The 230,686-nt window shown below is 73.9% G+C and carries 204 protein-coding genes, 3 pseudogenes and 1 riboswitch (2 of these 208 only partly in view); of the genes and pseudogenes, 61 read left to right on the forward strand and 146 right to left on the reverse strand.

Annotated features, from left to right (window positions below):
- Nucleotides 1-713 carry the start of a vitamin B12-dependent ribonucleotide reductase gene (locus CO540_RS11380; RefSeq protein WP_099162004.1) on the reverse strand. Its footprint begins 2,185 nt before the window's first position, so the window shows 713 of its 2,898 coding nt (coding positions 1-713); it begins with the start codon at nt 711-713; its stop codon lies beyond the left edge, outside the window.
- 37 nt (nt 714-750) lie between these two features.
- Entirely contained in the window at nt 751-1,251 is a 501-nt protein-coding gene (gene nrdR / locus CO540_RS11385; RefSeq protein ID WP_091579656.1) for a transcriptional regulator NrdR, read from the reverse strand.
- A gap of 488 nt (nt 1,252-1,739) precedes the next feature.
- Between nrdR and lexA the strand changes: the two genes are divergently transcribed.
- Complete coding sequence (gene lexA / locus CO540_RS11390) at nt 1,740-2,522, forward strand: transcriptional repressor LexA (protein WP_099162005.1); 783 nt, start codon at nt 1,740-1,742, stop codon at nt 2,520-2,522.
- Nucleotides 2,523-2,583: 61 nt separating this feature from the next.
- On the opposite strand, the gene CO540_RS11395 is transcribed toward lexA, so the two are convergent.
- Both CO540_RS11395 and hflX read right to left on the reverse strand, forming a co-directional pair.
- A complete protein-coding gene (locus tag CO540_RS11395; protein ID WP_099162006.1) occupies nt 2,584-4,257 on the reverse strand; it encodes a hypothetical protein in 1,674 nt (557 codons plus the stop codon).
- Between the two features lie 50 nt (nt 4,258-4,307).
- Nucleotides 4,308-5,801, reverse strand: coding sequence for a GTPase HflX (gene hflX, locus CO540_RS11400; protein WP_099162007.1), 1,494 nt, complete (start codon nt 5,799-5,801; stop codon nt 4,308-4,310).
- A 173-nt stretch (nt 5,802-5,974) separates the two neighbouring features.
- Here hflX and CO540_RS11405 point away from each other — a divergent pair, with 173 nt between their 5' ends.
- Nucleotides 5,975-7,447 (forward strand): NAD-dependent malic enzyme, encoded by a 1,473-nt coding sequence (locus CO540_RS11405; protein ID WP_099162008.1) that lies wholly within the window; start codon nt 5,975-5,977, stop codon nt 7,445-7,447.
- 565 nt (nt 7,448-8,012) lie between these two features.
- On the opposite strand, the gene dapF is transcribed toward CO540_RS11405, so the two are convergent.
- Genes dapF through CO540_RS30155 form a run of 3 tightly spaced genes read right to left on the reverse strand, consistent with a single transcriptional unit; the run spans nt 8,013 to nt 10,502 of the window.
- Nucleotides 8,013-8,861, reverse strand: a complete 849-nt coding sequence (gene dapF / locus CO540_RS11410) for a diaminopimelate epimerase (protein ID WP_099162009.1) — start codon at nt 8,859-8,861, stop codon at nt 8,013-8,015.
- Between the two features lie 7 nt (nt 8,862-8,868).
- Entirely contained in the window at nt 8,869-9,900 is a 1,032-nt protein-coding gene (miaA, locus tag CO540_RS11415; RefSeq protein WP_099162010.1) for a tRNA (adenosine(37)-N6)-dimethylallyltransferase MiaA, read from the reverse strand.
- Nucleotides 9,783-10,502 carry a class III extradiol dioxygenase subunit B-like domain-containing protein gene (locus CO540_RS30155; protein ID WP_157779107.1) on the reverse strand — a complete coding sequence of 240 codons (720 nt, stop codon included), beginning with the start codon at nt 10,500-10,502 and terminating at the stop codon, nt 9,783-9,785. The genes miaA and CO540_RS30155 overlap by 118 nt, the downstream gene beginning before the upstream one ends.
- A gap of 201 nt (nt 10,503-10,703) precedes the next feature.
- Here CO540_RS30155 and CO540_RS11420 point away from each other — a divergent pair, with 201 nt between their 5' ends.
- Entirely contained in the window at nt 10,704-11,912 is a 1,209-nt protein-coding gene (locus CO540_RS11420) for a DUF349 domain-containing protein (RefSeq protein WP_091579685.1), read from the forward strand.
- 330 nt (nt 11,913-12,242) lie between these two features.
- A complete protein-coding gene (locus tag CO540_RS11425; protein ID WP_099162011.1) occupies nt 12,243-13,883 on the forward strand; it encodes a cellulase family glycosylhydrolase in 1,641 nt (546 codons plus the stop codon).
- 96 nt (nt 13,884-13,979) lie between these two features.
- Here the strand turns inward: CO540_RS11425 and miaB are convergent, their stop codons facing one another.
- A complete protein-coding gene (miaB, locus tag CO540_RS11430; RefSeq protein ID WP_099162012.1) occupies nt 13,980-15,479 on the reverse strand; it encodes a tRNA (N6-isopentenyl adenosine(37)-C2)-methylthiotransferase MiaB in 1,500 nt (499 codons plus the stop codon).
- 52 nt (nt 15,480-15,531) lie between these two features.
- On the opposite strand from miaB, the gene CO540_RS11435 reads away from it, so the two are divergent.
- Entirely contained in the window at nt 15,532-15,759 is a 228-nt protein-coding gene (locus tag CO540_RS11435) for a DUF2277 family protein (RefSeq protein ID WP_099162013.1), read from the forward strand.
- Nucleotides 15,760-15,813: 54 nt separating this feature from the next.
- On the opposite strand, the gene CO540_RS11440 is transcribed toward CO540_RS11435, so the two are convergent.
- The gene (locus CO540_RS11440; protein WP_091579700.1) at nt 15,814-16,293 is read right to left on the reverse strand and encodes a hypothetical protein; all 480 of its coding nucleotides are present in this window, start codon (nt 16,291-16,293) and stop codon (nt 15,814-15,816) included.
- 212 nt (nt 16,294-16,505) lie between these two features.
- Nucleotides 16,506-17,495, reverse strand: coding sequence for a selenide, water dikinase SelD (gene selD / locus CO540_RS11445; RefSeq protein ID WP_099162014.1), 990 nt, complete (start codon nt 17,493-17,495; stop codon nt 16,506-16,508).
- Nucleotides 17,496-17,694: 199 nt separating this feature from the next.
- Here selD and CO540_RS11450 point away from each other — a divergent pair, with 199 nt between their 5' ends.
- The 4 genes from CO540_RS11450 to CO540_RS11465 are packed head-to-tail and all read left to right on the forward strand — an operon-like array spanning nt 17,695 to nt 21,087.
- The gene (locus tag CO540_RS11450; RefSeq protein WP_099162015.1) at nt 17,695-18,450 is read left to right on the forward strand and encodes an amino acid ABC transporter ATP-binding protein; all 756 of its coding nucleotides are present in this window, start codon (nt 17,695-17,697) and stop codon (nt 18,448-18,450) included.
- Nucleotides 18,451-18,502: 52 nt separating this feature from the next.
- Nucleotides 18,503-19,378, forward strand: coding sequence for a glutamate ABC transporter substrate-binding protein (locus CO540_RS11455; RefSeq protein ID WP_099162016.1), 876 nt, complete (start codon nt 18,503-18,505; stop codon nt 19,376-19,378).
- Nucleotides 19,379-19,414: 36 nt separating this feature from the next.
- Entirely contained in the window at nt 19,415-20,122 is a 708-nt protein-coding gene (locus CO540_RS11460; RefSeq protein WP_099162017.1) for an amino acid ABC transporter permease, read from the forward strand.
- Nucleotides 20,119-21,087, forward strand: a complete 969-nt coding sequence (locus CO540_RS11465) for an amino acid ABC transporter permease (protein ID WP_099162018.1) — start codon at nt 20,119-20,121, stop codon at nt 21,085-21,087. Before CO540_RS11460 ends, CO540_RS11465 begins: the two co-directional genes overlap by 4 nt.
- 49 nt (nt 21,088-21,136) lie before the next feature.
- Here CO540_RS11465 and CO540_RS11470 read toward each other — a convergent pair whose 3' ends face one another.
- The 9 genes from CO540_RS11470 to CO540_RS11510 all read right to left on the reverse strand — a co-directional run bounded on the left by CO540_RS11470 (nt 21,137) and on the right by CO540_RS11510 (nt 30,824).
- Nucleotides 21,137-22,027: a hypothetical protein gene (locus CO540_RS11470; protein ID WP_099162019.1), complete on the reverse strand. Its 891-nt coding sequence runs from the start codon at nt 22,025-22,027 to the stop codon at nt 21,137-21,139.
- 299 nt (nt 22,028-22,326) lie between these two features.
- Nucleotides 22,327-24,093, reverse strand: coding sequence for a ribonuclease Y (gene rny, locus CO540_RS11475; RefSeq protein ID WP_099164716.1), 1,767 nt, complete (start codon nt 24,091-24,093; stop codon nt 22,327-22,329).
- Between the two features lie 784 nt (nt 24,094-24,877).
- A complete protein-coding gene (locus CO540_RS11480) occupies nt 24,878-25,579 on the reverse strand; it encodes a 3-keto-5-aminohexanoate cleavage protein (RefSeq protein ID WP_099162020.1) in 702 nt (233 codons plus the stop codon).
- Between the two features lie 36 nt (nt 25,580-25,615).
- Nucleotides 25,616-26,308, reverse strand: a complete 693-nt coding sequence (locus CO540_RS11485; protein WP_099162021.1) for a regulatory protein RecX — start codon at nt 26,306-26,308, stop codon at nt 25,616-25,618.
- An 11-nt stretch (nt 26,309-26,319) separates the two neighbouring features.
- Nucleotides 26,320-27,369, reverse strand: coding sequence for a recombinase RecA (gene recA, locus CO540_RS11490; protein ID WP_099162022.1), 1,050 nt, complete (start codon nt 27,367-27,369; stop codon nt 26,320-26,322).
- 185 nt (nt 27,370-27,554) lie between these two features.
- The gene (locus tag CO540_RS11495) at nt 27,555-27,755 is read right to left on the reverse strand and encodes a DUF3046 domain-containing protein (protein WP_091579728.1); all 201 of its coding nucleotides are present in this window, start codon (nt 27,753-27,755) and stop codon (nt 27,555-27,557) included.
- Between the two features lie 4 nt (nt 27,756-27,759).
- The gene (locus CO540_RS11500; protein ID WP_099162023.1) at nt 27,760-29,055 is read right to left on the reverse strand and encodes an MFS transporter; all 1,296 of its coding nucleotides are present in this window, start codon (nt 29,053-29,055) and stop codon (nt 27,760-27,762) included.
- Between the two features lie 69 nt (nt 29,056-29,124).
- On the reverse strand, nt 29,125-30,267 hold the full coding sequence (locus CO540_RS11505) for an acyl-CoA dehydrogenase family protein (protein WP_099162024.1): 1,143 nt from the start codon (nt 30,265-30,267) through the stop codon (nt 29,125-29,127).
- Between the two features lie 20 nt (nt 30,268-30,287).
- A complete protein-coding gene (locus tag CO540_RS11510) occupies nt 30,288-30,824 on the reverse strand; it encodes a hypothetical protein (protein WP_099162025.1) in 537 nt (178 codons plus the stop codon).
- An 82-nt stretch (nt 30,825-30,906) separates the two neighbouring features.
- Between CO540_RS11510 and CO540_RS11515 the strand changes: the two genes are divergently transcribed.
- Nucleotides 30,907-31,563, forward strand: coding sequence for a 4a-hydroxytetrahydrobiopterin dehydratase (locus tag CO540_RS11515; RefSeq protein WP_099162026.1), 657 nt, complete (start codon nt 30,907-30,909; stop codon nt 31,561-31,563).
- 44 nt (nt 31,564-31,607) lie between these two features.
- The gene (locus CO540_RS11520; protein ID WP_091579749.1) at nt 31,608-31,955 is read left to right on the forward strand and encodes a nuclear transport factor 2 family protein; all 348 of its coding nucleotides are present in this window, start codon (nt 31,608-31,610) and stop codon (nt 31,953-31,955) included.
- Here the strand turns inward: CO540_RS11520 and CO540_RS11525 are convergent.
- Together CO540_RS11525 and CO540_RS11530 are read right to left on the reverse strand one after the other, a co-directional pair.
- Nucleotides 31,945-32,646, reverse strand: coding sequence for a UdgX family uracil-DNA binding protein (locus CO540_RS11525; protein WP_099162027.1), 702 nt, complete (start codon nt 32,644-32,646; stop codon nt 31,945-31,947). The two genes, CO540_RS11520 and CO540_RS11525, sit on opposite strands and share 11 nt — an antisense overlap.
- A 75-nt stretch (nt 32,647-32,721) precedes the next feature.
- The gene (locus CO540_RS11530) at nt 32,722-34,056 is read right to left on the reverse strand and encodes an aminotransferase class I/II-fold pyridoxal phosphate-dependent enzyme (protein WP_099162028.1); all 1,335 of its coding nucleotides are present in this window, start codon (nt 34,054-34,056) and stop codon (nt 32,722-32,724) included.
- 38 nt (nt 34,057-34,094) lie between these two features.
- Here CO540_RS11530 and CO540_RS11535 point away from each other — a divergent pair, with 38 nt between their 5' ends.
- Both CO540_RS11535 and leuE read left to right on the forward strand, forming a co-directional pair.
- The gene (locus tag CO540_RS11535; protein WP_099162029.1) at nt 34,095-35,342 is read left to right on the forward strand and encodes a bifunctional pyridoxamine 5'-phosphate oxidase family protein/GNAT family N-acetyltransferase; all 1,248 of its coding nucleotides are present in this window, start codon (nt 34,095-34,097) and stop codon (nt 35,340-35,342) included.
- Nucleotides 35,339-36,001: a leucine efflux protein LeuE gene (gene leuE / locus CO540_RS11540; RefSeq protein ID WP_099162030.1), complete on the forward strand. Its 663-nt coding sequence runs from the start codon at nt 35,339-35,341 to the stop codon at nt 35,999-36,001. The genes CO540_RS11535 and leuE overlap by 4 nt, the downstream gene beginning before the upstream one ends.
- Before the next feature lie 78 nt (nt 36,002-36,079).
- On the opposite strand, the gene CO540_RS11545 is transcribed toward leuE, so the two are convergent.
- From CO540_RS11545 to CO540_RS11590, 10 genes are all read right to left on the reverse strand, one after another.
- Nucleotides 36,080-37,009 (reverse strand): sporulation protein, encoded by a 930-nt coding sequence (locus CO540_RS11545; protein ID WP_099162031.1) that lies wholly within the window; start codon nt 37,007-37,009, stop codon nt 36,080-36,082.
- Between the two features lie 84 nt (nt 37,010-37,093).
- Nucleotides 37,094-38,158, reverse strand: coding sequence for a hemolysin family protein (locus CO540_RS11550; protein ID WP_091579773.1), 1,065 nt, complete (start codon nt 38,156-38,158; stop codon nt 37,094-37,096).
- Entirely contained in the window at nt 38,155-39,510 is a 1,356-nt protein-coding gene (locus CO540_RS11555; protein ID WP_099162032.1) for a hemolysin family protein, read from the reverse strand. Before CO540_RS11555 ends, CO540_RS11550 begins: the two co-directional genes overlap by 4 nt.
- 165 nt (nt 39,511-39,675) lie before the next feature.
- Complete coding sequence (mnhG, locus tag CO540_RS11560; protein ID WP_099162033.1) at nt 39,676-40,011, reverse strand: monovalent cation/H(+) antiporter subunit G; 336 nt, start codon at nt 40,009-40,011, stop codon at nt 39,676-39,678.
- Nucleotides 40,008-40,271: a monovalent cation/H+ antiporter complex subunit F gene (locus tag CO540_RS11565; protein WP_091579786.1), complete on the reverse strand. Its 264-nt coding sequence runs from the start codon at nt 40,269-40,271 to the stop codon at nt 40,008-40,010. The genes mnhG and CO540_RS11565 overlap by 4 nt, the downstream gene beginning before the upstream one ends.
- Entirely contained in the window at nt 40,268-40,921 is a 654-nt protein-coding gene (locus tag CO540_RS11570; protein ID WP_099162034.1) for a Na+/H+ antiporter subunit E, read from the reverse strand. Before CO540_RS11570 ends, CO540_RS11565 begins: the two co-directional genes overlap by 4 nt.
- On the reverse strand, nt 40,918-42,423 hold the full coding sequence (locus CO540_RS11575; RefSeq protein ID WP_099162035.1) for a Na+/H+ antiporter subunit D: 1,506 nt from the start codon (nt 42,421-42,423) through the stop codon (nt 40,918-40,920). The genes CO540_RS11570 and CO540_RS11575 overlap by 4 nt, the downstream gene beginning before the upstream one ends.
- Nucleotides 42,420-42,896 (reverse strand): Na(+)/H(+) antiporter subunit C, encoded by a 477-nt coding sequence (locus CO540_RS11580; RefSeq protein WP_099162036.1) that lies wholly within the window; start codon nt 42,894-42,896, stop codon nt 42,420-42,422. The genes CO540_RS11575 and CO540_RS11580 overlap by 4 nt, the downstream gene beginning before the upstream one ends.
- A 173-nt stretch (nt 42,897-43,069) precedes the next feature.
- Complete coding sequence (locus CO540_RS11585) at nt 43,070-45,907, reverse strand: Na+/H+ antiporter subunit A (RefSeq protein WP_099162037.1); 2,838 nt, start codon at nt 45,905-45,907, stop codon at nt 43,070-43,072.
- Between the two features lie 260 nt (nt 45,908-46,167).
- Nucleotides 46,168-46,533: a hypothetical protein gene (locus tag CO540_RS11590; RefSeq protein ID WP_099162038.1), complete on the reverse strand. Its 366-nt coding sequence runs from the start codon at nt 46,531-46,533 to the stop codon at nt 46,168-46,170.
- Nucleotides 46,534-46,701: 168 nt separating this feature from the next.
- Between CO540_RS11590 and CO540_RS11595 the strand changes: the two genes are divergently transcribed.
- Together CO540_RS11595 and CO540_RS11600 are read left to right on the forward strand one after the other, a co-directional pair.
- Nucleotides 46,702-51,495, forward strand: coding sequence for a DEAD/DEAH box helicase (locus CO540_RS11595; protein ID WP_253866729.1), 4,794 nt, complete (start codon nt 46,702-46,704; stop codon nt 51,493-51,495).
- A gap of 112 nt (nt 51,496-51,607) precedes the next feature.
- A complete protein-coding gene (locus CO540_RS11600) occupies nt 51,608-52,462 on the forward strand; it encodes an S-adenosyl-l-methionine hydroxide adenosyltransferase family protein (protein ID WP_099162039.1) in 855 nt (284 codons plus the stop codon).
- Between the two features lie 69 nt (nt 52,463-52,531).
- Here CO540_RS11600 and CO540_RS11605 read toward each other — a convergent pair whose 3' ends face one another.
- Entirely contained in the window at nt 52,532-53,773 is a 1,242-nt protein-coding gene (locus tag CO540_RS11605; protein WP_099162040.1) for a hypothetical protein, read from the reverse strand.
- A gap of 108 nt (nt 53,774-53,881) precedes the next feature.
- Here CO540_RS11605 and CO540_RS11610 point away from each other — a divergent pair, with 108 nt between their 5' ends.
- Together CO540_RS11610 and CO540_RS11615 are read left to right on the forward strand one after the other, a co-directional pair.
- Nucleotides 53,882-54,673 carry a DNA-formamidopyrimidine glycosylase family protein gene (locus CO540_RS11610; RefSeq protein ID WP_099162041.1) on the forward strand — a complete coding sequence of 264 codons (792 nt, stop codon included), beginning with the start codon at nt 53,882-53,884 and terminating at the stop codon, nt 54,671-54,673.
- Between the two features lie 170 nt (nt 54,674-54,843).
- On the forward strand, nt 54,844-58,458 hold the full coding sequence (locus CO540_RS11615; RefSeq protein ID WP_099162042.1) for a fibronectin type III domain-containing protein: 3,615 nt from the start codon (nt 54,844-54,846) through the stop codon (nt 58,456-58,458).
- A 622-nt stretch (nt 58,459-59,080) separates the two neighbouring features.
- Here the strand turns inward: CO540_RS11615 and CO540_RS11620 are convergent.
- From CO540_RS11620 to CO540_RS11650, 7 genes are all read right to left on the reverse strand, one after another.
- Nucleotides 59,081-59,842, reverse strand: a complete 762-nt coding sequence (locus CO540_RS11620) for a hypothetical protein (RefSeq protein ID WP_099162043.1) — start codon at nt 59,840-59,842, stop codon at nt 59,081-59,083.
- A gap of 17 nt (nt 59,843-59,859) precedes the next feature.
- A complete protein-coding gene (locus tag CO540_RS11625; RefSeq protein ID WP_099162044.1) occupies nt 59,860-60,711 on the reverse strand; it encodes a PspA/IM30 family protein in 852 nt (283 codons plus the stop codon).
- Nucleotides 60,712-60,837: 126 nt separating this feature from the next.
- Entirely contained in the window at nt 60,838-61,287 is a 450-nt protein-coding gene (locus CO540_RS11630; RefSeq protein WP_091579827.1) for a helix-turn-helix domain-containing protein, read from the reverse strand.
- A gap of 190 nt (nt 61,288-61,477) precedes the next feature.
- Nucleotides 61,478-62,014 (reverse strand): CinA family protein, encoded by a 537-nt coding sequence (locus tag CO540_RS11635; RefSeq protein WP_099162045.1) that lies wholly within the window; start codon nt 62,012-62,014, stop codon nt 61,478-61,480.
- A 50-nt stretch (nt 62,015-62,064) separates the two neighbouring features.
- Nucleotides 62,065-62,646: a CDP-diacylglycerol--glycerol-3-phosphate 3-phosphatidyltransferase gene (pgsA, locus tag CO540_RS11640; RefSeq protein ID WP_172967830.1), complete on the reverse strand. Its 582-nt coding sequence runs from the start codon at nt 62,644-62,646 to the stop codon at nt 62,065-62,067.
- A gap of 47 nt (nt 62,647-62,693) precedes the next feature.
- Nucleotides 62,694-64,196: a 30S ribosomal protein S12 methylthiotransferase RimO gene (rimO, locus tag CO540_RS11645; RefSeq protein ID WP_091579837.1), complete on the reverse strand. Its 1,503-nt coding sequence runs from the start codon at nt 64,194-64,196 to the stop codon at nt 62,694-62,696.
- Between the two features lie 49 nt (nt 64,197-64,245).
- On the reverse strand, nt 64,246-65,169 hold the full coding sequence (locus tag CO540_RS11650; RefSeq protein WP_172967831.1) for an ornithine cyclodeaminase family protein: 924 nt from the start codon (nt 65,167-65,169) through the stop codon (nt 64,246-64,248).
- Nucleotides 65,170-65,265: 96 nt separating this feature from the next.
- Nucleotides 65,266-65,331: riboswitch (guanidine-III (ykkC-III) riboswitch) on the forward strand.
- 58 nt (nt 65,332-65,389) lie between these two features.
- Here CO540_RS11650 and CO540_RS11655 point away from each other — a divergent pair.
- Both CO540_RS11655 and CO540_RS11660 read left to right on the forward strand, forming a co-directional pair.
- Entirely contained in the window at nt 65,390-65,704 is a 315-nt protein-coding gene (locus tag CO540_RS11655) for a multidrug efflux SMR transporter (RefSeq protein WP_099162047.1), read from the forward strand.
- A gap of 85 nt (nt 65,705-65,789) precedes the next feature.
- Entirely contained in the window at nt 65,790-66,032 is a 243-nt protein-coding gene (locus CO540_RS11660; RefSeq protein ID WP_099162048.1) for a hypothetical protein, read from the forward strand.
- Nucleotides 66,033-66,111: 79 nt separating this feature from the next.
- On the opposite strand, the pseudogene CO540_RS30895 reads toward CO540_RS11660, so the two are convergent.
- Nucleotides 66,112-70,026, reverse strand: a pseudogene (locus CO540_RS30895) (DNA translocase FtsK 4TM domain-containing protein); the annotation flags it as partial.
- Between the two features lie 113 nt (nt 70,027-70,139).
- Between CO540_RS30895 and CO540_RS11670 the strand changes: the two are divergent.
- Complete coding sequence (locus CO540_RS11670; protein ID WP_099162050.1) at nt 70,140-70,619, forward strand: YbjN domain-containing protein; 480 nt, start codon at nt 70,140-70,142, stop codon at nt 70,617-70,619.
- Nucleotides 70,550-72,190: a YbjN domain-containing protein gene (locus CO540_RS11675; protein WP_172967832.1), complete on the forward strand. Its 1,641-nt coding sequence runs from the start codon at nt 70,550-70,552 to the stop codon at nt 72,188-72,190. Before CO540_RS11670 ends, CO540_RS11675 begins: the two co-directional genes overlap by 70 nt.
- A 67-nt stretch (nt 72,191-72,257) precedes the next feature.
- On the opposite strand, the gene CO540_RS11680 is transcribed toward CO540_RS11675, so the two are convergent.
- The 6 genes from CO540_RS11680 to CO540_RS11710 form a co-directional block, all read right to left on the reverse strand.
- The gene (locus tag CO540_RS11680) at nt 72,258-73,805 is read right to left on the reverse strand and encodes a S1 family peptidase (protein WP_099162052.1); all 1,548 of its coding nucleotides are present in this window, start codon (nt 73,803-73,805) and stop codon (nt 72,258-72,260) included.
- Nucleotides 73,806-73,979: 174 nt separating this feature from the next.
- Nucleotides 73,980-75,668, reverse strand: a complete 1,689-nt coding sequence (locus tag CO540_RS11685) for a ribonuclease J (protein ID WP_099162053.1) — start codon at nt 75,666-75,668, stop codon at nt 73,980-73,982.
- 51 nt (nt 75,669-75,719) lie between these two features.
- Nucleotides 75,720-76,646, reverse strand: coding sequence for a 4-hydroxy-tetrahydrodipicolinate synthase (gene dapA / locus CO540_RS11690; protein WP_099162054.1), 927 nt, complete (start codon nt 76,644-76,646; stop codon nt 75,720-75,722).
- A 52-nt stretch (nt 76,647-76,698) separates the two neighbouring features.
- Nucleotides 76,699-77,436 carry an FAD-dependent thymidylate synthase gene (gene thyX / locus CO540_RS11695; protein ID WP_091579874.1) on the reverse strand — a complete coding sequence of 246 codons (738 nt, stop codon included), beginning with the start codon at nt 77,434-77,436 and terminating at the stop codon, nt 76,699-76,701.
- 535 nt (nt 77,437-77,971) lie between these two features.
- Entirely contained in the window at nt 77,972-78,520 is a 549-nt protein-coding gene (locus CO540_RS11705; RefSeq protein ID WP_099164718.1) for a DUF2752 domain-containing protein, read from the reverse strand.
- Nucleotides 78,510-79,739, reverse strand: coding sequence for a winged helix-turn-helix domain-containing protein (locus tag CO540_RS11710; protein WP_099162056.1), 1,230 nt, complete (start codon nt 79,737-79,739; stop codon nt 78,510-78,512). Before CO540_RS11710 ends, CO540_RS11705 begins: the two co-directional genes overlap by 11 nt.
- Nucleotides 79,740-79,822: 83 nt before the next feature.
- On the opposite strand from CO540_RS11710, the gene CO540_RS11715 reads away from it, so the two are divergent.
- Complete coding sequence (locus tag CO540_RS11715) at nt 79,823-80,374, forward strand: GNAT family N-acetyltransferase (RefSeq protein WP_099162057.1); 552 nt, start codon at nt 79,823-79,825, stop codon at nt 80,372-80,374.
- Here the strand turns inward: CO540_RS11715 and CO540_RS11720 are convergent.
- Nucleotides 80,273-81,562 carry a glycosyltransferase family 87 protein gene (locus tag CO540_RS11720; protein WP_099164719.1) on the reverse strand — a complete coding sequence of 430 codons (1,290 nt, stop codon included), beginning with the start codon at nt 81,560-81,562 and terminating at the stop codon, nt 80,273-80,275. The two genes, CO540_RS11715 and CO540_RS11720, sit on opposite strands and share 102 nt — an antisense overlap.
- A gap of 35 nt (nt 81,563-81,597) precedes the next feature.
- Between CO540_RS11720 and CO540_RS11725 the strand changes: the two genes are divergently transcribed.
- Both CO540_RS11725 and CO540_RS11730 read left to right on the forward strand, forming a co-directional pair.
- Nucleotides 81,598-82,200, forward strand: coding sequence for a GNAT family N-acetyltransferase (locus CO540_RS11725; protein WP_099162058.1), 603 nt, complete (start codon nt 81,598-81,600; stop codon nt 82,198-82,200).
- A 64-nt stretch (nt 82,201-82,264) separates the two neighbouring features.
- Nucleotides 82,265-82,645, forward strand: coding sequence for a VOC family protein (locus CO540_RS11730; protein WP_099162059.1), 381 nt, complete (start codon nt 82,265-82,267; stop codon nt 82,643-82,645).
- A gap of 47 nt (nt 82,646-82,692) precedes the next feature.
- Here CO540_RS11730 and CO540_RS11735 read toward each other — a convergent pair whose 3' ends face one another.
- The 4 genes from CO540_RS11735 to CO540_RS11750 all read right to left on the reverse strand — a co-directional run bounded on the left by CO540_RS11735 (nt 82,693) and on the right by CO540_RS11750 (nt 87,040).
- Nucleotides 82,693-83,577, reverse strand: coding sequence for a carbohydrate ABC transporter permease (locus CO540_RS11735; RefSeq protein ID WP_091579895.1), 885 nt, complete (start codon nt 83,575-83,577; stop codon nt 82,693-82,695).
- 1 nt (nt 83,578) lies between these two features.
- Nucleotides 83,579-84,697 carry a carbohydrate ABC transporter permease gene (locus CO540_RS11740; protein WP_099162060.1) on the reverse strand — a complete coding sequence of 373 codons (1,119 nt, stop codon included), beginning with the start codon at nt 84,695-84,697 and terminating at the stop codon, nt 83,579-83,581.
- A gap of 80 nt (nt 84,698-84,777) precedes the next feature.
- Nucleotides 84,778-86,025, reverse strand: a complete 1,248-nt coding sequence (locus CO540_RS11745; RefSeq protein WP_099162061.1) for an extracellular solute-binding protein — start codon at nt 86,023-86,025, stop codon at nt 84,778-84,780.
- Nucleotides 86,026-86,050: 25 nt separating this feature from the next.
- A complete protein-coding gene (locus tag CO540_RS11750) occupies nt 86,051-87,040 on the reverse strand; it encodes a LacI family DNA-binding transcriptional regulator (RefSeq protein WP_099162062.1) in 990 nt (329 codons plus the stop codon).
- 146 nt (nt 87,041-87,186) lie between these two features.
- Here CO540_RS11750 and CO540_RS11755 point away from each other — a divergent pair, with 146 nt between their 5' ends.
- A complete protein-coding gene (locus CO540_RS11755) occupies nt 87,187-89,472 on the forward strand; it encodes a glycogen debranching N-terminal domain-containing protein (protein WP_099162063.1) in 2,286 nt (761 codons plus the stop codon).
- 51 nt (nt 89,473-89,523) lie between these two features.
- Here CO540_RS11755 and CO540_RS31140 read toward each other — a convergent pair whose 3' ends face one another.
- The 8 genes from CO540_RS31140 to truB all read right to left on the reverse strand — a co-directional run bounded on the left by CO540_RS31140 (nt 89,524) and on the right by truB (nt 98,329).
- The gene (locus CO540_RS31140; protein WP_099162064.1) at nt 89,524-89,991 is read right to left on the reverse strand and encodes a GNAT family N-acetyltransferase; all 468 of its coding nucleotides are present in this window, start codon (nt 89,989-89,991) and stop codon (nt 89,524-89,526) included.
- Between the two features lie 115 nt (nt 89,992-90,106).
- A complete protein-coding gene (locus CO540_RS11765; RefSeq protein ID WP_099162065.1) occupies nt 90,107-91,042 on the reverse strand; it encodes a helix-turn-helix domain-containing protein in 936 nt (311 codons plus the stop codon).
- Nucleotides 91,043-91,146: 104 nt separating this feature from the next.
- On the reverse strand, nt 91,147-91,920 hold the full coding sequence (dapB, locus tag CO540_RS11770; protein ID WP_099162066.1) for a 4-hydroxy-tetrahydrodipicolinate reductase: 774 nt from the start codon (nt 91,918-91,920) through the stop codon (nt 91,147-91,149).
- A 62-nt stretch (nt 91,921-91,982) separates the two neighbouring features.
- A complete protein-coding gene (locus tag CO540_RS11775) occupies nt 91,983-93,314 on the reverse strand; it encodes a pitrilysin family protein (RefSeq protein ID WP_099162067.1) in 1,332 nt (443 codons plus the stop codon).
- 120 nt (nt 93,315-93,434) lie between these two features.
- Complete coding sequence (locus CO540_RS11780) at nt 93,435-95,813, reverse strand: polyribonucleotide nucleotidyltransferase (RefSeq protein ID WP_099162068.1); 2,379 nt, start codon at nt 95,811-95,813, stop codon at nt 93,435-93,437.
- Between the two features lie 221 nt (nt 95,814-96,034).
- On the reverse strand, nt 96,035-96,304 hold the full coding sequence (rpsO, locus tag CO540_RS11785; protein ID WP_013284678.1) for a 30S ribosomal protein S15: 270 nt from the start codon (nt 96,302-96,304) through the stop codon (nt 96,035-96,037).
- Nucleotides 96,305-96,487: 183 nt separating this feature from the next.
- Nucleotides 96,488-97,414 carry a bifunctional riboflavin kinase/FAD synthetase gene (locus CO540_RS11790; RefSeq protein WP_091579929.1) on the reverse strand — a complete coding sequence of 309 codons (927 nt, stop codon included), beginning with the start codon at nt 97,412-97,414 and terminating at the stop codon, nt 96,488-96,490.
- A 30-nt stretch (nt 97,415-97,444) separates the two neighbouring features.
- Nucleotides 97,445-98,329, reverse strand: coding sequence for a tRNA pseudouridine(55) synthase TruB (truB, locus tag CO540_RS11795; RefSeq protein WP_099162069.1), 885 nt, complete (start codon nt 98,327-98,329; stop codon nt 97,445-97,447).
- 109 nt (nt 98,330-98,438) lie between these two features.
- Between truB and CO540_RS11800 the strand changes: the two genes are divergently transcribed.
- Both CO540_RS11800 and CO540_RS11805 read left to right on the forward strand, forming a co-directional pair.
- Nucleotides 98,439-99,428 carry a hypothetical protein gene (locus tag CO540_RS11800; protein WP_099162070.1) on the forward strand — a complete coding sequence of 330 codons (990 nt, stop codon included), beginning with the start codon at nt 98,439-98,441 and terminating at the stop codon, nt 99,426-99,428.
- Complete coding sequence (locus CO540_RS11805) at nt 99,422-100,360, forward strand: hypothetical protein (protein WP_099162071.1); 939 nt, start codon at nt 99,422-99,424, stop codon at nt 100,358-100,360. Before CO540_RS11800 ends, CO540_RS11805 begins: the two co-directional genes overlap by 7 nt.
- A gap of 7 nt (nt 100,361-100,367) precedes the next feature.
- Here the strand turns inward: CO540_RS11805 and CO540_RS11810 are convergent, their stop codons facing one another.
- The 13 genes and pseudogenes from CO540_RS11810 to rimP form a co-directional block, all read right to left on the reverse strand.
- Nucleotides 100,368-101,687 carry an MATE family efflux transporter gene (locus tag CO540_RS11810; protein WP_099162072.1) on the reverse strand — a complete coding sequence of 440 codons (1,320 nt, stop codon included), beginning with the start codon at nt 101,685-101,687 and terminating at the stop codon, nt 100,368-100,370.
- A 51-nt stretch (nt 101,688-101,738) separates the two neighbouring features.
- Entirely contained in the window at nt 101,739-102,341 is a 603-nt protein-coding gene (locus tag CO540_RS11815; protein WP_216642362.1) for an adenylate kinase, read from the reverse strand.
- 562 nt (nt 102,342-102,903) lie between these two features.
- The gene (locus CO540_RS11820) at nt 102,904-103,113 is read right to left on the reverse strand and encodes a DUF6186 family protein (protein ID WP_172968016.1); all 210 of its coding nucleotides are present in this window, start codon (nt 103,111-103,113) and stop codon (nt 102,904-102,906) included.
- Nucleotides 103,113-103,520, reverse strand: a complete 408-nt coding sequence (locus tag CO540_RS11825) for a hypothetical protein (protein ID WP_091579953.1) — start codon at nt 103,518-103,520, stop codon at nt 103,113-103,115. Before CO540_RS11825 ends, CO540_RS11820 begins: the two co-directional genes overlap by 1 nt.
- Before the next feature lie 109 nt (nt 103,521-103,629).
- The gene (locus tag CO540_RS11830) at nt 103,630-104,181 is read right to left on the reverse strand and encodes a hypothetical protein (protein ID WP_099162073.1); all 552 of its coding nucleotides are present in this window, start codon (nt 104,179-104,181) and stop codon (nt 103,630-103,632) included.
- Between the two features lie 989 nt (nt 104,182-105,170).
- Entirely contained in the window at nt 105,171-106,202 is a 1,032-nt protein-coding gene (locus tag CO540_RS11835) for a bifunctional oligoribonuclease/PAP phosphatase NrnA (protein WP_099162074.1), read from the reverse strand.
- The gene (gene rbfA, locus CO540_RS11840) at nt 106,199-106,702 is read right to left on the reverse strand and encodes a 30S ribosome-binding factor RbfA (protein WP_099162075.1); all 504 of its coding nucleotides are present in this window, start codon (nt 106,700-106,702) and stop codon (nt 106,199-106,201) included. Before rbfA ends, CO540_RS11835 begins: the two co-directional genes overlap by 4 nt.
- A 203-nt stretch (nt 106,703-106,905) precedes the next feature.
- The gene (locus CO540_RS11845; RefSeq protein ID WP_099164721.1) at nt 106,906-107,199 is read right to left on the reverse strand and encodes a DUF503 domain-containing protein; all 294 of its coding nucleotides are present in this window, start codon (nt 107,197-107,199) and stop codon (nt 106,906-106,908) included.
- A gap of 41 nt (nt 107,200-107,240) precedes the next feature.
- A complete protein-coding gene (locus tag CO540_RS11850; protein ID WP_099162076.1) occupies nt 107,241-108,284 on the reverse strand; it encodes a TRM11 family methyltransferase in 1,044 nt (347 codons plus the stop codon).
- 76 nt (nt 108,285-108,360) lie between these two features.
- On the reverse strand, nt 108,361-111,354 hold the full coding sequence (gene infB / locus CO540_RS11855; protein ID WP_099162077.1) for a translation initiation factor IF-2: 2,994 nt from the start codon (nt 111,352-111,354) through the stop codon (nt 108,361-108,363).
- 93 nt (nt 111,355-111,447) lie between these two features.
- Nucleotides 111,448-111,784 (reverse strand): annotated as a pseudogene (locus CO540_RS11860) (YlxR family protein).
- A 15-nt stretch (nt 111,785-111,799) separates the two neighbouring features.
- Nucleotides 111,800-112,843: a transcription termination factor NusA gene (gene nusA, locus CO540_RS11865; RefSeq protein WP_099162079.1), complete on the reverse strand. Its 1,044-nt coding sequence runs from the start codon at nt 112,841-112,843 to the stop codon at nt 111,800-111,802.
- Nucleotides 112,840-113,490: a ribosome maturation factor RimP gene (gene rimP, locus CO540_RS11870; protein WP_099162080.1), complete on the reverse strand. Its 651-nt coding sequence runs from the start codon at nt 113,488-113,490 to the stop codon at nt 112,840-112,842. The genes nusA and rimP overlap by 4 nt, the downstream gene beginning before the upstream one ends.
- Nucleotides 113,491-113,754: 264 nt before the next feature.
- On the opposite strand from rimP, the gene CO540_RS11875 reads away from it, so the two are divergent.
- The 6 genes from CO540_RS11875 (at nt 113,755) to CO540_RS11900 (ending at nt 119,300) form a co-directional block, all read left to right on the forward strand.
- Entirely contained in the window at nt 113,755-114,207 is a 453-nt protein-coding gene (locus CO540_RS11875) for a hypothetical protein (protein WP_172968017.1), read from the forward strand.
- Nucleotides 114,208-114,242: 35 nt separating this feature from the next.
- Nucleotides 114,243-114,701, forward strand: a complete 459-nt coding sequence (locus CO540_RS11880; protein ID WP_099164722.1) for a ferritin-like domain-containing protein — start codon at nt 114,243-114,245, stop codon at nt 114,699-114,701.
- 69 nt (nt 114,702-114,770) lie between these two features.
- Nucleotides 114,771-115,352, forward strand: coding sequence for a PadR family transcriptional regulator (locus CO540_RS11885; RefSeq protein ID WP_091579992.1), 582 nt, complete (start codon nt 114,771-114,773; stop codon nt 115,350-115,352).
- 19 nt (nt 115,353-115,371) lie between these two features.
- Entirely contained in the window at nt 115,372-116,103 is a 732-nt protein-coding gene (locus CO540_RS11890; protein WP_099162082.1) for an ABC transporter ATP-binding protein, read from the forward strand.
- A complete protein-coding gene (locus CO540_RS11895) occupies nt 116,100-118,781 on the forward strand; it encodes an FtsX-like permease family protein (RefSeq protein WP_099162083.1) in 2,682 nt (893 codons plus the stop codon). The genes CO540_RS11890 and CO540_RS11895 overlap by 4 nt, the downstream gene beginning before the upstream one ends.
- A gap of 51 nt (nt 118,782-118,832) precedes the next feature.
- A complete protein-coding gene (locus CO540_RS11900; protein WP_099162084.1) occupies nt 118,833-119,300 on the forward strand; it encodes a nitroreductase family deazaflavin-dependent oxidoreductase in 468 nt (155 codons plus the stop codon).
- Between the two features lie 19 nt (nt 119,301-119,319).
- Here the strand turns inward: CO540_RS11900 and CO540_RS11905 are convergent, their stop codons facing one another.
- Both CO540_RS11905 and CO540_RS11910 read right to left on the reverse strand, forming a co-directional pair.
- On the reverse strand, nt 119,320-119,595 hold the full coding sequence (locus CO540_RS11905) for a type II toxin-antitoxin system RelE/ParE family toxin (RefSeq protein WP_099162085.1): 276 nt from the start codon (nt 119,593-119,595) through the stop codon (nt 119,320-119,322).
- Nucleotides 119,596-119,597: 2 nt separating this feature from the next.
- Nucleotides 119,598-119,867, reverse strand: a complete 270-nt coding sequence (locus CO540_RS11910; RefSeq protein ID WP_099162086.1) for a type II toxin-antitoxin system prevent-host-death family antitoxin — start codon at nt 119,865-119,867, stop codon at nt 119,598-119,600.
- A 65-nt stretch (nt 119,868-119,932) separates the two neighbouring features.
- On the opposite strand from CO540_RS11910, the gene CO540_RS11915 reads away from it, so the two are divergent.
- The gene (locus CO540_RS11915) at nt 119,933-120,649 is read left to right on the forward strand and encodes a hypothetical protein (RefSeq protein ID WP_099162087.1); all 717 of its coding nucleotides are present in this window, start codon (nt 119,933-119,935) and stop codon (nt 120,647-120,649) included.
- 12 nt (nt 120,650-120,661) lie between these two features.
- Here CO540_RS11915 and CO540_RS11920 read toward each other — a convergent pair whose 3' ends face one another.
- Together CO540_RS11920 and map are read right to left on the reverse strand one after the other, a co-directional pair.
- Nucleotides 120,662-121,378, reverse strand: a complete 717-nt coding sequence (locus CO540_RS11920) for a VIT1/CCC1 transporter family protein (RefSeq protein ID WP_099162088.1) — start codon at nt 121,376-121,378, stop codon at nt 120,662-120,664.
- Nucleotides 121,375-122,232: a type I methionyl aminopeptidase gene (map, locus tag CO540_RS11925; RefSeq protein WP_099162089.1), complete on the reverse strand. Its 858-nt coding sequence runs from the start codon at nt 122,230-122,232 to the stop codon at nt 121,375-121,377. The genes CO540_RS11920 and map overlap by 4 nt, the downstream gene beginning before the upstream one ends.
- 94 nt (nt 122,233-122,326) lie before the next feature.
- Here map and CO540_RS11930 point away from each other — a divergent pair, with 94 nt between their 5' ends.
- Nucleotides 122,327-122,641: an STAS domain-containing protein gene (locus tag CO540_RS11930; RefSeq protein WP_253866625.1), complete on the forward strand. Its 315-nt coding sequence runs from the start codon at nt 122,327-122,329 to the stop codon at nt 122,639-122,641.
- 13 nt (nt 122,642-122,654) lie between these two features.
- Here the strand turns inward: CO540_RS11930 and CO540_RS11935 are convergent, their stop codons facing one another.
- The 6 genes from CO540_RS11935 to CO540_RS11960 form a co-directional block, all read right to left on the reverse strand.
- Nucleotides 122,655-123,899: an aromatic acid exporter family protein gene (locus tag CO540_RS11935; RefSeq protein ID WP_157779108.1), complete on the reverse strand. Its 1,245-nt coding sequence runs from the start codon at nt 123,897-123,899 to the stop codon at nt 122,655-122,657.
- 135 nt (nt 123,900-124,034) lie between these two features.
- Entirely contained in the window at nt 124,035-127,703 is a 3,669-nt protein-coding gene (locus tag CO540_RS11940) for a SpoIIE family protein phosphatase (protein ID WP_099162091.1), read from the reverse strand.
- A 123-nt stretch (nt 127,704-127,826) separates the two neighbouring features.
- Nucleotides 127,827-128,585: a gamma-glutamyl-gamma-aminobutyrate hydrolase family protein gene (locus tag CO540_RS11945; protein WP_099162092.1), complete on the reverse strand. Its 759-nt coding sequence runs from the start codon at nt 128,583-128,585 to the stop codon at nt 127,827-127,829.
- 291 nt (nt 128,586-128,876) lie between these two features.
- A complete protein-coding gene (locus CO540_RS11950; protein ID WP_099164724.1) occupies nt 128,877-129,644 on the reverse strand; it encodes a 3-oxoacyl-ACP reductase in 768 nt (255 codons plus the stop codon).
- A 5-nt stretch (nt 129,645-129,649) separates the two neighbouring features.
- A complete protein-coding gene (locus CO540_RS11955; protein WP_371682298.1) occupies nt 129,650-130,996 on the reverse strand; it encodes an aldehyde dehydrogenase in 1,347 nt (448 codons plus the stop codon).
- A gap of 152 nt (nt 130,997-131,148) precedes the next feature.
- Entirely contained in the window at nt 131,149-132,513 is a 1,365-nt protein-coding gene (locus CO540_RS11960) for a glutamine synthetase family protein (protein WP_099162094.1), read from the reverse strand.
- An 88-nt stretch (nt 132,514-132,601) separates the two neighbouring features.
- Here CO540_RS11960 and CO540_RS11965 point away from each other — a divergent pair, with 88 nt between their 5' ends.
- Nucleotides 132,602-133,774 (forward strand): sorbosone dehydrogenase family protein, encoded by a 1,173-nt coding sequence (locus tag CO540_RS11965; protein WP_099162095.1) that lies wholly within the window; start codon nt 132,602-132,604, stop codon nt 133,772-133,774.
- Nucleotides 133,775-133,822: 48 nt separating this feature from the next.
- On the opposite strand, the gene CO540_RS11970 is transcribed toward CO540_RS11965, so the two are convergent.
- The 7 genes from CO540_RS11970 to pcaF all read right to left on the reverse strand — a co-directional run bounded on the left by CO540_RS11970 (nt 133,823) and on the right by pcaF (nt 142,628).
- Nucleotides 133,823-134,794, reverse strand: coding sequence for an aldo/keto reductase (locus CO540_RS11970; protein ID WP_099162096.1), 972 nt, complete (start codon nt 134,792-134,794; stop codon nt 133,823-133,825).
- Nucleotides 134,795-134,923: 129 nt separating this feature from the next.
- The gene (locus CO540_RS11975; RefSeq protein WP_099162097.1) at nt 134,924-136,480 is read right to left on the reverse strand and encodes an amino acid permease; all 1,557 of its coding nucleotides are present in this window, start codon (nt 136,478-136,480) and stop codon (nt 134,924-134,926) included.
- A gap of 263 nt (nt 136,481-136,743) precedes the next feature.
- Nucleotides 136,744-137,658, reverse strand: a complete 915-nt coding sequence (locus CO540_RS11980) for a UbiA family prenyltransferase (RefSeq protein WP_099162098.1) — start codon at nt 137,656-137,658, stop codon at nt 136,744-136,746.
- Between the two features lie 81 nt (nt 137,659-137,739).
- Nucleotides 137,740-138,240 carry a DUF456 domain-containing protein gene (locus tag CO540_RS11985; RefSeq protein WP_099162099.1) on the reverse strand — a complete coding sequence of 167 codons (501 nt, stop codon included), beginning with the start codon at nt 138,238-138,240 and terminating at the stop codon, nt 137,740-137,742.
- 92 nt (nt 138,241-138,332) lie between these two features.
- On the reverse strand, nt 138,333-140,483 hold the full coding sequence (locus CO540_RS11990) for a bifunctional diguanylate cyclase/phosphodiesterase (RefSeq protein WP_099162100.1): 2,151 nt from the start codon (nt 140,481-140,483) through the stop codon (nt 138,333-138,335).
- A 6-nt stretch (nt 140,484-140,489) separates the two neighbouring features.
- Nucleotides 140,490-141,308 (reverse strand): SAM-dependent methyltransferase, encoded by an 819-nt coding sequence (locus CO540_RS11995; protein WP_099164725.1) that lies wholly within the window; start codon nt 141,306-141,308, stop codon nt 140,490-140,492.
- Between the two features lie 114 nt (nt 141,309-141,422).
- Entirely contained in the window at nt 141,423-142,628 is a 1,206-nt protein-coding gene (gene pcaF / locus CO540_RS12000) for a 3-oxoadipyl-CoA thiolase (protein WP_099162101.1), read from the reverse strand.
- A gap of 110 nt (nt 142,629-142,738) precedes the next feature.
- On the opposite strand from pcaF, the gene CO540_RS12005 reads away from it, so the two are divergent.
- The 4 genes from CO540_RS12005 (at nt 142,739) to CO540_RS12020 (ending at nt 146,934) form a co-directional block, all read left to right on the forward strand.
- On the forward strand, nt 142,739-143,704 hold the full coding sequence (locus tag CO540_RS12005) for a glutathione S-transferase family protein (protein ID WP_099162102.1): 966 nt from the start codon (nt 142,739-142,741) through the stop codon (nt 143,702-143,704).
- Nucleotides 143,697-144,365 (forward strand): DUF998 domain-containing protein, encoded by a 669-nt coding sequence (locus CO540_RS12010; RefSeq protein ID WP_099162103.1) that lies wholly within the window; start codon nt 143,697-143,699, stop codon nt 144,363-144,365. Before CO540_RS12005 ends, CO540_RS12010 begins: the two co-directional genes overlap by 8 nt.
- A gap of 137 nt (nt 144,366-144,502) precedes the next feature.
- Entirely contained in the window at nt 144,503-145,789 is a 1,287-nt protein-coding gene (locus tag CO540_RS12015; RefSeq protein WP_172968018.1) for a dicarboxylate/amino acid:cation symporter, read from the forward strand.
- Nucleotides 145,790-145,866: 77 nt separating this feature from the next.
- On the forward strand, nt 145,867-146,934 hold the full coding sequence (locus CO540_RS12020; protein WP_099162105.1) for an NADH:flavin oxidoreductase/NADH oxidase: 1,068 nt from the start codon (nt 145,867-145,869) through the stop codon (nt 146,932-146,934).
- Between the two features lie 43 nt (nt 146,935-146,977).
- Here the strand turns inward: CO540_RS12020 and CO540_RS12025 are convergent, their stop codons facing one another.
- From CO540_RS12025 to CO540_RS12050, 6 genes are all read right to left on the reverse strand, one after another.
- The gene (locus CO540_RS12025; protein WP_099162106.1) at nt 146,978-150,466 is read right to left on the reverse strand and encodes an ABC transporter ATP-binding protein/permease; all 3,489 of its coding nucleotides are present in this window, start codon (nt 150,464-150,466) and stop codon (nt 146,978-146,980) included.
- A 90-nt stretch (nt 150,467-150,556) separates the two neighbouring features.
- The gene (locus CO540_RS12030) at nt 150,557-151,150 is read right to left on the reverse strand and encodes a TetR/AcrR family transcriptional regulator (RefSeq protein WP_091580095.1); all 594 of its coding nucleotides are present in this window, start codon (nt 151,148-151,150) and stop codon (nt 150,557-150,559) included.
- Nucleotides 151,151-151,160: 10 nt separating this feature from the next.
- Nucleotides 151,161-153,311, reverse strand: a complete 2,151-nt coding sequence (locus CO540_RS12035) for a YhgE/Pip family protein (RefSeq protein WP_099162107.1) — start codon at nt 153,309-153,311, stop codon at nt 151,161-151,163.
- Nucleotides 153,308-154,030 carry an ABC transporter ATP-binding protein gene (locus tag CO540_RS12040; RefSeq protein WP_099162108.1) on the reverse strand — a complete coding sequence of 241 codons (723 nt, stop codon included), beginning with the start codon at nt 154,028-154,030 and terminating at the stop codon, nt 153,308-153,310. Before CO540_RS12040 ends, CO540_RS12035 begins: the two co-directional genes overlap by 4 nt.
- Before the next feature lie 99 nt (nt 154,031-154,129).
- Nucleotides 154,130-154,969 carry a DUF4081 domain-containing GNAT family N-acetyltransferase gene (locus CO540_RS12045; RefSeq protein WP_099164726.1) on the reverse strand — a complete coding sequence of 280 codons (840 nt, stop codon included), beginning with the start codon at nt 154,967-154,969 and terminating at the stop codon, nt 154,130-154,132.
- A 77-nt stretch (nt 154,970-155,046) separates the two neighbouring features.
- A complete protein-coding gene (locus tag CO540_RS12050) occupies nt 155,047-156,273 on the reverse strand; it encodes an MFS transporter (protein WP_099162109.1) in 1,227 nt (408 codons plus the stop codon).
- A 121-nt stretch (nt 156,274-156,394) separates the two neighbouring features.
- On the opposite strand from CO540_RS12050, the gene CO540_RS12055 reads away from it, so the two are divergent.
- Nucleotides 156,395-156,988: a PadR family transcriptional regulator gene (locus CO540_RS12055; protein ID WP_099162110.1), complete on the forward strand. Its 594-nt coding sequence runs from the start codon at nt 156,395-156,397 to the stop codon at nt 156,986-156,988.
- Nucleotides 156,989-157,036: 48 nt separating this feature from the next.
- On the opposite strand, the gene CO540_RS12060 is transcribed toward CO540_RS12055, so the two are convergent.
- Entirely contained in the window at nt 157,037-157,855 is an 819-nt protein-coding gene (locus CO540_RS12060; RefSeq protein ID WP_099162111.1) for a class I SAM-dependent methyltransferase, read from the reverse strand.
- 130 nt (nt 157,856-157,985) lie between these two features.
- Here CO540_RS12060 and CO540_RS12065 point away from each other — a divergent pair, with 130 nt between their 5' ends.
- Nucleotides 157,986-158,660 (forward strand): helix-turn-helix domain-containing protein, encoded by a 675-nt coding sequence (locus tag CO540_RS12065; protein WP_099162112.1) that lies wholly within the window; start codon nt 157,986-157,988, stop codon nt 158,658-158,660.
- A gap of 58 nt (nt 158,661-158,718) precedes the next feature.
- Here the strand turns inward: CO540_RS12065 and ispG are convergent, their stop codons facing one another.
- The 6 genes from ispG to CO540_RS12095 form a co-directional block, all read right to left on the reverse strand.
- On the reverse strand, nt 158,719-159,894 hold the full coding sequence (ispG, locus tag CO540_RS12070) for a flavodoxin-dependent (E)-4-hydroxy-3-methylbut-2-enyl-diphosphate synthase (RefSeq protein ID WP_091580121.1): 1,176 nt from the start codon (nt 159,892-159,894) through the stop codon (nt 158,719-158,721).
- 9 nt (nt 159,895-159,903) lie between these two features.
- Nucleotides 159,904-161,151, reverse strand: coding sequence for an RIP metalloprotease (locus tag CO540_RS12075; protein WP_099162113.1), 1,248 nt, complete (start codon nt 161,149-161,151; stop codon nt 159,904-159,906).
- A complete protein-coding gene (gene dxr / locus CO540_RS12080; protein WP_099162114.1) occupies nt 161,148-162,362 on the reverse strand; it encodes a 1-deoxy-D-xylulose-5-phosphate reductoisomerase in 1,215 nt (404 codons plus the stop codon). Before dxr ends, CO540_RS12075 begins: the two co-directional genes overlap by 4 nt.
- Nucleotides 162,363-162,491: 129 nt before the next feature.
- Nucleotides 162,492-163,130 carry a Uma2 family endonuclease gene (locus tag CO540_RS12085; protein ID WP_099162115.1) on the reverse strand — a complete coding sequence of 213 codons (639 nt, stop codon included), beginning with the start codon at nt 163,128-163,130 and terminating at the stop codon, nt 162,492-162,494.
- Nucleotides 163,131-163,218: 88 nt separating this feature from the next.
- On the reverse strand, nt 163,219-164,442 hold the full coding sequence (locus CO540_RS12090) for a PP2C family protein-serine/threonine phosphatase (protein WP_253866628.1): 1,224 nt from the start codon (nt 164,440-164,442) through the stop codon (nt 163,219-163,221).
- A gap of 86 nt (nt 164,443-164,528) precedes the next feature.
- Complete coding sequence (locus CO540_RS12095; RefSeq protein ID WP_098745961.1) at nt 164,529-165,074, reverse strand: GNAT family N-acetyltransferase; 546 nt, start codon at nt 165,072-165,074, stop codon at nt 164,529-164,531.
- A gap of 51 nt (nt 165,075-165,125) precedes the next feature.
- On the opposite strand from CO540_RS12095, the gene CO540_RS12100 reads away from it, so the two are divergent.
- Nucleotides 165,126-165,968, forward strand: coding sequence for a YhjD/YihY/BrkB family envelope integrity protein (locus CO540_RS12100; RefSeq protein WP_099162116.1), 843 nt, complete (start codon nt 165,126-165,128; stop codon nt 165,966-165,968).
- Nucleotides 165,969-165,981: 13 nt separating this feature from the next.
- Here the strand turns inward: CO540_RS12100 and CO540_RS12105 are convergent, their stop codons facing one another.
- Nucleotides 165,982-167,148 (reverse strand): alkaline phosphatase PhoX, encoded by a 1,167-nt coding sequence (locus CO540_RS12105; protein ID WP_099162117.1) that lies wholly within the window; start codon nt 167,146-167,148, stop codon nt 165,982-165,984.
- 104 nt (nt 167,149-167,252) lie between these two features.
- Nucleotides 167,253-167,669, reverse strand: coding sequence for a ribosomal protein L7/L12 (locus CO540_RS12110; protein WP_099164728.1), 417 nt, complete (start codon nt 167,667-167,669; stop codon nt 167,253-167,255).
- A gap of 182 nt (nt 167,670-167,851) precedes the next feature.
- Here CO540_RS12110 and CO540_RS12115 point away from each other — a divergent pair, with 182 nt between their 5' ends.
- Nucleotides 167,852-169,447, forward strand: coding sequence for an NAD(P)/FAD-dependent oxidoreductase (locus CO540_RS12115; protein WP_099164729.1), 1,596 nt, complete (start codon nt 167,852-167,854; stop codon nt 169,445-169,447).
- Between the two features lie 53 nt (nt 169,448-169,500).
- Here CO540_RS12115 and CO540_RS12120 read toward each other — a convergent pair whose 3' ends face one another.
- Together CO540_RS12120 and CO540_RS12125 are read right to left on the reverse strand one after the other, a co-directional pair.
- Nucleotides 169,501-170,139 carry a TMEM175 family protein gene (locus CO540_RS12120; RefSeq protein ID WP_172968019.1) on the reverse strand — a complete coding sequence of 213 codons (639 nt, stop codon included), beginning with the start codon at nt 170,137-170,139 and terminating at the stop codon, nt 169,501-169,503.
- A gap of 106 nt (nt 170,140-170,245) precedes the next feature.
- Nucleotides 170,246-171,826 carry a Rieske 2Fe-2S domain-containing protein gene (locus CO540_RS12125; RefSeq protein ID WP_099162119.1) on the reverse strand — a complete coding sequence of 527 codons (1,581 nt, stop codon included), beginning with the start codon at nt 171,824-171,826 and terminating at the stop codon, nt 170,246-170,248.
- 255 nt (nt 171,827-172,081) lie between these two features.
- Here CO540_RS12125 and CO540_RS12130 point away from each other — a divergent pair, with 255 nt between their 5' ends.
- Nucleotides 172,082-172,306, forward strand: coding sequence for a DUF2631 domain-containing protein (locus CO540_RS12130; protein ID WP_099162120.1), 225 nt, complete (start codon nt 172,082-172,084; stop codon nt 172,304-172,306).
- Nucleotides 172,307-172,379: 73 nt separating this feature from the next.
- Here the strand turns inward: CO540_RS12130 and CO540_RS12135 are convergent, their stop codons facing one another.
- The 8 genes from CO540_RS12135 to CO540_RS12170 all read right to left on the reverse strand — a co-directional run bounded on the left by CO540_RS12135 (nt 172,380) and on the right by CO540_RS12170 (nt 180,999).
- Entirely contained in the window at nt 172,380-173,570 is a 1,191-nt protein-coding gene (locus CO540_RS12135) for a DivIVA domain-containing protein (RefSeq protein WP_099162121.1), read from the reverse strand.
- A gap of 22 nt (nt 173,571-173,592) precedes the next feature.
- Entirely contained in the window at nt 173,593-174,738 is a 1,146-nt protein-coding gene (gene rlmN, locus CO540_RS12140) for a 23S rRNA (adenine(2503)-C(2))-methyltransferase RlmN (RefSeq protein WP_098745968.1), read from the reverse strand.
- A gap of 104 nt (nt 174,739-174,842) precedes the next feature.
- Entirely contained in the window at nt 174,843-176,120 is a 1,278-nt protein-coding gene (locus CO540_RS12145) for a phosphatidate cytidylyltransferase (protein WP_099162122.1), read from the reverse strand.
- A gap of 255 nt (nt 176,121-176,375) precedes the next feature.
- The gene (gene frr, locus CO540_RS12150) at nt 176,376-176,933 is read right to left on the reverse strand and encodes a ribosome recycling factor (RefSeq protein ID WP_091580162.1); all 558 of its coding nucleotides are present in this window, start codon (nt 176,931-176,933) and stop codon (nt 176,376-176,378) included.
- An 85-nt stretch (nt 176,934-177,018) separates the two neighbouring features.
- The gene (pyrH, locus tag CO540_RS12155; RefSeq protein WP_036345766.1) at nt 177,019-177,786 is read right to left on the reverse strand and encodes a UMP kinase; all 768 of its coding nucleotides are present in this window, start codon (nt 177,784-177,786) and stop codon (nt 177,019-177,021) included.
- Between the two features lie 156 nt (nt 177,787-177,942).
- On the reverse strand, nt 177,943-178,770 hold the full coding sequence (tsf, locus tag CO540_RS12160) for a translation elongation factor Ts (RefSeq protein ID WP_099162123.1): 828 nt from the start codon (nt 178,768-178,770) through the stop codon (nt 177,943-177,945).
- 127 nt (nt 178,771-178,897) lie between these two features.
- Complete coding sequence (gene rpsB / locus CO540_RS12165) at nt 178,898-179,767, reverse strand: 30S ribosomal protein S2 (RefSeq protein WP_099162124.1); 870 nt, start codon at nt 179,765-179,767, stop codon at nt 178,898-178,900.
- A 233-nt stretch (nt 179,768-180,000) separates the two neighbouring features.
- Entirely contained in the window at nt 180,001-180,999 is a 999-nt protein-coding gene (locus CO540_RS12170; RefSeq protein WP_099164730.1) for a hypothetical protein, read from the reverse strand.
- Between the two features lie 207 nt (nt 181,000-181,206).
- Between CO540_RS12170 and CO540_RS12175 the strand changes: the two genes are divergently transcribed.
- The 3 genes from CO540_RS12175 to CO540_RS12185 are packed head-to-tail and all read left to right on the forward strand — an operon-like array spanning nt 181,207 to nt 184,284.
- The gene (locus CO540_RS12175) at nt 181,207-181,566 is read left to right on the forward strand and encodes a YraN family protein (RefSeq protein ID WP_099162125.1); all 360 of its coding nucleotides are present in this window, start codon (nt 181,207-181,209) and stop codon (nt 181,564-181,566) included.
- A 1-nt stretch (nt 181,567) separates the two neighbouring features.
- A complete protein-coding gene (locus CO540_RS12180; protein WP_099162126.1) occupies nt 181,568-183,088 on the forward strand; it encodes a YifB family Mg chelatase-like AAA ATPase in 1,521 nt (506 codons plus the stop codon).
- On the forward strand, nt 183,085-184,284 hold the full coding sequence (locus tag CO540_RS12185; RefSeq protein WP_172967833.1) for a DNA-processing protein DprA: 1,200 nt from the start codon (nt 183,085-183,087) through the stop codon (nt 184,282-184,284). The genes CO540_RS12180 and CO540_RS12185 overlap by 4 nt, the downstream gene beginning before the upstream one ends.
- Nucleotides 184,285-184,286: 2 nt before the next feature.
- Here the strand turns inward: CO540_RS12185 and CO540_RS12190 are convergent, their stop codons facing one another.
- Nucleotides 184,287-184,628 (reverse strand): hypothetical protein, encoded by a 342-nt coding sequence (locus CO540_RS12190; RefSeq protein WP_099162128.1) that lies wholly within the window; start codon nt 184,626-184,628, stop codon nt 184,287-184,289.
- Between the two features lie 508 nt (nt 184,629-185,136).
- On the opposite strand from CO540_RS12190, the gene CO540_RS12195 reads away from it, so the two are divergent.
- Both CO540_RS12195 and CO540_RS12200 read left to right on the forward strand, forming a co-directional pair.
- Nucleotides 185,137-186,168 (forward strand): tyrosine recombinase XerC, encoded by a 1,032-nt coding sequence (locus tag CO540_RS12195; RefSeq protein ID WP_172968020.1) that lies wholly within the window; start codon nt 185,137-185,139, stop codon nt 186,166-186,168.
- An 86-nt stretch (nt 186,169-186,254) separates the two neighbouring features.
- Nucleotides 186,255-187,436, forward strand: coding sequence for an aminotransferase class V-fold PLP-dependent enzyme (locus tag CO540_RS12200; RefSeq protein ID WP_099162130.1), 1,182 nt, complete (start codon nt 186,255-186,257; stop codon nt 187,434-187,436).
- A gap of 13 nt (nt 187,437-187,449) precedes the next feature.
- Here CO540_RS12200 and CO540_RS12205 read toward each other — a convergent pair whose 3' ends face one another.
- The gene (locus tag CO540_RS12205) at nt 187,450-188,022 is read right to left on the reverse strand and encodes a murein hydrolase activator EnvC (RefSeq protein WP_253866632.1); all 573 of its coding nucleotides are present in this window, start codon (nt 188,020-188,022) and stop codon (nt 187,450-187,452) included.
- Nucleotides 188,023-188,155: 133 nt separating this feature from the next.
- Here CO540_RS12205 and CO540_RS12210 point away from each other — a divergent pair, with 133 nt between their 5' ends.
- Nucleotides 188,156-188,806, forward strand: coding sequence for a class I SAM-dependent methyltransferase (locus tag CO540_RS12210; protein WP_099162132.1), 651 nt, complete (start codon nt 188,156-188,158; stop codon nt 188,804-188,806).
- Nucleotides 188,803-189,909: a sulfite oxidase gene (locus CO540_RS12215; protein WP_099162133.1), complete on the forward strand. Its 1,107-nt coding sequence runs from the start codon at nt 188,803-188,805 to the stop codon at nt 189,907-189,909. Before CO540_RS12210 ends, CO540_RS12215 begins: the two co-directional genes overlap by 4 nt.
- Before the next feature lie 36 nt (nt 189,910-189,945).
- Here CO540_RS12215 and CO540_RS12220 read toward each other — a convergent pair whose 3' ends face one another.
- From CO540_RS12220 to proS, 12 genes are all read right to left on the reverse strand, one after another.
- Nucleotides 189,946-190,269: a DUF2469 domain-containing protein gene (locus tag CO540_RS12220; RefSeq protein ID WP_011905215.1), complete on the reverse strand. Its 324-nt coding sequence runs from the start codon at nt 190,267-190,269 to the stop codon at nt 189,946-189,948.
- A complete protein-coding gene (locus tag CO540_RS12225; RefSeq protein ID WP_099162134.1) occupies nt 190,266-191,078 on the reverse strand; it encodes a ribonuclease HII in 813 nt (270 codons plus the stop codon). The genes CO540_RS12220 and CO540_RS12225 overlap by 4 nt, the downstream gene beginning before the upstream one ends.
- Entirely contained in the window at nt 191,072-191,539 is a 468-nt protein-coding gene (locus tag CO540_RS12230) for an NUDIX hydrolase (RefSeq protein ID WP_099162135.1), read from the reverse strand. Before CO540_RS12230 ends, CO540_RS12225 begins: the two co-directional genes overlap by 7 nt.
- A 57-nt stretch (nt 191,540-191,596) precedes the next feature.
- Nucleotides 191,597-192,229 (reverse strand): signal peptidase I, encoded by a 633-nt coding sequence (gene lepB, locus CO540_RS12235; protein WP_099162136.1) that lies wholly within the window; start codon nt 192,227-192,229, stop codon nt 191,597-191,599.
- On the reverse strand, nt 192,226-193,107 hold the full coding sequence (gene lepB / locus CO540_RS12240; protein WP_091580281.1) for a signal peptidase I: 882 nt from the start codon (nt 193,105-193,107) through the stop codon (nt 192,226-192,228). Before lepB (CO540_RS12240) ends, lepB (CO540_RS12235) begins: the two co-directional genes overlap by 4 nt.
- Before the next feature lie 169 nt (nt 193,108-193,276).
- Nucleotides 193,277-193,636: a 50S ribosomal protein L19 gene (rplS, locus tag CO540_RS12245; RefSeq protein WP_018786333.1), complete on the reverse strand. Its 360-nt coding sequence runs from the start codon at nt 193,634-193,636 to the stop codon at nt 193,277-193,279.
- A 144-nt stretch (nt 193,637-193,780) separates the two neighbouring features.
- On the reverse strand, nt 193,781-194,569 hold the full coding sequence (trmD, locus tag CO540_RS12250; protein ID WP_099162137.1) for a tRNA (guanosine(37)-N1)-methyltransferase TrmD: 789 nt from the start codon (nt 194,567-194,569) through the stop codon (nt 193,781-193,783).
- Nucleotides 194,570-194,582: 13 nt separating this feature from the next.
- The gene (gene rimM / locus CO540_RS12255; protein WP_091580288.1) at nt 194,583-195,122 is read right to left on the reverse strand and encodes a ribosome maturation factor RimM; all 540 of its coding nucleotides are present in this window, start codon (nt 195,120-195,122) and stop codon (nt 194,583-194,585) included.
- A complete protein-coding gene (locus tag CO540_RS12260) occupies nt 195,122-195,382 on the reverse strand; it encodes an RNA-binding protein (RefSeq protein WP_172967834.1) in 261 nt (86 codons plus the stop codon). The genes rimM and CO540_RS12260 overlap by 1 nt, the downstream gene beginning before the upstream one ends.
- Nucleotides 195,357-195,812 carry a 30S ribosomal protein S16 gene (rpsP, locus tag CO540_RS12265; protein ID WP_091580292.1) on the reverse strand — a complete coding sequence of 152 codons (456 nt, stop codon included), beginning with the start codon at nt 195,810-195,812 and terminating at the stop codon, nt 195,357-195,359. Before rpsP ends, CO540_RS12260 begins: the two co-directional genes overlap by 26 nt.
- A 241-nt stretch (nt 195,813-196,053) precedes the next feature.
- Complete coding sequence (locus CO540_RS12270) at nt 196,054-196,701, reverse strand: DUF402 domain-containing protein (RefSeq protein ID WP_099164731.1); 648 nt, start codon at nt 196,699-196,701, stop codon at nt 196,054-196,056.
- Nucleotides 196,702-196,776: 75 nt separating this feature from the next.
- Nucleotides 196,777-198,183: a proline--tRNA ligase gene (gene proS, locus CO540_RS12275; RefSeq protein WP_099162138.1), complete on the reverse strand. Its 1,407-nt coding sequence runs from the start codon at nt 198,181-198,183 to the stop codon at nt 196,777-196,779.
- A gap of 92 nt (nt 198,184-198,275) precedes the next feature.
- Between proS and CO540_RS12280 the strand changes: the two genes are divergently transcribed.
- On the forward strand, nt 198,276-198,851 hold the full coding sequence (locus CO540_RS12280) for a TetR family transcriptional regulator (RefSeq protein WP_099162139.1): 576 nt from the start codon (nt 198,276-198,278) through the stop codon (nt 198,849-198,851).
- Between the two features lie 10 nt (nt 198,852-198,861).
- On the opposite strand, the pseudogene CO540_RS12285 reads toward CO540_RS12280, so the two are convergent.
- The 12 genes and pseudogenes from CO540_RS12285 to ftsY all read right to left on the reverse strand — a co-directional run bounded on the left by CO540_RS12285 (nt 198,862) and on the right by ftsY (nt 212,608).
- Nucleotides 198,862-199,940 (reverse strand): annotated as a pseudogene (locus tag CO540_RS12285) (amidohydrolase family protein).
- A gap of 18 nt (nt 199,941-199,958) precedes the next feature.
- Nucleotides 199,959-200,540 (reverse strand): Uma2 family endonuclease, encoded by a 582-nt coding sequence (locus tag CO540_RS12290; protein ID WP_099162140.1) that lies wholly within the window; start codon nt 200,538-200,540, stop codon nt 199,959-199,961.
- 69 nt (nt 200,541-200,609) lie between these two features.
- A complete protein-coding gene (gene ffh, locus CO540_RS12295; RefSeq protein ID WP_099162141.1) occupies nt 200,610-202,163 on the reverse strand; it encodes a signal recognition particle protein in 1,554 nt (517 codons plus the stop codon).
- Between the two features lie 524 nt (nt 202,164-202,687).
- Nucleotides 202,688-203,344: a response regulator transcription factor gene (locus CO540_RS12300; protein ID WP_099162142.1), complete on the reverse strand. Its 657-nt coding sequence runs from the start codon at nt 203,342-203,344 to the stop codon at nt 202,688-202,690.
- Nucleotides 203,341-204,468 (reverse strand): sensor histidine kinase, encoded by a 1,128-nt coding sequence (locus tag CO540_RS12305; protein WP_253866635.1) that lies wholly within the window; start codon nt 204,466-204,468, stop codon nt 203,341-203,343. Before CO540_RS12305 ends, CO540_RS12300 begins: the two co-directional genes overlap by 4 nt.
- Nucleotides 204,469-204,488: 20 nt before the next feature.
- Nucleotides 204,489-205,310 (reverse strand): ABC transporter permease, encoded by an 822-nt coding sequence (locus CO540_RS12310; protein WP_099162143.1) that lies wholly within the window; start codon nt 205,308-205,310, stop codon nt 204,489-204,491.
- A complete protein-coding gene (locus tag CO540_RS12315) occupies nt 205,300-206,202 on the reverse strand; it encodes an ABC transporter ATP-binding protein (protein ID WP_099162144.1) in 903 nt (300 codons plus the stop codon). Before CO540_RS12315 ends, CO540_RS12310 begins: the two co-directional genes overlap by 11 nt.
- Before the next feature lie 131 nt (nt 206,203-206,333).
- Nucleotides 206,334-208,589 carry a [protein-PII] uridylyltransferase gene (locus CO540_RS12320; RefSeq protein ID WP_371682278.1) on the reverse strand — a complete coding sequence of 752 codons (2,256 nt, stop codon included), beginning with the start codon at nt 208,587-208,589 and terminating at the stop codon, nt 206,334-206,336.
- 26 nt (nt 208,590-208,615) lie between these two features.
- On the reverse strand, nt 208,616-208,954 hold the full coding sequence (locus tag CO540_RS12325) for a P-II family nitrogen regulator (protein ID WP_013284578.1): 339 nt from the start codon (nt 208,952-208,954) through the stop codon (nt 208,616-208,618).
- Between the two features lie 25 nt (nt 208,955-208,979).
- Nucleotides 208,980-210,389, reverse strand: coding sequence for an ammonium transporter (locus CO540_RS12330; RefSeq protein ID WP_099162146.1), 1,410 nt, complete (start codon nt 210,387-210,389; stop codon nt 208,980-208,982).
- Between the two features lie 165 nt (nt 210,390-210,554).
- The gene (locus CO540_RS12335) at nt 210,555-211,418 is read right to left on the reverse strand and encodes an aminoglycoside phosphotransferase family protein (protein ID WP_172967835.1); all 864 of its coding nucleotides are present in this window, start codon (nt 211,416-211,418) and stop codon (nt 210,555-210,557) included.
- An 8-nt stretch (nt 211,419-211,426) separates the two neighbouring features.
- Nucleotides 211,427-212,608, reverse strand: a complete 1,182-nt coding sequence (gene ftsY / locus CO540_RS12340; RefSeq protein ID WP_099162147.1) for a signal recognition particle-docking protein FtsY — start codon at nt 212,606-212,608, stop codon at nt 211,427-211,429.
- 146 nt (nt 212,609-212,754) lie between these two features.
- On the opposite strand from ftsY, the gene CO540_RS12345 reads away from it, so the two are divergent.
- The 5 genes from CO540_RS12345 to CO540_RS12365 all read left to right on the forward strand — a co-directional run bounded on the left by CO540_RS12345 (nt 212,755) and on the right by CO540_RS12365 (nt 217,734).
- Complete coding sequence (locus tag CO540_RS12345) at nt 212,755-214,467, forward strand: alkaline phosphatase D family protein (RefSeq protein ID WP_099162148.1); 1,713 nt, start codon at nt 212,755-212,757, stop codon at nt 214,465-214,467.
- Nucleotides 214,468-214,480: 13 nt separating this feature from the next.
- Nucleotides 214,481-214,906: a MarR family winged helix-turn-helix transcriptional regulator gene (locus CO540_RS12350; protein ID WP_091580338.1), complete on the forward strand. Its 426-nt coding sequence runs from the start codon at nt 214,481-214,483 to the stop codon at nt 214,904-214,906.
- A 117-nt stretch (nt 214,907-215,023) separates the two neighbouring features.
- Nucleotides 215,024-216,643, forward strand: coding sequence for an MDR family MFS transporter (locus tag CO540_RS12355; protein ID WP_099162149.1), 1,620 nt, complete (start codon nt 215,024-215,026; stop codon nt 216,641-216,643).
- 2 nt (nt 216,644-216,645) lie between these two features.
- A complete protein-coding gene (locus tag CO540_RS12360; protein WP_099162150.1) occupies nt 216,646-217,134 on the forward strand; it encodes a universal stress protein in 489 nt (162 codons plus the stop codon).
- 66 nt (nt 217,135-217,200) lie between these two features.
- Complete coding sequence (locus CO540_RS12365) at nt 217,201-217,734, forward strand: DinB family protein (protein ID WP_099162151.1); 534 nt, start codon at nt 217,201-217,203, stop codon at nt 217,732-217,734.
- Here CO540_RS12365 and CO540_RS12370 read toward each other — a convergent pair.
- A complete protein-coding gene (locus CO540_RS12370) occupies nt 217,721-218,710 on the reverse strand; it encodes a helix-turn-helix domain-containing protein (protein ID WP_099162152.1) in 990 nt (329 codons plus the stop codon). The two genes, CO540_RS12365 and CO540_RS12370, sit on opposite strands and share 14 nt — an antisense overlap.
- Nucleotides 218,711-218,787: 77 nt before the next feature.
- On the opposite strand from CO540_RS12370, the gene CO540_RS12375 reads away from it, so the two are divergent.
- The gene (locus CO540_RS12375) at nt 218,788-219,723 is read left to right on the forward strand and encodes a superoxide dismutase (protein WP_099162153.1); all 936 of its coding nucleotides are present in this window, start codon (nt 218,788-218,790) and stop codon (nt 219,721-219,723) included.
- Between the two features lie 39 nt (nt 219,724-219,762).
- Here CO540_RS12375 and CO540_RS12380 read toward each other — a convergent pair whose 3' ends face one another.
- The 3 genes from CO540_RS12380 to CO540_RS12390 all read right to left on the reverse strand — a co-directional run bounded on the left by CO540_RS12380 (nt 219,763) and on the right by CO540_RS12390 (nt 224,487).
- Nucleotides 219,763-220,383 carry an HAD-IA family hydrolase gene (locus CO540_RS12380; protein ID WP_099162154.1) on the reverse strand — a complete coding sequence of 207 codons (621 nt, stop codon included), beginning with the start codon at nt 220,381-220,383 and terminating at the stop codon, nt 219,763-219,765.
- Nucleotides 220,380-223,979, reverse strand: a complete 3,600-nt coding sequence (smc, locus tag CO540_RS12385; RefSeq protein WP_099162155.1) for a chromosome segregation protein SMC — start codon at nt 223,977-223,979, stop codon at nt 220,380-220,382. Before smc ends, CO540_RS12380 begins: the two co-directional genes overlap by 4 nt.
- Nucleotides 223,980-224,292: 313 nt before the next feature.
- Entirely contained in the window at nt 224,293-224,487 is a 195-nt protein-coding gene (locus CO540_RS12390) for a hypothetical protein (protein ID WP_089010688.1), read from the reverse strand.
- Between the two features lie 374 nt (nt 224,488-224,861).
- Here CO540_RS12390 and CO540_RS12395 point away from each other — a divergent pair, with 374 nt between their 5' ends.
- Both CO540_RS12395 and CO540_RS12400 read left to right on the forward strand, forming a co-directional pair.
- Nucleotides 224,862-226,163, forward strand: a complete 1,302-nt coding sequence (locus tag CO540_RS12395) for a CAP domain-containing protein (RefSeq protein WP_099162156.1) — start codon at nt 224,862-224,864, stop codon at nt 226,161-226,163.
- A gap of 79 nt (nt 226,164-226,242) precedes the next feature.
- Nucleotides 226,243-227,115 carry an endo alpha-1,4 polygalactosaminidase gene (locus tag CO540_RS12400; protein WP_099162157.1) on the forward strand — a complete coding sequence of 291 codons (873 nt, stop codon included), beginning with the start codon at nt 226,243-226,245 and terminating at the stop codon, nt 227,113-227,115.
- Nucleotides 227,116-227,167: 52 nt separating this feature from the next.
- On the opposite strand, the gene CO540_RS12405 is transcribed toward CO540_RS12400, so the two are convergent.
- Nucleotides 227,168-228,673 carry an MFS transporter gene (locus tag CO540_RS12405; protein ID WP_099162158.1) on the reverse strand — a complete coding sequence of 502 codons (1,506 nt, stop codon included), beginning with the start codon at nt 228,671-228,673 and terminating at the stop codon, nt 227,168-227,170.
- An 837-nt stretch (nt 228,674-229,510) separates the two neighbouring features.
- A protein-coding gene (locus tag CO540_RS12410) for an MMPL family transporter (protein ID WP_099162159.1) crosses the window boundary here: on the reverse strand, nt 229,511-230,686 show its 3' portion. It continues 1,047 nt past the right edge of the window; only the last 1,176 of its 2,223 coding nucleotides appear in the window; its start codon lies beyond the right edge, outside the window; the stop codon is at nt 229,511-229,513.

A 230,686-nucleotide genomic window follows, 5' to 3' on the forward strand; every position in this document is an offset into this window, starting at 1 on the left:
GCCGCCCGCCGGGTGGCGCCACCGGACTTGATGGTGCCGGCGGAGGCGTCCGCGCCGCGCATGAAGCTGACCGGGCCGGAGGCGGTGCCACCGGAGGAGAGCAGCTCCTTCGACGACCGGATCCGGGAGAGGTTGACCCCGGCGCCCGAGCCGCCCTGGAAGATCCGCCCCTCCTCCTTGTACCAGTCGAGGATGGAGTCCATCGAGTCGTCGACGGCCAGGATGAAGCAGGCGCTGACCTGCTGCGGCGACGGCGTGCCGACGTTGAACCAGACCGGCGAGTTGAAGCTGAACACCTGGTGCAGCAGCATCCAGGTCAGCTCGTGCGCGAACACCTCGGCGTCGGCCGGGCCGGCGAAGTAGCCGTACTCCTCACCGGCGGTGCGGTAGGTGTCGACCACCCGGTCGATCAACTGCCGCAGCGACCACTCGCGCTCCGGGGTCCCCACCGCGCCCCGGAAGTACTTGGTGGTCACGATGTTGGCCGCGTTGACCGACCAGGACTCGGGGAACTCCACCCCACGCTGCTCGAAGTTGATCGAGCCGTCCCGCCAGTTCGTCATCACGACGTCGCGGCGCTCCCAGGCGACCTCGTCGTAGGGATGCACCCCCTCGGTCGTCCAGACTCGCTCGATCTTCAGCCCCGCCCCGGCCTTGTTCCGTGACTTGCTGGTCGTCACGCCCTCGCCCCCCTCGTCGGCACGGTCACCCACCGCGCCTCGTCTACAACCTGTCAGAAACTCGAAAATGTCAGCTGATCGCGCCGGCGGCCTCGGCCGCTCCGGCACCGGCGCCCTCCCGGGCGCGCGCGGCGGACCGCAGCGTCTCGATCTCCCGCTCGAAGTCGGCGAGCGAGTCGAAGGACCGGTAGACGCTGGCGAACCGCAGGTAGGCCACCTCGTCCAGGTCACGCAACGGGCCGAGGATGGCCAGGCCCACGTCGTGACTGGGGATCTCGGCGGCCCCCCTGGCGCGGACGGTCTCCTCGACCTTCTGTGCCAGCAGCGCGATCGAGTCGTCGTCGACCGGCCGGCCCTGGCACGCCTTGCGCACCCCGCCGATGATCTTCGTGCGGCTGAACGGCTCGGTCACCCCGCTGCGCTTGACCACCGCGAGCACCGCCTCCTCGACGGTGGTGAACCGCTTGCCGCACTCCGGGCAGGACCGCCGCCGCCGGATGAGCTGGCCGTCGTCGGCCTCCCGCGAGTCGACCACCCGGGAGTCGGCGTGCCGGCAGTACGGACACCGCATCGCCCGACCTCCTCCATCGACCACGGGCACACCCACCGACCCCCGGGCACGCGTCGACACGGCGGAGCCATCGGTCGATGACCGTCGCCGGGTGCGCGATGCGGGAGTGCGTTCGGTAGTTGAACCCAACCTGTAGGCAACTTACGCCCATGTGACTACTACATCTAGGGGTTGACCGTATGTCGTCCCACTAGCGAGGTCAAGTTGGCCGGCGTGTCCGGCGCGTCATCAGGATCACGTCCGCCGCGACCTCGCCGAGGAGCCCAACGGTGGGCGCCCGCCCCCGGTCACGGGCCGCCGGGATAGAACATTCGTTCGAGTGCGACGTACCATTTATCAGAACAGCCGTTCGGAAATCCAGGATTTCGACGCGACACGCCGACACCACGTCGTACAGATGTTTGAAAATGGCCGATCTCACCTATACGGTCAGATCCACACGCACCACGAGCCGACGAGGCACCCAGCGCCGACCAGGGAGGACGGACGTGACCGAGGACCGGGCCAGCCGGCAGAAGAACCCGCAGCCGATCGACGGGGCGGGGCCGCCGGCGACCCGTCGCCCCCGCGCCGCGCGCAGCCGCGCCGCCCAGCCGGCGGTGCGACCGGTCACGCCGGTGGTCAGCAGCTTCCCCGACCCGGCGACGGTCGACCTGACCGCCCGGCAGCGCCGGATCCTGGAGTTCATCCGCACCTGGGTGGAGCGCCACGGCTACCCGCCGAGCGTGCGCGAGATCGGCGAGGCGGTCGGCCTGGTCTCCCCGTCCAGCGTCGCCTACCAGCTCAAGGAGCTGGAGAAGAAGGGCTTCCTGCGCCGCGACCCGAACCGGCCGCGCGCCGTCGACGTCCGCGCGCCGAGTGACGCCGACGACGAGGCCGCCCGCGCCCAGCGCCCCGCCCCGGCGTACGTGCCGATGCTGGGTCGGATCGCCGCCGGCGGGCCGATCCTCGCCGAGCAGGCGGTGGAGGACATCTTCCCCCTCCCCCGCGAGTTGGTCGGTGAGGGCGAGGTCTTCATGCTCCAGGTCAAGGGCGACTCGATGCTCGACGCGGCGATCTGCGACGGCGACTGGGTGGTCGTCCGGCAGCAGCCCAACGCCGAGGTGGGTGACATCGTGGCGGCGATGCTCGACGGCGAGGCGACGGTGAAGACCTACCGGCGACGGGACGGGCACGTCTGGCTGATGCCGCAGAACCCCGCGTTCGACCCGATCCCCGGTGACGACGCCACCATCATGGGCCGCGTGGTCGCGGTGCTGCGCCGGATCTGACGCGCCGACGAGAGGAGGGGGTGACCGTCACCGGTCACCCCCTCCTCGCACGTCCGTCGTCTCAGTAGCGGTCGCCCCGGTAGTCCCGGCTGCCGGAGACGGGCCCGTACTGGCCGCCCCGGTCGTCGCGACGGCCGCCGCGCGGATCCCGCGGGTCCGGCTCACGACGCGGCGGCTCGGCCCGGCCACCCGGCCGACCCCCACCGCCCGGCGGCTGCCCGCGGCGCCCCGCGCCGTCCGGCCCGGGGCCGTAGCCGCCCCGGCCGCCGCCCTGGCCCGGGCCGGCGGGCCCGCCACCGCCGTAGACGCCACCGCCGGGGCCGGGCCGGGCCCCGTTGGCGCCACCGGCCGGCCGGCCGCCACCGCCGTAGACCCCGCCGCCCTGCGGACGGCCACCCTGCTGCCCGCCGTAGACGCCGCCCGGGGGCCGGCCACCGCCGTAGACCCCGCCGGCCGGTGGGCGCTCGCCGTTCGCGGCGCCACCGTAGACGCCACCGCCCTGGCCACCGCCGTAGACGCCGCCGCGCGGCGGCGCGTCGGGCCGGCTGCCGGACGGGAAGCCGTTGTTCACCGGGAACTCGCCGCTGCGCTCGGGCTCGTCGGTCGCCTCGGCGGGCGCCGGCTTGCGCCGGGCCCGCAGGATGCCGAAGACGCCCGCGCCGACCAGCAGCGCGCCGAGCACCCCGACCGCGGCGATCAGGTACGTGATCTCGTCGAGCGAGAGCCCTTCGAGCCAGGACTTCTGGGCGGCCGCCCTGGTCTCGACGTTGCCGCCGTTGGGCAGCGCCTCGACGCCGGTGGTGGCCGGCGTGTAGCCGAGGATGTCGATCGGGTCGGACGGGTCCAGCGACCCGCCGTCGGAGACGGTGACGAACGACTTCCCGTCGGGGGTGTAGGAGATGGCCTCGCCGAACGGGTCGGCGAGCGGGGTGACCCGGGGCTTGCCGGAGGTGAGCGCCTTGACGATGTCACCGCCGGTCACGTCGAACTCGAACGCGTCGGCGTACGTGCGCAGCACCACCCGGGAGCCGTCCGGCGACCGGGCCGCGCCGGTGACCAGCGCCCGCCCCGGCGAACCGAGCTTGTTCTCGGTGTTCGTCCGGGGGAGGGTGACCTCGCCGACCTTCTTCATCGGGATCGGCTCGGTGTCGGGGCCCGCCTTGAGTTTCACCGTCGGGGTGAAGATCTCCGACTTGCCGGAGAGTTCCTTCGTGATCACCAGCGGCATGTTGTCGTCGCCGATGAGCAGCGCCTCGGCGTCGTGCGGCTCCTTGCCCGGGTAGCTGAGTCGGTGCAGCACCGGCTGCTTGGCGCCGCTGATCGGCATCGTCCAGACCGCGACGCGCTCCCGCCGGGTCTTCTTCTCGACGTTGTCGCCGGTGTCGGCGATCCAGAGCGTCTTGCGGTCCGGCCCGAGGGCCAGGTCCTCGGTGTCGAAGGGGCCGTCGCCGGAGTAGCGGACCGCATCCTTGTCGATCTTGCACTTGGCGTCGAGGTAGAAGACCCGCTTGCGACTGTCGTCCTCGGTGCCGTCGTTGACGACGACGTAGCCGTTGGCGGTGGCGACCAGGCCGGACAGCTCGCGTAGACGCTCGTCGGTGACCGTGCACTTCTTCTTGGGAGCCGCGGCCAGCACCGGGGCCGCGGCGGGGGCCGCCGGGGCCGGCCCGGCCGGCGCCACGACCGCGCCGACCAGGCCGAGCGCGAGCGTGACCGAGGAGACAACGTGCCGCATGGCGCTCAGTGTCGCACGACCCGGGTTTCGGGCGGGTGACGCCGGACGGCTCACCGCCCGGCGCCCACCCGCTCCTCGCTGGTGAGCCGGTCCCCCGCGCGGTACGGGGCCAGCTCGGCGGCGAGCGCCTGCCCCACCCGCACGTGCAGCAGGGTGCCCTCGGGCAGGTGCGCGGTGCTCAGCACCTCACCCTGCCGGTGCACCCGGGCCACCAGGTCACCCCGGTCGTACGGGAGCACCGCCCGGACCTCGACGGCCGGCCGGGGCAGGCGGCGCTCGATCGCCTCGCGCAGCTCGTCGACCCCGCGCCCGGTGTGCGCCGAGACGAACACCGCCTCCGGCCAGAGCCGCTTGAGCCGCAGCATCGTCTCCTCGTCGGTGGCGTCGGTCTTGTTGACCGCCAGCAGTTCCGGCAGCCGGTCGGCGCCCACCTCGGCGAGCACCTCGCGGACCGCCCGGACCTGCTCCTCCGGATCCGGGTGGGTGCCGTCGACCACGTGCACCACCAGGTCGGCGTCGCCGACCTCCTCCAGCGTCGAGCGGAACGCCTCGACGATCTGGTGCGGCAGGTGCCGGACGAACCCGACCGTGTCGGAGAGCGTGTAGAGCCGCCCGTCGGAGGTGGTCGCCCGGCGGGTGGTCGGGTCCAGCGTGGCGAACAGCGCGTTCTCCACCAGCACGCCCGCCCCGGTGAGGCGGTTGAGCAGGCTGGACTTGCCGGCGTTGGTGTAGCCGGCGATGGCCACCGCCGGCACCGCGTTGCGGGACCGCCGGGCGCGCTTGGTCTGGCGTACGGTGGTCATGCTCTTGATCTCGCGGCGCAGCCGCGCGATGCGGTGCCGGATTCGACGCCGGTCGGTCTCCAGCTTGGTCTCACCGGGGCCACGCAGGCCCACGCCGCCGCCGGCGCCGCCGCCGCGGCCGCTACCACCGGTCTGCCGGGAGAGCGTCTCACCCCAACCACGCAGGCGCGGCAGCAGGTATTCGAGCTGGGCCAGCTCGACCTGCGCCTTGCCCTCCTTGCTCTTGGCGTGCTGGGCGAAGATGTCGAGGATCAGGGCGGTGCGGTCGACCACCTTGACCTTGGTGCGCTGCTCGAGGTTACGGAGCTGCGACGGGGACAGCTCACCGTCGCAGATGACCGTGTCGGCGCCGGTGGCGAGCACCACCGCGCCCAGGTCGTCGACCTTGCCCCGGCCGATGTAGGTCGCCGGGTCGGGTCGGTTGCGGCGCTGGATCAGCCCTTCGAGCACCTGCGAGCCGGCCGTCTCGGCCAGCGCCGCCAGCTCGGTGAGGCTGTTGTCGGCGTCGGACTGGGTGCCCTCGGTCCAGACCCCCACCAGGACGACCCGCTCCAGCCGCAGCTGGCGGTATTCGACCTCGGTGATGTCGGTCAGCTCGGTGGAGAGGCCGGGGACCCGCCGCAGCGCCTGCCGCTCCGACAGCTCGTACTCGCCGGTGGTGGCGTCGAGCGCGTCGTCCTCGAAGGGATGGAAGGTCTCCTGCTGCTCGCGCAAACTGCGTCTCCTGTCCGTTATGTGCATCGCCGAGAATTTTCGGCGCGTGACAGCAATCCTGACATGTGACAACGCGGGACGCACCCGTGTTATGCCCGTGGCGCTACCCACCGGTAGCGGGGGCCGGATGCCGGCCGACCTGGCCGGGCGGGTAGAAATGCCAGTCGAGCCGCTCAGCGTCGACGGAGGAGTGTTTTCTCGTGGCCATCACCCGACTGCCGAGTGCGGGGTTCTCCATCACCATCCGGATCGCGGTGCCCGCCGACGCCTCCTCCATCGGCCGCCTGACCACCGCGGCGGGCGAGGCCGGCGCCATCGTCACCGCGCTGGACGTGGTGGACTCCGACCCGACCAACGTGATCGTCGACCTCACCTGCGACACCGCCGACGCCGGCCACGCCGACCAGGTCGTCGACGCGCTCACCGCGCTCGACGGGGTGGACGTGCGCAAGGTCTCCGACCGCACGTTCCTGCTGCACCTCGGCGGCAAGATCGAGGTCACCCCGAAGGTCGCGCTGCGCACCCGGGACGAGTTGTCCCGCGCGTACACCCCGGGGGTGGCCCGGGTCTGCATGGCGATCGCGGAGAACCCGGCCGACGCCCGCCGGCTCACCATCAAGCGCAACACGGTCGCCGTGGTCAGCGACGGCTCCGCGGTGCTCGGACTGGGCAACCTCGGCCCGGCCGCCTCGCTGCCGGTGATGGAGGGCAAGGCCGCGCTGTTCAAGCGCTTCGGCGGGGTGGACGCCTGGCCGGTGGTGCTGGACACCCAGGACACCGACGAGATCGTGGCCATCGTCAAGGCCATCGCGCCGGCGTACGGCGGGATCAACCTGGAGGACATCGCCGCGCCGCGCTGCTTCGAGATCGAGGCCCGGCTGCGCGAGGCCCTGGACATCCCGGTCTTCCACGACGACCAGCACGGCACCGCGATCTGCGTGCTGGCCGCGCTCACCAACGCGCTGCGCGTCGTGGGCAAGCAGCTCGCGGACGTGCGGGTCGTGGTCTCCGGCGCCGGCGCGGCCGGCACCGCGATCATGAAGCTGCTGCTGCGCCAGGGCGTGGGCGACATCATCGCGTACGACCGGCAGGGCGCCCTGCACCGCGGGCTGCCCGACCTCAACCCGGCCTGGCAGTGGCTGGCCGAGAACACCAACAAGGAGAACTACTCCGGCGACCTGGCCGGGGCGGTGCGCGGCGCGGACGTCTTCATCGGGGTGAGCGCACCGAACCTGCTCACCGGCGACGACGTCGCCGCGATGGCGAAGGACGCGATCGTGTTCGCGCTGGCCAACCCGGACCCGGAGGTCGACCCGCGGGAGGCGCGCAAGCACGCCGCCGTGGTCGCCACCGGCCGCTCCGACCAGCCGAACCAGATCAACAACGTGCTCGCCTTCCCCGGCGTGTTCCGCGGCATGCTCGACGCGCACGCCGAGGAGTTCACCGAGGAGATGGCGATCGCGGCCGCCCGGGCCATCGCCGACGTGGTCGGCGAGGAGAAGATCAACCCCACCGTGATCGTGCCCAGCGTCTTCGACTCGCGGGTCGCCCCGGCGGTGGCCGCCGCGGTACGCGCCGCCGCGCAGAACCCGGCCGTGACGCCGCCGCCGGCGGCCGACCCCGGTCCGGCCGACCTCCCCGAGATCGCCGCCAACGCCAGCGCCACCCCCTGACGGAGTCGCCCGCCCCCCGCCGCACCCGCTCCGCCCCTCCCCGGCGTGTCGGCCGCACCCCACCCCCGCCCGGCGCACCCCACCCGGCGGGTCGGCTGCACCCCGCCCCTGCCCGGCGGGTCGGCCCGCACCCCGCTCCCGCCCGGCGCACCCCACCCGGCGGGTCGCGGTCGAGAGAGGTGAAGACTGAGGAGCGATATACCGCTGAGTCATAAATATGACCAGGCGGTATATCACTTCTCAGTCATCCCCTCACCCGCCGGCCGTCACACGGCGTCACCACCGCGCCCGAAGCGGCGACGCCCGGGACGAGCCGTGCCGGGCCGAGGGGCAGGGAGGAAAGGTGGCAGCTTCCCGGGGCACGGAAGGTGAGCCCAGAAGCGCCACGGCCCGGCGAGCCGCAGGCCCGGGCGAGCCGCAGGCCCGGGCGAGCCGCGGGCCAGGCAAGCCGCGGGCCAGGCAAGCCGCGGGCCCGCCGAGCCCTCAGTCAGGCAAGCCCCGAGCCAGGCAAGCCCCGAGCCGGCAAGCAGGGCGGCGGGCGTCCGGGGAAGCGGGGCGTCGAAGCTCAGGGAAGCAGGGCTGCGGGGGCCAGCGTGCCGGTGGCGACCAGGACGGCCGGGCCGGCCAGCCAGCACGAGTCGGCGGTGACCGTGACGGTGAGCCGGCCACCCGGCACGTCCACCGCCACCGTGCCGGTCTCCCGGTCGCCGTCGCGCAGCGCCACCGCCGCCACCGCGCAGGCGCCGGTGCCGCAGGAGAGCGTCTCGGCCGAACCCCGCTCGTAGACCCGCATCAGCACGTGCCCGTCGGCGCCGTCGACCGGCTCACCGGGCGTGGTGAACTCGACGTTCACCCCGGACGGGAAGACCGCGGCGTCGACCTCGGGCGCGCGGGTCAGGTCGAGGCCGGTCAGGTCCAGCGCGGCGGGCAGCGCGCACACCAGGTGCGGGTTGCCGACGTCCACGGCCGCGCCGGGCAGCGTCAACCCGCCCAGGGTGGCGGTGGCGGTGTCGTACAGGCGGGGGCGGCGCATCTCGACCGCCACGTCGGCGCCCTCGACCCGGGCCCGCACCAGACCGGCGCGGGTCGCGATCGGCAGCGTCCCGCCCGACGGGGCGACGGCAAGCGAACGCTCCAGCAGATAGCGCACGAACACCCGGGCGCCGTTGCCGCACATCTCGGCGAACGAGCCGTCGGAGTTCCAGTAGTCCATGAACCACTCGGCCTCGCCGGCCAGCGCGACACCCTCCGGGTGCTTGGCCGCGCGTACCACGCGCAGCACGCCGTCGCCGCCGAGCCCGCGCCGCCGGTCGCAGAGCGCGGCGACCAGACCGGGTGTCAGGTCGAGCGCGCCGTCCGGGTCGGGCAGGATGACGAAGTCGTTGCCGGTGCCGTGGCCCTTGGTGAACTCCACGGTCCCATCATCGCCGATGCTCGGCGACCACCCGAAGGGCAGTGTCGAGAAACGCGGGCGAGGCCGAGTCCAGCCAGTGGACGCGCGGGTCACGCCGGAACCACGAGCGTTGCCGGCGGACGAAGCGGCGGGTGGCCCGGATCGTCTCCTCGTACGCCTGCGTCTCGGTCAGCTCGCCGCCCAGGAAGCGCAGCACCTGCTGGTAGCCGAGCGCCCGGCTGGCCGTACGCCCCTCGGGCAGCCCCGCGTCGACGAGCGTGCGCACCTCGTCGACCAGGCCGTCGGCCCACATCCGGTCCACCCGCAGCGCGATCCGCTCGTCCAGGAGCGCGGTGTCCAGGTCCACCCCGAGCTGCACCGACGGGTAGTACGGCGTGGGCGCCGGCAGCGACGCGGTGAACGGCGCGCCGGTCAGCTCGACCACCTCCAGCGCCCGGACGATCCGCCGGCCGTTGGTGGGCAGGATGCCGGCCGCCGCCCGCGGGTCGGCCTGGGCCAGCCGGGCGTGCAGGGGGGCGGGGCCGACCTCGGCCAACTCGGCCTCCAGCCGTTCCCGCAGCGCCGGATCGGTGCCGGGGAACTCGAACTGCTCCAGCACCGCCCGCACGTAGAGCCCGGAGCCGCCCACCAGCAGCGGCACCCGCCCCCGGGCCAGGATGTCGTCGACCGCCGCGCGGGCCAGCTTCTGGTACTCCGCGACGCTGGCCGGTTCGGTCACCGGCCAGATGTCGAGCAGGTGGTGCGGCACGCTCTCCCGCTCGGCCGGGGTCAGCTTGGCGGTGCCGACGTCCATCCCCCGGTAGAGCTGCATCGAGTCGGCGTTGACCACCTCACCGCCCAGCGCGTGCGCCAGCGCGATGCTCAACGCCGACTTGCCGGCCGCGGTTGGCCCCACCACCGCCACGACGGTGTCGCCCGCGCTCACACCCGCTCCCAGTTCGCCACGAAGTAGGCAACGCCGTACGGGGCCTCCTGGTAGCTGACCTCGCCGCGCCAGTCGCCGCCCGCCGCCCGGACCGCGCCGGCCAGCACCTGCCACGCCGACCGCCCGGCGACCCGCAGCTCGGCAGAGAGCACCGGGTCCAGGCCGCGCAGCGCCTCGACGTCCGTGCCGGCCAGGGCCGCGGCGACCCCCTCGTCGTACGCCTGCGCGCGCGGGTCGTCGTACCCCGGAGCCTTGACGCCGCGGCAGGCGGAGCCGTCGCCGAGCACGAGCAGTGCGCACCGGGGGTCGTCGTCGGCGAGCAGCGTCGCGCCCAGCGCCACCGCGTCGGCCGGGGCGGCGTCGACGGCGACCGACCGGGCGAGCCGGGGCAGGTCGGTGCCGGAGCGGTTCAACAGCCAGGCGCCGATGGTCAGGCTCAGCGGCAACACCTCCGCCCCTGAGCAGGCCGTCTTCCACAGCCGCACGGGTCGGGCGAGCCCGTAGCCACGGAGAGAACCCGAGTCGGCGGCGTTGAAGGTCCGGCTCGCTGGCCCACCGCCGACCAGCAGGAGCGCTTCGGGCTCGGCGGCGAGCAGCCGGGCGATCGCCACGTCGGCGGCGGCGCGCAGGTCGTCCAGCTCGGGCGCGGCGGCGCCGGCCAGCTCGGGCACGATCAGCGGCGGATGGGGGCAGACGGCGGCGGCGACCAGGGACACGGCTCCAACCTATCGGGATCACCCGGTGCGTCCCCGCGCCGATCCGGTCATCGAGGGCGTACGACACCGTATGGTCACGGTCGACGACAGGCGCTCGACACGGACGGGGGCGGACCTGTGACAATGCCGGGAGAAAGTTTGCTGCGCCGTGGCGGCGACCGGGGGCCGGTCCCTCGACGCCGGGAGAACGAGGATGGGCACATGAGCGACTGGACTGCCTTCGGACGGGTGGACGAGGACGGCACCGTCTACGTCAAGACCGCCGAGGGCGAGCGGGTGGTCGGATCCTGGCAGGCGGGAGCCCCGGAGGAAGGGCTCGCCCACTTCGCCCGCCGCTTCGCCGACCTGGTGACCGAGGTGGACCTGACCGAGGCCCGGCTCAACTCGGGCGCGGCGGACGCCGGCCACTCGCTGACCACGATCCGGCGGATCCGTGGGTCGCTGGCCGAGGCGCACGTGGTCGGGGACATCGACGCCCTGGCCGCCCGCCTGGACAAGCTGGCCGCGGTCGCCGAGGAGAAGGCCGGCGAGGCCAAGGCCGCTCGCGAGGCGGCCCGGGGCGAGGCCCTGGCGCGCAAGACCGCCCTGGTCGAGGAGGCCGAGAAGCTGGCCGCCGAGTCGACCGGCTGGAAGACCGCCGGCGACCGGCTCAAGGAGATCCTCGACGAGTGGAAGACCATCCGCGGCGTCGACAAGAAGGCCGACGGTGAGCTGTGGAAGCGGTTCGCCGCGGCGCGGGACGGCTTCACCCGCCGCCGGGGCGCCCACTTCGCCTCCCTCGACCAGCAGCGCAAGCAGGCGCAGACGGTCAAGGAGGAGTTGGTCGCCGAGGCCGAGAAGCTCAAGGAGTCGACCGACTGGGGCGCCACCGCCGGCCAGCTCAAGGACCTGATGGCCCAGTGGAAGGCCGCGCCGCGCGCCGCCAAGGAGGCCGAGCAGAAGCTCTGGGAACGGTTCCGGGCCGCGCAGGACGAGTTCTTCACCCGGCGCAGCGAGGTCTTCTCCGCGCGGGACAACGAGCAGCGCGCCAACCTGGAGCGCAAGCAGGCGCTGCTGGCCGAGGCCGAGGCGCTCGACGTCGACGGTGACCCGAAGGGCGCCCAGGCGAAGCTGCGGGAGATCCAGGCGCAGTGGCACGAGGCCGGCCGGGTGCCCCGCGAGGCCGCCGCCGGGCTGGAGCGCCGGCTGCGGGCGGTGGACGACAAGGTCCGCGAGGTCATGGACTCGGCGTGGCGGCGTACCTCCAAGGAGGACAACCCGCTGCTCGCCCAGATGCGCGCGCAGGTCGCCGAGGCCGAGGACCGGCTGGCCCGGGCCCAGGCCGCCGGCGACGCCCGCCGGGTCAAGGAGGCCGAGCAGGCGCTCGCCTCGAAGCGGCAGTTCCTCCAGTTGGCCGAGCAGGCCGGCTGACGGACGCACCCCGGCCGGGCAGGCCGGCGGACAGACACCTCGGGTGAGCCCCCGGCCGGTCCGGCCGGGGGCTCACCTGCGTCCCGGACGGGTTGACGCATCGAGGCGGGCTGATCAGAATGAGCGGCGGAGCCAGGTTCAGGCACCGGCACGAGGGCACCGACGGCTGATCTCGCCGTCGACGATCGCCGGTGTGACATCTCGCGGGTGGCCGTCCACACGACACGGCCCGGCGCGCGCTGCGCGCGTACTCGATGACGAGCGGGACGTGCCTCCTGGTCCTGCCGCCCGCGGCGCCTGCGCGGCGCGGGCATCCGAAGTGGAGCTTCCATGCACCGACGCACCGCCCTCGGCGGCGCCCTGACGGCGCTCGCCACCGCCGCGGCCGGCGTCCTCGTCGCCGCCGCCGTCGCCACCACCCCGGCCGCCGCCGCGGCCGGCGGCACCGGCACCGGTTACCTGCACACCAGCGGCAACAAGATCGTCGACAGCACCGGCGCGACCGTCCGGCTGACCGGCATCAACTGGTTCGGGATGGAGACCGACAACAAGACGTTCCACGGCCTGTGGTCGAGCAACCCGTGGCGGTCCCAGCTCGACACCATGGCCCGGCTGGGCTACAACACGCTGCGCATTCCGTACTCGAACGACGCGCTCAAGCCCGGTGCGACGGCGACCGGCATCAACGACTTCGTCAACCCCGACCTGGTCGGACTCTCCCCGTTGCAGATCCTGGACAAGGTCATCGACTACGCGGGCAGCAAGGGGATGCGGGTCATCCTGGACCGGCACCGGCCGACGTCGGCCGGGCAGTCGCCGCTCTGGTACACCTCGACCGTTTCCGAGGCGACCTGGATCAACGACTGGAAGACGCTGGCTCAGCGGTACGCGAACAACCCCACGGTGATCGGCGCGGACCTGCACAACGAGCCGCATGCCGAGGGGACCAACCCGGCCGCCACCGGCGCCTGCTGGGGCTGCGGCGACACCACCCGGGACTGGCGGCTCGCCGCCGAGCGGGCCGGCAACGCGATCCTCGGGGTGCAGCCGAACTGGCTGATCTTCGTGGAGGGGGTGAGCTGCCCCAGCGGCGGCCTGTCGAACGTCTGGGACAACGACCCCAGCAACGACGAGGACTGCGGCTGGTGGGGCGGCAACCTGTCCAAGGCCGGGCAGTTCCCGGTCCGGCTGAACGTGGCCAACCGGCTGGTCTACTCGCCGCACGAGTACGCCACCTCGGTCTACCGCCAGGCGTGGTTCGACGACCCGTCGTACCCGGCGAACATGCCGGCCATCTGGGACAAGTACTGGGGCTACCTCTACAAGCAGAACATCGCGCCGATCATGATGGGCGAGTTCGGCACCACGCTCCAGGATCCGAAGGACAAGATCTGGCTGCAGAACCTGATGGCCTACACCGGCACCGGGGTCAACGGGATGTCGTTCACCTACTGGTCGTGGAACCCGAACTCGGGTGACACCGGCGGCATCGCCAACGACGACTGGACCACCATCAACCAGCCGAAGCAGGACATCCTCCAGCCCTACCTGATCCCGCCGACCGGTGGGGGCGGCAACCCGACCCCGACGCCGACCGGCACCGGCTCCCCCACGCCGACGCCCACCGGCACGCCGACCCCGACGCCGACCACGCCGGCGCCCAGCGGCGGCTGCACGGCCAGCTACAAGCAGGTCAACGCCTGGGCGGGCGGCTTCCAGGGCGAGCTGACCGTGAAGAACACCGGCACCGCCGCGGTGAACCCGTGGTCGGCCATCTGGACCTGGCCGTCCGGGGTGACCCTCGCCAGCGGCTGGAACGCGACCGTCACGCAGTCCGGCACCACGGTCACGGCGGCCGCGCCCGCGTGGGCGTCGTCGCTGGCGCCGGGGGCCTCGGTGACCGTCGGCTTCACCGCCAACGGCACCGCCGCCACCCCCGCCACCGTGAAGCTCAACGGCACCGCCTGCTGAGGGTGTAAGGAAGGGCCCCTTCTTAACGCCTCCGGTAGAGGAAGGGCCCCCTCTTAACACCAAGTGTTAAGAGGGGGCCCTTCCTTACACAGGGGGTCAGGTTGCGGCGCAGCCGCCGGTGGGGGCGGGCGCCGCGGCCGGGGCGCCGATCGTCGGCAGCCCGAGCAGCACCCCCGGCGTACGCGGGGCACGTCCCGCCTCGGCCGCGTCGCCGGCCCGGGTACGCCGGTGCGCCAGCGGCGCCCCGTCGGCGTTGAGGTGGTGCGGGGCCGCGTACGTGACGGTGGTGTGCACGATGTCGCCCGGGCGGATCTGCCCGGCCAGCTCACCGGTGGCGAAGTGCACCAGCCGGCCGTCGCGGGCCCGGCCGGACATCCGGCCGGTGCGCTCGTCCTTGCGCCCCTCGCCGACGGCGACCAGCACCTCGACGGTCTCCCCGACCAGCTTCCTGTTCTCCGCCCAGGTGATCTCCTCGACGCAGGCGATCAACCGCTCGTACCGCTCCTGCACGACCTGCTTGGGCAGCTGGTCGTCCATGGTCGCGGCCGGGGTGCCGGGGCGCTTGGAGTACTGGAACGTGAAAGCCGAGGAGAACCGCGCCTCGCGGACCACGTCGAGCGTGCGCGCGAAGTCGGCCTCGGTCTCGCCGGGGAAGCCGACGATGATGTCGGTGGTGATCGCCGCGTCCGGCATCGCCGCCCGGACCTTCTCGATGATCCCCAGGTAGCGCTCCGACCGGTACGAGCGGCGCATGGCCCGCAGCACGTCGTCGGAGCCGGACTGCAACGGCATGTGCAGCGAGTGGCAGACGTTCGGAGTCTCGGCCATCGCGGCGATCACGTCGTCGGTGAAGTCCTTCGGGTGCGGGCTGGTGAACCTGACCCGCTCCAGCCCGTCGATGTCGCCGCAGGCGCGCAGCAGCTTGCCGAAGGCGTACCGGTCGCCGAACTCGACGCCGTAGGAGTTGACGTTCTGCCCGAGCAGGGTCACCTCCAGCACACCCTCGTCGACCAGCGCGCGCACCTCGGAGAGCACGTCGCCGGGGCGGCGGTCCTTCTCCTTGCCGCGCAGGGAGGGCACGATGCAGAACGTGCAGGTGTTGTTGCAGCCGACGGAGATGGAGACCCACCCGGCGTACGTCGACTCGCGCCGGGTCGGCAGCGTGGAGGGGAAGACCTCCAGCGACTCCAGGATCTCCACCTCGGCGGCGGTGTTGTGCCGGGCCCGGTCCAGCAGCACCGGCAGCGAGCCGATGTTGTGCGTGCCGAAGACCACGTCCACCCAGGGCGCCCTGCGGACGATCTCGCCGCGGTCCTTCTGGGCCAGGCAGCCGCCGACGGCGATCTGCATCCCGGGGTGCTTCGCCTTCACGGGGCGCAGATGACCCAGGTTGCCGTAGAGCCGGTTGTCGGCGTTCTCCCGGACCGCGCAGGTGTTGAACACCACCACGTCGGGCTGCTCGTCGGCCTCGGCGGCACGCACGTAGCCGGCGTCCTCGAGGAGGCCGGAGATGCGCTCGGAGTCGTGCACGTTCATCTGGCAGCCGTACGTGCGCACCTGGTAGGTGCGCGGGCTGCCCGCGGCTGCGGTAGTCATGACCCGGACAGACTATCCGGGTGGAGCAGGTCGGATCGAACGAGGAGGAGCCGTGTGCCGGAGCATCAAGACCCTGCGTGAGCCGTACGTCCCGGTGGTGACCGAGGACGACGTGCGGGCGGCCGCGTTGCAGTACGTCCGGAAGATCTCCGGTTTCCGCACCCCGGCGGCCCACAACGCGGCCGCGTTCAACGCCGCGGTGGACGCCGTGGCCGCCGCGACCGCGACCCTGCTCGACCAGCTCGTGGTCCGCGGCCAGCAGCCGGCGGCCCGGGGCTGAGCCCGGAAGGGGGTGTCGCTCGCCGCCGGTCCACGCGGCGGCGAGCGGCCGGGTTCAGGCGGCGGCGAGCGCCGGGGCGATCGAGTCGGGGGCCCAGCGGGACCGGTGGCACTGCGACCAGCCCCGGCAGCGTGCGTCGGCGACCGTGCAGAGCCGGTGGTGGCTGAGCACCTCCCCGTCGTCGGTGTCGGCCACGTCGAAGTGCACCGGGCGGATCGTGCCGTCCGGGGCGACCAGCAGGTGCCGGCCGGCGTCGAGCGTGTCGTCGCGCATCAGGCAGTTGCGGCCCAGCACCCGGGCCAGCGCCGCGAGGGCGGGCAGCTCGGGCAGGCGCTCGGGCACGCCGTAACAGTCGACCACGGTGCCGTACACCCCGGGCGCCTCCCACACGTCGCAGACCACCGCGTACGCGGGGAGCCGGACCGGGTCGGCGACGGCCAGGGGCATCACCACCCGGCCGAGTGCCTCGGCCAACGCCGGGTAGACCTCCACCGGCGTACCGCCGTCGATTCTCCAGTTCCACAGCTCGGTCATGCCGCCTCCTCGCTGCGCTCGTTCCACCGGCCTCCGGATCGGGCCTCTGTATCGATGGTGGGGTGCATTTGACCTCAGCCGGGGGCAAGTTACCGGTCTGTGACCATTCCGGGCAAAATTTCCCCGGGCGACGTTGCCCTGAGTAGCGGGAAGATGACAGTTTATCGGGTATCGTGCCGCGTTCGCGTCCTGCCGCGCCGAGGCGGCGACGCTCAGCGGAGCCGGATCAGGTGGTCCGAGGCCGGCAGCAGCTCGCCGATCACGGTGCCGCCCGGCACCTCCCCCGCGACCAGCAGGCCGCCGGAGGTCTGCGCGTCGGCCAGCAGCAGCCGCTCGGACTCGTCGGCGGCGCCGAAATCGGTCCACGGGGTGACCCAGTCCAGGTTGCGCCGGGTGCCGCCGCTGACGTACCCGTCCCGCAGCGCCTCCCGCGCGCCCGCCAGGTACGGCACGGCCGCCATGTCGATCGCCACCGTGAGCCGACTGGCGCGGGCCAGCTTCGAGGCGTGCCCGAGCAGGCCGAAGCCGGTCACGTCGGTGCCGCAGCGGATGCCGGCGTCCACCGCCGCCCGGGCCGCGTCCCGGTTCAGCCGGGCCATCGACGCCACCGCCTCGGCGAACCGTTCGCCGGTCTGCTTGTGCCGGGTGTTGAGCACGCCGACGCCGAGCGGCTTGGTCAACGACAGCGGCAGGCCGGCCCGGCCCGCGTCCAGCGTGATCAGCTCCTCCGGCCGGACCACACCGGTGACCGCCAGGCCGTACTTCGGGCCGTCGTCGTCCACGCTGTGCCCGCCGGCCAGGTGGCAGTTCGCCTCCCGGGCCACGTCCAGGCCGCCACGCAGCACCTCGCGCGCCAGCTCCGGCGGGAGCACGCCACGCGGCCAGCAGAGCAGGTTGAGCGCGACCAGCGGGGTGCCGCCCATCGCGTACACGTCGGAGAGCGCGTTGGCCGCGGCGATCCGCCCCCAGTCGTACGCGTCGTCGACCACCGGGGTGAAGAAGTCGGCGGTGCTGACCAGGCCGGTCCGCTCGTCCAGCCGGACCACCGCGGCGTCGTCGCCGTTCTCCAGGCCGACCAGCAGGTCGGTGGAGCCGCCGGTGGCGCCGAGCCCGGCGACCATCGCCTCCAGCTCCCCCGGCGGGATCTTGCAGGCGCAGCCGCCGCCGCGGGCGTAGTCGGTCAGCCGGATCGCATCGGTCATCGCCTCATGATCTCCGTGACAGGGCGCCGCCGCCACTCGGACGCACCGGTCGGTGACGGAATTCGGACGCGCCGGCACGCCGGTGACCGGTGTTACCGCTCCGTGACCATCTGGGTTGCGTTCTGCCACATCAGGCCGCCTACAGTTGCCCAACCGGGGGGTCGACCGACCCCCCGTTCCGGCACTGACGACAGGGACGGTGGACGACGTGACGACGGGCGACCCGCTGATCGTGCTCGACGGGGTCAACAAGTGGTTCGGGCCGCTGCACGTGCTCGACGACGTGTCCCTCTCCGTCGGCCGGGGCGAGGTGGTCGTCGTGATCGGCCCGTCCGGCTCCGGCAAGTCGACGCTGTGCCGCGCCATCAACCGGCTGGAGCCGATCAACGAGGGCACCATCACGTTCGACGGGCAGCCGCTGCCGGCCGAGGGCAAGCCCCTGGCCAAGCTGCGCAGCGAGGTCGGCATGGTGTTCCAGTCGTTCAACCTCTTCGCGCACAAGACCATCCTGGAGAACGTCACGCTCGGGCCGGTCAAGGTGCGCAAGGAGAAGCCGGCCGCCGCCCGCGAGCGCGGGCTGGCCCTGCTCGACCGCGTCGGCATCGCCAACCAGGCGGACAAGTACCCGGCCCAGCTCTCCGGCGGCCAGCAGCAGCGGGCGGCCATCGCCCGCGCGCTGGCCATGCAGCCCAAGGCGATGCTCTTCGACGAGCCGACCAGCGCGCTGGACCCGGAGATGGTCGGCGAGGTGCTCGACGTGATGACGTCGTTGGCCCGCGACGGCATGACCATGGTCGTGGTCACTCATGAGATGGGCTTCGCCCGGCACGCGGCGAACCGGGTGGTCTTCATGGCCGACGGGCAGTTGGTCGAGGACGCCCCGCCGAACGAGTTCTTCGCGAACCCGCGCAGCGAGCGGGCCCGGGACTTCCTCTCCAAGATCCTCACGCACTGAGCGTCCGTAGTGGAGTCGTCCCCGGGCGGCTCCGTCGAAGAAGGAGATGAGTATGCGTTACAAGCGCGTGGCGGCGGTGGCCGCGGCGGCGACTCTGGCGCTCGGCCTGGCTGCCTGCGGTGGCGACGGCGACGAGGGCACCGGCGCCGGCAGCAAGGACTTCGCGGCCGGCAGCACGATGGAGCGGCTGAACAAGGCCCAGAAGATCAAGGTCGGCACCAAGTTCGACCAGCCGGGCTTCGGCCAGAAGGGGCTGTCGGGCAAGCCCGAGGGCTTCGACGTCGAGGTGGCGAAGCTGATCGTCAAGGAACTCGGCATCCCCGAGGACAAGATCGAGTACGTCGAGACCCCGTCGAAGGTCCGCGAGGACGTCATCGTGAACGGCACCGTCGACCTGGTCGCGGCCACCTACACGATCAACGACAAGCGCAAGGAGCGCATCGCCTTCGCCGGGCCGTACTACGAGGCCGGCCAGAACATCATGGTCCGCAAGGACGAGGCCGCGATCACCGGTCCGGACTCGTTCAAGGACGGCACCAAGAAGGTCTGCTCGGTCACCGGCTCCACCCCGGCCGAGGAGATCAAGAAGTACGTCAAGGACGTCGCCACCCAGCTGGTGCTCTTCGACACCTACGACAAGTGCCGCGACGCCCTCAAGGGCAAGCAGGTCGACGCCGTGACCACTGACAACGTCATCCTGCTGGGCTACATCGCCAAGGACGAGGCGTCCTTCAAGATGGCCGGCGACAACTTCACCAAGGAGCCGTACGGCATCGGTGTCAAGAAGGAGGACACCGACTTCCGTGACTTCATCAACGACACCTTGGAGAAGGCCTTCCAGGACGGCAGCTGGAAGAAGGCGTGGGACGACACCGCCGGCAAGTTCGGCGCCACGCTGGGCGACGCGCCGACCGTCAACCGTTACTGATCCGTCCGATCCGGAGGGTGGGGAGGAAACCGACCCGTGAATGTGCTCATCGACAAGTTCGACGTCTTCGCGGGCGGGTTCTGGCTCACCCTCCAGATCTGCGTGCTCGCCGCGATCGGCGCCCTGATCCTGGGCGCCGTCGTGGCGGTGCTGCGCATCTCGCCGGTGCCACCGCTGCGCGCCGTCGGCACCACCTACGTGAACATCTTCCGGAACATGCCGCTGACCGTGGTGCTGTTCTTCGCCGCGTTCGGTCTGCCGGCCCTCGGTTCGAACGCGGACTTCCTGCGGATTCCCGGGCTGGAGGCGATCTTCAGCCGGCTCGGTACGGACCTGCCCTACTTCCGGTTCGGGCTGATCGCGCTGGTGCTCTACACGGCCGCGTTCGTCTGCGAAGCGCTCCGCTCGGGCGTGAACGCGGTGCCCGCCGGCCAGGCCGAGGCCGCCCGCTCGCTGGGCCTGACCTTCGGTCAGAACCTGCGCTACGTGGTGCTGCCGCAGTCCTGGAAGGCGTCGGTGGTACCGCTCGGCTCGGTCATCATCGCGATGATCAAGAACTCGGCCCTGGTCGGCTTCTTCGGCGTCGTAGGTGACCTCTCGCAGACCGCCGACCAGCTCACCTCGGCCGGTGGTTACGCCTTCATCCCGGTGGCGATCGGCATCTCCGTCGGCTACCTGATCATGACGGTGCCGCTCGGCGCCCTGCTGGACCGGATCGAGAAGCGACAGGCGGTGGCCCGATGAGCCGGCAGACCAGCGTCCTCTACGACGTCCCCGGGCCGCGCCAGCGGCGGATCACGCTCATCAGCAGCCTGATCGCGGTCGTGGTGCTGCTGGCCGGGGCGTACCTGCTGATCTACCGGCCGCTGGCGGACAAGGGCCAGCTCTCGATGGAGCTGTGGGGCCCGCTCATCGACCCCTCGAACGAGAACTTCTCCCAGGTCTGGGAGCGGCTCTGGGTCGGCCTCAAGAACACTCTCGTCGCCGCCGCGCTGGCCATCGTCGCGTCGCTCGTCGTCGGCACCCTGATCGCCGTGCTGCGGATCCAGCTCAAGAGCCTGACCCGACGGCGCTTCACCGGCCTGGCCACCCCACTGGCCTACCTCCTGCGCGGGTTGAGCTGGACGCTGTCCGTGATCACCCGGATCTGTGTCGAGGTGTTCCGCGGCCTTCCGGTCGTGCTCACCATCTTCTTCGTGGCACGCGGCTTCCCCGAGTTCGGTGTCTCGTTCGACAACCTCTGGTACCTCGTCATCGGCCTCACCGTCTACAACGCGGTCGTCATCGCCGAGATCCTGCGCTCCGGCATGGAGGGGCTGCCCGGGGGCCAGGCGGAGGCGGCCGCCGCGATCGGACTCTCCCCGTTCCAGACCACCGGGCTGATCCTGCTGCCGCAGGCCTTCCGGATCATGCTGCCGGCGCTGATCAGCCAGCTCGTGGTGGTACTCAAGGACACCTCGCTCGGCTTCATCATCAGCTACGAGGAGACGCTCAACATCGGCAAGCAGATCATCGGCGTGCTGGGCAACCCGATCCAGGTCTACGTGGTGATCGCCGTGCTGTTCATCGCGATCAACTACTCGCTGTCGAAGCTGGCCCAGTACGCCGAGCGTCGCCTCTCCCGCGGGCGCCGGACCACCGGCACCACGCCGCCCACGCCACCGCCCGCCGCGCTCATGTCCCAGGCCGAGGGCGCCGGCGGCCACTGACCGCACGCGCGACGTGGCCGGTCCGGTCCGGCCACGTCGCAGCGCCGGCTCAACAACCAGTGCAGGGCAGGTAGCCCAGTTCTTCCTCCCAGGCGTTGGCGAAGGTTGCCCCCGATGTGTAGGACACCTTCACCCAGGCGAAGTTCCCGCGGGAATCGTTCGGTGCCGGCATCGTGGGGACGTCGAGCGTGATGGTGTGCCCGCCGTCGCCCACTCCGCTCACCGAGCCGGTCTTCCGGACCCAGAACTCCCCGTTGACATACATGTCGGCCTGATAGTCCGCCCGGGACACGTCACAGCGGCCGTTCACGGTGACGGTGCCGCTGCGGCCCTGGGTCGACGTCGACCAGGACGAGCCCAGCGTCTGGCAGAAGGGCGGATCGGCCGCCGACGCGCCGCTCGCGGCCGGTCCCGACCGAGACGCCCCCGCGCGTGTGGTCGTCCCCGAGTCGCCCCGAGTGCCGGCGCCGGCCAGCACCGTCGTCGCGGCCGACGTGGCACCGCCAACCCCGGCCGGAGCGCTCGACGCGGTGGCGGCCGAACCCCACGACAGCGGCCAGCAGACGTTCTTGCTGCCGCTGTCACCGGGGAGTTCGGGAACCTCGACCTTGCTGTCCGCCACGACGCAGGCGCTGTCGGCGCTGCCGAGCGGTGCGGCGGGAATGGTGAAGCTCACCGCATAGGTCTGGTCGTTGGTGAGCGCGGAATCGTGGAAGAGTTCGGCTCCGCCGGGACGCTTGTACGCGTAGACCGAGTAGGTTCGCGCGCCGGCCGAGCCGGTGCACGACATGGAGACGTCGACGTTCCACCACCCGCCCGAGCTGTCGCTGTCGTAGGTGTGGGCGACCACCGGGGTGGAACAGTTCCACGACGGCGCGGCGGCGGCCGAGGAGCCCGGCAGGGCGACTCCCGCCGCTGCGGTGACCGCCGCGAAGAGCATCGAAGCGCAGGTACGTATCCGCATCTTTCCTCCGGTTCTCCGAGGCGTCGCACGTCGCCTCGAGACGTCGGTTCCGTACTCGAGGCAACGTACGTCGATCGGTGATCCGGCGGGCACCCGCTCACGGTGAAGGTGCGCTCACGGGCAGAAAGCGTACGATACGGCCCACTTCATATAGCTGTCGGACGATATCCCCAGCCAGCGGCGACGGACGCCGGACCGTCGCGGTCCGCCGCCCGACCCGTCAAATGACGACTACCGCGTTTCGCGTCATCTGACGATCACCCCGCGGAACGTGGTCAGCGGGCGATCTCGGTGACCCGGGACTCGCGCACCACCGTCACCCGGATCTGACCCGGGTAGGTCAGCTCCTCCTCGATCTGCTTGGCCACGTCCCGGGCCAGCACCGCCGCGCCGATGTCGTCCACGTCGTCCGGCTTGACCATCACCCGGATCTCCCGGCCCGCCTGCATGGCGAAGACCTTCTCCACCCCGAGCTTGCCGGCCGCGATCTCCTCGATCCGCTCCAGCCGCTTGACGTACGCCTCCAGGCTCTCCCGCCGCGCCCCGGGCCGCCCGCCCGAGCAGGCGTCGGAGGCCTGGGTGAGGACCGCCTCGATGGTCTGCGGCGGCACCTCGTTGTGGTGCGCCTCGATGGCGTGCACCACGTCCTCGGTCTCGCCGTACTTGCGGGCCAGGTCCGCGCCGATGATGGCGTGGCTGCCCTCCACCTCGTGGGTGAGCGCCTTGCCGATGTCGTGCAGGAACGCGCAGCGCTTGATCGTCGGGACGTCCAGCCGCAGCTCGGCGGCCATGATGCCGGCGATGTGCGCGGTCTCGACCAGGTGCTTGAGCACGTTCTGCCCGTACGAGGTCCGGTAGCGCAACCGGCCCAGCAGGGTGACCAGCTCCGGGTGGATCTCGGTGATCCCGACCTCGACCAGCGCGTCCTCGGCGGCCCGGTGGCACAGCTCCTCCACCTCCTGCCGGGCCAGGTCGTAGACCTCCTCGATCCGGTGCGGGTGGATGCGCCCGTCCAGCACCAGCTTCTCCAGGGTGAGCCGGCCGACCTCCCGACGGACCGGGTCGAAGCAGGAGAGCAGCACCGCCTCGGGCGTGTCGTCGATGATCAGGTTGACGCCGGTGACCGACTCGAAGGCCCGGATGTTGCGCCCCTCCCGGCCGATGATGCGCCCCTTCATCTCGTCGCCGGGCAGGTGCAGGACACTGACCACGCTCTCCGCGGTCTGCTCGCTGGCGACCCGCTGGATGGCGTCCACGACGATGTGCCGCGCGCGCTGCTCGGCGGTGCCCCGGGCGTCCGACTCGATCTCCCGGACCAGCAGCGCCGCCTCCCGCTTCGCCTGCCCCTCGATCGACTCGACCAGCTCGGCGCGGGCCGACTCCGCGGTCAGCCCGGCCACCCGCTCCAGCTCGCGGCGACGCTGCTCCTCCACCTCGGTCAGCGCCCGCTCGCGCTCCGCCAGCGCCGCCTCCCGGGCGGCGAGCGCCGCGGTGGCCGCGGTGAGCTGCCGCTCCCGCTCGGCCAGCCGCTCCACCTCCTCGGTGTGCAGCCGCTCCCGCTCGTCCATCCGGGCGGCCCGCCGCTCGACCTCGGCCGCCTGCTCCCGGGTGGTGGCGGCGAGCACCGCCACCTCGCGCTCGCCGCTGCGCCGCGCCGTGGCGCGCAACTGCTCGGCGTCCGCCTCGGCCTGCTTGTGGGCCCGCTCCAGCACGGTGTCGGCCTCGGCCCGGGCGTCGTCGAGCACCCGCCGCGCCTCGGCCCGCGCCGCCTTCGCCTCGGCCTTCGCCGCCGCCGCCTCGGTACGCGCCGCGGCGGCGGCGGACTTCGCCACGTCGATGGTGCTGTTCGCCTCGTCGGCGGCGCTGCGCAGCGCCGCCAGGGACTGCTCCTGCCGGTCCTTCTCCGCGATGAACGCCGGGTCCTCCGGCGCCGGGGCCAGGCTGAGCCGCTGGAGCGTGCGCACGCCGAACAGCACGGCGCCGACCACCACCACGACGAGCAGCAGGACCACCACGAGCAGGACGACGTCGAAGGCGCTCATGCCGTCGCTCCGCACCGGTACGTCGCCCCGCCGCCGACCCGCCGCGCCTCGCCGACCGGCCGTGGTTCACCGGCGCGTGGTCGCTCACCGGCCTGTCGTGGCTCACCGGCCTGTCGTGCGCGGTCGCCCGGCGAGGAACGGCCGGGACCGTGTGGCAGACCGCCGGTGAACCTGTGCCGCCCCGCCATGGCCGCCTCCCCTGAACGTCGGCGCCGCAGGACGCGCGCGAAGGGGCACGCACCTGCGGCTCTGGACGCCCGACCGGAGCGGCTGGCTGTGGGTAGCTTTCCGTCGGCGGTGCCCCTCACGGGAACCGCCGGCGGCCGGTTGCAGTTGTCGGATGCTCCGGACCGGGTCCGGAGCGGCCGTCAAGGGGCCGGTGAAGCTGGCCAAAGTGATGCTGTTCTGTTACGCGATCTATGTTGTGCGCTTAGCCTGCGCTGGTCGGGCAAAGTGAGCCTGTATGGCGAGGCTAGGTCGCGAGGGGCCCTCCGGTCAAGAAGTCATGATCAAACCACCCGGACGGAGAGAAGTTACCCGGTCACACGGCGTCGATCAGATGCCGGACACGCGCGGACAAAACCCGCCCCTCGTCACCTCACCGTGACCTTCCCGTGCTGCTCAACCCGCATCCGGCCGACCGCCTCCCGGACCCACGCCCCACTTCGGTGATCAAGGAGTTGGCGTCTGCGTCGGCGGTCCCGGCCGACGCCAACTCCTTGATCAGAACCGACAGCTCTGGCCGGGACGGTGCAGGCCGGGCCCGGCGGGGGCAGCGCCGAGGTCAGCGGGTGAGCGACCGGGCGGTGGCGACCAGGGTCGCGTTGTCCGGGGCGGGGCTGCCGTCGGGCAGCAGGAGCGTGTCCTCCAGGCCGATCCGGGTGTGCAGACCTCGGCGCACGGCCTCGCCGAACACCGGCCAGGTCGCCGGACCTTCGCCGTGCAGCAGCACCGGCGGACCCCCGCCGGGCAGGGCGGCGAGGATCGCGGCCGCGTCGGCGAGCGCCCTGCCCACCCGTTCGGTCATGCACTCGACCAGGATCCGCCCGGTCGGCGTCGGCCAGCGGCGCCAAGCGTCGACCGCCTCCCGTGTCCAGATCCCGGCCTCGACCATCACGCCGCGCTCGTGCAGGGCGGCCGCGACCTCCGCCGCGCCGGGCTCGTGGGCGTTGACCGAGGCGAAGTCGGGCAGAACCGTCCAGGCCCGGACGGCGGCCACCCGCTCCACCGGGTCGGGAAGGATCCACGCGCCGGTGCTCACCCCGACCGGCAGGCCGGGACGGGCCACGCGGACGGCGCTGACCGCCGCGCCGATCACGGCCGGATCGAGCGACTCGGCACCGGCGTCGTCCCGAGGATGGATGTGCACCGCCGCCACCCCCGCGCTCGCGCAGCGGACGGCGTCGTCCGCCAGCTCGGTTGGGGTGAGCGGCACGGCCGGGTGCTCGTCCCGCCGCCGTCCGCCGTTCAGACACGCCTTCAGCACGACGCACGCTCCCTTCCCCCGAGGGCCGCAGTGCCCTCAGTCGAGTCGGCGGGCGTCGAGGTCGTGCTCGGCGTCGGCCAGCGCGTCGGCGTCGATGTGCTCGGCGAACTCGGCCGCCTCGGCGCTCTGCGCGGCGAGCGCGTCCTTCACCGCCCGGATCGCCACCCCGGCCGGGTAGCCCTTGCGGGCCAGCATCCCGACCAGACGCCGGAACACCGCGTCGGGCTCGCCCCGGGCGGTGCGCAGCTTCCGATCGACCAGGGCACGGGCGGTGTCCGCCTCGGTCTCCTCGTCGATCCCGTCGAGCGCCTCACCGGCCACCTCGCCGTCGACGCCTCGCTGTCGCAGCTCGTTGGCGAGCGCCCGACGGGCCAGCCCTCGCCCGGCGTGCCGACTGCTCACCCAGGCCCTGGCGAAGGCGGCGTCGTCCACGATGCCGACCTCGTCGTAGCGGTCGAGCACCTGCTCGGCGGTCTCCTCGGAGATGCCCTTGCGGGCCAGCGCGCCGGCCAGCTCGGCCCGGGTGCGGGGCCGCACCGCGAGCTGCCGCAGGCAGATCTCTCGGGCCAACTCCGCCTCGTCGCGCGGCGGAGCCGGAGCCTCCCCGGATTCGGGCTCCGCCGCGCGACCACGGCGCCCACGGCGCGGCCGGGGCGTACCGGTGTCGTCACCCGCACGGGGTGGGCTGGCATCCCAGCCCCGCCCCGTGCGGGCGCGTCGTCCTGCCACGGGTCAGCGGATCAGAAGTCGACCGGCGGCAGCTCCGGGCCGCCGGCGGCGTCGCCCGCACCACCGGTGCCGACGCCGAGCTTCTCCAGGATCTTCTTCTCGATCTCGGCCGCCACGTCCGGGTTCTCGCGGAGGAACTCGCGGGCCTTCTCCTTGCCCTGGCCCAGCTGGTCACCGTCGTAGGTGTACCAGGCGCCGGACTTGCGGATGATCGCCTGCTCCACGCCGACGTCGATCAGCGAGCCCTCGCGGGAGATGCCCTTGCCGTACATGATGTCGAACTCGGCCTGCTTGAACGGCGCCGCGACCTTGTTCTTCACGACCTTGACGCGGGTGCGGTTGCCGACCACGTCGGTGCCGTCCTTGAGGCTCTCGATGCGGCGCACGTCGAGCCGGACCGAGGCGTAGAACTTCAGCGCCCGACCACCGGTGGTGGTCTCCGGGCTGCCGAACATCACGCCGATCTTCTCGCGGAGCTGGTTGATGAAGATCGCGGTGGTGCCGGTGTTGTTGAGCACACCGGTAATCTTCCGCAGCGCCTGGCTCATCAGCCGGGCCTGGAGGCCGACGTGGCTGTCGCCCATCTCGCCCTCGATCTCGGCACGCGGCACCAGGGCGGCGACCGAGTCGATCACGATGATGTCGATCGCGCCGGAGCGGACCAGCATGTCGGCGATCTCCAGCGCCTGCTCGCCGGTGTCCGGCTGGGAGACCAGCAGGGCGTCGGTGTCGACGCCGAGGGCGCGTGCGTACTCCGGGTCGAGCGCGTGCTCGGCGTCGATGAACGCGGCGATGCCGCCGGCCCGCTGGGCGTTGGCCACCGCGTGCAGGGCGACCGTGGTCTTACCGCTGGACTCCGGACCGTAGATCTCGACGACCCGGCCGCGGGGCAGACCGCCCACGCCGAGCGCCACGTCGAGCGCGATGGAGCTGGTCGGGATGACCGCCGTCTGCACGACGGGCCGCTCCCCCAGCCGCATCACCGAACCCTTGCCGAACTGCTTGTCGATCTGAGCGAGAGCAAGGTCTAGCGCCTTCTCCCGGTCAGGCCCTGCCGCCATGGTTGCCACCCCTGCCTTCGCCGGCGTCTTTCCTGAGCTTCGCGTCACGCGGGACACGCTAGGCGCTGGGTCCGACAGAAAACCAGCCGACGGGCCGTGAGCTGTGGACGAGCACCCCGCTGTGGACAATAGCCGAACAGGTGTACGACTGGGCAAGCGACACGCGGAACCGGGGAAAAGGCTGCTCAGCGTAGTCGCGCGGGCACCCGGTCGGGATAGGCGGCCACCACGGCGCGCCACACCACGTGCGTTTCCTCACCGGCGGCGAGGGCCTGCTCGACGGTCCGGCCGCCGAGCTGGGACAGCACCTGGTCGCTGGCGAGGCTGGCCGCGTACCCCGGCCCGAACGCCTCCTCCAGCCGCGCCCAGAAGTCGGTCAGCCGCACCTGTTCAGTCCTCCTCGTCGAGTGTGTCGTCCCCGCCGGTGCCCCGCAGCGCCAGCGCCGCCAGCGGCACCACCGCGATGGCTGCCAGCACGGTGAGCGTCGGGTACCCCACCGCCTGCATGACGAACCCGCTGACCGCCGCCGCGCCCGCCCCGGCCAGCCCCATGAGCAGGTCGGACAGACCCTGCACACCGGGCCGGTCGGCGGTCGGCACCGACTCCGACAGCAGCGTCGAGCCCGCCACCATGGTGCCCGACCAGCCCAGCCCGAGCAGCGCCAGCCCCACCGCGAGCGGCGGCGTGTGGTGCCCGGCGGTGCCGGCGACCGCGCACGCCGCCAGCAGCAGCGCGACCCCGCCGAGGATCACCGGCCGCCGACCCAGCCGGTCGGTGAGCCAGCCCGTCACCGGCGAGAGCGCGTACATCCCGGCGATGTGCAGGCTGAGCACGATGCCGACCACCGACAGCACGTCCGCGTCGGAGTGCCACTCACCGAGGTGCACCGGGGTCATCGACATCACCGCGACCATCACCAGGTGCCCCACCGCGACCGCGGCGATGCCGAGGCGGGCGGCCGGCCGTCGGCGTACCGTGCGCCACGCGGCGACCATGCCACCGCGACGGGCGACCGGCGGGGCGACGCCGACCTCGGGCGCCGCCAGCCGGCGCGCGGTGAGCAGCGGGTCCGGCCGGAGCAGGACCAGGAGTACGGCGGCGGCCAGCGTGAACGCGACGGCACTGAAGGCGAACGGGCCGGCCAGCGTCGGCAGCCCCCAGCCCTGGGTGGTGTCGTCGGCGAGCGCGGCGAAGTTCGGCGCGGCCACCGAGCCGATGGTGGTGGCCCAGACGACCAGCGAGAGCTGGCGACCCCGGCGCTGCGGCTCGGCCAGGTCGACCGCCGTGTAGCGGGCCTGGAGGTTGGCCGCCGTGCCGCCGCCGAACAGCAGCATGCCGACGAAGAGCAGCGGCACCACCCGGGTCGCGGTCGCGACCACCACCAGCACACCACCGACCGCGCCGACCAGGTACGCGGCGACCAGGCCGGGCCGGCGTCCACGGGCGGTCATGAGCCGGGTGACCGGTACGGCGAGCAGCGCGGCCCCGACCACCCCGGCGCTCTGCGCCACCCCGGCCAGGGCGGTGCCGGCGACCCGGGCGGCGAGCAGCGCGCCGACCGAGATGCCGATGGCGACGCCGGTGCCGCCGATGATCTGGGTGAGGAAGAGCAGGCGGAGGGTACGTCGCTGAATGCCGGCGACGTCGGGCCGGGGTGGGGCCGGCGCGGTCAGGTCGGTGGACATGCGCGCTCCTGGTGAGGACGGATGCCCCATCCTCTCCCGCCGGTCCGTTCGACCGGCAACCCGGTTTCGCTACAGGCCGAGACCCCGGCCGATGATCTCCTTCATGATCTCGGTGGTGCCGCCGTAGATCGTCTGCACCCGGCTGTCCAGCCAGGCCTTCGCCACCGGGTACTCCAGCATGAAGCCGTAGCCGCCGTGCAGCTGCACGCACCGGTCGGCGACCTTCGTCTGCAACTCGGTGGTCCACCACTTGGCCTTGGCCGCGTCGGTCACCGAGAGCCGGCCCGCGTTGAACTCGGCGACGCAGTGGTTCACGAAGGTGCGCGCGATGGTGATCTCGGTGTCCAGCTCGGCCAGGAGGAACCGGTTGTGCTGGAACCGGCCGATCGGGCGACCGAACGCCTCCCGGGACCGGGCGTGTTCCAGCGTGAGCGCGAGCAGCTTCTCGCAGGCGGCCACCGCGGCGACGGCGATGCTCAGCCGCTCCCGGGGCAGGTTGGCCATCAGGTGGTAGAAGCCGTGGTTCTCGGTGCCGATCAGGTTCTCCGCCGGCACCCGGCACTCGTCGAAGAACAACTCGGCGGTGTCGTTGGCCTTCAGGCCGACCTTGGCCAGCCGCCGGCCCCGACCGAAGCCCGGCGTGCCGCTCTCCACCACGACCAGGCTGACCCCGTGCGCGCCCTGCTCCGGCGCGGTCTTCACCACCACGACCACCAGGTCGGCCAGCTCGCCGTTGGTGATGAACGTCTTCTGCCCGTTGAGGACCAGGCTGTCGCCGTCGCGCACGGCGGTGGTGCGGATGCCGGCCAGGTCGCTGCCCGCGCCCGGCTCACTCATCGCGATCGCGGTGACCAGGTCGCCGGAGCAGAAGCCGGGCAGCCAGCGCTTGCGCTGGTCGTCGGTGGTCAGCTCGGTCAGGTACGGCGCCACCACGTCGTTGTGCAGCCCGAAGCCCAGACCGGTGCAGCCGGCCGAGATGATCTCCTCGTCGAGCACCGCGTGGAAGCGGAAGTCGCGCTGACCGCCGCCACCGTGCTCGGGGTCGACGTCGAGCCCGAGCAGCCCGGCCGCGCCGGCGGCCCGCCACACCTCCCGGTCGACGATCCCGTCGGCCTCCCACCGCTCGTGGTGCGGCACGGCCTCCCGGGCGAGGAACCGCCGGCACAGGTCCCGGAACTCTTCGTGGACGGGCTCGTAGAGATGCTGCTCCATGGCGGCCAGTCTGGCACCGCTCACCCGCCCTGGACAGAGGCGAGCCGCGCTCGCAGCCGGCGTTCCCGGTGCCTCGTGCGGGCGGCCACGGCCAGCACCGCGACCAGCACCACCCCGAACCCGATCGCGGTGGCCTCCCGGCCGACGTGCACGGCGAACCCGATCAGGACGCCGAGCGTGACGGCGCCCGCCACGGCCCCGAGCAGGGCTCCCCGGCGTACCCCGGGAAGGTTGTCCCGCACCGCGGCGAGATCCGCCCCGTCGGCGGGCGGCTCGCCGCGACGCAACGCGGTCTCGGTGCGGAGCCAGGCGGAGGTCCGGTCCTCCTCGGCGGCGGTGCGTGGGGGTCGCCCCCACCGGTTCAGCACGAAGAGGAACACGAAGCCCCAGATCACCCCGGACAGGCCGGCCCGGACGACCGCGACCGGCAGGGAGCCGTGCCACTCCTCCCAGATCCGCACCGGCAGCCAGGCGAGGGTGGCGACCGTCATGGCGAGCACGTACGGGCCGGGTGCGCCGAGCCGTACCGGGGTGGTGCGACGGGTCGAGGCGGCCATGCACGGGCGGTACCCCCGCGCGCCGGCCGGCAATCCCCTGTGGAGGGTGGCCGGCGGCCGTACCGCCCGTCAGGATGTCGGGATGAGCACACTGACCGGGAAGCAGGTCGCCGACGCGGGGCTGGACGGGTGGACCTTCCTGCTCGGCGCGCTGCACACCCGCATCCGTACCCCGGACTTCGCCGCCGGCCTGGCGCTGGTGGCCGCCGTCGGCGCGGAGGCCGAGCGGGTCGACCACCATCCCGACCTGGACCTGCGCTACACCCACGTCGACGTGCGGCTGTGGTCGCACGACGCGGGCGGGGTGACGGGCCGTGACCTGCGGCTGGCCCGGACGATCTCGGCGCTCGCCGCGGACGCCGGCCTGTCCCTGTCTCACGCCGGGCTGTCCCGGCTGGAGCTCGCGCTGGACAGCCCGGAGCACGCCGCGGTGCTGCCGTTCTGGCAGGCGGTCCTGGCCGCGGAGCGCCCGGACGGTCCGGGTGCCGCCGACGACGAGGTGCGCGACCCGGCCGGCGCGCTGCCCACCGTCTGGTTCCAGTCCTCCGGGCGCGACGAGCCCCGGCAGCGCTGGCACCCGGACGTCTGGGTCGACCCGGCCGAGGTCCGGCCGCGGATGGAGGCCGCGCTGGCGGCCGGCGGCACGCTGGTCAGCGACGCGGAGGCCCCGCACTTCTGGGTGCTGGCCGACCCGGACGGCAACCGGGTCTGTCTCTGCACCTGGCAGGGACGCGACTGAGAAACCGGGGCGACGGCCGGGCGAGGCGACGCTAGCGTGCCGGTGTGGACGCACGCGCGCTGATCGAGGAGTTCAACGCCGCCTGGTCACGGGGTGACCTGGCGGCCATGTCCGGCTGCCTGGCCGAGGACGTGAGCTACTGCCCGAACGCCTGGGACGGGCCGGCCGGCACGGTACGCGGGCGGGCCGCCGTCGTCGCCGTCCTCGCCGGGCAGTCGGGTTCGGGCGAGGGTCCGGCGCTCGGCGCGGTCTGGGCCACCGACGACCGTGCGGTCTGCGAGTGGGCGTGGCCTCCGGCCGAGGACGGCACGGTGCTGCGTGGGCTGGACGTCTACCGGGTCCGCGACGGGCGGATCGTCGCCAAGGACGTGTTCGGCAAGATCACTTCTTGAGCGCCCCGGCGGCCACCCTCAGGTCGGCGACCAGCCCCTCGTACGCGACGTCCTGGTTGTCGGCGCGCAGCACGGCGGAGGGGTGGATGGTCGCCAGCAGCCGGGTCGCCGGCGCGTCGGCGACCGCGCCGGTCCGGTCCACCGGCACCCGGGCGAAGTCCTCCGGGTGCTGCGCGGCCGCCGGCCACGGCAGCAGTTCGCCGCGTTGCCGGGTCACCCGGAACGTGGGGCCGAGCAGCGCCTTGGCGGCGGTGGCGCCGAGCACCACCACGACGTCCGGGTGCAGCCGGGCGAACTCGGCGACCAGCCAGGGCCGGCAGGCGGTGATGTGCACCCGGTCCGGCGTCTGGTGGATGCGTCGCGTGCCGCGCCGCTCGAAGCGGAAGTGCTTCACCGCGTTGGTCAGGTAGATCTGGCCGGGGTCGAGGCCGGCGTCGTCGACGGCCCGGCGCAGCAGGCGGCCGGCGGGGCCGACGAACGGCAGTCCCTTCTGGTCCTCGACGTCGCCGGGCTGCTCGCCGACGAAGACCACCCGGGCGTGCTCGTCACCGCGCCCGAAGACGGTCTGCGACGCGTCCCGGTACAGCTCGCAGCCCCGGCAGCCGGCCGCCGCGGCGCGCAGCTCGTCGATGGTGTCCGCCCGTGGCGGGATGAACTCCTGCGCTCCGGGCGCGCTGTCGGTCTCGGCCATGCCGACCGTTCTACCCCGTCCGCCGCGCCCCACGCGACCGCCCTGCCGCGAGGACGTCGAGCGGGGCCCCGCCGGTCAGGTGGTGAAGGTGAGGCCGGGACGCAACGCGCCGACGAGCGCGTCGGCCAGCACGGAGAGCTCACCCTCGTCGAGGGAGCTGACGGTGACGCGGACGGCGGGGGCGGCGGCGATCCGGTAGGGGCTGCCGGGGGCGACCGACCAGCCGGCGTCGCGCAGGGCGGTGACCGCGACCGTCTCGTCGGGCACCGGCACCCAGACGTTGATCCCGGTGCGTCCGTGCGCGGCCAGCCCACGCGCGGCGAGTGCGGCCACCAGCCCGTCGCGCCGCCGGTCGTAGCTGTCCGCCGCGCGCCGCACCAGGTCGGCGGTGGCCGGGTCGCGCCAGAGCGACAGGACCAGGCGTTGCAGCACGGTGGAGACCCAACCGGCGCCGACCCGCGCCCGGCCGGCCACCCGGGCGACGGTGGCCTCGTCCCCGGCCAGCACGGCGAGCCGCAGGTCGGGCCCGTAGGGCTTGCTCACCGACCGGACGAAGGCCCACGTCGCTGTCGCCCCGGCGAGCGGGTGCAGGGGTACGCGGGCCAGCTCGGCGGCGTGGTCGTCCTCGATCAGCAGCAGGTCGGCCCGGCCGGCGAGCAGCGTCCGCAGGGCCGCCGCCCGGTCGGCGGAGACGGCCGCCCCGGTCGGGTTCTGGGCCCGGCTGGTGACGACCAGCGCGCGCACCCCGGCGGCCAGCGCGGCCCGCACCCCGGGCTCGGTCGGGCCCTCGTCGTCCACCGGCACCCCGACGGTACGCAGCCCGAGCGCGGCGACCAGGTCGAGCAGGTTGGCCCAGCCCGGGTCCTCCACCGCCACCGCGTCGCCGGGGCGCAGGTGCGCGGCGAGCAGCCGTTCGATGCCGTCCAGCGCGCCCCCGGTGACGGTCAGGTCGGCGGCCGGCACCCCGTCGGCCGCGAACCGGTCCCGGGCGACGGCGGCCAGCTCGGGCAGGACGGCGGCGTCCGCGTATCCGGTCGGGGTCCCGGCCTCGGCGGCGAGCGCGGCCAGGTGCGGCCCGAGCGGAGGCAGCAGCCGGGGGTCGGGGTGCCCGGCGGAGAGGTTCCGGGTGCCGGGGCGCGGAGGCGGCGCCAGCGCGGCGCGGCGGGTGGCCACCGGCGGGCGGGGCCGGACCCTCGTGCCGTGCCGGCCGGCGGTGACGACCAGGCCGCGCTGCCGCAGGTCCTGGTAGGCCTTCGCGACCGTGGCCGGGCTGACGCCCAGCTCGCCGGCGAGCGCCCGGACCGCCGGCAGGGCGTCGCCCGGGGCGAGCGCGCCGGCGCGGATGCCGGATTCCACGCTCGCCGAAATGGCCGCCGACGTGGAACCACTGATCTGATAATGTGCTGCCACAGTTTGAGCATTGTACTAGAACAAAGGTGGGATGCCGCATGTACCCCCCGACCGCACGCACCACCGCCACCCGCACGCGGGACCGGATGCGCTACGACCGGGCCACCGCCCACGCGCTGCTGGACGAGGCGTACCACTGCGCGCTGGCGTTCACCGTGGACGGTGAGCCGCGGGTCCTGCCGACCCTGCACGTCCGCGTCGACGACACCCTCTACCTGCACGGCTCCACCGGCAGCCGGCCGCTGCTCGCCGCCCGGGGCGACGCCGGGCTGCCGGTCTGCGTCGCGGTCACCCACCTCGACGGGCTGGTCTACGCCCGCTCCCAGTTCCACCACAGCGCCAACTACCGGTCGGTGGTCGTGCACGGCACCGCCCGGCTGGTCGACGACGCCGCCGAGAAGGCCGCCGTGCTGACCGCGCTGGTGGAGAAGGTGGCGACCGGCCGGTCCGCCGAGAGCCGGCCGCCGAGCCGGCGCGAACTGGCCGAGACGGCGGTGCTCGCGCTGCCGCTGCGCGAGGTGTCGGTACGCACCCGCACCGGCGGGGTCAACGACGAGCCGGCGGACGAGAGCCTGCCGTACTGGGCCGGCGTGCTGCCGCTGCGCCTCACGCCCGGGCGGCCCGAGCCGGCCCCGGGCGTCACCGCGCCGGTGCCGGCGTACCTGCGACCGGCGGGGTCGCCGTGGCGGGACCCGGTGGCGCTGCGCGGGGAGCACGTGGTGCTGGAGCCGCTGGACCTCTCCCACGCCGAGGAGCTGCACGCCGCCACCGAGGATCCCGAGGTGTGGCGGCACCTCGGCGGTCCGCAGCCGGCCGACGTCGCCGAGATGCGCCGGGTGGTGACCGCCTACCTGGACGCCCAGCAGCGCGGCGAGCAGGTGTGCTGGGTGCAGCGGTGCGCCACGACGGGCGCCGTGGTCGGCACCACCTCCTGGTACGAGATCGACCCGGCCCGCCGGTCGCTGGCGATCGGCTACACCTGGCTGGGCCGGCCCTGGTGGCGGACCGGCGTCAACACCGAGGCGAAGCTGCTGCTGCTCACCCGGGCGTTCGAGGAGCTGGACGCGGTCCGCGTGGTCTGGCACACCGACATCCGCAACGAGCGCTCGCAGCGCGCCATCGAAAGGCTCGGCGCGACCCGCGAGGGCGTGCTCCGGCAGCACAAGCAGCGGCCCGACGGATCCTGGCGGGACACCGTGCAGTACTCGATGCTCGCGCAGGAGTGGCCGAACGCACAGCTCAGGCTGCGGGAACGGCTTCGCCCGGCGGTGCCGGCCGGGTCATGATGTCCGGCGTGCTGGGGATCACCGACATCGGGACGTACGTGCTGGGCACCGTGGCGATCGTGCTGCTGCCCGGCCCGAACTCGCTCTTCGTGCTCGCCACCGCCGCCCGCCGGGGCGTGGCCACCGGCTACCGGGCCGCGGCCGGGGTCTTCGTCGGCGACGCCGCGCTGATGGTCCTCTCCGCCGCCGGGGTGGCCTCGCTGCTCCGGGCGTACCCGCCGCTGTTCCTCGTGATCAAGTACGCCGGCGCGGCGTACCTCGGGTGGTTGGGGCTGGCCATGCTGCGCGGCGCGTGGCGGCGCTGGCGCGACCGCAACGACCCGGCCACGCCGCGCCTGATCGACGAGGTCGAGCCGGCGGCGGAGCGCGACCCGTTCCGGCGGGCGCTGACGATCAGCCTGCTCAACCCGAAGGCGATCCTCTTCTTCGTGTCGTTCTTCATCCAGTTCGTCGACCCCGGCTACGCCTGGCCGGCGCTGTCGTTCCTGCTGCTCGGGTTGATCGCGCAGGTGACCAGCGTGCTGTACCTGACCGCGTTGATCTTCACCGGCACGTTCCTGGCCGCCCAGTTCCAGCGGCGTCGGCGACTCGCCGCGACCGGCACCACCGCCGTGGCGATGCTGTTCCTCGGGTTCAGCCTCAAGCTCGCCGCGGGTTGAAAGGAAGGGCCCCCTCTTAACGCGATCGGTAGAGGAAGGGCCCCTTCTTAACACCCGCGCGCGGGGCGGGCACGGCGCTCAGGTGCCGTCGCCGCCGCTCCCGCCGCCACCGACGCCGGCGCCGCCGGCGGTGCCGCCCAGGCCGTAGCCGGGGGCGACGGGCTGGTCGGGGTGGCGGCTGACGTGCGCCGACTCGCGGATCGTGGCCGACCAGTCGGCGTGCGAGGCGGCCGCCGCGTGCCGGTCGATGGCGTGCCGCAGCCAGCCGTCCACGGTCGCCACCCAGTCCCGCTGGTCGGCGCCGGCGTGCCAGACCCGGAACCGGCTGATGCTCTGGTGGGTCACGCCGGCCAGAGAGAGCCGCCGGTCCAGCCAGAACAGCACCTCCATGCCGACCGAGGTGGTCACCATGATCACTTCGAGTTCGGTCATCGGGCCGGCGTAGAGCGGAGCGGCCCAGAAACCCAGCCGCTGCTGGAACGGCAACGTCTGCTCCAGCCCGGGCAGCCGGCCCTGCTGGAACCCGGCCTGGCGCATCACGAAGCCGAGCGTGTCCAGCGCGGCGAGCAGGTGCTGCTGGGTGGGCAGCGGATGGATCAGCACCGGCACCATCTCGCCCTGGTCCAGGTCCGGGTCGACGGACACCTCGGTGCGCAGCCCGGTGCGCAGACTCAGCAGCGGCACCCCGCCGAACATGGTGACCGGCGTCTCCCACGGCAGCGGCACCGCGAAGTCGACCGCCCGCCGCCGCCCGGCCGGCACCACGAACCGCCCGGCGATCGGCCACCGGTGGTACTGCACGAGCCGGCGCGGCGACCCCGGGTCCTCGGGCTCGACCTGGGTGACCAGCCCCAACCGGATGTGCCGGACCGGGACGTCCGCGCCGTCGGCGCGCAGGATCACCCGCCCCGGCAGGCGCAGGCCCGGCCGGGTGCTCGGGTTCGGCAGCGTGGTGCTGACCGACAGCCCGGTCCAGGCCGACCCCCGCGACACCCCGGTCAGCCGCATGCGGTGGCATTCCCGCCACCCGCGCGGGCATGCGCGGTGGCGGTGTCCGGGTGCTCCGGACACCGCCACCGCGTCAGGAGGCGGTCAGCGCATCCGCCGGCCCCGCGGCACCGGGTCGGTCTCGTCGTCGAACTCGCCGATGACCTCCTCCAGCAGGTCCTCCAGCGCGACGAAGCCGATCGGCCGGGTCGGCCCGCCGCCGTTGCGCACCAGCGCGAGCTGGGCCTGCCGGCCGCGCATCGCGGCCACCGCCTCGGTCACCGACGCCTCGGCGGGCAGCGTGAACGCGTTCGTCATCAGCTCCTCGGCGGTCGCCGGGCGCCCGGTGGTGACCGCGCGCACCGCCTCCCGCACGTGGACCAGGCCGCACACCTCGCCACCGGCGTCGACCACGGCCAGGCGGGACCGGCCGCTGTCCCGGGAGACGTGCTCGATCCGCTCGGCGGTGTCGTCCCGGCGGACCGTGACGATCCGGTCGAACGGTTCCATCACCTGGGCCACGGTGGTGCCCTGCAACTCCAGCATGCTGGTCAGCAGCTGGTGCTGCTCGGCGCCGAGCAGGCCGTGCTCCCGGGACTGCTCGAGCAGGATGCGCAGCTCGTCCGGGCCGTGCACCTGGGCGAGCTGGTCCTGTTGCTGCACGCCGACCAGTCGCAGCATCGCGTTGGCCAGCCCGTTGAGCAGGGAGAGGACCGGGCGGGCGATCCGGGCGAAGGCCCGGAACGGCAGCGCCAGCAGCATCGCCGAGCGCTCCGCGTCGGTGATCGCCCAGGACTTCGGGGCCATCTCGCCGACCACCAGGTGCAGGAACGTGACCAGCCCCAGCGCGAACACCAGGGCCACCACGTGGCTGGCCGCGTCCGGCAGGCCGACCGCGTGCAGCAGCGGACTGAGCAGGTGCTCGATGGCCGGCTCGGCCAACGCGCCGAGGCCCAGCGTGCACAGCGTGATGCCGAGCTGGGCGCCGGCCAGCATCAGGCTCAGCTCGCGGACGCCGTCCAGCGCCGCGCGGGCCGCCCGGCCACCACCGGCCGCCGACTGTTCCAGCCGGTACCGCTTGGAGGCGACCAGCGCGAACTCGGCCGCCACGAAGAACCCGTTGAGTGCCAGCAGCACTCCGGAGAAGATGAGCGCGAAACCGGGGGTCATGCCGCTCCCTCCCCGGGCACGTCGGCGGTCGGGCGCAGCCGCACCGCGTCGGCCACGTGCCGGTCCACGGCCAGCACCTCGACCAGCACCCGGGGCCCGGACGCCGACTCGTCGCCGTCGACCACCTGCGCGATCTCCAACCGGTCACCGACCTCGGGCACCCGGCCCAGCTCCCGCATGACCAGCCCGGAGAGCGTGTCGTACTCCGGCGCCTCGGGCAGCTCGATGCCGGTGCTGTCGGCGACCTCGTCGATCCGCCAGCGCGCCGGCACCACCCACGAGCCGTCCTCCTGCCGCGCCGGAGCGCGCTCCGGCGGGTCGTCCTCGTCCCGGATCGGGCCGACCAGCTCCTCCGCCAGGTCCTCCAGCGTGATCACGCCGGCGAAGCCGCCGTACTCGTCGACCACGCAGGCGAGCTGTCGGTGCCCGGACCGGAGCCGGTCCAGCACCGTCGGCAGGGGCAGCGTCTCGGGCACCAACAACGGGGGTACGGCCACCGCGTCGACCCGGGTGGTCGCGCGCTCGGCCGGGGGCACCCCCAGCACGTCGGCGATGCCGACGATGCCGACCAGGTCGTCGACGCCCTCGGCGCCGCGCACCGGGAACCGGGAGTGGCCGGTGTCGAGCATCTCCACGATCCGGCTGACCGGCTCGTCGGCGCGGACGGTGTGCACGTCCACCCGGGGCACCATGGCCTCACCCGCGGTCAGCTCCCGGAAGTCGAGGCCCCGGTCGAGCAGGTCGGACATGGTCGCATCGAGGTGCCCCTCCTCCCGGGACTCGGCGATGATCTGTTCCAGGTCCTCCGGGGTCGCGCCGCTGGGCAGCTCCTCGATCGGCTCGATGCCGACCCGCCGGAGCAGCCGTACGGCGGCCCGGTCGAAGAGCGTGATCAGCGGCCCGGCGATCCGCAGGTACATCAGGGTGGAGCGGGACAGCGCCCGGGCCAGCGGCTCGGCCCGGGCGATGGCCAGGTTCTTCGGGGCCAGCTCGCCCAGGACCATCTGCACCACGGTGGCGATGACCAGGGCGAGCACCACCGACAGCGGCAGCGCCACGGCGCTGGACACGCCGGTGAGGCCGAGCAGCTCGGCCAGCCCGGCGCCCAGGAACGGCTCGGCGACGTAACCGACCAGCAGGGCGGTCACGGTGATGCCGAGCTGGGCGCCGGAGAGCATGAAGGAGAGCCGCCCGGTGACCTCCAGGGCCCGGGCCGCGGCACGGTCGCCACCGTCGGCGAGCTGCTTGAGCTTGCCCCGGTCCACGGCGACGTAACCGAACTCCTGGGCCACGAAGTAACCGGTGGCGGCGGTGAGCACGATGATGAGAAGGAGGCCGACGAGGATCAGCACGGGAGGTTCAGGGCTCCCGGGGTCGTCGGGTCGGGAAGATGCCGGGTACGACCCGGCCGGCTACTGCTGCCCTCCGGGGCAGGAGAGTCGATCATGCCGCCATTTTATCGGTGCTCGCTGGACGCCCGCTGAAGGTGCCGAAAAGCCTCCCCCACGTCTGGTTCCTCACCGTTCGGCCAGTTCGTCGACGTCCAGCAGCGTCCGGTCGACCCGCCCGGACCGGTAGGCGGCCCGGCCGATCATCTGCGCGGCGACCGGCGCGGTGGAGAGCTGGAAGATCGCCACCAGCACCAGCATGCCCAGGTCCGACGGCGTACGCAGGCGCAGCGCCAGGCCGGCCAGGAGCAGCAGCACACCGAGCACCTGCGGCTTGGTGGCCGCGTGCATCCGGTCCAGCGTGTCCGGGAAGCGCACCAGCCCGATCCCGGCGACCAGGCTGAGCAGCGCCCCGGCCAGCAGCAGGATCCCCCCGGCCCAGTCCGCGACCCCGCTCGCGCTCACGATTCGGCCCGGACGGCGAAGCGGACCAGCGACACCGACCCGACGAACCCGAGCAGGGAGAGCACCACCAGGATCGGCAGCGTGCTGGCGTGCCGGTTGACCGCCGCCTCCGCCCCCACCGCGCCGAGCATGGCCGCCAGCAGCAGGTCGGCCCCGACGACCCGGTCGAGCAGGGACGGGCCGCGGTAGATCCGGGCCAGGGCGAGCAGCGCGGTGGCCGAGAGCAGCACGGTCAGCGCGACGGCGAGCAGGACGGTCACGGGTGGTTCCTCCGTTCGACGGGTTCGAGGTCGAGCTGCCGTACCTCGGTGGGAGAGCCGACGGCGCGGACGATGCGCCGTTCGACGGAGAGCACGCGCTCGCGGCTGCCGGCCAGGTCCTCGGGGCCGCGGACGTCGAGCACGTGCACGTAGAGCACGCCCCGCGCGCGGTCGATGTCGAGGATCAGGGTGCCCGGCACCAGCGAGATCACCTCGGCGGTGAGCGCCAGGTTGAGATCGGTGCGGACCCGCAGCGGCACCGCGATGATCGCGCCACGCGGGCGGTAGCCGGGGCGTACCGCGACGGCGGCGACGTGCAGGCTGGCGCTGACCAGCTCGGCCACGAACGTGCCGGCCAGCACCAGCAGCGCGCCCGGGCGCAGCCGGCCGCCGAACGTGACCGGCGGCAGCGGGAAGAAGACCAGCACGGCCGTGCCGAGCACCAGGCCGGCGAGCAGGTTGCCCCAGGACACGTCGCCCCAGAGCAGCAGCCAGGCGACGACCAGCCAGCCGAGCGCCAGCGCCTGGTCGCGCCGCCGCCCGCCCCGGCCCACCGCCGGCGCGGGCGGGTCCGGCCGCGGCGTGGCCTGGGGTGCGTCGCCGGTCGGCTCCCCCACGGGGCCCCGACCCGGGGGCAGGTCGTCGGTCACGGCACGTCCCGGGGCAGCACCGCCCGCACGTACGGGGTGCGCTGGCGCAGGTCGGTGGCGGCGTCGGCGGTGACCTGGAACAGCGGCCCGGCCGCCAGGGTGAGCAGCACGCCGATCGCGACCAGCGCGGTGGTGGCCCCGACCATCAGGCCGGGCAGCCGCACGATCGGCGTGTCGGTGGCCAGCCGGGGCGCCCGCCAGAACGCGATGTTCCACACCCGGGACGCGGCGTAGAGGGTGAGCAGGCTGGTCGCCGTCCCGGCCGCGACCAGCACGAAGGGCAGCGGACCGCCGGCCGACACGCCGGCCTGGAGCAGGCCCAGCTTGCCCAGGAAGCCGGAGAACGGCGGGATGCCGGCGAGGTTCATCGCCGGCACGAAGAAGAGCACGGCGAGCAGCGGGGTGATCCGGGCCAGCCCGCCCAGCCGGCGCAGGTCGGTGCTGCCGGCCCGCTCCTCGACCAGGCCGGCGACCAGGAAGAGCGTGGTCTGGATGGTGATGTGGTGCACCACGTAGAAGATCGCCCCGGACAGGCCGGCGACGCTGCTCAGCGCCACCCCGAAGATCATGTAGCCGATGTGGCTGACCAGGGTGAAGGAGAAGAGCCGCTTCATGTCCGACTGGGCGACCGCGCCGAGGATGCCGACCACCATGGTCAGGCCGGCCACCACCATCAGCAGGCCGTCCACCTGGCCGCCCGGGAACAGCAGCGTCTCGGTGCGGATGATGGCGTACACGCCGACCTTGGTGAGCAGGCCGGCGAAGACGGCGGTGACCGGCGCGGGCGCGGTCGGGTAGCTGTCCGGCAGCCAGGCGGAGACCGGGAAGACCGCCGCCTTGATGCCGAACGCGAGCAGCAGCATGAGCTGCAGGGTCAGGCGTACGCCGGAGGGCAGCGCGTCCAACCGGCCGGCGAGCTGCGCCATGTTCAGGGTGCCGGTGGCCGCGTAGACCAGCCCCACGGCGGACAGGAACAGCATCGACGACAGGATGCTGACCACCACGTACGTGGAGCCGGTGCGCAGCCGCGCCTCGGTGCCGCCGAGCGTGATCAGCACGAAGCTCGCGGCGAGCAGGATCTCGAAGCCGACGAAAAGGTTGAACAGGTCGCCGGCCAGGAAGGCGTTCGTCACGCCCGCGGTGAGCACCAGATAGGTGGGGTGGAAGATGCTCACCGGCGCCGTCTCGCTGGTCTCCCCCCGCCCCTGGCCGATCGAGTAGAGCAGCACGCAGAGCGTGACCGCCGAGGAGACCACCAGCATCAGCGCCGCCAACTGGTCGGCCACCAGCACGATGCCGACCGGCGGCGGCCAGCCGCCCACCCGCACCACCACCGGCCCCTGCCGGTACGCCTGCACGAGCAGCACCGCCGCGACCACCAGCACGCTGCTCAGGCACAACACGCTGATCGACCGCTGCAACCGGGGCCGTCCGGCCAGGATCAGGGTGAGCGCGGCGCCGAGCAGCGGCACCACCACCGGCAGCGGCACCAGCCAGCTCATGTGCCGTCCCGGCGCAGTCGGCGGCGGGCGGGCTCCGGGTCGACCTGCTCCGGGTCGTCGTCCGGGCCCTCGCCCCCCAGGTCGGCGGTGGACACCTCGTTGCGCTCGGCGAGCCGGACGATCTGCCGGTCCTCCAGGTCGTCCTGCACCTCGTCGTCGCCGCTGGTGTACCAGCTGCGGTACGCGACCGCCAGCAGGAACGCGGTCAACCCGAACGTGATCACCACGGCGGTCAGCACCATGGCCTGCGGCAGCGCGTCGCTCATGTCACCGGCCGGCGCGCTGCCGACCAGCGGCGCCTCGCCGGACCGCCCGCCCAGCAGGATGAGCAGGTTCACCCCGTTGCCCAGCAGGATCACGCCGAGCAGGATCCGGGTCAGGCTGCGTTCCAGCAGCAGCGTGACGCCGGTGGCCACGAGCACCCCGACCGCCAGCACCAGCACCAACGTCGGCCCGGCCGCCCCCCGCGTCACGGAACCCCCCTTGATCGCGACTGCGGGGCTCGCAACCCCGGCTCACTCCTCGCGCTCACGGAACCTCCCCTGATCGCGACTGCGGGGCTCGCAACCCCGGCTCACTCCTCGCGCTCACGGAACCTCCCCTGATCGCGACTGCGGGGCTCGCAACCCCGGCTCACTCCTCGCGCTCACGGGGTCCCGCCCTCGCGCTGGACGGTCAGGCCGCGACCCGGTTCGCCGGCGGCCTCCACGTGCCGGTCCACCTCGGCACCCAGGCTGCGCAGGATGTCCAGCACCAGCCCGACCACCACCAGGTAGACGCCGATGTCGAAGAAGAGCGACGTGACCAGGTAGAAATGGCCGACCAGGGGCAGCCACAGGTCCACCTTCACGCTCTGCAGCACGTCGCCGGTCAGCGCCAGGCCGACCACCCCGCTGCCGACCGAGACGGCCAACCCGGTGCCGAGCACCATCCCGGCGCCGACCGGCGCGGCCTCGGCCAGCTCGTACCGCCCGCCGGCCAGGTAACGCAGGGCCAGCGCGAGGCCGGCGACGAGCCCGCCGGAGAACCCGCCGCCCGGCGCGTTGTGGCCGGAGAAGAGCAGGAACAGCGAGAAGAGCAGCATGGTGTGGAAGATCAGCCGGGTGACCACCTCGAACACGATCGAGCGCCGCCGCTCGCGCAGCGTCTGCCCGCCGCGCAGCCAGACCGTGCGCCGGTCGCCGGGGCGCAGCCCGGCCGGCTGGGGCCGGCGGGGCCGGGGCCCGGTGCGGGAGCGCTCGAAGATCAGGCTGGCCACCCCGGTCGCGGTCACCACGAGCACCGCCAGTTCCCCCATCGTGTCCCAGGCCCGGATGTCGACCAGGGTCACGTTGACCACGTTGCGGCCGTACCCCTCGGCGACGCTGAGGTCCGGGAAGGCCGCGGAGATCGACGGCGCCCGCCGCGCGCCGGACGCGGCCAGCGCCAGACCGGCCATCACCAGACCGGCGGCGAGCCCGACGCACCGCCGCACCCAGCGGCTGCGGCGCAGCGGCCGGGCCGAGAAACGTTCCGGCAGCCGGCGCAGCACCAGCACGAACACGGCGATGGTGGCGGTCTCCACCAGGAACTGGGTGAGGGCCAGGTCCGGCGCGCCGTAGAGGACGAACATCATCGCGGTGCCGTAGCCGGTCACGCCGACCAGCAGCATCGCGGTGAGCCGGCGGCGCGCGCCCACCGCGAGCACCGCGGCGACCGCGATCACCACGCAGACCACCAACTGGACGGGGTTGTCCCAGGGCGTCAGGTCGACCCGCCAGGGCGCGGTGGCCAGCATCGCCGTGCCCGGCACGAGCACCAGGGCGACCAGCACGGTGCCGAGGTACTGCGGCAGCGAGCCGCGCTGGGTGGCGCCGGTGACCTCGATGGCGAGCAGGTCGAACCGGTGCGTCACCCACTCGTACCCCTGGTTGCCGCCCACCGGCCACCGCAGCCGGGCCAGCACCGGGGCGAGCGGGCCGCGGACCAGGTGCAGCACCACGCCGCCGGCCAGCACCAGGGCGGAGAGGCCGAGCGCCACGGTGGGCCCGTGCCACAGCGCCAGGTGCTCCTCGACCGGGCCGAACAGCTCCGCGTACGGCTCGAACAGGCCGCTCAACCAGCCGGCGGCCGGGCCGGCGACGAGCCCGGCCACGGCGAGCACCGCGGGCGGCACGAGCATCGCGGCCGGTGGCCGCGCCATGGCGGTGTCCGGCACGCCCGGCCGGGTGCCGAACGCGCCCCACAGGAAGCGGATGCTGTAGGCGACGGTCAGCGCGCTGCCGGCCACCAGCACGGCCAGCACCAGCGGGTCTCCGGTGAACGCGGCGAGCACCGCCTCCTTGCCCACGAACCCGAGCAGCGGCGGCAGCCCGGCCATCGAGGCGGCGGCCAGCCCGGCGACCGTGGCCAGCACCGGGGCGGCCCGGCCGACCCCGGACAGGTCCCGCAGGTCCCGGGTGCCGGCCTCGTGGTCGAGGATGCCCACGACGAGGAAGAGGGCCGCCTTGAACAACGCGTGTGCCGCCAGCATCGCCACGCCGGCCAGTGCCGCCTTCGGGGTACCCGCCCCGAACATCACCGCGAGCAGGCCGAGCTGGCTGACCGTCCCGTACGCCAGCAGCAGCTTCAGGTCGGTCTGCCGCAACGCCGCCCACCCGCCGATCACCAGCGTGACCAGCCCGGCGACCACGGTGACCGGCCGCCACGGTCCGGCCGACGCGAGCGCCGGGCCGAGCAGCCCCAGGAGGAAGACGCCGGCCTTCACCATCGCGGCGGCGTGCAGGTACGCGCTCACCGGCGTGGGCGCGGCCATCGCCACCGGCAGCCAGGCGTTGAACGGGAAGATCGCGGACTTGGCCAGCGCGCCGGCGAGGACGAGCAGCACCGCCGTGACCAGGTAGCCGCTGCCGGGCAGCGGCGCGGCGGCCACCACCGACCAGCGGTAGCCCTCGGCGTGGTGGCCGAGCAGCAGGAACCCGACCAGCATGGCCAGCCCGCCGAGCGTGGTGACGGTGAGCGCCTGGGCGGCGGCCCACCGGCTGGCCCGGCGCTCGGTGCTGTGCCCGATCAGCAGGTAGGAGAAGACCGTGGTCAGCTCCCAGAACACGTAGAGCAGCAGCAGGTCGTCGGAGACGACCAGACCGACCATCGCCCCGGCGAAGGCGACCATGACGGCGGCGAACCGGGCCAGCCCGACGGAGCCGGCCTCGAAGTAGCGGGCGGAGTAGACCAGCACCAGCGCGCCGACGCCGCCGACCAGCAGCAGCATCAGCCAGGACAGCGTGGTCACCCGCAGCGCCAGGTCGAGGTCCAGTTGCGCGATCCAGGGGTAGGTCTCGACCACCGCGCCGCCGTCGCGTACCGCCCCGGTGTGGGCCACCGCCCAGCCGGCCGTGGCGGCCGGGGCGAGGGCGAGCAGCAGGCAGGCGCGCGGACCCCAGGTGCGAACCAGCAGCGGGGCGAGCAGCGCCGCCACCAGGTGCAGGATCAGCAGGACGAGCACACGCACTCCCGGTCGAGGCGACAGCGCGCGGGGGCACGCTGCGGGTACGACCGATCAGACGCCACTTCCGCACCCACCCGCGCCGTTTTCCGAAAACCCACCCGCGCGCCCGCCCGCCGTCCCCGGCCCCGCCCTCGGTGACCCGCGCCCACCCCCGAGTGGTGATCAAGGAGTTGGCGTCGTGGACGGCGCGCGACGGCGACGCGGAGTCGTTGATCGATCTCCGTGAGGCGGGAGCGGAGAGGCCGTGGGCCCGGGAGTCAGGGGAGGGGGGCCGGGGTGGGGGTGGGGGTGGGGCGGAGGTCCGCCGAGGCCGCCGGGTGGCCGAGTTGGCGGGCCGCCTTGTCGACGACGCGTTGCGCGGCCGCGAGGGAGCGGACCGGCAGCCGGGCGTCGCGGGTCTCCCGACGCAGGACGAAGTAGTGCACCGCGGCCCGGACCAGGGCCCGGTCGGCGGCGCTGGAGAAGGCGGTGGCGACGACCAGCTCGCGCAGGCGCCGGGCCAGTTCCTCGGCCAGCTCCAGGTCGGAGCCGCGCAGGTTGGCGCGGAGCGCGGCGAGCCGGCTGTCGACCTTGCGGATGAGCACGTCGGTGCCGGGCCTGGAGCCTCGCTCCTCGACGGTCATCCACGCCTCCAGCCACGCCGCGTTGCGAGTGAAGTTACTTTATGTTGCACCCCGCAAGCAAGCAGTTAAGTAAGACTTAACGGATTAACCGCCCATTACTCGCGTGGAATGTGTGCCCGGGACAGAACCGGTCCCACGTCCGGCCGGATGTCACACCGGCGCGGCAGGATGGTGGGCGTGGCGGACGACGTGGCCCCGGCCGACGGGGTGCTGGCGGAATTCGGCGCGGCGACGCGGGAGTGGTTCGCCGCGGCCTTCGCCGCGCCCACGCCCGCCCAGCGGGGTGCCTGGCACTCGGTGGCCGCCGGGCGCAACGCCCTTGTCGTCGCACCCACCGGTTCCGGCAAGACCCTGGCGGCGTTCCTGTGGTCGCTCGACCGGCTGGCCAAGGAACCACCACCCGCCGACCCGAGGCGCCGCTGCCGGGTGCTCTACGTCAGCCCGCTCAAGGCGCTCGCCGTCGACGTGGAGCGCAACCTGCGCGCCCCGCTCACCGGCATCCGCCAGGCCGCCACCCGGCTCGACCTCGTCCCGCCCGACATCACCGTCGGCATGCGCACCGGCGACACCCCGGCCGACGAGCGGCGGGCCTTCGCCCGCACCCCACCGGACATCCTCATCACCACCCCCGAGTCACTGTTCCTGCTGCTCACCTCCGCCGCCCGCGACTCGCTGCGCGGGGTGGACACGGTGATCGTCGACGAGGTGCACGCGGTGGCCGGCACCAAGCGCGGCGCGCACCTGGCGCTCTCCCTGGAGCGCCTCGACGCGCTGCTGGAGCGCCCGGCCCAGCGGATCGGGTTGTCCGCCACGGTCCGCCCGATCGACGTGTGCGCCCGGTTCCTCGGCGGCGCCCGCCCGGTCGACGTGGTGCAGCCGCCGGCCGACAAGACCATCGAGGTCAGTGTCCAGGTTCCGGTGGAGGACATGACCCGCCTCGACGAGCAGGAGCCCCCGGAGGACGAGCTCGGCGGCCTCGGCCCGCGCCGGCCCTCGATCTGGCCGGCCGTGGAGGAGCGCGTGCTCGGGCTGATCCGGGCGCACCGGTCCACCATCGTCTTCACCAACTCCCGGCGCAGCGCCGAGCGGCTCTGTGCCCGCCTCAACGAGCTGGCCGCCGAGGAGCTGGAGGCGTCGACCCCGCCCGGGGGCGGCCGCGTGGCCCGGGGCGGTGAGCCGGTGCGCGTATCCGATCTGTTGCCGACCGGCGACGGCCCGCCGACCGGCGGCGACGGTCCGGCGGACGCGGACGGCGACGGTCCGGCGGACGCGGCAGGCGGCCGGAACGGGGCCGCCGCAGCCGGTGGCCGGGACGCGGCCGACAGGGCCGGCGGCCGGAGCGGGGCCGAGGCGTTCGGCGGGCCGGTCGGGCCGGTGCGCGCGCCGCGGCAGCCGGCGGAGGTGATGGCGCAGTCCGGCGCGGCGGCCGGCGCGCCCCCGGTGATCGCGCGGGCGCACCACGGCAGCGTCTCCCGGGAGGAGCGCAAGCACATCGAGGAGGCGCTCAAGTCCGGCCAGCTCCCCGCCGTGGTCGCCACCTCCAGCCTGGAGCTGGGCATCGACATGGGCGCGGTCGACCTGGTGGTGCAGGTCGAGGCGCCGCCGAGCGTCGCCGCCGGGCTGCAACGGGTGGGCCGGGCCGGGCACCAGGTCGGCGCGGTGTCGCGTGGCGTGGTCTTCCCCAAGCACCGCGGCGACCTCCTCTCCTGCACCGTCGTGGCCGAGCGTATGGGCACGGGCGCGATCGAGGAGTTGCACTACCCGCGCAACCCGCTCGACGTGCTGGCCCAGCAGATCGTCGCCATGGTGGCGCTGGAGCCGTGGCAGCTCGGCGACCTGGCCGTGCTGGTCCGCCGCGCGGCGCCCTTCGCCGAGCTGCCCGACTCGGCACTGCACGCGGTGCTCGACATGCTCTCCGGGCGCTACCCGTCGACCGCGTTCGCCGAGCTGCGACCCCGCCTGGTCTGGGACCGGGCCACCGACGTGCTGACCGGCCGGCCCGGCGCCCAGCGGCTCGCCGTGACCAGCGGCGGCACCATCCCCGACCGGGGCCTGTTCGGCGTCTTCCTGGCCGGCGCCGAACGGGCGGCCCGGGTGGGCGAGCTGGACGAGGAGATGGTCTACGAGTCCCGGGTCGGCGACGTGTTCCTGCTCGGCTCGTCGTCCTGGCGGATCGAGGAGATCACCCCCGACCGGGTGCTGGTCTCCCCCGCGCCCGGCCAGGCCGCCCGGATGCCGTTCTGGAAGGGCGACCAGCTCGGCCGGCCGGTGGAGCTGGGGCGGGCGATCGGCGCCCGGGTCCGCGCGCTGCTGCGGCAGTCCGACGCCGACGCGGTGGCGGCGCTGCGCGCCGGCGGGCTGGACGACTGGGCCGCCGGCAACCTGATGACCTACCTGCGCGAGCAGAAGGCGGCCACCCGCTCGCTGCCCGACGACCGGACGGTGGTGGTCGAACGCTTCCGCGACGAGCTGGGCGACTGGCGGTTCGCCGTGCACTCGGTGCTCGGCGCCCGGGTCAACGGGCCGTGGGCGCTCGCCATCGGCCGCCGCCTGGCCGAGCGCTACGGCGTGGACGCCCAGGTCATGCCCTCCGACGACGGCATCGTGGTCCGGCTGCCGGACACCGCCGACGAGCCGCCCGGCGCCGACGTGGTGGTCTTCGAGCCGGACGAGATCGCCCAGCTGGTCGAGGAGTCCGTCGGCACCTCGGCGCTGTTCGCCTCCCGGTTCCGCGAGTGCGCGGCCCGGTCGTTGCTGCTGCCCCGCCGCGACCCGCGCCGCCGCCAGCCGCTCTGGCAGCAGCGCCAGCGCGCCGCGCAACTGCTCGACGTGGCCCGCGAGTACGCCGACTTCCCGGTCACCCTGGAGGCGGCCCGGGAGTGCCTCCAGGACGTCTTCGACCAGCCGGCGCTGGCCGAGCTGATGCGTGACCTGGCCGCCCGCAAGGTGCGCCTGGTCGAGGTGGAGTCCGAGCGCCCGTCCCCGTTCGCCCGGTCGCTGCTCTTCGGCTACGTCGGGGCGTTCCTCTACGAGGGCGACGCGCCCCTTGCCGAGCGGCGTGCCGCCGCGCTGGCCCTCGACTCCGGGCTGCTCGGCGAGCTGCTCGGCCGCGTCGACCTGCGGGAGCTGCTCGACCCGGCGGTGCTCGCCGAGACCGAACGCCAGCTGCGGTGGCGCACCGAGCAGCGCCGGCCCCGCGACGCCGAGGACGTGGTCGAGCTGCTCCGCGTGGTCGGTGACCTGAGCACCGCCGAGCTGGCCGAGCGAGGGGTGCCGGAAGCCTGGCCGGAGGAGCTGGCCGCGGCCCGCCGCGCGCTGCGCGTCCGGATCGCCGGCGAGGACCGCTGGGTGGTCGTCGAGGACGCGGCCCGGCTGCGCGACGCGTTGGGCGTGGCGCTGCCCGTCGGCGTGGCCGAGGCCTACCTCGCCCCGGTGGCCGACCCGCTCGGTGACCTGGTCGCCCGGTACGCCCGCACCCACGGCCCGTTCGCGGCGGCCACCTGCGCGGCCCGGTTCGGCCTCGGCGTGTTCGTGGTCGAGCAGGCGCTGCGCCGGCTCGCCGGCACCGGCCGGGTGGTCTCCGGCGAGTTCGCACCGGACAGTGTCGGCACGCAGTGGTGCGATGCCGAGGTGCTGCGGCTGCTGCGCCGCCGCTCCCTCGCGGCGCTGCGACGGGAGATCGAGCCGGTGCCGCCCCGGGCGCTGGCCGCGTTCCTGCCCCGCTGGCAGCAGGTCGGCTCGTCGGCCCGTGGTGTCGAGGCGGTCGCCGCGACCGTCGAGCAGTTGCAGGGCGCGACCGTGCCGGCGTCCGCGCTGGAGCGTCTGGTGCTGCCCGCCCGGGTGGCCGACTACTCCCCCGCCCACCTCGACGAGCTGTGCGCGAGCGGCGAGGTGGTGTGGGCCGGCGCGGGCGCGATCTCCGGCGGCGACGGGTGGGTGGCGCTCGCGTACGCCGACGTCGCGCCGCTGCTGCTGCCGCCGCCGGACGAGGCGCTGACGCTCACCCCGCTGCACGAGTCCGTGCTCGACGCGCTCGGCGACGGGCAGGCGCTCTTCTTCCGCTCGCTCGCCGACCGGGTCGGCTCCACCGACGACGCCGCGCTGTCGGGCGCGGTGTGGGACCTGGTCTGGGCCGGTCACCTCACCAACGACACGCTCGCCCCGCTGCGGGCCGCCCTGGGCGCCGGCGGGGCGCACCGGTCCCGGCCGTCGGCGCCGCGCACCCGCTACCGTCGCCCCGGCCGGGTCGCGCTGCCCAGCCGCGGCGGCCCGCCCACCATGGCCGGCCGCTGGTCCCGGCTGCCCGAACGCGACCTCGACCCGACCCGTCGGGCCGCCGCGCTGGCCGACCTGCTGCTCGAACGGCACGGCGTGGTGACCCGGGGCGCGGTCGTGGCGGAGCAGGTGACCGGCGGTTTCGCCGCTGTCTACCCGGTGCTGTCCGCGCTGGAGGAGCGCGGGGCGGCCCGGCGCGGCTACTTCGTCGAGGGCCTCGGCGCGGCCCAGTTCGCGGTGCCCGGCGCTGTCGACCGCATCCGCGCGCTGACCGACGACACCCGGGACCGGGGCGGCCCGGCCGTGGTGCTGGCCGCCACCGACCCGGCGAACCCGTACGGCGCGGCGCTGCCCTGGCCGGAACGCGTGGTCGACTCCGGCGACGGGACGGCCCCGGCCACCGGCCACCGGGCCGGCCGCAAGGCGGGCGCGCTGGTCGTGCTGGTCGGCGGCGACCTGGTGCTCTATGTCGAGCGGGGCGGGCGCACGATCCTGTCGTTCACCGACGACACCGACACGCTCGGCGCGGCGGGCAAGGCACTCGCCGACGCGGTGCACTCCGGCGCGCTCGGCGCGATCTCGGTGGAGCGTGCGGACGGCGAGGCGGTGCACGCCTCCCCGCTGCGCGACGCGCTCACCGCCGCCGGTTTCCGGGCCACCCCCCGCGGCCTGCGCCTGCGCGGCTGAGCCCGCCCGCCCTCGTTAGGGTTGATCGGAGATCACGAGGAGGGCGGATGGCCGCGATCCCCGCACGACCCAACGGCATCTCGTCGTCCGTCCGACGCCACCGGCCCCGGCGATGACCCGCCCCGGCGGACCGGGTGGGCCGGACGCGGACGGCGCCGACGCCCCGCCCTGCGTCTCGTTGACCACGGACTACGGGCTGACCGACGGGTTCGTGGCGGCCTGCCACGGCGTCCTGGCCCGGCTCGCGCCCACCGCCCGGGTGATCGACGTGACGCACCTGGTGCCGCCGGCCGACGTACGCCGGGGCGCGACGGTGCTCGCGCAGACCGTGCCGTACCTGCCGTGGGGGGTGCACGTCGCGGTGGTCGACCCGGGTGTCGGCACCGAGCGGCGTGGGATCGCGCTGGCCACGCCGGGCGGGTTGCTGGTCGGGCCGGACAACGGCCTGCTGATTCCGGCCGCGGCGGCGCTCGGCGGGGTGACCGCCGCGGTGGAGCTGACCAACCCGGACTGGTTGGGCCCGGTCGTCTTCCGCACGTTCCACGGGCGGGACGTGTTCGCGCCGGTTGCCGCCCGGCTGGCGCTCGGCGCGCCGCTGGCCGAGGCCGGACCGGCTGTGGACCCGGGCACGCTGGTCCGGCTGCCGGAACCGGTGGTCCGCGCCGGGCCCGGCGGCCTCAGTGCCGAGGTGCTGACCGTCGACCACTTCGGCAACGTGCAACTCGCCGCGCCCGGCGCGCTGCTCGACGGCCTGCCGTCCCGGGTGCTGGTGAACGGGCGCGAGGCCGTGCACGGCCGCACGTTCGGCGACGCCCCGCCCGGCGCCCTGGTGGTCTACGTCGACTCGGCCGCCCAGGTGGCCGTCGCGATCAACACCGGCCGAGCCGCCGACACCCTCCGAACCAGCCCGGGCGACGTGCTCACCATCACCACCCCCTCCCCCCAATCCCCGCGATCTTGCAGTTGAGGCCCCGGCACAAGGGACGAAAGCCTCGGAACGAGGACCGTAACTGCAAGATCGACGGGGGTCGGAGGGTCAGCAGCGGGGGACGGTGCCGCCGTAGACCGAGGACAGGTACGCGTGGCTGACGTAGGTGCCGCCGACCAGGCGGTACCACCTGGTCGTGGTGCGGTAGGTGCCGGCGATCCGCTGGCCGGTCACGTAGCACTGGACCGGCACGTGGGCGTGGGTGGCGGCCAGGCCCCGGCTCGCGTACGCGGTGCTCGCGCCGGTGCGCAGGTTCAGCGGCCCGGAGCCGACCACCGCCCGCGCGCCGCCGCCGGTCCACAGCAGCGTCACGTCCACCCACGCGTTGTCACGCAGCCGCAGCCCGTCCCAGAACGTGCCGTCGGCCAGGTCCAGCCCGGCGGGGTTGCGCACGGTCCGCCCGAACTGGTCGCGTCCGCCGTTGTAGCCGTTCTGGTAGGCGGCCTGCGCCTCGGGCAGCCCCTGCGGCAGGTCCTTCCAGTTCTCCCGGACCGCCGCCGGGTTCCACCAGTCGTCCCGGGTGTTCCACGGGCCGACGTCCCAGACCGGGGCGTACTCGCAGCGGCTGCCGCTGGTGGTGCAGACCTTGACCGTGTAGTCGCCGGTGTCCCGGGGGGAGAGACCCCGCCGGGTGGGCAGCGCCGCGAAGTGGTCCCGGGTGGCGACGGTGTGCCCGTTGGCGGTGACGCCGCCGACCAGACCGATGCGGGTCGCGTACACCCGGTAGGTGCGCGCGGCGGCCGGCTGGGCCGCGGTGGCCGCGACCCGGTCGGCGGTGAGGGTCAGGTTGGTCACGGCCGCCTCGGAGGTGGCGTCGCGGGTGGTCAGCACCACGCGTGCCTGCACCCGGGTGACCGGCTGGTCGAAGACCGCCTCGGTGGCGTCGCGCCACTCGGTCCAGCCCCGGGCGCGCCAGCCGCGTACCTGGGCCGTCACGCCGCCGCCGTCGGCGGTGCGGGCGGCGAGCCGGGCGCGGACCCGGGTGGCGGGCCGGTCCAGCGCGCGCGGCGCGGCGAGCAGGATGCCCTCCGCGACCGGACCGCCCGCCGCGGCGGGTCGGGTGCGGGCGCCGGGCCGGGGGTCGACCAGCCGCAGGCGGCCGGACCGCCAGGCGACGTTGACGTCGTCACCGCCGCGCACGGCGAGGTCGACGGTCCAGCGCTCGGCGACGGCGGGGTCCGGGGCGGCGGCGGGTGGCGGGGCGGCCGTCGCGGGGGCGCCGGGCAGTCCGGCGGCGACGGCGAGCAGGGTGGTCAGGGCGACGAGGGTACGTCGTCGGGCACAGGCCATGTCATTCTCCTCAGAACCTCCTGATCGTTGCGTTTCCGCAGATCAAGTGGAACCTCACTACAAATAGCGACACATGCGAATTCCACTCGGCCGGGGGACAATGGGCGGGTGCCCGAAGGCGACACCGTCTGGAACACCGCACGCGTCCTGCAACGCGCGCTGGCCGGGGCCCGGCTCACCGGGTCCGACTTCCGCGTGCCGCAGCTGGCCGCCACCGACCTGACCGGCTGGACCGTGCGCGAGTCGGCGAGCCGCGGCAAGCACCTGCTGCTGCGTCTCGACGACACCGACGCCACGCCCTGGACGCTGCACTCGCACCTGCGGATGGACGGCGCGTGGCGGGCGTACGCGCCGGGCGAACGCTGGGCGGCCCGGCCGGCCCACCTGATCCGGGTGGTGCTCCGCTCCCCCGGCGCGGTGGCGGTCGGCTACCACCTGCACGAGCTGGCGCTCGTGCCGACCGGCGAGGAGGAGTCGCTGGTCGGTCACCTCGGGCCGGACCTGCTCGGGGCGGACTGGGATCCCGACGAGGCGGTCCGCCGGCTGTCCGCGCACCCGGACCTCAGCATCGGCGAGGCGCTGCTCGACCAGCGCAACCTGGCCGGGGTGGGCAACCTCTACAAGTGCGAGGTGCTGTTCCTGCGCGGCGTGTCCCCGTGGACGCCGGTGCGCGCGGTGCCGGACCTGGCCGGCACGGTCACGCTGGCCCAGCGGCTGCTGGCCGCCAACCGGGGGCGCTGGACGCAGAGCACCACCGGCGTGCTGCGTCGGGGCGGGACCAGTTACGTCTACGGCCGGCGGGCCCAGCCGTGCCGGCGCTGCGGTACCGCGATCCGCAAGGAGGAGCTGGGCGACCGGGTCACCTACTGGTGCCCGGCCTGCCAACCCGAACGCGAGTGACGTGGAACTTCCACGAACCGTCGAAGATCCCCCGAGATACGGACGATTGGGTACTTCCCTCCCGCACCTTCGGCATCGCATGCTGCGGTGGACCGCTCACCGATCGTCAGCAGCGCGTACGCCCGCCACGCCGGGGTGACGGCCGGCGCGCCCCGATCCCGGGGAGAGCCATGGTGCTGTTCCGCAGACTCCGGCCCGGCCGGCCGGACCGGGCCGCCACGGTAGCCGAGGAGACCGCGCCCACCGTCCCGACCGCCCGCGCCGCCGAGCCGGAACCGGCCGGCCCGGCGCCGGCCAGCCTGGACCCGGCCGCCGTGCCGCGCCTGTTCGGCCCGGTGCCGAACACCGCCGGCAGCCCACTGCCCACGCTCGACGCCGACGGCCGGCCGGTGCCCGGCACCGGCATCCGCAAGTTCGTCGACCCGCTGCCGGTCCCCGGCCGGGCGGCCACCGCCGGGCTCGGCGCCCGGCTGCCGGTCGCGGTGCCCGACACCATCACCTGGCCGGGCTGCGACTACTACGAGATCGGCCTCCAGGAGTACGCGCAACGCCTGCACCGGGACCTGCCCGCCACCCGGCTGCGCGGCTACCGCCAGCTCAACCTCGGCACCGACGCCACCGGCCACAACACGGTGAGCCCGCCGGACCGGCCGTGGCACCTCGGCCCGATGATCGTGGCCCGACGGGGCCGGCCGGTACGGATCAAGTTCATCAACCAGCTCCCCACCGGGCGGGCCGGCGAACTGTTCCTGCCGGTCGACGAGACCGTCGACGGGGCCGGCCCCGGCCCGCTGGACGGTCCCGCGCCCTACCCGCAGAACCGGGCGGTGCCGCACCTGGCCGGCGCGCAGACCGCCTGGATCAGCGCCGGCAACCCGTGGCAGTGGGTGACCCCGGCCGGCGAGATCACCCCGTACCCGGTCGGGGTGGGCGTCGTCCCGGTGCCGGACATGCCGCCCCCGGGCGCCGGCGCCACCACGCTCTACTTCCCGAACGAGCAGAGCGGCCGGCTGATGTGGCTGCACGACAACACGCTCGGCCTGTCCCGGCTCACCGTCTACTCCGGGCAGCTCGCGCTCTACCTGCTCACCGACCCGGCCGAGGAGCGGCTCGTCGACGACGGCGTGCTCCCCGCCGACCAGCTCCCGCTGGTGATCGAGGACAAGACGTTCGTGCCCGACGACGCCCAGCTCGCCGCCCAGGACCCGACCTGGGACCGGGAGCGCTGGGGCGCCAAGGGCAGCCTCTGGCACCCGCACGTCTACCAACCACGACAGAACCCGTACCGGCTCGGCGGCGGCAACCCCACCGGCCGCTGGGACTACGGGCCGTGGACCCACGACCCGGACGGCGGGGCCAGCCCGTGGGTCGCCCCGGTGCCGAACCCGCACCACGACCCGGTCACCGACCCGGACGAGCCGCCGCTGGTCCCGGGCGTGCCGCACCCGTCGGCCGTGCCGGAGGCGTACGGGGACACCCCGCTGGTCAACGGCGTGGCCTACCCGTACCTGGAGGTGGCCCCGCGGGCCTACCGGTTCCGGATCCTCAACGCCTGCGCGGACCGGGCGCTCAACCTCCAGCTCTACCGGGCCGCCTCGGACGGGCCGATGTGGACCGACGACGGCACGCCGGCCGACCCCCGGGCCGGGGAGGTGCCGATGGTCGAGGCGGTCCGGGCGCCCGGCCGTCCCGCGTACTGGCCGGTGGACGGACGTGACGGCGGCGTGCCCGACCCGGCGGCGGCCGGGCCGGAGATGATCCAGATCGGCAACGAGGGCGGCCTGCTCCCGGCCCCCGTGGTGCGGCCCAACCGCCCGGTCGGCTACCGGTACGACCGGCAGGACCCCACCGTGCTCAACGTGGACGGACACACGCTCCTGCTCGCCCCCGGGGAGCGCGCCGACGTGGTGGTCGACTTCTCCACCGTGGCGCCGGGCAGCACCCTGATCCTCTACAACGACTGCCCGGCGCCGCTGCCCCGGTTCGACCCCCGCTACGACCACCACACCGGCGCGCCGGACCACACCGCCGCCGGCGGCCTGCCCCCGGCCCGCCCCGGCTACGGCCCGAACACCCGAACCCTGCTCCAGATCCGGGTGACCGGCGACCCGGCCGAGCGGTACGACGTGCGCCGGCTCGCCGCGCGGCTGCCCGGCGCGTACGCGCGGAGCCAGCCGCCGCCGATCGTGCCGCAACCGGCGTACGACGCGGCGTCGGGCACCCGGACCGCCCGGCCGACGCTGGTCCCGGCGCGGGCCGACGCGGTCACGTTCACCCCGACGGGCGCGTCCGCGCCGGTCACGCTGCCGCTGGCGGTCAAGTCGGTCGGGCAGGTGTTCGAGCCCCGGCACGGTCGGGCGGTCGGGCGGCTCGGGGTCGGCCACCCGGTCGCCGGGCCGCTCACCCCGGCCACGCTGCCGCTCGGCCCGGTCGACCCGGCCACCGAGGTGCTGCATGTGACCGACCCGGCCGTGCCGATCGGCGCGGCGGCCGACGGCACCCAGCTGTGGCGGATCGTCGGCGACGCCGAGCGCACCCACCCGGTGCACGTCGAGGGCTGCGACATGCAGCTGGTCAACCGGGTCGGCTGGGACGGCACCGTCCGCCCACCGGACCCGGGCGAACTGGGCTGGAAGGACACCGTCCGGGTCGACCCGCACGAGGACGTGGTGGTGGCGCTGCGCCCCGTCGTGCCCGCCCTGCCGTTCACGATCGGCGACAGCGTACGGCTGCTCGACCCGACCCGGCCGGCCGGCGCGCGGCTCGACGCCAGCCCGGTCAGCCCGGTCGACGGCAGGCCCGCGGTGGTGGTCAACCAGCTGGTCAACCTGGGTTGGGAGTATCGCTGGCAGACCCGCTCGGCGGGGCTGCGCGACCAGGGCATGAGCCGTCCCCTGGTGCTGCGTGTGGCGCCGACGGCACCGACCGGGCTGACCGCGACCCCGGCGCCCGGCTCGGCCACCGCGCTGCCCGCCATCGCGCTGGCCTGGACCGGCAACGGCAGTCGCCCGCCGGCCACCAGCCACCGGTTGCAACGCGCCACCGACAGCGCCTTCACGGCCGGACTGACCGAGATCACCGTGGCCGCCACGGCGACCCGGTACACCGACGCCACCGTCACCCCGGGTGTCTCCTACCACTACCGCATCCGCGCCGAGAACGCGGTGAGCTGCTCGGCATGGTCGAACAGCGTGCCGGCCACGGTCCGGTTGGCCGCTCCGGAGCGGCTGGCCGCGGTGGTGCCGCCGGCCGCCCCGCTGCGGGTGGCGCTGCGCTGGACGAACCGCTCGTTCGCCACCGGGGTGGACGTGCAGCGGGCCACCAACCCGACGTTCACCAGCGGGCCGGGCACCACCGCCATCGCCGTCGGGGAAACTCACCTGGACCCGGCGGTCGCGCCGGACACCACGTACTACTACCGGGTCCGCACCACCTACCTGGGCGCGGCGTCACCCTGGTCCACGGTCGCGGCGGTGACCACGCCGCCCCGGCCCGCCACGCCCACCACGGTGTCCGCCACGGCCGGCGCGCCCGCCCCGGACACCGCCACTGTCACCCTGACCTGGTCGGCGGAGAGCGTGGCCGGACCGGGGGCCGGGTTCGTGGTGCAGCGGGCGACCGACCCCGCCTTCACCCGGGAGCCGGCCACGTTCAGCGTGACCGGTCGCGGCTTCACCAACACCGGCCTGGCCCGAGGCGTCACCTACCACTACCGGGTACGCGCGACGAACGTCGTCGGCACCTCCCCGTGGACCCCCCCGATCCAGATCACCACCCCCACCTGACCCGCCCCTTGATCGATCCGGTCCCCTCTCGGACCGGGTCGATCAGGCAGACCGGTCCGCCGCCCGGTACGGCGGGCCAGGCTGGACCGGGCAGGCCACAGGCTGGGCAGGCTCGGAGCCACTCGGAATCCTGAGTCCTTCGGGCCGAGCCGCTCGGAGCCGCCAGGCAGCCCGGTCCCTCCCGGCGGTCACCCCCCCACCTGGGCCGTTCCGTAACCCGAACTGACCCAACCCACCGGACCCGATCAGTCGATCAGGACATGCCTGCCTGAGTGACACGAACTCCTTGGTCAACGTGGCAGAACGCCCGAGACCCGCCCACACCACAAGCCGAGCCCGTCGATCAAGGACTTTGCGTCAGGAAGAGCCAGCCCGCGTGACACGAACTCCTTGATCAACGCGGCGGGACACCCGAGACGCGCCCACACCGCGACCTGACCCCACCGTGAGCAGGACTGGAGGGCGGGACAAAGCACCGCCACCCCTGGTCACCGCGTCCGCACGCGCGGGACCGCCCGGGCCCGACCTAGAGGGCTCGTGTCAGGACGGCCGGACGGCACGCCTCGGCCAGCGCACGCAGTGCACCAGATCGCCCCGACAGTCGAACAAGTCGACGGGTGGGTCAGGGGGTGCGCAGGGGGGTGCGGAGTTCGGCGAGGGCGGAGGCCACGCCGTGCAGGAGGTCGGTGGCCTCGGTGAGGCGGGCGGCGGCCGGGTGCTCGGTGTTCGGTCGGGCGTCCTCGGCCACGTAACCGGCGGCGGCCACCACCAGCCGCTCGTAGGCGGCCACCCCGTCCTGCAACTGGGTGACCAGCGTGGCGTGCACCTCGGCGAGCGGGCCGCGCGGAGCCATGGTCAGCGCGCGTTCCACCCCGGCGACCCGGGTCGCCAGCTCCCGCAGGGACCGGTCGGCCTCGGCCGCCTCCCGGACCGCCGGCTCGGCCAGCCCGGTCATCCGACCGGTCAGCCCGGCCAGGGTGAGCGCGGCCCGATCGAGGCGGGCCCACGGCTCGGCCGCGGCGGTGCCGCGCAGCGCGAGGCGGGAGCGGACGCGGCGTACCTCGGCCAGGACGCCCGGCCCGACGGGCAGTCGCTCCACGGCCGCGACCAGCCGGGCGCGGGAGCGGGCGGCGGCCTCGGCCGGGTCGAGCGCGGGTGGTGGCGGCACGGCGGCGAGGGCCCGGTGGTCGACCCAGCGCCAGGCGGCCACCGCGATCGCGCTGCCCGCGGCGCCGGCCCAGGCCGCGTCCGGCAGACCCAGCCCGGCGTACGGGGTGAGCACCGCCGCGGCACCGCCGAGCCCTCCGGCCAGGACGCTCCACCGGCGCGCCGAGCCTCGCAGCTTGCGCAGTCGACGGAAGTGTCGCGCCCGCTCGTCCACCATCGGTCCCTCTCCGTCCGTCAGCCGGTGGTGCTCTCCCCGGCGCTCCGGTCCCGGCTCATGCTGGCCCGGATCTCGTCCAGCCGGGCGGCGGCCGCCGGGTCGGTCGGCTGCCCCACGGCGGGGCGCTCCTGCTGACCGCCGAGCTGCTCACCGGCCATGCTCGACCGGATCTGCTCCAGTCTCGCCGATCCGGCCGAGTCGAGCGTCGCCTTCTGGATCTCCAGCATCCGGCCCTCGACCGAGTTGCCGGCCAGCTCGGCCCGGCCCATGGCGGTGGCGTAGCGGCGCTCGATCCGGTCGCGCACCTCGTCCAGCGACGGGGTGCTGGCGGGCGCGGTGAGCGACGACATCGACTCCAGCGACTTGGCGACGCTCTCCTGCATCTTCGCCTGCTCCAGCTGGCTGAGCAGCTTGGTGCGCTCGGCCAGCTTCTGCTGGAGGATCATCGAGTTGTTCTCGACCGCCTTGCGGGCCTGCGCGGCCGCGCCGAGCGCCTGGTCGTGCAGCGTCTTCAGGTCCTCCAGCGCCTGCTCGCCGGAGACGAGCTGGGTGGCGAGCAGCTGGGCGGACTGTTCGTAGCGCCCGGCCTCGGCCTCGTCGCCCCGGCCCCGGGCCTGGTCGGCCAGCGCGAGCGCCTGCCGGGCGTTGCCCTGGAGCTGTTCCACCTCGGTCATCTGCCGGGACAGTTTCATCTCCAGCTGGCGCTGGTTGCCGATCACCGCCGCCGCCTGCTGGACCAGCGCCTGGTGCTGCCGCTGGGCCTCCTCGACGGCCTGCTGGATCTGCACCTTCGGATCGGCGTGCTCGTCGATCTTCGCGCCGAAGAGCGCCATCAGGTATTTCCAACCCTTGACGAACGGGTTAGCCATCTCCGCCTCGTCCCCTCAGTAGCGTCGCGCCTACATCGTCCCAGCCGGACGCCACCACGGCACCCGTACGCTCCTGATCAACATTACGACGCGGGCGCCACCGGTGCCCACGGCGCGACGGCGGGGTCAGGCGGCGCAGACCACGTCCCGCTCGGCGGGGCGGACCCGGGTGCTGCGCAGCGTCGCCTTGAGCGGCGAGTCCTGGCGGACCTGGACGGCCACCGAGCCGTCGGAGGTGACCTGACGGACCCCCCGGTTGGTCGCCTTGCGCACCGCGGCGGCGGCCACCGGCGTCGGCTCGACCGGCTCGTCGACCACCGGCACCAGCACGCCTGGCATCTGCTCGGCCAGGGCGACCGTGTCGCTGACCTCGCGCAGCAGCTCCGACAGGCGGGCGCCGAGCGCGTCGCAGATGGCGGCCAGCAGCTCGCTGGAGGGCTCCTTCTGGCCGCGCTCGATCTCGGAGAGGTAACCGAGGCTGACGTTGGCGGCGGACGAGACCTCGCGGAGGGTGCGGTGCTGCCCCTGCCGGCGTGCCCGCAGCGCGTCACCGATCACCCGGCGTAGCAGGACCATCGCACCTCCCCCTGAACGGGAACCACCTTCCCCGACCGACCGCGTCGCGCCCGGGGCGGCGGACCGCCCGGGGCGCCGACGTCGTCCGTCGGAGCCTTCCCGCAACCGTACCCGTTGACCGCCACGACGACATCCCACCCCGCCTGTCCAATCCCGTCCGGCGACGGGCCGGCGCATCCGGGCGGGGCGGTCATCGCCGGCCGGCGCCGGCCGGGTCGACGTCGGTGGCCACCTGGATCCGGTCGGCGAGCAGGCGCAGCGCCTCGATCACCGCGGCCGAGCGGATGTGGTCGCGGCCACCGTCGAGGTCGAGCCGGCGTACCTCGGTGCCGGCCGGGCCGGCGACCGCCACGTAGACCAGCCCGACCGGCTTGCCGTCCTGGGGTTCCGGCCCGGCGACGCCGGTGGTGGCCAGCCCCCAGACCGCGCCGCAGCGCCGCCGGCCGCCCTCGGCGAGGGCGGCGGCCACGTCCGGGTCGACGGGCCCGCGCGCGGCCAGCAGATCCTCGGGTACGCCGGCCAGCGTCGCCTTGAGCTCGGTGGCGTAGACCACCAGGCCGCCCCGGTAGATCGAGCTGACGCCGGCGATCTCCACGATCGCGGCGGCGAGCAGGCCGCCGGTCAGCGACTCGACGGTGGCCAGCGTCTCGCCGCACTCGTGCAGGCGGTGCACGACGGCGGCCGCCGGGCTGCCGGCGGGTCGCTGGTGTCTCGCGTCGGTGTCCATGACCGCCCCTTCTTCCCGCCCGGCGCCGGCTTACTCGTCGGCCGTCCTGATCAACGGGTGGGACGCCGCAGCCGCAACGCCTGGGCGATGTAGTCGAACCCGGTGACCACGGTGACGACGACGGCGGCGCCCATGATCCACGGGCCGACCGGGGCCAGCGCGTCCGGCATCGGCCAGAGGTACCAGGTGATCGCGAGGATCTGCAGCGCCGTCTTGATCTTCCCGCCCCGGCTGGCCGCGATCACCCCGTGCCGGATCACCCAGAAGCGCAGCGCGGTGATGCCCAGCTCCCGGGCCAGGATCACCACCGTCACCCACCAGGGCAGCCGGTCGTACCAGGAGAGCAGCACCAGCGCGGCGCCGGTGAGCGCCTTGTCGGCGATCGGGTCGGCGACCTTGCCCAGCGAGGTGACCAGCTGGAACCGGCGGGCGATCCACCCGTCGACCAGGTCGGTCGCGGAGGCCACCACGAAGATCAGGCAGGCCACCGTCCGCCAGCCGGCGTGGGTCATCCCGGACGCGACCACGGTGGCCGCGAAGACCGGCACCAGCACCAGCCGCGCGCCGGTCAGCAGGTTCGCCGCGTTGAGCAGCGGTACGGGTGCCGCCACCGTCGACTCCGCCCCGGTCATGTCCGGCACCGCCCCCCGTGGCTTCCCCGCTCCGTCCGGGCCCGCCGTCACCGTGCCGCGCCGGGCGCCGCCGAGATCATCTCATCCGGCACGGCGACGAGGTCGACGCCCTCGGTCGCGGTCACCGTGGCCCGGACCAGGTCGCCCGGGCGCAGCGCGGTCAGGTCGACCCCGCCGGCGTCCGGCGCGACCAGGGTGGTCGAGCCGTCGACCTCGGGCGCCTGGTGCGCGGCCCGTCCCTCCACCACGCCGTCGGCGACCGAGTCCACCAGCACCTCCACCGTCGAGCCGAGCCGCTCCTCGGCCCGCTGCGAGCACAGCTCGTCGGCGAGCGCGCTGAGCCGGTCGTACCGCCGCTTGACCGTGGCCGCGGAGACCTTGCCGGGCAGGCCGGCGGCCTCGGTGCCGTCCTCGTCGCTGTAGTCGAACATGCCGATCGCGTCCAGCCGGGCCTCGGTCAGGAACCGGACCAGCTCGGCCACGTCCTGCTTCGTCTCGCCGGGGAAGCCGACGATGAAGTTGCTCCGCGCGCCCGCCTCCGGGGCCAGCGCGCGAGCGGACGCCAGCAGCTCCAGGAACCGGTCGGTGGAGCCGAACCGGCGCATCCGGCGCAGCACCGGCTCGCTGGAGTGCTGGAACGACAGGTCGAAGTAGGCGGCCACGCCGGGCGTGGTGGCGATCACCTCGACCAGCCCGGGCCGGGTCTCGGCGGGCTGGAGGTAGCTGGCCCGGACCCGGACGATCCCGTCGATCGCGGCGAGCTGCGGCAGCAGCTTCTCCAGCGCGCGCGGGTCGCCCAGGTCCTTGCCGTAGGAGGTCGAGTTCTCGCTCACCAGCACCAGCTCGCGGACGCCGGTCTTGGCCAGCCACTCGGCCTCGGCGAGCAGCTCGTCCGGGGTACGCGAGACGAACGCCCCACGGAACGCCGGGATGGCACAGAACGCGCAGCGCCGGTCGCAGCCGCTGGCCAGCTTCAGCGAGGCCACCGGGCCGGTGTCGAGCCGGTGCCGCAGCACCTGGCGCAGGTGCGCCGGGGTGTGCGCGTCGGTCTCCGGGGCGACCCGGGTCGGGGTGCCGTGCCCGGGCAGCGACACCGCCGCCTCGCGGCGCTTGACCGGGGTGAGCGGGAGCAGCTCGCGCCGGTCGCGCGGGGTGTGCGCGTCGATCGCCTGCCCGGCCACCACCGCGTCGAGCCGGGCGGCGATGTCCGGGTAGTCGTCGAAGCTCAGCACCGCCTGCGCCTCGGGCAGGCTGTCGGCAAGCTCACGGCCGTAGCGCTCGGCCATGCAGCCGGCGGCGACCACCTTGGCGCCGGTGTCGGCGGCGGCCAGCAGCGTCTGGATCGAGTCCTGCTTGGCCTTCTCCACGAAGCCGCAGGTGTTCACCACCACCACGTCGGCGCCCTCGCCGTCGGTGGTCACCTGCCACCCGTCGGCGTGCAGCCGGGCGGCCAACTCCTCCGAGTCGACCTCGTTGCGGGCGCAGCCCAGGGTCAGCAGGGCGACCCGGCGCCCGTCGGATTGCGGGGAGGAGGAGGTGGCAGACACCATCCGAGGGTACCGGGCCGGTTCGGGACCGCCACGCCACCCGCCCGGGCGGTCAACGGGTCGGGACGGCCACCCGGGCCAGGCGGTCCAGGAGGAACACCTCGGTGCCGGCCAGGCCGGTGGAGCAGAACACCGAGATCTGGTCCGCGCCGGTCCGGCCGGGGACCGCGCCGGCCAGCACCGCGCCCAGGTCGCGCAGCCGGCCGGCGTACGGCTCGACCGCGGCGAGCATCGGCGGCGCGTACGCGGCGGCCTGCCCGGGCGAGTCGGTGACCAGCAGGTCGGCGGCGTCGAGCAGGTCCGGGCCGAACTCGTGTCGGTCGACCTGCTTGAAGCCGACGGTGTTGACGTGCGTGCCGGGGGCCAGGTCGGCGGCGGCCAGCACCGGGGTGGTGCTGGTGGTGGCGAGCACCACGAGATCCCGGTCACGGACCGCGGCGGCGGCCGAGCCGACGGCCCGGGCCGGCACGCCCAGCTCGGCCCGGACCCGGGCGGCGAACGCCTCCCGCCGGGCGGCCGAGCGGCTGTGCACGGTCACCTCGCGCAGTGGCCGGACCGCCGCGGCGGCCCACACCTGGGTCCACGCCTGGCGGCCGGAACCCACCACGCCGAGCGTGGCGGCGTCCGCGCGGGCCAGCGCGTCCACGGCCACGCCGCCCAGCCCGCCGGTACGCCGGGAGCCCAGCTCCTCGCCGACGGCGATGGCGCGCGCCGCACCGGTGGTGGCGTCGTGCAGCACGACGAGCTGCCCGCTCTCCGGGTGCCCGAACGTGTCGTAGGAGCGGAAGCCGTACCACTCGCCGGTGAGGTGGCCGGCGGTGAGCACCATCCGGCCCCCGCCCAGCGGCGCGGACGCCCGGGGCGGGGCGATCAGCCGTCCGGCGTACGCGGCCAGCAGCGCGTCCCGCATGGCGGCCACGGTGAGCGGGGCGTCCACGGCCGCCGCGACGTCCTCGTCGGAGAAGAGCACGGTCATGGGAGCCATCCTGCAACCTGAAGTTCGCGTGAACTCCAGCGATGGTGGGCTTTCTCACCCCGCCTCCGGTTCCGCCCGGCCGGTGCTAGCGTCGGCCACGACGGCCCGTGGGCCGTCCCGGACGAGTGGTGGGCGTACCCGGTCAGGCCAAGACGCCCCGCGTGAAACCGACCGCCGCCCGGCCGACCGCGCCGGGCCCGCCCGTCAGAGGTGAATCGTCATGGCCTGGATCGTGTTGGTGCTCTCCGGACTGCTGGAGACCGCGTGGGCGATCGCGCTGGACCGCAGCGCCGGCTTCACCCGCCCACTCCCCTCCGCCGTCTTCGCCGTCACGCTGGTCGGCAGCATGGCCGGCCTGGCGTACGCGCTGCGCGACATCCCGGTCGGCACCGGCTACGCGGTGTGGGTCGGCATCGGCGCGGTGGGCACCGCGCTCGTCGGCATGCTCGCGCTCGGCGAGCCGGCCAACCTGCCCCGGATCGCCTGCCTGCTGCTCGTGGTGGCCGGCGTGGTCGGACTGAAGCTCTTCCACTGATCGATGGGTGATCCGGTTTGGACGGCGGTGGCGGCGGGGTAGGTGATCCCCAGCTCACCGGCAAAGATCACCCACGGAGGACACCATGGCCGACATCCACGCCACCGCCCGCCCGCGCAGCAACGCCGCCCGGATCTGCACCATCATCGCGTTCGTCTTCGCGGCGCTCGCGATCTTCCTGTCGCCGCTCGTCTTCGGCCTTCTCGGTGTGATCCTCGGCGTCGTCGGGGCCGTTCTGGGCGACAAGCCGCTGGGCTGGTACGCCGCTGCGGCGAGCGTGGTCGGCGCGGTGATCGGCATCGCGATCAACGCGGCGCTCCTCAGCTGACGCGCCACTGCCGACGGCGGCTCCCACCGACGGTGGGGGCCGCCGTCGTCGTTCCTGCTCGTTACTCCTCGCCGCCGCGCAGGCCGACCAGGACCTCCTCCAGCTCGTCCGGCTTGACCAGCACGTCACGGGCCTTGGAGCCCTCGGACGGGCCGACCACGCCCCGGGTCTCCATCAGGTCCATCAGCCGGCCCGCCTTGGCGAAGCCGACCCGCAGCTTGCGCTGGAGCATCGAGGTCGAGCCGAACTGCGAGGTGACCACCAGCTCGACCGCCTGCACCAGCAGGTCGAGGTCGTCGCCGATGTCCTCGTCGATCTTCTTCTTGCTGTCCTGCGCCGGGGCCAGCACGTCCGGGCGGAACTCCGGCTCCCGCTGGTCCTTGCAGAACTTGACCACGTCGGCGATCTCGCGCTCGGTCACCCAGGCGCCCTGGATCCGCACCGGCTTCGACGCGCCCATCGGCAGGAACAGGCCGTCACCCCGGCCGAGCAGCTTCTCCGCGCCCGGCTGGTCGAGGATGACCCGGGAGTCGGCCAGCGAGGACGTGGCGAACGCGAGCCGGGACGGCACGTTCGCCTTGATCAGACCGGTGACCACGTCCACCGAGGGCCGCTGGGTGGCCAGCACCAGGTGGATGCCGGCGGCCCGGGCCAGCTGGGTGATCCGGACGACCGAGTCCTCCACGTCGCGGGGCGCGACCATCATCAGGTCGGCCAACTCGTCCACGATGACCAGCAGGTACGGGTACGGCCGCATCTCCCGCTCGCTGCCCGGCGGCGCCTTGATCTCGCCGTTGCGCACCTTGCGGTTGAAGTCGTCGATGTGCCGGACCCCGTTGGCGGCGAGGTCGTCGTAGCGCATGTCCATCTCGCGCACGACCCACTCCAGCGAGTCGGCCGCCTTCTTCGGGTTGGTCACGATCGGCGTGACCAGGTGCGGGACGCCCTCGTAGCTGGTCAGTTCCACTCGCTTCGGATCCACCAGCAGAAGGCGCACCTCGTCGGGAGTCGCCCGGGTGAGGATGGACACCAGGAGTGAGTTGAGCAGGCTGGAGTTGTGGGTCGGAACCAGAGTCCTACCGGCCAGGAACAGGTGGCTGGGGCTGTCCACCTCGATACAGCGCACCGCGACCGAGGGCACCGGCCGTACGTCGACGATGTATCGCCTCGTCGTGCTGGGACGGTTCTGGGTCACCTGCCGGCTGGCCTTACGGGTAAGCCGGAAAACCTTGTCCCGCGGTGTGAAGCGAATCCGGTAACAGGTCGATGTCGCCGGGGTCCGGCCGTTCACGGGCCTGGTCGTCATGGTCGCCTGGTAGCCCAGTCCCAGAATCAGCTCGAGCGCGTCATGTGCAAGCCGTTCGGATGTCAGAGCGAGTTCCACCCCTCCGCGCTTCGACACCGTGCCGTCGGTGTCCAGGAGTCCAGCCAGCAGCGCCCGCCTCTGACTCTCGGATGCACGCTGATACGCGAGGGGAATGTGCTTCTCGCCGATCTCCCGGAACAAGGCTCGCAACGTGCGGTACGGCTTGGTCGGCGCGGCGCGCTCTGGGCCGGGTGGAGTCTCGTCGCCGGACAACCCCGCCTTGCGGGCAAGGTAGACGGCGGTGTTCGAGACCCCGGCCTGGCGAGCAGCCTGTGGTCCGCTCACACCCCGCTCGACCAGACGCAGTGCCTCCATGATCCGACGCTTACGTTCCTGCCGGTTGGAGATGGTGTAGTGAAGCTCGCTGGCAGCTTGCTTGAGGACCTCGTAGCCCTCCAGCCTGATCCCGTCGAGGATCTCTTCGTCCGCACTCGTGATGCTGGCGGATCCGGTGGTCCCGTCCCCCAACCAGCAGCCCAGCGTGTACGGCGCGATGGGTAGTTCCTTTTCAGGACAGACCAATGGCCGGGCAACGTCAACGGCATGGTTCACCCACTCACTGCGAGGCCCGACGCGCAGACTCTCCGCAATCTGGCGCGTCGTTACCGGTGCCACGTCGTGGATATGACGCCTGGCGGTACGACCGGGCGCGAGAACCTGCCGAGAGAGCGCCTCGTACACCTCATGGCGGGAGTAGGTATCGACCCAACGAGTGAGGAGACGACCACCGCGCTCATAAGGGCGTCGCGCCAGTTGCGCCTCGGTCGGTATCGGGCGCAGCACCTGGTAGAGGACGTTCCGGAACTGGTCGCCGAGGTCCGAGACCACCTCGCCGCTGGACGCCGGCCGGTCCGGCTCGCTCAGCACCTCATCAACCCGGCGTGCCACCAGTTTGCGGTCGTCCTCCGCCCAGTAGCTGCCGTCCTTCCACCGATGCTTGCGCTGGGTACGGCCAGCCCTCGTCGTCGTGCGCCACTGGTGCTCCGCGTCCGCCACTATGACGGTTCCGTCGGAGAACTCCACCTCGTAGCACGGCCGCCCGTGCATGACCGGCGTCGCCGCAACCACGCTGCAGGGTCGGCCCAGGTCGTCGAACACCTGGTCGCCCACGCGCAGGTCTGCCATCGTCGACCAGCCCGTGGGGGTGGCGATCGGAGTGTCAAGGGCCAGGGCCTTGCCGGCCCCGGTTGCGCCCGCCACCAGGATGTGCGGCATCTTCGCCAGGTTGGCGACGACGTATCCGCCCTCGATGTCCTTGCCGAGCCCAACCACCATCGGGTGGTGGTCGCTGGTCGCGGCCCGCGAGCGCAGCACGTCGCCGAGCGACACGTTCTCCGGGTCGGTGTTCGGGATCTCCACGCCGACCGCGCTCTTGCCCGGGATCGGGCTGAGGATCCGCACGTCCGGCGACTTCACCGCGTACGCGATGTTGCGGGACAGCTGGGTGATCCGCTCGACCTTGACGCCCGGGCCCAGCTCCACCTCGTAGCGGGTGACGGTCGGGCCCCGGGTGAAGCCGGTGACCGCGGCGTCCACGTCGAACTGCTCGAAGACGCCGGTCAGCGCGGCGATCACCTCGTCGTTGGCCTTGCTCCGGGTCTTCGGCGCGGCGCCGCTGCCGAGCATGTTGGCCGGCGGCAGCGTGTAGTCGCCGGCCAGCCCGGTGAGCGCGAGCTGCTCGGCGCGGGTCGGCAGCGGCGAGTGCTCCGGCGGCTCCACCGGCTTGCGGTTCGCCGGCACCTTCATCTTGCGCGGCAGCACGATGGTGTCCTGCAGGTCCACGCCGGCCAGCTCGTCGTCCGGGTCCAGCGGGTCCGTCGGCGGCGGGAGCCGCTTCGCCGGCCGCCTGCGCGCCGGCTTCGCCGGCGCCTCGACCTCGGCCTCCTCCTCGACGACGGGCGCGTCCGGGTCGGCGCGCAACCCGAGCCGCTCCGGGATCTTGTTGATCGGGGTCGCGGTGGTCACCAGCAGGCCGAACACCAGCAGCAGGAGCAGCAGCGGCATGGCCACCCAGGCGGTCACCGCCGACTTCAGCAGGTCACCCACGCCGGCGCCGAGCAGGCCGCCGGCGAAGTCGCGCTGCACCTCGTCCACCGGGTTCTGGCCGATGTGCAGCATCGCGGCGGTGGCCAGCAGCATCGAACCCCAGCCGACCAGGCCACGGCCGCGGTGCTCGGGGTCGGCGGGCGTGCGCATCAGCCGCCACGCGCCGACCATGAACAGCACCGGCAGCACGATGGAGATGGCCCCGACGAAGAGACGCACGGTGTCGGCCAGGTGCCGGCCGACCGGCCCGGCGCCACCGCCCCAGATGCCCACCGCGCTGAGGATGGCCAGGCCGAACAGGAGCAGGCCGCCGCCGTCGCGGCGGTGCTCCGGGTCCAGATCCCGGGTGGACGCGGCCTGCCGGCCGGCCGCCCGGAAGCCCCAGCCGACCGTGTGCGCCAGCCCCATCCACATCGCGTTGACGGCGCGGCCGACGAACGCGGCCGGGCTCGGCCCGGACGCCGGGCGCCGGCGCACCGGCTTGCGCGCCGCCTTCTTCGCCGGTTGGCGCGCACGGTTGTTCGTGGTGCCACGCGGCGACGCGCCGCGCCGCCGGCTCGCCTGAGAGGTACGGCCCGCCATAGAGTCACGGTAACGGCGGTACCCGGCGGAACGCCGCTTTTCCGGGTCGTGTCCGCGCGTCGCAGCACGGATCGGACCGTCGTTTGTGTTATTCGCCTCAGAAGGGATGCCCGATGGCGTCGCCGGAGATCGAGGACGGTCCGGACGGTCCCCTGGCCGGACACCCGCGGGCGTTGCGGCCGTTGACCGGCGAGCTGATCGCCGCCGTGCTGACCCACCGGGGGTACGCGGTGGCCGAGGAGCCCGACGGCGCGCTGGCCGGTCGCTGGGAGCGGGCCCTGATCTGGTTCCACCGCCGGGGCGAGGCCGGTGAGCTGCTCCAGGTCCGCACCGTCGCCACGTACCGGTTCGGCATCGAGCGGGTGCCCGACCTGCACGCGTTCTGCAACACCTGGAACCACGACCGGCTGTGGCCGAAGGCGTACGTGCACGTCGCCGACGACGGGTCGGCCCAGGTCTGCGGCGAGGTCACCACCGACCTGGAACGCGGGGTCACCCCGCACCAGCTCGACCGGCTCGTCGAATGCGGCGTCACCACCGGCTGCCAGCTCGCCGACGCGGTCGCCGCGCTGCCCGGCGGGTCGGTCCGGTGACGACCGCCCGCGACCGGGGGCTGGCCGCCGCGCTCGCCGACGCCCGGGACCGGCCCGACGGTGAGGAACGCTGCGCCGAGCTGGAGCGGATCGCCGCCCGGGCCGACGCCACCGGCGACCCGCGTACCGCCCTGTCGGCCCGGTTCGCGCTGGTCGAGGCGTACCTGCACCTGGGCGAGCGGTGGCGGACGGTGGAGCCGGTGCGCCGCATGCGGGCCACGCTGGCCCGGCATCCCGGCCTGCTCGACGCCCACCCTGACGAGACGACGCGGCTGCGCCGGCACCAGCGGCAGGCGGTGGAGGCGCTCTTCGGCACCCCCCGGGTCGGCCTGGACCAGGCCCGCTCCCTGCTGGACACGCTCGCCACCGAGGTGGGTGAGGACGCGGAGGCGGTCGCCGAACTGCGCTGCCGGCTGGCCGACCACCTCGGCGACGAGCCGGCCGCCCGGCGCGCCTACGCACGCTGGTCGGCCGGCGACGGCGCGGACCCGGTGGGTGGCTGCCCCGGCTGCGCCCCGGCCCGGCGGGCCGAGCTGCTGGCCGGTTGGGGCGAGCCGGAGGATGCCCTGGCCGCGCTCGGTCCGGCCTTCGCTCCGGACTGCACCGACCAGCCCGAACGGGGTCTCGTCGCGGGCCTGTTGCCGTGGCTGCGCACCGGCGCGCAGGTGCGGGCGGGCCGGGCGCACGTGCGCGCCTACCGTCGGCACCGCCGGGAGCGGGCCGCGTTCCCGCTGCTCGCCACGCACCTGCGGTTCTGTGCGCTCGGCGGGCACCTGCACCGGGGGCTGGAGGTGCTGGCCGAGCAACTGCCCCGGCTGGACCGGCCCGCGGACGACCTGTCCGCGATGGAGTTCGCGGCGGCCGGCGCGCTGCTGTGCGGGCTGGCCGCCGAGGCCGGCCTCGGCGGGCGGCGGATCCACCGCCCCGGGCACGGTTCCCGACCTGCCGCCGAGGTCGACGTGGCGACGTTGGGCGGGCAGCTCCAGGCGTTGGCCACCGCGTTGGCCGGCAGCTTCGACGCCCGCAACGGAACCGGGCACCAGTCCGGCCGGATCGCCTCCTGGCTGGCCGAGCGACCACTCGCCGCGCCGGTGCCGCTGCCCGCCGAGAGCGAGTTCGACGAGGACCCGGAGGCCGACCCGGCCGAGCCCGCACCGCCCGGGCCGGAGGAGCCGGCCCCGCTGGACGCGGCGCTGCTGACCGGCGCGCTCGACGCGCGGGGCGAGCCGTACACGGTCGAACCGGACGGCGCCCTGGCCGGACGCTGGGGTGAGGCGACGATCCAGTTCCGCCGGCTCGGCGAGGTGCTGCACGCCCGGGTGACGGCGGCCCGCCGGCTGCCGGCCGACCGTCGGGCCGAGGCGTACGCGTTCTGCAACGCCTGGAACCACGACCGGCTGCTGCCCGCCGCCTACGTGCACGAGCCCGGCGACGGGACGCTGGTGCTGGCCGCCGGCGTCTCCACCGACCTGTCCTGCGGCGTGGCCCCGGCCCAGCTCGCCGTGCTGGTGGCCGCCACGATCCGCACCGGCGCCGCGTACGCCGACGCGGTCGCCGCGTTGCGCCCCTGACACGGCGCGACCTCCGACCACCGGGCGGTGGTGATCGGGGGTCGCGGTCCCGGGGCCGACGGCGGCGTCAGCGGGCGGAGAACGCCAGGGTGTACGCGCCGGAGCCGGACAACCCGACGACCCGGTAGCGGTAGGCGCCGGCCGGGGTGTCGGCGGTCAGCCGGGCGATCCCGTCCGCGCCGTCCGCGCGGGCCACGGTGCGGAACGCGCCGCCGGTGAAGCGTTGCAGCTCCACCACCACCCGGGCGCCGTCCGGCACGGCGACGCAGGCCTCCTGCGCGCCACCGGCCACCCGGAAGAAGCGGCCGTCCGGCTGCACCTGGGCGCGCCCGGCGGTGATCCGGCCGGTCCGGCTCACCTGGCCGGTGCACTCGGTGTCGGCGGCCGGCGGCGCGGGCGGTGCGCTGACCGGCGGCGCGGTCTGCCCGCCACCGGCCGGCGGCTCGGCGGGCGCCTGCTGGCCGCCGGCGGTGACCAGGGTCAGGTTGTTGCGCTGGAGGATCTCGTTGACCGGCTGGAAGAACGTGACCCCGCCCCGGGTGCAGTCGCCGGACCCCCCGGAGGTGACACCCTGCGCCTGGTCTCCGGAGAGCCACGCGCCCCCGGAGTCGCCCGGTTCGGCGCAGACGTTCGTCCGGGTCAGCCCGGTGACCGTCCCCTCCGGGTAGTTGACCGTGGCGTTCTTGGCCTGGACCACGCCGCAGCGGGTGCCGGTGGTGGAGCCGGACCGGCAGATCGAGGCGCCGACCGGGGCCTCGGTGGAGCCGTTCACCGCCACCGTGCCGCCGTTGAAGTCGTTCACCACGCCCTGCGGCGTCCAGTCGCCGTTGACCTCGACCACCGCCCAGTCGTCACCCGGGAACGAGGACGCGGAGAACGTGCCCTGGGCGACCCGGTTCGACCCGGTGGTGCGGTCCCCCGGCCGGCCGCAGTGCCCGGCGGTGACGAAGCCGCCGACCACCGAGAACCCGACCGAGCAGCGGCCGGCGTTGTTGATGAAGAACGCGTCGCCGCCCCGCACGTCGAACAACGGTCGGGGGGCCTCGTCGGCGGTCCGCACCCGGACCGTGGCGCCGTCCGCCCCGCCGGCGGCGGCGAGCCGGCGGCCGGCCGCCTCCGCGCCCGGTCGGGCGAGCACCACGACGGAGTTGCTGGCCACGTCGACGTACCAGCCGGCGATGTCCGGGCCGGCGTCCGCGCCGGCCGCGTCGAGGCGGGTCTTCACCGCGTCCAGCTCGGCGACGCCACGCGCGACCCGCTTCGGCACCGCGCCGGCCGCGGTCACCCGGGCCTCGGCGGCCGGGTCGGCCACCGCCACGGTGAGCGTGGCGCCGTCGGCGCTGAGCCAGCTGCCGCCGTAGTCGGCGCCGAGTTCGGTGCGCAGCCGGGTGACCGTGCCGGCCGCCCAGCGTTCGGTGCGCAGCCGGCGTACCGCCTGGTCGCGGGTGAGCGAGAGATCGCGGCCCAGCGCGTCCAGGACCTCCGGGGCCACGCCGTCGGCGGCCGGGGCGGCCCTCCGGGGTCCCTCACCGGCGAACGACGGCAGGGTCACCGCCGCCGTCAACCCGGCCGCCGCCACCAGTACGCCGATGGCTGTCATCCGTCTGCGGTCCATCCGCCACGCTCCTCCCGACCGGCGCAGGGGCACGCCGGCCGACCGGGAGTACGGAGACGGACGCCGATCGGTTGAGCAGGGGCAAGCGGTTTCGACGCAGCGTGTCGGGGCGTACCCGGAAAGCGACGACGCCGGCCCACCGCGGACGGTGGGCCGGCGCTCGGGCGCGGTCGGTCAGACCTCGACGACGGTCGGGACGATCATCGGGCGGCGCCGGTACGCGTCGTTGACCCAGCGGCCCACCGTGCGGCGGACGATCTGCTGGAGCTGGTGCGGGTCGGTGATGCCGTCCGCGGCGGCCCGGTTCAGCGCCTCGGTGACCAGCGGGATCACCGGGTTGAACGCGGCCGGGTCCTCGGAGAAGCCCTTCGCCGAGACGGTCGGCCCGGCGACCACCTTGCCGGTGACCGAGTCGACCACCACGGTGGTGGCGATGAAGCCGCCGTCGCCGAGGATCCGCCGCTCGGTCAGCAGCGACTCGCTGACGTCGCCCACGGCGAGGCCGTCGACGTAGACGTAGCGGCTCTTCACCCGCCCGACCAGGCTGGCCCGGCCCTCGACCAGGTCGACCACGTCGCCGTCCTCGCAGAGCACGACCCGGTCCGGCGCGACGCCGGACTCGATGCCGAGCCGGGCGTGCGCGCGCAGGTGCCGCCACTCGCCGTGCACCGGCATCAGGTTGCTCGGGCGGACGACGTTGAGCAGGTAGAGCAGCTCGCCCGCCGGGGCGTGACCGGAGACGTGCACCTTGGCCACGTCCTTGTGCACCACCACGGCGCCGGCCCGGGCCAGCCGGTTGATCACCCGGTAGACCGAGGTCTCGTTGCCCGGCACCAGGGAGGAGGCCAGCACCACGGTGTCGCCGGGCGCGATCGTGATGTGCCGGTGGTCGCCGCTGGCCATCCGGCCCAGCGCGCTCATCGGCTCGCCCTGCGAGCCGGTGGACATGAGCACGATCTGCTCGGGCGGCAGGTTGGTGGCCTCCTCGATGCCGACCACCAGGCCGGGTGGGATGTTGAGCAGGCCCAGGTCGCGGGCGATGCCCATGTTGCGGACCATGGACCGGCCGATCAGCGCGACCTTGCGGCCGTGCTCGACGGCCGAGTCGAAGACCTGCTGCACCCGGTGCACGTGCGAGGCGAACGAGGCGACGATGATCCGCCCCTTGGCCTTCGCGAAGATCGAGTCGAGCACCGGCCCGATCTCCCGCTCCGGCGTGACGAACCCGGGGATCTCCGCGTTCGTCGAGTCGGAGAGCAGCAGGTCGACGCCCTCGGCGCCGAGCCGGGCGAACCCGGCCAGGTCGGTGATCCGCCCGTCCAGCGGGAGCTGGTCCATCTTGAAGTCGCCGGTGTGCAGCACCAGGCCGGCCGGGGTGCGGATGGCCACCGCCAGCGCGTCCGGGATCGAGTGGTTCACCGCGAAGAACTCGCACTCGAACGGGCCCAGCCGTTCCCGGCCGCCCTCCCGCACGGTCAGCGTGTACGGCTGGATCCGCCGCTCGGCCAGCTTCGCCTCGACCAGCGCGAGGGTGAACTGGGAACCCACCAGCGGGATGTCCGGCTTGTGGGCGAGCAGGTACGGCACCGCGCCGATGTGGTCCTCGTGGCCGTGCGTGAGCACGATCGCCTGCACGTCGGCCAGCCGGTCCAGGATCGGCCCGAAGTCGGGCAGGATCAGGTCCACGCCGGGCTGCTCGACGTCGGGGAAGAGCACCCCGCAGTCGACGATGAGCAGCTTGCCGTCGTACTCGAAGACGGTCATGTTCCGGCCGATGGCGCCGAGTCCGCCGAGCGGGATGATCCGCAGGCCGCCCTCCGGCAGCGGCGGGGGCAGCTCACCCTCGATGTGCGCCTCGGTCACGCGTCACCTCATTCTGCGACGCCGCCGTGCGGCGTCCGTCGTGTCGTTGAATCATTCGGGCAGGGGCAGGCCCGCCGCGGCGCAGTCGGCGCGCAGCTGGGCCAGTTCGTCGCCGGTGGCCTCGACCAGCGGCGGTCGTACCGGGCCGGACGGCAGGCCCTGGGCCGCCAGTCCGGCCTTGACCAGGATGGTGCCCTGGGTGCGGAAGATGCCGGTGTAGAGCGGCAGGAGCCGCCGGTGCAGGGCGAGTGCCCCGGCCGTGTCACCGGCCTCGAACGCCTCGATCATCTGCTTCGTACCCACCCCGGTGAAGTGGGTGGAGGTGCCGACCACGCCGACCGCGCCGACGGCCAGGGCGGGCAGGGTCAGCGCGTCCTCGCCGCTGTAGAACGCGAGGTCGCTGCGGGCCAGCACCCAGGAGGTGGCGGTGAGGTCGCCCTTGGCGTCCTTGACCGCCACGATCCGGCCGTGCTCGGACAGCTTCACCAGCGTGTCGGTGGCGATCGCGACACCGGAGCGGTGCGGGATGTCGTAGAGCATGACCGGCAGCCCGGTGGCGTCCGCGACGGTGGTGAAGTGGCGCAGCAGCCCGGCCTGCGGCGGCTTGTTGTAGTAGGGCGTGACCACGAGCAGACCGTGCGCGCCGGCCTTCTCGGCCTGCGCGGCCAGCTCGACGGTGTGCCGGGTGTCGTTGGTGCCCACCCCGGCGACGATGCGGGCCCGGTCGCCGACCGCCTCGACGACCGCGCGGATCAGCGTCTCCTTCTCCGCGTCGGTCGTGGTCGGGGACTCGCCCGTGGTGCCGTTGAGCACCAGCGCGTCGTTGCCCTGCTCGTCGACGAGGTAGCGGGCCAGCCGGGCGGCGCCGTCGAGGTCGAGCGCCCCGTCCGGGGTGAACGGGGTCACCATGGCCGTGATCACTCGCCCGAACGGGCGCGACGGGCCCCGCTCCGGGGCGGCAGGGTGGTCGTGCGTCATGTTCACAACCTAGCGGACGACCACCGGTGGCCCGGCGGCGAAGGGCGACGACTCACTCGGCGTGCGGCGACGCCGCCACCTCGGTGCCGTCCGGCAGCGTGGAGATCACGAAGTCGGCGAAGACGTTCGGCGCGACGCCCTGGAGCTGCCGCAGGCACTCGACCGCCAGCTCGCGGATCTCCACGTCGGCGTGCTCGGTGGCGCGCATCTTGACGAAGTGCCGCCAGGCCCGGTAGTTGCCGGTCACCACGATCCGGGTCTCGGTCGCGTTCGGCAGCACGGCCCGGGCCGCCTGGCGGGCCTGCTTACGGCGCAGCGTCGGGTTGGGCTCGTCGGTGAAGCGGGCCTCCAGCCCCTCCAGCAACTCGGTGTACGCCCGCACCGCCGCCTCGGACGCCTCGACGAACTTCTTGTGCAGCTCGGGGTCGTCGGCGATCACCGCCGGCTCGACCATCGCCGCGTCCCGCTCGGGGACGTAGCGCTGGGAGAGCTGCGAGTAGGAGAAGTGCCGGTGCCGGATCAGCTCGTGGGTGAACGAGCGGGAGACGCCGCTGAAGTAGAAGCTCACCGAGCCGTGCTCCAGCACGCTCAGGTGGCCGACGTCCAGGATGTGCGCCAGGTAGCCGGCGTTCGTCGCGGTGGCCGGGTTCGGCTTCTTCCAGCTCTGGTAGCAGGCCCGGCCGGCGAACTCGGCGAGGGCCTGACCGCCGTCGGCGTCGGTCGACCACGGCACGTCGTCCGGCGCCTGGAACTGGGTCCACGCGATCAGTTTGACCTGGGGCTGCACCATCTCCGGCATGCCGAGGACTGTAGTTGCCCGGCCCTCGTCGTGGAAATCGGGCACGCGGCCGACCAGCACCGGGCCGGCGGCCCGTGGCCAAGGTCTCGCCCGGCGCGGTGTTCCCCCCGCATCGCCTGTCGAGCTGAGTCGCCGGTGACATCTCCGGCTCCGGCTCCGGCTCCGGCTCCGGCTCCGGCTCCGGCTCCGGCTCCGGCTCCGGCTCCGGCTCCGGCTCCGGCTCCGGCTCCGAGATCTTGGTACGAAAAGGCCCCTGGGAGGGCCGTTTCGTACCAAGATCTTCGGGGTTCCCGACGGGTGGAACGACCTTCCCGGGTGGCGGGAGGAATTCGGTCACGAGCGCCGGCCGGCGCGGACGCCGGTGCAAGTGCCGGTACCGGAGCCGGTGCAAGTGCCGGGCCAGGGCCGGTGGGCCTAGCGGAGCGGGGCGCACGGTGGCAGGAACGACTCAACTCCCAAGGCGTCCGGGAGCGGGTCGTGGGCAGAACGGGCGGCGCCCGCCACCTCCGCACCCGTGGTGCAGCGGTCAGACGTAGAGCGAGGGGAACGGTGCCCACGGCAGGTTGCGGACCACCGAGAAGACCGCCCAGGCGGCCAGGAAACCACCGATCACCTTGGGGCTGAACCGCGGCTCGGGCAGCCGCCACCCGAACGCCCGGTTGCCGGCCCAGGCGGCGAAGAGCCAGGCCAGGAACGGCAGCGCGAAGACGAAGAGGAAGTGGTGCCGGGCGGCGGCCGGCAGGTCGCCGTGCAGCACGTACCAGAGGGCGCGGGTGCCGCCGCACCCCGGGCAGTCCAGCCCGGTGGTGAGCTTGAGCAGGCAGGTCGGCCGGGCGTCCGGGTCGCTCTGGGTCGGGTCGCTGATCAGCGCGTATGCCATGCCGAGGCCGACGCAGCCCAGCGCCGCCAGCGGCACCGCCCAGCGCGGGGCGCGGGCGTGCAGGCGCAGCACCATCCGGGTGAACCGGTCGGGCTCGACCGGCGGATAGGGGTGGTGCGGGTGCGGGTGCGTCTCCGGGTGCGGGTCGGGAACGGTGGCAGGCCGGTCAACGCTCGTCACGCGCTCACCGTACACCCGCCACGCCCACCAACGCGGCGGCGAGCGGCGCGGCCAGGTCACCGGCGGCCGGCGGGGCGACCGCGTCCAGGCCGAGCCAGCCGGCGAGCCGGTAGAGCTCGGCGGCGAGCGCCACCGCCGTCTCCCCCGGGTCGGCGCCCGGCTCCACCCAGGCGGCCGGCACCAGCAGCGCGCCGGCCTTCCGGTCGGCCTTGAGGTCGACCCGTGCGGTGAAGCGCTCACCCTGGCGGAACGGCAGCACGTAGTAGCCGTGGACCCGCTGCGGCGCCGGCACGTAGATCTCGATCCGGTAGGTGAAGCCGAACAGCCGCTCGGTGCGGCCCCGCTCCCAGACCAACGGGTCGAACGGGCTGACCAGCGTGTTGCCCCGCACCCAGCGGGGCAGCCGGGCGTCGGCGTGCAGGTAGGCCGGATGCCGCCAGCCCTGGACCGTGACCGGGGTCAGCTCGCCCGCCTCGACCAGCTCGGCGACCGCGCGCCGGGCCCCGGCGACCGGCAGCCGGAAGTAGTCGCGCAGCTCCGGCTCGGCGGCGACGCCGAGCGACCGGGCCGCGATCGACACCAGGGTGCGGTGCGCGTCGGCGTCGGTGGGGGTGGGCGCGTCCAGCACGGCGGCCGGCAGCACCCGCTCGGGCAGGTCGTAGCGGCGGGCGAAGGAGTTGGTGCGGTCGGCCGCGGTGACCTCGCCGGCCCAGAAGAGAAACTCCAACGCCCGTTTCACGGCGGACCAGTTCCAGCCCCAGTTGCCGGTCTCACGCGGCGCGTCGTGCTCGATCTCGGCGGCGGTGAGCGGCCCTCGGGCGGCCACCTCGTCGCGCACCCACGCCACCAGCTCGGGCTGCTCCTCGGCGATCCGGCGCATGCCGCCCCAGGCCTCGTCGCGCGCCTTGGCCATCCGCCAGCGCAGCGCCGGGTGCAGCCGCACCGGGACCAGCGACGCCTCGTGCGCCCAGTATTCGAACAGCTCCCGCGGACGGCGGTAGGCCGCGGTGTCGAGCAGGGCGGTCGGGTAGGGCCCGAGGCGGCTGTAGAGCGGCAGGTAGTGCGCGCGTTGCAGCACGTTGACCGAGTCCATCTGGATCAGCCCGACCCGGTCGAGCACCCGGCGCAGGTGTCGTCGGGTGGGCACGCCGGCGGGCGCCGGGTCGGCGAAGCCCTGGGCGGCCAGGGCGATCCGCCGGGCCTGGGCGAGGGAGAGCGATTCCGGTACGGCCATCGTCGGCGACCCTAATCCAGCCCTCCGACATCACCCGGGAGCGGCGGCTGGACTGTTCGCCCGTCGGGGCATAGAACGGACAGGTGCTCACCATCCGCCGGGAGGAGCCGGACGACGCCGAGGCGATCGCCCGGGTGCACATCCACGGCTGGCAGACCGGCTACGCCGGGATCATGCCCGACGAGGTGCTGAACCGGCTCAACCCGCGCGCCTGGGCGCAGCGGCGTCGCGACCTCGGCACCGCCGACCCGGACCACCCGTTCACCACGCTGGTCGCCGAGGACGACGGCCTGGTCGCCGGGTTCACCACGTTCGGGCCGTACCGGAACAACCAGGACCGCGGCGACCTGGATCCGGCGCACGGCGAGCTGCTGGCGATCTACCTGGAGCCGGCGTACTGGGGTTCGGGCGTCGGTCGGACGCTGCTCACGGCGGCACGCGCCGGCCTGGCCGAGCGGGGCTGGACCGGCTACCGGCTCTGGGTGCTCGCCGACAACGCGCGGGCCCGCCGCTTCTACGAGCGGGCCGGGCACTCACCGGACGGCGAGGAGTCCGCCTATCCGGTGCCGCTGGCCGGCGGACGCACCCCGGTCCTGCTCCGCGAGCTGCGCTACACCGCCCGGCTCGACGACTGACCCCGCCGGCCCGTCGGAACGCACCGGCGTCGCCCGACGCCGGATCGGCAGGCCGAGCAGCAGCGCCAGGCTGATCCAGACGTACGTGTTGCTGCCCAGGAAGCCGTCCACCCCGGTGAAGTCCTTCTCCCAGGACCAGACGATCCGGCTGCACAGCAGCGCGTACCCGACCAGCGCGGCGGCCAGCAGCAGACGGCGGCGCCGGCCGCGCGCCGCCATGCCGTTGTCGACCAGCAGGATCAGCCCCGGCAGCAGCCAGACCAGGTGGTGCACCCAGGTCACCGGGCTGACCAGGCACATCACCGCGCCGGTCAGGGCCAGGCCGGTGGCCTCGTCGCCGGCGGCCACCGCCCGCCGGCACCGCCAACCCCAGATCACCAGCGTCACGAGTACGAGCAGCAGCCAGGCGATCGTGCTCGGGTGCTGCGGGTCCAGCCGGGCGACCACCCCACGCAGCGACTGGTTGGAGACGAAGGCCAACTCACCGACCCGGTCGGTGTTCCACAGCGCCTCGGTCCAGAACTCCCGGGAGGCGTCCGGGAACAGACCGGCCGCCACCACCGTGGCCACGGCGGCGGTGCCCACCGCGGTCGCGGCGGCCCGCCAGCGGCCGGTGACCAGCAGGTAGACGATGAAGATGCCCGGCGTCAGCTTGATCGCGGTGGCCAGTCCGATGCCCACGCCGGCCCAGCGGTTGCGCGCCGGCAGCAGCCGGAGCAGGTCCACCGCCACCAGGAAGAGCAGCAGCATGTTGACCTGGCCGAAGTTGACCGTCTCGCGCATCGGCTCGTACGCGGCGGCCAGGCAGAGCGCCACCGCGAGGGTGAACCAGCGGGTCCAGCCGGACCGGCGGGCCACCGGGTCCAGCAGCCACCAGATGACCACGGCGCTGACCAGCACCGTCGCGGTCACGCTCACCACGATCGCGGCGTTCCACGGCAGGTACGCCATGGGCAGCATGACCAGCGCGGCGAACGGCGGGTAGGTGAAGCCGTACTGGGTGCCGGCCTTGAGGAAGTCGTAGATCTCCCCGCCGTCGTGCACCCAGAAGGTCAACGCCCCGTAGTAGACGTTGAGGTCGAAGAAGCCGTGCCGCACCGCCGCCACGGAGAGGAACACGGTGACCGCCGCGGCGAGCGCCGCCACGGCGACGACCTGCGCGATCGTCCGCCCGGCACCCTGCGCCACCGTCACCCTCCTCGCCCTGCGTAGGCTCACGTGCCATGGCTGCAGGCTACGTCCGCCCCGCGCGTCCCGAGGACGTCGCCGAGATCGCACGCATCCAGCTCGCGACCTGGCGGGTCGCGTACCGCCGGATCCTGCCCCGGCACGTGCTCGACAACCTGGACGAGGCGTACCTGGCCCGGCGGTGGAGCGCGGCGGTGCAGGAGCCGCCCTCGGGCGCGCACCGGGTGCTGGTCGCCGTCGAACAGGCCGCGCAATCCTATCTGGTGGGGTTCGCCGCCTCCGGTCCGGCCGACGCCGAGGCGCTCGCCCCGGGCGAGCCGGCCGACGCCCTCGCCTCGGGCGTGGTGGCGGTGACCGACCTGCTGGTCGAGCCCCGCTGGGGCCGGCGGGGGCACGGCAGCCGGCTGCTCGCCGCCGCCGTCGAGCACTGGCGTACCGACGGCTTCACCCGCGCGGTGGCCTGGGCGTTCGACGCCGACGCGGCGACCCGGGCGTTCCTCGGCTCGACCGGCTGGGAGCCGGACGGCGCGACCCGGGCGCTGGACGTGGACGACATGCTGGTCCCCCAGCTCCGGCTGCACGTGGCCGTTCCCGACGAGGCGGCGACGGACCCGGAGGGTTCTCCCGCCGACCGATGAGTTTCCGCCCCGGCACCGGTCCGACCCTGGTAGGCACGACACAGGCCAGAGTGAGGAGCGGATCATGTTCGGCGACACGAAGGCGTTCAGCGGGTTCTCGGTGGACGACCCGGACCGGGCGCAGCGCTTCTACGCCGACGTGCTGGGGCTGCGGGTCTCCCGGGACGACGACATGGGCGGGATCCTGACGCTGCATCTGGCCGGCGACCGGCCGGTGCTCGTCTACCCGAAGCCCGACCACCGTCCGGCCAGCTACACCGTGCTCAACTTCCCCGTCGCCGACGTCGACCGGGCGGTCGACGAGCTGGTCGCGCGTGGCGTACGGCTGGAGCGGTACGACGGCATGCCGCAGGACGACAAGGGGATCATGCGCGGCAACGGGCCCACCATCGCCTGGTTCACCGATCCGGCCGGCAACGTCATGTCGGTCATCGAGGCGAGCTGAGCCGGCGCGCTGGCGGTCCCGGCACGGGGCGGGACCGCCAGCGCGGATCAGCCCTTGTCCGCGCCCTCGTTGGCGCCGCGCACGAAGTAGCGCTGGAAGATGACGAAGAGCACCGCCACCGGGATGGTGGCCAGCAGCGCCGCGCCGAGCTTCAGCGGATACTGGGTGCCCTTGCCGAGCGAGCCGCTGACCAGGTCGGCCAGCCCGCGCGGCAGCGTGAACAGGTCCGGGTCCTGGACCGACACGAGGCTGTGCGGGAACTCGTTCCAGGAGCCCTGGAACGACAGGATGGTCAGCGTGATCAGCGCCGGCCGGGCCATCGGCAGCACCACCGACCAGAACGTGCGGAAGACCCCGGCGCCGTCGATCCGGGCCGCCTCCTCGACGCTGACCGGGATCGACTCGAAGAACTGCTTCATGATGAACACGCCCGCCGCGTCGGCGAGCAGCGGCACGATCAGGCCGGCGTAACTGTCGTAGAGGCCGATCTGCTTGAGCACCAGGAACTTCGGGATCAGCAGCACCACGCCCGGCACCGCCATCACCGCGATGACGGCGGCGAACAGCCCGGCCCGGCCCCGGAACCGCAGCCGGGCCAGCGCGTAGCCGGCGAGCGAGTCGAAGAACACCCGGCCGAGCGTGACCAGCACGGTGACCAGCAGCGAGTTGCCGAGCCAGAGCGGGAAGTTGGTGCCGGAGAAGATCCGCTCGAAGCCGGCCAGCGTGAGCGGGTCGGGGAACGGCGACAGCGGGTTGGCCGCCGCGTCCGGCTCGGTCTTGAGCGAGTTGCCGAGCTGGATCACGAACGGGTAGAGGAAGACCAGCCCGAAGAAGATCAGGACCGCGTACCCGAGGACGCGGTTGACCCGGGCGCGCGTCCCGCGGTCGCCGCGGCGGGCGACGGGCGCCGGCCGGTCGGTCAGCACGGCCATGTCAGGACCCCTCCGGTACGCGTCGACGCCACCACCGGCCGCGCCGGGGACCGTCCCGGTCGGCCATCAGCCGGCGCTGGAACAGGGTGAGCAGGATGATGATCAGGAACAGCACGAACGAGATGGCCGCGCCGGAGCCGTAGTCGAAGTCCCGGAACGCGGTCCGGTACGACAGGTACGCCGGGGTGAGCGTGGTCTTGGCCGGGTCGCCCTGGCTCATCACGTACACCTGGTCGAAGACCTGCCAGGAGCCGATCAGTCCCAGGGTGACCACGAGGAACGTGGTGGGCTTGATCAGCGGCAGGGTGACGTAGCGGAAGCGCTGCCAGCGGCTGGCGCCGTCGAGCGTGCTGGCCTCGTCCAGCGCCACCGGCACGTTCTGCAGGGCGGCCAGGTACATCAGCATGAACGTGCCCGAGGTGGTCCAGATGACCAGGCAGATGATCGACGTCATGGCCACGCTCGGCCCGGAGAGCCAGTCCCACCAGGTCAGCCCGAGCGGGCCGCCGGAGGTGAGCGCGGCCGGCGGCTCGTTCATCCCGAACGCGCCGAACAGAAGGTGCAGCACGCCCCGACCGTCGGCGAACCACTCGGGGCCGTCGATGCCGAGCAGGCCGAGCAGCCGGTTGACCGCGCCGGAGTTGGCGAACAGGAAGAGGAACACCACGCTGATCGCCACCGAGCTGGTGACCGACGGGAAGTAGAAGGCGCTGCGGAAGAAGCCCTTCCCCTTGAGCAGCCGGTTGTTCACCACCAGGGCGAGACCGAGGGCGAGCACGGTCTGCACCGGCACGACGATCCCGACGTAGTAGATGTTGTTGCGGATGGCGGTCATGAAGTCGCGGCGGGCGAGCCCGTCCTCGGTGAACAGCCGCGAGTAGTTGTCGCCGCCGACGAACGGCACGTCGCCGGTGAACGGGCTGCCCTGGCCGTTCCAGTCGGTGAGGCTCACCCAGAGCGCCATCAGGATCGGCAGCAGCAGGAAGAGCCCGAGGATCACGATCACCGGCGCGACGAAGAGCCAGCCGGCGAGGTTCTCGTTGCCGCGGATACCGCCGCGGCGGCGGCGCGGCGGGCCGGCCGAGGCGGTGCCCGGCGCGGCGAGCGTGTCCGTTGCCACTCCCTCTCCCTTCTCGGGGGAGGTGAAAGGAAGGGCCCCCTCTTAACACCCGTCTGTTAACAAGGGCCCCTCCTTACACCTCAGCCGCCGAGCGCCGCCTTGGCGTTCTTGTCGAAGTTGGCCAGGATGGTCTTCGGGTCGCCGGTGGCCAGGCCCTGCAGGCCGGCCTCCAGGTCACGCAGCACGCTGTCCATCTTCGGCGCGTTCACCGGGCCCTGGGCGTACGCGACGCCGTCGATGAACGGCTTGTCGGCCGGGAAGGCGCTGGTGTACTGGCCGCTCACGGACTGGCGGGACGGCATCACGCCGAACGCCTTGGCGAACGCCATCTGCTGGTCGCCGGCGGTCATCGCCTCGACGAACTTGATCGCCTGCTCCTTGTACTTGGACTTGGCGGCGATGCCCCAGCACTGGGTGAAGGAGAGCGTGCCCTGGCCCTTGGGACCGGCCGGCAGCGGGACGACCTTGTACTTCACGTTCGGGAAGTCGTTCTGCAGGGCGCCCTTGATCCAGTTGCCCTCGATGGTCATCACGGCCTTGCCCTTGCCGAACGCCTCACCGGACCAACCGGAGTCGAGCTGCTTGGGGAACTTCGCGTAGCCGTTGGCGAGCAGCGACTTGACGTACTGGAGGGCCTGGAGGTTCTCCGGGGTGTCGGCGGTCGGCTGCTTGCCGTCGGCGCTCATCAACCAGCCGCCGTTCTGCACCAGGAACGCGCCGATGCGGTCCCGGGTGTCGCCGAGCGCGAGCGCCACCTGGCCCTTCGCCTTGATCTTCTGGCTGACGGCGGTGAGCTGGTCCCAGGTGGTCGGCACGTCCGCGTCGGTCAGCCCGGCCTTGGTCCACAGGTCGGTGTTGATCTGGAGCGCCAGCGTGGAGAAGTCCTTCGGCGCGCAGTAGAGCTTGCCGTCGTAGGTGAACGCGGTGCGCAGGCTCTCGTAGAAGTCGTCGGTGTTGCTCACCTTGTCGCCGTACGGCTCCAGCGCCCCGACGCTGGCGAAGTCGGCGAACCGGGTGGCGTCGACGTAGAAGACGTCCGGCGGGGTGCCACCGGCGAGCGCCTGGCCGAGCTGCTGGGTGAGGTCCTGGGCGGGGGTGACGGTGGCGGTGTTGCCGGAGGAGCCGGCCCACTTCGCGGCGGCCTCCTGCACGGCCTTGGTCTCGGCGTCACCGGAGGAGCCGATCAGGATCTGCAGGCTGGCCGGGCCGCTGGACTGCTTGGTGTCTCCGGCCGAGTCGTCGAAGCCGCTGCCGCAGGCGGCGGAGCCGAGCAGCGCGACGGCGGCGACGCCCGCCAGCGCGGCCCGGGTGAACGTGCGAGGTGTCATCTGATTCTCCTGGTGGGGGATGGGATCACGCCGTGTGCCGGAGCACCAGCGAGGGACTCAGCAGCAGCTGGGGGTCGCGCTGCTGCCCGTCGAGCAGCCCGGTGAGCAGCTCGACGCAGCGGGCGGCGGCCTCACCGAGCGGTTGGCTGACGCTGCTCAGCCCGACCGCGGCGGCCACCGGGGTGTCGTCGAAACCGACGACGGCGACGTCGGTCGCCGTCTCGCGCGCGGCCTGCCACGCGCCGAGCGCCAGCGAGTCGCTGGCGCAGACCACCGCGGTCGGCGGCGCGTCGAGGGCGAGCAACGCGCGCAATTCGCGCGCCCCCTCGGCGATGCCGTCCTCGGTGGCGCGGTCCACCGCGGCGCCGTCCAGGCCGACCTCCGCCATGGTGGTACGCCAGCCGGCGCGCCGGTCGTCGCCGACCCCCGAGCCGGCGGGCCAGCCGAGGAAGGCGATCCGGCGGTGGCCGGCGGTGAGCAGGTGTCGGGTGGCCTGAGCGGTGCCGGCGGCGCCGTCCACGTCGACCCAGGGGTGGGCGTCCGGTGCGTCCCAGGGCCGGCCGAAGGTCACGAACGGCACCTCGCGCTCGGCCAGCCACGCGGTACGCGGGTCGCCGTGCTTGGTGCCGGTGAGCACGAACGCGTCCAGGTCGTACGCGCCGAGCAGGGCGTCGTAGGTGGCGATCTCCTGGTCGTCGTCGCGGGCGGTGTAGAGCAGGACCCGGTAGCCGCCGGCGTCGGCGGTCTCGGTGAGGCCGTGCAGGAAGCGGTCGAGCACCGAGCCGTTGATGCCGTCCCGGGTGGGTTCGATGCGGACGGCGATGAGCCGGGACCGGCCGGTCCGCATCTGCCGGGCGGCCTGGTTGGCCCGGTAGCCGAGCGCCGCGATCGCCTCCCGCACCCGCTGCCGGGTGTCCTCGCGGACGATGTGCGGCGCGTTGAGCACGTTGGAGACGGTCTGCCGGCTGACCTGGGCGTGCCGGGCCACCGTCGCGATGGTTACCTTTTCTCCCACGAAATCCCTCTCACCGCCTTGAACGATCCAATCCCGATGGGGCAGGATTAGAACGTTCAAAGTTTCTGGAATGTTTCGCACTTTGCACCGGCCGCGGTCATCTGTCAAGACGTCCGTCGCCACCGATCAGCACCAGGAGTCCCCTCGTGACCGAACGCCACCTCCAACCGCTGCTGCACGACCTGGTCGGCGTGGTGCACGCCCCCACGAGCGCGCTCGGCGACGCGGCCGGTCAGCTCCGGCCGCACGGCGTCCAGGGCGTCTTCCACGCCGACGCCCGGGTGCTCTCCCGCGCCGAGCTGCGCCTCGACGACCGCGAGCCGGAGTCGATCGGCGGCGGTGCGGTCGGCCCGCACGGCGCCCGCTTCGTCGGCCTGGCCCGCTGGCTCGGCGACCCCACCCCCGACCCCACCGTCCGGGTCGACCGCATCCGGCAGGCCGGCGCGCGCGGTCTGACCGAGGAGATCGTCGTGACGTCCACCGCCGCCGAGCCGGTGCGCACCACGGTCACCGTCGACCTGGCCTGCGACCTCGCCCCGGTCGAGCAGGTCAAGGCCGGCCACGCCGGCCGGCCGCTGGAGGCCAAGGCCGGGGAGCCGGGCCGGGTGCAGTGGGCCGCCGACGGCCTCACCGTGACCGTGACCGGCGCGGACGCCACCGTGGACGCCGCCGGCGAACACGCCGTCGCGCCGCGCCTGAGCTGGCCGGTCACCGTCGACCCGGGCGCCTCGGTCACGCTGCGCTGGCGGCTCGACGTCGCCGACCCACGGGCCGTGGTGAGCGCCGCGCCGGCCGCCGCGAGCTGGGCCGAGCCACGGGTCGACGCCGACGACCGCCGCCTGCTGCGGCTGCTCGACCGGTCCCTGGCCGACCTGCGCGGGCTGCGGCTGGCCGAGCCGGCGCACCCGGAGGACGTCTTCCTCGGCGCCGGCGTGCCCTGGTTCCTCACCCTGTTCGGCCGGGACAGCCTCTGGGCCGCCCGGATGATGCTGCCGCTCGGCACCGACCTGGCCGCCGGCACGCTGCGGGTGCTGGCCCGACGGCAGGGCACCCGGGTCGACCCGGCCACCGGCGAGCAGCCCGGCAAGATCCTGCACGAGCTGCGCCGCCACGAGCTGTCCTTCGACAACGGGATGCGGCTGCCTCCCGCCTACTACGGCACCGTCGACGCGACCATGCTCTGGGTCGGGCTGCTGCACGACGCCTGGCGCTGGGGCCTGCCCGCCGACCAGGTCGAGCCGCTGCTGCCGCATCTGGAGGCGGCGCTGCGCTGGCTCGACGAGCACGCCGACGCCGACGGCGACGGCTTCGTCGAGTACATCGACACCACCGGCCACGGCCTGGCCAACCAGGGCTGGAAGGACTCCGGCGACGCGGTGCGCTTCCGGGACGCCCGGCTGGCCGCGCCGCCGATCGTGCTGGCCGAGGTGCAGGGGTACGCGCACCAGGCCGCGACGAACGGCGCCGACCTGCTGGACGCGTTCGGCCGCCCGGGCGCGGACCGCTGGCGCGGCTACGCCGACCGGCTCGCCGAGCGGTTCCGCGCCGCGTTCTGGGTGGACGGCCGCCACGGCCCCCAGCCGGCGCTGGCGCTGGACCGGGACAAGCGCCCGGTGGACTCACTGACCAGCAACATCGGCCACCTGCTCGGCACCGGCCTGCTGTCGGACGCCGAGTCGGCACAGGTCGCGGCGCTGCTCTCCACCGAGGCGCTGGCCGGCGGCTTCGGCCTGCGCACCATGTCCACCGACGACGCCGGGTTCAGCCCGCTGTCCTACCACTGCGGGTCGATCTGGGCCCACGACACCGCGATCGTGCTCGCCGGGCTGGCCCGCGCCGGGCACCGCGCGGCCGCGCTGCGGCTCGCCGACGGTCTGCTCGCCGCCGCCGAGGCGTTCGACTACCGCCTCCCCGAGCTGTACGGCGGGGACGACCGGTCGGCCCTCGGTCGACCCGTGCCGTACCCGGCGGCCTGCCGTCCGCAGGCCTGGTCGGCGGCGGCGGCCGTGCTGCTGCTCCAGGCCGGCCTGGGCGTCTACCCGGACGTGCCGAACGGCCGCGTCGACCTGCGCCCGTTGGCCGGCCCCGAGCTGGGCGCGCTGAGCGCGGCCGGCCTGCGGATCGCCGGCTCCCCGGTCACGGTCTCGGTCGACCACACCGGCCACCCCACCCTGACCGACCTCCCCGCCACCCTGCACATCCCCACCCCCGGTCCCCCTCCGAAGCCCCTCTCCCCCGCCCCTGACCTCCCAGCAGCCTCGCCGCGCCGGGCCCCGCCCCACCTCGTTGATCATGAAGTTGGCGGCAGTTTCGATCTCCCCACCGCCGCCAACTTCATGCCCGCCCGGCCCGCCGGCCCGTCCGGCGGGGAGGGGCGGCGATCAAGGGGTTTGCGTCGGGCGGGCTGGCGGGTTCTGACGCGAACTCCTTGATCACCGGCGGGAGGGCGACGGGCGGTGTGGGGTGGGGTGGGGTGGGGGAGGTCAGGGGGTGGGGAGTTCGGCCACCAGTTCGTCGTCCTCCATGTCGCCGGTGGGGTGGAAGCCCAGGGAGGTGTAGAGGGCGGCGGCGGGGGCGTTGTCCGGGTGGTAACTGAGGCGGATCGGCTGGCCGGCCTCGGCCAACCAGGCCGTGAGCGTCCGCACCGTGGCGCGGCCCAGCCCCCGGCCCTGCTCGGCGGCGTCGATCACCATGCCGCCGATCCACCGTGAGCCGTCATCGTCCACGCCCCACATGACGTGTCCCACCACGACGTCGTCGGCACACACGGCGAGCGAGTTCCACACGTCCGAGTGCATGGTGAGCAGCAGGTAGCGGGCGGCCAACGCCGCGACGAAGGTGCGCTGGTCGTCACGGGGCGCCACGTCCGCCACCGCCCGCCAGTTGTCGTCGTCCACCGGCCGCAGGGTCACCCGGCGGCCGAGCCGGTCGTGCTCTCCAGAGTCGATCATGGCGGTCAGCCTAGGGTCGGTCCCACCCGCCGGCCATCGGTTTCGCCGATATCGCGCCCCGACCGGCGGCCAGTGGACCGGCGGCGGTCGACCCACCGGCCCCGGGTCGGGACGGTCAGTCGGTCGGGGCGAGTGCGGCGCGGTCGAGGTACGGTCGCGGGTCGCCGGCGCCGAGGTCGGTGACGCCGGCGCTGTGCAGGGCGCCGATGGCCAGGGTGCGACGGACCGCGGCGAAAGTGATCACGTGGCCGATGGTGCCGCCCAGCGTGTGGGTGGTCGGGGGCGTGCAGGTGGTGTCGACGAAGGTGTCCGCCAGCGTACCGGCGGACAGGGTCGTGGCCACGAAGGCCCGCCAGTCACGGCCGGCCACCGCGTGCCGGGCGGCCAGCCCGGTCATCGACCGGTCGCTCTCGTCGGGCCACTCGCCGCCGCGCAGCGCCGCGAGCCAGTGCTCCTCCTGGGTGACCATCGCGTTGATCAGGGAGCGGAGCGTCGGCTGCTCGTCGATCGTCTCCACGGACACGGTGACGGGGCGGTCGAGCACCCGGTCGTCCAGGCGGCCGGCGCGGTCGATGATGGCGCCGAGTGTCTCGACGTGGTGGTCGACCAGGTGTTGGAGCACGTTCATCGGGGTCTCCTGACGTGCCGCCGGCAGCCGCAGGCCGCCGGGCGGTTGGAAGTGGACGCCGCTGGGGCAGGGCAGCTCCAGCTCGCGGAAGGTCAGCGGTGGGCGCCGCCGGACGGCGGTCGGGGCGAGGCCGTAGGACCGCTGGAAGGCGCGGGTGAACGCCTCGTGCGAGCCGTACCCGGCCTCGACGGCGATGTCGAGGACGGTCCGGCCGCTGGTGGTGAGCCGGTGCGCCGCACGTTCCAGGAGCAGCCGGCGGCGCAGAGCGCCCGGCGGTTCCCCGGTGGCCGCGGCGACCAACCGGTCGAAGTGGAACCGGGACAGGTGGGCCCGGGCGGCCAGGCCGCCCGGGCTCGCCGCCGGATCGTCGAGCGCGGCCTGGAGGACGTCCAGGAGGCCGGTGAGTCCGTCGTTCCGGTTCATGCGCTCAGCCTGCACCCGCCGCGGGCGGCACCGCTTGATCGCCGTTGCGCACCCGCGGGCCGGGGGGGGGGGGGGGGGGGGGCCGACGCGGGCGCGGCGCGCGGTCAGTCGAGCAGGGCGTCCAGGCCGACGGTGAGGCCCGGCCGGCGGACCACCTCGCGTACGGCCAGCAGCACGCCGGGCATGAACGAGGCCCGGTCGTACGAGTCGTGCCGGATGGTCAGCGTCTCGCCGGTGGTGCCGAACAGCACCTCCTGGTGGGCGACCAGGCCGGTGGCGCGGACCGCGTGGACGCGTACCCCGTCGATGTCGGCGCCGCGGGCCCCGGCCACCTCGTCACGGGTGGCGTCCGGGGCCGGGCCGAGGCCGGCCTCGGCGCGGGCCGCCGCGATCAGCTGGGCGGTGTGGGTGGCGGTGCCGCTGGGCGCGTCGAGCTTGCGCGGGTGGTGCTGCTCGATGATCTCGACCGACTCGAAGTGCCGGGCGGCGCGCGCCGCGAACTGCATCATCAGGACCGCGCCGATGCCGAAGTTCGGGGCGATCACCACGCCCACCCCGGGCCGGTCGGCGAGCCAGTCGCGCACCTGCGCCAGGCGCTCCTCGGTGAAGCCGGTGGTGCCGACCACGGCGTGGATGCCGCGCTCGACGCAGAAGCGCAGGTTGTCCATGACCGCGTCGGGGGTGGTGAAGTCGACGACCACGCCGGCCCCGGCGTCCGCGACCGCGGTCAGGTCGTCACCCTGGTCGACGGCCGCGACCAGGTCCAGGTCGGGGGCGGCCTCGACCGCCTTGCAGACCTCCATGCCCATCCGGCCCCGGGCACCCAGCACGCCGACCCGGGCCGCCTCGGCCGGGCCCTTCTCCCGCACGTCAGTCACGGGGCACAACCTATCCCAATCGGGACGCGGGCCACGCCGCGGACCGACAAGCGGGACGCCGGTCAGCGCGTGAAGGCGCCCTCGTCGAACGGGCCGACCACGGCCAGCGACATCGGCCGGGCGAGCAGCTCGGCGGCGAGGTCGTTCACGTCCGCCAGGGTGACCGCGTCCACCCGGGCCAGCAGCTCGTCCACCGGCATCAGGTTGCCGTAGAGCAGCTCGCCCTTGGCCAGCCGACTCATCCGGGAGCCGGTGTCCTCCAGCCCGAGCACGAACGAGCCCTTGCTCATCCCCTTGCCCCGGGCCAGTTCCGCCTCGGTGATGCCCTCGGCGGCCACCCGGGCCAGCTCGGCCCGGGTCAGGTCGAGCACCTCGTCCACCTTGCCCGGAGCGCAGCCGGCATAGACGGCGAAGACGCCGCTGTCGGCGTACTGGCTGGCGTAGGAGTAGACCGAGTACGCCAGGCCGCGCTGCTCCCGGATCTCCTGGAACAGTCGGCTGGACATGCCGCCGCCGAGCACGTTGTTGAGCACGCCGAGCGCGAAGCGCCGGTCGTCGGTGCGGTCGATGGCGGGGCAGCCCAGGATGACGTGGGCCTGCTCGGTCTCCTTCGGCTCGACCAGCGTGGTGGCCGGCTTCGTGCGTACCGCCGGGGTGGTCGACCGGTGCGGCGCCGGCGCGGCCGGGTCGGTGTCCAGCGGCGTGTCGCGCAGCGCCTGCCGGACCAGCCTGACCACGGTGGCGTGGTCGAGGTTGCCGGCAGCGGCGATCACGATCTGCGGCGGGGTGTACCGCTTGCGGTAGAAGCCCTGGATCTGCCGCCGGGTCATCGGGGTGACCGTGTCCTCGGTGCCGGAGATGAGCCGGCCGAGCGGGTGGTCGCCGTAGATCGCGCGGGCGAACAGGTCGTGCACCTCGTCGCCGGGCTCGTCGTCGTGCATGGCGATCTCTTCGAGGATGACGCCGCGCTCGGTCTCCACGTCCGGCTCGGCCAGCACCGAGTCGGCGACCGCGTCGCACATCACGTCGATGGCCAGCGGCAGGTCCTCGTCCAGCACCCGGGCGTAGTAGCAGGTGTATTCCTTCGTGGTGAAGGCGTTGGTCTCGCCGCCCACCGCCTCGATCTCGGACGAGATCTCCAGCGCGGTGCGCTTGCGGGTGCCCTTGAAGAGCAGGTGCTCCAGGAAGTGCGCGGCGCCGGCCTGCGGCCCGGTCTCGTCCCGGGAGCCGACCGCCACCCAGATGCCGAACGAGACGCTGCGCATCGCCGGGATCGCCTCGGTGAGCACGCGCAGCCCGCTGGGCAGCACGGTACGCCGGACGGTGCCGCCGAGTGGGTCGTCGCTGAGGGTGCGGGTGACCGCCCGTCCCGGCGCAGGGGAAGACGAACTCACGGGAACCTGCTCTCCGTACCACGAGGGGTGGGGAACGAACGACGGCTCCAGCCCGCGCACGCGACCTGGAGCCGTGGGCCGGCCCGGGCGACGCGCACGTCGCCCGGGCCGGTCGGTCGATCAGCTGTGCCGGGTCCGGCGACGCGGACGGTCGCCGCCCTCGCCACCCTCGGAGCGACGCTCGCCGCCCCGGTCACCGCCACGGTCACCACCGCGGTCGCCGCCACGGTCGCCCCGGTCACGCGGGCCGCGATCGCCGCCACGGTCCCGGCCGGACGGACGCTCGCCGCCGGCGGCCTCACCGGCGGCCGGCGCCTCGGCGCCCTCCGGACGGATCTTGTCCAGGTAGATCTTGCCGCGCGCGTCGATGTCGGCGATCTCGACCTCGACCTTGTCGCCGACGTTGAGGAAGTCCTCGACCTTCTCGACCCGCTTGCCGTCGCCCACCTTGGAGATGTGCAGCAGGCCGTCGCGGCCGGGCAGGAGCGAGATGAAGGCGCCGAACGCGGCCGTCTTCACCACGGTGCCGAGGAACCGCTCCCCCACCTTCGGCAGGGTCGGGTTGGCGATGCCGTTGATCCGGTCCACCGCGGCCTGGGCCGACGGGCCGTTGGTCGCGCCGACGTAGATGGTGCCGTCGTCCTCGATCGAGATCTCGGCGCCGGTCTCGTCCTGGATCGCGTTGATGGTCTGGCCCTTCGGGCCGATCACCATGCCGATCTTGTCGACCGGGATCTTGACGGTGGTGACGCGCGGCGCGTAGTCCGACATCTCCGCCGGGGCCTCGATGGCCCGCTGCATCACGTCGAGGATGGTCTGCCGGGCCTCGTGCGCCTGCTGGAGCGCGGCGGCCAGCACGTCCGACGGGATGCCGTCGAGCTTGGTGTCGAGCTGCAGCGCGGTGACGAAGTCGCGGGTGCCGGCGACCTTGAAGTCCATGTCGCCGAACGCGTCCTCGGCGCCGAGGATGTCGGTCAGCGTCACGTACTGGGTCTTGCCGTCGACCTCGTCGGAGATGAGGCCCATGGCGATGCCGGCGACCGGCGCCTTCAGCGGCACACCGGCCGAGAGCAGGCCCAGCGTCGAGGCGCAGACCGAACCCATCGAGGTGGAGCCGTTGGAGCCGAGCGCCTCGGAGACCTGCCGGATGGCGTACGGGAACTCCTCGCGCGACGGCAGCACCGGGAGCAGCGCCCGCTCGGCCAACGCGCCGTGGCCGATCTCGCGCCGCTTCGGCGAGCCGACCCGGCCGGTCTCACCGGTCGAGTACGGCGGGAAGTTGTAGTTGTGCATGTAGCGCTTGCGGTTCTCGGGGGACAGCGTGTCCACCATCTGCTCCATGCGCAGCATGTTCAGCGTGGTGACGCCCAGGATCTGGGTCTCGCCGCGCTCGAACAGCGCCGAGCCGTGCACCCGCGGCAGCACGCCGACCTCGGCGGTCAGCGGGCGGATGTCGCGCGGCCCGCGGCCGTCGATGCGGACCTGCTCGCGCAGCACCCGGTTGCGGACCTCGGACTTGGTCAGCGAGCGGAACGCGGCGGACAGCTCCTTCTCGCGGCCCTCGAAGCGACCGCCCAGCTCCTCGGCGACCTTGGCCTTGATCCGGTCCAGGGCCTCCTCGCGGTCGGCCTTGCCGGCGATCTTCAGCGCCTCGGTGACGTCGGCGCGGGCCACGTCGGCCACCGCGTCGTACACGTCGTCCTGGTAGTCCAGGAAGACCGGGAACTCGGCGACCGGCTTGGCGGCCACCTCGGCCAGCTCGCTCTGCGCCCGGCACAGCTCGCGGATGGCCGGCTTGGCGGCCTCCAGGCCGCTGGCCACGATCTCCTCGGTCGGCGCGGTGGCGCCGCCCGAGATCAGGGTCACCGCGTGCGGGGTGGCCTCGGCCTCGACCATCATGATCGCGACCTCGCCGTCGGGCAGGGTGCGACCGGCGACGACCATGTCGAAGGTGGCGCGCTCCAGCTCCTCCAGGGTCGGGAAGGCGACCCACTGGCCCTCGACGTGCGCGACCCGGGTCGCGCCGATCGGGCCGGAGAACGGCAGGCCGGAGAGCTTGGTCGACATCGAGGCGGCGTTGATGGCCACCACGTCGTACGGGTGCTGCGGGTCGAGCGCGAGCACGGTCTCGACGACCTGGACCTCGTTGCGCAGGCCCTTGACGAACGAGGGGCGCAGCGGCCGGTCGATCAGGCGGCAGGTGAGGATCGCGTCCTCGCTGGGCCGGCCCTCGCGGCGGAAGAACGAGCCGGGGATCCGGCCCGCGGCGTACATCCGCTCCTCGACGTCGACGGTCAGCGGGAAGAAGTCGAACGACTCGCGCGGCTGCTTGCCCGCCGTGGTGGCGGAGAGGACGACCGTCTCGCCGAGCTGGGCGACGACGGAGCCGGCGGCCTGCCGGGCCAGCCGGCCGGTGGAGAAGGTGATCTCACGGGTGCCGAAGGACCCGTTGTCGATCACGGCGGTGCGGGATTCGGTGCCGAGGTTGGTCTCGGTCATGTGCTGTGGTGCTCCTTCGCGTCGTCGGCCGACGACACGGGAACTGCTCAGGCGGCCGGTCTTCGATCGAAGCGCCCGGGAGGGTCGGCATGGTGCCGAGGTTCCCGGGGGCCACTACCGGAGACCGGTGCTGACCGGCTCCCTCTCGGGTCGTCGCGCGGCCGGTTTCTTCTGGTGGTACCGGAACGGGGGAGCGGCCGAGCGGCCACTCCCCCGTCAGGTCATCGGCGCAGGCCGAGCCGCTCGATGAGCGACCGGTAGCGGTTGATGTCCTTCTTCTGGACGTAGTTGAGCAGCCGACGGCGCCGGCCGACCAGCAGCAGCAGCCCGCGGCGGCTGTGGTGGTCGTGCTTGTGCACCTTCAGGTGCTCGGTCAGCTCCGCGATCCGCTTGGTCAGGACCGCGACCTGCACCTCCGGCGAACCGGTGTCGCCCTCGGCGGTCGCGTACTCCTGGCGGATCTTGGCCTTGGCTTCCTGGTCGAGCGCCATGTTCTCCCTGTTTCGTGGGTCGTTCGATGAGGTCCGTCGGAGCGGTCGTGGTGACCGGTGCGACGGCCCGGTTCCTCGCACCCGCGGCGTCGTGCAGGCACGCGAGGCCCCCGTCGGTCAGCCGACGTCTCCGCCAGCCTACCAGCCCCGGGCCGGACCGGCCGGTCAAGGTCCGCGAGCGGGTCAGGACACCGCCCGGCGGGTCCGCTCCACGTCCTCGGCGATCTGGGCGACCAAGGGCTCGATCGCGTCGTACGTCCGTTGCTCGCGCAGGTGCGCCACGAAGTCCAAGGCCAGCCGCTCGCCGTACAGGTCGCCGCTGAAGTCCAGCGCGTACGCCTCGACCCGTCGTTCCCGCCCGGAGAACGTCGGGTTCGTGCCGATCGAGACCGCCGCCGCGAGCGGGTCGCCGCCGCGACGCACCAGCCGGGCCGCGTACACCCCGTCGGCGGGCACCGCCGCGTACCGGTGGGTCAGCAGGTTGGCCGTCGGGTAACCCAGCTCACGCCCGCGCTGGTCGCCGCGGACCACCACGCCCTCGACCCGGTGCGGGCGGCCGAGCGCCGCCGCCGCCGCGCGCACGTCGCCCGCGTCGACGCAGGACCGGATGTACGTGGAGGAGAAGACCGTGCCCGCCTCGGCGACCAGCGGCGCCCCCTCCACGGCGAAGCCGAAGGTGCGGCCCAACCGCTCCAGCAGGGCCACGTCACCGGCCGCCCGGTGGCCGAACCGGAAGTTGTCCCCGACCACCACCAGCGCGGCGTGCAGGTGCTCGACCAGGATGTCGTGCACGAACGCCTCGGCCGGCAGCCGGGAGAACTCCGGGGTGAACGGCACCACGCAGAGCACGTCCGCGCCGAGCGCCTCGATCAGCTCCGCCTTGCGGGCCGGCTCGGTGAGCACCGCCGGGTGCGAGCCGGGGCGGACCACCTCGGCCGGGTGCGGGTCGAACGTCACCACCACCGACTTGACGCCCAGCTCACGGGCGCGCGCCACGGCATGGCCGATGGTGGCCTGGTGCCCCTTGTGCACGCCGTCGAAGACGCCGATGGTGACCACCGAGCGCCCCCAGCCGCCGGGCGCCGCCTCGTACCCCCGCCACCGCTGCATGCCGCTCCTCCCCTGTCCGCCCGCGCGCCGTCAGGCCGGGGCCAGCACGATCTCCGCGCGGGCCCGTCCGTCCCGCTCGCTGACGATAGCGATCAGCCCGCCGGCCGGGCCGAAGACCGCGTACGGCCCGGCGATCCCCACCGGGGCCAGCGGCCCGCCGTGGGAGAGCACCTTGGCCTCCTCGGCGGTGGCGTCCCGGCGCGGGAAGTAGCGGTCGGCCGCCGCGTCCAGCGACAGGTTCACCACCTCCGGGGCGCGCTCCTCCAACTGGTCGAGCGTGGCCGCCTCGGCCAGCGTGAACGCGCCGACCGAGGTGCGGCGCAGCGCGGTGAGGTGCCCGCCGACCCCGAGCGCCACGCCCGCGTCGCGGGCCAGGGCCCGGATGTACGTCCCGGACGAGCAGGTGACGTCGACGTCCACGTCGACCACGTCCGGGGTGTCCCGGCGGATCGCCCGCACGTCCAGCCGGGAGACGGTCACCCGGCGGGCGGGCAGCTCGACGGTCTCCCCGTCGCGGACCCGCTTGTACGCCCGCTGTCCGTCGATCTTGATGGCGCTGACCGCGCTGGGCACCTGGTCGATCTCGCCGGTGAGCACGGCCAGCGCGGCGCGTACCGCCTCGTCGGTGACCGCGCCGGCCGGCGTGCTCGCGACCACCTCGCCCTCGGCGTCGTCGGTGACCGTGGACTGCCCCAGCCGGATCGTCGCGGTGTAGCTCTTGCCGGCGCCGATCACGTAGGTCAGCAGCCGGGTCGCCCGGCCCACCCCGATCACCAGCACGCCGGTGGCCATCGGGTCCAGCGTGCCGCCGTGGCCCACCCGGCGGGTGCGGGCCAGTCGCCGCACGCGGGCCACCACGTCGTGCGACGTCATGCCGCCGGGCTTGTCGACCACGATCAGACCGTCTGCGCTCACGACCGCCAAGCCTGCCAGACGGCGGTGATCGGCCCCGCGGGGGATACCGCCCGGGTCACCGGGGGTGTCAAGATCAGCCGCCGTCCGCCGCGCCTGCCCGGGAAGCCCGATGACCGATCCCCGTTCCGCCCCCGACCCCCACCCTTCCCACGAGGCCCTGGGGCCGGTTCCCGACTGGCTACGCCAACCCACCCCGGAGGTCGCGCCGGGCCGGGCCGACCGGTGGCGGATCGGCCTGAGCCGGCACTCCGCGAAGCTGCTCGGCGGCGCGGCCGCACTGCTCCTGCTGGTCTGCGTGGGCTCGGTCGCGGCGACCGGCTACCAGGGACTCCAGCGTTGGCGCGAGGTCCCGGTGGCGTACCCCACGGTCAGCCCGCCGAGCGGCGAGCAGGCGGTCAGCTCGGCGTCGCCCCCACCGGCCGCCGGGCCGTTCGACGGCACCCCCGCCGCCGACTTCGCCGAGGGCGCGGCCGGCATCGCCCTGCCACGCGCCCGACGGACCGGCGCGTTCACCGAGAAGCAGGTGACCGACGCGCTGGCCACGGTCCGCAAGGCGCTGGTCACCGGCCGGCTGGACCGCGCGTTCCTCACCGCGAAGGACCCGGAGCGGCTGGTGCGACAGTTCGCCCCGGACGACCGCGCCACGATCCGGGCCGACTTCGCCAGTGGCGGCGCCGCCAACTACGCCACCCGGTTCGGGCCGAGCACCCGGTTGACGACCGACCAGCCCCGCGTGCGGGGGCGGATCTCGTACCGCGCCACGCGGGACGCTGACGGCATCCGGGTGCTGGAGGTCACCACCAACTTCGTCTGGGTCTACGCCGTCCAGAGCGTGCGCACCCTGGCGGACCCCGAGGTCATCCTGGTGCACGACACCGTGGTCTGGCAGGTGCCCCACCCGGGCGACGTCATCGCCGCCTCCCGTGGCCTGTGGATGCAGGACGCGGAGTCCTACGCGACGAACGTGGAGTGCGCCAGCCTGAACAAGGGGCTGCTCGAACTGGAGATCACGCCGAGCTACGGCGGCCCCGGTGACGGGGAGCACCCGGACGCCGCGTACGACCTGGACCGCTCGCTCAAGGTCGCGGAACAGTGCTGAGCCCACCGGGCTCCGAGCGCGACGGCCACCCCGACTGGCTGGACCGGTTGGAGCGGGAGATCAGGCCGAGTCTCGTCGTACGCCTGCGGATCTGGTGCCGGCGGCGCGCCCGCCGGCTCGCGGCGGCGCTCGGCGTGGTGCTGCTGCTCGCCGCGACCGCCGGCGCCGCCGGATACGGCTACCGGCAGCTCCGGCGCCCGGCGCCCGCGCCGTCCCCGGCCACCGGCGCGCCGGCCACCACGCGACCGACGACGCCACCGGACGTCTTCGCCGACACCCCGGCGGCGCACTGGCCGGCGGGGGCGGCGGGGATCGTGCTGCCCCCGGCCCGCCCGACCGGCGGCCTCACCGCCGCCGAGGTGGCCGCCGGGCTCGACCGGGTCCGCGCCGCGATGCTGACCGCCCGCCTGGACCGCACGTTCATGACCGGCGACAACCCGACCCCGCTGCTGCGCCACTTCGCCCCGGCCGCCCGCGAGTCGGTGCGCAAGGACTGGTCCACCGAGACGATCGGCACGTACGCGACCCGGCTGGCCCCGGACGCCCGGCTCACCCCGGACCAACCCCGGACCAAGGGCCGCCTGACCTACCGGGCGGTCCGGCAGGCCGACGGCGTCAGAATGCTGGAGGTGACCAGCAACGTCGTCTGGGTCTACGGGTTCCGCGACCCCGCCTCCCGGTCCGGTCACTCGGTGGTCCTGCTGCACGACGAGATCGTCTGGCGGCTGCCGCGCGACGGCGACGTGGCGCGGGCGGACCGGGGGCTCTGGCTGCACCGGATGTCGAGCTACGGGTGGGGCGTGGACTGCGACGCCGTCAAGCTCGGGCTGATCCGCCCCGGCGGCGCGGACCCGGACGGCACCCCGTTCCCCGAGGACCCCGACACGCTCTACGACCCGGAGCACCCGATCGAGCTGCCGGACTCCTGCTGACGAGCGGTCAGCGGACCGCGCCGACCACCGCCCAGGCGCCCGAGCGCATCCGCAGCAGCAGCGCGACCAGCCGCAGCACCACGAACAGCGTCAGCCCGGCCCAGATCCCGCCGAGGCCCAGGTCGAGACCGTAGGCGAGCCAGATCGCCGGCAGGAACCCGCCCAGCGCGGCCACGATGGTGAGGTTGCGCAGGTAGCGCACGTCACCGGCGCCGATCAGCACCCCGTCGAGGGCGAACACCACGCCGCCGATGGGCTGGAGCGCGACGAACCAGGGCCAGGCCACCATGGCCTGCTCGCGTACCTGGGGATCGGAGCTGAACCACGACGGCACCAGGCCGGCGCCGGCGGCGATCAGCACCGCGAAGGCCACGCCGCACAGCCCACCGAGCAGGGCGACGCGGCGGGCGAGGAACCGGGCGCCGGCCGCGTCGCCGGCGCCGAGCGCGGCGCCGACCAGCGCCTGCGCGGCGATCGCCAGCGCGTCCAGCACCAGCGCGGTGAAGAACCAGAGTTGTACGGCGATCTGGTGCGCGCCGACCGCGGCGGCCCCGAAGCGGGCCGCGACCGCGGTCGCGGACAGGAAGCTGGCCTGGAACGCGACGCCCCGCACGAGCAGGTCCCGGCTGAGCACGAGCTGCTGGCCGATCACCCGGGGCCGGGGGCGCAGCGAGACCCGCTCGCGCACCAGCGCCGCCGCGAACAGCACCCCGGACAGCGTCTGCGCGATCGCGTTCGCCACCGCCGAGCCGACCAGGCCGAGCCCGGCCGGGTAGACGAGCAGCGGGCAGAGCAGCGCGGAGAGCAGGTTCGGGCCGAGCACGAACAGCAGCGGACGGCGGGTGTCCTGGATGCCGCGCAGCCAGCCGTTGCCGGCGGCGGCGAGCAGCAGGCCGGGCGCGCCGAGCGCCGCGATCCGCAGCCATCCGGCGGCGGCGTCGGCCACCTCGCCGGGGCCGCCGACGAGGGTACGCGCCAGCGCGCCCCCGCCGATGCCGATGGCGACCGCCACCAGCACTCCGGTGGCGAGCGCGAGCCAGGACGCCTGGACGCCCTCGGCCACCGCGGCGGCCCGGTCCCCCGCCCCGAAGCGGCGGGCCGAGCGACCCGTGGTGCCGTACGCGACGACCGTGCCGATCCAGGCGGTCAGGGTCATCACCGTGCCGCCCACGGCGAGCGCGGCGAGCGGCACCCGGCCCAGGTGACCCACCACGGCGGTGTCGACCAGGACGTAGAGCGGCTCGGCGGCCAACACCACCAGGGCGGGCAGCGCGAGGGCGGCGATCCGCCGGGGCGAGGCGGCGGTGGCGAGGGCGGCGGTGCTCATCGCCGCCGATCCTGGCACGCGCGCGGTAAGGTCCGCAAGGTCGAAGACTACTTACGCGAGGCGGTCCAGGAGGCGCGCGGCGTCGCGCGGCCCGCCCAGCCGGTGCACCGGGATCGTGGGCGCGTACGCGGCGACGGCCGCCAGCAGGCGGGGACGGGAGTGGCGGGGAAAGCGCCAGACGTGGCGCAGGAGGTCGAGGTCGATCCGCTCCGGGCAGCCGTCGGGAAGATCGGGACGGGACGTGGGGGCTTCGGACGCGGCGCGGCCCGACCCGGCTGCGTCGGAGGTGGGGCGGCCCTGCATGCCGGCGGTGCGGCCCGACCTGGCGGCGCCGGACGTGGCGCGGTGGAGCCAGCGGCGGCGCAGCACCCGGGTCAGGCAGAGGATGCGGGAGGGGTCGCAGAACACCAGGGCGTCGGCGCGGGGCAGCCGGAGGTCGAGGGTGCCCGCGTAGTTGCCGTCCATCACCCAGGCGGGGCGGGCGGCCAGCGACGCCACCTCGGCACGGAAGTCGGCCGGCTCCGGCGCGGTCCAGCCGGGCCGCCAGTAGTGCCGGTCGAGGTGGATCAGGGGCAGGTCGAGACGCCGGGCCAACTCACCGGCGAGCGTGCTCTTGCCGGCGCCGGAACTGCCGACGACGAGGATGCGGCGCACCGGGAGACGGTAGCGCCGCCGTGCGGGATTCGGTGACCGGTACGGCGCCGTCGCGGCCCGCGGCCTCCGGTCGCGTACGGCGGTGACGTCGGCCTCGGCCCGGGCGAACGGTGCGGGTGCCCGGCCCGGCCGACGTCACCGCCGGACGACCTGCGTCACTGACGGGTGTCCATCGAGGTCTGCAGCGCGCGGCGCATCTGCTCGCGCGCCTCGTCGGTGGTGGTCTCGGTCTGCGGCTTGCGCTTGCTGGGCATGGAATCGAGTCCTTCCAGGGTGCGGACCACCGAGGCACGGCGGCCCTACGGGCGTCCGGCGCTCCGACCGGACGCGACGGCCGTCGCGCCGCGACCTGGAGTCGTCGGCCTGCTGAGCGCCGGCAGCGGTCCGGGATCACCGGAGCGGCTCGCCTGGCAGCGTGAGCCCGGGTCGGTCTGACCCTGGAGGGAGGCGATGCCGGGTGCGGCACCACCGCCCGTGACCAGCGCCGCGAAGCGCCGGCCCTCACCCAAATTAACGTTCACTTTCCAGATGGTGCCCACTGTTCCCGCAATGCGGACACCCGTCAGCGGGCCAGGAAATGCCAGCCGAGCCACCACCAGAAGCCGAACAGGCCGATCCGGCCGACCGGGACCGGGCCCACCTCGTACCGCATGACGAAGGCGCACACGTCGGCCAGCGACGGGATCCGGGAACCCTCCCGACGGGCCGCCCACTCGACGGCCGCGAACAGCAGCAGCGCGGCCAGGAACCCGCCGATCGCCAGAGCGCGCATCATCGGCGGACCAGTCCCCAGAACGCGGCCAGCCAGGCGAACCAGGCGGCCGAGCGAGCCAGGTGATCCTCCAGCAGCGGATCGGCCAGGCGGGAGAACGTCGGGAAGTCGTCGCCCACGGACAGCACGAACGTCGCCCCCTCGAAGACCCCGAAGACGGTGACCGGCAGCAGCCACCACAGCGCGCCGGACGGCAACCGACGTGGGGCCGGACGCCTCGGCACCCGGTTGTTCAACCCGACCCAGATCAACCCCCCGCCCGTACCGAGGATGTAGAGGTTCGCCGCGGTCGAGAACGACGGCAGTTGACCGCCGACCAGGGAGAGGCAGATCAGCACCGGCACGGAGACGACCGGCCGGTCCCAGACCCGGGGCGCATCGACGGTGAGCTCACGGGGATGATCCATCACCCGATTGTCCCCAGCGTGACGTAACGCGGGAAGACCGGCACGCCTCGTGATTCCGTCGAATACGACGAAGGCCGGCACCCCGGGTTCGGGGTGCCGGCCTTCGGTCTTACTTGGTCCAGTGCTCGGCCACGATGTCGGTGGCCTGCTTCTCCCACTGCGCGTACGCGTCCGGGTACGCGGAAACCTGGACGGTCTGCGCAGCCTCGGTCAGCGGCATCTTCTCCCAGCCGTCGACCTGCTTCAGGCCCTTGAGGAACGCCAGGGTCGAGTACTCGGGGTCGGTGATCTGCTCCGGCGTGCCCCAACCCGAGGACGGGCGCTGCTGGAACAGACCCAGCGAGTCGTGGTCATTCTTGTCGCCGAGGTGCCCGAGGTTCTCCAGCTTCGACTCCTGCAGGCTCGTGGCGATCGAGATGACCGCGGCCCGCTCCGGCAGACCCGCCTTCTTCGTCGCGGCGATGATCGCCTTCGCGTTGGCCAGCTGCTCGTCGTTCAGCTTGATGGTCGACTGCTCACCCTGCACGGACGCGACCGCGACGGGCTTACCAGCGGCGTGGGCGGGGGTGTCGGCGTGGGCGGCGACCGGACCGGCGAACACACCACCGGTGAAGGCCAGACCAGCAATACCGAGAACGCTCTTACGCAGGATCGTGTTCATCAGGGGGCTCCATTCGGGGGTCAACACACCGGGGGTGTGGGCACCGTCAGGCGCGCGAAAAGTCTTGAGGGGATCCGGCTTGCCCGTCGGGCTCGGAGGCCGTGTGGCGGGGGCCGGGGTTCGGCAGCTCGCGGGGCGGGGGGCCTCGTCGCGGCGCCGGGATGATGTGCAACGACCGGCCGCCCACCGTCATTCCCGGGGCGGGGCGACGCTCAGGGGCTCGCTGCCTGCTCGGTCGTCCACCGGGTTACAACGCCGCCGACCCGGCGCCGATTCCGCGCCCGGGGTGCCGCCCACCACCGCCGAACCGGACAAGCCACCCCAGTCCACGCACACCGGCGGGTGGAAACCGCGCGCATCCCGACCCCGCAGACACCCATGACGTTCCACCCACCGGCCGCCAACCCCCCGAGTGGAACACCATGGGTGCGTCGCGGTCCCGCAGACACCCATGACGTTCCACCCACCGCTCGCCAACCCCGTCAGTGGAACGCCATGGGTGCCTCCCGACCTGGCAGACACCCATCACGTACCACCGGCGCCGGGACGTCTCCGGAACACGGACGCACTGCCTGTGCGCTCCCTTCCCTCCCCACCGCTCGCCCGCTCGCCCGCTCGCCCGCTCGCCCGCTCGCCCGCTCGTGCGCTCGTGCGCTCGTGCGCTCGTGCGCTCGTGCGCTCGCCGAGATCTTGGAAGAAAACGGCCCCCAGAGGGGCCCCGAACTTCCAAGATCTCCCAAAGAAACGGACAGCCGGCACAATCCGCGCTTACACCCGGCCGAGGGGTCACCACGTCGGGGAGCTGGCGGGGTCCGGGGCCGAAGGGCCGCCAAGGGGGTCGGTCAACCCGCGCAAGGACCGGGAGGGGCAGGTCGCGGCGGCATCTGGGGGGGCGGAGAGACGCCGCCACGAAACACACGGCAGGACCGGGACGACCCCGCCACCTCGGGAAACGGCGGGGTCGGAGAAGCGGGCGGGAGGCGGGGCGGTCAGGAGTGCGGGACGAGCACCTCGGCGCCGAGCGCGGCGCGGATGTTCTCGACCACCTCGTCGAGCGGGCCCCGGCCGGTGAAGCCGGCCGCGAACCGGTGCCCGCCGCCGCCGAGCGCCACCGCCACCCGGCTCACGTCCACCGCGCCCTTGCTGCGCAGCGAGACCGCCCACTCGGCGTCGCCGGACTGCTTGACCACGCAGCTCACGTCCGCCTCGGCGGTGCAGCGCACCGAGTCGATCAGCGCCTCCAGCACGTACGCCGGCTGGTCGTGGCGGGCCAGGTCGTCGTGGGTCGCGTACGTCCAGACCAGGCCGTGCCCGGCGGCGGCCGCGGGTTCCAGCGTGGCCCGGCCGAGCACCTCGCCGAAGAGCCGGACGGCGCCGAACGGGCGGGTGTCGAAGATCCGCCGGGAGATGTCGCCGGGGCGGATGCCGGTGGCGAGCAGGCGGGCGGCCATCTCGTGCACCGCCGGGGTGGTCGCCTCGAAGCGGAACGAGCCGGTGTCGGTGGTCAGCGCCACGTAGAGCCCGGTCGCCATCTCCGCGTCCAGCGGAACGCCGAGCCGGTCCAGCAGGCCCAGCGCGACCACGGAGGTGGCCGCGGCGTGCGGGTCGACCAGGTTGATCCGGCCGAAGCCGGTGTTCGAGGCGTGGTGGTCCAGCACCAGCGACGTGCCCGCCCGGCCCAGCCGGTCGACCAGGTCGCCCAGCCGGGAGTCGCCGGCCGCGTCGAAGCAGATCACCAGGTCCGGGTCCGGGTACGCGTCGTCCTGCGGCACCAGCAGCTCGACGCCGGGCAGCCAGCGGAACGGCTCGGGGACGCCGGGCGGGCCGGGGAAGGTCGCCTGGAGATGGCGTACGCCGAGCCGGCGCAGCCCCAGCCCGAAGCCGAGCATGCTGCCGAGCGCGTCCCCGTCCGGGTTGACGTGGCAGATCAGGAGCACCCGCGCGTCGGCGGGGAGCCCGCGTACCGCCTCGACGGCGGCCGCCCACTCGGCGTCGGTGGGACCAGGGCCGGCCCCGGTCACCGGCGGTCGCCGCCGCGCGGTTCGTCGTCCCCGGTCGGCTCGTCCCCGGCCGCGGCGTCCACGGCCGGCGAGTCCTCGTCCTCGTCCTCGACCCGGTACGGCTGGGCCTCGCCGGCGTAGGAGGACGTGGCGGCCAGCCGCTGCACCTCGGCGTCGGCGTTGCGCGCCGCCGCGAGCAGGTCGTCGATGTGCTTGACCTGGTCCTGCACGTCGTCGAGGACGAAGGTCAGCGTCGGTGAGTGTCGCAGCCCGAGGGCCTTGCCGACGGTGCTGCGCAGCATGCCCTTGGCGCTCTCCAGCGCGGCGGCGGTGCTCGCCTGCGCCGCCGCGTCGCCGAGCACGGTGTAGAAGACGGTGGCGTCGCGCAGGTCGGCGGTGATCCGGGCGTCGGTGATCGTGATCATGCCGAGCCGGGGGTCCTTGATCTGGCTCCGCACCAGCGACGCGACCAGTTCACGGATGCGCTCCGCGTGCCGGCGTACCTTGGCCGGATCCGACATGTCCCCACCTCCACGATCACGGTTCACCGGCCCCGACCCCGTCCCCGGCGCGTCGGGCGCCGTGCCGTGATCGGGAACCGTCGGCCGGAGACGGACGACGCCGGGCGCCGCCGGGTCCGACCGCCCAACGTCGAAGAACATTACCCGCGTCCGGTCGGGCGTCGCGCGGCACGGCCGGGCTGCCGTGCGACGCGCCGACGGCGTCAGTCGTCCGTGCCGTGCAGGCGGCGGCGTACCGACAGCAGCTCGGTCTCCGGACGGGCGGCGACCAGCCGCTCGCAGGAGTCGAGCACCTCGCGGACGTGGGCCGGCTCGGCGGCCACCACGGCCACCCCGATCTCGGCCCGGCCGTGCAGGTCGAGCGCGCCCACCTCGGCGGCGGAGACCTCGAACTTGCGCAGCGCGGCGACGATCGGCCGGACGTAGGACCGCTTGGCCTTCAGGGAGCGGGAGTCGCCCGGGAGCAACAGGTCGAACAGCGCGGTTCCGGTATACACGGCGAGCAACGGTACGCGGGCGGGCACCGCCCGGCACGCGATTAAGGGGCGACCGCCACCAGCACGTCCCGCTCGATCGCCTGGTCGACCCGGTGGGCGAGGTCCCGCCAGCCGGGCCCGTCGACCACCCGCAGACCGGCGTCGGTCAGCACCGCCTCCGCCGCCGCGCGCGGCGCCACGTGGGTGTTCCAGGACAACCCCATCGCGCCGCCCGGCCGCAGCAGCTCCCGCCACACCGGTACGGCGGCGCTGAGCAGTTCCAGCGGGCTGCGGGACAACCCCTGCCCGGTACGGCTGCCGTGGGCCACCCCGTACGGCGCGTCGGTCACGATCACGTCGGCGCAGCGGGGGCGCAGCACCTCGCGGGACCGGGTGGTGTCGGTGTTCAGCACGACGACCCGCTGGGTGACGCCGGCCCGGTGCGCGTCCCGGGACGGGGAGAGCACCGCCTCGAAGCGGCGGGCGACCAGCTTGCGGTCCCGGCGCACCGACGTGGTCTCCGCCGTGTGCTTGAGCCGCTTGCGGCGCAACCAGGTACGCAGGAACGCCGTGTACGCCTCCACGTCCTGGAGGTCGCGTTCGACCCCGATGCCGTCGTGGCCGTACATGAGCGCCTGGTTGAGCGTGGTGCCCCGGCCGCAGAGCGGGTCCAGCACCACCAGCCCGCCGTCGAGCATCCGGGGCGCGGCGGCCGAGGCGAGCAGCGTGACGTTGAGCAGCAGCCGGGTGAACTGCTCGTTGGTCTTGCCGGCGTACTTCTGGATGGTGATCAGGTCGGAGTCGTAGTGCGCCAGCGGGTGCAGCGGCACCGGCCGGAGCAGGTCGTCACCGACCCGCTCGAAGAGCGCGTACGCCGCCGACAGGTTCGCCAGGTGGGCCAGGTCGCGGGTGCCGAGCCCGGGCTCGGGTGCGGTGAAGGTCAGGTATTCCACCCCGCCGATCCGCTCCGCCGCGACGTCGACGGGGGCCGCGTCGAGCATCCCGGAGCCGGCGAAGATCTCCAATTCGGCGCGGGTCAGCCGGCCGGCGGCGTCGGCGTAGACGCGGTTGGCGGACGGGGCGAGCAGCAGCGCGTACCTGGGCACGCCGGAGATTGTTCCAGCCTGCGGAAACGGCGACGGCCGGGGCCCTGGGGCCCCGGCCGTCGTCATGTCACACCGCTCAGGCGCGCGGCTTCTCCCGCATCTCGAAGGTCTCGATGATGTCGCCGACCTGGACGTTGTTGTAACCGCCCAGCGTCAGACCACACTCGAAGCCTTCGCGGACCTCGGTCGCGTCGTCCTTGAACCGCTTCAAGGAGCTGATCGTGAGGTTGTCCGCCACGACCGCCCCGTCCCGCAGCAGCCGCGCCTTGGCGTTGCGGCGGATGAGACCGGACCGGACGATACAGCCGGAGATGTTGCCGATCTTGGACGAGCGGAAGACGTCGCGGATCTCCGCGGTGCCCAGCTCGACCTCCTCGTACTCCGGCTTGAGCAGACCCTTGAGCGCGGCGTCGATCTCCTCGATGGCCTGGTAGATGACCGTGTAGTACCGGATCTCCACGCCCTCGCGGTCGGCGATCTCGCGGACCTTGTTGGCGGCCCGCACGTTGAAGCCGATGATCGTGACCGCCTCGTTCGAGGCGCTCGCGAGCATGACGTCGCTCTCGGTGATCGCGCCCACGCCCCGGTGGATGATCCGGAGCTGGACCTCCTCGGGGATGTCGAGGTTGAACAGCGCGTCCTCGAGCGCCTCCACGGAACCGGAGCCGTCGCCCTTGAGCACCAGGTTGAGCGAGGTCTTCTCGCCCTCCTTGAGCTGCTCCATGAGCGTCTCGAGAGTGGCCCGGCCACGGGAGTTGGCGAACGATGCCGCCCGCCGCCGCGCCTGCCGCTGCTCGGCGATCTGCCGAACGGTCCGGTCGTCCTCGGCGGCCAGGAAGGTGTCACCCGCACCCGGCACCGTGGTCAGACCGAGCACCATGACCGGACGCGCCGGCCCGGCCTCGTCGACCGGCTTGCCGTTCTCGTCCAGCATGGCCCGGACCCGGCCGTGCGCCCCACCGGCGACGATGGAGTCGCCGGCACGCAGGGTGCCCTTCTGCACGAGCACGGTCGCCACCGCGCCCCGGCCCTTGTCCAGGTGCGCCTCGATGGCCACACCCTGTGCCGGCCCGTCGATCGGAGCGGTCAGCTCCAGCGACGCGTCGGCGGTCAGCAGGACGGCCTCGAGCAGCTCCTCGATGCCGATACCGGGCTTCGCGGCCACGTTGACGAACATCGTGTCGCCGCCGTACTCCTCGGCGACCAGGCCGTACTCGGTCAGCTGCTGGCGGACCTTGTCCGGGTTCGCCTCGGGCTTGTCGACCTTGTTGACCGCGACCACGATCGGCACGTCCGCCGCCTTGGCGTGGTTGAGCGCCTCGATGGTCTGCGGCATCACGCCGTCGTCCGCCGCGACCACGAGGATCACGATGTCGGTGACCTGCGCACCACGGGCACGCATGGCGGTGAACGCCTCGTGACCCGGGGTGTCGATGAAGGTCACCGCGCGGTCCTCGCCCTCGTGCGGGACGTGCACCTGGTAGGCGCCGATGTGCTGGGTGATGCCACCCGCCTCGCCGGCCACCACGTTCGCCTTGCGGATCGCGTCGAGCAGCTTGGTCTTACCGTGGTCGACGTGACCCATGACGGTCACCACCGGCGCACGGCTGACCAGGCGGTCCGCCGCGACCTCGGCGTCGAGGTCGATGTTGAACTGCGCGAGCAGCTCGCGGTCCTCGTCCTCCGGGCTGACGATCTGCACGTCGAAGCCGAGGTGCTCACCCAGCAGCAGCAGGGTCTCGTCGGAACACGACTGCGTCGCGGTCACCATCTCGCCCAGGTTGAACATCTCCTGGACCAGCGAACCCGGGTTGGCGTTGATCTTGTCGGCGAAGTCCGACAGCGAGGCGCCACGGGACAGCCGGACGACCTGACCCTGGCCACGGGGAGCACCCGAGGACATGGTCGGGGCCGACAGGTTGTCGAACTCCTGTCTGCGCTGCTTCTTGGACTTGCGACCACGGGTCGGCCGACCACCCGGACGCCCGAAGGCACCCGCGGCGCCGCCGCCACGGCCACGACCGCCGCCACCCGGACGGCCACCGCCGCCGGCCGGCGGACGGAAACCGCCACCGGGTGCGCCGCCACCGCCACCGGGGCCACCGCGGTAGCCACCGCCACCGCCGCCGCCACCGGGACCGCCGCGGTAGCCACCGCCACCGCCGCCGCCACCGGGACCGCCGCGGTAACCACCGCCGCCGCCACCGGGACGACCCGCGCCGCCACCGGGACCGCCACGACCGCCACCGGGGCCGCCGGGGCGACCAGTGGTCGGGCGCTGGCTCGGCATGGACGCCGGGCTGGGCCGCGGCGGCATGGACGCCGGGCTCGGCCGCGGCGGCATCCCGGCCGGGCTGGGACGGGGACCGCCCGCACCCGCGGCCGGCGGCCGCTGCTGCTGGCCACCCTGGATGCCGAACGGGTTGTTACCGGCGCCCCGCGCCGGCGGACGACCACCGGGCCGGGCACCCGGGCCCTGGCCCGGGCCGCCGGGCCGACCGGCGGCCGGGGAACCCGGACGCGGCGGCATGGCGTTCGGGCCGGGACGCGGACCGGGGCGGGGACCGCCCTCGGCCGGAGGCTCCCGGCGAACGGTCTCGCGCTGCTGCTGGCGGGCGGCCTGCGCGGCCTTGACCGCGGCCTCCTGCTCAGCCTTCAGCGCGGCGGCACGCGCTTCGGCGGCCGCCACTTCGATGTCGTGCGCGCTCGCAGGCTTGGCGACCGGGGTCGCCGGCTGCGGCGGGCCGGGGACCGGGCCCTTGGGCTTCGGTCCTGGAGCCGGCGCGGCCGGACGCCGGGGCGGCATCGGCCGGGCCGAGACCCGGGGAGCGCCCGGGGTCGGGGTGGGCGTCGGGGTCGGTGCCGGTCCGCTGGGCGCGGCCGCCGGCGGGGCGGCGGGCGCCGAGGAACCGGCTACGAACGCGCTCCGCAGCCGTCGGGCGACAGGCGCCTCGACGGTGCTGGACGCGGACTTCACGAACTCGCCCATCTCCTTGAGTTTGGCGAGAACGGTCTTGCTTTCGACCCCGAGCTCCTTGGCAAGCTCGTGTACGCGGGCCTTTCCTGCCACTGCACTCCTCACTCCGAGGTCGTGCGGGCAGCACCCGCAGCGACCTCACTCGTGCACTTGAAGCCTGGTCATTTCAGGGACTTCATCGTGTGCTCATGTCGGTCGTCCTACCTTGCTAGCGACCCTCGACCGGACGGGCTTGACCGGTCGTCGGGGGTTGCGCGTCGACGTGCTCCGCGAGCGCACCGTGGTCGGGGACCCCGGTGACGCGCAGTGCCCGCCCGAAGGCGCGGCGCCGCACCGCTTGCGCGAAGCAGGCCGGATTGGGGTGCATGTTCGCTCCCCGACCCGGCAGTCTGCGGGCCGGATCGGGCCGAAGACTGGTCTGACCAGCCTTGTCACCGACCGCGACGACCCGCAGCAACTCGCTGGCCGGCGCTCGTTTCCGGCAGCCCACACAGGTGCGCTCCGGCAGCGCGCGTCGTGCCACTGAGCAAGTCTACCCCTAGCTGCTCGAGATCGCGCCGCCCGGCTCCGGGACGTGATCAGCTCCGCCCCGCGCGGACGGGCCGGCGGTCTCCGCGTCGGAGCGGATGTCGATCCGCCAACCGGTCAGGCGGGCCGCGAGCCGGGCGTTCTGCCCTTCCCGGCCGATCGCGAGCGAGAGCTGGAAGTCCGGAACGGTGACCCGCGCGGTACGGCTGGCCAGGTCGACCACCTCGACCCGCAGGGCCTTGGCCGGCGAGAGCGCGTTGCCGACGAAGGTGGCCGGGTCGTCCGACCAGTCGATGATGTCGATCTTCTCGCCGTGCAGCTCGCTCATCACCGCGCGGACCCGCTGGCCCATCGGGCCGATGCAGGCGCCCTTGGCGTTGACGCCGGAAGCGGTCGACCGGACGGCGATCTTCGTGCGGTGACCTGCCTCACGGGCGATCGCGCCGATCTCCACCGTGCCGTCGGCGATCTCCGGCACCTCCAGCGCGAACAGCTTCTTCACCAGCGCCGGGTGCGAACGGGACAGCGTGATCTGCGGCCCGCGCATTCCCTTGGCGACGTGCACCACGACGCAGCGGATCCGCTCGCCGTGCTCGTACCGCTCGCCGGGGACCTGCTCGGACTGGGGCAGGACGCCCTCCAGCTTGCCGAGGTCGACGCTGACGATGCCCTTCTCCCGGCGGGTCTCGTGCGCCTGCACCACGCCGGTGACCAGGTCACCGTCGCGGCCGACGTACTCGCCGAAGTGCACCTCGTCGGTGGCCTCCCGCAGCCGCTGGAGGATCACCTGCTTCGCGGTCATGGCGGCGATCCGACCGAAGTCGTGCGGGGTGTCGTCCCACTCCCGGGTCACCGTGCCGTCGGCGTCCAGCTCCTGCGCGTAGACCGAGGCGGCCCCGCTCTTGCGGTCGATCTCCACCCGGGCGTGCGGCTCGGCGCCGTCGGTGTGCCGGTAGGCGGTCAGCAGCGCGGTCTCGATCGCCGCGAGGATCGTGTCGAACGGGATCTCCCGCTCGCGCTCCAGGGCGCGCAGCGCCGCGAGGTCGATGTTCACCTCTCCTCGTCCTCCAGATCTTCGTCGTCGTCGTCGATGTCGGTGTCGTCACCGAGGTCCTCGTCGTCCAGGCGGGAGAACTCCACCTGGACCCGGCCGGGGCCGAGTTCGGCGTACGCGTGCGTGACGCGCCCGGCGTCGCTCTCCAGCTCCACCCGCTCGTCGTCGGCGGCCGTCACCCGGCCGGTGAGCTGCCGGTCGCCGGCCTCGCCCCGCACGGTGACCTTGACCAGCCGGCCGACGTTGCGTCGCCAGTGCCGGGGCAGGGTGAGCGGGCGGTCCACCCCGGGGGAGCTGACCTCCAGCTGGTACTCGCCGGCGACGATGTCGCCGGCGGCCTCCTCCGCCGTGTCCAGCGCCGCGGAGACCGCCCGGGACACGTCCGCGACGGCGTCCAGGTTGATCCCGCCGTCGGCGTCCACGATCACCCGGACCACGTGCCGCCGTCCGGCCCGGGAGACGGAGAGGTCCTCCAGGTCGTAGCCGGCGGCGGTGACCACCGGCTCGATCACCTCGCGCAGCCGGGTCCGGCGCGCGGCGAGGTCGCCGCGGGGAGCGCCGCCCCGGTCCGCGCCGCGGGGGCCGTCGGACCGGCGAGGCCGTCCGCTGGGCCCCGTCGGCCGGGTGGCACGGCCACGCTGCGTCATTCCGCGTACCTCTCTGCTGTTGCCACGGCCCACCGGGCCGTGTTGGTCCCGCGCCGGCGCGGGCGGTCGTCCCGCCATGCCGGTACGCCACCGGGGCGTCCGCGCCCGGTGGCTGCGCAGAGCGTAACGCTTGGGCGCGGCGGCGGCCCGGGCGGCGCACCGACGACCCTGCCCCACGGGGCGGCGCAGATGGTGTTGACTTGTGCGGTGGGGACCGGCAGAACACCATCCGACCAGGTCAGAGCGGGGCATTCCCGGCGTCGCCTGCTGCGCGCCGGCGCGCTCGTGGCGCTGGGTGGCGCGGCCGCGCCGCTGACTGGTTGTGATCTTTTCGACCGTGACGACGAGCCGTCGCCGCCGGACGCGTTGGAGCCGTTGGCGGCCGAGGCGCTCGCCCTGGAGGCCCGCTACCGGGCCGCGGCGACCGCCGCGCCGGCGCTCGCCGCGCGGCTGACCCCGATCGCCGACGCGCACCGGGCGCACGCCGACGAACTGCGCCGGGTGATCGGTCGGCCGGCTCCCTCCGGCACGCCGACGGCCGACCCGTCGGGCGCGCCGGTCACCGAGCCGGACGGGGTGCTGACCGACCTGCGCCGGGCCGAGCAGCAGGGCCGGACCAACGCCGCCAAGGCGTGCGCCGCCGCGCCGGCCGAGCGGGCCGCGCTGCTCGGCTCGATCGCCGCCGCCCGGGCCACCCACGTGGAGGCCCTGAAGTGAGCGACCGCACCGAGCGCAGCGAGGGCCGCCAGGCCCTGCCCGGCCGGTACGCCCCGAGCCCGACGAGCGGCCCGGCCCAGGCCCTGGCCGACGCGCTCGCCGCCGAGTACGCGGCGGTCTGGGCGTACGGGGTGATCGGCGTGCACCTCACCGACGCGGCCCGCACGGCCGCCCGCGCCGCCGAGGCGGCCCACCGGTCCCGCCGCGACGCGTTGCTCCTCCAACTCGCCGAGGGTTCCGGCCAGGTGCCCGCCGACCGGGCCGGCTACGCGCTGCCCTTCCCGGTGACCGACCGGGCCGGCGCGCTGCGGCTGGCGGTGGAGATCGAGGAGCGGACCGCCGGGCACTGGCGGGCCGCGCTGCCGCACACCACCGGCCCCGAGCGCAACACCGCACTCGCCGCGCTGACCGACTGCGCGTTGCGGGCCACCCGCTGGCGGCGTACGGCGGGGGTGACTCCGGTCACCGTCGCCTTCCCGGGCCGCACGGCCTGAGCGCGAGCCCGGTCACCCGGCGGAGCCCTGCGGTTGCGGGCCGCATACCAGGTATGCATACTCCACGCCATGTCCATCCGTCACGGCCTGCTCGCCCTGCTCGAACGCGGCCAGATGTACGGCTACCAGCTGCGCGCCGCGTTCGAGGAGTCGACCGGGTCGACCTGGCCGCTGAACATCGGGCAGGTCTACACCACGCTCGCGCGGCTGGAACGCGACGGACTGGTCCGCCCACTGCCGGAGAACGAGGGCGGGCAGCGGCCGTACGAGATCACCGACGCCGGGCGGGCGGACCTGGCGCTCTGGTTCGCCACGCCGATCAGCCGCGCGGACCGGCCCCGGGACGAGCTGTCGATCAAGCTGGCGTTGGCGCTGACCACCCCCGGGGTGGACGTCCGCGCGGTGGTGCAGACCCAGCGCAGCGCCACCATGCGTGCCCTGCAGGAGTTCACCCGGTTGAAGTACGCCAGCGACAAGCCGGAGGATCTGCCCTGGCGGTTGGTGCTGGACGCGATGATCTTCCAGGCCGAGGCCGAGGTGCGCTGGCTCGACCACTGCGAGACCAGCCTGGTCCGGCACCGCCCGGCGCCGGCCCGACCGGCGGACCACCCCGAGGCGGTGGACCGGGCCGGCGACGAAGCCCGCCGGTGAGGCGGCACGGGAGGCGCGGATGAACCCGACCGACGGGGTGCTGGAGCTGCGTGCGGTCCACCGCACGCACGGTGGCGGCGAGGCCGCCGTGCACGCGCTGCGCGGCGTCAGCCTCACCGTGGCCGCCGGCGAGATGGTGGCCGTGATGGGCCCCTCCGGCTCCGGCAAGTCCACCCTGCTGGCCCTGGCCGGCGGCCTGGACCGGCCCACGGCCGGTGAGGTGCTGGTCGAGGGCGAGGCGCTCGGCGGGCTCGCCGCTCGCGAGCTGGCCCGCCTGCGCCGGCGCCGGATCGGGTACGTCTTCCAGGACCTGAACCTGCTCGGCAGCCTGACCGCGGTGGAGAACGTCGCCCTCCCCCTGGAGCTGGACGGCGCCGGGGTGCGGGCGGCCCGCCGGCTCGCCCTGGCCGCGCTGCGCGAGGTGGACGTCGCCGGCCTGGCCGACCGCTTCCCGGACCAGATGTCCGGCGGCCAGCAGCAGCGGGTGGCGATCGCCCGGGCGCTGGTCGGCGAGCGCCGGCTGGTGCTGGCCGACGAACCGACCGGGGCGCTGGACTCCCAGGCCGGCGAGGCGGTGCTGCACCTGCTGCGCCGCCGGGTGGACGCCGGCGCGGCCGGCGTGCTGGTCACGCACGAGGCCCGCCACGCCGGCTGGGCCGACCGGGTGGTGTTCCTGCGCGACGGGGTGCTGGTCGACTCGACCGCCCCGCTGGTCGGGGTCGAGCACCTGCTCAGCGGCAGCAGCCGGTGAGCCGCGGGCGGTTCGCCGCCGCGCTCCGGTCGTGGCGGCCCGCGCTGCGGATCGCCCGGCGCGAGGCGCTGCGGTCCCGGCGGCGCACGCTGCTGGTGCTGGCGATGATCGCGCTGCCGGTCCTCGGCCTCAGCTTCACCGCCGCCAGCTACGACATGTCGGACCTGACCCGGGCGGAACGGCTCGACCGCCGGCTCGGCGGCGCCGACGCCGAGCTGCGCTGGACCGACCTGTCCCCCGTCACGCAGGACGCCTGGGGCGAGTCGGCCTGGTCGGTCGGGGACGACCCGGTCCCCCGGACCCGCCCGGTCACCGCCGACGAGTTGCGGGCGCTCCTGCCCGCCGGCAGCCGGGTCACCCGGGTCCGCTGGTGGCTGTCGTTCGAGACCCGGGTCGGGCGCAAGGTCAGGTCGATGGACGCCCGGGCCGTCGACCTGACCGATCCGCTCGCCCGGCCGCTGGCCCGGGTGCGCGAGGGCCGCCCCCCGACGCGCCCGGACGAGATCGCGATCAACGCGGCCGCGCTGCGCCGGCTGGACACCCGCGTCGGCGCGCCGGTGCGCACGACCGACGGCACCACCTACCGGGTGGTCGGCGTGGTCGAGTTCCCCGACAACCTGCGCGAGATGGTCACGCTGGCCGACCTCGCCCCGGACAGTCCACCGGCCGAGTCGAGCTGGCTGGTGGACCTGCCCGGCTCGGTGGACCCCGCGCTCGTCGACCGGCTGAACGCGCAGGGCGTCCAGGTGACCACCCGTACCAGGCTGCCGGGGCGGCAGGAACTGGCCCGCGGTCCGTCCATCCCCGACGTCGAGCAGACCGGCAGCGTGGCGCTGGTCGGCGGGCTGGGCCTGCTGGAGGTGGTGCTGCTCGTCGGACCGGCCTTCGCGGTCGGCGTCCGCCGCCGGCGACGGGACCTCGCGCTGGTCGCGGTGGCCGGCGGGGACGCCGCGCACCTGCGCCGGATCGTGCTCGCCGACGGGGTGGTGCTCGGCGCCGGCGGGGCCGCCCTCGGCCTGCTGCTCGGCGTCGGGACGGCGATCGCCGCGCGACCGCTGGTCGAGCAGTACCTGCTCCAGGAGCGGATGGCCGCGTACCGGGTCTTCCCGACCGCGCTGGCCGCGATCGCCGCGGTGGCGGTGCTGGCCGGGGTGCTCGCGGCGCTCGCGCCGGCCTGGGCCGCGTCCCGGCAGGACGTGGTGGCCGGCCTGGCCGGGCGGCGCGAACCACCTCGGCCGGGCCGCCGGTGGCTGCTGACCGGTCTCCTGCTGACCGCCGCCGGTACCGCGCTGGCCGCGTACGCCGCCTCCCGGACCTCGCCCACCGGGGTGCTGGCCGGCGTGGCCCTCGGCGAGCTGGGACTGGTCTTCTGCACGCCCACGCTGGTCGGGTTGCTCGCCCGGGCCGGGCGACTGCTGCCGCTGACGCCCCGGCTCGCGCTGCGCGACGCCAGCCGCAACCGGTCGTCGGCCGCGCCGGCCATCTCGGCGGTGATGGCGGCGGTCGCCGGCAGCGTGGCGCTCGGCGTCTACCTGGCCAGCGACGACGCCCGCAGCCAGGCGCTCTGGCAGCCCGGCCTGCCGCCGGGCAACATGATCCTCATGCCCGCCGGCGGGCCGGTGACCGGTTCGCCGCCGGCGGCCGGCGCGGTCGCCGAGCGGGTGCGGACGGTGCTGCCGAGCGCCACCGTCAGCGCGGTGGCCGGCGCGGCGTGCGCGCGCCCCGCCGGCCCGGACGACTACTGCATGGCCGTCGCCGTGCGCCCGCCGGCGGAACGGTGCCCGTACGGGCCGTACGAGGAGGGTCCCGCCTCGACCCGGCACGACCCCCGCTGCGTCCAGCCGTTCCGGGAGCCGGACGACATCTCGCTGCCGACGCTGGTGGACGACGGCGGCGCGCTGGCCGCGCTCACCGGCGCCCCGGCCGACGAGCTGGCCGCCGCGCGCCGCGCCCTGGCCGCCGGCGGCGTCGTGGTCACCGACCCCCGACACCTGGTGGACGGACAGGTGCGGCTGGAGGTCAACCGCACCTCGGACGGCCGGACGACGGTCCGACACCTGCCCGGGTACGTCCTGCGCGGCGGCCTCCCGGTCGACCGGCTGGTGCTCTCCCCCGCCGCCGCGAGCACGCTCGGCCTGGCCGCCGAGCCGCTGGGCTACCTGGTGGACACCACCGGCCCGCCCACCGAGCGGCAGCGCGAGCGGCTGACCGAGGAACTGGCCGAGGTCGTCGAGCTGTCCGCCCAGATGGCGACCGCACAACCGCCGTCGAACCAGCGGCCGTTGCTGCTCCTGCTGGCCGCCGCGTCCGGGGTGATCACGCTCGGCGCCGCCGCGGTCGCCACCGGCCTGGCCGCCGCCGAGGGCCGCCGGGACCTGTCCACGCTCGCCGCGGTCGGCGCCGACCCCCGGGTACGCCGGGTGCTGTCGCTCTGGCAGGCCGGGGTGATCGCGGGCATCGGCTCGGCGCTGGGCATCGTGGCGGGGCTCGGCTCGGCCGCCGTCATCCTGGCCGCGCTCAACCAGCGGTACGCGCAGTCCTGGCCGGTGCAGCCGCCGTACCCGCTGACCGTGCCCGGCCAGACCATGACGGTGCTGGTGGTGGTGCCGGTGGTGGCGATGCTGGGCGCGGCGCTGCTCACCCGCTCCCGCCTGCCGGTCGAACGTCGCCTCGACTGACCGGGGTCCGCAGGGGGTGACGGGGCGCGGCGGGGGCGGCAGACTGGACGGGTGACCGCTCTGGGATCCCTCACCCGCCGCCTCGGTCACCAGCAGTGGTTCGCCACCACCATGCGTCTGCTCGTCCCCGCCGACCGGCTCGTCGGCCGGCTGACGAAGGGTCGCGTGGTCGCCTTCGGGCTGGTGCCCACACTGGTGCTCACCTCCACCGGCCGCCGCTCCGGCAAGCCCCGCAGCAACCCCCTGGTCTACGTCCCCGACGGCGACGCCTACGTGGTGATCGGCTCGAACTGGGGGCAACGACACCAGCCGTCCTGGACGTTCAACCTGATGGCCCACCCGGGCGCCGAGGTGGACGTCAAGGGCCGCCGGATCCCGGTCACCGCCGAGCAGGTCACCGGCGAGGAACGGGAGCGGCTGTTCCAGCGGCTGGTGCAGGAGTGGCCCGCGTACCGCACGTACGTCGAGCGGGCCGGTGGCCGCGAGATCCGCGTGTTCCGTCTGGTCCCGACCGCCTGAGCCGACCGTCGGGATGCTTTCAGAAGGCGTCGTAGACGTCGCTGCGGTGGCCGAGCTGCACCACCAGCACGAGCAGCTCGTCATCGCGAACGGTGTAGACGACGCGGTAGGAGCCGACTCGTATTCGGAGGAGGCCCGGATGCCCAACAAGGGCCTTGACCCCGGCCGGGCGAGGTTCGACGGCCAAGCCGGCGATCGCGCTGACAAGACGGGCTTGAACGGGACGGTCGAGCTTGCGGAGGAGCTTCGCGGCGGCGCGGCCGACTGTGACCGTGTAGGCCGTGGATTCCGCCATGCTTACAGGCCTAGTTCTTTGCGCAGCTCGGCGAGCGGAATCGGGGCTTCACCAGCCTCGATTCGGGCCAGGGCGTCCCTGGCCGCTGCGACGTCTGCTGCATCCTCGGCGCGTTCGATCGCTTCCGCCAGGTCGGCCGGGACAATGGCAGCCAGCCGTTGTCCACGGCGAGTCACATAGGTGATCCGACCTGCGTAGTGAGCGCGCGAGACAACGTCCGCGAGACTATCGCGGGCATCGGAGATCGGCAGCTCTGCGGCGGGTTCACTCATGCCGCAAGTGTACAACCCGTACGACTCGTACAGTGCGCATCAAGTACGGTGGAGGAGGGTGGACGTTGACCGCCGAACGGAGTCTGGACGACCCGCGGTGGCGGGTGGCCGAGCGGGTCGGGGACGCCGTCCTGCGCCGCTTCCCGGCCGACGTGCTCGCCGTCGCCGTGCACGGTCCGCTGGCGCACGGCGACGACGACGGCGGCGGGGACCGCGAGGTGGGGCTGTTGGTGGCTACCTACCGGCCGGGCGCCGGGCCGAAGCCGTCCACCCGCCGAGTCGACGGGGTGCTGGTCGACCTGACCGTGGCCGGGGCGGACGACTACCTGCGCCGGGCGACAGCGATCACGGCGGGCTGGCCGCTGGCCGCCGACCGCTACGTCACCACCCGCGCCCTGCACGATCCGACCGGCTGGCTGCCGAAGCTGCGCGACGAGCACCTGGCGCGGCTGGCGCGCGCCCGGCCGGCCGAGTTCACCACCGCCGCGCGGCAGGCGTGGTACCGGGGCAGCGCGGCGCACGCCCGCGCGCTGCGGCTGGCCGAGTGGTACGAGACCGACCAGGCGCTGCTCGTGCTCGGTGAGGCCCGGCTGGCCGCCGCGACCGTGCAGGGGCTGTTCAGCCGCACCTACTTCCGCGATCCGGGCGACGCGGTGCGGCGCACCGGACTGGCCGGGGCGGACATGACCGAGGTGGGCGCGGTGTTGACCCGGCAGGCCGAGGAGCTGGCCGCGCGGGGCCGGCCGGTGGACGGCACCGTCGACGACCTGCTGGACGGCTGAACGGCGGGGCCGTCAGCCCAGACCGCCACCGACCCCGATCAGCGCGCCGATCAGATAGGTAGCGCCGGCCGCCAGCGCGCCGAGCAGCAGCTGCCGCAGGCCGCTGCTCCACCAGGCGCGGTAGGTGAACCGGGCCACGATCGCCCCGGCGAGGAAGAGCCCCACGCCGCCGACGCCGAGCGCCAGCCACAGGCTGGTGAAGCCGAGCAGGTACGGCAGCAGCGGCACCAGGGCGCCGATCGAGAAGCAGATGAACGACGAGATCGCCGCCGCCCACGGGCTGGGCTGGTCGTCGGGGTCGACGCCCAACTCCTCCCGGACGTGGACGCGCAGCGCCTCCTCCGGGTTGGCACGCACCGCCTCGGCGACCTGGGTGGCCAGGTCGCGGGGCAGCCCGCGGGCCACCCACGCGTCGGCCAGCTCGCGGGCCTCCGCCTCCGGGTGCCGTTCCAGCTCCCGCCGCTCCTTGGCCACCTCGGCGGCCACCTGCTCGTTGGCCGACCGGACGCTCGTGTACTCGCCCAGGCCCATCGAGATGGCGCCGGCCACCAGGCCGGCCGTGCCGGTGAGCACGACGCTGCGCGGGGACACCCCGCCGCCACCGACACCGGCGATCAGCGCGATGTTCGTGACCAGACCGTCCATGGCGCCGAAGACCGCCGGCCGCAGCCAGCCGCCGGACACGTCCGCGTGGTGCGCCTCGCGCAGCGCCGCCGGGGTGTCGGTCACGGCAGGGTCAGGATCTCGTAGCCGTCGTCGGTCACGACGATGGTGTGCTCGAACTGTGCCGTCCACCTCCGGTCCTTGGTGACCACCGTCCAGCCGTCGTCCCACATGTCGTACTGGTGGGTGCCGAGGGTGATCATCGGCTCGATGGTGAAGGTCATCCCGGGTTCCATCAGGTCGGTGGGGCGCGGGCTGTCGTAGTGCGGGACGTAGAGGCCGCTGTGGAAGGCCTCGCCGATGCCGTGGCCGGTGAAGTCGCGCACCACGCCGTAGCCGAAGCGCTTGGCGTAGGACTCGATCACCCGGCCGATGACGTTGATCTGCCGGCCCGGCGCGACCGCCTTGATGCCGCGCATCATCGCCGCGTGGGTCCGCTCGACCAGCAGGCGGGCCTCCTCGCCCACCTCACCGACGCAGAAGGTCGCATCGGTGTCGCCGTGCACCCCGTTCAGGTAGGCCGTGACGTCGACGTTGACGATGTCGCCGTCCTGGAGCTCGGTCGAGTCGGGGATGCCGTGGCAGATCACCTCGTTGACGCTGGTGCAGCAGGACTTGGGGAAGCCCTTGTAGCCCAGCGTCGACGGGTAGGCGCCGTGGTCGCAGAGGAACTCGTGCACCACCTGGTCGATCTCGTCGGTGGTCACCCCCGGCTTGCAGTGCTCGCCCGCGAGCTGGGTGGCCCGGGCCGCGAGCCGCCCGGCCACCCGCATCTTCTCGATGGTCTCCGGCGTCTGCACGTGGGACCCGCGCCACTCCTGCGGGCGCTTCTTCCCCACGTACTCGGGGCGCGGGATGTGGGCGGGGACCGCTCGCCACGGGGAGAGCGTGCCGGGGGTCAGCGGCGCACGGACGGTCATGTCCTCAGACTATCGCCGGCGCCTCGGTGACCCCCGCCACGGCCCCGCCCACCAGGTTGTTGCCGTGCCGCAAACGCTGTGCCATTGTTGCTGCGTGGATCAAGGGGGTGCACCGCCCGTCTTCACCGTGACGGCGCAGGGCGAGGGCGACCACCTCCGTGTCCTGGTGACCGGCGAGGTCGACATGGCGACCGCCGACACGATGTTCCAGAGCGCGCTCCGCGAGCCCGCCAAGCGGCTCACGCTCGACCTGCGCGCGGTCACCTTCTTCGACTCGGCCGCCATCCACGCGGTGGTGCGGCTGTCCCAGCGCTTCCCGGGCGCGCTCGTCGTGCTGCCGTCCCGGCAGGTCCGACGCGTGCTGGAGATCTCCGGCCTGGGCGATCAGGACTGGCTGGCGGACACCTGAGCCGGCTGCCGGTTCAGGGCGGATCTTCCGCACCGTGCGTCAGCGGGCCGGCCGGCCCGGCCTGCGGGCGATCCGGTGCCGGCTTCCGCTCGCCGCGGTCCGTGGCGGTGTCGGGGGCGAGATCGCGCCGTAGCGTCTCGGCGTCGTGCTTGCTCACACCGCTCGCGCGGATGGTGTTCACGGCGATGATGCTGACGTCGTTCGCCAGGTTGACGCCACCGATCCGCAGCCCGCTGGTGAGTGCCTCCTGAGCCTGACGGATGGCCGTCATCGCGGCTCGTTGGGACCGGGACGGCCGGTTGGCCGACGGCGACCACTCCACGGCCACGTGCCGGACGGCCTCGGCGAGGCTGTCGACGGCGTCCGCGAGCCGGGGCGGTACCGGCTCGTCGCTGCGGAGCGCGCTCTCCAGGTTGAGCGCGAGGTCACGACTCTGCAGCAGGGAGCGCATCATCAGGGCGGCGCCGTGCCTCCAGCCCTCCAGCGAGTTGTGGTTGTGCCACCGCAGCGGTGAGATGCGGACGACCTCGACGGCCGCAGACAGGGCCGTGTCGAGGTCCGAGGTGTCGACGCCGCGCAGTGTGTCGAGGGCCCGCTTGGCCAGCTCGGCGTCCCGATTCCGGGCGGCCTCGGCCACCCGGTCCAGTTCGGTGGCGATGCGGTCGAGCAACGGTCGACCGGCGCGCCGGATCCGGTGGATCGGGTGCAGGGGGAGCACCACCAGCGCGACGAGGATGCCCACCACCCCGCCGACGATGCCGTCGACGAAGCGCGGCACCGCCAAATTCGTGTTCGCCGGGGCCAGCACCGCGATCACCATGGCGCTGCCACCCACCTGGGTCACGAACGACCCCTCGCCGCTCAGCAGCACGGCGAACAGGATCGACGCCGCCACGATGACCCCGATCTGCACGTGGCCCTGCCCGACCCAGGAGACCAACAGGTCGCCGAGGGTGATGCCGACCGCGACACCGGCGACCAGGAACAGGGTCCGGCGGAAGCGCTGACCCACCGAACTGGCGATGGTGCCCACCGCCACGGCGGGCGCGAACAGGGGCTGGGGATTGTCCAACACGTCGTTGGCGATCCACCACGCGCCGGCCGCGGCCACGCCCGACTGGACCGCCACGAGCAGGCTCAGTCGCAGCCGTACCAGTCGGTCGCGGGCCGTGGCGGAGCCGGTCCGCCGTACCGCCCCCCACGCCGCGCCGACCGGGTCGTGGGTCGCGCGCGGGCCCGCCGGATCCCCTCGTCTCACCGCCACCACGCTACGGCTTCCCTCACCCCGGTCCGGGCGGAAAGCGAGGCTGGACGGCGGATCACCCGGGCACGACCCGGCAGCCGGCTGAGATCGTCCGGGTCGCGGGCGCGCGGCGGGTGCGGTGGCGGCGGCTCAGTCGCTCCCGGTCAGCCGGCGGCGCAGCGTCAGCTCGGTGCCGTCCTCGGTGCGGGTCACGCTCATCTCCCCGAGCGCCTGGATCAGCGCCAGCCCGCGCCCGCGGAAGCTCGACCCGCTGGACTCGCGCCACCGCCCGCTGTCCCGGATCGTCGCCGTGACCGTGCGGTCCGCGATGGTCACCTCCACCTCGATCGACGGGTCGACCGGGTCGATCGGGTGCTCGATCGCGTTCGCCGCGGCCTCGGAGATCGCCACGGTGAGGTCGAACAGATCCGTCTCGCCGACCTGGTGGGCGACGAGGAAGTCCTCCAGCCGCTTGCGCAGCACGCTGAGTCGGGTCGGATCGGCGGGCAGGCGCAGCGCGAAGCGGTTCAACTCGGCCGCCTCCAGCGCGAGCACCGCCACGTCGTCGTGCCGAGTCCGCCCCGCGACCCGTTCCACCACCGCGTCCACCAGGTCGGCCACGTGCTCGCCGCGCGCGGTCGCGTCGAGCCGCAGCTGCCCGAGCCCGGCGTCGATGCCGGCCGTCCGGTCCTCGATCAGACCGTCGGTGTAGAGCAGCAACCGGCCGCCGGGGGCGAGTTCGCCCTCGACGGTCCGGTAGGTGGTGCCGGGGATCGCCCCGACCGGCGGTCCGAGGGCCCGATCGTGCAGGAACGCCACGTCGTCTCCTCGGATCAGCAGGGGCGAGGGGTGACCCGCGCTGGCGTACCGGAGCCGGCCGTCGCGCGGGGAGAAGCTGAGGCAGACCACCGTGGCGAAGGAGCCGCTGCCGGTGGAGTGGACCAGCTGGTTGAGCCGGGTCAGCGCCTCGCCCGGGTCGTAGCCCTCCAGGACGTACGCCCGCAGCGCGTTGCGGAGCTGGCCCATCGCGGCGGCGGCCCGCACGCCCTTGCCGACCACGTCGCCGATGACGAGCACCATCTCGTCGTCGGGCGCGCCCATCACGTCGTACCAGTCGCCGCCGACCTCGACGTCCGCGCTGCCGGGCAGGTAGCGGCTGGCCACCACCGCGCCGGGCAGCTGCGGCAACGTACGCGGCAGCAGGCTGTGCTGGAGCGTGCTGGCGATCCGGTGCTCGGCCTCGTAGAGCTGGGCGTTCTCCAGCCGTACGCCGACCAGCCGGGCCAGCTGGGTCAGCGCCGCCTGCTCGGCGCCGCCGCCCTCGCCCCGCCACACCCGCAGCTCGCCGAGCTGCTCGCCGGTGGTCCCGGTCAGCGGCAGCACCACTGACGGCTCGGCGGGCAGATCGCCGCCGGCGTCCTCCTCGTGGCGGGCGCCGGTGGCGGTGACCAGCACCCGGTCCGCCTCGGCCAGGGTGAGCGCGTGCCGGGCGGCGACCCGCACCACCTCGGCGGTGGACCGGGCGGTGTTGATCGCCACTGCGGCGTCGGCGAGCGCCCGCAGCCGGCGGATGATCTGCCCGCGCAACTGTCCCAGCTCGACGTTGGCCCGGACCCGGGCGACCAGTTCCTGGCTGGAGAAGGGCTTGGTCAGGTAGTCGTCCGCGCCGGCCGAGAGGCCGGCGACCTCCTCGGCGGCGCCGGCCCGCGCGGAGAGCAGCACGATCGGCACGTGCCGGGTGACCGGGTTGGCGCGCAGCGCGGCGACCAGCCCGAAGCCGTCCAGCCGGGGCATCATCACGTCGCTGAGCACCAGGTCGAACGGGGTGTCGACGGCCAGTCGCAGCGCCTCCACGCCGTCCGGCACGGCCACCACCTCGTAGGCCGGGGAGAGCAGCCGGCCGACGTGCTCGCGCAGGTCGGGGTTGTCGTCGGCGACCAGGATCCGGCCGGCGGCGCCCGGCGTCCCGGACGGCTCGGGCAGCCCGGCCGGTCGGGCCACCTCGTCGGTCCAGAGCGCCGTCTCGGCGACGTGGAGCCGGGCCTGCTCCGGCTCGCTCAGCGGCACCGGGGACAGCGCGGACACCCGGTCGGCGGGCAGGTGCGCGTAGCCGAACGGCACGGTCACCGTGAAGGTGGTGCCCCGGTCGACGACGCTGCTCGCGGTCACCGTGCCGCCGTGCATCTCGACCAGCTCACGGACCAGGGCGAGCCCGATGCCGGTGCCCTCGTGGGTACGGGAGCGGGCACCCGCCACCCGGTGGAACCGCTCGAAGACCTGCGGCAGCTCCTCCGGCGCGATGCCGACGCCGGTGTCGGTCACCTCCAGCACGGCGGCCCCGTCGCCGGAACGGACCCGGACCCGGATCTCGCCGTCGAAGGTGAACTTGACCGCGTTCGAGATCAGGTTGAGGACGATCTTCTCCCACATGTCCCGGTCCACGTAGACCGGCGCGCGCAGCGGCGGGCAGTCGACCACCAGGCGCAGTCCGGCCCGTTCGGTGGCCGAGCGGAACGTGCTGGCCAGCCGTGACGTGTAGTCGGCCAGGTCGGTGGGCTGGTAGCGGGCGGCCAGCCGGCCGGACTCCAGCCGGGAGAAGTCGAGCACGGTGTTGACCAGCTTGAGCAGGCGCAGCCCGTTGCGGTGCATCATGGTCAGGCGATCGAGGTAGCGGTCGGGCAGCTCCCGGTCGGCGAGCATGTCCTCCAGCGGGCCGAGGACCAGGGTGAGCGGGGTGCGGAACTCGTGGCTCACGTTGGCGAAGAAGTTGGTCTTGGCGCGGTCGAGCGCGGCCAGCTCGGCGGCCCGGGCCCGCTCCTGCTCGTACGCCCGCTGCTTGCCGACCGCCCGGGAGACCTGCGCGGCGACCAGGTCGACGAAGTCGCGGTAGTCGTCGGTGAACGGGAGCCGGCGGGACACCCCGAGCAGCAGCACTCCGGCCGGCTCGTTGGTGGCGGTCAGCGGCAGCAGCAGCGCCTGGTCGGCGGCGTCGGCCGGGACGGCGCCGGGCAGGTCGGCGGTGGCGATCCAGCGCGGCGCGCTCAGCTCCTCGCCGGCGGGCAGTCCCGGCGGCGGGCCGGCGACCGTGGCCGGGTCCAAGCCGGCGCAACCGGCGGGCACGATGGCGCCGTCGGGGTCGGTGAGCCAGAGCGCGCTGAACGGCACGTCGGCCCGGTGGGCGTCGAGCACCCGGGTGACGGCCCGGCCCAGTTCGAGCGTGCTCGGTACGTCACCCAGCTCGTTGCCCAGCTCGGCCAGGGCCCGCAGCCGACGCTCGCCGAGCACCCGGCCGGTGGTCTCGTTGACGAAGCAGAAGATCCCCTCGACGGTGCCGTCGGCGTCCCGGATCGGGTCGTACGAGACGTCGAAGTAGACGTCCTCCAGGAAGCCGTGCCGGTTGATCACGAAGGGATGGTTCTCGCCCCGGTAGGGCACGCCGGTGCCGCGCACCCCGTCGAGCAGCGGGCCGAGGACGTCCCAGGTCTCGGCCCAGTGCAGCCGGGCGGACTGCCCGATCACCGCCGGGTGCTTGTCGCCGATGGTGGGCCGGTAGGCGTCGTTGTAGAAGGCCCGGTGCTCCGCGCCCCAGAAGACCACCATCTGGGCGCGGGACGCCAGCATGGTGCTCACCGCGTGGCAGAGCGCGGCCGGCCAGCGGTCCGGGGTGCCGAGCGGGGTGGTGGCCCAGTCGAAGCCGCGCAGCCGCTCGCCCATCTCGCCGCCGGCGGCGAACGCCGCGGTCAGCAACGGTGGGAAAGACGCCTCGCCGGCCGCCGGGGACGATCGACCGACGTCCCCGCCCCCCTGGGCCGAGCCCATGCAGCCTCCCGCTCCGGCCATGTCCACGACGGCCGGCGTGGTTACGCCGACCGTCCCCGCCTACTACCCCGGCGGAGGAGCAACGTAACGCACCGGCACCGGCGGACGCTGGTTACCTCCGCCTCATCCTGACGTAACCGGCGGGCGGGGGCGAGTCGGGCGGGGCCCCGGGCCGGTCGGCTGTGATCTGCGCGACACCGCGGCCTGTACCAGCGCCGTGACCGGCCGAGGATCGGCCTCGTTCTCCGGATGCCACTGCACGCCGAGCACGAAGCGCCGCGCCGGATCCTCCAGCGCCTCCACCACCCCGTCGTCGGCCCAGCCGGTGACCGCCAGGCCGCCGGGGTCGGCCACCGCCTGGTGATGGTACGAGTTGACCCGGTCCACACCGGCCATCACCGCCCCGGCCCGGCTGCCCGGGGCGAAGCGCACCGGGTGCGACCCGTACACCCCGGGGGCCGGCCGGTGCCCGTCGTGCCCGACCACGTCCGGCAGGTGCTGGTGCAGGCTGCCGCCGTACGCGACGGCCAGCAGCTGCATCCCCCGGCACACGCCCAGCACCGGCAGGTCGGCGGCGAGCGCGGCGGTCAGCAGCGCCACCTCACCGGCGTCGCGGTCCGGCCGGCTCTCGGTGCGCGGGTCGGGCGGCTGCCCGTAGCGCTCCGGGCCGACGTCCGCGCCGCCGGCCAGCAGCAGCCCGTCCAGCAGCCCGAGCACGTCGGCGTCGACGTCGTCCGGGGGCAGCACCACCGCCCGGCCGCCCGCCGCGGTCACCGCCCGGACGTACGCGTGCGGCACCAGCGTCGCCGGCACGTCCCGCCACACCGCCCAGCCGGCCGGCTCGACGTACGCGGTGACGCCGATGACCGGCCGTCGCCTCACAGTGCTGGCCCGGTTCGCGACTGCGGGGCTCGCAACCCCGGCTCACTCCTCGCGCTCACAGTGCTGGCCCGGTTCGCGACTGCGGGGCTCGCAACCCCGGCTCACTCCTCGCGCTCACAGTGCTGGCCCGGTTCGCGACTGCGGGGCTCGCAACCCCGGCTCACTCCTCGCGCTCACAGTGCTGGCCCGGTTCGCGACTGCGGGGCTCGCAACCCCGGCTCACTCCTCGCGCTCACAGTGCTGGCCCGGTTCGCGACTGCGGGGCTCGCAACCCCGGCTCACTCCTCGCGCTCACAGCGGCGTCACGTACGCGCCGGTGATGCCGCCGTCGACCACGAACTGCGCGGCGGTCATGAACGAGGCGTCGTCGCTGGCCAGGAACGCCACCGCGGCGGCGATCTCGGTCGGGTCGCCGAACCGGCCCATCGGCACGTGCACGAGACGCCGGGCGGCCCGCTCCGGGTCCTTGGCGAACAGGTCCAGCAGCAGCGGGGTGGCCACCGGCCCGGGGCAGAGCGCGTTGACCCGGATGCCCTCGCGGGCGAACTGCACGCCCAGCTCCCGGGTCATCGCCAGCACCCCGCCCTTGCTCGCCGTGTACGCGATCTGCGACGTGGCGGCGCCCATCAGCGCCACGAACGAGGCGGTGTTGATGATCGAGCCCTTGCCCTGCCGGCGCATGTGCGGGATGACGTGCTTGCAGCACAGGTAGACGCTCGTGGTGTTGACCCGCAGCACCCGCTCCCAGGCGTCCAGCCCGGTCTCCAGGATGGAGTCGTCGTCGGGCGGGGAGATGCCGGCGTTGTTGAACGCGACGTCCACCCGGCCGTGCCGGTCCACCACGCCGTCGAAGAGGTCACGGACCGCTGTCTCGTCGGCCACGTCCGCGGCGACGAACTCCCCGTCCACCTCCCGCGCCGCCCGGGTGCCGGCGTCGGCGTCGATGTCCACGCAGACCACCCGGGCCCCCTCGGCGGCGAAGCGCCGCACGGTGGCCAGCCCGATGCCGCTGCCCGCGCCGGTCACCACGGCCACCCGGTCCTGAAGCCGTCCCTGCACTGTGATCACTCCTCGGTGCCGATGAACACGTTCTTGACGTCGGTGAAGGCGTGCAGCGCGTCCGGGCCCAGCTCGCGGCCGAGGCCGGAGCGTTTCATCCCGCCGAACGGGGTCCAGTAACGCACCGAGGAGTGCGAGTTGACGCTGAGGTTGCCCGACTCCACCGCCCGGGCCACCCGGACGGCACGGCCCACGTCCCGGGTCCAGATCGAGCCGGAGAGGCCGTACTCGGTGTCGTTGGCCAGCCGGATCGCGTCCGCCTCGTCGTCGAACGGGAGCACCGAGACGACCGGGCCGAAGATCTCCTCCCGCCAGTGCCGGTCCGCCGGGGAGCCGGCGAGCAGCACGGTCGGGGCGTACCAGAAGCCGGGGCCGTCGGGGCACGAGCCGGTGAAGGCCACGTCCGCGTCGTCGACGTACCCGGCGACCCGATCCCGGTGTCCGGCGGAGATCAGCGGGCCCATCTCGGCGGTCTCGCGGGCCGGGTCCTCCACCCGGAACGCCCGCACGGCCGGTTCGAGCAGTTCCAGGAAGCGGTCGTACACCGGGCGTTGGACCAGGATCCGGGAGCGGGCGCAGCAGTCCTGGCCGGCGTTGTCGAAGACCGCGGACGGGGCGGTGGCCGCCGCCTTCGCCAGGTCGGCGTCGGCGAAGACGATGTTCGCCGACTTGCCGCCCAGCTCCAGCGTCACCCGCTTCACCTGGGCGGCGCAGCCGGCCATGATCCGGGTGCCGACCTCGGTGGAGCCGGTGAAGCAGATCTTGCGGACGGCCGGGTGGGTGACGAACCGTTCGCCGACCACGCCGCCCTGCCCGGGCAGCACGGTGAACACGCCGTCGGGCAGCCCGGCGTCGCGGGCCAGCTCGGCCAGGCGCAGCGCGGTCAGCGGGGTCAGCTCGGCCGGCTTGAGCACCACCGTGTTGCCGGCCGCGAGCGCGGGGGCGAGGCCCCAGCCGGCGATCGGCATCGGGAAGTTCCACGGCACGATCACGCCGACCACGCCGAGCGGCTCGTGGAACGTGACGTCGAGCCCGCCGGGCACCGGGATCTGCTGGCCGGTCAGCCGTTCCGGCGCGCCCGCGTAGTAGTCGAGCACGTCGCGGACGTTGCCGGCCTCCCAGCGCGCGTTGCCGATGGTGTGGCCGGCGTTGCGCACCTCCAGGAGAGCCAGCTCCTCCAGATGCGCGTCGACCTGGGCGGCGAACCGCCGCAGCAGCCGCCCCCGGTCCCCCGGCGCCACCCGACGCCATGTCTCGAACGCGGCGGAAGCCCGCGCGACAGCCGCATCCACGTCGTCGACGGAGCACCCCGGAACAACCCCGATCCCCGCCCCGTCGACAGGCGAGATCACCTCACCCACGCGTGTCCCCCCTCCCTCTCACCCTCACCTCGGCGATCTTGCAGTTACTGCCCCGACGAAAGCCGCATAACGTCCGCGCCGAGGGCCGCAAGTGCAAGATCGCGGGGGCGAGGGAGGGGCGGGGACGCGACGACGAGGGCGGGTCAGAGGCGTTCGAAGCCACGCCGCAGCTCCCAGTCCGTGACCGCGGCGTCGAAGGCGGTCAGCTCCACCTTCGCCTGGTTGGCGTAGTGGGCGGTCACCTCGTCGCCGAATGCCGTCCGGGCCACCTCCGAGCGCTGCCACAGGTCGAGCGCGTCGCGCAGCGTGCCGGGGACCCGCTCGGCCTCCGGGTCGTCGTACGCGTTGCCGGTGCACTCGTCCGCCAGCTCCAGCTCGTTCTCGATGCCGTGCACCGCGCCGGCCACCAGCGCGGCGATCGCCAGGTACGGGTTGACGTCCGCCCCCGGCACCCGGTTCTCCACCCGCATCCCCTGCCCGTGCCCGACCAGCCGCAACGCGCAGGTGCGGTTGTCGGTGCCCCAGCGCAGCGCGGTCGGCGCGAACGAGCCCGGCTGATAACGCTTGTAGGAGTTGATGTTCGGCGCGAACAGCAGGCTGAACTCGCGCATGGTGGCGAGCAGCCCGGCCAGCACCCGCTGCCCGGTCACGCTCAGGTGTGCCGGCCCGTCGCCCAGCATCGCCGACTTGCCGGCGGCGTCGCGCAGCGAGAAGTGGATGTGGCAGGAGTTGCCCTCCCGCTCGTTCGGCTTGGCCATGAACGTGATCGCCATGCCCTCCTGGGCGGCGATCTCCTTGGCGCCGTTCTTGTAGATGACGTGGTGGTCGGCGCAGCGCACCGCCTCGTCGTAGCGGAAGGCGATCTCGTGCTGGCCGAGGTTGCACTCGCCCTTGGCGCTCTCCGGGGTGAGGCCGGCGGCGGCCATCTCGGTGCGGATGCGGCGCAGCAGCGGCTCCACCCGCGCGGTGCCGAGCAGCGAGTAGTCCACGTTGTACTGGTTGGCCGGGGTCAGGTCGCGGTAGCCGCGCGACCACGCCTGCTCGTACGAGTCGCGGTAGAGCACGAACTCCAGCTCGGTGCCGGCGTACGCGGTCAGCCCGTGCGCGGCCAGCCGGTCGAGCTGCCGGCGCAGGATCTGCCGGGGCGAGGCGACCACCGGGCCGGAGCCGTCCAGCCACTCCAGGTCGGCCAGCAGCAGCGCGGAGCCGGGCTGCCAGGGCATCCGGCGCAGCGTGTCCAGGTCGGGGCGCATGGCGAAGTCGCCGTAGCCGCGTTCCCAGCTCGACATCGCGTACCCGTCGACGGTGTTCATGTCCACGTCCACGGCGAGCAGGTAGTTGCACCCCTCGCTGCCGTTCGTGACCACCTGGTCGAGGAAGAAGGGCGCGTGGAACCGCTTGCCCTGCAACCGGCCCTGCATGTCGGTGAGGGCGAGCACCACCGTGTCGATCTCACCCTCGGTGACGGCGACCCGCAACTGTTCCAGCGAGAGCGGCGTTCTCTTCATCAGGGGGCCTCCATCACCAAGGTCTACTGGCAAACCGGATCACCGTCAATGCCCCGACGAGGTCGGGGGCGAAACGCCAGGAGTGCACATGCGTCGTCGGATCGTCGCGGCCGTCGCCGCCGTCCTCGTGATCGCACTGGGCGCCACCGACGCCCGCGCCGACCGGCAACCGGCCGCCACGCCCGAACGCCCCCCCACCGCCGCCGGCGCGGTAGACCGGCGGCCGGTCCCGTTCGACCTGCGCGCCCTCGGTCGGCGGACCGTCGGATCCGGGCCCGACCTGACCCGTCCCCGGGTGGTCGCCTCCGGGCTGGAGGTGCCGTGGGGCCTGGACTTCCTGCCCGACGGCAGCGCGCTGGTGGCGCAGCGGAACCAGGGCACGATCCTGCGGATCCGTCCCGGCCGCCCGGCCCGGCAGGTCGCCCGGATCCCCGACGTGGTGGCCGGCGGCGAGGCGGGCCTGCTCGGGCTCGCGGTCTCCCCCACCTACCGCCGGGACCGCTGGGTCTACGCCTGCTACACCACCGCCACCGACATCCGGATCGTCCGGTTCCGGCTCCGGTCGGACCGGGCCCCGCAGGTGCTGGTCAGCGGCATCGCCCGGGCCACCTTCCACGACGGCGGGCGGATCGCGTTCGGCCCCGACGGCATGCTCTACGCCGGCGTCGGCGACGCCGGGGTGCCCGCCCGCTCGCAGGACCTGTCCAGCCGCAACGGCAAGATCCTCCGGATCCGCCCGGACGGCGGGGTGCCGGCGGACAACCCGTTTCCCGGCTCGCCGGTCTACAGCTACGGCCACCGCAACGTGCAGGGGCTCGCCTGGGACCGGGGCGGCCGGCTGTTCGCCACCGAGTTCGGGCAGAGCACCTGGGACGAGGTGAACCGGATCGTGCCGGGCGGCAACTACGGCTGGCCGATCGTGGAGGGCGTCGCCGGCGACCCCCGGTTCCGGGACCCGGTGGTCGTCTGGCCGCCCGCCCAGGCCTCACCGAGCGGCGCCGCGTTCAGCCGGGGCACGCTCTTCGTGGCCGCGCTGCGCGGCACCCGGCTCTGGGCGATCCCGGTCGACGCCGCCGGCAACGTCGGCGTACCGGTGGCGGAACTGGTCGGGACGTACGGCCGCCTGCGTACCGTGGCGGTCGCCCCGGACGGCGCGCTCTGGGTGACCACCAGCAACCGCGAGCCGCGCGGCGTCCCGCCGGCGGCCGACGACGACCGCGTCCTCCGCTTCCCGCCCACCCACCGCCAGCCCTCGGCCTGAGACCCCTGGGGTACGCGGACAGCCCGTCGGCCGCCGGTGGCGCCCAGGTCAGTAGCGGGTGCCGGCGGGTGCCGGCAGAGCGTCGAGTTCCGCCAGGTCAGTATCGGTGAGCCGGAGCCGGGCGGCGGCGGCGTTCTCGTCGAGCCGGGTGCGGCGACGGGTGCCGGGGATCGGCACGACGTGGTCGCCCTGGGCCAGGGTCCAGGCGAGGGCCACCTGTCCGGCGGTGGCGTGGTGCCGGGCGGCGATGGCTTCGACCCGGTCGACGAGGGCGAGGTTGGCGGCGCGGTTGTCCTGATGGAAACGGGGCAGGCGGCCGCGGAAGTCGTCGGCGGCGAAGACGGTGTCCCGGTACCGGCCGGTGAGGAATCCGCGGCCGAGCGGGGAGAACGGCACGAACGCGGCACCGTGGCGGACGCACCAGTCGAGGCTGGTGGTGAGGTGGTCGCGGGTCCACAGGGACAGTTCCGACTGGACGGCGCTGATCGGGTGTACGGCGTGGGCGCGGTCGAGCTGGTCGACGGTGAACTCGGAGACCCCGAGGGCACGGGCCTTGCCGGCGGCGACCATCTCGGCCATGGCGCCGATGCTGTCCTCGACGGGGACGTTCGGGTCGGGCCGGTGCAGGTAGTACAGGTCGACGTGGTCGACTCCGAGCCGGCGCAGGGACGCGTCGATGGCCTGCCGCAGGTGTTCGGGCCGGCCGTCCTGCACGATGGGGAAGTTGTCCCCGTCGGTGTCGGTGACGACGTTGCCGCCCTTGGTGGCGAGGACGACCTCGTCGCGCCGGCCGGCGACGGCCCTGCCGACGACCTCCTCGTTGGTGAAGGGGCCGTACATGTCGGCGGTGTCGAGGAAGGTGACCCCGAGGTCGAGAGCGTGGCCGATGACCTGGTCCGGGTCCTCCGCCCCGGGGTCGTCACCGTAGGCCCAGGTCATACCCATGCAGCCGAGTCCGACGGCGCCGACGGTGGGCCCGTCGGTCCAGAGCTGCCGGGTGGGAATGCTGTCGGTGGTCATCCGTCTCTCCTCAGGTTCACGCCCCGGTCGGTGCGGGCCGCCTCCGGCTCCGGTCGTCGAACCCGACGTTACGAGTTCGAGCGCACTCGAAGGCAACCTGTCGGCCCGCACGACTTGCGTGCGACGGGGTCAGGCCGGCGGGGTGGGAGCCTGCTCCTCGACCGTACGACGGGGGCCGGTGAACCACCTGCGGGCCGAGGCGTACCACCAGATGGCGACGCCGAGCAGCACGCCACCGATCGCCAGCGGGGCGTAGTTGACGGCGGTCCAGGAGAAGTCGGGGTGGCCCGGCACGCCGGCCGGGACGATCGGCAGCACGAAGTAGACCGAGATGATCGCGATCTCCACCACCGCGATCCAGCCGAGCAGCCGGTAGCGCCGGCCGAGCGTCCACGGCCCCGGCACGAACCGGTCCCCCATCCGCAGTCGGAGGAAGATCGGGATGATGAAGGACAGGTAGAGCCCGATCACCGCCACCGACACCACCGCGTAGAACGCGACCGGGATGCCGCCGCGCTGGTACAGCGCGGGCAGGGTGAGCGCCAGCCCGGCCAGCGTGGCGCCGATGATGGCGTTGACCGGCGTGCCGTTGCGGTTCACCCTCGACCAGAGCCGCCAGCCCGGCACCGCCCGGTCGCGGCTGAACGCGTACGCCATCCGCGACATCGAGGTCACGCAGCTCATCCCGCAGAAGAACTGCCCGATGGTGGAGATGATGATGACGGCCTTGAAGAAGAACGGCGTCAGCGCGGTCTCGAAGATCGCCCCGGAGAAACCGCTCGCCTCGTGGATCGCCTCCACGTCGGTGGCGGCGAACAGGAACGCGAGCAGCAGGATCCAGCCGCCCACGGCGGAATAGAAGATCGACCGCCACAGCCCCTGCGCGGCGGCCTTGGACGCGCCCCGGGTCTCCTCGGAGACGTGCGCGCAGGCGTCGAAGCCGGTGATCGTGTACTGGGTGAGCAGGAAGCCCAGCGGCAGCACGTAGAACCAGAACGTCAACCCCCCGCCGTCGCCGAAGCCGGAGTTGTCGAACCGCTGGGTGAACACGAACCGGAAGCTCTGGTGGTCGTCCGGGACCAGGACCAGGATCAGCACCACCGCGGCCGCGCCGGCCACGTGCCACCAGACCGAGACGTTCTGGAGTACGTCGATGACGTGGTGCCCGTAGATGTTGATCAGCCCGTGCAGGGCCAGGATCACCACGAACAACCCGAACGTCTGGTGGCCGGTGCCGGCCCAGCCGTCGAACAACGCCGACAGCGTCAGGTTGAGGAACGTGGCGCAGCCGTAGTCGACCGACGCGGTCACCGCGACCAGCCCGATCAGGTTGAGCCAGCCGGTGAACCAGCCGTGCACCGGTCGGCCCATGGTCGCCGCCCACCAGTAGATCCCGCCCGCCGTGGGGTACGCCGAGACCAGCTCGGCCAGGCAGAACCCGATGATCAGGATGAACAGCGAGATCAGCGGCCAGCCCCAGGAGATCGCCACCGGGCCGCCGTTGTTCCACGCCTGGCCGAACGTGGTGAAGCAGCCGGCCAGGATCGAGATGATGGAGAACGAGATGGCGAAGTTGGAGAAGCCGCTCCACTTGCGGCGCAACTCCTGCTTGTAGCCGAGCTCGGCGAGTCGTCGGGCGTCGTCGTCCATCGGCTGCTCGGCGGTCGGCGCGGGCGTCGTGGCCACTGCACACCTCCTCGAGGCGAAGTCCCCGTACGAGTGCTCGCAGTCTGCTCCCGCCGATCAAGGTGGTCAATACGCGTCCCGGGTAATTGCGTTGTCCCCGCTTCCCGCCCGGGGCATGCTTGAAGCCGTGACCAGGCCCGACCCGACGGGCCGGCGCCGGGCGCTCGGCAACGCCCGGTCCGCGGCGGCGCGCGGCGTCCACCTCTCTCTCACTGATGTACGGCGATCCGCCGTACCCCCGGACGCCCCGCGCCGCCGCACTCTCACGTCCGGCCGACGGTGATCCAGGCGGTGAGGAAGTCGGCGGCCGGCACCGCGAAGAGCAGGCAGACCCCGGCCAGCCGGGCGATGGTGGGCCGGCGGACGGCGACGGCGTAGCCGGCGACCAGCACCGGTGCCCACAGGTCCTGCAGGAGCCACGACTCCCGCCGGACCAGCAGGTCGAGATGGCAGACCGCGAGCCACACCACGGTCGCCGCCGACCAGAGGACCAGGCCGGCGCGTCGACACGCCCGCGTACCCCAGCGCACCGCCGCGGTGACGTCCCCGGCGCCGCGGTCGGCGGCGACGTCCAGCACGGTCGTCGGCAGGTAGAGCGCGGCGACCAGGAACAGGCCCAGCAGCGCCACGAGGAGCGGGTAGCCGGTGACCGGCCGGTGCAGGGACCAGCCGGCCAGCGGCGCGAGGACCCCGACGGCGAGGGCGTTGGCGGCGACGTCCAGGCCCGGCCGGGTCTTCAGCCGCACCGGCGGCGCGCTGTAGAGCCACCCGAGCAGCAGCACGACCGCCGTACCGAAGGCGAAGGCCGGTCCGACCGTCGTGGCGGCGAGCACGAGCGCCGCGAGCGCGGCCCCGTGGTGCCAGCGCATCAGATCGGCCGCGGTGAGCAGGCCGGTGACCAGTGGGGCGCCGGCCTTGCGCGGGTTCCGCCGGTCGCTGGGCAGGTCGTACCGGTCGTTGACGGCGAGCACGGCGGTCCAGACCAACGGCCCGAGCACCACCAGGGCGGCCAGCGAGCGCGGCAGCGTCGCCGCCGGCGGCAGCCAGCGGTGGGTGGCGAGCACCGAGCCGGCGTACGCGGCGGCCCAGCCGAGCGGCCAGAACCACGGACGCGACAGGAGCAGCAGCGCCCGGGCCCGGGCCGTTCGCGCGTCGGCGGCGGGGCGGAGGAGAACCATGCCACCGACGCTAGGAATCCGCCCGGCCGACGGCCTCCCGCCGGCGAGCCAGGGCGCTCCCCCGCGACGGGGAACCGCGGGTCAGGCGATCAGCAGGCCCGCCACCCAGAGCGCGGCGATCACCAGGCCGGCGGAGAACTCGACGAGCATGGACAACCCGGCCGCCTTGAGCGCCTGCACCGTCGCCGGCCAGGCCAGCTGGTTGCTGCCCAGCCGCAGCCGCTCCGCGCCCCAGATGCCGCCGACGAAGCCGATCGGCAGACCGATCACCGGGATCACGAAGAACCCGACCAGGCCGAGCAGTCCGCCGGCCAACAGCGACGACGTGGGTACGCCGGTGCGCTTGAGATTCCGCCCCGGCCAGAGGTACTTGACCACGGTGCCGCCGGCGGCGACCACGGTGGCGGCGGCGAGCACCGCCCAGCGGCCCGGGCCGGCGTCGGCGAAGATCGCCCAGACCAGCACGCCGCCCCAGCACAGCGGCAGCGCCGGCAGCCCCGGCACCACCACCCCGGCCAGGCCGGCCAGGATCGCCAGCGCGGCGACCACCGACACCACTGCCTGCGAATCGCTCAGACTCACGAGTTCTCTCTCTTCTCTGCACAGGCGCTGCATGATCGAGGTGTTAAGCAGGGGCCCCGCCTCTACCGGAGGCGTTAACAGGGGGCCCTTCCTTACCCCTCCAGGCGGGCGCGGATGCCGTCGGCGGGCATCGGGGCGCCGAACAGGCGGCCCTGCCCGGTGTCGCAGCGCAGCGCCCGCAACCGTTCGGCCTGCACCTCGGTCTCCACCGCCTCGGCCGTCACCGACAGCTCCAGCGCGTGGGCCAGCCGGACCAGCGCGTCGACGATCCGCTCGTCCCGGTGGTCGGCGACCGCGTCCGCGCCGTCGCCCCGGATCCCCTCGACGAACGGGCCGGCCAGCTTCACGCAGTGGATCGGCAGCCGGCGCAGGTACGCCAGGTTCGAGTAGCCGGTGCCGAAGTCGTCGATGGCCAGCCGCAGCCCGAGGTCGGCGAGCTGGTGCAGGGCACGCAGCGGCTCGCCCGCGCTGCCCATCACCGCGCTCTCGGTCAGCTCCAGCTGGAGCAGCGCGGCGGGCAGCCCGGTGTGCTGCAACGCCTCGGCCACGGTCTCCACGATGGCCGGGTCGTCGGCCTGCCGGGCGGCCAGGTTGACGCTCACCACCGGCGTGGTCGACGGGAACGCCCGCCGCCAGCTCTCCGCGTCGCGGCAGGCCTGGCGCAGCACCCACGCGCCGAGCCGGACGATCAGGCCGGTCTCCTCGGCCAGCCCGATGAACCGGTCCGGCCCGAGCAGCCCCAGCTCCGGGTGCTGCCAGCGGACCAGCGCCTCGACCGCCACCATCGTGCCGTCCAGCAGGGACACGATCGGCTGGTAGTGCAGCACGAACTCGCCCCGGTCCAGCGCGGCCGGCAGGTTCGACGCCAGCGAGGAGCGGGCGATGTCGGCGGCGCTGCGCTCCGGGTCGTACACGGCCCAGCGGCCCCGCCCCTCGGCCTTGGCCCAGTAGAGCGTGGTGTCCGCGGCCTTCATCAGCTCCGCGACGCTGGTCTCCGCCGCCGGGCACTCCACGATGCCGATGCTGGCCGAGACGGCGAGCTGCTGGTCGCCCACGTGCACCGGCGCGGAGACCGCGGCCAGGGCCAGCTCGGCCACCTCCACCGCGTCGTCGATGCCGCCGTCGGAGTCAACCAGGATGACGAACTCGTCCCCGCCCATCCGGGCCACCAGGTGCCCCCGACCGGCCACGCAGTCGCTCAGCCGCCGGGCGATCACCTTGAGCAGCCGGTCGCCCAGGTCGTGGCCGAGGCTGTCGTTGACCGCCTTGAAGCCGTCCAGGTCGATGAAGCAGAGCCCGACGCGCTGCTCCGGCCCGGCCGCGTCGAAGACGTCGCCCAACGTCTCGAAGAACAGCGTCCGGTTCGGCAGCCCGGTCAGCGGGTCGTGCAACGCCTGGAAGCGCAGTCGTTGCTGCAGCTCGTACCGCTGGGTGATGTCCTCGATCATGGCGACGGTGAAGCGGGGGCGGCCGTCGTCGTAGCGGATGAGCGAGACGGCCAGGTCGGTCCAGACCACGCTGCCGTCCTTGCGGTAGTAGCGCTTCTCCACCCGGGCGCTGTCCCGCTTGCCCTCGATCAGCTCCTGGTAGACCTCCCACATGCCGGCCGCGTCGTCGGCGTGGAACAACCCGGCCACGTTCATCCGCCGCAACTCGCCGACGGTGTAGCCGAGCATGTCCGCGAAGGACTGGTTCACCTCGATGATCTGCCCGTCGACGCCGGCGATGCCGATGCCGATGGCCGCGCCGGTGAAGACCGCCCGGAAGCGTGCCTCGCTGTCGCGCAGCGCCTGCTCCACGGTGTCCCGGGCCTGCCAGGCGGAACGGGCGATCCGCTCCTGCTGGCTGAACACCCGGTCGCGCAGGGCCCGGGCGAACCCGGCGGCGAGCGCGCCCTGCAACAGCGCGACCCGTTCCCGCAGCTCGGGCGACTCCTCCCGGGCCGGCAGCACCCAGGGCAGGAACCGGTCGCCGAGGGCCTGCACCGACCAGTCGAGCACGCCGGGCTCGGTGAGGTGCGCCTCGACCAGGGCACGCCCGACCTCCTCCGCCGGTCGGGCGGAGAAGGTCGGGGCGAGCAACGCCCGGCCCAGCCGCTCGGTGAGCGGCACCAGCAGACGCTCGGTCTCGACCGCGCTCAGCGGCACGAAACCGATGCGTCGCACCGCCCGGGCCCACTCCGCGGCGTACGCGGCGGCGCCGGGACGGCTGACGTCACCCCCGTCGTTCTCCGGGGTGCGCATGTCGGCTCAGCCGGCAGCGCGGTCGTGCCGGGCCACGCCACCGAACGCCCCGAAGCGTTCCGGGTGCTCGTCCACGTCGGACGGCGAGTCGGGCCGCCACAGCGGCATGTGCACCACACCCGGTTCGAGGATCGTCCAGTCGCCGAAGAAGCCGGTGATCTCGGCCCGCGAGCGGAGCGTGATCTCGGTGGCGGTACGCGCCGACAGCCGCTGCGCGTCCAGCATCTCCTGCGGCTGGTCCTCGAACGTGGAGTGCGACACGACCAGGAAGCTGCCCGGTGCGGCGGCGGCCCGCAGGGTGGCCAGGATGTCGGCCGGGCGGTCCGCGTCCGGGATGAAGTGCACCACGCCGGCGAGCAGGATGCCCAGCGGCCGGTCGAAGTCGATCAGGCCGCTGGCCCGGGCCTGGTCCAGGATCAGCTTCGGCTCCCGCAGGTCGGCCAGGATCGCGGTGGCGCGGTCGTTGCCGGCCAGCAGCTCGTGGCTGTGCGCCACCGCGACCGGGTCGATGTCCACGTAGACGATGCGGGCCCGCGGGTCGGCCACCTGGGCGACCTCGTGCACGTTGCCCACGGTGGGAATACCGGAGCCGATGTCGAGGAACTGGTCGATGCCGGCGTCGAGCAGCACCCGGACGGCCCGGCGCAGGAACTCCCGCCCGGAGCGCATGGTGGCCGCCAGGTTGGGCGTCATGGCCGCGATCTGCTCGGCGAGCTGCCGGTCGATCTCGAAGTTGTGCGCGCCGCCGAGGAAGTAGTCGTAGACCCGGGCGGCGCTCGGCCGGGTCAGGTCGATCTCGGCGGGAAGTCCGTCCGGCGTCTGCATCGCTCGGTCCCCCAGGTCGTTCGCCGCCACGAGGCGGATCATGTGGTCCAGCCCACTCTAGGCGCGGACGACCAGCAACGGGAGATCCACCGGCGGCGATGCCGCCGGCCGGGCTCAGTCGGCCGACTCCAGCAGCATCGAGATGCCCTGCCCGACGCCGACGCACATGGTCGCCAGCGCCCGCCGGCCACCACGACGGCGCAGCTCCAGCGCGGCGGTCAGCGCCAGCCGGGCGCCGCTGGCGCCCAGCGGGTGGCCCAGCGCGATCGCCCCGCCGTTCGGGTTGACGTGCTCGGCGTCCTCGGGCAGGCCCAGCTCCCGCAGCACGGCCACGGACTGCGCGGCGAACGCCTCGTTCAGCTCCACCACGTCGACGTCGGCCAGATCCACGCCGTGGCGGTCGAGCAGCTTGCGGGTGGCCGGGACCGGGCCGATCCCCATGATCCGCGGCGGCACGCCGGCCGCCGCCGCGCCACGTACCCGGGCCAGCGGGGTGAGGCCGTAGCGGTCGACGGCGGCCGCGGAGGCGACCAGCAGCGCGACCGCGCCGTCGTTGACGCCGGAGGAGTTGCCGGCGGTCACCGTCCCGCCCTCGCGGAACGGGGTGGGCAGCGCGGCCAGCTTCTCCAGCGTCGTCTCCCGCGGGTGCTCGTCGACCTCGACCAGCTTCGTCTCCCGCCTGCCGGCCGGCACGGTCACCGGCACGATCTCCTCGGCCAGCTGGCCGTCGGCCTGCGCCTTCGCGGCCCGCTGCTGCGAGCGGTACGCGAACGCGTCCTGCGCCGCCCGGTCCACGCCGTACTCGGCGGCCACGTTCTCCGCCGTCTCCGGCATCGAGTCGATGCCCCAGCCGCGCTCCATCAGCGGGTTCACCAGCCGCCAGCCGATGGTGGTGTCGTAGACCTCGGCGGTGCGGGCGAACGGCGTGGCCGCCTTCGGCATCACGAACGGCGCGCGGCTCATGCTCTCCACGCCGCCGGCCACCAGCAGGTCGGCCTCGCCGGCCACGATCGCCCGGGCGGCGGTGGCGAGCGCGTCCAGGCCGGAGCCGCAGAGCCGGTTCACGGTGCTGCCCGGCACCTCCGGCGGCAGACCGCCGAGCAGCGCGGCCATCCGGGCCACGTTGCGGTTGTCCTCGCCGGCCTGGTTGGCGCAGCCGAGGATCACGTCGTCGGTGCGGGCCCAGTCGACCGACGGGTGGCGCGTCACCAGCTCGCGGACGACGTGCGCGGCCAGGTCGTCGGGGCGGACCCCGGCGAGGGCGCCGGCGTACCGGCCGATCGGGGTGCGAACTCCGGCAACGAGGTAGGCCACGGTCATCGCGCGCACGTCCTTCGGGGGTGGGAAGGGGTCGGTCGGCGGGTCGCCCGCCGGGTCACGGGGGCACCCGGCGCCAGGATATCCGCGCCCGGAGCGGATAGGTTGGCGGCATGGCCGGGGCCCAGTTCAGCGCAGAGACCAGCGGCGGCGGCGCGTTCGTCCGCCAACCCAACCGGTTCACCGGGCGGGTCACCCCGCACTCCACCTCGCCGGAGGGCGGCGGGCCGGACGAGCAGGGGCGGTGGCCGCTGGAGGCCGGCCGGTACCGCCTGGTCTGGTGCCGGGCCTGCCCGTGGGCGCACCGGGCCCGGATCGTGCGCAGCCTGCTCGGCCTGGACGAGGTGATCTCGCTGGGCACCGTGGACCCGATCCGGGACGAGCGCGGGTGGCGGTTCGCCCTCGACCCGGACGGCTTCGACCCGGTGCTGGGCATCGGCTTCCTCTCCGACGCCTACCTCGCCACCGACCCCGACTACACCGGCCGGGTGACCGTGCCGGCGCTGGTCGACACGCTCACCGGGCGGATCGTCACCAACGACTACCCGCAGCTCACGCTCGACCTCTCCACCGAGTGGCGACGGTTCCACGCCCCGGACGCCCCGGACCTCTACCCGGTCGAGCTGCGCCCGGAGATGGACGCGCTGATGGCGGAGATCCACCGGGACGTCAACAACGGCGTCTACCGGTGCGGTTTCGCCACCTCGCAGGAGGCGTACGACGAGGCGTTCACGGCGCTGTTCGCCCGGCTGGACGCGTTGAGCGAGCGGCTGGCCGGACGGCGCTACCTGATGGGGGACGCGATCACCGAGGCGGACGTCCGGCTGTTCACCACGCTGGTCCGCTTCGACGTGGCCTACCACGGGCACTTCAAGTGCAACCGGCAGAAGCTGACCGAGATGCCGGTGCTCTGGGCCTACGCCCGGGACCTGTTCCAGACCCCCGGCTTCGGCGAGACGGTGGACTTCGACCACATCAAGCGGCACTACTACGCCACCCACGACATGATCAACCCGACCCGGATCGTGCCGCTCGGTCCGGACCTGTCCGGCTGGACCACGCCGCACGGGCGTGGCTGACCACACCTCGCGCCGGGTCGCCGCCGGGTCCGCCGCCGCCTGCCTGGTGGCCGGCGTGGTCGCGGTCACGGTCGCGCTGGTCGCCGGTCCCGGTCCCGGCCTGACCGGTTACGTCAGCGAGGCCGGCGTCACCGACAGCGGGTACGCCGGGACGTACCGGATCGGGGTCTTCGCCCTGGCCGCGGCGCTGCTGCTGCTCGCCGCGGCACTGCCCCCGGCGGTGCGCGCGGCGCCCGGGCTGCTCGGCGCCGGCGCGGTCGCCACCGTGCTCTCCGGCGCGGTGACCTGCAGCACCGGCTGCCCGCTGCCGCCGTTCGAGGCCGCCACGGTGGCCGACCTGGTGCACGGCGGGGCCAGCATCGCGGCGACCGCCGCGGTGGTCTTCGCCATGCTGGCGGTGCTGCTCTCCCCCGCGGCCGGTACGGCGTTGCGGTGGGTCGCCGCGCTCGGCGCGGCGCTGGCGCTGCCGCTGTCCGGCGCGGTCGGGCTGGCCATGCTCCTGGTCGGGCGGGGCGCGCTGGTGGGGGTGCTGGAGCGGGTGCTGCTGGGGGTGGTCGCGGCGTGGGGTCTGGGCACCGCGCTCCTCTGCGGCTGTAAGGGGCCTCACGGGGAGCGGTCCTTCCATCCGCGCCGCGACGGGAGTAGCGTCGGCCGGCGATGACCAATGTCTGGTGCCTCACCGAGCGCCTGTACGTCGACCTCCGACGGCAGGCCAGCGGCGTCTGTCCGGCGTAGCTCCGCTCCCGACGCCCGCCTCTCCCTCACCAGACCCTTGGACACGTCCTCATGGCTTCCGCCCTGCGCAAGTTCCCCTTCTCCGTGCAGATCCTGCTCGGCCTCGTCCTCGGCGTGGCGCTCGGCTTCCTCGCCCGCGCCAACGACCTCGCCTGGCTGACCAGCACCCTCGACACCGTCGGCGGTCTCTTCGTCCAGCTCCTCAAGCTGGCCGTGCCGCCGCTGGTCTTCACCGCCATCGTGGTCAGCGTGGTCAGCCTGCGCGGCGTGGCCAACGCCGCCCGGCTGGCCGTCAAGACGCTGCTCTGGTTCGGCATCACCGCGCTGATCGCGGTGAGCCTCGGCATCGGCCTCGGCCTGCTCACCAACCCCGGCCGGGGCGTCAACCTGGACCCGTCCGGCGCCAGCGCACCGAAGACCACCGGCTCCTGGATCGACTTCCTCACCGGCATCGTGCCGACCAACCCGGTCGGCGCGTTCGTCGAGGGCAACGTCCTGCAGATCGTCTTCCTCGCCCTGGTGGTGGGCGCGGCCGCGCTGCTCGTCGGTGACGCCGCCGAGCCGTTCGTGTCGCTCAACCGCGCGGTGCTCACCATCGTGCAGAAGGCGCTCTGGTGGGTCATCCGGCTCGCCCCGCTCGGCACCCTCGGCCTGATCGGCAACGCCGTCGCCTCGTACGGCTGGGACCTGCTGGCCCCGCTGGCGAAGTTCACCACCGCCGTCTACGTCGGCTGCGCCCTGGTGCTGTTCGTCGTCTACCCGGCGCTGCTCGCCGCGGCCGGCCGACTCAACCCGCTGCGCTTCTTCGCCGGCGCCTGGCCCGCGATCCAGCTGGCCTTCGTGTCCCGCTCCTCGGTGGGCACCATGCCGGTGACCCAGCGCTCGGTGGAGCGCCTCGGCGTCCCCCGCGAGTACGCCTCCTTCGCCGTGCCGTTCGGCGCCACCACGAAGATGGACGGCTGCGCCGCCATCTACCCGGCGCTGGCCGCGATCTTCGTGGCGCAGGTGTTCGGCGTCGACCTCGGCGTCACCGACTACCTGCTGATCGCGTTCGTCTCGGTGGTCGGCTCGGCCGCCACCGCCGGCCTGACCGGTGCGATCGTCATGCTCACGCTGACCCTGAGCACGCTGGGCCTGCCGCTGGCCGGCGCCGGCCTGCTGCTGGCCATCGACCCGATCCTGGACATGATGCGGACCGCCACCAACGTGGCCGGGCAGGCCGTGGTGCCGACCATCGTGGCCGCCCGCGAGGGCACGCTCGACCGGGCCGCGTACGACTCCGCCGGCAAGCGGGACCTGGTCGAGCCCGTCGAGCCGGCCGCCGAGCGCCTCGCCCCCGTACCCGCCTGAGCATCCTGATCCGGGTGCGTTCCTGGTCGCTGCGGCGACGAGGGACGCACCCGGTTCCACGACCCGAGGAGAACCGCATGAGCACCCTGTTCACGCCGCTCGCCCTGCGCGGCGTCACGCTGCCCAACCGGATCGCGATGGCGCCGATGTGCCAGTACAGCGCCGGCCCGGACGGGCTGCCCACCGACTGGCACCGCGTCCACCTCGGCTCCCGGGCCGTCGGCGGCGCCGGGCTGGTGCTCAGCGAGGCGACCGCGGTGGTCCCCGAGGGGCGGATCACCCCGCAGGACGTCGGGCTCTGGTCCGACGCGCACGTCGACGCGTGGCGGCCGGTCACCGCGTTCGTCGCCGGCCAGGGCGCGGTGCCGGCGGTGCAGCTCGCGCACGCCGGGTTCAAGGCCTCCACGTACCGGCCGTGGGCCCCGCGCCACGGCGGCGTGCCGGACGCCGAGGGCGGCTGGACGCCGGTCGGCCCGGGCGTCGACCCGTTCGTCCCCGACTACCGCACACCGGCCGCGCTCGACGAGGCCGGCATCGCCGCCGTGGTGGCCGCCTTCGCCGCCGCCGCGAGGCGGGCGCTGGACGCCGGCTTCGCCGCGGTGGAGATCCACGCGGCGCACGGCTACCTGCTGCACGAGTTCCTCTCCCCGCTGACCAACCGGCGCGCCGACGGCTACGGCGGCGACCGGGCCGGCCGGATGCGGTTCACCCTGGAGGTGGCCCGCGCGGTCCGCGCCGCGGTCGGCGAGGCCGTGCCGGTGCTGACCCGCATCTCCGCCACCGACTGGACCGACGGCGGCTGGACGATCGAGGACAGCGTGGTGCTCGCCGGCGAGCTGGCGGCGGCCGGCGTGGACCTGGTCGACACCTCCTCCGGTGGCGCGGCGGCCCGGGCGGCCGTCCCCGTCGGCCCCGGCTACCAGGTGCCGCTGGCCGCCCGGATCCGCCGCGACGCCGGCGTGCCCACCGGCGCGGTGGGCCTGATCGTGGAGCCCGAGCAGGCCGAGCAGATCGTCGCCGGCGGTGAGGCGGACCTGGTGCTGCTGGGCCGGGAACTGCTCCGCGACCCGTACTGGCCGCGCCGCGCCGCCGCCAAACTGGGCGCCACCCCGTCCTGGCCCGACCAGTACGCCCGGGCCTTCTGACGCCACCCGTCCGCCCCGCCGCGACGGGCGGGGCGGACGGTGGTCAGCCGGCCAGGTGGGACCAGCGGCCCTCCAGGTCGGACCAGGCGCCCTGGGCCGCGACCACGCCGTCGACCAGCACCACCACGTGGTCCGCGCGGACCAGCGCGGCCCGCTTGGCGGTCGAGCCGACCACTGTCACCCCGTGCTCGCGCAACGCCGCCCAGAGCGCCAGCTCCGTGGTCACGTCCAGCGCCGACGACACGTCGTCGGCGACCAGCAGCTCGGTACGCGGGGCGAGCGCCCGGGCCAGCGCCAGCCGCTGGAGCTGCCCGCCGGAGAGCCGGGTGCCCTTGTGCCCGATGAGCAGCCCGAGCCCGCCCCCGGCGGCGGCCAGGTCGTGTTCCAGCTGGGCGGTGGAGACCGCGCCGGCGGCGTCCACCTGGTGGCCGAGCGCGATGTTCTCGGCCACGGTGCCGGAGAGCACCCGGGGCAGCTGCCCCACGTAGCCGACCTGGTTGGGGCGCAGGAACATCTCCGGCTCGGTGACCGGCTCGCCGTTCCAGCGCAGCGCCCCGACGTGGTGGACGATGCCGGCCAGCGCGCGCAGCAGCGACGACTTGCCGGCGCCGACCGGACCGACCACCAGCACCAGCTGCCCGCGCTCGACCACCAGGTCGACGTCGCGGACGGCCAGCGTGCCGTCGGAGTGCAGCGCGCCGAAGCCGGCCAGCTCCAGCCGCCGCAGCGGGTGCCGGGGCGGCGGCTCGGGCGCCGGCGCGGTGCCGGCGGCGAGGTCGAGCCCGGGCATCTCCGCGGAGTAGGTGGCCGTCCCGGTCATCGCCACGGTGCGCCGGGTCCACACCCGCGCCGACGGGTACTGGGAGACCAGCGCCGCGGTGGTCCAGGCGAACCAGCGGGCCGCGCCGAGGGTGGAGACGGCGACCAGCGTGGCGCCGGCGGACAGCTCGCCGGCCAGGTAGAGCGCCCAGGCCCCGATCGGCAGCAGTCCACTGGCGACGGACGGGGTGGACCGGGCCCACACCTGCATGGCGATCTCCCGCCGCTGCCGCTCGCTGCGCACCGCGTCCAGCCCGGCGAGGTGGCGCAGCACCGGGCGGGTGGCGCCGGCCAGCTTCACCGTACGGGCGGCGGAGAGCGCGGAGACCAGCGCGGTGGCGAACGCGGCCCGCGCCTTGACGGTGCCGGCGGCGGTGCGTTCCAGCTTCGGCCCGAACAGCGTGGCCGCCAGGCCGGAGGCCACCATCGTGCCGACGAAGAACAGCGCCGGTACGACACTGCCGGTGACCAGCGTCATGGTGAGCACGATGGCCACCGAGATGAACTGGTCCATCAGGTTGTCGGCGAGCTGCACCACCCGGTCGGTGTCGCCGCCCTGGGCCACCACCTCGGCCGGGGTGTGCCCGCTGACCCGGCGCGCGCCGGTCTGCCCGTGCACCAGCCGGGCGCTGATCCGCAGCATCTGGCGGATCCACCACTGCGGGAACCACAGGTTGGTCAGGTAGGGCAGCGGCAGCACCAGCAGCAGCGCGGCGGCGATGCCGAGCGCCGGCAGCCACGGGTCGCCGCCGGCGACCAGGTCGGCCCAGAGCCAGGGCAGCACCGCGCCGTCGAGCCCGAGCACCGTCATCACCACGAACAGGGCGACCGACACCAGGCCGTACCGGGGGTCGTTGACGCCCAGCCGGAGGATCTCCCGCATGGTCCGGGCGGGCGGGGCGGGCGGCGCCGGCGGCGGCGCGGCGCGCGGCACGGCGACGCGGGGCGGCCCGGCGGCCGGCAGGACCGGCGCGTCGTCGACCCACTCGTCGGGCGCGTCGAGCAGGTCCACGCCGCCGCGGCGGGCGCCGGCACCCGCGTACGCCCCCGCGTGGCTGGTGGCGAGCAGCTCGGCGAAGCGGGCGGACTCGCGCAGCGGACCGGCCTCCAGCACCGCGCCGTCGGCCATCACCACGACCTCGTCGCAGCGCCGCACCGAGGAGAGCCGGTGCGCGATGACGATGCCGATGCGGTCGGTGAGCAGCCGCTCGGTGGCCTGGCGCACCCGGTTCTCGGTGACCGGGTCGAGCCGCGCGGTGGCCTCGTCGAGGATCACCACGTGCGGGTCCCGGACCAGGATCCGGGCGAACGCCACCAGTTGCTCCTGCCCGGCGGAGAGCACGTGGCCGCCATCGCCGAGGCGGGTGTGCACGCCGTCGGGCAGCTCGGCGATCCACCCGGCCAGGCCCAGTTCGGCGAGCGCCCGCTCGGCGGCTCCGAGCAGTTCCGGGTCGAAGAGGGCGACGTTCTCGGCGAGCGTGCCGGCCAGGATCTCGGTGCGCTGGGGCACCACGGCGATCCACCGGCGCAGTTCCTCGACGTCCAGGTCGACCACGTCGGTGTCGCCCAGGAAGACGGTGCCGCGCGGCACCTCCACGGCCCGGGTGAGCACCTTGGCCAGCGTCGACTTGCCCGATCCGGTGCGGCCGACCAGCGCGTACGAGCGGCCGCGGGCGAAGGCGAGCCGCACGTCGCGCAGCGCCGGGCCGCGCTCGTCCCCGGCGGCCGGGTAGCGGAAGGTGAGCCCGCGGACGGTCAGGTCGCCGTCGGCCGGGGCGACGCCGCCGACCGGTTCCTGCGGCGCGCCGGCCAGCAGCTGCACGCGCCCCCAGGCGCCGAACGCCTGTTGCAGGTGCGGCACCCAGCGGGCGATGTGCTCGACGGTCGCGCCGAACGCGATCGCCAGCAGCCAGATGGCGGTGAGCCGGGCGGCGTCCACCCGGCCGGTGGCGAGCGCCCACGCGCCGGCCAGCACCACCACCGCGATGCCGACCCGGACCCCGCCGGTGGCCACCGCGGTGACCCGGGCGGAGAGCCGGAAGACCCGGCCGCACCGGGCGATCACCTCGGCCGCCCGGCGGGCGTACAGGCGCAGCACGTACGGGCGGGCGAGGCTGGTGCGCACGTCGTCCTGGCCGTGCACCGCCTCCTCCATCACGGCGGCGAGGTCGGACCACGCCTCCTCCTCGGCCATCCGGGCCGGGGCGATCCGGGCGGTGGGGCGGCGCAGCGTGGCCGCGAGCAGCACGGTCAGCAGCACCATCCCGACGCCGGCGGGCCACCAGACGACCAGCGCGCTGACCGTGGCGAGCGCGCAGACGGCGAGGCCCTGCGCCAGGCGTACGCCGGTGTTCCGCATCTCGGCGGCGACCTGGTAGACGTCGTTGTCGATCCGGTCGAGCAGCTCGCCGACCGGGGTGGTCTCCAGGGCCGGCAGGTCCTGCCCGAGCGCGACGCGGCAGAGCCGGCGGCGGACGTCGGCGGACCAGTCGGCGGTGAGCCGGGCCATGATCAGCCCGATCAGCAGGTCGGTCACGACGGCGGCGACCAGCGCCACGGCGAGCGCGACGAACCAGCCGGACGAGCGGTGCACCAGCACCGGCCCGGCGAGCGCGGAGGCGGCGGCCTGACCACCGGCGCCCAGCACGATCAGCAGCAGGACGGCCGCCATCCGCCGGGGTGCGGTGGTCCAGAGATCTCGGAGCAGGCGCATAGGACAGTCCTCCGGACTCGGACGGGTGGGGGCGGTGAACCCAGCCTTCCCGTCCGGCCGGTGCGGATCAAACGAATTACCGCGTTCCGGTCAGGTATGGGCGACCCGGCGGACGATGCCGAGCAGCGCCTCCTGCACGTCGGCGATCGGCCGGTCGGGCTGGAAGACCAGCCAGTCCACGGCCACCACCAGCCCGACGCCGAACAGCGCCGAGCTGGCGGTCCGCACGTCCAGGTCGGCCGGGAGGTCGCCGCTGTCCACGCCGGCGCGAACCGTCTCGGCGATCACCTCGATGGCCTCGCCGCGCAGCAGCCGCAGCGTCTGCTGCCACTCCCGGTTGGTGCGCCACATCTCGGAGAGCAGGAGCTGGGCGAAGGCCCGGTAGCGGCGGATGTAGTCCAGCTCGGCCCGGACCAGGGCGGCGAGCGCCTCGCGCGGCGGCAACCCGTCGACGGCGGCCCGGAACTCGGCGGTGAGCAGGCCGATGCCGTGCCGCAGCAGCTCCTCGAAGAGGACCGTCTTGGACTCGAAGTTGTAGTAGACGGTCCCCTTGGCCACCCCGGCCCGGGCCGCGATGTCGTCCACCGTGGTGGCCGAGAAACCCTGCTCGGCGATGAGCTCCACCGCCGCCACGAAGAGACGCTGGCGGGTGTCCTCCCGCCGGCGCGACCGACCGTCCGTCACCGCCCCATCCTCACATGGTCAGTTCGGGGTGCAGTTTGGCCGGGGTCAGCCGGCGGGACCGGCGCGCCGCGCCGACGGTGAGCACCATGGCGCCGAGTCCGAAGGCGAGCAGGACCAGCGCCCCGGCGACCACCGGGCCGGCCGGCCCGCCGTTGACGGTGTGCCGCAGGCCGGCCACCACGTACGTCATCGGCAGCCAGGGGTGGATCGCCTGGAAGAAGCCGGGTGAGGTCTGCACCGGGTAGGTGCCGCCGGAGGAGGTGAGCTGGAGCATCAGCAGGGCCAGCGCGGCCAGCCGGCCGGCCGGGCCGAGCGCGACGCCGAGCAGCTGCATGATCGCGGTGAACGCCAGCGAGGTGAGCGCGAGCAGCCCGAACGTCGCCGCGCCGTGCTCCGGGTGCAGTCCGAGCGCGAGCGTCACCACCGTGTAGAGCACCGCGACCTGGGCCAGGCCGATCGCGGCCGCCGGCAGCCAGCCGGCGAGCACGACCCGCCAGCCGGGCGCGCCGGACATCACGTGCCGCCGGTTGACCGGCCGCAACAGCATGTACGTGATCATCGCGCCGACCCAGAGCGCCAGCGCCAGGAAGTAGGGCGCGAAGCCCACGCCGTAGGAGCCGGCCGGGTGCCGCGAGTCGCGGATCAGGCCGACGGGGTCGCCGAGCACGTCGGCGCGACTGCTCGCGTCGTCGTACCCGGGCAGCTTCTTCTCCCCGGCGGCGAGCCCGTCGGCGAGGTCGCCGGCGCCGCCCTCCAGCCGGGTCAGCCCGTCGACCAGCTTGGTGCTGCCGGTGCCGAGCTGGGCCAGGCCGCCGTCGAGCGCCCGGGCGCCGGTGGCGAGCCGGTAGAGCCCGCCGCGCAACTGGTCGGCGCCGGTGGACGCGTCGCCGAGCCCGTCGCGGAGCTTGGCGCTGCCCTGGGCGAGCGTGGTGAGCCCGCCGGCCAGCTCGTCGACCTTGGCCCGGGCGGAGGCGACGTCGTCGGCCAGGTGCGGCGCGGCGGCGGCCACCTCGCGGGCGGTCTTCGCGACCTCGGTCATCTGCTTCTTCAACGCGGCCAGGTCGGTCCGGTCCAGCGCGGACCCCAACGCCTTCGCCTGGGTCACGGCCCGGTCGGCGGCCGTACGGGCGGCGGCGAAGTCGCTGTCGTCGGCCAGTTCGGGGTGCTCCTTCGCGACCGCGTCGAGCCGGTCGGAGATCTCCTGCGCCGTCCGCACCACCTCGTCGGCCTTCGCGGGCAGCGCGTCCAGGCCGTCGGCGAGCTGCTGCGCGCCGGTGGCGACGGCGGTGGCCGCCTGTTGGATCTTCTCGGCGTTGCGGCGCAGCACCGGTTCGTACCGGTCGGCCGCGGCGTCGACCTTCGCGGCGGCGGCCCTCGTCTCGGTGGCGGCCCGGCCGGCGCCGTCGGCGAGCTGGGCCGCGCCGGTCTGCAACTGGTCGAGGCCCCGGGCCAGCTTGTCGGCACCCTGGACCGACTGGTTCAGGCCGCCGGCGAGCTGCCCGGCGCCGTCCTCGGCGCTCCCCAGCCCGTCGGCGAGCTGACCGGCGCCGCGCTGCGAGGTGCCGAGCCCGTCGGAGATCTTGCCCGCCCCGTCGGCGGCCCGGCCGGTCTCGGCCTTGGCGTCGGTGAAGCCGATCAGCATCTTGTCGAAGTACGAGGCGGCGGTGCTCTCCGCGGCGGCGGCCCGGATCTCGCTGAACGCCGAGCGGGCGAGCAGCCCGGAGAGGTAGTTGGTGGCGTCGTCGTTGACCACCTTCAGCTCGCCCTGCCGGGCCGGGCGGTCCGGCTCGGGGCTGGCGGCCAGCGTGGCGGAGAAGTCGGCGGGGATGGAGAAGACCAGGTGGTAGCGACCGTCGCGCAGGCCCTTCGTGGCGTCGGCCTGGTCGGTCACGGTCCAGCCGAAGACCTTGCGGTCGAGCAGTTCGTCAGCGAGGTCCCGTCCGGCGTGCACCTCGGTGCCGTCGCCGGCCCGGGCCGGCCGGTCGGCGTTGACCAGGGCGACCGGGATCCGGTCGAGGTTCCCGTACGGGTCCCAGAAGGCGTAGAGGTAGAGCGCGCCGTAGAGCAGCGGCACCACGGTGAGCACGGCGAGCGCGGCGCGCGGCAGCCGGCCGCGGGTCATCCGGCGCAGCTCGAACAGGGCCAGTCGCAGCACGCTCATGCGGGCACCTCGGCGGTCGGGGCGGAAGCGGTCGGGGCGGGACCGGTCAGGGCGGGGGCGGGCAGCGCGGGGTCACCGATGCGGTGCGCGGTGGCGGACACCCCGGGTTCGACGGCGCGGGCGCTGACGACCACCGCGTACCCCTGGTCGGCGAGGCGTTCCAGGGCGGCCCACATCCACTCCCGTTCGGGGCGGTCGGCGCCGGCGTCCACGTCGTCGGCGACGATCAGGCTGGGGCCGCCGAGGCTGGCCAGCACCAGCCCGAGCACCTGCCGCTCGACCGGCGTGAGGTCGCGGCCGTAGCGGTCGGGGTCGAGCGGGGCGTCGGTGAAGCCGGCGCCGGCGATGGCGGCGGCGTAGGCGTCGCGGCGGTAGGCCCGGCGCGCCCGCACGGCGGCGACCGGGACGAGCTGGCGGCGGCGGCGCGGGACCGGGCCGAGCAGCAGCAGCCGTTCGGTGATGTGCTCGGCGACGGTGAGCGTCGGGTCGGGCTCGTGCACGCCGGCCACCTGGCCGAGCGCGGCCGGTCCCCGGCGGCGCAGCTCGCCGTGGCTGTGCGGGAAGCGCCCGGCCAGGGCGAGCAGCAGCGAGGTGCGCCCGCTGCCGGGAGGCCCGGTCACCGCGTGCAGCTCACCGGCGGCGGCGGTGAGGTCGACGTCCCGGTAGACCCAGCCGCGACGGGTCCGCAGCCCGAGCCCGCTGGCCTCGACGATCGTCATGACACCCGTTCCCATAACTAAACTGACTGGTCAGTACAAAAACATGACCAGCATAGCGCCGGGTGTCCGGTTCGACGCAACGCGAGGAGAGGGTGATCCTCAGAACAGCACGGTGGCGAGCGTGCCGACCGGGCGGAAGCCGCAGCGCTCGTAGACCCGCCGGGCCGGCAGGTTGAAGTCGTTGACGTAGAGGCTGACCGTCGGCGCGACCCGCTCCAACGTGTCGCGCACCACCGCGGCCATGGCGGCGGCGGCGATGCCCCGGCCCCGCCACTCGGGCGCCACCCAGACACCCTGCACCTGCGCGGTGCGGCGGGTCACCACGGCCAACTCGGCCTTGAAGACCACCCGGCCGTCGACGAACCGGGCGTAGGCCCGGCCGGCGCGCACCAGCTCGGTCACCCGCCGCCGGTAGCCACGCCCGCCGTCCTCGGCCAGCGGCGAGACCCCGACCTCCTCGGTGTACATCGCGACCGCCGCCGGGAAGAGCCGGTCGACCTCACTGCTGCGCACCCGGCGCACCTGCGGGTCGGGCGTCACGGCGGGCAGGGCGTCCGTGGCCAGCAACGGCTGGTTCGGGCGTACGTCCCTTGCCGGCCCCCAGTGCGCGGAGAGGCGGTCCCAGAGCCCGAGCACCGCGTCGGCGCGGCCCACGATCGAGGAGCAGAGCCGCTCCTCCGCGCCCAACTGCTCGGCGAACGCGGCCACCGCCGGCTCGGACGCGAGCACCGGGGTGAGGTTGCCGCCCAACCAGCAGATCGACTCCAGGTTGCGGCGGGAGCCGTAGCCGAGGATCCGCGCCTCGGCCCGCCACCAGGCCAGCCCGCGCGCCGCCACCCGCTCGGCGACCTGCGCGCCCGCGTACGGGTCGAGGTCGAGCAGCCGCTCGACCGCGCGGCGCTCCGACTCCCCCAGTTGGCGTACCGGCACCGTGAGCACGGTTACCAGCCTGCCAGATGGACCCGGGAGCGCGCGGGCCGACCGGACACCCCGGTGGCCGGCCGGTGAGCGGCGGCTCAGCCGGCCGGAACCGGTTCCGGCGCCGCCGCCGGCGGCCGGGTGCGCGCGGCCCACCGCACCACCGGCGGCACCAGCACGCCGAGCAGCAGGAACGACCCGCCGAGCAGCAGCCAGCCGGGTACGCCCCAGCCGATCGCGAGCGTGGTCACCACCACCGGGGCGACCATCGACCCGAGCTGCATGCCCATCCCGTACGCCCCCTGGTACTGACCGTGCGCGTGGGCCGGGGCGAGGCCGAACGAGACGCCCCAGCCGGCCGCCGCGTGCCACAGCTCCCCCACCACGTGCACCAGCGCGCCGGCCAGCAGCAGCGGCACCGCCACCGCCGCCGGTACGCCACCCGCGGCCGCGAACAGCACGCAGGCCACCCCGATGAACGCGCCCGCCCGGCGGGCGGCCCGGCCGGCGCCGGTCAGCTCCTCGGTGCCCCGCGAGGCGCGGACCTGGAAGAGCACCACCACCACGGTGTTGACCAGCAGGCAGGCGGAGACCAGCCAGCGCGGCGCGTGGGTGTGCCCGGCGATCCAGAGCGGCAGGGCGATGTTGGTCAGCGAGAAGTGCATCGACATCAGCCCGTCGAGGACGGTGAAGGCCAGGAACGGCCGGTCCCGCAGGGCGATCAGCCGGGGTCCGTGCGTGGGCGCCGGCACCGGCGGCACGGCCGGCAGCCGGAGCAGCACCACCGCCGCCAGCAGGTAGGTGAGGCAGTCGAGCAGGATCAGTGTCACGTACGCGCCGCGGGTGTCGACGGCCAGCGCGAACCCGGCCAGGACGGCGCCCACCGAGATCCCGACGTTGGTGACCGCGCGCAGGTAGGCCCGGGTGCGGACGCGCTGGTCGACGGGGACGGCGCCGGCGATCAGCGCCCCCCGCGCGCCCCGGCTGGCCGAGTCGGCGACAGCCATGAGCACGCCGACCACCAGGAACCCGGCGAACGAACGCACCGCGACCAGGGCGGCGGTGCAGCCGGCCGAGGCGATCAGCGCCGCCAGCTGGAGACCGCGCGGGCCGAGCCGGTCGGCCAGGTAGCCCATCGGTGCGCTGGCCACCAGGCTGACCAGTGCGGTGAGCGTGAGCGCCACGCCGACCTGGGCCACGGTGAGCCCGACCGAGCGGGTGAGGAAGAGCGCGCTGGCGGTGAGCCAGGTGCCCCGACCGACGGTGTTGATCAGCGTGGACAGGGCGAGGGTCCGGGACGGCCCGGGTTCGGGTAGCAGGCGCACTCCGGCACCTTAACAAGACGTACGTACGGTTTGCAGCCCCGATTCTCACGACATCTTGTCGCCGATGCATTGCCGATATATCGTTGATGCATCAGTGATACGACGACAGAAGGAGAGCTCGATGGGTTTCCGTCGACACGTGCACACCATGCACGACGAGATGCACCGCCACGGCGGCTTCGGCTTCCCGCCCGTACCCCCGGGACCGCCGCCGTTCCCGCCCGGACCGCACGGTCACGGGCGGGGCCGGGGTGGCCGGGGCCGCGGGCGCGGCCGGCGGCCGAACGTGCGCGGCGCCGTGCTGGCGCTGCTCACCGAGCGGCCGATGCACGGCTACGAGATGATCCAGGAGATCGACTCCCGCACCGGCGGGGCCTGGCGGCCCAGCCCCGGCTCGATCTACCCGACCCTGCAACTGCTGGAGGACGAGGGCGTCATCGCCACGGCCGCCGACTCCGACGGCGGGCGCAAGCGGTTCGCCCTCACCGAGCAGGGCCGGCCCGAGGCGACCGAGGCGGCGCAGACCCCGCCCTGGGCGGAGTTCGCCGAACAGACCGTCAACAGCTGGCACGACATCCGCGACGCCGGCGCGCAGGCCATGCACGCGCTGCGCCAGGTGATGACCACCGGCACCGACGACCAGCGCGCCCGGGCCGCCCAGGTGCTCGACGAGACCCGGCGCAAGCTGTACGCCATCCTCGCCGAGTCCGAGTGAACACCGCCGCCGGGACGGCACGCCGGCCGGGCGACGACCGGCGTGCCGTCAGGCGCGGCGCGCGGTGACCAGCAGGTACTCCCACCGCATCACGCCGCCCTCCAAATGCCGGGCGGCCAGGTCGGTCAACGCGCGGTCGAGCCCGGCGGTCCGCTCCGGGTCGCCGGCGTTCGCCCGGTAGACCGCCACCGTCGGCCCGTAGTGGGTGGCGAAGAAGTCCCGGAACTCCTCCGGCGTCGCGAACCGGTTCACGACCACCGCGTCCCGTCCCAGCCTGAGCGAGGAGACCCGGTCGCCGAACAACTCCCGGACGTGGTCCTCGTCGCCCCAGAGCGGGGGCGGCTGCGCGCCCGGCGGCGGCGGGGGCGCGTACGGCCGCATGGCCGCGAACAACTGGCCCACGAAGCCCTGCGGCGTCCAGTTGACCAGTCCGATCGTCCCGCCCGGCCGGCAGACCCGGAGCAGCTCGTCGGCGGCGACCCGGTGCCGGGGCGCGAACATCACGCCCACGCAGGAGAGCACGGCGTCGAACTCGCCGTCGGCGTACGGCAACGCCTCGGCGTCGGCCTCCTGCCAGGTCAGCGTCAACCCCTCCCGCTCGGCCGCCACCCGGCCGATCTCCAGCAGCTCCGGGGTCAGGTCGCCGGCCACCACCTCCGCCCCGGTCCGGGCCGCCGGCAGGGCCGCGTTGCCGGTGCCGGCGGCCACGTCCAGCACCCGGTCGCCCGGCCCCACCCGGGCCGCCCGGACCAGCGTCGCGCCCAACTGCGGGATCACCTGCGCGGCCACGGAGGCGTAGTCGCCCAGCGCCCACATCCGGCGGTGCCCGGCCTTCACGGCCGCGTCCCGCTCCTGTTCCTCGATCATCGCCTCGCTCCTCACCTGTCGTCCCTGCCAGCGACGCTAGGCATCGGGCGACCCGGCCCCCAGTACGAGATCTGTACCGCTCCCGACAGGTCGCTGGCCGGGCCGCCGGGCCGGGCGTAGCGTGCCCGCCATGGGGGCCTCCTACCACCAGTTCTGCCCCGTGGCGAAGGCCATGGAGCTGCTCGACGAGCGGTGGACGCTGCTCGTCGTCCGGGAGTTGGTCAGCGGCTCGGAACGTTTCAACGAGCTGCGCCGCGGGCTGCCCCGGATGTCGCCCACGCTGCTGTCCCGCCGGCTGCACCAGCTCGTCCGCGCCGGCGTCGTGGAGCGGCGCGTCGACGGCGGCGACGTGCGTTACGTCCCGACCGCCGCCGGGCGCGAGCTGCGGCCCGTGGTGGAGGCGCTCGGGGCCTGGGGCGTGCGCTGGATCGGCGAGCTGGGCGACGCCGACCTCGACCCGAAGCTGCTGCTGTGGGACATGCACCGGCACGTCGACCACGACGCGGTCCCGCCGGGGCGTACCGTCGTGCGGTTCCGCTTCCGCGACGTGCCGGCGGCGCTGTGCGACTGGTGGCTGGTCATCGCCGCCGGCGAGGCCGACGTCTGCGACGACGACCCCGGCCACGACGTGACGGTGACCGTCACCGCCGACCTGCGGGCCCTGGTCCAGGTCTGGCTGGGCGACCTGGAGTGGCCGGCCGCGTTGCGCAGCGGGGCGGTGCAGGTGGCCGGGCCGGAGACGGTGCGGCGCGCGGTACCCGGCTGGTTCACCCTCTCCCCCTTCGCCGCCGTGCCCCGGCCCTGAGACGGCGCGTGCGGCCGCCCCCGGGAGGGGACGGCCGCACGGCGATGCGGGAAGCGGATCAGTGCACGGTGACCGTGGCGCCACCGGGCACCAGGTCCCGCAGCTCCTCGGGGATCTCGGCGCCCATCTCGTCGGCGATCCGCAGCGCCTCCTCGATCAGCGTCTCCACGATCTGCGCCTCCGGCACGGTCTTGACGACCTTGCCCTTGACGAAGATCTGGCCCTTGCCGTTGCCGGAGGCGACACCCAGGTCGGCCTCGCGGGCCTCGCCCGGACCGTTCACCACGCAGCCCATGACCGCGACGCGCAGCGGCACCGGCAGCCCTTCCAGGCCGGCGGTTACCTCCTCGGCCAGCTTGTAGACGTCGACCTGGGCCCGACCGCAGGACGGGCAGGAGACGATCTCCAGGCCGCGCTCGCGCAGGCCCAGCGACTCCAGGATCGCGGCGCCGACCTTGATCTCCTCGACCGGCGGGGCGGAGAGGGAGACCCGGATGGTGTCGCCGATGCCCTCGGCCAGCAGCGCGCCGAACGCCACGGCCGACTTGATCGTGCCCTGGAACGCCGGGCCGGCCTCGGTGACGCCCAGGTGCAGCGGGTAGTCGCACTTCTCGGCCAGCAGCCGGTAGGCGCGGATCATCACCACCGGGTCGTTGTGCTTGACCGAGATCTTGATGTCCCGGAAGCCGTGCTCCTCGAACAGCGAGCACTCCCAGAGCGCCGACTCGACGAGCGCCTCGGCGGTGGCCCGGCCGTACTTGGCCAGCAGGCGCTTGTCCAGCGAGCCGGCGTTCACGCCGATCCGGATCGGCACCCCGGCGTCGCCGGCCGCCTTGGCGATCTCCTTGACCTTGTCGTCGAACTGCCGGATGTTGCCCGGGTTCACCCGGACCGCGGCGCAGCCGGCGTCGATCGCGGCGAAGACGTACTTCGGCTGGAAGTGGATGTCGGCGATCACCGGGATCTGCGACTTGCGCGCGATCGCCGGCAGCGCCTCGACATCGTCCTGCGAGGGAACGGCGACCCGGACGATCTGGCAGCCGGACGCGGTCAGCTCGGCGATCTGCTGGAGCGTGGCGTTGACGTCGGCGGTGAGGGTGGTGGTCATGGACTGCACCGAGACCGGCGCGCCCCCACCGACCGGCACCGAGCCGACCATGATCTGGCGGCTGGCCCGGCGCGGGGCCAGCGGCGGCGGCGGTACGGGGGGCATACCGAGACTGACAGCGGTCACTTCAGGCACTCACCTTGAGAAGAGCGTGATCGGGTTGACGACGTCCGCGGTGACGGTCAGCAGCGTGAACACGCCACCGACCAGGATCACCGCGTACGTGAGGGGCATGAGCTTCAGGTAGTCGACGCGCCCCGGGTCGGTGCGGCCGATCCGGGCGTAGAGCCAGGAGCGGGCCCGCTCGAACCAGGCGATGGCGATGTGGCCGCCGTCCAGCGGGAGCAGCGGCAGCAGGTTGAACACGCCGATGAAGAAGTTGAGCGACACGAAGAGCATGAAGAACACCAGCCAGGCGTTGTTCTCCACGGCCTCGCCGCCGAGCCGGCTGGCGCCGACCACGCTGATCGGGGTGTCCATGTCGCGCTCTTCACCGGTGATCGCGTTCCACAGCGCCGGGACCTTCTGCGGGATGCGCTGCATGGCGTGCGCGGTCTGCACCGCCATGTTGCCGGTGAAGTCGGCGGTGGCGCCGAACGCGGCGACCGGGCCGTACTCCACCCGGGTGGGGGTGCTCGGCTGGAGCGCCACGCCGAGCGCGGAGACCGCCGAGGTGGCGCCCTTCGGGTCGCCCAGCGGCGGTCGCTGCACCGCGGCCAGGTCGACGGTGGCCGTGGCGGGGGTGCCGTCGCGCAGGTAGGAGACGGTGGCGGTGCCGGGCTTGGTGCCCCGGACCACGTCGAGCATGTCGCCCCAGGTGGAGACCGGACGGCCGTTCACCGCGGTGATCCGGTCGCCGTCCTTGAGCTGGGCCTGGGCGGCCGGGCTGGCCGGGTCGCCGCTCTGGCAGGCGCGGCTCGCGTTCTCCACGACCACGCACGGGGCGATGGCGACCACCGCCGGCTCGGCCCGGAAGCCGGCCTCGGTGGTGGGGAACTTCGGGTTCGGCAGGCCGGCGGAGACCGCGATGATCCAGAGCGCCACCAGCGCGATGGCGAAGTGCATCGCGGAGCCGGCGGACATCACGATCGTCCGCTTCCACACCGGGTAGCGCCACATGGCGCGCTTCTCGTCCCCCGGCTCGACGTCGTCGTCCTGCGGCGTCATGCCGACGATCTTGCAGAAGCCGCCGAGCGGGATGCCCTTGACGCCGTACTCCGTCTCGCCCCGCTTGAACGACCAGAGCGTCGGGCCGAAGCCGACGAAGTAGCGGGTGACCTTCATCCCGAACGCCTTGGCGGTCAGCATGTGCCCCGCCTCGTGCAGGCTCACCGAGATGAGGATCGCCAGGGCGAACAGCACCACCCCGAGCAGATAGCTCATCGAGCTCCTTCCACCGACCCGACGATGATCTCCTGGGCGTGCGCCCGTGCCCACGACTCGGCGGCGAGCACGTCCTCGACGGTACCTGGTTCGTCGAAGTCGGGAGCATCCTCCAGCACCCGCTGGAGGGTGTCGACGATGCCGAGGAAGGGCAGCCGCCCGGCCACGAACGCCGCCACGCACTCCTCGTTCGCCGCGTTGTAGATCGCCGGCCGGCACCGCCCGGCCTCGCCGGCCGCCTTGGCCAGCGCGACCGCCGGGAACGCGGTGTCGTCGAGTGGGAAGAACTCCCAGGTGTGCGCCGAGGCCCAGTCGACCGCCGCGGCGGCCCCGGGGACCCGGTCCGGCCAGCCGATCCCGAGCGCGATGGGCAGCCGCATGTCCGGCGGGCTGGCCTGGGCGAGGGTGGAGCCGTCGACGAACTCGACCATCGAGTGGATCACCGACTGCGGGTGGACCATGACCGTGATGTCGGCGTACGGCACGTCGAACAGCTCGTGCGCCTCGATCACCTCCAGCGCCTTGTTGACCATCGTGGCCGAGTTGATCGTCACGACCGGCCCCATGTTCCAGGTCGGGTGCGCGAGAGCCTGCTCCGGTGTGACCTGGGTCAACTCGTCGCGCCGCCGGCCCCGGAACGGGCCGCCGCTGGCGGTGACCACCAGCCGCCGCACCTCGTCGCGGGCACCGCCGCGCAGGCACTGGGCCAGCGCCGAGTGCTCCGAGTCGACGGGCACGATCTGCTCCGGGCGCGTCACCGCGGCCCGCACCAGCGAACCACCGGCGACCAGGGACTCCTTGTTGGCCAGCGCGAGGGTGCGCCCGGCGCGGAGCGCGGCCAGCGTCGGCGGCAGGCCCAACGAGCCGACCACGCCGTTGAGCACGACGTCGCACGGCCACTGCGCCAGCTCGGTCATCGCGTCCGGCCCGGCCACGATCTTGGGCAGCTTGAAGTCGCCGGTGGCCCAGCCGCGCCGGCTCGCCTCGGCGTAGAACGCCAACTGGAGGTCCTGCGCGGTGGACGCGCGGGCCACGCCGACCGCCTCCACGCCCAGCTCCAGCGCCTGGGTCGCGAGCAGCTCCACGTTGCCGCCGCCGGCGCCGAGCGCGACCACCCGGAACCGGTCCGGGTTGCGCTTGACGATGTCGATGGCCTGGGTGCCGATGGAGCCGGTCGAGCCGAGCAGCACGAGGTCTCGGGGAGTGGTCACCCGCCCATTGTTCCCCAGCGCCTCACCCGTTCCGCCCCGGCGTCCCCCCACGGCTTGATCGACTCCACTTCCCCGAGGTGGCGCCGTCCCGGCCCGACCGATGCCGCCACCTCGGCGAACCGGCGTGGATCACACCGAGGTCCCGGACCCGGGGGCCTCCTCGTCGAGCAGGTCGGCCGGATCGACGCTGAAGTCGAACGGCTGCCGCATCACGAACGTGGTTCCCGCGGCCGCGGCGGACAGCGGCCGGTACTCGCCGTCGACCAGCTCGTAGAGCGCGAGCGCCGGCACCCTGTTACGCAGGTCGACCCGGAGGAAATACGGCACGCCGGCGGCGGCGTACTCCCGCGGCCGGTCGATCACGTCCTTGCGCCGGTTGCCGGGCGACACGATCTCGCCGAGGAGGACGGCCTCACCGATGTCGACCGCGGACCGGCCGCCGCCCGAGGAGCGGAGCACCGCGATGTCAGGGATGAACATGTCCTTGCCACGGACCAGGTTGATCTCCGGATAGACCCAGAGTCCCTCCCGGCGGGCGGCCCGGTGCAGGAGGTAGGGCAATTCGCGTTCGACCGACTGGTGGTCGATGCCGGCATGTGGTGTCACGATCACGCTTCCGCTCAGGACCTCGACCTTCGGGCCGTTGGTCTCCGGTAGGAGATCGAGAGCGAGCTGTGCGGTCCACGGTTCGTCGTGCCAGCGGAGCACGTCGAACGACGGCTCGGCGGGCTGCGGCGCCGGCTCGGGCGCGAATGCGGCCTGGGCCATCGGGCTCACCCCCTCCGCGGGTAATCGTGCTACCGCCCACCCTAGCGGCGCTGCCCCGCCGAGCCCTGCTCGCACACGGTGTCCGTCGCTACCGAGATCCCTCAACCCGCGCGGTGAGGTGCTCCAGGTGACCCAGGGGCAGGTGCGGTGGCTGCCACTCCAGGAACAGCGCGGTGGCGTCGTCGTCGAGCTGGTCCCGCTGGTAGGCGAGGACGGCGCGGACCAGACGGCGCATCGTCTCCGGGCTGGGCAGCCGGTCGTTGAGGGCACGCTCGACGAAGTCGACCAGCCGGTCCAGCCCGAACCGTTCCCCGTCGTCGCCGCGCGCGTCGGTGATGCCGTCGGTGTAGGCGAGGACGCGGTCGCCCGGGTGCAGCGCCTCCTCGTGCACCCGCGGGCGCCTGGCCGACAGGTTGCCCAGCCCCAGCGGCAGCGCGGTCGGCCCGGGCAGCGCCCGGACGGCCTTGCCGTCGCGCAGCAGCATGGCCCCGGGGTGGCCGGCGTTGATGATCCTCAGCAGGCCGGTCCGCCGGTCCAGCTCGCCGAGCAGCGCGGTCGCGAACAAGCCCGGATGCTCGGAGCGGACCCACCGGTCGATGCTGATCGCCGTGTCGACCAGGTCGAGGCCGGTGCGCCGGGCGTTGCGGTACGCGCTGACCACGAGCGAGGCCAGCGCGCTCGCCTTGATCCCGTGCCCGCAGGTGTCGAAGAGCCCGACGCTGAGCACGTCACCGTTGAGCGCGTAGTCGAAGATGTCCCCGCCGACGTCGTAACACGGTTCGAGAATGGCGGTGATCACCAGGTCGTCGGTCGCGAACGTCAGCGGCGGCAGCAGCCCCCACACGGTCTCGGCGGCGACCTGCATCGGAAGGCGGCGGCGGATCCGTTCGACGACGTCGCCGTAGAGCCGGCGGTTCACCAGGACCTGGGCGACGGCGACCGCCACCTCCCAGGCCGGCCGGTCCAGCGCGGGATCGCCGGCGCCGGGCGACACGATCTCCAGCACCCCCAGCCGCTCACAGCCGAGCAGCAGGGGCACCCAGAGCCGGTCCGGGTGGTCGGGGGCGCGCTGCACCTGGAGGCCGGTGAACGCCCGGCCGGCCAGCGTCGTCTCGATCGTCAGCTCGTCCCGAGGCCCGCCGGCGCCGACCAGGGGTACGAGCGAGGACTGCGTGTAGTCGGCCAGGTAGATCACGATGTCGGTGGCCCCGATGGCGGGCGCGGCCCCGCTCACCAGGAGCGACAGCTCGTCCGGCCCGCCACGGGGGGCGTTGAGGTGCAGCCAACGCGCCGCATCGCCGCCGTCGACCACACCACCACCTCCCCCGTGTCCCCACCACCGTAGGAGGCCGGCGGCGAACTGCCAACGTGCGGGCGCGGGCGAGACGAGGAACACCGCTAGGCGGGGCGGTCCAGGACGAACGTCTCCAGGGCGGCGCCGCCGTACCAGTCGCCGCGCACGCCGACGTGGGTCATCCCGAGCCGCCGGGCCACCGCCATGGACGGCTCGTTGCCGGCCATCACCACCGCGTACACCCGTGGGGTTCCGGTGGCGAACTCGCGCTCCAGCACCGCCCGGGCCGCCTCGGTGGCGTAGCCGTGGCCCTGGGCGTCGGGGTGCAGGTGCCAGCCCACCTCGATGTCGTCGGTGAGGGTCACGCCGTCGCGCCCGGGCAGCGGCTTGAGCAGGACGCTGCCCGCCGCGGGGCCGGCATCGCGGGGTTCGATCGCCCACAGGCCCCACCTGCCGGCGTACGGCGCCCAGCGGTCGCGCCACAGACGCACCCGGTCACGCGCCTCCGCCGGGTCGGTCATCCGCCCCGCCCCGCCCCCGAGCCAGCGCATGACCTCCTCGCGGGAGTAGATGTCGTAGACGCGGGCCAGGTCGTCCGGTGATTCCGTCCAGTCCCGGACCACGAGCCGCTGGGTCGAGGCGATCATCATGACGCCGGATCGTAATGCGTGCCGGACGGGCGTACGGGGAACGAGGGGGCGATGGGCGACGGGTGGGAGCGGACCAAGCGGATCACGGCTGCGGCGTTCCGGCCGGTCCGGGGCCGGGACCTGTCGCTGCACGCCGCCGCGATCACCTTCTACGGCGCGATCGCCGTGGTGCCGGTGGCGCTGCTGGCCATCTGGCTCACCGGGCTGGTCGCCGGGGCCGACCGGGTGCGCCGGCTCACCGGGTACGCGATCGACACCCTGCCCACCCAGATCGGCGCGGACCGGGCGGTGGCCGCGCTGGTCGAGGCCGGGGTGACGCTGACGCCGCTGCTGGCCCTGGCCTCGCTGCTGCCGGCCTCGCTCTACGGCGAAGGGCTGCGCCGGGCGTTCGTCTCGGTGGCCGAGCCGCGCGGCGAGTCCGGCGCGCTGGTCGGCTGGCGGGGCCGGCTGCTGCTGCTCCCGCTGCTCGCGCCGGCCCCGGCGCTGCTGCTGTCGATCCTGCTGGCGCTGCCGCTGACCACCCGGCTGGTCCGCCAGGGCGGCTGGATCGGCGCGCTGGGCGTGGTGCTGTCGTTCCTGGCCGTGTGGCTGGTGCTCACGCCGGTGCTGGTGTGGGTGTTCCGGGTGGTCGGACCGGCCTCCCCGGACTGGCTCTCCACGCTCGGCATGGGCTCGTTCACCGCCGCGAACCTCTCCGGCTTCCTGCACGGCTTCGTGCTGTTCTGCTCGCTGCCGCTGAACCTGGGCGTGCCGTTCGGCGGGTTCGACGATATCGGCGGCGGGGTGGCGGTGCTGCTCTGGCTCTACCTGTTCCACGTGATCGTGCTGGCCGGCTACTCGGCCACTCTGGCGCTGAGCCGGTGGCGGGCCGCCCGGGTGGCGGCCCGCGCCTGACCGGTGAACCGCGTCAACGCCGGAACGGGCCCCGCACCTCGTAGGTGATGCCGCCGCTGCCGGCGGTGGCGCCGCTGGTGCCGCGCTGCGAGGAGAAGTAGAGCCGGCTGCCGTCCGGGGCGAACGCCGGCCCGGTGATCTCCGACTTCGCCTGCCCGAGGAGCCGCAGGAACGGCGAGACCACACCGGCCGGCGTGATCACGTTGATCTCCATGTTGCCGCCGTCCTCGGCCACGTAGAGGTCGCCGCCCGGCGTGCCGGTGAGGTTGTCGACACCGGTCAGCGGCGCGGCGCCGGCCGGCACCAGGGAGTCGTCGTACGCGAGGTCGAGCCGCTGGTTCACCGCGTCGTACGCCCACACCCGGTTGTCGCCCTTGGTGGTGAACCAGCAGGTGTCGTCGGCGTACCAGCAGCCCTCGCCGCCGGTGAACGACTGCGCCGCACCCACCTGGTGGCGGGTCGGCACCGGGAACCCGTCCCGGTCCGGCAGGTCCCGCCAGGTGACCGGGCCGGTGACCTGGCCGTCCGGGGCGCAGAGCACCTGCACCCGGCCGGTGCGCAGGTCGCCCCAGGTGTCCGGCACGAACCGGTAGAAGCAGCCGTCCGGTTCGTCCTCGGTCAGGTAGACCACCCGCCGCACCGGGTCGCAGGCCGCCGCCTCGTGCTTGAACCGACCCATCCGGGTCCGCTCCTCACCGCCCCGGCCGCCGTCGGGCCAGGTCTCGAAGACCCGACCCAGCGGCACCTCCTCGCAGGAGAGCCACGTGCCCCACGGGGTCGCCCCGCCGGCGCAGTTGGTGTTGGTGCCGCCGAGGATCCGGTACGCGGCGACGACCGCGCCGTCGGCCGCGAACCGCACCGCCGAGGCGCCGCCGACCAGCGGGACCTCCGAGTTGGAGACGTAGATCCAGCCGTCGCCGGCCGGGAAGCAGGCGCCGCCGTCCGGCGCCCAGTGCCAGGAGTACGAGGTGCCAGCGACCCACTGCCCGGAGCGGGCGATCACCCGGCTGGTGAACCCGGCCGGCAACTGGAGGCCGTTGGCGTCGGCGGGCAGCAGGTCCCCGTACGGGCCGGGACCGGGTTGGGCGGGGTCGGCGGGCGCGGCGCCGGCCCAGAGACTGCCGGCGAAGGCGGCCGCGCCGCCGACGGCGGTGGCACGCAGGACGGTACGACGATCCATCGGGGTGACCTTCCCGGAGGCGGTGGGTGTCCCGTCGACGGTAGAACACGAATCCATCGACCGCTGCCGCTGTCCGGTGAACGCGGGGTGACGGCCGCTCGGCGTCAGAGGCGTTCGACGTACCGCTTGGCGTCGGCGAGCGACAGGTTCGTGTGCTCCCGCACCACCTTGATCGCCTGGATCTTCCTGCCCCGGTGCAGCAGCCGCGCGGCCTCGGCCCGCACCGCGTCGTCGACGTTCGCGCCGGGCACCGGGACGCCCGGTGACCAGGCCCCGCCCGCCGCCAGCAGGTCCACCACGCGCTTCGCGTCCAGCAGCGACAGCCCGGTCTGCACACGCAGCACCTTGACCGCCTCGACCGTGCGCCCGGCGCGGGCCAGTCGGAGCACCTCGGCCTGCCCGTCAGCGGCGGGGCGGTCCGGGGCGACCAGGTCCCGGGGACGGCCGCGCCGCAGCACGAGCAGTACCAGCACCACCACGACCAGCGCCGCCACGAGGGCGACCGGGACAGCCTCGGACATGGCCGCCACGGTAGCCGCCCGCCGCGAACCCTCCCACCGAGGAGCGGCCGGCACTAGGCTGCCCGGGCATGAGCGAACGCACCGAGCGCAGCGAGGGCCATGAGCGCATGCCCAGCCGGCACGGCATGAGCGAACGCACCGAGCGCAGCGAGGGCCATGAGCGCATGCCCAGCCGGCACCCCATGAGCGAAGCGAGTGAGCTGCCGTCCCGCGCCGACGTCGTCGTGGTCGGCTCCGGGCACAACGGCCTGGTCTCGGCGATCCTGCTGGCCCGCGCCGGCCTCGACGTGCTGGTGCTGGAGGCCGCCGAGGTGATCGGCGGGGCCACCCGCACCGAGAACCCGTTCCCCAAGGTGCCCGGCCTGCGTCACTCCACCGGGTCCTACCTGCTGGGGCTGATGCCGCCGGAGCTGCTGGCCACGCTGGACGTGACCATTCCGGTGCTGCGCCGCGACCCGCACTACTTCCTGCCCACCCCGGGCGGGCTCGGCTCGCCGTACCTGCTGTTCGGCAGCGACACCGCGGCCACCCGGCGGCAGCTCACCGACATGTTCTCGGCGGCCGACGTGGCCGCCGACGACGCGCTCCAGGCCGAGCTGGCCCAGTTGCGGGAGGACCTCGCGCCGGCCTGGCTGGCCGAGCCGCTGCCGGTCGAGGAGACCGCCGAGCGGTACGTCCGGCCGGCCCTGCGGCAGGTCTTCGTCGACCTGGTGCGCGGCTCGGTCGCCGACCACCTGGCCCGCTTCGACTTCCGCTCCGAGCTGCTGGTCAGCATGTACGCGGTCACCGACGGCCTCTCCGGGCTCAACGCCGGCCCGGACGACCCCGGCACCGGGCACAACTTCCTGGTGCACAACATGTGCCGACTTCCCGGGTCGGACGGCACCTGGATGATCGCCGAGGGCGGCATGGGCACCGTCTCGGGTACCTTCGCCGAGGCCGCCCGGCGCGCCGGGGCGCGGATCGTCACCGGTACGCCGGTCACCGCGATCACGCTCGACGCCGGCGCCGCCTCCGGGGTGGTGCTGGCCGACGGTCGGGAGGTCGGCGCGTCCGTGGTGCTGGGGGCCTGCGACCCGTACCGGTTGATGGAGCTGCTGCCCGACGGCGCGCTCCCGGCGGAGCTGGGCGCGCGGATGGCGGCGGTCCGCCGCCCCGGCACCACGCTCAAGCTCAACCTGGCGCTCACCGGGCTGCCCCGTTTCTCCTGCCTGCCGGCGGACGCGCCGAGCCCGTTCGGGTCGACCATCCACCTGCTCCCCGGCTCGGCCTCGCTGGTCGGCGCGGGCGGCGAGTCGCCGATGGCCGCGCTGCGCGGCATGTGGGCGGACGTCCGGGCGGGGCGGCTGCCGGACGAGCCGACCATCGAGTGGTACCTGCACACGACGGTCGACCCGTCGCTGTCCGACGGGGCCGGGCACCACTCGTCGGCGCTGTTCGTCCAGTCGGTCCCCTACGAGCTGGCCGGCACCACCTGGGACGCGGCGCTGCCCGGCTACGTGGAGCGGCTGATCGCGATCTGCGAGCGGTACGCCCCGGGCGCCGGTGACCTGATCGCGGACGCGGTGCCACTGCCCCCGCCCGGCATCGAGGCCCACTTCGGCATCACCGGTGGGCACATCCACCACGTCGACAACACGGTGTCGTTCACCGACCGGATGCCGTACGCGACCGGCGTGGACGGCGTCTACGCGGGCAGCGCCGGCTGCCACCCGGCGGGCAGCGTGATCGGCGCCGCCGGCCACAACGCGGCCCGCCGCATCCTCGCCGACCTGTAAGGAGGGGCCCCCTGTTAACGCCTCCGGTAGAGCAGGGGTCCCCTCTTAACACCTCACGGCGTCTCGGTGGCCTCCTGCCCGGCGCGCGGGAGGTCGCCGGGGCCGCGGATCACGTAGAGGCCGACCAGCAGCAGGTAGGCCAGCAGGCTGAGGATCGGGTCGACGAACACGACCGCGAACGCGACCAGGTAGAGCAGCGGGCCGAGCCGGAACCGGCGGGCCACCGCCCGGGCCAGCCGCGGGTCGAGGTCCGGGTGCAGCAGACCCCGGCGGCGGGCCCACCACCAGCTCAGGTTGAAGAACAGCGCCTCGCCGAGCACCGTGCCCACGTACAGGGCGGCGGTGAGCCGCTGGTCGCCGGTGGTGCCGCGCAGGTGGTCCGCGAGCAGGTTCGCGGTGAACGGGATGGCCGCCACGAACATCAGCAGCAGCAGGTTGAGCACCAGCAGCATCTGGTCGACCCGGCAGACGTAGCGCCACATGTTGTGGTGGGTCAGCCAGACCTGGCCGACCACGGCGAACGTGATCACGTACGCCAGGTAGGCCCGCCACTCGTGCGCCAACGCGGCCGGCAGTCCCCGGTCACCCGGCGCGTCCGGGCCGAACTGGAGCAGCTCGACCGCCATCAGGGTGAGCACGATGGCGATGACCGCGTCGCTGAACGCCTCCACCCGCGAGGCGTCCCGCGCCATCTCGCTGCTGCGCCCGAACCGGTACCCCGGTTCCCGGTCCGCGCCCGTCACGCCGCCCCCACACCACGATGGTCGCGTGCCGGGGCGGCGGGCGGGGCGGAAAGCGTCAGATGACCGCTTCCCCGGCCGGCGCCGGGGTCTCCGCGTCGGCGCGGTGCGCGCGGATCTTGTGCCCGACGCTGGTCAGGCAGCGGCCGCTGGCCAGGTCGAACTTCCAGCCGTGCAGCTGACAGGTGAGCTGGTCGCCGTCGACGATGCCGAACCGGCTCAGGTCCGCCTTCAGGTGCGGGCAGCGCCGCTGCACCACCCAGCCGTCGAGCGTGATGTCCTCGGCGTCGACCGCCCGCTCGTGCTCGTCGTACCAGCCCTCGGCGTACTGGAGGCGTTCCTCGGAGAGGCACTTGAAGAAGGCGTAGACGAACTCGTTGTACTGGCCGATCCGGGCCGCCGAGAACCGGCAGGACAGGAAGAGCGAGTTGACCCAGTCCACCTCGTCGATGTGCAGCAGATGCTCGATCAACGCGCGCTCGGTGCGGAACCGGTAGCGGACCTTCTCGTCCGCGTACGGCCGGACCTCCTTTCCCGGGAAGTCCACCACGATCGACTCGACCTCGGAACCGTCGTAGCCGACCAGGTCGAAGCGGACCGGCCCGCCGACGCCCTTGGCCAGATAGATCGACTCGTCCAGCAGCGGCTCGATCCGGCGCTTCATCTGGCCGAGCACGTCGACCTCGGGGTGCCGCCAGGACGCCTTCTCGGCCTCGATGATCGGGCGCTTGCGCTCCCGCATCTCCTCCAGGTGCGCGACCTTGTTCGCGAAGAACTCCTCCACCGGCACCGGGTGGGTGGTGGTCGCACCCTCGGTGGTGATCTCCGTGACGCTGCCCGGCAGGAGCACGATGCCGTTGGTGCCGCCGACCTTGGCGTACTCGGACAGGAAGACCGACTGGTCGGGGAAGATGTTGCCCTCGTCGCCGAAGATGTCGTTGAACTGCCACAGCTCGTCGTCGAGGAAGCAGGGCGGGCCGGCGATCGGGAAGACGTGGTCGGCCTTCAGGTCGTCGATGTAGCGCCAGGTGCGGTCGAACTGCCGGTCGCGCTTCTGCTTGCCGAACGCGGTCTTCGCCGCCTGCGGCAGCTCGTAGACCATCGGGTACCAGATCGCGCCGGAGAACTGGAGCATGTGCGCGTGCACGTGGCCCAGCTCGGCGAAGACGGTCAGGTCGGTCGGGCGGGCGTCGTTCTGGTTGAGCAGCCGGACGCCGTCGTACTCCACCCACAGCGACGAGTCGCCGATCGGGCCGTCGGTCGGGCTGGTCAACGCCTGAATCATGATCTTCAGCCCGCCGGGCAGCTCCACCACCTGCTCGTTCGGCGCCTTGAGGAACTTCGTGAAGCCCAGCGCCCGCAGCTCGTCCTCCATCTCCGAGGTGGGGAACTCGGGCAGCAGGACGGTGGCGTCCTTGGAGATGACGTCACGCAGGTGCTTGGCGTCGAAGTGGTCCCGGTGCAGGTGCGACACGTACAGGTAGTCGACCTGGCCCAGGGTGGCCCAGTCGAGCTGGGAGTTGTCGGGGAACGGGAACCACGAGGCGAAGTAGGCGGGATTGACCCACGGGTCGCACAGGATGCTGCCCGCGGGCGTGTCGATCCGCATGCTGGCATGGCCCGTACCGGTCACTCGCACCGCAATCCCCCTCGACAAGACATCAGGCGTACGTCAGGAACGCTACCGGAGGCAGTGTGGTCGCCGTTCCGCGACGCCGGTAGTGCCGTCGTGCCCCGGTCGGAACGGGTCCAACGGCCCGGGTCGGTCGGCGGCACGTGGGCCGCCGGTCGCCCGCGCGGGTCATCAGTGCCCCGTGAGGTCGGACCCTGCGCCGGGCCCGGCGGGGCGCGTGCCAGACTGATCGGAGATCCGATCGCGAGGGAAGGACCGACAGTGGCAGGAGACGAGCCGGTAACCGCGCCAGATCAGCACAAGCCCGGGCACCGCAAGTCCGGGCGGATCGGTGCGGTGGCGTCGGCGGTGGCCCTGGTGTTGATGGCGTTCTGCGGCACCGAGGAGGGCCGGGTGGAGGACATCTGGCTGTTCGGGATCGCCGCGCTGCTGCTCGCCATCGTCATCGGCGACGCCGTGCTGCGCCGCAACGGCCTGCGGTCCTGACGCGCGGCGCCAGCGGTACGCGAAAGGGCCCGCCCCCTCGTCGGGGGCGGGCCCTTTCGTCGTCGTGGACGGCTCAGCGGCCGAGCAGGATGTCCTGCACGTCCTTGAGCGCGGCGTCGACCTCGGCCTCGAAGTAGCCGCCGGGCACCAGCCCGAAGCGCAGCGTGTCGAGGTCCTTCGGGTTCACCGGCATCGGGTTGCGCCCCTGCATGCCGCCGAGCAGCGTCTCGAAGAACCGGTCGACCTGGTCCGGGTCGTACCCGCTGCCGAACCGGCGGACCTGGAAGCTGCGCCGGATCTGGTCGACCCGGTAGAGGTCGCTGCCGGGCGGGCCGGCCATCGGCGGACCCACCATCGGCGGGCCGGCGGCCGGCGGGCCGACCAGCGGCGGGCCGGTCATCGACGGGCCCGGACCGTAGCCCTGGTCCGGCGGGCCGTAGCCCGGCTCGGGGGCGCCGTAGCCCTGCTGCGGCAGCGCCGGCGGACCGGCCGGTCCGCGACCGCGCAGGTCACGCAGGTCACGCTCGGGCATGCGGATCTCGGCGGTCATGTCGGCGCGGCCGTGCCGCCCCGCCTCGAAGCCGTCGAACCGCTCGTCCGGGCCGCCGTAGCCACCCGGGCCGTTGTCGGGGCCGCCGTAGCCACCCGGGCCGTTGTCCGGAGCGCCGTAGCCACCCGGACCGTTGTCCGGGCCGCCGTAGCCACCGGGGCCGGGCGGGAGGCCACGCGGCGGCGGGCCACCGTGGCCGAGCGGGGCACCCGGGCCCATCGGACCGGGGCCGCCCGGGCCGCGAGGCGCGTCGTAGCCGCCGCGCGGGGCGTCGTACCCGCCGGCGAACGCGCCGGTCGGCTCGTCGTACCGGTTGCCGTAGCGGTCGGCGGGCGGGCCGGCCTGGGCCGGCATCTGCCGGGGCGGCATCGGCGGCTGGGGCACCGGGGACAGGCCGCGGTCGTCGCGCATCGGCGGGCCGAGCCGGTCGGCCATCCGGGGGTCGCCACCGCGCCCGCCGGGGGCGCCGGAGCGCTCCTCCAGCTCGGCGAGCTGCCGCTCCACCCGGTCGAGGTGCAGGTCGACCTGCCACTCGTCGTAGCCGTTGAACCGGACCCGGAAGACGACGTCGTGGACCTCCTGGGAGGCGACGGGCGCGCCCACCGGCTGGCCGGCGAGGGTCGCCTCGACCCGGTCCAGGAAGGCGTCCACCTCGTCGACCTTGTATCCCCGGCGGAGCGCCTTACGCCGGAAACGCTGACCCTGACTCGCCACTATGTCTCCTGGTCTCGTACCGCTACGCCGTTGCCGCGCGTGAGTCGCTGTCCGTGTCCTCGGCGGCGGCGAGCTGCCCACACGCCCCGTCGATCTCGCGCCCCCGGGTGTCCCGCACCGTCGTGGACACCCCGGCGTCGCGCAACCGCCGGACGAACTCCCGCTCGACCGGCTTCGGGCTGGCGTCCCAGCGGCTGCCCGGAGTCGGGTTGAGCGGGATCAGGTTCACGTGGGCCAACTTGCCGGCCAGCAGCCGCCCGAGCAGATCGGCTCTCCACGGCTGGTCGTTCACGTCCTTGATCATCGCGTACTCGATGGACACGCGACGCCCCGTCGTGGCCGCGTAGTCCCACGCCGCGTCCAGCACCTCGGACACCTTCCAGCGCTGGTTGACCGGGACGAGTTCGTCGCGCAGCTCATCATCGGGGGCGTGCAGCGACAACGCAAGGGTCACCGAGAGGTCTTCGCTGGCCAGTCGGCGGATGGCCGGGACCAGCCCGACCGTGGAAACGGTGATGTGCCGCTGGGACAGCCCGAGCCCCTCGGGCGCCGGCGCGACCAGGCGGCGGATCGCCGCGACCACCCGCGCGTAGTTGGCCAGCGGCTCGCCCATGCCCATGAACACCACGTGCGACAGCCGCGGCGGTGAGCCGGCCACCGCCCCGGAGGCGGCCACCCCGGCCAGGTAGACGGCCTGGTCGACGATCTCCGCGGTGGACAGGTTGCGGGTCAGCCCGGCCTGGCCGGTGGCGCAGAACGGGCAGGCCATGCCGCAGCCGGCCTGGCTGGAGATGCAGACGGTGACCCGGTCCGGGTAGCCCATCAGCACGCTCTCCACCAGCGAGCCGTCGTGCAGCCGCCAGAGCGCCTTGCGGGTCGCGCCGTCGTCGCAGGCCAGCTCGCGGACCGGGGTGAGCAGCGTGGGCAGCAGCGTGCCGGCCAGCCGCTCGCGGGTCGCCGCCGGCAGGTCGGTCATCCGCTCCGGGTCGCGCACCAGGCGCCCGAAGTAGTGGTTGGAGACCTGCTTGGCGCGGAACGCCGGTTCGCCCAGCTCGGTGACGAGCGCCTGCCGGCCCGGCAGGTCCAGGTCGGCGAGGTGGCGGGGAGGCATCGCGGGCTTGCGGCCGCGGGCGTCGGGGTCTACGGAGATCAGCGGGAGGCTCGTCATGGCGCGTCCAGTCTGACACGCGTCCGACCGGACGCACCCGTCCGTGGGTGCCGAATCGTCCCCGACCGGCCGGTCCGGCCCGCGACGCCACCGTGATCCATCCCTCAGCCCACCACCGGCACGAAGACCGCCAGCAGCAGATACGCCGTCGGCACCGCGAACAGGATCGAGTCGAGCCGGTCCATCAGGCCGCCGTGCCCGGGCAGCAGGTTGCTCATGTCCTTGACCCCGAGATCCCGCTTGATCATCGACTCGGCGAGGTCGCCGAGCACGGCCGCGCAGGAGATCGCCATTCCGAACAGGGCGCCCCACCAGGGGGCCACGTCGAACAGCAGCCACAGCAGCACGGCGCTGCCCGCCGCCGCGGCCGTGACCGAGCCGGCGAAGCCCTCCCAGGACTTCTTCGGGCTGATCGTCGGCGCCATCGGGTGCTTGCCGAACGCCACCCCGGCGGCGTACCCGCCGGTGTCGGAGAGCACCACCGCCACCAGCGTGACCAGCACCCGCAGGTGCCCGTCGTCGGGCGCCGCCGCGAGCAGGGCCGCGAAGCCGGCCAGGAAGGGCACGTACACCGCGATCAGGGTGGCCGCGGTCAGGTCGCGCTGGTAGTTGCCGGGCCCGTCACCCAACCGCCAGATCATCGTGCCCAGCACGGTGACCAGCAGCCCGAGGCAGAGCGCGTCCGGGCCGGCGAACCAGGCCAGCCCGACCGTGAGCACGCCGCCGGCGACCAGCGGCACCAGCGGCGGGTGGGCGCCGCTGCGACGGACCGCCCGGGCCATCTCCCCGATGCCGATGGCCACGGCGGCGGCGAGCACGGCGAGGAACGCCGGCAGGAAGAAGAACAGCGGCACCACGATCGCCGCGCCGAGGGCCACCCCGACGCCGATCGCGGCCGGCAGGTTACGGCCGGCCCGCGACGCCCCGGGCACCGCGGTCGGGGGCCGCTCCGCGCTCGCCCGTCGACGGCCCCGGGCCCGGCGGCCGGCCGGTGGCTCGGGCGCCGGCTCGTCGCGTACCGGCTCGTCACGTACCGGGGCGATCTGGGCGGTCGGGTACTCGTCGTCCGGCCGGTCCCCACCCCACGCGCCGCGCCCGCCGGGCGCCGGCTCGTCCCGGCGGTCGGGCCCCGCGGCCCGGGGTTCGTCGTACGGCCGCGCGGCGTCGTGGCGTCGGGTCGTCCCCGGGTACGGGTCGGCGCCCGGGCGCGCGTACGTCTCCGGGCGCGCGTAGGCGCCCGCGTCGGCGGGGTGCGGACGGGCGCCCGGGCCGGGGCGCTGCCACGGACCGGGTTCGAGATCGGTCTCCGGCCAGGGCAGCGCGGGCGCCGGGCGGTCCCAGCCGCGCGGCTCGGCGCCGCCGTAGGGGTCGGGGTGGGACATCACGCACCGGCAGACGGTACGAAAGCCACCACATGACGCAAGACCAAGACCATCCCCTACCGGCGTGAGACTTCCTGTTGACCGACCGACGGCCGGGCGACTCCCGCCGTTCACCCGGTGGTGGTCGGGAATCGTGCCGAGCCTACTGCACCCGGGAAGCGCCGAGGGTGGACGCCGTCGGGCACGACGACGGCACCGGGCCGCCGCCCGGGGTCGGGCGGCGGCGGCGCGGTGCCGTCACGGTACGCGGGCCGCTCAGACCTCGAGCAGCTCGCTCTCCTTGTGCTTGACCAGCTCGTCGACGGTGCCGACGAAGCGCTGGGTCAGGTCGTCCAGCTCCTTCTCCGCGCGCCGGCCCTCGTCCTCGCCGACCTCGCCGTCCTTGACCAGGCGGTCCAGCTCCTCCTTGGCCTTGCGGCGGGTGTTGCGGACGGCCACCTTGGCCTCCTCGCCCTTGTGCCGGGCGACCTTGATCATCTCGCGGCGACGCTCCTCGGTCATCTGCGGGAGCACGATGCGCAGCTGGTTGCCCTCGTTGTTCGGGTTGACCCCGAGGTCCGAGTCGCGGATCGCCTTTTCCATCGCGTTGGTCTGCGAGTTGTCGTACGGCTTGATGATCACCATGCGCGGCTCGGGCACCGCGATGGACGCCATCTGTGGCAGCGGGGTGGGGCTGCCGTAGTAGTCGATGAGGATCCGGGAGAACATGGCGGCGTTGGCGCGACCGGTGCGGATCCCGCCGAACTCCTCCTTGGCGTGCTCGATCGCACGCTCCATCTTCTCCTCCGCCTCGAGGAGGGTGTCGTCGATCACCGGTCTCCTCGCCTCCTTCTGTCGCTCGTCGTGGGCTGTGCTGGTGCTGCAGTGGCAGAGGACCGCTGCCGGTCCGGCGGGCCGGTCAGGCGGTGATCAGCGTGCCGATCTTCTCACCGCCGACGGCACGGACGATCGTGTCGTCGCCCTGGGCGCCGAAGACCAGCATCGGCAGGCCGTTCTCCATGCAGAGGCTGAACGCGGCGGCGTCGGCCACCCGCAGGTTGCGGCGCAGCACCTCGGAGAAGGTGATCGAGTCGAGCTTGCTCGCCGTCGGGTCGATCCGGGGGTCGGCGGTGTAGACCGCGTCCACGCCGTTCTTGCTCATCAGCACCACGTCCGCGCGGATCTCCAGCGCCCGCTGGGCGGCCACGGTGTCGGTGGAGAAGTAGGGCATCCCGGCGCCCGCGCCGAAGATCACCACGCGGCCCTTCTCCAGGTGCCGGATCGCGCGCAGCGGGATGTACGGCTCGGCGACCTGGGCCATGGTGATGGCGCTCTGCACCCGGGTCTCGATGCCCTCCTTCTCCAGGAAGTCCTGGAGCGCGAGGCAGTTCATCACCGTGCCGAGCATGCCCATGTAGTCGGCGCGGGCCCGGTCCATGCCCCGCTTCTGCAGCTCGGCGCCGCGGAAGAAGTTGCCGCCGCCGACCACCACGGAGACCTGCACGCCGCGGCGGACCACGGTGGCGATCTGCCGGGCGATGCCCTGCACGACGTCCGGGTCGACGCCGATCGCGCCGCCGCCGAAGACCTCACCGGAGAGCTTCAGCACCACCCGACGGGACCGACCGGGCGGAGGGGCGGTCGGATCGTCCGCCGCCAGGCTCCGGTCACTCACAACCTGCGTCATCCGCCCCGCCCCTTCTCCCCGCGCGCCGCGCGGGCCTCGCGTACGTGCCCCTGCAGACCCTATGTGACGAGGAGGCCGCGGTGCCTGTCGCGTACACCGGCGGCCTCCTCGTCGACGTTCTCCCTGCGCCCGGGCTCAGCGGCCCGGAGCGGCGGCTCAGGCCTGGCCGACCTCGAACCGCACGAAGCGGGTCACCTCGATGCCGGCCTCGGCCAGCACCTGCTTGACGGTCTTCTTGTTGTCGGCGACCGCGGCCTGCTCCAGCAGGACGAAGTCCTTGAAGAAGGCGTTGACCCGACCCTCGACGATCTTCGGCAGCGCCGCCTCGGGCTTGTTCTCCTCGCGGGCGGTCTGCTCGGCGATGCGCCGCTCGGACTCGACGGTCTCCGCCGGCACCTCGTCGCGGGTGAGGTACTTCGGCCGCATCGCGGCGATCTGCATGGCCACGCCACGCGCGTCGGCGTCGGCCGCCTCGTCGGTCTTGCCGGAGAACTGCACCAGCACGCCGACCGCCGGGGGCAGGTCCTGGCTCTTGCGGTGCAGGTAGACCGCGGTGGTGCCGTCGAGCTTGGCGAAGCGGTTCAGCACCAGCTTCTCGCCGATCTTGGCGGACTGCTCCTGGATCAGGTCGGCCACGCTCTTGCCGTCGATGGTGCTGGCGAGCAGCTCCTCGGCGTTGGTCGCGCCGCTGGCCACACCGTGCTCGACCAGCTGCTGGGCCAGCGCGATGAAGGCGTCGTTCTTGGCGACGAAGTCGGTCTCGCAGTTGAGCTCCAGCAGCGCCTGGCCGGAGTGGGCGATGAGACCGTTGGCGGCGGTGCGGCCGGCCCGCTTGCCGACGTCCTTCGCGCCCTTGACGCGCAGGATCTCGACGGCCTTGTCGAAGTCGCCCTCGGCCTCGGTCAGCGCCTTCTTGGAGTCCATCATGCCGGCGCCGGTGAGGTCGCGGAGCTTCTTGACGTCCGCGGCGGTGAAGTTGGACATGACTCTCTCTTCGGTGTCAGTGAGATGGTCTGGGTGCCCGGTTACCCGGATCCGGGCCGGTTCTGCCCGGCGTACCCGTCGCGTCCCCACCGCCGGGAAACCGGACGGCGGGGACGCGACGGCGAGATCACTCCGCGGCGGCGGTCGCCGGCTGCTCGGCGGCCGGCGCGGCCTGCTCGGCGGCGGCGGCGGGCTGCTCGTCGGCCTTCTTCGGCTCCTCGAGCAGCTCGCGCTCCCACTCGGCCAGCGGCTCGTCGGCGCCGACCTGACCCGCCTCGGGCTTCTCGTCGGCGCCCCGGTTGCGGCCGGAGCGGGCGATCAGACCGTCGGCGACGGCGGCGGCGACGACCTTGGTCAGCAGCTCGGCCGAGCGGATGGCGTCGTCGTTGCCCGGGATCGGGAAGTCGACCTCGTCCGGGTCGCAGTTGGTGTCGAGCACCGCGATCACCGGGATGCCCAGCTTGCGGGCCTCGTCGACGGCGATGTGCTCCTTCTTGGTGTCGACGATCCAGACCGCGGCCGGGAGCTTCTGCATGTCCCGCAGACCACCGAGGGTCTTGGTGAGCTTGATCTTCTCGCGGGAGAGCTGGAGGGTCTCCTTCTTGGTGTAACCGGCGGCGGTGCCGCTCAGGTCACCCAGGGCCTCGAGCTCCTTCATCCGCTGCAGCCGCTTGTACACGGTCTGGAAGTTGGTCAGCATGCCACCGAGCCAGCGGTGGTTGACGTACGGCTGGCCGACCCGGGTCGCCTGCTCGGCGATGGCCTCCTGGGCCTGCTTCTTGGTGCCGACGAACAGGATGCTGCCGCCGCCCGCGACGGTGGTGCGCACGAACTCGTACGCCTTCTCGATGTAGTCGAGCGTCTGGCGCAGGTCGATGATGTAGATACCGTTGCGCTCGGTGAAGATGAAGCGCTTCATCTTCGGGTTCCAGCGCCGGGTCTGGTGCCCGAAGTGCACACCGCTCTCCAGCAGCTGACGCATGGTCACGACGGCCATGGTGGGTACTCCTACTTTGTCCCTGGTTGTCCGTCCGGTCGGCGACCGGACGCCTGGCGCCCGGTCGCCGGCCGGGGTGGGCCCGGTGCGGAACCGGGACCAGGGAGGCCGTCGCCCCACGGGAGGACCGTGGAGAGGGCGCGCGAGGTCGACCGCGCGAGGCGGTCGCCAGTCGACCAGTGTACGCGCCTTCTCCGCACCCCGGCCCCGGGGTGCGTTTCCTCCCGCCCGGGTCAGCGGGCGGCGAGGGCGGCGGCCAGGAAGAGCACCAGGCCGACGGTCAGGTACGCCGTCGGCGGGCGGAGCCAACCCCGACTGCCGTCGGCGAGCGCCAGCCCGCCGGTGCGCAGCCCGTACAGGCCGGCGCCGAAGATCGGCAGCCCGACCACCAGGAACGTCCCCACCACCACGTGCGACGTGGACACCGGGTCGCCCACCAGCCCGTGCAGCAGCACCCGCAACGCCGGCACCTCCAGCACCAGCACCAGTGCCGCCAGCAGCACCGCGAGCGCCGGGCGCCGGGTCCGGTAGACGCCGTCGCCCGGCGGCGGCCCGTCCGTCCGGGGCACCACCGACGGCATCGGGCCGGTCGGCATCTCCAGCGGGTTCGGCGGCGCCGCCGACTCCGCGGGCCCACCGGGACGCTCACCGATGGTCAGCGGGGTGGCCGAGCCCGGACCGGGCCGACCGCCCAGCGACATCTGGGTGCCGCCGGTCGCGCCGGTGTCGACGATCGGGTAGCCGCCCAGCGGCCCGGGTCGCGCCTGGTCGACCCCGCCCACGAGACCGTCGCCGCCGCGCGCGCCGAACGCGTCGGCGCCGCGGGACCCGCCGCCGAGCGGGTCGGCGACCGGGGCCGAGGTGCCGCCGAGCGGGCTCGACGTGCCGTGCGAGGCGGTGCCGAGCGCGTCGACCCCGCTGCGGGAGAGCGGGTCCTCACCGCCCTGCGCCTCGCGCGCCGCCCGCCGGCCGGCCCGACCGGGCAGCTCGCCGGAGACCTCCGGGTCGTCCGGACGCTGCGACCGCCAGCCGCTGGTGTCGTCGACCAGCGGGTCGGCGGCGGAGTAACCCCCGTACCGGCTCTCACCGGCGCGCTGCTCCGGGGCGCGGTAGTCGTCGTCGCGGTAGCGCGGCTCGCCGGCGGCGCGCCACTCCGACTCGTACCCGCGGTCGCCCCAACGCGACCCCTGCTGATCCTCGGGATAGCTCCGTCGTCCGTCCACGACGGGCACGGTATGCGACCGGCACCAGCCGCGCCATTCGGGCCGACCGGAACATCGCGCCAGCTCGGGGCCGCCCCGGCCGGCTTCGCGCCGCCGCGGGGTGATCCGGTGGCACATCGGCCGGAAGATCGTGGTCCCGTCCACAAGTCGGATCTCGTCCCCAGGTCGTGCGCCGGCGGCACGCGCCGCCCGGCGGTCGGTCGCAACCTGACCGGCATGACGAACCGAAACCAGGCCGTCGGGGCGTACGGCGAGCGGTGCGCGTTGCGGCACCTGATCGAGAGCGGCCTGCGGCCGGTCGCCCGCAACTGGCGCTGCCCCGACGGGGAGATCGACATCATCGCGTGGGAGGGGCCGGTCCTGGCCTTCTGCGAGGTGAAGACCCGGCGCACCGAACGGTACGGCGCCCCCGCCGAGGCCGTGGTCAGGACCAAGGCCCGCCGGTTGCGCGGCCTCGCCGCCCGCTGGCTCGCCGAGACCGGCACCACCGCCGACGAGGTCCGCTTCGACGTGCTCTCGGTCCGGCTGCCGGTCACCGGCCGGGCCCGGGTCGAGCACCTGCGGGGCGCGTTCTGACATGGGCTACGCCAAGATTCTCAGCGTCGGCCTCGCCGGCGTCGCCGGGCACGTCGTGGCGGTCGAGGCCGACCTCGCCCCCGGCCTGCCCGCCGTGGTCATCTCCGGCCTGCCCGACACCGCGTTGCACGAGGCCCGCGACCGGGTCCGCGCCGCCATCGTCAACTCCGGCCAGAAGTGGCCCAACCGGCGGATCACCCTCAACCTGCTGCCCGCCACGCTGCCCAAGTACGGCTCCGCCTTCGACCTGGCCATCGCCGTGGCGGTCCTCGCCAGCTCCGGCGAGCTGCCCCCGGTCGCCCTCGACGCCACCGTCGTCCTCGGCGAACTCGGGCTCGACGGCACGGTCCGTCCGGTGCGCGGCACCCTGCCCATGGTCGCCGCCGCCGCCCGGGCCGGATACACCCGCGTGGTCGTGCCCGCCGGCAACGCCGCCGAGGCGGCCGTCATCCCCGGCGTCCTGGTCCACGCGGTCGACACGCTGCACCGGCTCGTCGCCCACGTCCGGAACGGGACGCCACTGCTCGCCCCGGCCACGCTGCCACCGGCCGACGTCCCGGTCGGGCCCGACCTCAGCGACGTCGCCGGGCAGCCCCTCGGCCGCCGGGCCCTGGAGATCGCCGCCGCCGGTGGCCACCACCTCGCCCTGCTCGGCCCGCCCGGCGCCGGCAAGACCATGCTGGCCGAGCGGCTGCCGTCGGTCCTGCCCGAGCTGGACGACGAGGCCGCCCTGGAGGTGACCGCGCTGCACTCGATCGCCGGGCTGCTGCCGCCCGGCGGTGGCCTGCTGCGCCGTCCCCCGTTCCAGGCGCCGCACCACACCGCCACGGTGCCCGCGCTGGTCGGCGGCGGTTCGGGGCTGGCGAGGCCCGGAGCGGTCTCGCTGGCCCACCGGGGCGTGCTCTTCCTCGACGAGGCGCCCGAGTTCGGCAAGGGCGCCCTGGAGGCGTTGCGCCAGCCGCTGGAGAGTGGTCTGGTCCGGGTGGCACGCACCCGGGGCGCCGTCGAATACCCGGCCCGGACGCAGCTGGTGCTGGCCGCCAACCCCTGCCCCTGCGCGAAACCGTCCGGCGACGTCGACTGCGAGTGCACGCCGCAGGCCCGGCGACGCTACCTGGGACGGCTCTCCGGCCCCCTGCTCGACCGCGTCGACGTGCTGGTCAAGCTGCCGGCGATGCGCGCGGCGGAGCTGTTGCACACCGACACGCCGCACGAGTCCTCGGCGACCGTGGCCGCCCGGGTGGCCGTGGCCCGGCGGGCCGCCGCCGACCGCTGGACGGCCACCGGGCACCGGGTGAACGCCGACGTCCCCGGCCCCTACCTGCGCCGCCCGCCGTGGCACCTGCCGGCGCGGGTGACCCGCGAGCTGCGTCGCCGCCTCGACACCGGCTCGCTCTCGGCGCGCGGGTACGACCGGGTGCTCCGGCTCGCGTGGACGGTCGCCGACCTGGACGGCCGGGACCGCCCCGACCAGGGGGACGTCGCGGAGGCCGTCCACCTCAGGACGGGAGAGGGCGCGTGACCGCCACCGACGAGCAGCGGCTGGCCCGGGTCGCGCTGACCTGGCTCGCCGAGCCCGGCACGCGATCGGTCCACGCCCTGGTCGAGCGGATCGGCCCGGCGGCGACGCTCGACCTGCTGCTGGCCGGCGACGCGCCGGAGCGGACGCTCCGGTCGGCCGTCGCGGCCCGCACGGCGGCCGGTGACGCGCGCCGGGTGGCCGCCGAGGCCCTGGCCCGGGCCGAACGGCTCGGGGCGCGGCTGGTCACGCCGGAGGACGACGAGTGGCCGGCGCCGGTCGGCGAGCTGCGCCGGCTGGTGCTGCCCGACGCCGTCCGGCGGGTCGACGTGGAGACCGATCCGCCGCTCTGCTTCTGGGTACGCGGCGGCTGGCCGCTCGACGAGACACTGGCGCGTTCGGTGGCCGTGGTCGGCGCGCGGGCGGCCACCCCCTACGGCTCGCACGTCGCCACGGAGCTGGGCTACGGACTGGCCGACCGGGAGTGGACGGTCGTCTCCGGCGGGGCGTTCGGCATCGACTCGGCGGCTCACCGCGGGGCGTTGACCGCCGGTGGGCGCACCGTCGCGGTGCTGGCCTGCGGCCTGGACCGCCCGTACCCGATGGGCAACGCGGCGCTCTTCGACCGGATCGCCGAGACCGGCCTCCTGGTGAGCGAGTGGATGCCCGGCGCCGAGCCGTTGCGTCCCCGGTTCCTCATCCGCAACCGGGTCATCGCGGCGGCCACCAGGGGCACGGTGCTGGTCGAGGCCGCCGCCCGCAGCGGCGCCACCCAGACGCTCAACCGGGCGCTCGGGCTCGGCCGCCCTGCCATGGTGGTGCCGGGTCCGGTCACCTCGGCCATGTCGGTGGGCGGGCACGAGGTGCTCCGGGAACGGCCGTACGCCCGGCTGGTCACCGGTGTCGCGCACGTGCTGGAGGAGGTCGGGCGGATCGGGTACGACCTGGCGCCGCCGGCCCGGGCGGCCGAGCGGCCGAGGGACCGGCTCGACGACGAGGCCACCCAGGTGTTGGAGGCGCTGCCCCGCCGTCGAGCCCTCGACCTGGAGAGCGTCGCGGCGCGGGCCGGCGTGGACCTGCGCACCGCGATGCGAAAACTGTCCATGCTGGAGGAGCTGGAGCTGGTGGTGCGCCGGAGCGACGGCGGATACGCGCTCACGCCCCCCGACGCCACCGGGCGGGGACGGCGGCCGTCGTGACGTCAGTCGCCCTCGAACCGGATCTCGACGTCGCGGCTCTCCTGGCAACGGCGGGCGAGCCGGGCCAGCCGGCGGATCTGGTCGACCTCCGCCGGCGCCCCGGCCGCCTCGGCCAGACCACGCAGCTCGGTGAGCAGCTGCGGCACCTGGCCGGCGTCGACGACCAGCTCACCGAGCGGGTCGACCCGGTCCAGCAGCGGGGTGCGACCGCTGCCGCGTACCCGCTTGAGCAGGTCGAGCAGCACGTCCCGCGGATCCGCGACGACCTCGATCGAGACGTACGCGGGCGGGCGGCGGGCCGCGCCGGCCCGCACCCGCCGGTAGAGGACGGCATCCACTCCCACGCCCGGTCCCTTCTCGTGCCGGCGTCACCGTCGCGGGACGCCCTGCCGATCGCCGCCGACCCGACCCTTCCGCCCGGCGCCCGCCACCCCCGCCGCCCGCCGACGCCCGGGAGGGTCTGCGTCACCCGTCGGCGACGGCGGAGACCCGGTGGCCGGTTCCCCCCACCACCTTCTCGCCACTCGAGTTTCCCCTGTCCAGCGCCGCTTCTGCCACCCCGCCCGGCGCGCCGCCACGACCGGGCGTCGCCGGCGCAGGCCGTCTCGCCGAGGTGGCGGTGTCCCGGGCACCGACACCGCCACCCGGGCGGGGTGGAGTCGATCGTCGTGGGCGCGGGACCGAGGCGGCGGGCCGGGGCGTGCCGGCCGTACGCTGGGGTGGTGTTGGCCGTCCGCACCCGCACGATCGGATCCGACTCCGACCACGACCGCCGACCCGAAGCGGCCGGGGCCGTCGGTGGGTGAGCGGCGGCGCGGCACCCGGGCCGCGCACGAGGAGCTGCCGGCGCCGATGCGCGAGGCGGTGGACGACTTCGCCGACCACCTGTCGCGGGTCCGTGACCGTTCGGCGCACACCGTCCGGGCCTACGTGACCGACCTCGTCTCGCTGCTCGACCACGCGGTCCGGATGGGTTGTGCCGACCTGGCGGGGCTGGACCTCGCGATGCTGCGCAGCTGGCTGGCCAAGCAGCGGACCATGGGGGCCGCCCGGACGACCATGGCCCGGCGGGCGGCGGCCGCGCGCACCTTCAGCGCCTGGGCGCACCGGTCCGGGCTGCTCCCCCACGACGTCGCCGCGCCGCTCGCCAGCCCCCGGGCCGGCCGGGAGCTGCCCACCGTCCTGCGCGCCGACCAGGCAGCCGCCCTGATGGACGCCCCGCTGCGTGCGGCGGACGCCCCCACCCCGGCCGACACGGCTCCTGCCGACGGTCGCACGGCCGCCCCGGCTCCCGCCGGCGACGCGGCGGACCCGAGCGACACGGCCGAGCGGAGCGAGGCGGCTGCCCCGGTCGCGGCGACCCCGGAGGACGCGACCGGGGCGGCGCTGCTGCGGGACCGGCTGTTGCTCGAACTGCTCTACGGCACGGGGGTGCGCGTCAGCGAAGCCTGCGGTCTGGACGTCGCCGACGTCGACCAGGCCCGCCGCGTGGTGCGCGTGCTCGGCAAGGGCGGCCGCGAGCGCGCGGTGCCCTACGGCGTGCCGGCGCAGCGGGCTCTGGACGCGTGGCTGCGGCACGGCCGCCCGCGTCTGGCGACACCGGGATCGGGCCGCGCGCTGCTGCTCGGGGCCCGGGGCGGGCGGCTCAACCCGACCACCGCACGGCGGATCGTGGCCGGCTGGTCCGGCGCGGCCGGGCTACCGAGGGTGACCCCGCACGGGCTGCGCCACTCGGCCGCCACCCACCTGCTCGAAGGAGGTGCCGACCTGCGGGCCGTGCAGGAACTGCTGGGGCACTCGTCGCTCGCCAGCACCCAGATCTACACCCACGTCTCGGTCGAGCGGCTGCGGGCGGCCTACCGGCAGGCACACCCCCGGGCCTGACCCGCCGTCGCACCGCACCGGCCGCCGCCGGGCCCGCGGGCGCGGAAGCGGTCGGGCGATGATCCACGACGGGCTACGATCGACGGATGACGGTGCCGCAGCCGCCCGAGCCGATCCCGGGGGCTCGGCTGCTCTTCTCCCTCGACCCGTCCGTCAGCCACCTCAACCACGGCGCGTTCGGCGCCGTGCCGATCCCCGTGCAGCGCGCCCAGCAACGGCTGCGCGACGAGATGGAGTCGAACCCGCTGCGGTTCTTCACCCAGGGGCTGGTGGACCGGATCGCCCACGCCCGGCGGCACCTGGCCACCTTCCTCGGCGCCGACTCCGACGGCACCACCCTGGTCGGCAACGTCACCGCCGGCGCGGCCGTCGTGCTCCAGTCGCTCGCCCTGCGCCCGGGCGACGAGGTGGTGACCACCGACCACGGGTACGGGGCGGTGGCCCTGTCGGTGGCGCGGGAGTGCGCGCGGACCGGTGCGGTGTCCCGGACCCTGCCGGTGCCGTTGTCGGCCACCGACGAGGAACTGGTCGAGGTCGTCCGCGACGGGCTGCGTCCCGGGCGGACCCGGCTGCTGATCGTCGACCAGCTCACCTCGCCGACCGCCCGGCTGTTCCCGACCTCGGCGCTGGTCGCGGTGGCCCGGGAGCAGGGCGTGCCCGTGCTGGTGGACGCGGCGCACGCGCCGGGCATGCTGCCCACCACGGTGGCCTCGGTCGGCGCCGACTTCTGGGTCGGCAACCTGCACAAGTGGGCGTACGCGCCGCGCGGCACCGCCGCGCTGGTGGTCGCCGAGCGGTGGCGCGAGCGCATCCAGCCGCTCGTGGTCTCGTGGGAGCAGGACGCCGGGTTCCCGACCCGGGTCGAGTGGCAGGCCACGCTCGACTACACCGGCTGGCTGGCCGCCCCGGTCGGCCTGTTCACGCTGCGCAGCCTCGGCGTGGACCGCGTCCGGGCGCACAACGCGGCACTGGCCGCGTACGGGCAACGGGTCGTCGGGGACGCGCTCGGGGTGGCGCCGGAGCGGCTGCCGGAGCCCGGCGGACCGGCGGTCGCCATGCGGCTCGTCCCGTTGCCGCCCGGCGTCGCGACCACCCTGGACACGGCCCGGGAGCTGCGGGCCCGGATCGCGGACCGGATCGGCGCGGAGGTGTCGGTCGCCGGCTGGAACGGGCGGGGTTACCTGCGCCTGTGCGGCCAGGTCTACAACACCCCGGAGGAGTACGACCGGCTGGCCGTGCGCCTGCCCACGCTGCTCGCCCAGGGCTGACCGGTCGGCCCGCTCACGGGCCGGGCGGGGTCGGGTCGAGCGGGAGCAGCCGGGCGCGACCGAAGCCGAGCAGCGCGAGCGGGTCCAGGTAGTCGGCGCCCCGGCGCAGCCCCCAGTGCAGGCAGGCCGTGACGGGGCAGCCCGGGTGGCCGCCGCGCAGCTCACCGATCGGCGTGCCGGCCTCGACGGGGGCGCCGGCGGCGAGGCGGGACCGGACCGGCTCGTAGGTGGTGCGCAGCCCGTCGCGGTGCCCGACGGTGACCACCGGTCGGCCGGCGACCGGACCGGCGAACAGGACCGTCCCGGGGCCGGCCGCGCGCACCTCGGCGCCCGGGTCGCCGGCCAGGTCCACGCCGCGGTGCCCGGCCAGCCACGGCTGCGGCGGCGGATCGAACCGGCGGACCACCAGGGCCCGGCCGGCCAGCGGCCACCGGAACGGCCCGGCGGCGCGGACGTGGGTCCGGCCTCCCGTCGCCACCGGTTCCGAACCCGCCGGCACGGCAGCCGGCGCACCCGTCGGCACGGCCGGGGTGAGGATCAGCGTCAGCAGCAGGGCCGCGCCGACGCGACCGGTCGAGGTCCACACACCGCGCACTCTGCCCGCCCCGCGCGGCCGTCGTCACCTTGGCGTGGTCGCCACTGTGGACAACGGCGGGGTTGTGGACGGCCGCCCGATCTCGGGGCGGATCTGCTAGCGCCGGGCCGCCTATGCTGACCGCGTGACGAAGGACTGGTACGCCTGGCACCGCGACTACGACCAGCCCGACTCGGCGCTGTCGAGACGACTCGTCGAGGTGCGCCGCCGGGTCACCGAGGCGCTGGACGCCGCGCCGCCCGGTCCGCTGCGCGCGGTCAGCCTCTGCGCCGGCCAGGGACGCGACCTGATCCCCGTGCTCGCCACCCACCCCCGGGGCGGGGACGTGACCGCCCGCCTGGTCGAGCTGGACCCGCGCAACGCCGAGCTGGCCCGCCGGGCCGCCGCCGACGCGGGGCTGACCGGCGTGGAGGTGGTCACCGGGGACGCGGCGGTGACCGACCGCTACGCCGACCTGGCGCCGGCGGACCTGGTGCTGGTCTGCGGCGTCTTCGGCAACATCGGCGACGACGACATCCGGGCGACCGTGCGGCACTGCGCGTCGCTCTGCGCCACCGGCGGCACGGTGCTGTGGACGCGGCACCGGCGGGAGCCGGACCTGGTGCCCACGATCTGCGACTGGTTCGCCGAGGAGGGCTTCGATCCGGTCGCGGTGAGCAGCCCGGCCGACGGCGTGGGCGTCGGCGCGCACCGTTTCACCGGCGCTCCCCGCCCGCTGGCGGCCGGCGCGCGGATGTTCGAGTTCGTCGGCTACGACCGGTTGGAGCAGTCGTGACCACAGTGGACGACGTGAGCCGGCCGTCCCGGGTCGCCGGGCCGGACGAGGCGATCAGCGCCGAGGAGCTCCAGCTGGCGGCGCGCAACCACGGCATCCCGCTGGAGGCGTTGCGCTACGACGTGACCCCGGCCGGCCTGCACTACCTGCTCATCCACTACGACATCCCGGACGTCGACCCGGCCACGCACGCGCTCACCGTGTCCGGGGCGGTGCGGCGGCCGCTGCGGCTCGACCTGGCGGCGCTGCGGGCACTCCACCGGGTCACCCACCGGGTCACGCTGGAGTGCGCGGGCAACGGCCGGGCGCTGCTGCACCCCCGCCCGGTCAGCCAGCCGTGGCTGGTGGAGGCCGTGGGCAACGCCGAGTGGACGGGCACCCCGCTGGCCCCGCTGCTGCGCGAGGCCGGCCTGGCGGACGACGCGGTGGACGTGGTGTTCACCGGCGCCGACCACGGGGTGGAGCGCGGCGTCGAGCAGGACTACCAGCGGGCGTTGCCGGTGGCCGACGCGCTGCGGGAGGAGGTGCTGCTGGCGTACGAGATGAACGGCGCTGCCCTGCTGCCGCAGCACGGCGCGCCGGTGCGACTGATCGTGCCGGGCTGGTACGGCATGGCGCACGTCAAGTGGCTGCGCGACATCCGGGTGACGACCGAGCCGTTCGACGGCTACCAGAACGCGGTGGCCTACCGGCTGCGGCGGGACGCCGACGACCCGGGGGTGCCGGTGACCCGGATCGAACCTCGCGCGCTGGTGCGCCCGCCCGGCTTCCCGGACTTCATGTCCCGCACCCGGGTGCTGCGGCCGGGGCCGTGCACGGTGGACGGTCGGGCCTGGTCGGGGCACGCGCCGGTGACGTCGGTCGAGGTGACCGTCGACGGTGGTGAGACGTGGACGCCGGCGGACCTGGACGTGCCCTCCGGGGGCGAGTGGGCGTGGCGCCGGTGGTCGGTGCGTTGGACGGCGACGCCCGGCCGGTACGTGCTGGGCGCCCGGGCGACGGACGCCTCGGGGCGGACCCAGCCGGTCGAGCAGCCGTGGAACCGGGGCGGGTTCGCGAACAACCTGGTGCAGCGGGTCGAGGTGATCGTGCCGGCGGAGTGATCCGTGCTCGCGGCGGGCCGTCCGGGCCCGCCGTGGTCAGCTGCCGAAACCGGAATCTGCGGGAAGCGAGATGTCGGGCTTTTCGAGCTCTTCCACATTGACGTCCTTGAACGTCATCACTCGGACGTTCTTGACGAAACGGGCAGGACGGTACATGTCCCACACCCACGCGTCGTGCATTTCGACCTCGAAGTAGACCTCGCCGTCCGAGTTGCGGACGTGCAGGTCAACCTGGTTGGCCAGGTAGAACCGGCGCTCGGTCTCCACCACGTAGGAGAACTGGCGGACAATGTCGCGGTACTCCCGGTAGAGCTGCAGCTCCATCTCGGTCTCGTACTTCTCGAGATCTTCCGCGCTCATCGCACTCCGCCTTCCATGACCACATCTTCCCCCACCGACGCCGGAGGTCGCGGCTGCTCGCCCAACGCCACGCCGACGGTACCCCCTGGCGCGCCGGAGCGCTCCATCGGCTCGTCCGGCCGTCGGGCGGCCGGGCGCCGGGCCCGGGGCGGCTGCCCGTCCCGCCCGGACACGGCGGCGACGTTCACGTACGAGAAACGGTGCTCCCGGCACGGCCCCCGCTCGCGCAGCGCGGCGCTGTGCTCCGCGGTGATGTAGCCCTTGTGCTCGGCGAAGCCGTAGCCGGGGAACCGCCCGTCCAGTTCCACCATGATCCGGTCCCGGGTGACCTTGGCCAGCACGCTCGCCGCCGCGACGCAGGCGGCCACCCGGTCACCCTTCCAGACCGCCAGCCCCGGCACGTCGAGCCCGTCGACGCCGAAGCCGTCGGTCAGCACGTATTCCGGCCGGGTGGTGAGCGAGGCCAGGGCCCGGCGCATCGCGGCCAGGTTGCACACGTGCAGACCGCGGGCGTCGACCTCCTCGGCCGGGATGACCACCACGGCGTACGCCAGGGCGCGCGCCACCACCTCGTCGTAGACCCGCTCACGGGCCGCCGGGGTGAGCAGCTTCGAATCGGCCAGCTCGTCGATCTCGCCACGCCGCCCCTCGGGCAGCACCGCGGCGGCGGCCACCAGCGGACCCGCGCAGGCGCCCCGGCCCGCCTCGTCGGCGCCCGCCACGTGCCGGAAGCCCCGCCGTTGCAGCGCCCGCTCCAGCGCGTAGAGCCCGCCGTCGCGGCGTACCACGGTGCGCGGCGGGGTCAGCACGGGCCACTCCCGGTCAGCACCCGGCCGAGCCGGTCGGGCAGGTCCGGCGGGTAGTAGCGATCGGCGGTCGCGGTCAGCTCGCCGACGGTCCACCAGCGGTGCCCGTGCACACTGGCACGCTCGACCGCGTCGAAACCGGCGGTGTCGACCTCCCAGCCGGCCACCCGGGCGAGAAAGAACTCCTGCTCCTGGCGGTACCAGACCCCGTCGAACGGGAACTCGACCGTCTCGGACCAGACCGGCGCCCCCAACTCGGCCGGGAGAAGCCGCAGGCCGGTCTCCTCGGCCAACTCGCGCGCCGCGCCCTCGGCCGGGGTCTCGCCGGGATCGAGCCCGCCGCCCGGGGTGAACCAGTAGCGGTGGTCCGGCCGGGCCGGATCACTGCCCTGGAAGAGCAGCACCCGGTCGGACGCGTCGACCAGGATGACCCGGGCGGCGCGACGAGGGGTGTAGACGGTCACCGGACCAGCCTGCCAGACGCCTGTGACGAACGACCACGCCCTCCCACCCGTGGCGGGTCAGGGGTTGGGGATGCCGTCGAACTGCTCGGGCACGGTGAGCCAGGTCGCCCGCCCGACCGGCCAGAAGATGGTGAAGGCCCGGCCGACGACCTCGCCCTCCGGGATGGTGGCCTCGGTGATGTCCTCGCCGGACTGCTGCCAGTGCTCCAGCGAGTCGCCGGAGGCCTCCCGGTGGTCGCCCATCACCCAGAGCCGGCCCTTCGGCACGGTGATGTCGAAGTCCTGGTCGGCCGGCTTGTTGCCGGGGAAGATGAACGGCTCGTCGATCGGCTTGCCGTTGATGATCAGCCGCTCCTGCGGACCGGTGCGGTCGCAGCAGACCACGTGGTCGCCGCCGACCCCGATCACGCGCTTGATGAAGTCCTCGCCGTTGGGGTTGCCGCTCCATTCGATGGGCGCCTTGAACACGATCACCTCGCCCCGGTGCGGCGAGCGGAAGTCGTAGACCAGCTTGTTGACCAGCACCCGATCGTCGATCTTGAGGGTGTTCTCCATGGACGGGGACGGGATGAAGAAGGTCTGCAGCACGAAGGCACGAACCAGCACTGCGACCAGGATCGCCACGCCCAGGAGGATGGGCAGTTCCTTCCAGAAGGAGCTGCGCGGCTTCTCGGTCTGCTCGTCAATCACGGGAGGAGCCTACGTCCCCCGGTACGGCGCGGTCGCCCCGAACCCGCGAGAACAGTCAGCGCCGCCGCGACCGGGAGAATCAGGACGACCCCACCCACCGGGTCCGGGTCGACCGGGGCCGGGCGCGCCGGCGCGGCGTCCGGACGGGGCAGGTCGGAGAACGTCTTCGGCACGGGCAACGAGGTCCAGCGCTGGGACGGCCAGACGATCATGAACGCCCGGCCGACGACGTTGTCGATCGGCACCGGGCCCTGACAGCGGGCGTCCTGCGACACCAGCCGGTGGTCGCCCATCACGAAGATCTGCCCCGGTGGCACCACCACCTCGGTGAACTGCCGCGACCGGCACTCCTTGGGATTGGGCGGGAGCTCGACCGGGGAGTCCTCGGAGACGTACGCCTGCTCGTCCAGCGGCACGCCGTTGACCACCACCCGGCCGTCGTCGCAGCACCAGACCTTGTCGCCGGGCACGCCGATGACGCGCTTGATGAAGTCCTTCTCGCCGGGCCGGCTGACGCCGACGAGGTCACCGAGCGTCCGGCCGACCTTGCCGGCGAGGTTGGTCGGCGGCGCGGGCGCCTCCTGGGCGACCCAGCGGTCGGTGCCCCGGAACACCACGACCTCGCCCCGGACCGGGTCACGGACGTCGTAGACGACCTTGTTGACCAGCACCCGGTCGCCGATGAGCAGCGTGTTCTCCATCGATCCGGAGGGGATGAAGAAGGCCTGGAGCAGGAACGTGCGGATCAGCACCGCCAGGCAGAACGCCACGATGAGCAGCAGCGGCAGTTCCTGCCAGAGCGGCATCTGCCGGCGACCGCGCCGGGCTCGCCGGCGCCAGGGATCGACGGTGCCGTCCTCGTCCAGCATCTGCACCATGCCACTCTCCGGTCCGCCGAAACGACACTACCGCCCGGGAGTCTCCTCGGAGACCCCACGGGCGGCAGTGGACTGCTTCCCGCCGTCCGGCTGCGCCCGTACCGACCAGGGTAATGCGATCCGGTCGATACGACATCCGCGCAGTTCAGGCGGCGTGGCGAGCGGGAATTCAGCTCGCCGGCTGCTTCTCCCGCAGCTCCTTGATCTTGGCCTTCTTGCCGCGCAGCTCGCGCAGGTAGTAGAGCTTGGCGCGCCGCACGTCACCGCGGGTCACGACCTCGATCCGGTCGATGCCCGGGCCGTTGAGCGGGTAGGTCCGCTCCACACCGACACCGAAGCTGACCTTGCGGACCGAGAAGGTCTCGCGCAGACCGTCACCCTGGCGGCGGATGACGACGCCCTGGAAGATCTGGACCCGGGACCGGTTGCCCTCGACGACTCGCGCGTGCACCTTGACGGTGTCACCGGCGCGGAAGTCGGGCAGGTCGGTGCGCTTCGACTGGGCGTCAAGGGCGTCCAGGATGTTCATCGCTGCGTCCTCGTGAGGCTCACGGCGCATCGTCAGTCGATGCGCGAACGGGTGATTCTGACCCCCGGGTGGCGGCCGGCGTGAACCGGCCCCGGTCGGAGGTCCTCGCAGCCGCCCACGGCGTGGACGGATGCGGCAACCCCTCTACTTTGCCACATCCCCCGACGACGAGGAAAACCCGCCCCGGTCCAGCGCCGCCCGGTCGCGCTCGTCGAGCGTCTCCGGAGGCAGCGCGTCGATCATGTCGGGGCGGCGGGTCGCGGTCCGTCGCAGCGCCTCGTCGCGCCGCCAGCGGGCGATCCGGGCGTGGTCGCCGGAGCGGAGCACCTCGGGCACGTCGAGCCCGCGCCAGTTCGCCGGCTTGGTGTAGAGCGGGGCCTCCAGCAGCCCGTGGGCGTGCGACTCCTCGTCCAGCGAGCCGGCGTTGCCGAGCACCCCGGGCAGCAGCCGGGTGACCGCCTCCAGGATCACCAGCACGGCCACCTCGCCGCCGAAGAGCACGTAGTCACCGAGGGAGACCTCGGTCACCCGCATCCGGGTCGCCGCGTGCTCCAGCACCCGCTGGTCGATGCCCTCGTAGCGGCCGCAGGCGAACAGCAGGTGCGACTCGGCGGCCAGCTCGTGCGCCACGGCCTGGGTGAACGGGACGCCGGCCGGCGACGGGACGAGCAGCCGGGGCAGGGTGTGCCCGTCCGGGCTCAGCTCGTCGGGGGCCAGCGAGTCCAGCGCCTCACCCCACGGCTCCGGCCGCATGACCATGCCCGGACCGCCGCCGTACGGCGTGTCGTCGACCGTGCGGTGCACGTCGTGGGTCCAGGTCCGCAGATCGTGTACGGCCAGCCGCAGCAGCCCGTTCGCGCGGGCCTTGCCGATCAACGACAGGTCCAGCGGGGCGAAGTACTCCGGGAAGATCGACACGATGTCGACGCGCATGCGGTGGCTCCAGCTACAGGTCGAGCAGGCCACTGGGCAGGTCGACGACGACGCGACCGCCGGCGAGGTCCACCTCGGGCACGATCGCCTTGACGAACGGAATGAGCGCGGGCGGCCCCTCGGGCCGCCGCAGCACCAGCAGGTCGGAGGCGGGGGCGTGGTCGATCCGGGCCACCTCGCCGAGGCGCTCGCCGTCCCGGGTGACCACGGCGAGCCCGACCAGTTGGTGGTCGTGGAACTCCTCCGGGTCCTCCGGCGGCGCCACGTCGGCGCTGTCGACACCGACCAGCGTGTTACGCAGCGCCTCGGCCACGTCACGGCCGAGCACGCCCTCGAAGACGACCAGCAGCCGACCCTGGTGCCAACGGGCCGACTCGACGGTCAGCTCCGGCGGCACCCGCCAGGCGCCGGGCTCGGCCGGAACCGCGCCCGGTTCAGTGCGCAGCACTGAACCGGGCGCGAACCGTGCTTCGGGCTCATCGGTCCGCACCTCCACGGTGACCTCTCCGCGGATGCCGTGCGGTTTGCCGATCCGGCCGACGACGAGAAGCATCAGTACGAGTCGACGATGTCGACGCGTACCCCACGCCCGCCGATGGAGCCGATCACCTGGCGCAGCGCCTTGGCGGTCCGGCCGGACCGCCCGATCACCGTGCCGAGATCCTCCGGGTGCACGCGGACCTCGAGCCGCTTGCCCCGACGGGAATCGACCATCCGCACCCGGACGTCGTCCGGGTGGTCGACGATCCCCTTGACCAGGTGCTCCAGGGCGGGACGCAGCGCCATGTCAGGCCTGCTCGCCGGACTCTGCACCGGTCTGCTCCTCGGCCTTGGGCTCGGCGGCCTTCGGCTCCTCGGCCTTGGCGGCCTTCTTGGCCGGCTTGGCCGGGGTCTCCGCCACGCCAGCGGCGGCCTTCGCCTCGGCCTCGTACGCCGCCTTGCGGTCGGCCCGCTCCGGGGCGACCTTCAGCGGCGGCGGGGCCGGCAGGCCCTTGAACTTCTGCCAGTCACCGGTCAGCTCCAGCAGGCGCTGCACGGCCTCGCTCGGCTGAGCGCCGACCGACAGCCAGTACTGGACCCGCTCCGACTTGACCTCGATCACCGAAGGGTCTTCCTTCGGCTGGTACACACCGACGAACTCGATCGCGCGACCGTCACGCTTGGTGCGCGAGTCGGCGATGACGATGCGGTACTGCGGGTTGCGGATCTTGCCCATCCGCAGGAGCCGGATCTTTACGGCCACAGTTGTTTCGCTCCTGTTGCGATCTCACCGGCCCGTACGGGCGGTGTGGCGGGTGAGCGCCGACCGGCACAGTGGGGTTTGGGCCGGAGACTGCTCGGTGAACTGACGACGCGTCCGGGTTAGAGGGCGCCGGACGCGCGCCGGATACCAGCGGACCATTCTGCCAGATCCGTACCGGATCTCTCGCACCGGACCCGGACCGTACGCCCGGGAGCGGTCGTCCGTGACGAACGACACACGCTCAGCGGACCGGTGGCCGGTCCCATCCGGGCGGCAGTTCGTCCGGTACGTCCCACTCGGCGGGTGGGGTGAAGTCGCACCAGGTGCCGTCGAAGGGGAACGCCCCCGCCTCGGCCAGGCGGATCACCCGCTCCCCCTCCGCGCGGACCGCCTTCTCGTCGGCCACCCAGTAGTGCTCCGGGAAGGCGAGCCGCTCGGTGAACTCGTCCTCGTCCTTCCACTCCCAGCTCAGGTCCGGACGCACCACCACGTCGAGGTCCTGGTCCACCACGTCGACCCCGGCCACCGCCCCGTCGTCCCAGCGGACCCCGGGCTCCTCCAGGTTGACGTACCAGCTCTGGAACCGGTCCCCGGCGTCGCGGAACCACCAGACCGAGTGGGCGGCGCCGGTGGGCAGGAACTTCAGCACCGGCGGACCGTTCCACGTACCGCGCGCCAGGGCGTACCCGGAGGTGATCCACTCGGTGAACGGCACCGCGCGCATCCCGAGCCCGGCGGCGGTCACCTCGTGCGCGACGGGCGCCTTCCGCGCCACCCAGAGCAGCAGCCCCCGCTCGTCGTCGGAGACCACGCGGGCCGCGCGGACCCATCCGATCCGTCCGCGCCGCACGTTGCGGTGCAGAACCAGACGGCCGGGTTCGAAGCGCACGCTCACCATCCCTGACGTGTTAAGAGGGGCCCCTTGCCCTACCGAGGGCGTTAACAAGGGGCCCTTCCTTGCATCTCAGTAGGCGCGGGCCAGGATGGCGACCAGGTCGGGCTCGTCCTCGGAGTCGGGCACCGAGCCGTCGGCCCGCAGCAGGCAGCGGACCGTCACACCCTGCGCGTTCGCCTCGGCCTCACCGGGCACGCCGACCGCCGACCACGGCACCATGGCCCAACCGGTGGCGGACGCCTCGATCGCCTCGGCCAGCGTCGACACCTCGACGGTGCGGGACCGGCGGAACTCCAGCGCCTGGTCGTGCAGCGCCCGCTGGTCGGCCTCCAGCGCGGCCAGGACCGCGCCGACCACGTCGGCCACCGGCGTCGGGGCCTTCGAGCCGTCCGTACGCCGGACCACCACCGCGTTGCCGGCGGCCAGGTCACGGGGACCGACCTCGACGCGGACCGGGTAGCCGCGCAGCTCGGCGTCGACGGCGCGGCGGCCGAACGCGGTGTCGGTCCGGTCGTCCAGCGCGACCCGGACCCCGGCGTCGCGCAGCGCGTCGCGGAGCTTGGCCGCCGCCTCGCTCACGCCCTCGCCGTCCTTGACGATCATCACGTACGCCTGGACCGGCGCCAGCTTCGGCGGCACCCGCAGCCCGTTGTCGTCGCCGTGGCACATGATCAGGCCGCCGAGCATCCGGGTGGAGGTGCCCCAGGAGGTGGTCCAGGCGTGCTCCCGGCCGCCCTCGGCCGAGGAGTAGCTGATGTCGAACGCCTTGGCGAAGTTCTGGCCCAGCTCGTGGCTGGTGCCCATCTGCAGCGCCTTGCCGTCGCCCATCATGCCCTCGCACGTGTACGTGGCGGTGGCGCCGGCGAAGCGCTCCCGGGCGGTCTTCAGGCCGACCACCACCGGGATGCCCAGCACGTTGACCATCAGGTCCTCGTACGCCTCGTGCAGGATCCGCCGGGCGTAGGCCCGCGCGTCCGCACGGGTGGCGTGCGCGGTGTGCCCCTCCTGCCAGAGGAACTCGCTGGTGCGCAGGAAGATCCGCGGGCGCAGCTCCCAGCGGACCACGTTGGCCCACTGGTTGAGCAGCAGCGGCAGGTCCCGGTAGGAGTCGATCCACTTGGCCATGAACTCACCGATGACCGTCTCGCTGGTGGGACGCACCACCACCGGCTCGGCGAGCTGCTTGCCGCCGCCGTGGGTGACCACGGCCAGCTCCGGCGAGAAGCCCTCGACGTGCTCGGCCTCCCGCTTGAGGTAGCTCTCCGGGATGAACAGCGGGAAGTAGGCGTTCTCCGCGCCGGCCGCCTTGATCCGGGCGTCCATCTCGGCCTGCATCCGCTCCCAGATGGCGTAGCCGGCCGGTCGGATGACCATGGTGCCCCGCACCGGTCCGTTGTCGGCCAGCTTCGCCTTGGCGATCAGGTCCTGGTACCAGCGGGGAAAGTCCTCCGCACGGGGAGTGAGCACGCGTGCCATGACCGCACATCCTATGCGCCGGGCGAGCCGCCGCTGCGTCGGGGAGCCGGCGGGCGCCGTGTCGGGCCCGCCGGCCGTAGACTTCGACGACGATGGGTGAGGCACGGGACGCGATCGTCGACGCCGCCCGGGCCCAGACCGTGGCCTGCGGCTGGGACGGCGTGCGGATGGGCGCGGTGGCCGAGGCAGCCGGGGTCAGCCGGCAGACGGTCTACAACGAGTTCGGCACCAAGGCGGGTCTGGCCGAGGCACTGGCCCGGCGCGAGGTGGACCGGTTCGTCGGTGAGGTGCGCGCCGCGCTCGCCGAGCACGGCGCCGACGTCCACGCCGCCGCATACGCCGCGATCCGCCGCACGCTCGCCTCCGCCGCCGACAATCCGCTGGTCAAGGCGATCCTGACCAGCGCCCGGGGCGGTTCGGACGAGCTGCTGCCCTACCTGACCACCCGCTCCGAGCTGGTCCTCACCGAGTCGACCACCGCGCTGCTGGAGTGGGCGGGGTGCCACCTGCCCGACGCCGACCCGGCGGCCCTGACCTTCGCGGCCGACAGCATCGTCCGCCTGGTGGTGAGCCACATCGTGCTGCCCCAGGCGCCGGTGGACGAGACCGCCGAGAGGTTGGCCGACCTGGCCGTGCTCCTCTTCGTCGCCTCCGCCTCGCCGCGCTGAGCCGTCGCGGTCAGCGGACCACCCGGCCGCGCAGCACGATGCGGCTGGGCGACCGGACCACGCGCAGGTCGCGGCGCGGGTCCTCGGGGTAGACCACCAGGTCGGCGAGGCCGCCCTCGACCAGGCCGGGGAAGCCGAGCCACTCCCGGGCCCGCCAGGAGGCGGCGGCGAGCACGTCCTCGGCCGCCATGCCGGCCTGCTCGTGCAGCAGCAGCATCTCCTCGGCCGCCAGCCCGTGGTCGATGCCGCCGCCCGCGTCGGTGCCGACGTAGATCGGCACCCCGGCCTCGTGCGCGGCGCGGACCACGTCGGGGAAGCGGTCGCGCAGGGCCAGCATGTGGTCGGCGTACCCGGGAAACTTCGGTCGGGCCTGCTCCGCGATGTGGCCGAACGTCCGGATGTTGATCATGGTGGGAACCAGCGCGGTGCCCTGCCGGGCCATCAGGTCGATCAGGTCGAGGCTCAGCCCGGTGCCGTGCTCCACCGAGTCCACCCCGGCCCGCACCATGATCTCCACGGCCGACTCGGAGAACGTGTGCACCGCGGCGCGTACCCCGGCGGCGTGCGCGGCGGCGACCGCCGCGGTCATCGTGTCGGCGTCCCAGGCCGGGGCGAGGTCGCCCACCCCCGGTCGATCCAGTCGCCGACCAGCTTGACCCAGCCGTTGCCGGCGGCGGCCTGCGCGGCCACGGTCGCGGCCACCTCGGCGGCGCCGACCTCCACGCCGATGTCGCGCAGGTAACGCTTCGGCGGCGCGACGTGCCGGCCGGCGCGGGCCAGTCGCGGCAGTCCCGGCTCGTCCTCCAACTCGGGATACGGGTACGGCGATCCGGCGTCGCGGATCGCCAGCACGCCGGCGTCCCGGTCGATCCGGGCCAGCTCCCGCGCCTGGTCGAGGGAGGTGATCGGGGCGCCGCCCCGGGCGATGCCGATGTGGCAGTGCGCGTCGGTCAGGCCGGGCAGCACGTAGCCGCCGTCGGCCACCGTCTCGGCGCCCGGCACCGGTTCGAAGGTCACCCGGTCGTCGACCAGCCAGACGTCCCGGACCTCGTCGTCGGGAAGGAACACACCGCGCACGTGCAGAGCCATGTGCACAGTCCTACCCGATCACTCGTCCTCGCCGGCCAGCAGGTCGTTGCGGCGCGCGGTCAGCGCCGGCAGGTCGACCGAGACCTTCCACGGCCGCTCCGTGACGAACAGGTCCTCGGTGTGGGTCACCTGCTCGTACTCGCGGGTGCCGCCGCCGAGCGTGTATTCGGTCAGCGCGATCCGCTCGTGCTGCGGGTCCACCACCCAGTAGGACTGGACCCCGGCGCGGGCGTAGACCCTCGCCTTGTCGTAGAGGTCGCGAAAGTGCGACGTCGGAGAGACGACCTCCACGGCCAGCAGCGTGTCCTCGATCGGGACCGGCGAGCGGCCGGCGTGCCTGCGCCGGATCACCACCACGTCCGGACGCGGCTCGTTGCGGCGGTCGACCCGCATGGACAGGTCGATGGTCGCCAGGAACTCCGGCGGGCAGTTGACTTCGAGCGCGAGCAGCAGGCGGACACACAGGTCCTGGTGCAGGGCGGTGGGCGACGGCACGATCAACCTTCCGTTGATCAGTTCGTACGGAAGGTCCTTGGGCAGCTCACCCAGGTCGTCGACCGTCCACTCGGGCCGCTCCGGCAGGATCGGGGCCGCGGTCATTGACATCTCCTTCCAGGGGGCGACATCACCCTAGGAGAGGATGACGTCGCCCACCGTCACCGACACGCGTCAGCGCGGGCCCTTGTCGCCGCCCTTGCCGAGCTTGTTGAAGTCGATCTTCGGCAGCTTGAAGCCGGGCGGCAGGCCCTGCCCACCGGCCAGGTCGCCCGGGTCCAGGCCCGGCGGGAGCTGCGGCATGCCGCCCGGGAAACCGCCCGGCACGCCCGCGCCGGTACGCGGCCGACCGCCGCCCTTGGTGCCCTTGCGCTTGTTCTTCGGCGACTTTGTCGCCTTGCGCCGGCCGCCGCCGGGCAGGCCCATCATGCCGCCCATCTGCTTCATCATCTTCTGCGCGTCGGCGAAGCGGTTGAGCAGCTGATTGACGTCCATCACCGTGACGCCGGAGCCGCTGGCGATGCGGGCGCGCCGGGAACCGTTGATGATCTTCGGGTTGGTGCGCTCGGTCGGGGTCATCGACCGGATGATCGCGGTGACCCGGTCGAAGTGCTTGTCGTCCAGCTCGGCGATCTGGTCCTTCATCTGCCCCATGCCGGGCATCATGGCCAGCACGTTGGCGATCGGACCCATCCGCCGGACCGCGATGAGCTGATCGAGGAAGTCCTCCAGCGTGAAGGTCTCCCCACCCATCAGCTTGGCGGTCATCTTCTCCTTCTGATCGGAGTCGAAGGCCGCCTCGGCCTGCTCGATCAGGGTGAGGACGTCGCCCATGCCGAGGATCCGGCTGGCCATCCGGTCGGGGTGGAAGACGTCGAAGTCCTCCAGCTTCTCGCCGGTGGAGGCGAAGAGGATCGGCTGGCCGGTGACCTCCCGGACGGAGAGCGCCGCGCCACCGCGGGCGTCACCGTCGAGCTTGGAGAGCACCACGCCGGTGATGCCGACGCCGTCGCGGAACGCCTCGGCGGTGCGGACCGCGTCCTGACCGACCATGGCGTCGATGACGAAGACGACCTCATCGGGCTGGACCGCGTCCCGGATGTCCGCGGCCTGCTGCATCATCTCGGCGTCGATGCCGAGCCGGCCGGCGGTGTCCACGATGACGATGTCGCGGGCGGCCCGGCGGGCGTGCTCGATCGAGTCGCGGGCCACCTGCACCGGGTCGCCGACGCCGTTGCCGGGCGCCGGGGCGTACACCTCGACGCCGGCCCGGCCACCGAGCACCTGGAGCTGCCCGACGGCGTTCGGGCGCTGGAGGTCGGCGGCGACCAGCAGCGGCTGGTGCCCCTGGGCCTTGAGCCAGCGGGCCAACTTGCCGGCGAGAGTGGTCTTGCCGGAACCCTGGAGGCCGGCCAGCATGATCACGGTCGGCGGGTTCTTGGCGAACTGCAGCCGCCGGCCCTCGCCACCGAGGATGTTGATCAGCTCTTCGTTGACGATCTTGACGATCTGCTGGGCCGGGTTGAGCGCCTGGGAGACCTCGGCCCCGCGGGCCCGCTCCTTGACGTTCGCGATGAAGCCCTTGACCACCGGCAGGGCGACGTCGGCCTCCAGCAGCGCCATCCGGATCTCGCGCGCGGTGGCGTCGATGTCGGCGTCGGTGAGCCGACCCTTGCCGCGGAGCTTGGTGAAGATCCCGGACAGGCGGTCACTCAAGGTGTCAAACACGCGAACATCCCGTTTGTCGTTTTCGGCGGGCACAGCGGCCGGGCCGGCTGTCCAGCCCACCGTTAGGGTAGCCCGCCGCCCGCACCCCCGCTCCGACCCGGCCGCCCCGCGCCCCGCGCCCCGCGCCCGCTGAGTCGTTCCTGCTATCAGCTCCAAAGGCACCGAGAACCCCACGCCCGCCCCGCGCCCGACACGGCGACGACGAGATCCGCCCACCGCCGAAGCGGGCGGGCACGGCGGGACCTGCCAACCGGCCGACCTCGCCGGGATCCCGCCGACGGCTTTCGACCACAGCGCCCGAGGAGCACCCGTCCGGGTCATGACAGCCCCAACACCCTGTCGAGCTGATAGCAGGAACGACTCACGCCCGCTCGCGGTCACCCCGCCACTGAGTCGTTTCTGCTATCAGCTCCAAAGGCACCGAGAACCCCACGCCCGCCCCGCGCCCAGCAGGGTGACGACGAGATCCGCCCACCGCCGACGGCCGGCCTTCGGCCGCAGGGCCGCAGGAGCGCCGGGCCGGGTCAGGAGACAACCAGGCCCGACTGGTACGCGAAGACCACCAACTGGGCCCGGTCGCGGGCGCCGAGCTTGACCATGGCCCGGCTGACGTGGGTCCGCGCCGTCGCCGGGCTGACCACCAGCCGGTCGGCGATCTCGGCGTTGCTCAGCCCCTCGCCGACCAGGGCCACCACCTCCCGCTCCCGGTCGGTGAGCGACCCGAGCCGGGGGTGGGGGCGCGGCACCCGGGCCGGGCGGGTGGCGAACTCCCGGACCACCCGGCGGGTCACCGACGGGGACAGCAGCGCCTCCCCCTCGGCGACCAGGCGGATCGCCCGCAGCAGGTCGACCGGGCGGGTGTCCTTGGTGAGGAAGCCGCTGGCGCCGTGCCGGAGCGCGTCGAAGACGTACTCGTCCAGCTCGAACGTGGTCAGCACGATCACCCGGGTGCCGGCCAGCGCCGGGTCGCCGACGATCCGGCGGGTGGCCTCGATGCCGTCGACGCCGGGCATCCGCACGTCCATCAGCACCACGTCGGGGCGTTCCCGGCGGGCCGCCTCCACGGCGGCGAGCCCGTCGGCGGCCTCCCCGACCACGGACAGGTCGTCCTCGCTGTCCACCAGGGCCCGCAGGCCGATCCGGACCAGGTCCTGGTCGTCGGCGAGCAGTACGCGGATCATGCGACCTCCCGGACCGGCAGGCTGGCGTGCACCCGGAAGCCACCGGACGGGGCCGGCCCGGCGCTGAACGTACCGCCCAGCGCGGTGACCCGCTCACGCATCCCGGCGAGGCCGAAGCCGCCGGACCGCTCGGACGGGGTGGTCCCGCCCCGGCCGGTGTCGGTGACCTCCACGGTGACCTCGTCCGAGGCGTACCCGACGCGGACCGCGGCGGTGGCCGGGCCGGCGTGCCGCAGGACGTTCGTCAGCGCCTCCTGCACCACCCGGTACGCGGCCAGGTCCACCGCCACCGGCAGCGGGCGCGGCGCTCCGGTCAACTCGACGGTGACCGGTACCCCGGCGCCGGCCAACCGTTCCCGCAGGTGCGGGAGCTGTTCCAGCCCTGGCACCGGCGCGCGCTCGTCGGCCGCCTCCTCGCGACGGACCACGGTGAGCGTGACCCGCAGCTCGTCCAGCGCCTCCTTGCTGGTCCGGCTGATCGCGGCGAGCGCCGCCTCGGCCTGTTCCGGCCTCCGGGCCAGCAGGTGCAGCGCGATCTCGGCCTGGAGGTGGATCGCGGCGAGCCCGTGGCCCACCACGTCGTGCACCTCGCGGGCCACCCGCAGCCGCTCCGCGTCGGCCAGCCGGCGGGCCTCGTCGCCCCGGGCGCGCGCGGCGGCCTCCCGGCTCAACCGCACGGTGACCCCGACCGCGAACGGCACCACCACCCAGGCGGCGGCCGGCATCAGACCCACCGGGCCGGGCGGGCGTACGCCGACGAAGACGTACCCCACCAACGCCGCCAGCGCGACCGCGCCGGCCACCGCCGCGGTCCGCACCGGCCGGTGCGCGGCCACCGTGTAGACCGCGACGAAGAACGACAGCAGGATCGGACCGTACGGCTGGCCGAGCATCAGGTACGCGGTGGCCGCCACGACGACCACCGCCAGGGTGGGCAGCGGCCAACGGCGGCGTACCGCCAGCACGAGCGCCGCCACCACCACCGGCGGGTAGGCGACGGGGTCGGCGTGCATGCCCTGGTTCAGACCGGCCGGCGCGGTGCCGGCGAGCCCGATCGCCAGCAGCGCGGCGCAGAGCAGGCCGTCGAGCAGCCACCGCCGCCGGTCACCGCGCCCACGATCCACGTCCCCTCCCCCGTCCCGCCTCAGCCGATGTCCCGCCGGCGCAGCAGCGCACCGCCGATCACCGCGAAACCGACCAGGTACGCGCCCACCACCACGGCGGCCTGCCCGCCGCCGACGGTGGCCGCCACGCCCGGAGTGTCCAAGGGGGCGCCCAGCGCCGCCGCCAGCGCCCCGGCGTTCGGGCCCGGCAACCCCTGCTGGGCGGTGGCGACCCAGTCGACCAGCGGAGCGGCGATCGCGGCGAGCAGGTTCTGCACCGCGAGCATCCACACCAGGCCCAGACCGACCGGCAACGCCACCGCGCGCAACGCGACCGCGAGCACGGCACCGAGCATGGCCCACATCGTGGCGATGAGCCACCCCGCGCCCACGCCGACCACCAGGTCACCGGCCGACGGCCAGCGCACCGGCTGGGCCTCGACGGACGCGATGAGCGCGGCGGCCACGGCACCGACCGCGAACACGGCGAGCACCACGGCCAGTGCGGCGAGCGCGAGGGCGAGCAGCTTGCCGGCGTACACCTCGGTGCGGGTCGGTCCCTGGGTGAGCACCGTCTTCCAGGTGTTCCAGCCGTACTCGCCGCCCACCGTGAGCACGCCGAGGATCAGCAGGATCGCGCCGAGGAAGATCGGCAGGCCGCCGATCGAGTTGCCGACCAGGTGGTCGGGGAGCATGGCGGGCAGCGCCCGGTCCGTGTTCGGGCCGTCCGCGTCACCGGCCACCCCGGCGTACGGGAAGAGATATGTGAAGATCAGCGACAGCGCCAGCGTGATGGCCAGCAGCAGCCAGACGGCGGGGCGTCGGACCAGTTTGACCAGCTCGGCGCGGAAACTACGCGACATCGGCCATACCTCTTTCCACCAGGTCGAAGAAGATCTGCTCCAGGTCCCGCTCCCGGGGCCGCAGCTCGCGCACGGCGAGCCCGGCGCCGACCAGTTCGGCGTTCAGCCACGCCGCCCGCTCCGGCTCGACCGCCAGTTCCAGCCCACCGTCGACGACGCGGACCCGGTCCGCGCCGACGAGTTCCCGGGCGCGGCTCGCCGCCTCGTCCAGCGGGTCGGCGAGCAGCCGCAACCCGGCCGCGCCGCGCAGCTCGTCGACGCTGCCCTCGGCCACCAGCACGCCCCGGGCGATCACGCCGACCCGGTCGCAGACCTGCTCGACCTCGCCGAGCAGGTGACTGGAGACCAGCACCGTCGACCCGGCCGAACCGAGCCGCCGGATCAGGGTCCGCATGTCCGCCATGCCGGCCGGGTCGAGTCCGTTGGTGGGCTCGTCCAGGATCAGCAGGCGCGGGTCCTTGAGCAGCGCGGCGGCCACCCCGAGGCGTTGCTTCATGCCCAACGAGTAGCCGGCGTACCGGTCGCCCGCCCGGTCGGCGAGGTCGACCAGGTCCAGCACCGCGTCGACCCGGTCCGCGCCGACGTCGGCGTAACGGGCCAGCACGCGCAGGTTGTCCCGGCCGGACAGGTACGGGTAGAACGCCGGCCCTTCGATCAGCGCGCCGACGCCGGTGAGCCGCCCGGCGCCGGGGGTGCGGCCGAGCAGCCGCACCGCCCCGGCGCTGGGCCGGATCAGGCCGAGCAGCATGCGCAGCGTGGTGGTTTTGCCGGCGCCGTTGGGGCCGAGGAAGCCGTACACCTCGCCGGCCCGCACGGTCAGGTCTAGATTCCGAACAGCGGTGAGGCCGCCGTACCGTTTGGTGAGCCCGTGGGTCCGCACTGGCAGGTTCATGCCGTCGAGCGTCCCGCCGCCGGCCGGCCGGCGCGTCGGCCCGGCGGCGGCTCCCGGCGTACGTCGACGGGCGTAGCGGGTGTCGAGCGAAGCGCGTTCCTCTACCGGAGACGTTAAGAAGGGGCCCTTCCTTACACGGCGGCCAGCACGGCGGCCTCGACGCGGGCCCGTTCCTCGTCCGGCGGCCAGCCGCCGACCAGATAGAACACGTCCACCACGTCGCCGCCCAGCGTGGAGATCCGGGCGGCCCGCACCTGGGCCCCGGCCTCGTCCAGCGCGCAGGCGACCCGGTAGAGCAGCCCGGCCGCGTCGGCGGCGCGCAGCTCCAGCAGCACCGCGTCGGTGGCCGCCTCCCGGTGCCAGACGACCCGGGGCGCCGCCCCCCGGCTCCGCGCCGCCAGGGCCCGGCCGCGTAGCCGTTGGGTGACCGAGACGTCGCCGGTGACCGCGCGGCGCAGGTCGGCGCTGAGCGCGATCGGGTCGGGGGCCAGCCCGTAGCGCGGCTGCACCCGGCACTCGACCAGCGCGCGGTCGTCGACCGTGGCGGCGTCCGCCGAGATCACCTCCAGCCGGTGCAGGGCCAGGCATCCGGCCACCGTGGCGAGCAGTCCCCGCCGGTCGGCCGCGGCCACCGACACCCGGTCCTCCCCCAGGTGTACGACCGGCAGCGGCCCCGCCAGCAGCGCCGGGTCGGGGGCCGGCGGGGCCGGCACCACCCCGGTGTCCAGGGTGGTCCGCACCCGGGCGACCAGCTCCGCGATCAGCCGGCCCTTCCAGCCGGACCAGGCGGCCGGGCCGGTGGCGGCGGCGTCCGCCCGCACCAGCGCGTGCAGCAGCTCCAGGGTGGTGGTGTCGCCGACCCGCTCGGCGACCCCGGCGACCGTCTTGGGGTCGGACAGGTCGCGACGGGTGGCCACGTCGGGCAGCAGCAGATGCAGCCGGACCAGGGTGCCGATCAGCGCCACCTCGGCCGGCGGCAGCCCGATCCGGCTGGCCACCGCCTCGGCCAGCGGCGCCCCGACCGTGGAGTGGTCCCCCGGCAGTCCCTTGCCGATGTCGTGCAGGAACGCGCCGAGCAGCAGCAGGTCGGGGCGCTCCACGTCGCGGGTGTGCCGGCTCGCCTCGTATGCGGCCTGCACCAGGTGCCGGTCCAGGGTGAACCGGTGCACCGGGTTGTGCTGGGGCAGGCTGCGCAGCCGGGTCCACTCGGGCAGCCAGCCGTCGACCAGCCCGTACCGATCGCAGGTCTCCCAGGTGGGCACCAGGCCGGGACCGGCGCCGAGCAGGGTGATCAGCGCGGCCCGGGCGGCCGGCGGCCAGGGCGCGGGCAGCGGCGGGCAGTATGCCGCCAGCCACTCGCAGGTGGCCCGGGCGATGGGCAGCCGGGTGGTGGCCGCCGCGGCGGCGACCCGCAACGACAGGCTCGGGTCGGGGCGGGCGCCGATCGCGGTGCGGGCCAGCACCAGTTCGCCGTCCTGTTCCACCACGTCGCGGGCGACCGGGCGGCGCAGCGGTCGGCCGGGCGCGGCCCGGTGCCGGCCGGACCGGAGCCGGTCGGCGGCCCGCCAGGCGTCGTCGAGCGCGTGGCTGACCGTCCGCGCGTCCCCCGCGACCAGCCGCAGCAGCGCGGCGCCCTCGTCGACGCCGAGGAGCTTCGCCACGCCGTCGCGTTCCTGGGCGACCAGGCGGTCGACCCGGCGGCCGACCTGGTGGTGCAGGGCGTCGCGGGTGTCCAGCAGCCGCCGGTGCGCGGCGTGCACGGCCGGGCGGAGCGCGTCGGTGACGCCGGCGGTGGCGATGGCGCGCAGGATGCCGACGTCGCGCAGCCCGCCGGCGGCCTCCTTCAGGTCGCCCTCCAGCAGGAACGCCAGCTCGCCGTGGGCCTCCCAGCGGGCCGTGGTGATCTCCCGCAGGCCGGGCAGGTGTCGGATCGCGGTGCGCCGCCAGTGGTCGGTGGCGGTGCGGGCGAGCTGGTCGGTCAGCGCCGGGTCGCCGGCCACGTGTCGGGCGTCGAGCAGGCCGAGGGCGACCTTGACGTCGTCCTGAGCCACCGACAGCGCCTCGGCGACCGTCCGCACCGAGTGGTCCAGCCGTAGCCCGGCGTCCCAGACCGGATACCAGAGCGAGGCGGCCAGCTCGTCGATGCCGGGCACCCCGGCGTGCAGCAGCACCAGGTCGAGGTCGCCGTAGGGGGCGCACTGGCGGCGGCCCAGCCCGCCCACCGCGACCAGCGCGACGCCGGGCCGCTCCGGGAAGATCCGGCGCAGCCAGGTGTCGAGCGCGTCGGCGCGGGCCGACCGGGCCGCCGCGCCGATGCCTGCGGGTACGCCGGCGACCTCGTTGACCACGGGCGGGCCGCCCCCGGTGGGGCCGGTCTCCGTGGTCAACGAGGTCACGTCGGTGGGTCCCGTCGTCAGAGGGCGTCGAGCCCGCGCTCGCCGGTACGCACCCGGACGACCTCCTCGACGCCGGTCACCCAGACCTTGCCGTCGCCGATCTTGCCGGTCCGGGCGGCGCCGACGATCGCGTCCACGATCTTGTCGACGTCCATCTCGTCGGTGAGCACCTCGACCCGGATTTTGGGCAGGAACTCGACCGTGTACTCGGCACCCCGGTAGACCTCGGTGTGCCCCTTCTGCCGGCCGTAGCCCTGGACCTCGCTGACGGTCAGCCCGGCCACGCCGAGGGCGTGCAGGGCTTCCTTCACCGCGTCCAGCTGGTACGGCTTGATGACCGCGGTCACCAGCTTCATGTCCAACCCCTCCATCCCAGGAACGTTAACCGGCGACCTTCTCGCTGACCGGCGCGGCGGACTCGTCCGCCTCGTCGGCGGGCTCCGGGGTCGGCTTGGTGCCGCCGATCCCGGCCATGGCGAACGCGCCGCCGCTGCTGCCCGTGGTGGGCGACAGGTCGTACGCGCTCTCCGCGTGCTCGGCGACGTCGATGCCGTCGACCTCGGCCTCGGCCGACACCCGGAAGCCGATCGTCTTCTCGATGGCGAAGGCGAGCAGCCAGGCGACCCCGGCCGACCAGACGGTGACGATCAGACCGGCCAGCGCCTGCCGGCCGAGCTGGGTCAGGCCGCCGCCGTAGAACAGGCCGTCGGAGGCGCCGACCACGTCGCTGATCGCGCCGTTGACGGAGTTGGTGGCGAAGAGGCCGAGCCAGAGCGACCCGATCCAGCCGCCGACGAAGTGCACGCCGACCACGTCGAGGGAGTCGTCGTAGCCGAGCTTGTACTTCAGGCTGATGGCGAGCGCGCAGACCGCACCGGCGACGAGACCCAGCAGGACCGCCGCCCAGGGGGCGACGAAGCCGCAGGCCGGGGTGATGGCGACCAGGCCGGCGACCGCGCCGGACGAGGCGCCGACCATGGTCGGGCGACCGTCCTTGATCCGCTCGACCAGCAGCCAGCCGAGCACCGCCGCGGCGGTGGCGAGCTGGGTGTTGAGGAACGCCAGGCCGGCCACCGAGTCGACGGTCAGCTCGGAGCCGGCGTTGAAGCCGAACCAGCCGAACCAGAGCAGACCGGCGCCGAGCGCGACCAGCGGGATGTTGTGCGGCTTCATGCCCTCGCGGGGCCAACCGATCCGCTTGCCGAGCACCAGGGCCACGCCGAGCGCCGCCGCACCGGCGTTGATGTGCACCGCGGTGCCGCCGGCGAAGTCCAGCGCGTGCAGCTTGGCGCCGATGATGCCGCCGCCCCACACCCAGTGCGCGACCGGGAAGTAGACCAGGGTGGCCCAGCCGAACGCGAAGAGCAGCCAACCGGCGAACTTGGCCCGGTCGGAGATCGCGCCGCTGATCAGCGCGACGGTGATCACCGCGAAGACCATCTGGAACGCCATGAACACGTAGAGCGGGACGCCGATGCCGCTGGGGTTCTCCGCCGTGGCGCCCCAGAGGTCGGTCTCGGCGAGGAACGTCTTGGTGCCGAGGTAGGCGCCGGGGTCACCCCAGAGCCCGTTGACGTCGCTGCCGAACGCGACGCTGAAACCGTAGAACCACCACAGAACAGAGATGAGCCCGATGGCAGAGAAGCTCATCATCATCATGTTGAGCACGCCCTTGGACCGGTTCAGACCGCCATAGAACAGCGCCAGCCCGGGGGTCATGAGCAGCACGAGAGCGGTCGAAACCAGCAGCCAAACGGTGTTGCCGCCGTCGATCGTCGGTGCTTCAGGCACGCTGGCCTCCTAAAGGTGAAGTTCCCTCCTTCGCGGCTTCCGGGGCAGCGTCGCCCGTACGCCGGTTGCGCGGAAGCTTTGTCGGCCGCTGTTTCCTTCACCGACACCGCTCGATTTCCGACACGTGACGGGTTGTTTCCGGCGTGTGACGAACGCCGATCTTGCTCAGCGCAGCGCGTACTCCAGGTGGTGCCGCTCGTAGTCGAGCAGGCGCAGGTCCCGCATCGGCCGGCGCAGGTGGCCCTTGTGCACGATCCGGACGAACGCCGGCTCACCTGCGGCGGCCATCCGCCGGATGCCCTCGACGTGGTCGACGATGCGCTTGCGGATGGTGCGGATGAGCCGGTGCCTGTCCCGGGGGATCAGCCCGTACGCGTCGGCGAAGAGACGCAGCCGGCGCGGCCGGTCGGGGCGCTTCCAGCCGAGCGTGATCGAGTCGCGGTCGGAGAAGATCGGCACCCAGGTCCACGCCGCGTACGCCACGTCGTAGATGCGGGCGCCGGGCGAGGCCAGGTCGAAGTCGATCAGCCCGAGCGTGCCGTCGGGTCGCCAGATGACGTTGTGCGGCGCGGCGTCGTGGTGGCAGATGACCTCGGTGTCCGGCGGAGGCGGCCCGAACGAGCGCCAGACCGCGCCGGGCGGCGGGGTGAAGCCGTACTGGGCGTCGTGGAACATCCGCAGCATGGTGGCCACGGTGACCAGGGCCTCGTCGGTGACCCAGTGCGGGGCGAGCGGGTATTCGCCGCACTCCCCCTCCAGGTACGACAGGACCTCCCGGTTGCGCTCGTCCATGCCGAGCGCGCGGGGCGCGCCGGTGAAGCCGACGTATTCCAGGTGGCGCAGCAACGCGTGCACCGAGGGGGTCCACGGGCCCGCGTTGCGCCGGACCGTGTCGCCCACGCGGACCACGGTGCTCACGTTCCCGCCGTGCAGCGGGATCTCCTGCGAAGTCACGTACGGTCTCCCGAGGCGTGGCGACGGGTGGCTGGGGTCGCGCCACCCCGCGTAGGCGCGATCGTCAGTCGTCACGGGAGAGGCTACGCGTCCCGGGCGAGCGGCTCGGTCCCGAGCAGCGCGTCGACGAACTGCGCCGGGTCGAACGGGGCCAGGTCGTCCTTGCCCTCGCCGAGGCCGACGAGCTTGACCGGGATGCCGAGCTTGCGTTGCACGGCGATCACGATGCCGCCCTTGGCGGTGCCGTCGAGCTTGGTCAGCACCACGCCCGTGACGTTCACCGCCTCGGTGAAGACCCGCGCCTGCTCCAGGCCGTTCTGGCCGGTGGTGGCGTCGAGGATCAGCAGCGTCTCGTCGATCGGGCCGTGCTTCTCCACCACCCGCTTGACCTTGCCCAGCTCGTCCATCAGGCCGACCTTGTTCTGCAGCCGGCCGGCGGTGTCGATGAGCACCGTGTCCACGCCGGTGTCGATGCCGCGCCTGACCGCGTCGAACGCGACGCTCGCCGGGTCGGCGGCCTCCGGGCCGCGGACCGTCTCGGCGCCGACCCGGCCGCCCCAGGTCTCCAGCTGGTCGGCGGCGGCGGCCCGGAACGTGTCGGCGGCGCCGAGCAGCACGCTGCGGCCGTCCGCCACCAGCACCCGGGCGATCTTGCCGCAGGTGGTGGTCTTGCCGGCGCCGTTCACGCCGACCACCAGCACCACCGCCGGGACGCCCTCCTTGGGCGCGGTGCGCAGCGAGCGGTCCAGGCCCGGGTCGAGCGCGTTGACCAGCTCGGCGGCGAGCAGCGCGCGCAACTCCTCCCCGGTACGCGTGCCGAGCACCCGGGTCCGCTCGCGCAGCCGGTCGACGATCTCGCGGGTGGCGTCGACGCCGACGTCGGCGGTGATCAGGCTGTCCTCGATCTCCTCCCAGGTGTCCTCGTCCAGCCGGTCGCGGCTGAGCAGGCCGAGCAGGCCCTTGCCGAAGGCGTTCTGCGAGCGGGACAGCCGGGAGCGCAGCCGGACCAGCCGGCCGGCGGTGGGTTCGGGCACCTCGACCGGGGGCGCCTGCACCGGCGGCGCCTCGACCACCACACCGGTGCTGAGCTCCGCCTCCGGGGCTTCGACCGGTGGGCCGGCCAGATCCTCCTCGGCGCGGGTGTCGACCTCCGTCTCGGGCAGCGGCGGCTGCGGGCGCCGGCGCAGCCGGGGCACCACGAGGCTCAGGCCGCCGATGATCAGCACGCCGAGCAGGGCGAGAGCGACGAGGAGGTATTCCTTCATGCCCGAAATCCTGTCAGATGCCGGCGACGGCGTCCCACTCACCGCCTCGGCACGCGAACAACCTGCGGGTACGCTCGCGGCTGGAAGGCGTACCGCAACCGCCGGCCGGGTAGGAACACCGAAACGATCTTGTCGGAGGTAATGTCGTGCCCGGTTCCCGCCTGCTCATCGGCCCCCTGTTGCGTCGGGTCGTCGACACGCGGGCGACGATCTGGGTGGAGACGAGCGCACCCGCGGTGGTCACCGTCCGCACGGGCGACGGCGCCACCGGCAGCGCCCCCACCTTCTCCGCGTACGACCACCACTACGCGATCGTCGTGGTGAGCGGGCTCACCCCGGACAGCGTCACCGCGTACGAGGTGCTGGTCGACGACGAGGTGGCCTGGCCGCTGCCCGGCGACGCGTTCCCGCCCAGCGTGATCCGCACCCGCGCGGCCGACGACGCCGACCAGCCGGTCAGTCTGCTCTTCGGCTCCTGCCGGGAGACCACCCAGCACTCCACCGCGCGCAAGCTGCCGCCGGACGCGCTGGACGCGTACGCCCGGCGGGTGATGGCCGCGCCCGACGAGGCCGCGCTGCCCGACCTGCTGGTGCTGCTCGGCGACCAGGTCTACGCCGACGAGACCTCGCCGACGGTGCGCAAGCTGCTCAAGCGGCGCCGGCGGCGGCCGAAGGACGCCCCGGCGACCCAGGTGGTCAGCTTCGACGAGTACACCAAGCTCTACCTGGAGTCGTGGCGCGACCCGGAGATCCGCTGGCTGCTCTCCACCGTGCCGAGCGTGATGATCTTCGACGACCACGAGGTGATCGACGACTGGAACACCTCGCAGTCCTGGCGCGCGGACATGCGCGAGGAGCCGTGGTGGGCCGAGCGGATCCGCAGCGGCCTCGCCTCCTACTGGGTCTACCAGCACCTGGGCAACCTGAGCCCGGACGAGATCGCCGCCGACCCGGTGTACGCGAAGGTGGTCGCCGCGGAGGACGCCACGAGCGTGCTGCACGAGTTCGGCGAGCGGGTCGACAAGGAGGCCGACCTGGCGCACGACACCGAGCGCTGGCGGGCCGTGCAGTACCAGTGGAGCTATGCGCTGGACCTGGGGCGGACCCGGCTGGTCATGCTGGACAACCGGTCCAGCCGGGTGCTCCAGCCGGGCAACCGGGCGATGCTGCCGCCGGGCGAGTGGTCGTGGTTCCTCGACCAGGCGCACGGCGTCTACGACCACCTGGTGGTGGGCAGCTCGCTGCCCTGGCTGCTGCCGCCGGGCATCCACCACGTGGAGACGTGGAACGAGCGTCTGGCCGACTCCGGCCGCCCCTGGGTGGCCCGGCTGGCCGAGCAGATGCGGCGGGCCTGGGACCTGGAGCACTGGGGCGCGTTCCGGCGCTCCTTCGAGGCGCTCGGCGAGCTGTTCGCCCGGCTGGGCAGCGGCACCGCGCCGCGCACCGGGGCGCGGGTGGGCGCCGGGCCGGCGTACGCCCGGCCGGCCTCGATCAGCGTGCTCTCCGGCGACGTGCACCACTCGTACGTGGCCCGGGCCCGGTTCGCCGACCGGTCGGTGAAGACGCCGGTGCACCAGCTCACCTGCTCGCCGATCCACAACCAGGTGCCGGCCGCGATGCGTCCGCTGATGACGCTCGGCTGGAACCCGGGGCCGTCCGGGGCGGCCCGGGCGCTGGCCCGCTCGGCCGGGGTACGCCGGCCGCTGGTGCGGTGGCGGAAGCTGGCCGGGCCCTACTTCGGCAACGCGGTGGCCACGCTCACCCACTCGGGCCGGTCGGCCGCCGTGGTGATCGAGGGCACCACCAGCGAGGGCGAGTTGCGCCCGGTGGCACGCCAACAGCTCAGCGACGGCGAGTGAGTACCCTCTGAGCGTGGACGAGACGCTGCGCGCCGTGGAACACGAGTTGACCGCGTTGCTGCGTCGGGGCCGGGCGCTGTCCTGGGAGATCGCCCGCGAGGTCCACCCGAACCTGGAGCCGAACGCCTACGGCCTGCTGCTCTGGCTGCGCCGCTCGGGCTCGATCCGGCTCACCGACCTGGCGGTGAAGCTGGGCATCGGCAAGGGCACGTTGAGCCGGCAGATCGGCGGCCTGGAGGCGTTGGGCCTGGTCCGCCGCGACCCGGACCCGACCGATCGGCGGGCCGCCCAGCTCAGCCTCACCGAGGAGGGCACCCGGCGGTTCGACGCGGCCCGGGCGGCCCGACTCGGGCAGATCCGGCGTTCGCTGGAGAACTGGCCGAAAGAGGATGTGGCGGACTTCGCCCGGTTGATGCACCGGTTCAACGAGACGTTCTGACCCACCCGGCCGGGGAATAGGAGTTCTGCCACTCGCGGTTGTTGCTTGAGGCAACCAAGCCATACGGTTGCCCGAGGCAACCCCCGTTCCCCTCTCCTTCCCCGGAGGCACTCCACGATGACGCAGGCGACAGCGCCCCGCCCGGCGACCGCCGTCGACATGTCCCACCGGCAGATCCTGGAGGCCCTCTCCGGCCTGCTGCTGGGCATGTTCGTCGCGATCCTCTCCTCCACGGTCGTCTCGAACGCGCTGCCGCGGATCATCACCGACCTGCACGGCAGTCAGTCCGCGTACACCTGGGTGGTCACCTCCACCTTGCTGGCCACCACCGCCACCACCCCGATCTGGGGCAAGCTCGCGGACCTGACCAGCAAGAAGGTCCTGGTCCAGCTCGCCCTGACGGTCTTCGTGCTCGGCTCGGTGCTCGCCGGGCAGGCCCAGACCACCGGCGAGCTGATCGCCTGCCGCGTGGTGCAGGGCGTCGGCGCCGGCGGCCTCACCGCGCTGGCCCAGGTGATCATGGCGACGATGATCGCCCCGCGGGAGCGCGGCAGGTACAGCGGCTACCTCGGCGCGGTCATGGCCGTCGGCACCATCGGCGGCCCGCTGATCGGCGGCGTGATCGTCGACACCGACTGGCTCGGCTGGCGCTGGTGTTTCTACGTCGGCGTGCCCTTCGCCGTGCTCGCGCTGGTCGTGCTCCAGAAGACGCTGCACCTGCCGGTGGTCAAGCGCAAGGTCACCATCGACTGGTGGGGCGCCACCCTGATCACCGCCGCCGTCTCGCTCCTGCTCGTCTGGATCACCCTCGCCGGCGACCGGTACGACTGGATCTCCTGGCAGAGCGCGGTCCTGGTGGCCGGAGCGGTGCTGCTCGGGGCGCTCGCCGTCCGGGTCGAGCAGCGCGCCGCCGAGCCGATGATCCCGCCCCGGCTGTTCCGCAACCGCACCATCACCCTCGCCGTGGTCGCCAGCGTCGCGGTCGGCGTGGGCATGTTCGGCGCCTCGGTCTTCCTCGGCCAGTACTTCCAGATCGCCCGCGGCGAGAGCCCGACCATGTCCGGCCTGATGACGCTGCCGATGATCGGCGGTCTGCTGGTCGCCTCGACCGTGGTCGGCCGGATCATCACCAGCACCGGCCGCTGGAAGCGCTGGCTGGTGACCGGCTCGGTGCTGCTCACCGCCGGCTTCGCGCTGATGGGCAGCATGCGCGTGGACACGCCGTACTGGCGGCTCGCGATCTTCATGGCACTGATCGGGCTGGGGCTCGGCATGACCATGCAGAACCTGGTGCTGGCCGTGCAGAACACGGTCGGCGCGCACGAACTCGGCGCGGCCAGCTCGGTGGTGGCCTTCTTCCGCAGCCTCGGCGGCGCGGTCGGCGTGAGCGCGCTCGGCGCGGTGCTCGGCCACCGGGTCAAGGACTACCTCGCCGACGGCCTGAGCCGGCTGGGCGTGCCGGCCTCCGGCTCGGGCAGCGGCGGCGCGCTGCCGGACGTGCACACCCTGCCCGCCCCGATCCGCGCCGTGGTCGAGTCCGCGTACGGGCACGGCGCCGGCGACATCTTCCTGGCCGCCGCCCCGTTCGGGCTGCTCGCCCTGATCGCCGTGGTGCTGATCCGGGAGGTGCCGCTGCGCCGCAGCAACGGCGACCCGATCGCGACCGACGTCGACCGGGAGTCGACGGTCGCCGCCGGCGGCGCCGCCGCGGTGGTCCGCACCGGAGGACGGGACTGACGATGGACGCACCGGAGCGTGAGCGGTACGGGCCGCAGGCCCGTCCGCTGCCCTTCGAGCGGGGCACCGACGGACCCCGGGTGGTGCTCGTCGGCGTGGACGGCAGCCGCACCTCGCTGCGAGCCGCCTCCTACGCCGCCGGGCTGGCCCGCCGGCAGGGCGCCGGACTGGTGGTGGTGTTCGTCAGCTCGCCCGCGCCGTACAGCGGGATCATGTCCGGCGTGGTGGCCGGCGCGGTCCAGCAGACCCACGACGAACTGGCCGACGAGCTGCGGGCCGAGTGCCGGCGCGGGGCCGAGGAGCTGGACCTGCCGGTGACGTTCCTGAGCCGGCGCGGCGACGCGTACACCGAGCTGTGCCGGGCGGCCGACGAGCACCGCGCCGACCTGGTCGTGGTCGGCTCCTCCGAACAGGCCGGCCACCGGTTGGTCGGCTCGGTCGCCACCCGGCTGGTGCGCGCCGGACGGTGGCCGGTCGTCGTCGTGCCCTGAGGGGTAAGGAAGGGCCCCTTTTTAACGCCTCGCGTTGTACCGGGGCCCCCTCTTACCATCGCCGGGATGACTACCTGGACCGCAACTGAGATCGACCGCCGCCACGAGCCCTACGTCGCCGACGAGCGCGCCATGCTGCAAGGCTGGCTGGACCTGCACCGCGACACCCTGCGGCACAAGTGCGCCGGGCTGACCGCCGAGCAGCTGCGCACCCGCAGCGTCGAGCCCTCCGGGCTGACCCTGCTCGGCCTGGTGCGGCACATGGCCGACGTGGAGCGCTGGTGGTTCCGCGTCCGCGCCGCCGGCCTGGAGCTGCCCGACATGTACGACTACGACAAGGACCCGGACGCCGACCTCAACGACATCGCCGACGCCGACCCGGCCGAGGCGCTCGCCACCCTGGAAGCCGAGATCGACGCGGCCGACCGGGCGGTGGCCGACCTGCCGCTGGAGCACACGTTCCGGCGCGCCCGGCGCGACGGCGGCAGCGACGAGATGAACCTCCGCTGGGTCTACGTGCACATGATCGAGGAGTACGCCCGGCACAACGGCCACGCCGACCTGATCCGCGAGCGCATCGACGGCGTCACCGGGGCCTGACCTCGGCCGGGGCGCCCGCCCGCAGCACCTGCTCGCCCAGCGGGGTGAGGCAGTGCCGCACCGCCGCGCCGTCCCGCCGCGTGGTGATCAGCCCGGCGGCCCGCAGGGTCGCCGCGTGCTCGCTGGCCGTGGCGGCGGAGACGCCGACGCGACGGGCGAGCTGGGAGGTGCCCGGTGCGTCGGCGGTCGCCGCCAACACGGCCGCCCGGGTGCGCCCGAGCAGGTCCGCCAGCGGCGCCCCGGGCCCCAGCTCACGCCGCCCCGGCCGGATCGGATACACCAGCACCAGCGGGCCGCCCGGGTCCGCCAGCAGGTAGGGCTGCGGGGCGAGGTGGCAGGGCAGCAGGGTCAGGCCCCGGCCGCCCGCGGCCACCTCGACGTCGTCGGCGACCGCGCACCGGTAGGACAGCGCGTACTCCTCCCCCGTCTCGGCCCAGGCCAGGTACGGGCTGAGGTCGCGCAGCACGCGATCGAGGCCGCCGGCCGCCAGCGCATGGCCGCGTACCGCCCGGTCGGCGCGTACCGCCGCCTCGATCTCCGACCAGTAGGGCGCGAGCGCCACGCCGTGGAAGGCGCGCATCGCGGCCCGCAGCCCGGCCCGGGCGGCGGGCTCCCCGGCGGCCAGCGGCGCCACCCGGGCGGGCAGCGCGCCGGACGCCACCAGTGGGCCCAGCTCGGCCGCGAGCGCCTCGTCCGGAGTGTCCGCGACCCGGTCCAGCAGGGCGTCGAGGCCGCCGTCGAACACCGGCGGGGTCACGAAGTCCGGCACCAGGTAGGGCGTCCGGCACAGGTCCAGGTAGGGCCGCATCTCGGGGCGCAACGCCGCCCGGGTCCGCGACCGCCAGCCGGCGAGGTGCTCCGGCACGTCCGCCAGGACCAGCCGCTGGGCGGCCATCGCCAACTCGACCAGCACCGCCGGATCGGACCGCAGGACCGTGCGGCTCAGGTCGGTGGCGTTGAGCCGTACGGTGGTCACCGGCGCACGGTAGCCACCTTTCGGCCCGTACCGAAAGGGGCTACCGGGCGGGCCGGCGCCGCCGGACGCTGCGTCGCGTGAAGACACTCCTCGCGGCGGCCACCGCGGTCCTGACGGCGGTGACCGTCGGCGCACCCCGGCCCGCCCCCACCAGCGTCCGTCCCGACACCTACGTCGTCTCCCGCGCGCCGGGCGTGCTGCCCGAAGGGCTCGCGGTCACCCCCTCCGGCACGATGTACGTCACGAGTTCGGCCACCGGCGCGGTCTACCGGGGCGACACCCGCCGGGCCGGGCTGCGCCCGTTCCTCGCCCCCGGCGCCGACGGCCGGACCAGCGCCGCCGGGGTCCGGGTGGACCACCGGGGGCGCGTCCTCGTCGCCGGTTGGACCACCGCCACCCTTTTCGTGTACGCGCCGGACGGCGCCCTGCTGGCCCGCCGCGCCGCCGCACCCGGCGCGGCCCTCAACGACCTGGCGGTCACCGGCGACGCCGTCTACGTCACGGACTCCGCGACCGGCACCCTGTGGCGCGCCGCCCTCGACGGCGGGCGCGTCGGCGCCCTGGTCCCCTGGGTGGGCCCCGACGACTTCCCGGCCGCCCCGGTCTTCCTCAACGGTGTCGTGGCCGACCCGTCGGGCCGGGTCGCCCTGGTCGCGGAACAGGGCGGCGAGCGTCTGTTCCGGGTCGACCTGGCCGACCGGTCGGTGACCGAGGTCGAGGTGAGCGGCGGCCGGATGGGCGCGGACGGCCTGCTGCTGGAGGGGAACCGGCTCTACGGGGTGGTCAACGAACCGGACGGCGTCGGCGGCACCCGGTTCCTGGTGAACCTGGCCCGGCTCGACGCCGGGCTGCGGACCGCCCGGGTGGTCGACCGGTCCCGTCCGGTCGGCATCCAGCGGTCGCCGACCTCGGTGGCGCGCGACGCCGGGCGGCTGCTCTGGGTGCACAGCCAACTCTTCGCGGCGGTGCCCACCCCGCCGTTCACGGTCACCGAGGTGCCGGGCCTGCGGTGAGCGGAGCACGAGCCGGGCGGGACACGGGGCCCGTCCGGCTCAGTACGCCAGCGCCGAGCGCAGGTAACGCAGGTCGGCCGGCCCGCTCCACCGATGCGCGGACAGGCCGGCCACCCGGGCGCCCGCCACCGCGCGGTCCTGGTCGTCGACGAAGAGCACCCGGGCCGGCGGGGTGTCCAGCGCCGCGCAGGCGGCCTGGAAGTATTCCTTCGCCGGCTTGTGCACGCCGACGACCGAGGAGTTGACCACCACGTCCAGTTCGTCGGTCAGGTCCAGCGCGGCCAGGTCGGCGTCGAGCAGGTCGGTGGCGTTGGTGCCCAGCCCGACCCGGATGCCGGCCGCCCGCACCTCGCGGACGAACGCCAGCACCTCCGGGTCGACCTCGCCGCGGTAGCTCTGCCACTGCTCCACGGCCGCCCGGGCCCGCTCGGGGTCACCGATCGTCGGGATCAGCGCGTCGGCGACGCTCGCCATCCACCGCGCGTGGCTGACCTGGCCGGTGAGCACCGGTTGGAGCAGCCCCCACGACATCGCGATCTCACCGAGGACGCCCTCGGGCAGCCCGTACTCCCGCTCGACCCCGGCGGCGACCGCCGGGTCCCAGCGGCGCAGCACGCCGTCGAAGTCCACCAGGAGCGCCGTGGCGCGTTCCCGACTCACTCGTCTGTCACCTGTTCCTCGTCGTCGGCCCGGTTGAGCCGCTGGCTGATCACCTGGGTCACGCCGCTGCGCATGGTCACGCCGTACAGCGCGTCGGCGATCTCCATGGTCCGCTTCTGGTGGGTGATCACGATCAGCTGGCTCTTCTCCCGCAACTGTGCCAGCAACGTGATCAGGCGGCCCAGGTTCACGTCGTCGAGCGCCGCCTCGACCTCGTCCATGATGTAGAACGGGCTGGGCCGGGCGCGGAAGATCGCCACCAGCATGGCCACCGCGGTCAGCGAGCGCTCGCCGCCGGAGAGCAGCGACAGCCGCTTGATCTTCTTGCCCGGCGGCCGGGCCTCCACCTCGACACCGGTGGTGAGCAGGTCCTCCGGGTCGGTGAGCACCAGCCGGCCCTCGCCGCCGGGGAAGAGCACGGTGAAGACCTGCTCGAACTCCCGCGCGGTGTCGGCGAACGCGCTGGCGAAGACCTCCAGGATCCGGTCGTCCACGTCCTTGACCACGGTGAGCAGGTCGCGCCGGGTGGCCTTGAGGTCCTCCAGCTGCTCGGAGAGGAACTTGAAGCGCTCCTCCAGCGCGGCGAACTCCTCCAGCGCGAGCGGGTTCACCTTGCCCAGCAGGGTCAGCTCCCGCTCGGCCTTGGCGGCCCGCTTCTCCTGCACCGGCCGCTCGTAGCGGACCGGTTCCGGCACCGGCCGGCCGTCCTTCTCGGCCAGCGCGACGTCCGCGTCGGTGGGCGGGACGAGCTGGTCCGGGCCGTACTCGGCGACCAGGGTGGACACGTCCAGACCGAAGTCCTCGGCGGCCTTCGCCTCCAGCTGCTCGATCCGCATCCGCTGCTCGGCGCGGGCCACCTCGTCCCGGTGCACCTGGCTGGTGAGCCGCTCCAGTTCGGCGGCGAGGCGCTTGGCCGCGCCGCGTACCTCGGACAGCTCGGCCTCGCGCGCGGCGCGCTCGCGGGCGACGGCGTCGCGGTGCTCCTCGGCCCGCGCGATGGAGACCGCGAGGCGGGTGAGCGCCTCCCGGGCGCCGCCGACCACGGCCCGGGCGATCTCCGCACCCCGGGTGCGGGCCGCGCGCCGGGCCGCCGCGCGCTCCCGCGCGGCCCGCTCGGCGGTGGCCTGCCGGGCCAGCGAGTCGGCCCGGCCGGCGATCGACGCCACCCGTTCCTCGGCGGTACGGACGGCGAGCCGTACCTCCATCTCGTTCTGCCGGGCCGGCGGCACCATGGCGGCGAGCTGGTCGCGTTCCTCGGTGGACGGTTCGGCGTCGATCGGGGTGGCCTCGGCCAGCCGCAGCCGTTCCTCCAGCTCGGCGAGCGCGGCGAGGTCCCGTTCCCGGGCCGCCTCGGCGCGGGCCCGGGACTCGCCGAGCCGGTCGGTCTCCGCCTTGGCGGAGCGGGCGGCGGCGCCCAGTTCGGCGAGGCGGCGCGCGGCGGCGTTGCGGTGGCTCTCGGCCTCCCGCTTGGCGGCGGCGGCGTGCTGCACGGCCTCCTTGGCGGCGGCCACCTCGGCCCGCGCCTCGGCCAGCTGCTCGCGCAGCTCGGCGGCGGCGCGTTCGGCGGTGGCCCGGTTGGTCCGGGCCTCCTCGACCGCGGCCTGCACCTCGATGAAGCTGGGCGCCTTGGCCGACCCGCCGGCCGCCGCGTACGCCCCGACGACGTCGCCGTCCGGGGTGACCGCGCGCAGCTCCGGGTTCACCGCGACCAGCTCGGCCGCGGCGGCGAGGTCGTCGACGAGCGCCACGTCGCGCAGCGCCCGGTGCACGGCGGGCCGGATCCCGGCGGCGCACTCCACCAGGTCGGGCGCCCACCGGGCGCCCTCGGGCAGCTTCGGGCGCAGCGCGTCGGCGGAGCCGTCCATGCCCGGACCGGCGGGGCTGCCGACCAGCAGTCCGGCCCGTCCGGCGTCGGAGATCTTGAGCAGCCGCATCGCCTCGACGGCCTCGTCCACGCCGCTGACCGCCACCGCGTCGGCCAGCCCGCCCAGCGCGGCGGCGAGGGCCGCCTCGTCGCCGGGGGCGACGGTGAGCAGCCCGGCGAGGCTGCCGAGCAGGCCGGGCACCTGGTCGGCGCGGGCCAGCAGCGCGCCGGCGCCGTCCTTGCGGCGCAGGCCGAGCGAGAGCGCCTCCTCGCGGGCCTTCCAGGTGGCCGCGTCCTTCTCCGCCGCGCGTTCGCCGTCGGCGAGGCTGCGCACGGCGGCCTGGGCCTGCTCGTGCACCGCCACCGCCTCGGCGTGCCGGGCGTCCAGGTCGGCGTTGTCCCGGTCGGCCTCGGTGGACTGCTCGGCGACCGCGTCCAGGTCGGCCTGCGCCTTCTCGGCGCGGCCCAGCGCGTCGGTGTGCGCGGCGGCGAGCCGCTCGATCTCCTCGCCGGCGCTGGTGGTCCGCGCCCGGGCGGAGTTGACCTGACCGGTCAGCCGGGCCAGCCCCTCGCGCCGGTCGGCGATGGCCTTGGCGGCGGTGACCAGCTCCCGCTCGGCGGCGGCGAGCTGCCGTTCCAGCTCCTGCCGGTGCTCGACCGCCTCGGCCAGGCGGACCTGGTCGTCGGTGAGCGCGGCGCGCAGCTCCTCCTCCTGCTCGCGGACCCGCCGCGACTCCGCCTCCAACTGTTCGGGGTCGCGGCCGGGGCGCTCGTCGTCACCGCTGGCGCTGAGGTGGCGCAGCCGCTCCCGGGCGAGCTGCTCGATGGAGCGGAACCGTTCCTGCAGGGCGGAGAGGCGGTACCAGGTGTCCTGGGCCGCCGCGAGCAGCGGGGCGTCCTCGGCCAGGGCCGCCTCCAACTCACCGAGCCGGCCCTGCACCTCGCCGTGCTCGGCCTCGATCTGCTCCCGCCGCTCCCGCAGCGCGGTCTCGTCGGCGATCTCCCGGTCCAGGGTGGTTCGCAGCGTGTGCAGGTCGTCGGCGAGCAGCCGGAGCCGGGCGTCGCGCAGGTTGGCCTGGATGGCGGCGGCGCGCCGGGCCACCTCGGCCTGCCGACCCAGTGGCTTGAGCTGACGGCGCAGCTCGGCGGTGAGGTCGGTGAGGCGGTTGAGATTGGTCTGCATCGCGTCGAGCTTCCGCAGCGCCTTCTCCTTGCGCTTGCGGTGCTTGAGGACGCCGGCCGCCTCCTCGATGAAGGACCGGCGGTCCTCCGGCTTGGCGTGCAGCATGCCGTCGAGCCGGCCCTGCCCGACGATGATGTGCATCTCCCGGCCGATGCCGGAGTCGGAGAGCAGCTCCTGGATGTCGAGCAGGCGGCAGGAGTCGCCGTTGATCTCGTACTCGCTCTCGCCGGATCGGAACATCCGGCGGGTGATGGAGACCTCGGTGTACTCGATCGGCAGCGCGCCGTCGGTGTTGTCGATGGTGAGGGTGACCTCGGCCCGGCCCAGCGGCGCCCGCCCGGCGGTGCCGGCGAAGATGACGTCCTCCATCTTGCCGCCGCGCAGCGCCTTCGCGCCCTGCTCGCCGAGCACCCAGGCGATCGCGTCGACGACGTTGGACTTGCCGGAGCCGTTCGGGCCCACCACACAGGTGATCCCGGGCTCCAGCTTCAACGTCGTGGCGGAGGCGAAGGACTTGAAGCCCTTCACCGTCAGGCTCTTGAGATGCACCTTCTCGATCCTCGTCCGGTGGCCGCCGTACCGTCGCCGGCTGCGCGGACCTGGTGAACCCGCAGACTAACCCGCCGCCGGGACGCGGCCGGCACGCGACCCACCCGGCGGCCGGGGTGTCCGCTTTCCGGCCCGCGGGCACGATGCGGCGGAAACGGCAAGATCATATGCCCGGACGCAATTCCGGGCCGGATCCGCAAGATCGATAATTGCGGGCGAACAGCAAAAGGGGTACGCACATGGCTGCGCGCCGGCACAGGTGTGTCGGCGCGCTTTTCGGTGTGGTGCGATTCAGTTTTCCGACAACTGGAGATCAGGTCAGTGCGGGCTCGGCCAGCCGGAGGAGGTCGTCCGCCTCCGCCGCTGCCGCCGCAAGCCGATCGTTCTCGGCGCGCAGACGCGTGATCTCGAACTCCAGTGCCTGAACCCTGGCACGCAGTCGGGTGACCTCGTCGAGCAGACGCCGGTCGGGCGCTGCACCTACGTGGCCGTAGAGGGCCTTCGCCATGCTGACTCCTTGATATGCGCTGCCGGAAAGGCCGGCCAACGCGCGCCCATGATGTTCGCGGCTGCCATTCCCGGTGTATCGGGGCATGGCTGGGCGCGACTGGCGACACCTATATATTGAGCCGAACCCCCCTCCTTCGTCAAGTTGACGCAGGCCGTAGATCATCTCCACGTCGGCCGGTCCACTCGCCGGGGGGCTGCCAGAAGGCGCGGACACGCTCTGTCCGGACGCCTTTACTGTACGCCCGGGAATGTGTGAACGGCTCACCCTTGCCGTCGGGTTCGCCTTAACTCTTTCTTAGCCACGTTGCCGCAGCTCGCACTGCCCCCGTAGCGTCACCCCGGCCCGCAACCCGACCCGTGGAGGGGACAGGCGTGTATCGCTGGACCGACCCGACCGAACCGGAGGACGCCTCCCGGCGTCCCGAGCCGCCGACCGACGAGGGTCCGGCGTGGCTCTCCGACCGGCCCGAGCCGCGGTCGTCGTACCTCTTCGGGGACGAGCCGGGGCAGCCGCCCGCCAGCCACCTGCCACCCACCCTCGACGCCGGCCGCTACGGCGACGCCGGCCACGGCCCGACCGGCTTCCCCGGCGACGCCGACCCCACCACCGTGCGACCCGGCTACGGCCCCGCCGTGCAGCCGGGGTACGCCGACCAGGCCCAGCCCGGGTACGGCCCCGCCACCCAGCCCGGCTACGGCACCGCCGCCCATGCCGGATACGGCCCCGCGGCCCAGCCCGGGTACGGCCCCGCCGCGCAGCCCGGTTACGGCACGGAGGCCCACCCGGGCACGCCGTTCGAGCCGACCGGCCAGTACGCCGCACCCCGCGACCGGTGGAACGGTGAGGAGCAGCCGGCCGGCGCCTGGGAGCAGCCCACCGCCGCCTGGCAGCCGGTCACCGACACCCCCGCCGACGACAACGGCCGGCACCGCCCGAGGCGGCGGCTGAGCCGTCCGTTCGTGATCGGTGGGGCCGCCGCCGCGGCGACCCTCGTGGTGAGCCTGGGCGTGGGCGCGGTCCTGCTGCCCGGCGGCGACGGGCCGGCCGAGCGGACCTCCGCGGACGCGCCGGTGGCCGCGGCCCCCTCGCTGACCGAGGAGACCGAGGGCGCGCCCTCGGCTGACGCGCTCGTGCCCTCGGCCAGCCCTTCGGCCTCGCCGACCACGGTCAAGCCGAGTCCGACGAAGAAGGTCACGCCGAAGCCGAACCGGTCCACCGCCCCGTCGCGGCAGCTGGAGCGCAGCAGCACGCCGAGCGGCACCACCGCCCGCACCACTTCCTCGGGCAACCTCAGTGCCGAGCTCCAGCAGGTCGTCACCCTGGTCAACCAGGAGCGGGCCAAGGCCGGCTGCAAGGCGCTGAGCGTCGACTCCAAGCTGACGCTCGCCGCCCAGCGGCACAGCCAGGACCAGGCCGACCACAAGAAGATGTCGCACGACGGCAGCGACGGCAGCGACGTGGGCGCCCGCCTCGACCGGGCCGGCTACGCCTGGCGGGCGTACGGCGAGAACGTGGCCTGGAACCAGCAGAGCCCGGCCGCGGTGATGGACGCCTGGATGAACTCCCCGGGCCACCGGGCGAACATCCTGAACTGCTCGTTCACCGAGATCGGGGTGGGCGTGGCGCGCAGCAACGGACCGTACTGGACGCAGGACTTCGGCACCCCGCGCTGAGCGGTCGCGTCGTGACCGGGTCGGCGCTCGTTGACCGGTCGGGGGCGGCGTCGGGCCGCCCGCGTCCGGGGAGCTGTCGATGCGGATCCGGCCGGTGTGTGCCGTGCCGCGCTCCCGGCCGGCCCGCGTCCGCCGACGTGGACCGCGCCGGGGCGTGGCGCTGGCGCTGACCGCGCTGCTCCTCGCCCCGCTCCCGGCGTGCCGCGAGCCGATCACCGTCCCGCCCGGCGCCCCCACCCCCTGGCCGGCGGCGCTGGCTGACCGGTGGCGGTGGCAGTGGCAGCTGACCGCGCCGGTGGACGTGACCGTCGACGCCGACGTCTTCCTCCTCGATCCGGTCGCCACCACCTCGACCGAGACCGCCGCCCTGCGGGCCAAGGGTCGCCGGCTCGTCTGCCAGGTCCGCGTCGGCACGTACGCGACCGGCGACCCGGACGCCACCCGCTTCCCCGCCGCCGTGCGCGGCGCGGCGGTGCCGGGGCGGGCCGGGAGCCGGTTCCTGGACGTCCGGCGGTGGGACTCGCTCGCGCCGGTGCTGGCCGACCGGTTCCGCCTCTGCCGGGGCAAGGGCTTCGGCGCGGTGGCGCTGGCCGACGCGGACGGCTACCGGCACCGCAGCGGCTTCCCCCTCGGCTTCGACGACCAGTTGCTGTTCAACCGCCGCCTGGCCGGGCTGGCCCGGCAGCTCGACCTCTCCCCCGGCCTGGTCGACGATCTGGCACAGGTGGCCGCGCTGGCCCCCGACTTCGACTTCGCGGTCAACCAGGAGTGCGTACGCCGGCGCGAGTGCGCGAAGCTGCTGCCGTTCGCCGACGCGCACAAGCCGGTGTTCCACGTCGAGTACACCGGCGACCCGGTCGACTTCTGCGTGACCACGGTCGGCTACGGCTTCGCGTCCATCCGCAAGGACCGGCGGCTGGACGTCTGGCGGGAGCCCTGCCCGCTGCCGTGACACGACGCCGCCCCCGCCGGGGTGGGCGGGGGCGGCGTCTACCGTGAGGGGGTCAGCCGGCGGTCGCGCCGGTGGCCGGAGTGGGCGTGCCCGCGCCACGCTGCGACGGCAGATCGGGGTGCTCGGCGCTGAGTGGGGTGGCCAGCTCCTCCAGGGACCTGCCCTCGGCCTTGACGCCGAGGCCCAGCTCCACCAGACCACCGATGATCATGATGGTGGCGCCGATGACGAAGGCCAGCACGGTGTCGCCGACCTGGCCACTGCCGACCAGCTTGGCGAAGAGCAGCGGGCCGGTGATGCCGCCGGCGGCGGTGCCGATCGCGTAGAAGAACGCGATCGCCATGGCCCGGGTCTCCATCGGGAAGATCTCGCTGACCGTCAGGTAGGCGGCGCTGGCGCCGGCCGAGGCGAAGAAGAGCACCACGCACCAGCAGGCGGTCATGGTCACCGCGGTGAGTACACCGGAGTGGAACAGCCAGGCGGTGCCGAGCAGCAGCACGCCCGAGCCGATGTACGAGCCGGCGATCATCGGCACCCGACCGACGGTGTCGAAGAGCCGGCCCAGCAGCAGCGGCCCGAGCAGGTTGCCGACCGCGATCACCGCGAAGTAGTAGCCGCTGTTGCCCGGCGGGACGTCGAAGAAGGTCTGCAGGATCTGGGCGAAGCCGAACGTGATCGCGTTGTAGAGGAACGCCTGGCCGATGAAGAGCGAGAAGCCCAGCGTGGCCCGCTTCGGATAGCGACGGAACAGCGTCTTGGCGATCTCCAGGAAGTTCGTGCTCTTGCGCTGCCGGATCTCGATGTAGTTGTCGGCCTCGGCGAGGTCCTTGCCGGTCTCCCGCTTCACCTCGGCCTCGACCGAGTCGACGAGGTGGTTCGCCTCGTCCGCCCGGCCGTGGATGAACAACCAGCGTGGACTCTCCGGCACGTGCCGGCGGACCAGCAGGATCACCACGCCGAGCACCGCGCCCAGGCCGAACGCCACCCGCCAGCCGAGGTTGGTCGGCAGGCCGTTGAGCAGCGGTACGGTCAGCAGCGCGCCGAGCGCGGCGCCGAGCCAGAACGTGCCGTTGATGATGATGTCGATCCGGCCGCGGTGGCGGGCCGGGATCAGCTCGTCGATCGCCGAGTTGATGGCGGCGTACTCACCGCCGATGCCCATGCCGGTGAGGAACCGGAACAGGAAGAACCACCAGGTGTCGAACGAGAGCGCGGTCAGCGCGGTGGCGACCAGGTAGAGCCCGAGGGTCAGCAGGAACAGCTTCTTGCGGCCGAACCGGTCGGTGAGCCACCCGAAGAACAGCGCACCGGTGCAGGCGCCGGCCACGTAGAGGGCGGCGGCGAGGCCGGTGACCTGGCTCTGGGTGATGCTCAGGCCGCTGCCGGGCTCGGCCAGCTTGCCGGAGAGGTTGCCGACGATGGTCACCTCGAGGCCGTCGAGGATCCACACCGTGCCCAGACCGATCACGATCATCCAGTGCCAGCGGGACCACGGCAGCCGGTCGAGGCGGGCCGGGACGTTGGTCCGGACGGTGCCGGTCGACACGTCGGTGCTCATGACGCGCTCCGGGGGGAGGAGGAAGCCGGGGCGCGACGACGGGCCGCCGGCGTGAGCTGTTCGTCCATGGCGGCCCACATGCCCCGCTGCCCGCGGCGTTAATCCTGTCCGCTCCCGCCCTCGGTCGCGACTCCCGCAGCCGGTCCCGGCCGTCCGACCGCCGACGGGATCACGAGGCGGCCGACACTTCCCGCGACCTCCCGGCGGCCGTCCCGGCCGACCGCCGCCCAGCGCCGTGACCTCCCGGCCGTCCTCCCGGCGACGGACGGCCGGCACGGTCACGAGACGGCTCTACGCGACTCCCCGGCAGCCGTCCCGGCTCACGGACGCCCGGCAAGATCACGAGGCGGCCAACACTCTCCGCAGCTCCCCGGCAGTCGTCCCGGCCGACCGCCGCCGAAATCATGAGGCCGCCGGCACTCACCGCGGCCTCCTGACAAGAGACAAGAAGAGAGAGTGATATACCTCAGAGTCATAATTATGACTCTGAGGTATATCACCCAAAACCGATGTCCCTTCGCGGCTGGCACCGGAGAAGCGGAGATCGGGTCGGCGAACGACCGGAGCCGACCAGGACCAAGGCCGAATCAAGGCCAGGACCGCCAGCCGCCAGCCGCCAGCCGCCAGCCAAGGGCCAGGGGCCAGGGGCCAGGGGCAGGGCCGAAGACTGAGGGCTTGGCTGGGGACTGAGGGCTGGGGGCGGAGGACGGGGAGGCAGGACAAGGGCTGGAGGCACGACGGGGGCGGAGCCACGACGGGGGCGGAGCCACGACGGGCAGGGGCGGGCCCAGGGACAGCGCCCCGGCCGAGACCGGCCGGGGCGCTGGGTTGGTCGGCTCAGCGGGCGCCGACCAGTTCCGGGGCCGGCGCGGGCGGCGGCTCGGCCGGCGGGACGGTCGGCTTGCGGCGCAGGAAGCGCGGCGCCCACCAGTTCGCGTCGCCCAGCAGCGTCATCAGCGACGGCAGCACCACCGCCCGGATGATCGTGGCGTCCAGCAGGATCGCTGCCGCCAGCCCGATGCCGAGCTGCTTGAAGTCGATCATGCTGAGCGTCGCGAAGATCGAGAAGACCCCGACCATCACGACCGCCGCGCTGGTCACCACCCCGGCCGAGGAGGTGATTCCGTGCGCGACCGCCTCCCGGTTGGGCATCCCGCGGTCGACCGCCTCACGGATCCGGCTGACCACGAAGACGTGGTAGTCCATCGACAGCCCGAACAGCACCACGAACAGGAACAGCGGCAGCCAGGTGACGATCGCGTCCATCGAGGTGAAGCCGAGCAGCCCCTCCGCCCACTCCCCCTGGAAGACCAGCACCAGCAGCCCGTACGCGGCGCCGGCGGAGAGCAGGTTCAGCAGGATCGAGGTGAGCGCCACCACCACCGACCGGAACGTCCACGCCATCACCAGGAACGTCAAGGCCAGCACGAACGCCGCGACCACCGGCAGCTTCGCCCAGATGTGGTCGGCGTAGTCCTCGCTGGCGGCCACCCCGCCGCCGACCGCGTACTCCACTCCGGGGATGCCGCCCAGCGCGGCCGGGACCAGGTCGTCGCGCAGCTCGTGCAGGGACCGGGACGCCTCGGCGGACCGGCTGGCGTAAGGGGTGGCCACGTCCAGCACCGACACCCGCCGGTCCGCCGACACCCTGATCTCCGGGCCGTCCCCCTCGGCCGGCGCGAAGAGCGGGTCGGCGGCGGTCCGGCCGGCGAGGCCGGTCAGCGCGGCGCGCACCCGGTCGGCCTGGTCGGCGGGTGCCCGCACGGCCACCGTGTGGTTGGTGCCGTTGCTCGGGTACGCGGCGGTGAGCCGGTCGTACGCCTGCATCGCGGCGGTGGTGCGGGGCACGTCCTCCGCGCCGGGGAACTTCAGCTTCATGCCGAGCGCCGGCGCGGCCAGGGCGAGCAGCAGGGCGACCGAGACCAGCAGCGTGGCCACCGGGGCGCGCAGCGCGGGCCGCAGCACGGCCGGCCAGAACCGGGGCGCGGCGGGCTGCCCGTGCCGCCCGGTACG

The organism is Micromonospora sp. WMMA2032 (genome assembly GCF_002688545.1).
Taxonomy (GTDB): Bacteria; Actinomycetota; Actinomycetes; order Mycobacteriales; family Micromonosporaceae; genus Micromonospora; species Micromonospora sediminicola.

Coding starts and splice junctions, on each gene's coding strand:
- nrdR (WP_091579656.1), bottom strand. CDS start 1,251: ATGCGGTGTCCGTACTGCCGGCACGCCGACTCCCGGGTGGTCGACTCG.
- CO540_RS11395 (WP_099162006.1), bottom strand. CDS start 4,257: ATGCGGCACGTTGTCTCCTCGGTCACGCTCGCGCTCGGCCTGGTCGGC.
- hflX (WP_099162007.1), bottom strand. CDS start 5,801: ATGCACATAACGGACAGGAGACGCAGTTTGCGCGAGCAGCAGGAGACC.
- CO540_RS11420 (WP_091579685.1), top strand. CDS start 10,704: ATGAGCGACTGGACTGCCTTCGGACGGGTGGACGAGGACGGCACCGTC.
- CO540_RS11425 (WP_099162011.1), top strand. CDS start 12,243: ATGCACCGACGCACCGCCCTCGGCGGCGCCCTGACGGCGCTCGCCACC.
- miaB (WP_099162012.1), bottom strand. CDS start 15,479: ATGACTACCGCAGCCGCGGGCAGCCCGCGCACCTACCAGGTGCGCACG.
- CO540_RS11440 (WP_091579700.1), bottom strand. CDS start 16,293: ATGACCGAGCTGTGGAACTGGAGAATCGACGGCGGTACGCCGGTGGAG.
- selD (WP_099162014.1), bottom strand. CDS start 17,495: ATGACCGATGCGATCCGGCTGACCGACTACGCCCGCGGCGGCGGCTGC.
- CO540_RS11455 (WP_099162016.1), top strand. CDS start 18,503: ATGCGTTACAAGCGCGTGGCGGCGGTGGCCGCGGCGGCGACTCTGGCG.
- CO540_RS11465 (WP_099162018.1), top strand. CDS start 20,119: ATGAGCCGGCAGACCAGCGTCCTCTACGACGTCCCCGGGCCGCGCCAG.
- CO540_RS11470 (WP_099162019.1), bottom strand. CDS start 22,027: ATGCTCTTCGCGGCGGTCACCGCAGCGGCGGGAGTCGCCCTGCCGGGC.
- rny (WP_099164716.1), bottom strand. CDS start 24,093: ATGAGCGCCTTCGACGTCGTCCTGCTCGTGGTGGTCCTGCTGCTCGTC.
- recA (WP_099162022.1), bottom strand. CDS start 27,369: ATGGCGGCAGGGCCTGACCGGGAGAAGGCGCTAGACCTTGCTCTCGCT.
- CO540_RS11500 (WP_099162023.1), bottom strand. CDS start 29,055: ATGTCCACCGACCTGACCGCGCCGGCCCCACCCCGGCCCGACGTCGCC.
- CO540_RS11505 (WP_099162024.1), bottom strand. CDS start 30,267: ATGGAGCAGCATCTCTACGAGCCCGTCCACGAAGAGTTCCGGGACCTG.
- CO540_RS11510 (WP_099162025.1), bottom strand. CDS start 30,824: ATGGCCGCCTCGACCCGTCGCACCACCCCGGTACGGCTCGGCGCACCC.
- CO540_RS11515 (WP_099162026.1), top strand. CDS start 30,907: ATGAGCACACTGACCGGGAAGCAGGTCGCCGACGCGGGGCTGGACGGG.
- CO540_RS11525 (WP_099162027.1), bottom strand. CDS start 32,646: ATGGCCGAGACCGACAGCGCGCCCGGAGCGCAGGAGTTCATCCCGCCA.
- CO540_RS11535 (WP_099162029.1), top strand. CDS start 34,095: ATGTACCCCCCGACCGCACGCACCACCGCCACCCGCACGCGGGACCGG.
- leuE (WP_099162030.1), top strand. CDS start 35,339: ATGATGTCCGGCGTGCTGGGGATCACCGACATCGGGACGTACGTGCTG.
- CO540_RS11545 (WP_099162031.1), bottom strand. CDS start 37,009: ATGCGGCTGACCGGGGTGTCGCGGGGGTCGGCCTGGACCGGGCTGTCG.
- CO540_RS11550 (WP_091579773.1), bottom strand. CDS start 38,158: ATGACCCCCGGTTTCGCGCTCATCTTCTCCGGAGTGCTGCTGGCACTC.
- CO540_RS11575 (WP_099162035.1), bottom strand. CDS start 42,423: ATGAGCTGGCTGGTGCCGCTGCCGGTGGTGGTGCCGCTGCTCGGCGCC.
- CO540_RS11590 (WP_099162038.1), bottom strand. CDS start 46,533: ATGACCGTCGAGGAGCGAGGCTCCAGGCCCGGCACCGACGTGCTCATC.
- CO540_RS11595 (WP_253866729.1), top strand. CDS start 46,702: ATGGTGGGCGTGGCGGACGACGTGGCCCCGGCCGACGGGGTGCTGGCG.
- CO540_RS11600 (WP_099162039.1), top strand. CDS start 51,608: ATGACCCGCCCCGGCGGACCGGGTGGGCCGGACGCGGACGGCGCCGAC.
- CO540_RS11605 (WP_099162040.1), bottom strand. CDS start 53,773: ATGGCCTGTGCCCGACGACGTACCCTCGTCGCCCTGACCACCCTGCTC.
- CO540_RS11615 (WP_099162042.1), top strand. CDS start 54,844: ATGGTGCTGTTCCGCAGACTCCGGCCCGGCCGGCCGGACCGGGCCGCC.
- CO540_RS11620 (WP_099162043.1), bottom strand. CDS start 59,842: ATGGTGGACGAGCGGGCGCGACACTTCCGTCGACTGCGCAAGCTGCGA.
- CO540_RS11625 (WP_099162044.1), bottom strand. CDS start 60,711: ATGGCTAACCCGTTCGTCAAGGGTTGGAAATACCTGATGGCGCTCTTC.
- CO540_RS11630 (WP_091579827.1), bottom strand. CDS start 61,287: ATGGTCCTGCTACGCCGGGTGATCGGTGACGCGCTGCGGGCACGCCGG.
- CO540_RS11635 (WP_099162045.1), bottom strand. CDS start 62,014: ATGGACACCGACGCGAGACACCAGCGACCCGCCGGCAGCCCGGCGGCC.
- pgsA (WP_172967830.1), bottom strand. CDS start 62,646: ATGACCGGGGCGGAGTCGACGGTGGCGGCACCCGTACCGCTGCTCAAC.
- rimO (WP_091579837.1), bottom strand. CDS start 64,196: ATGGTGTCTGCCACCTCCTCCTCCCCGCAATCCGACGGGCGCCGGGTC.
- CO540_RS11650 (WP_172967831.1), bottom strand. CDS start 65,169: ATGACCGTGCTCTTCTCCGACGAGGACGTCGCGGCGGCCGTGGACGCC.
- CO540_RS11655 (WP_099162047.1), top strand. CDS start 65,390: ATGGCCTGGATCGTGTTGGTGCTCTCCGGACTGCTGGAGACCGCGTGG.
- CO540_RS11660 (WP_099162048.1), top strand. CDS start 65,790: ATGGCCGACATCCACGCCACCGCCCGCCCGCGCAGCAACGCCGCCCGG.
- CO540_RS11670 (WP_099162050.1), top strand. CDS start 70,140: ATGGCGTCGCCGGAGATCGAGGACGGTCCGGACGGTCCCCTGGCCGGA.
- CO540_RS11675 (WP_172967832.1), top strand. CDS start 70,550: ATGCGGCGTCACCACCGGCTGCCAGCTCGCCGACGCGGTCGCCGCGCT.
- CO540_RS11680 (WP_099162052.1), bottom strand. CDS start 73,805: ATGGACCGCAGACGGATGACAGCCATCGGCGTACTGGTGGCGGCGGCC.
- dapA (WP_099162054.1), bottom strand. CDS start 76,646: ATGACGCACGACCACCCTGCCGCCCCGGAGCGGGGCCCGTCGCGCCCG.
- thyX (WP_091579874.1), bottom strand. CDS start 77,436: ATGGTGCAGCCCCAGGTCAAACTGATCGCGTGGACCCAGTTCCAGGCG.
- CO540_RS11710 (WP_099162056.1), bottom strand. CDS start 79,739: ATGGCCGTACCGGAATCGCTCTCCCTCGCCCAGGCCCGGCGGATCGCC.
- CO540_RS11725 (WP_099162058.1), top strand. CDS start 81,598: ATGGCTGCAGGCTACGTCCGCCCCGCGCGTCCCGAGGACGTCGCCGAG.
- CO540_RS11730 (WP_099162059.1), top strand. CDS start 82,265: ATGTTCGGCGACACGAAGGCGTTCAGCGGGTTCTCGGTGGACGACCCG.
- CO540_RS11735 (WP_091579895.1), bottom strand. CDS start 83,577: ATGGCCGTGCTGACCGACCGGCCGGCGCCCGTCGCCCGCCGCGGCGAC.
- CO540_RS11745 (WP_099162061.1), bottom strand. CDS start 86,025: ATGACACCTCGCACGTTCACCCGGGCCGCGCTGGCGGGCGTCGCCGCC.
- CO540_RS31140 (WP_099162064.1), bottom strand. CDS start 89,991: ATGATCGACTCTGGAGAGCACGACCGGCTCGGCCGCCGGGTGACCCTG.
- CO540_RS11765 (WP_099162065.1), bottom strand. CDS start 91,042: ATGAACCGGAACGACGGACTCACCGGCCTCCTGGACGTCCTCCAGGCC.
- CO540_RS11780 (WP_099162068.1), bottom strand. CDS start 95,813: ATGACCGAGACCAACCTCGGCACCGAATCCCGCACCGCCGTGATCGAC.
- rpsO (WP_013284678.1), bottom strand. CDS start 96,304: ATGGCGCTCGACCAGGAAGCCAAGGCCAAGATCCGCCAGGAGTACGCG.
- CO540_RS11790 (WP_091579929.1), bottom strand. CDS start 97,414: ATGCAGCGGTGGCGGGGGTACGAGGCGGCGCCCGGCGGCTGGGGGCGC.
- CO540_RS11800 (WP_099162070.1), top strand. CDS start 98,439: ATGACCGATCCCCGTTCCGCCCCCGACCCCCACCCTTCCCACGAGGCC.
- CO540_RS11810 (WP_099162072.1), bottom strand. CDS start 101,687: ATGAGCACCGCCGCCCTCGCCACCGCCGCCTCGCCCCGGCGGATCGCC.
- CO540_RS11820 (WP_172968016.1), bottom strand. CDS start 103,113: ATGCGCGCTCTGGCGATCGGCGGGTTCCTGGCCGCGCTGCTGCTGTTC.
- CO540_RS11825 (WP_091579953.1), bottom strand. CDS start 103,520: ATGGATCATCCCCGTGAGCTCACCGTCGATGCGCCCCGGGTCTGGGAC.
- CO540_RS11830 (WP_099162073.1), bottom strand. CDS start 104,181: ATGAACACGATCCTGCGTAAGAGCGTTCTCGGTATTGCTGGTCTGGCC.
- rbfA (WP_099162075.1), bottom strand. CDS start 106,702: ATGTCGGATCCGGCCAAGGTACGCCGGCACGCGGAGCGCATCCGTGAA.
- rimP (WP_099162080.1), bottom strand. CDS start 113,490: ATGACGCAGCGTGGCCGTGCCACCCGGCCGACGGGGCCCAGCGGACGG.
- CO540_RS11885 (WP_091579992.1), top strand. CDS start 114,771: ATGTCCATCCGTCACGGCCTGCTCGCCCTGCTCGAACGCGGCCAGATG.
- CO540_RS11890 (WP_099162082.1), top strand. CDS start 115,372: ATGAACCCGACCGACGGGGTGCTGGAGCTGCGTGCGGTCCACCGCACG.
- CO540_RS11905 (WP_099162085.1), bottom strand. CDS start 119,595: ATGGCGGAATCCACGGCCTACACGGTCACAGTCGGCCGCGCCGCCGCG.
- CO540_RS11910 (WP_099162086.1), bottom strand. CDS start 119,867: ATGAGTGAACCCGCCGCAGAGCTGCCGATCTCCGATGCCCGCGATAGT.
- map (WP_099162089.1), bottom strand. CDS start 122,232: ATGACCGTCCGTGCGCCGCTGACCCCCGGCACGCTCTCCCCGTGGCGA.
- CO540_RS11940 (WP_099162091.1), bottom strand. CDS start 127,703: ATGGGCTCGGCCCAGGGGGGCGGGGACGTCGGTCGATCGTCCCCGGCG.
- CO540_RS11960 (WP_099162094.1), bottom strand. CDS start 132,513: ATGAAGAGAACGCCGCTCTCGCTGGAACAGTTGCGGGTCGCCGTCACC.
- CO540_RS11965 (WP_099162095.1), top strand. CDS start 132,602: ATGCGTCGTCGGATCGTCGCGGCCGTCGCCGCCGTCCTCGTGATCGCA.
- CO540_RS11970 (WP_099162096.1), bottom strand. CDS start 134,794: ATGACCACCGACAGCATTCCCACCCGGCAGCTCTGGACCGACGGGCCC.
- CO540_RS11980 (WP_099162098.1), bottom strand. CDS start 137,658: ATGGTTCTCCTCCGCCCCGCCGCCGACGCGCGAACGGCCCGGGCCCGG.
- CO540_RS11990 (WP_099162100.1), bottom strand. CDS start 140,483: ATGCGCACCCCGGAGAACGACGGGGGTGACGTCAGCCGTCCCGGCGCC.
- CO540_RS11995 (WP_099164725.1), bottom strand. CDS start 141,308: ATGCAGACGCCGGACGGACTTCCCGCCGAGATCGACCTGACCCGGCCG.
- pcaF (WP_099162101.1), bottom strand. CDS start 142,628: ATGACCGTGGCCTACCTCGTTGCCGGAGTTCGCACCCCGATCGGCCGG.
- CO540_RS12005 (WP_099162102.1), top strand. CDS start 142,739: ATGGCCGGGGCCCAGTTCAGCGCAGAGACCAGCGGCGGCGGCGCGTTC.
- CO540_RS12020 (WP_099162105.1), top strand. CDS start 145,867: ATGAGCACCCTGTTCACGCCGCTCGCCCTGCGCGGCGTCACGCTGCCC.
- CO540_RS12025 (WP_099162106.1), bottom strand. CDS start 150,466: ATGCGCCTGCTCCGAGATCTCTGGACCACCGCACCCCGGCGGATGGCG.
- CO540_RS12035 (WP_099162107.1), bottom strand. CDS start 153,311: ATGAGCGTGCTGCGACTGGCCCTGTTCGAGCTGCGCCGGATGACCCGC.
- CO540_RS12040 (WP_099162108.1), bottom strand. CDS start 154,030: ATGACGATCGTCGAGGCCAGCGGGCTCGGGCTGCGGACCCGTCGCGGC.
- CO540_RS12055 (WP_099162110.1), top strand. CDS start 156,395: ATGGGTTTCCGTCGACACGTGCACACCATGCACGACGAGATGCACCGC.
- CO540_RS12060 (WP_099162111.1), bottom strand. CDS start 157,855: ATGATCGAGGAACAGGAGCGGGACGCGGCCGTGAAGGCCGGGCACCGC.
- CO540_RS12065 (WP_099162112.1), top strand. CDS start 157,986: ATGGGGGCCTCCTACCACCAGTTCTGCCCCGTGGCGAAGGCCATGGAG.
- CO540_RS12075 (WP_099162113.1), bottom strand. CDS start 161,151: ATGAGCTATCTGCTCGGGGTGGTGCTGTTCGCCCTGGCGATCCTCATC.
- CO540_RS12085 (WP_099162115.1), bottom strand. CDS start 163,130: ATGGCCCAGGCCGCATTCGCGCCCGAGCCGGCGCCGCAGCCCGCCGAG.
- CO540_RS12095 (WP_098745961.1), bottom strand. CDS start 165,074: ATGATGATCGCCTCGACCCAGCGGCTCGTGGTCCGGGACTGGACGGAA.
- CO540_RS12100 (WP_099162116.1), top strand. CDS start 165,126: ATGGGCGACGGGTGGGAGCGGACCAAGCGGATCACGGCTGCGGCGTTC.
- CO540_RS12105 (WP_099162117.1), bottom strand. CDS start 167,148: ATGGATCGTCGTACCGTCCTGCGTGCCACCGCCGTCGGCGGCGCGGCC.
- CO540_RS12110 (WP_099164728.1), bottom strand. CDS start 167,669: ATGTCCGAGGCTGTCCCGGTCGCCCTCGTGGCGGCGCTGGTCGTGGTG.
- CO540_RS12115 (WP_099164729.1), top strand. CDS start 167,852: ATGAGCGAAGCGAGTGAGCTGCCGTCCCGCGCCGACGTCGTCGTGGTC.
- CO540_RS12120 (WP_172968019.1), bottom strand. CDS start 170,139: ATGGCGCGGGACGCCTCGCGGGTGGAGGCGTTCAGCGACGCGGTCATC.
- rlmN (WP_098745968.1), bottom strand. CDS start 174,738: ATGACGAGCCTCCCGCTGATCTCCGTAGACCCCGACGCCCGCGGCCGC.
- CO540_RS12145 (WP_099162122.1), bottom strand. CDS start 176,120: ATGTCCCACCCCGACCCCTACGGCGGCGCCGAGCCGCGCGGCTGGGAC.
- pyrH (WP_036345766.1), bottom strand. CDS start 177,786: ATGACGCAGGTTGTGAGTGACCGGAGCCTGGCGGCGGACGATCCGACC.
- tsf (WP_099162123.1), bottom strand. CDS start 178,770: ATGTCCAACTTCACCGCCGCGGACGTCAAGAAGCTCCGCGACCTCACC.
- rpsB (WP_099162124.1), bottom strand. CDS start 179,767: ATGGCCGTCGTGACCATGCGTCAGCTGCTGGAGAGCGGTGTGCACTTC.
- CO540_RS12175 (WP_099162125.1), top strand. CDS start 181,207: ATGACGAACCGAAACCAGGCCGTCGGGGCGTACGGCGAGCGGTGCGCG.
- CO540_RS12180 (WP_099162126.1), top strand. CDS start 181,568: ATGGGCTACGCCAAGATTCTCAGCGTCGGCCTCGCCGGCGTCGCCGGG.
- CO540_RS12195 (WP_172968020.1), top strand. CDS start 185,137: ATGCGCGAGGCGGTGGACGACTTCGCCGACCACCTGTCGCGGGTCCGT.
- CO540_RS12200 (WP_099162130.1), top strand. CDS start 186,255: ATGACGGTGCCGCAGCCGCCCGAGCCGATCCCGGGGGCTCGGCTGCTC.
- CO540_RS12220 (WP_011905215.1), bottom strand. CDS start 190,269: ATGAGCGCGGAAGATCTCGAGAAGTACGAGACCGAGATGGAGCTGCAG.
- lepB (WP_091580281.1), bottom strand. CDS start 193,107: ATGGTGCAGATGCTGGACGAGGACGGCACCGTCGATCCCTGGCGCCGG.
- rplS (WP_018786333.1), bottom strand. CDS start 193,636: ATGAACATCCTGGACGCCCTTGACGCCCAGTCGAAGCGCACCGACCTG.
- trmD (WP_099162137.1), bottom strand. CDS start 194,569: ATGCGCGTCGACATCGTGTCGATCTTCCCGGAGTACTTCGCCCCGCTG.
- rimM (WP_091580288.1), bottom strand. CDS start 195,122: ATGCTTCTCGTCGTCGGCCGGATCGGCAAACCGCACGGCATCCGCGGA.
- proS (WP_099162138.1), bottom strand. CDS start 198,183: ATGGCACGCGTGCTCACTCCCCGTGCGGAGGACTTTCCCCGCTGGTAC.
- CO540_RS12280 (WP_099162139.1), top strand. CDS start 198,276: ATGGGTGAGGCACGGGACGCGATCGTCGACGCCGCCCGGGCCCAGACC.
- CO540_RS12290 (WP_099162140.1), bottom strand. CDS start 200,540: ATGACCGCGGCCCCGATCCTGCCGGAGCGGCCCGAGTGGACGGTCGAC.
- CO540_RS12300 (WP_099162142.1), bottom strand. CDS start 203,344: ATGATCCGCGTACTGCTCGCCGACGACCAGGACCTGGTCCGGATCGGC.
- CO540_RS12310 (WP_099162143.1), bottom strand. CDS start 205,310: ATGTCGCGTAGTTTCCGCGCCGAGCTGGTCAAACTGGTCCGACGCCCC.
- CO540_RS12315 (WP_099162144.1), bottom strand. CDS start 206,202: ATGAACCTGCCAGTGCGGACCCACGGGCTCACCAAACGGTACGGCGGC.
- CO540_RS12325 (WP_013284578.1), bottom strand. CDS start 208,954: ATGAAGCTGGTGACCGCGGTCATCAAGCCGTACCAGCTGGACGCGGTG.
- ftsY (WP_099162147.1), bottom strand. CDS start 212,608: ATGAAGGAATACCTCCTCGTCGCTCTCGCCCTGCTCGGCGTGCTGATC.
- CO540_RS12355 (WP_099162149.1), top strand. CDS start 215,024: ATGACGCAGGCGACAGCGCCCCGCCCGGCGACCGCCGTCGACATGTCC.
- CO540_RS12360 (WP_099162150.1), top strand. CDS start 216,646: ATGGACGCACCGGAGCGTGAGCGGTACGGGCCGCAGGCCCGTCCGCTG.
- CO540_RS12365 (WP_099162151.1), top strand. CDS start 217,201: ATGACTACCTGGACCGCAACTGAGATCGACCGCCGCCACGAGCCCTAC.
- CO540_RS12390 (WP_089010688.1), bottom strand. CDS start 224,487: ATGGCGAAGGCCCTCTACGGCCACGTAGGTGCAGCGCCCGACCGGCGT.
- CO540_RS12400 (WP_099162157.1), top strand. CDS start 226,243: ATGCGGATCCGGCCGGTGTGTGCCGTGCCGCGCTCCCGGCCGGCCCGC.
- CO540_RS12405 (WP_099162158.1), bottom strand. CDS start 228,673: ATGAGCACCGACGTGTCGACCGGCACCGTCCGGACCAACGTCCCGGCC.